This window comes from Streptomyces macrosporus (genome assembly GCF_039533145.1).
In the GTDB taxonomy this organism is placed as follows: Bacteria; Actinomycetota; Actinomycetes; order Streptomycetales; family Streptomycetaceae; genus Streptomyces; species Streptomyces macrosporus.
In genome coordinates this window covers 115,428-340,576 of record NZ_BAAASZ010000051.1, presented here as the reverse complement: position 1 = coordinate 340,576, position 225,149 = coordinate 115,428, and the positions used below count along the sequence as shown (strand labels likewise).

218 protein-coding genes, 3 tRNA genes and 2 pseudogenes (1 of these 223 only partly in view) are annotated in these 225,149 nt (G+C 72.8%); 135 read left to right on the top strand and 88 right to left on the bottom strand.

Annotated elements, in window-relative coordinates:
* The 4 genes from ABD335_RS29210 to ABD335_RS29195 form a co-directional block, all read left to right on the top strand.
* A protein-coding gene (locus tag ABD335_RS29210) for an ABC transporter substrate-binding protein (RefSeq protein ID WP_344328881.1) crosses the window boundary here: on the top strand, positions 1-284 show its end. 1,516 nt of this gene lie to the left of the window's left edge; 284 of the gene's 1,800 nt are visible here — the last part of the coding sequence; the start codon falls outside the window, past its left edge; the stop codon is at positions 282-284.
* A gap of 119 nt (positions 285-403) precedes the next feature.
* Positions 404-1,381, top strand: coding sequence for an ABC transporter permease (locus ABD335_RS29205; protein ID WP_344328880.1), 978 nt, complete (start codon positions 404-406; stop codon positions 1,379-1,381).
* 10 nt (positions 1,382-1,391) lie between these two features.
* Positions 1,392-2,456 (top strand): ABC transporter ATP-binding protein, encoded by a 1,065-nt coding sequence (locus tag ABD335_RS29200; protein ID WP_344328878.1) that lies wholly within the window; start codon positions 1,392-1,394, stop codon positions 2,454-2,456.
* Between the two features lie 12 nt (positions 2,457-2,468).
* On the top strand, positions 2,469-3,680 hold the full coding sequence (locus tag ABD335_RS29195) for an ABC transporter ATP-binding protein (RefSeq protein ID WP_344328877.1): 1,212 nt from the start codon (positions 2,469-2,471) through the stop codon (positions 3,678-3,680).
* Between the two features lie 97 nt (positions 3,681-3,777).
* On the opposite strand, the gene ABD335_RS29190 is transcribed toward ABD335_RS29195, so the two are convergent.
* Positions 3,778-5,964 (bottom strand): S9 family peptidase, encoded by a 2,187-nt coding sequence (locus ABD335_RS29190; protein WP_344328876.1) that lies wholly within the window; start codon positions 5,962-5,964, stop codon positions 3,778-3,780.
* Positions 5,965-6,240: 276 nt separating this feature from the next.
* Here ABD335_RS29190 and ABD335_RS29185 point away from each other — a divergent pair, with 276 nt between their 5' ends.
* The 4 genes from ABD335_RS29185 to ABD335_RS29170 all read left to right on the top strand — a co-directional run bounded on the left by ABD335_RS29185 (position 6,241) and on the right by ABD335_RS29170 (position 9,979).
* Positions 6,241-6,435, top strand: coding sequence for a hypothetical protein (locus ABD335_RS29185; RefSeq protein WP_031506105.1), 195 nt, complete (start codon positions 6,241-6,243; stop codon positions 6,433-6,435).
* A gap of 28 nt (positions 6,436-6,463) precedes the next feature.
* Positions 6,464-7,381, top strand: coding sequence for an N-acetyl-1-D-myo-inositol-2-amino-2-deoxy-alpha-D-glucopyranoside deacetylase (mshB, locus tag ABD335_RS29180; RefSeq protein WP_344328874.1), 918 nt, complete (start codon positions 6,464-6,466; stop codon positions 7,379-7,381).
* On the top strand, positions 7,378-7,749 hold the full coding sequence (locus tag ABD335_RS29175) for a DUF6113 family protein (protein ID WP_344328873.1): 372 nt from the start codon (positions 7,378-7,380) through the stop codon (positions 7,747-7,749). The genes mshB and ABD335_RS29175 overlap by 4 nt, the downstream gene beginning before the upstream one ends.
* Positions 7,750-7,987: 238 nt before the next feature.
* Positions 7,988-9,979 carry a peptidoglycan binding domain-containing protein gene (locus ABD335_RS29170; RefSeq protein ID WP_344328871.1) on the top strand — a complete coding sequence of 664 codons (1,992 nt, stop codon included), beginning with the start codon at positions 7,988-7,990 and terminating at the stop codon, positions 9,977-9,979.
* A gap of 65 nt (positions 9,980-10,044) precedes the next feature.
* On the opposite strand, the gene ABD335_RS29165 is transcribed toward ABD335_RS29170, so the two are convergent.
* Together ABD335_RS29165 and ABD335_RS29160 are read right to left on the bottom strand one after the other, a co-directional pair.
* On the bottom strand, positions 10,045-10,911 hold the full coding sequence (locus ABD335_RS29165) for a transglutaminase-like and tetratricopeptide repeat-containing protein (protein ID WP_344328870.1): 867 nt from the start codon (positions 10,909-10,911) through the stop codon (positions 10,045-10,047).
* Positions 10,912-10,931: 20 nt separating this feature from the next.
* Entirely contained in the window at positions 10,932-11,951 is a 1,020-nt protein-coding gene (locus ABD335_RS29160) for a GNAT family N-acetyltransferase (protein ID WP_344328869.1), read from the bottom strand.
* A gap of 143 nt (positions 11,952-12,094) precedes the next feature.
* On the opposite strand from ABD335_RS29160, the gene fdxA reads away from it, so the two are divergent.
* Both fdxA and dapC read left to right on the top strand, forming a co-directional pair.
* On the top strand, positions 12,095-12,418 hold the full coding sequence (gene fdxA / locus ABD335_RS29155) for a ferredoxin (protein WP_344328866.1): 324 nt from the start codon (positions 12,095-12,097) through the stop codon (positions 12,416-12,418).
* A gap of 89 nt (positions 12,419-12,507) precedes the next feature.
* Positions 12,508-13,605, top strand: coding sequence for a succinyldiaminopimelate transaminase (dapC, locus tag ABD335_RS29150; protein ID WP_344328865.1), 1,098 nt, complete (start codon positions 12,508-12,510; stop codon positions 13,603-13,605).
* Positions 13,606-13,722: 117 nt separating this feature from the next.
* Here dapC and ABD335_RS29145 read toward each other — a convergent pair whose 3' ends face one another.
* Together ABD335_RS29145 and ABD335_RS29140 are read right to left on the bottom strand one after the other, a co-directional pair.
* Positions 13,723-14,232, bottom strand: a complete 510-nt coding sequence (locus ABD335_RS29145) for an ATP-binding protein (protein ID WP_344328863.1) — start codon at positions 14,230-14,232, stop codon at positions 13,723-13,725.
* A gap of 359 nt (positions 14,233-14,591) precedes the next feature.
* A complete protein-coding gene (locus tag ABD335_RS29140; protein ID WP_344328862.1) occupies positions 14,592-15,518 on the bottom strand; it encodes a VldE C-terminal domain-containing protein in 927 nt (308 codons plus the stop codon).
* 93 nt (positions 15,519-15,611) lie between these two features.
* Here ABD335_RS29140 and dapE point away from each other — a divergent pair, with 93 nt between their 5' ends.
* Positions 15,612-16,712 carry a succinyl-diaminopimelate desuccinylase gene (gene dapE, locus ABD335_RS29135; RefSeq protein WP_344328860.1) on the top strand — a complete coding sequence of 367 codons (1,101 nt, stop codon included), beginning with the start codon at positions 15,612-15,614 and terminating at the stop codon, positions 16,710-16,712.
* Between the two features lie 144 nt (positions 16,713-16,856).
* The gene (locus ABD335_RS29130; RefSeq protein WP_344328857.1) at positions 16,857-17,654 is read left to right on the top strand and encodes an LOG family protein; all 798 of its coding nucleotides are present in this window, start codon (positions 16,857-16,859) and stop codon (positions 17,652-17,654) included.
* Positions 17,655-17,671: 17 nt separating this feature from the next.
* Here the strand turns inward: ABD335_RS29130 and folP are convergent, their stop codons facing one another.
* Entirely contained in the window at positions 17,672-18,532 is an 861-nt protein-coding gene (folP, locus tag ABD335_RS29125) for a dihydropteroate synthase (RefSeq protein WP_344328856.1), read from the bottom strand.
* A gap of 147 nt (positions 18,533-18,679) precedes the next feature.
* Between folP and ABD335_RS29120 the strand changes: the two genes are divergently transcribed.
* Both ABD335_RS29120 and ABD335_RS29115 read left to right on the top strand, forming a co-directional pair.
* On the top strand, positions 18,680-19,057 hold the full coding sequence (locus ABD335_RS29120; RefSeq protein ID WP_344328854.1) for a DivIVA domain-containing protein: 378 nt from the start codon (positions 18,680-18,682) through the stop codon (positions 19,055-19,057).
* Positions 19,054-19,653 (top strand): DNA-3-methyladenine glycosylase I, encoded by a 600-nt coding sequence (locus ABD335_RS29115; protein WP_344328853.1) that lies wholly within the window; start codon positions 19,054-19,056, stop codon positions 19,651-19,653. The genes ABD335_RS29120 and ABD335_RS29115 overlap by 4 nt, the downstream gene beginning before the upstream one ends.
* Positions 19,654-19,683: 30 nt before the next feature.
* On the opposite strand, the gene chcB is transcribed toward ABD335_RS29115, so the two are convergent.
* Positions 19,684-20,472 (bottom strand): 2-cyclohexenylcarbonyl CoA isomerase, encoded by a 789-nt coding sequence (gene chcB / locus ABD335_RS29110; RefSeq protein ID WP_344328852.1) that lies wholly within the window; start codon positions 20,470-20,472, stop codon positions 19,684-19,686.
* Between the two features lie 278 nt (positions 20,473-20,750).
* Between chcB and ABD335_RS29105 the strand changes: the two genes are divergently transcribed.
* The gene (locus tag ABD335_RS29105) at positions 20,751-20,918 is read left to right on the top strand and encodes a DUF3117 domain-containing protein (RefSeq protein ID WP_014137929.1); all 168 of its coding nucleotides are present in this window, start codon (positions 20,751-20,753) and stop codon (positions 20,916-20,918) included.
* Positions 20,919-21,070: 152 nt separating this feature from the next.
* Here the strand turns inward: ABD335_RS29105 and ABD335_RS29100 are convergent, their stop codons facing one another.
* The gene (locus ABD335_RS29100) at positions 21,071-21,760 is read right to left on the bottom strand and encodes an O-methyltransferase (protein ID WP_344328849.1); all 690 of its coding nucleotides are present in this window, start codon (positions 21,758-21,760) and stop codon (positions 21,071-21,073) included.
* A gap of 152 nt (positions 21,761-21,912) precedes the next feature.
* On the opposite strand from ABD335_RS29100, the gene sigE reads away from it, so the two are divergent.
* The 5 genes from sigE (at position 21,913) to ABD335_RS29075 (ending at position 26,700) form a co-directional block, all read left to right on the top strand.
* Positions 21,913-22,683: an RNA polymerase sigma factor SigE gene (gene sigE / locus ABD335_RS29095; RefSeq protein ID WP_344328847.1), complete on the top strand. Its 771-nt coding sequence runs from the start codon at positions 21,913-21,915 to the stop codon at positions 22,681-22,683.
* Positions 22,680-23,612 (top strand): anti-sigma factor family protein, encoded by a 933-nt coding sequence (locus ABD335_RS29090; protein WP_344328846.1) that lies wholly within the window; start codon positions 22,680-22,682, stop codon positions 23,610-23,612. The genes sigE and ABD335_RS29090 overlap by 4 nt, the downstream gene beginning before the upstream one ends.
* A 167-nt stretch (positions 23,613-23,779) precedes the next feature.
* Positions 23,780-25,291 (top strand): trypsin-like peptidase domain-containing protein, encoded by a 1,512-nt coding sequence (locus ABD335_RS29085; protein WP_344328841.1) that lies wholly within the window; start codon positions 23,780-23,782, stop codon positions 25,289-25,291.
* A gap of 127 nt (positions 25,292-25,418) precedes the next feature.
* Positions 25,419-25,892: a sec-independent translocase gene (locus ABD335_RS29080; RefSeq protein WP_344328839.1), complete on the top strand. Its 474-nt coding sequence runs from the start codon at positions 25,419-25,421 to the stop codon at positions 25,890-25,892.
* Positions 25,893-26,058: 166 nt separating this feature from the next.
* Positions 26,059-26,700 carry a hypothetical protein gene (locus ABD335_RS29075; RefSeq protein ID WP_344328836.1) on the top strand — a complete coding sequence of 214 codons (642 nt, stop codon included), beginning with the start codon at positions 26,059-26,061 and terminating at the stop codon, positions 26,698-26,700.
* 166 nt (positions 26,701-26,866) lie between these two features.
* Here ABD335_RS29075 and ABD335_RS29070 read toward each other — a convergent pair whose 3' ends face one another.
* The 3 genes from ABD335_RS29070 to ABD335_RS29060 all read right to left on the bottom strand — a co-directional run bounded on the left by ABD335_RS29070 (position 26,867) and on the right by ABD335_RS29060 (position 30,020).
* Complete coding sequence (locus ABD335_RS29070) at positions 26,867-28,033, bottom strand: Mrp/NBP35 family ATP-binding protein (protein WP_344328834.1); 1,167 nt, start codon at positions 28,031-28,033, stop codon at positions 26,867-26,869.
* A 90-nt stretch (positions 28,034-28,123) separates the two neighbouring features.
* Positions 28,124-28,717, bottom strand: coding sequence for a DUF1003 domain-containing protein (locus tag ABD335_RS29065; protein ID WP_425583777.1), 594 nt, complete (start codon positions 28,715-28,717; stop codon positions 28,124-28,126).
* Positions 28,707-30,020 carry a magnesium transporter MgtE N-terminal domain-containing protein gene (locus ABD335_RS29060; protein WP_344328831.1) on the bottom strand — a complete coding sequence of 438 codons (1,314 nt, stop codon included), beginning with the start codon at positions 30,018-30,020 and terminating at the stop codon, positions 28,707-28,709. Before ABD335_RS29060 ends, ABD335_RS29065 begins: the two co-directional genes overlap by 11 nt.
* 222 nt (positions 30,021-30,242) lie before the next feature.
* On the opposite strand from ABD335_RS29060, the gene ABD335_RS29055 reads away from it, so the two are divergent.
* Complete coding sequence (locus ABD335_RS29055) at positions 30,243-31,007, top strand: hypothetical protein (protein WP_425583776.1); 765 nt, start codon at positions 30,243-30,245, stop codon at positions 31,005-31,007.
* Positions 31,008-31,013: 6 nt separating this feature from the next.
* Here the strand turns inward: ABD335_RS29055 and ABD335_RS29050 are convergent, their stop codons facing one another.
* Positions 31,014-31,580 carry a hypothetical protein gene (locus ABD335_RS29050; protein WP_344328829.1) on the bottom strand — a complete coding sequence of 189 codons (567 nt, stop codon included), beginning with the start codon at positions 31,578-31,580 and terminating at the stop codon, positions 31,014-31,016.
* 100 nt (positions 31,581-31,680) lie between these two features.
* Between ABD335_RS29050 and ABD335_RS29045 the strand changes: the two genes are divergently transcribed.
* Positions 31,681-32,694: a DMT family transporter gene (locus tag ABD335_RS29045; RefSeq protein WP_425583775.1), complete on the top strand. Its 1,014-nt coding sequence runs from the start codon at positions 31,681-31,683 to the stop codon at positions 32,692-32,694.
* Positions 32,695-32,716: 22 nt separating this feature from the next.
* On the opposite strand, the gene ABD335_RS29040 is transcribed toward ABD335_RS29045, so the two are convergent.
* Positions 32,717-33,847 carry a magnesium and cobalt transport protein CorA gene (locus tag ABD335_RS29040; RefSeq protein WP_344328827.1) on the bottom strand — a complete coding sequence of 377 codons (1,131 nt, stop codon included), beginning with the start codon at positions 33,845-33,847 and terminating at the stop codon, positions 32,717-32,719.
* 466 nt (positions 33,848-34,313) lie between these two features.
* Between ABD335_RS29040 and ABD335_RS29035 the strand changes: the two genes are divergently transcribed.
* The 4 genes from ABD335_RS29035 (at position 34,314) to ABD335_RS29020 (ending at position 37,392) form a co-directional block, all read left to right on the top strand.
* A complete protein-coding gene (locus ABD335_RS29035; RefSeq protein WP_344328824.1) occupies positions 34,314-34,916 on the top strand; it encodes a suppressor of fused domain protein in 603 nt (200 codons plus the stop codon).
* 178 nt (positions 34,917-35,094) lie between these two features.
* Positions 35,095-35,748, top strand: coding sequence for a DUF6758 family protein (locus ABD335_RS29030; RefSeq protein ID WP_344328823.1), 654 nt, complete (start codon positions 35,095-35,097; stop codon positions 35,746-35,748).
* Between the two features lie 136 nt (positions 35,749-35,884).
* A complete protein-coding gene (locus tag ABD335_RS29025) occupies positions 35,885-36,730 on the top strand; it encodes a PHP domain-containing protein (RefSeq protein WP_344328822.1) in 846 nt (281 codons plus the stop codon).
* 53 nt (positions 36,731-36,783) lie between these two features.
* Positions 36,784-37,392 (top strand): MarC family protein, encoded by a 609-nt coding sequence (locus ABD335_RS29020; protein WP_344328819.1) that lies wholly within the window; start codon positions 36,784-36,786, stop codon positions 37,390-37,392.
* On the opposite strand, the gene ABD335_RS29015 is transcribed toward ABD335_RS29020, so the two are convergent.
* Entirely contained in the window at positions 37,373-38,266 is an 894-nt protein-coding gene (locus ABD335_RS29015; protein WP_344328818.1) for an alpha/beta fold hydrolase, read from the bottom strand. The genes ABD335_RS29020 and ABD335_RS29015 overlap by 20 nt on opposite strands.
* Positions 38,267-38,325: 59 nt before the next feature.
* Positions 38,326-39,909, bottom strand: coding sequence for a DEAD/DEAH box helicase (locus ABD335_RS29010; RefSeq protein WP_344328817.1), 1,584 nt, complete (start codon positions 39,907-39,909; stop codon positions 38,326-38,328).
* A 579-nt stretch (positions 39,910-40,488) separates the two neighbouring features.
* Here ABD335_RS29010 and ABD335_RS29005 point away from each other — a divergent pair.
* Entirely contained in the window at positions 40,489-41,226 is a 738-nt protein-coding gene (locus ABD335_RS29005; protein WP_344328815.1) for a ferritin-like fold-containing protein, read from the top strand.
* Positions 41,227-41,260: 34 nt separating this feature from the next.
* On the opposite strand, the gene ABD335_RS29000 is transcribed toward ABD335_RS29005, so the two are convergent.
* From ABD335_RS29000 to ABD335_RS28985, 4 genes are all read right to left on the bottom strand, one after another.
* Positions 41,261-41,542, bottom strand: coding sequence for a hypothetical protein (locus ABD335_RS29000; protein ID WP_344328814.1), 282 nt, complete (start codon positions 41,540-41,542; stop codon positions 41,261-41,263).
* A gap of 160 nt (positions 41,543-41,702) precedes the next feature.
* Positions 41,703-41,930 carry a DUF3107 domain-containing protein gene (locus ABD335_RS28995; RefSeq protein ID WP_344328811.1) on the bottom strand — a complete coding sequence of 76 codons (228 nt, stop codon included), beginning with the start codon at positions 41,928-41,930 and terminating at the stop codon, positions 41,703-41,705.
* A gap of 219 nt (positions 41,931-42,149) precedes the next feature.
* The gene (locus ABD335_RS28990) at positions 42,150-42,776 is read right to left on the bottom strand and encodes a TetR/AcrR family transcriptional regulator (protein ID WP_344328810.1); all 627 of its coding nucleotides are present in this window, start codon (positions 42,774-42,776) and stop codon (positions 42,150-42,152) included.
* A gap of 172 nt (positions 42,777-42,948) precedes the next feature.
* Positions 42,949-43,179 (bottom strand): hypothetical protein, encoded by a 231-nt coding sequence (locus ABD335_RS28985; protein WP_344328809.1) that lies wholly within the window; start codon positions 43,177-43,179, stop codon positions 42,949-42,951.
* A gap of 123 nt (positions 43,180-43,302) precedes the next feature.
* Here ABD335_RS28985 and ABD335_RS28980 point away from each other — a divergent pair, with 123 nt between their 5' ends.
* The 7 genes from ABD335_RS28980 to moeZ all read left to right on the top strand — a co-directional run bounded on the left by ABD335_RS28980 (position 43,303) and on the right by moeZ (position 51,977).
* On the top strand, positions 43,303-44,277 hold the full coding sequence (locus ABD335_RS28980) for an alpha/beta fold hydrolase (RefSeq protein WP_344328807.1): 975 nt from the start codon (positions 43,303-43,305) through the stop codon (positions 44,275-44,277).
* A 6-nt stretch (positions 44,278-44,283) separates the two neighbouring features.
* Positions 44,284-45,642, top strand: coding sequence for a DUF3152 domain-containing protein (locus tag ABD335_RS28975; protein WP_344328806.1), 1,359 nt, complete (start codon positions 44,284-44,286; stop codon positions 45,640-45,642).
* Between the two features lie 275 nt (positions 45,643-45,917).
* Positions 45,918-47,720, top strand: coding sequence for a DUF3492 domain-containing protein (locus ABD335_RS28970; protein WP_344328805.1), 1,803 nt, complete (start codon positions 45,918-45,920; stop codon positions 47,718-47,720).
* Positions 47,717-48,922, top strand: coding sequence for a hypothetical protein (locus tag ABD335_RS28965; protein ID WP_344328802.1), 1,206 nt, complete (start codon positions 47,717-47,719; stop codon positions 48,920-48,922). The genes ABD335_RS28970 and ABD335_RS28965 overlap by 4 nt, the downstream gene beginning before the upstream one ends.
* A gap of 137 nt (positions 48,923-49,059) precedes the next feature.
* Positions 49,060-49,983 (top strand): NAD-dependent epimerase/dehydratase family protein, encoded by a 924-nt coding sequence (locus tag ABD335_RS28960; RefSeq protein WP_344328801.1) that lies wholly within the window; start codon positions 49,060-49,062, stop codon positions 49,981-49,983.
* Positions 49,971-50,735 carry a spherulation-specific family 4 protein gene (locus ABD335_RS28955; protein ID WP_344328800.1) on the top strand — a complete coding sequence of 255 codons (765 nt, stop codon included), beginning with the start codon at positions 49,971-49,973 and terminating at the stop codon, positions 50,733-50,735. The genes ABD335_RS28960 and ABD335_RS28955 overlap by 13 nt, the downstream gene beginning before the upstream one ends.
* A 63-nt stretch (positions 50,736-50,798) precedes the next feature.
* Positions 50,799-51,977: an adenylyltransferase/sulfurtransferase MoeZ gene (moeZ, locus tag ABD335_RS28950; protein ID WP_344328798.1), complete on the top strand. Its 1,179-nt coding sequence runs from the start codon at positions 50,799-50,801 to the stop codon at positions 51,975-51,977.
* 163 nt (positions 51,978-52,140) lie between these two features.
* On the opposite strand, the gene ABD335_RS28945 is transcribed toward moeZ, so the two are convergent.
* From ABD335_RS28945 to ABD335_RS28930, 4 genes are all read right to left on the bottom strand, one after another.
* On the bottom strand, positions 52,141-52,950 hold the full coding sequence (locus ABD335_RS28945) for an ABC transporter permease (RefSeq protein WP_425583774.1): 810 nt from the start codon (positions 52,948-52,950) through the stop codon (positions 52,141-52,143).
* Positions 52,947-53,750: a molybdate ABC transporter substrate-binding protein gene (gene modA / locus ABD335_RS28940; protein WP_344328797.1), complete on the bottom strand. Its 804-nt coding sequence runs from the start codon at positions 53,748-53,750 to the stop codon at positions 52,947-52,949. The genes ABD335_RS28945 and modA overlap by 4 nt, the downstream gene beginning before the upstream one ends.
* Before the next feature lie 11 nt (positions 53,751-53,761).
* Entirely contained in the window at positions 53,762-54,163 is a 402-nt protein-coding gene (locus tag ABD335_RS28935) for a TOBE domain-containing protein (RefSeq protein ID WP_344328794.1), read from the bottom strand.
* Positions 54,164-54,329: 166 nt separating this feature from the next.
* The gene (locus ABD335_RS28930; RefSeq protein WP_344328792.1) at positions 54,330-56,954 is read right to left on the bottom strand and encodes a flippase-like domain-containing protein; all 2,625 of its coding nucleotides are present in this window, start codon (positions 56,952-56,954) and stop codon (positions 54,330-54,332) included.
* A gap of 254 nt (positions 56,955-57,208) precedes the next feature.
* On the opposite strand from ABD335_RS28930, the gene ABD335_RS28925 reads away from it, so the two are divergent.
* The 5 genes from ABD335_RS28925 (at position 57,209) to ABD335_RS28905 (ending at position 66,836) form a co-directional block, all read left to right on the top strand.
* On the top strand, positions 57,209-57,637 hold the full coding sequence (locus ABD335_RS28925; protein WP_425583773.1) for an MGMT family protein: 429 nt from the start codon (positions 57,209-57,211) through the stop codon (positions 57,635-57,637).
* A gap of 164 nt (positions 57,638-57,801) precedes the next feature.
* Entirely contained in the window at positions 57,802-61,074 is a 3,273-nt protein-coding gene (locus tag ABD335_RS28920) for an ATP-dependent helicase (RefSeq protein ID WP_425583772.1), read from the top strand.
* Positions 61,075-61,287: 213 nt separating this feature from the next.
* Positions 61,288-64,803, top strand: a complete 3,516-nt coding sequence (locus tag ABD335_RS28915) for an ATP-dependent helicase (RefSeq protein WP_344328787.1) — start codon at positions 61,288-61,290, stop codon at positions 64,801-64,803.
* 180 nt (positions 64,804-64,983) lie between these two features.
* Positions 64,984-65,916, top strand: coding sequence for an NAD(+) diphosphatase (gene nudC / locus ABD335_RS28910; protein ID WP_344328784.1), 933 nt, complete (start codon positions 64,984-64,986; stop codon positions 65,914-65,916).
* Between the two features lie 107 nt (positions 65,917-66,023).
* Entirely contained in the window at positions 66,024-66,836 is an 813-nt protein-coding gene (locus tag ABD335_RS28905) for a nucleotidyltransferase domain-containing protein (protein ID WP_344328783.1), read from the top strand.
* A 97-nt stretch (positions 66,837-66,933) separates the two neighbouring features.
* Here ABD335_RS28905 and ABD335_RS28900 read toward each other — a convergent pair whose 3' ends face one another.
* Positions 66,934-67,176: a mycoredoxin gene (locus ABD335_RS28900; RefSeq protein ID WP_344328782.1), complete on the bottom strand. Its 243-nt coding sequence runs from the start codon at positions 67,174-67,176 to the stop codon at positions 66,934-66,936.
* A gap of 167 nt (positions 67,177-67,343) precedes the next feature.
* On the opposite strand from ABD335_RS28900, the gene ABD335_RS28895 reads away from it, so the two are divergent.
* From ABD335_RS28895 to ABD335_RS28880, 4 genes are all read left to right on the top strand, one after another.
* Complete coding sequence (locus ABD335_RS28895) at positions 67,344-69,656, top strand: ATP-dependent DNA helicase UvrD2 (RefSeq protein WP_344328780.1); 2,313 nt, start codon at positions 67,344-67,346, stop codon at positions 69,654-69,656.
* Positions 69,657-69,807: 151 nt separating this feature from the next.
* Entirely contained in the window at positions 69,808-70,116 is a 309-nt protein-coding gene (locus tag ABD335_RS28890) for a hypothetical protein (RefSeq protein WP_344328777.1), read from the top strand.
* Between the two features lie 130 nt (positions 70,117-70,246).
* Entirely contained in the window at positions 70,247-70,609 is a 363-nt protein-coding gene (locus ABD335_RS28885) for a WhiB family transcriptional regulator (RefSeq protein ID WP_344328775.1), read from the top strand.
* Complete coding sequence (locus ABD335_RS28880; protein WP_344328773.1) at positions 70,606-70,929, top strand: hypothetical protein; 324 nt, start codon at positions 70,606-70,608, stop codon at positions 70,927-70,929. The genes ABD335_RS28885 and ABD335_RS28880 overlap by 4 nt, the downstream gene beginning before the upstream one ends.
* A gap of 222 nt (positions 70,930-71,151) precedes the next feature.
* On the opposite strand, the gene ABD335_RS28875 is transcribed toward ABD335_RS28880, so the two are convergent.
* On the bottom strand, positions 71,152-72,555 hold the full coding sequence (locus tag ABD335_RS28875) for an ABC1 kinase family protein (RefSeq protein WP_344328771.1): 1,404 nt from the start codon (positions 72,553-72,555) through the stop codon (positions 71,152-71,154).
* A gap of 54 nt (positions 72,556-72,609) precedes the next feature.
* On the bottom strand, positions 72,610-73,725 hold the full coding sequence (locus tag ABD335_RS28870; RefSeq protein WP_344328770.1) for a ThiF family adenylyltransferase: 1,116 nt from the start codon (positions 73,723-73,725) through the stop codon (positions 72,610-72,612).
* Positions 73,726-74,067: 342 nt separating this feature from the next.
* Between ABD335_RS28870 and ABD335_RS28865 the strand changes: the two genes are divergently transcribed.
* The 4 genes from ABD335_RS28865 (at position 74,068) to ABD335_RS28850 (ending at position 77,786) form a co-directional block, all read left to right on the top strand.
* A complete protein-coding gene (locus ABD335_RS28865) occupies positions 74,068-74,628 on the top strand; it encodes a M48 metallopeptidase family protein (RefSeq protein WP_344328948.1) in 561 nt (186 codons plus the stop codon).
* 69 nt (positions 74,629-74,697) lie between these two features.
* Positions 74,698-76,320, top strand: a complete 1,623-nt coding sequence (locus tag ABD335_RS28860) for a TerD family protein (protein WP_344328768.1) — start codon at positions 74,698-74,700, stop codon at positions 76,318-76,320.
* Between the two features lie 11 nt (positions 76,321-76,331).
* Positions 76,332-77,015: an AIM24 family protein gene (locus tag ABD335_RS28855; protein ID WP_344328767.1), complete on the top strand. Its 684-nt coding sequence runs from the start codon at positions 76,332-76,334 to the stop codon at positions 77,013-77,015.
* A gap of 15 nt (positions 77,016-77,030) precedes the next feature.
* The gene (locus tag ABD335_RS28850) at positions 77,031-77,786 is read left to right on the top strand and encodes an AIM24 family protein (RefSeq protein WP_344328765.1); all 756 of its coding nucleotides are present in this window, start codon (positions 77,031-77,033) and stop codon (positions 77,784-77,786) included.
* A 34-nt stretch (positions 77,787-77,820) separates the two neighbouring features.
* Here the strand turns inward: ABD335_RS28850 and ABD335_RS28845 are convergent, their stop codons facing one another.
* Positions 77,821-78,348, bottom strand: a complete 528-nt coding sequence (locus tag ABD335_RS28845; protein ID WP_344328764.1) for an NUDIX hydrolase — start codon at positions 78,346-78,348, stop codon at positions 77,821-77,823.
* Positions 78,345-79,799 (bottom strand): zinc-dependent metalloprotease, encoded by a 1,455-nt coding sequence (locus tag ABD335_RS28840; RefSeq protein ID WP_344328762.1) that lies wholly within the window; start codon positions 79,797-79,799, stop codon positions 78,345-78,347. The genes ABD335_RS28845 and ABD335_RS28840 overlap by 4 nt, the downstream gene beginning before the upstream one ends.
* Before the next feature lie 134 nt (positions 79,800-79,933).
* Between ABD335_RS28840 and ABD335_RS28835 the strand changes: the two genes are divergently transcribed.
* From ABD335_RS28835 to ABD335_RS28820, 4 genes are all read left to right on the top strand, one after another.
* On the top strand, positions 79,934-81,043 hold the full coding sequence (locus ABD335_RS28835; protein WP_344328761.1) for an SDR family oxidoreductase: 1,110 nt from the start codon (positions 79,934-79,936) through the stop codon (positions 81,041-81,043).
* Between the two features lie 75 nt (positions 81,044-81,118).
* The gene (locus ABD335_RS28830; protein WP_344328760.1) at positions 81,119-81,577 is read left to right on the top strand and encodes a molybdenum cofactor biosynthesis protein MoaE; all 459 of its coding nucleotides are present in this window, start codon (positions 81,119-81,121) and stop codon (positions 81,575-81,577) included.
* Positions 81,578-81,922: 345 nt separating this feature from the next.
* Positions 81,923-82,138 carry a hypothetical protein gene (locus ABD335_RS28825; RefSeq protein WP_344328759.1) on the top strand — a complete coding sequence of 72 codons (216 nt, stop codon included), beginning with the start codon at positions 81,923-81,925 and terminating at the stop codon, positions 82,136-82,138.
* Between the two features lie 66 nt (positions 82,139-82,204).
* The gene (locus tag ABD335_RS28820) at positions 82,205-83,293 is read left to right on the top strand and encodes a YlbL family protein (protein ID WP_344328758.1); all 1,089 of its coding nucleotides are present in this window, start codon (positions 82,205-82,207) and stop codon (positions 83,291-83,293) included.
* A gap of 62 nt (positions 83,294-83,355) precedes the next feature.
* Here ABD335_RS28820 and ABD335_RS28815 read toward each other — a convergent pair whose 3' ends face one another.
* Positions 83,356-83,937, bottom strand: coding sequence for a PPA1309 family protein (locus ABD335_RS28815; RefSeq protein ID WP_344328756.1), 582 nt, complete (start codon positions 83,935-83,937; stop codon positions 83,356-83,358).
* Between the two features lie 136 nt (positions 83,938-84,073).
* Here ABD335_RS28815 and ABD335_RS28810 point away from each other — a divergent pair, with 136 nt between their 5' ends.
* The 4 genes from ABD335_RS28810 (at position 84,074) to ABD335_RS28795 (ending at position 89,179) form a co-directional block, all read left to right on the top strand.
* Positions 84,074-86,974, top strand: coding sequence for a UPF0182 family membrane protein (locus ABD335_RS28810; RefSeq protein WP_344328947.1), 2,901 nt, complete (start codon positions 84,074-84,076; stop codon positions 86,972-86,974).
* A 53-nt stretch (positions 86,975-87,027) separates the two neighbouring features.
* Positions 87,028-87,101, top strand: a tRNA-Met gene (locus ABD335_RS28805).
* A 192-nt stretch (positions 87,102-87,293) separates the two neighbouring features.
* Positions 87,294-88,982 (top strand): tetratricopeptide repeat protein, encoded by a 1,689-nt coding sequence (locus ABD335_RS28800; RefSeq protein WP_344328754.1) that lies wholly within the window; start codon positions 87,294-87,296, stop codon positions 88,980-88,982.
* Positions 88,983-89,105: 123 nt separating this feature from the next.
* Positions 89,106-89,179 (top strand) — tRNA-Met (locus ABD335_RS28795).
* A gap of 214 nt (positions 89,180-89,393) precedes the next feature.
* Here ABD335_RS28795 and ABD335_RS28790 read toward each other — a convergent pair.
* From ABD335_RS28790 to ABD335_RS28765, 6 genes are all read right to left on the bottom strand, one after another.
* Positions 89,394-89,813, bottom strand: coding sequence for a Fur family transcriptional regulator (locus ABD335_RS28790; RefSeq protein WP_344328753.1), 420 nt, complete (start codon positions 89,811-89,813; stop codon positions 89,394-89,396).
* A gap of 452 nt (positions 89,814-90,265) precedes the next feature.
* The gene (locus tag ABD335_RS28785; protein WP_344328752.1) at positions 90,266-90,673 is read right to left on the bottom strand and encodes a CBS domain-containing protein; all 408 of its coding nucleotides are present in this window, start codon (positions 90,671-90,673) and stop codon (positions 90,266-90,268) included.
* A 169-nt stretch (positions 90,674-90,842) separates the two neighbouring features.
* The gene (hisN, locus tag ABD335_RS28780; RefSeq protein WP_344328750.1) at positions 90,843-91,637 is read right to left on the bottom strand and encodes a histidinol-phosphatase; all 795 of its coding nucleotides are present in this window, start codon (positions 91,635-91,637) and stop codon (positions 90,843-90,845) included.
* An 84-nt stretch (positions 91,638-91,721) separates the two neighbouring features.
* Positions 91,722-92,750, bottom strand: a complete 1,029-nt coding sequence (rsgA, locus tag ABD335_RS28775; protein WP_344328749.1) for a ribosome small subunit-dependent GTPase A — start codon at positions 92,748-92,750, stop codon at positions 91,722-91,724.
* Positions 92,751-92,764: 14 nt separating this feature from the next.
* Complete coding sequence (aroA, locus tag ABD335_RS28770; RefSeq protein WP_344328746.1) at positions 92,765-94,114, bottom strand: 3-phosphoshikimate 1-carboxyvinyltransferase; 1,350 nt, start codon at positions 94,112-94,114, stop codon at positions 92,765-92,767.
* A 118-nt stretch (positions 94,115-94,232) separates the two neighbouring features.
* Positions 94,233-94,946, bottom strand: a complete 714-nt coding sequence (locus tag ABD335_RS28765) for a M50 family metallopeptidase (protein ID WP_344328744.1) — start codon at positions 94,944-94,946, stop codon at positions 94,233-94,235.
* A gap of 214 nt (positions 94,947-95,160) precedes the next feature.
* On the opposite strand from ABD335_RS28765, the gene ABD335_RS28760 reads away from it, so the two are divergent.
* From ABD335_RS28760 to ABD335_RS28720, 9 genes are all read left to right on the top strand, one after another.
* Positions 95,161-95,988 carry an SOS response-associated peptidase gene (locus tag ABD335_RS28760; RefSeq protein WP_344328742.1) on the top strand — a complete coding sequence of 276 codons (828 nt, stop codon included), beginning with the start codon at positions 95,161-95,163 and terminating at the stop codon, positions 95,986-95,988.
* Between the two features lie 4 nt (positions 95,989-95,992).
* The gene (locus ABD335_RS28755; protein WP_344328741.1) at positions 95,993-96,655 is read left to right on the top strand and encodes an alpha/beta hydrolase family protein; all 663 of its coding nucleotides are present in this window, start codon (positions 95,993-95,995) and stop codon (positions 96,653-96,655) included.
* Positions 96,656-96,925: 270 nt separating this feature from the next.
* A complete protein-coding gene (locus ABD335_RS28750; protein WP_425583771.1) occupies positions 96,926-97,597 on the top strand; it encodes a sigma-70 family RNA polymerase sigma factor in 672 nt (223 codons plus the stop codon).
* Complete coding sequence (gene rsrA, locus ABD335_RS28745) at positions 97,594-97,944, top strand: mycothiol system anti-sigma-R factor (protein WP_344328736.1); 351 nt, start codon at positions 97,594-97,596, stop codon at positions 97,942-97,944. Before ABD335_RS28750 ends, rsrA begins: the two co-directional genes overlap by 4 nt.
* 469 nt (positions 97,945-98,413) lie before the next feature.
* Positions 98,414-98,872, top strand: a complete 459-nt coding sequence (locus ABD335_RS28740) for an HD domain-containing protein (RefSeq protein ID WP_344328734.1) — start codon at positions 98,414-98,416, stop codon at positions 98,870-98,872.
* A 147-nt stretch (positions 98,873-99,019) separates the two neighbouring features.
* Positions 99,020-100,030, top strand: a complete 1,011-nt coding sequence (locus ABD335_RS28735) for a tetratricopeptide repeat protein (RefSeq protein ID WP_344328733.1) — start codon at positions 99,020-99,022, stop codon at positions 100,028-100,030.
* An 80-nt stretch (positions 100,031-100,110) separates the two neighbouring features.
* On the top strand, positions 100,111-100,743 hold the full coding sequence (def, locus tag ABD335_RS28730) for a peptide deformylase (protein ID WP_344328731.1): 633 nt from the start codon (positions 100,111-100,113) through the stop codon (positions 100,741-100,743).
* A 161-nt stretch (positions 100,744-100,904) separates the two neighbouring features.
* Positions 100,905-101,642: a D-Ala-D-Ala carboxypeptidase family metallohydrolase gene (locus ABD335_RS28725; RefSeq protein ID WP_344328730.1), complete on the top strand. Its 738-nt coding sequence runs from the start codon at positions 100,905-100,907 to the stop codon at positions 101,640-101,642.
* A 128-nt stretch (positions 101,643-101,770) separates the two neighbouring features.
* Positions 101,771-102,250, top strand: coding sequence for a hypothetical protein (locus tag ABD335_RS28720; protein ID WP_425583780.1), 480 nt, complete (start codon positions 101,771-101,773; stop codon positions 102,248-102,250).
* Positions 102,251-102,350: 100 nt separating this feature from the next.
* On the opposite strand, the gene ABD335_RS28715 is transcribed toward ABD335_RS28720, so the two are convergent.
* From ABD335_RS28715 to ABD335_RS28695, 5 genes are all read right to left on the bottom strand, one after another.
* Complete coding sequence (locus tag ABD335_RS28715) at positions 102,351-102,809, bottom strand: SPW repeat domain-containing protein (RefSeq protein ID WP_344328728.1); 459 nt, start codon at positions 102,807-102,809, stop codon at positions 102,351-102,353.
* Positions 102,810-102,973: 164 nt separating this feature from the next.
* A complete protein-coding gene (locus ABD335_RS28710; protein ID WP_344328726.1) occupies positions 102,974-103,111 on the bottom strand; it encodes a hypothetical protein in 138 nt (45 codons plus the stop codon).
* 63 nt (positions 103,112-103,174) lie between these two features.
* Positions 103,175-104,785, bottom strand: a complete 1,611-nt coding sequence (mctP, locus tag ABD335_RS28705; RefSeq protein WP_344328724.1) for a monocarboxylate uptake permease MctP — start codon at positions 104,783-104,785, stop codon at positions 103,175-103,177.
* Positions 104,782-105,063 (bottom strand): DUF3311 domain-containing protein, encoded by a 282-nt coding sequence (locus ABD335_RS28700; RefSeq protein WP_344328722.1) that lies wholly within the window; start codon positions 105,061-105,063, stop codon positions 104,782-104,784. Before ABD335_RS28700 ends, mctP begins: the two co-directional genes overlap by 4 nt.
* 208 nt (positions 105,064-105,271) lie before the next feature.
* Entirely contained in the window at positions 105,272-106,063 is a 792-nt protein-coding gene (locus ABD335_RS28695) for a GntR family transcriptional regulator (protein WP_344328721.1), read from the bottom strand.
* Between the two features lie 356 nt (positions 106,064-106,419).
* Between ABD335_RS28695 and ABD335_RS28690 the strand changes: the two genes are divergently transcribed.
* From ABD335_RS28690 to ABD335_RS28670, 5 genes are all read left to right on the top strand, one after another.
* Positions 106,420-107,694 (top strand): extracellular solute-binding protein, encoded by a 1,275-nt coding sequence (locus ABD335_RS28690; RefSeq protein WP_344328720.1) that lies wholly within the window; start codon positions 106,420-106,422, stop codon positions 107,692-107,694.
* Between the two features lie 106 nt (positions 107,695-107,800).
* Positions 107,801-108,835, top strand: coding sequence for a carbohydrate ABC transporter permease (locus tag ABD335_RS28685; RefSeq protein WP_344328717.1), 1,035 nt, complete (start codon positions 107,801-107,803; stop codon positions 108,833-108,835).
* A gap of 101 nt (positions 108,836-108,936) precedes the next feature.
* A complete protein-coding gene (locus tag ABD335_RS28680) occupies positions 108,937-109,749 on the top strand; it encodes a carbohydrate ABC transporter permease (RefSeq protein ID WP_344328944.1) in 813 nt (270 codons plus the stop codon).
* Between the two features lie 10 nt (positions 109,750-109,759).
* A complete protein-coding gene (locus tag ABD335_RS28675) occupies positions 109,760-111,301 on the top strand; it encodes a glycoside hydrolase family 3 protein (protein ID WP_344328716.1) in 1,542 nt (513 codons plus the stop codon).
* A 45-nt stretch (positions 111,302-111,346) separates the two neighbouring features.
* Positions 111,347-112,417 (top strand): SIS domain-containing protein, encoded by a 1,071-nt coding sequence (locus tag ABD335_RS28670; protein WP_344328715.1) that lies wholly within the window; start codon positions 111,347-111,349, stop codon positions 112,415-112,417.
* Between the two features lie 56 nt (positions 112,418-112,473).
* On the opposite strand, the gene ABD335_RS28665 is transcribed toward ABD335_RS28670, so the two are convergent.
* A complete protein-coding gene (locus ABD335_RS28665; protein ID WP_344328714.1) occupies positions 112,474-113,265 on the bottom strand; it encodes a glucose 1-dehydrogenase in 792 nt (263 codons plus the stop codon).
* A gap of 82 nt (positions 113,266-113,347) precedes the next feature.
* On the opposite strand from ABD335_RS28665, the gene ABD335_RS28660 reads away from it, so the two are divergent.
* The gene (locus tag ABD335_RS28660) at positions 113,348-113,950 is read left to right on the top strand and encodes a TetR/AcrR family transcriptional regulator (RefSeq protein WP_344328712.1); all 603 of its coding nucleotides are present in this window, start codon (positions 113,348-113,350) and stop codon (positions 113,948-113,950) included.
* A gap of 309 nt (positions 113,951-114,259) precedes the next feature.
* Positions 114,260-115,744: a histidine kinase N-terminal domain-containing protein gene (locus ABD335_RS28655; protein WP_344328711.1), complete on the top strand. Its 1,485-nt coding sequence runs from the start codon at positions 114,260-114,262 to the stop codon at positions 115,742-115,744.
* 224 nt (positions 115,745-115,968) lie between these two features.
* On the opposite strand, the gene ABD335_RS28650 is transcribed toward ABD335_RS28655, so the two are convergent.
* Both ABD335_RS28650 and ABD335_RS28645 read right to left on the bottom strand, forming a co-directional pair.
* Positions 115,969-116,226, bottom strand: a complete 258-nt coding sequence (locus ABD335_RS28650) for a WhiB family transcriptional regulator (protein WP_324921795.1) — start codon at positions 116,224-116,226, stop codon at positions 115,969-115,971.
* A 317-nt stretch (positions 116,227-116,543) separates the two neighbouring features.
* Positions 116,544-117,512 carry a diacylglycerol/lipid kinase family protein gene (locus ABD335_RS28645; protein WP_344328708.1) on the bottom strand — a complete coding sequence of 323 codons (969 nt, stop codon included), beginning with the start codon at positions 117,510-117,512 and terminating at the stop codon, positions 116,544-116,546.
* A 90-nt stretch (positions 117,513-117,602) separates the two neighbouring features.
* On the opposite strand from ABD335_RS28645, the gene ABD335_RS28640 reads away from it, so the two are divergent.
* Complete coding sequence (locus tag ABD335_RS28640) at positions 117,603-118,052, top strand: hypothetical protein (RefSeq protein WP_344328707.1); 450 nt, start codon at positions 117,603-117,605, stop codon at positions 118,050-118,052.
* A 45-nt stretch (positions 118,053-118,097) separates the two neighbouring features.
* On the opposite strand, the gene ABD335_RS28635 is transcribed toward ABD335_RS28640, so the two are convergent.
* The 4 genes from ABD335_RS28635 to ABD335_RS28620 all read right to left on the bottom strand — a co-directional run bounded on the left by ABD335_RS28635 (position 118,098) and on the right by ABD335_RS28620 (position 121,259).
* A complete protein-coding gene (locus tag ABD335_RS28635) occupies positions 118,098-119,048 on the bottom strand; it encodes an RNA polymerase sigma factor SigF (protein WP_425583770.1) in 951 nt (316 codons plus the stop codon).
* A gap of 38 nt (positions 119,049-119,086) precedes the next feature.
* On the bottom strand, positions 119,087-119,500 hold the full coding sequence (locus ABD335_RS28630; RefSeq protein ID WP_344328705.1) for an ATP-binding protein: 414 nt from the start codon (positions 119,498-119,500) through the stop codon (positions 119,087-119,089).
* Positions 119,501-119,777: 277 nt separating this feature from the next.
* A complete protein-coding gene (locus tag ABD335_RS28625; protein ID WP_344328703.1) occupies positions 119,778-120,311 on the bottom strand; it encodes a GNAT family N-acetyltransferase in 534 nt (177 codons plus the stop codon).
* A gap of 9 nt (positions 120,312-120,320) precedes the next feature.
* The gene (locus ABD335_RS28620) at positions 120,321-121,259 is read right to left on the bottom strand and encodes a 1-aminocyclopropane-1-carboxylate deaminase/D-cysteine desulfhydrase (RefSeq protein ID WP_344328701.1); all 939 of its coding nucleotides are present in this window, start codon (positions 121,257-121,259) and stop codon (positions 120,321-120,323) included.
* A 487-nt stretch (positions 121,260-121,746) separates the two neighbouring features.
* On the opposite strand from ABD335_RS28620, the gene ABD335_RS28615 reads away from it, so the two are divergent.
* The 3 genes from ABD335_RS28615 (at position 121,747) to ABD335_RS28605 (ending at position 123,247) form a co-directional block, all read left to right on the top strand.
* Positions 121,747-122,151, top strand: a complete 405-nt coding sequence (locus ABD335_RS28615) for a DUF2267 domain-containing protein (RefSeq protein WP_344328700.1) — start codon at positions 121,747-121,749, stop codon at positions 122,149-122,151.
* Positions 122,152-122,322: 171 nt separating this feature from the next.
* Positions 122,323-122,937, top strand: coding sequence for an ADP-ribosylglycohydrolase family protein (locus ABD335_RS28610; RefSeq protein ID WP_344328699.1), 615 nt, complete (start codon positions 122,323-122,325; stop codon positions 122,935-122,937).
* 49 nt (positions 122,938-122,986) lie between these two features.
* Positions 122,987-123,247 (top strand): ADP-ribosylglycohydrolase family protein, encoded by a 261-nt coding sequence (locus ABD335_RS28605; RefSeq protein WP_344328942.1) that lies wholly within the window; start codon positions 122,987-122,989, stop codon positions 123,245-123,247.
* Between the two features lie 158 nt (positions 123,248-123,405).
* On the opposite strand, the gene sodN is transcribed toward ABD335_RS28605, so the two are convergent.
* Positions 123,406-123,801 carry a superoxide dismutase, Ni gene (gene sodN / locus ABD335_RS28600; protein WP_344328697.1) on the bottom strand — a complete coding sequence of 132 codons (396 nt, stop codon included), beginning with the start codon at positions 123,799-123,801 and terminating at the stop codon, positions 123,406-123,408.
* A 162-nt stretch (positions 123,802-123,963) separates the two neighbouring features.
* Here sodN and sodX point away from each other — a divergent pair, with 162 nt between their 5' ends.
* Positions 123,964-124,380 carry a nickel-type superoxide dismutase maturation protease gene (gene sodX / locus ABD335_RS28595; RefSeq protein WP_344328696.1) on the top strand — a complete coding sequence of 139 codons (417 nt, stop codon included), beginning with the start codon at positions 123,964-123,966 and terminating at the stop codon, positions 124,378-124,380.
* Here the strand turns inward: sodX and ABD335_RS28590 are convergent.
* Positions 124,299-124,913 (bottom strand): CGNR zinc finger domain-containing protein, encoded by a 615-nt coding sequence (locus tag ABD335_RS28590; RefSeq protein ID WP_344328695.1) that lies wholly within the window; start codon positions 124,911-124,913, stop codon positions 124,299-124,301. The genes sodX and ABD335_RS28590 overlap by 82 nt on opposite strands.
* Positions 124,914-125,012: 99 nt before the next feature.
* Between ABD335_RS28590 and ABD335_RS28585 the strand changes: the two genes are divergently transcribed.
* Entirely contained in the window at positions 125,013-125,795 is a 783-nt protein-coding gene (locus tag ABD335_RS28585; RefSeq protein WP_344328693.1) for a class I SAM-dependent methyltransferase, read from the top strand.
* A gap of 127 nt (positions 125,796-125,922) precedes the next feature.
* On the opposite strand, the gene ABD335_RS28580 is transcribed toward ABD335_RS28585, so the two are convergent.
* Positions 125,923-127,128 carry an NAD(P)-dependent malic enzyme gene (locus ABD335_RS28580; protein WP_344328692.1) on the bottom strand — a complete coding sequence of 402 codons (1,206 nt, stop codon included), beginning with the start codon at positions 127,126-127,128 and terminating at the stop codon, positions 125,923-125,925.
* A gap of 545 nt (positions 127,129-127,673) precedes the next feature.
* Here ABD335_RS28580 and ABD335_RS28575 point away from each other — a divergent pair.
* The 4 genes from ABD335_RS28575 (at position 127,674) to ABD335_RS28560 (ending at position 131,588) form a co-directional block, all read left to right on the top strand.
* Positions 127,674-128,645, top strand: a complete 972-nt coding sequence (locus ABD335_RS28575; protein ID WP_344328690.1) for an ABC transporter substrate-binding protein — start codon at positions 127,674-127,676, stop codon at positions 128,643-128,645.
* A gap of 43 nt (positions 128,646-128,688) precedes the next feature.
* On the top strand, positions 128,689-129,669 hold the full coding sequence (locus ABD335_RS28570) for an amino acid ABC transporter permease (RefSeq protein WP_425583769.1): 981 nt from the start codon (positions 128,689-128,691) through the stop codon (positions 129,667-129,669).
* Complete coding sequence (locus tag ABD335_RS28565) at positions 129,666-130,430, top strand: amino acid ABC transporter ATP-binding protein (protein ID WP_344328688.1); 765 nt, start codon at positions 129,666-129,668, stop codon at positions 130,428-130,430. Before ABD335_RS28570 ends, ABD335_RS28565 begins: the two co-directional genes overlap by 4 nt.
* Before the next feature lie 195 nt (positions 130,431-130,625).
* Positions 130,626-131,588 (top strand): zinc-binding dehydrogenase, encoded by a 963-nt coding sequence (locus tag ABD335_RS28560; protein WP_344328687.1) that lies wholly within the window; start codon positions 130,626-130,628, stop codon positions 131,586-131,588.
* Positions 131,589-131,624: 36 nt separating this feature from the next.
* On the opposite strand, the gene ABD335_RS28555 is transcribed toward ABD335_RS28560, so the two are convergent.
* The 8 genes from ABD335_RS28555 to ABD335_RS28520 form a co-directional block, all read right to left on the bottom strand.
* Positions 131,625-132,230 (bottom strand): hypothetical protein, encoded by a 606-nt coding sequence (locus ABD335_RS28555; protein ID WP_344328685.1) that lies wholly within the window; start codon positions 132,228-132,230, stop codon positions 131,625-131,627.
* 32 nt (positions 132,231-132,262) lie between these two features.
* Positions 132,263-133,312 carry a PadR family transcriptional regulator gene (locus ABD335_RS28550; RefSeq protein WP_344328683.1) on the bottom strand — a complete coding sequence of 350 codons (1,050 nt, stop codon included), beginning with the start codon at positions 133,310-133,312 and terminating at the stop codon, positions 132,263-132,265.
* Between the two features lies 1 nt (position 133,313).
* Positions 133,314-134,216 carry a DUF4097 family beta strand repeat-containing protein gene (locus ABD335_RS28545; protein WP_344328681.1) on the bottom strand — a complete coding sequence of 301 codons (903 nt, stop codon included), beginning with the start codon at positions 134,214-134,216 and terminating at the stop codon, positions 133,314-133,316.
* A gap of 146 nt (positions 134,217-134,362) precedes the next feature.
* Positions 134,363-134,539, bottom strand: coding sequence for a DUF6104 family protein (locus tag ABD335_RS28540; protein ID WP_344328938.1), 177 nt, complete (start codon positions 134,537-134,539; stop codon positions 134,363-134,365).
* Positions 134,540-134,694: 155 nt separating this feature from the next.
* Positions 134,695-138,507: a multifunctional oxoglutarate decarboxylase/oxoglutarate dehydrogenase thiamine pyrophosphate-binding subunit/dihydrolipoyllysine-residue succinyltransferase subunit gene (locus tag ABD335_RS28535; protein WP_344328679.1), complete on the bottom strand. Its 3,813-nt coding sequence runs from the start codon at positions 138,505-138,507 to the stop codon at positions 134,695-134,697.
* Between the two features lie 233 nt (positions 138,508-138,740).
* Positions 138,741-139,832: a HAMP domain-containing sensor histidine kinase gene (locus ABD335_RS28530; protein WP_425583779.1), complete on the bottom strand. Its 1,092-nt coding sequence runs from the start codon at positions 139,830-139,832 to the stop codon at positions 138,741-138,743.
* A complete protein-coding gene (locus tag ABD335_RS28525; protein WP_344328678.1) occupies positions 139,829-140,596 on the bottom strand; it encodes a response regulator transcription factor in 768 nt (255 codons plus the stop codon). The genes ABD335_RS28530 and ABD335_RS28525 overlap by 4 nt, the downstream gene beginning before the upstream one ends.
* Positions 140,597-140,659: 63 nt before the next feature.
* Positions 140,660-141,355, bottom strand: a complete 696-nt coding sequence (locus ABD335_RS28520; RefSeq protein ID WP_344328676.1) for a spermidine synthase family protein — start codon at positions 141,353-141,355, stop codon at positions 140,660-140,662.
* A gap of 171 nt (positions 141,356-141,526) precedes the next feature.
* Here ABD335_RS28520 and lon point away from each other — a divergent pair, with 171 nt between their 5' ends.
* On the top strand, positions 141,527-144,034 hold the full coding sequence (lon, locus tag ABD335_RS28515; protein ID WP_344328674.1) for an endopeptidase La: 2,508 nt from the start codon (positions 141,527-141,529) through the stop codon (positions 144,032-144,034).
* Between the two features lie 87 nt (positions 144,035-144,121).
* Here the strand turns inward: lon and ABD335_RS28510 are convergent, their stop codons facing one another.
* A complete protein-coding gene (locus tag ABD335_RS28510) occupies positions 144,122-144,919 on the bottom strand; it encodes a protein phosphatase 2C domain-containing protein (RefSeq protein WP_344328672.1) in 798 nt (265 codons plus the stop codon).
* A 439-nt stretch (positions 144,920-145,358) separates the two neighbouring features.
* Between ABD335_RS28510 and ABD335_RS28505 the strand changes: the two genes are divergently transcribed.
* The 5 genes from ABD335_RS28505 (at position 145,359) to ABD335_RS28485 (ending at position 150,875) form a co-directional block, all read left to right on the top strand.
* Positions 145,359-148,019: a sensor histidine kinase gene (locus ABD335_RS28505; protein WP_344328670.1), complete on the top strand. Its 2,661-nt coding sequence runs from the start codon at positions 145,359-145,361 to the stop codon at positions 148,017-148,019.
* Entirely contained in the window at positions 148,016-148,528 is a 513-nt protein-coding gene (locus ABD335_RS28500) for a roadblock/LC7 domain-containing protein (protein ID WP_344328669.1), read from the top strand. The genes ABD335_RS28505 and ABD335_RS28500 overlap by 4 nt, the downstream gene beginning before the upstream one ends.
* Positions 148,525-148,914, top strand: a complete 390-nt coding sequence (locus tag ABD335_RS28495) for a DUF742 domain-containing protein (RefSeq protein ID WP_344328667.1) — start codon at positions 148,525-148,527, stop codon at positions 148,912-148,914. The genes ABD335_RS28500 and ABD335_RS28495 overlap by 4 nt, the downstream gene beginning before the upstream one ends.
* A 19-nt stretch (positions 148,915-148,933) precedes the next feature.
* The gene (locus ABD335_RS28490) at positions 148,934-149,539 is read left to right on the top strand and encodes a GTP-binding protein (protein WP_344328665.1); all 606 of its coding nucleotides are present in this window, start codon (positions 148,934-148,936) and stop codon (positions 149,537-149,539) included.
* A 97-nt stretch (positions 149,540-149,636) separates the two neighbouring features.
* Positions 149,637-150,875, top strand: coding sequence for a styrene monooxygenase/indole monooxygenase family protein (locus tag ABD335_RS28485; RefSeq protein WP_344328664.1), 1,239 nt, complete (start codon positions 149,637-149,639; stop codon positions 150,873-150,875).
* An 81-nt stretch (positions 150,876-150,956) separates the two neighbouring features.
* On the opposite strand, the gene ABD335_RS28480 is transcribed toward ABD335_RS28485, so the two are convergent.
* The 7 genes from ABD335_RS28480 to ABD335_RS28450 all read right to left on the bottom strand — a co-directional run bounded on the left by ABD335_RS28480 (position 150,957) and on the right by ABD335_RS28450 (position 156,932).
* Positions 150,957-151,640, bottom strand: a complete 684-nt coding sequence (locus ABD335_RS28480) for a coiled-coil domain-containing protein (protein ID WP_344328662.1) — start codon at positions 151,638-151,640, stop codon at positions 150,957-150,959.
* A 144-nt stretch (positions 151,641-151,784) separates the two neighbouring features.
* A complete protein-coding gene (locus ABD335_RS28475) occupies positions 151,785-153,065 on the bottom strand; it encodes a glycoside hydrolase family 64 protein (protein WP_344328661.1) in 1,281 nt (426 codons plus the stop codon).
* A 231-nt stretch (positions 153,066-153,296) separates the two neighbouring features.
* Positions 153,297-154,157: a protein kinase domain-containing protein gene (locus ABD335_RS28470; protein ID WP_344328659.1), complete on the bottom strand. Its 861-nt coding sequence runs from the start codon at positions 154,155-154,157 to the stop codon at positions 153,297-153,299.
* Between the two features lie 116 nt (positions 154,158-154,273).
* Positions 154,274-154,543: a hypothetical protein gene (locus ABD335_RS28465; RefSeq protein ID WP_344328657.1), complete on the bottom strand. Its 270-nt coding sequence runs from the start codon at positions 154,541-154,543 to the stop codon at positions 154,274-154,276.
* Between the two features lie 10 nt (positions 154,544-154,553).
* The gene (locus ABD335_RS28460) at positions 154,554-155,267 is read right to left on the bottom strand and encodes a TetR/AcrR family transcriptional regulator (RefSeq protein WP_344328655.1); all 714 of its coding nucleotides are present in this window, start codon (positions 155,265-155,267) and stop codon (positions 154,554-154,556) included.
* 39 nt (positions 155,268-155,306) lie between these two features.
* Positions 155,307-156,239, bottom strand: a complete 933-nt coding sequence (locus ABD335_RS28455; protein WP_344328653.1) for an AurF N-oxygenase family protein — start codon at positions 156,237-156,239, stop codon at positions 155,307-155,309.
* Positions 156,240-156,476: 237 nt separating this feature from the next.
* The gene (locus ABD335_RS28450) at positions 156,477-156,932 is read right to left on the bottom strand and encodes an SH3 domain-containing protein (protein ID WP_344328650.1); all 456 of its coding nucleotides are present in this window, start codon (positions 156,930-156,932) and stop codon (positions 156,477-156,479) included.
* Positions 156,933-157,342: 410 nt separating this feature from the next.
* Here ABD335_RS28450 and ABD335_RS28445 point away from each other — a divergent pair, with 410 nt between their 5' ends.
* Together ABD335_RS28445 and ABD335_RS28440 are read left to right on the top strand one after the other, a co-directional pair.
* The gene (locus ABD335_RS28445; RefSeq protein ID WP_344328648.1) at positions 157,343-158,254 is read left to right on the top strand and encodes a helix-turn-helix domain-containing protein; all 912 of its coding nucleotides are present in this window, start codon (positions 157,343-157,345) and stop codon (positions 158,252-158,254) included.
* Positions 158,251-158,457, top strand: coding sequence for a DUF397 domain-containing protein (locus ABD335_RS28440; RefSeq protein WP_344328647.1), 207 nt, complete (start codon positions 158,251-158,253; stop codon positions 158,455-158,457). The genes ABD335_RS28445 and ABD335_RS28440 overlap by 4 nt, the downstream gene beginning before the upstream one ends.
* 464 nt (positions 158,458-158,921) lie before the next feature.
* Here ABD335_RS28440 and ABD335_RS28435 read toward each other — a convergent pair.
* Both ABD335_RS28435 and ABD335_RS28430 read right to left on the bottom strand, forming a co-directional pair.
* Positions 158,922-159,641: pseudogene (locus ABD335_RS28435) on the bottom strand (lytic polysaccharide monooxygenase auxiliary activity family 9 protein); the annotation flags it as partial.
* Positions 159,642-159,949: 308 nt separating this feature from the next.
* A complete protein-coding gene (locus ABD335_RS28430; RefSeq protein ID WP_344328644.1) occupies positions 159,950-160,480 on the bottom strand; it encodes an NUDIX domain-containing protein in 531 nt (176 codons plus the stop codon).
* 263 nt (positions 160,481-160,743) lie between these two features.
* Here ABD335_RS28430 and ABD335_RS28425 point away from each other — a divergent pair, with 263 nt between their 5' ends.
* Together ABD335_RS28425 and ABD335_RS28420 are read left to right on the top strand one after the other, a co-directional pair.
* A complete protein-coding gene (locus ABD335_RS28425; protein WP_344328643.1) occupies positions 160,744-161,223 on the top strand; it encodes a hypothetical protein in 480 nt (159 codons plus the stop codon).
* Complete coding sequence (locus tag ABD335_RS28420) at positions 161,214-161,498, top strand: hypothetical protein (RefSeq protein ID WP_344328642.1); 285 nt, start codon at positions 161,214-161,216, stop codon at positions 161,496-161,498. The genes ABD335_RS28425 and ABD335_RS28420 overlap by 10 nt, the downstream gene beginning before the upstream one ends.
* 559 nt (positions 161,499-162,057) lie before the next feature.
* On the opposite strand, the gene ABD335_RS28415 is transcribed toward ABD335_RS28420, so the two are convergent.
* Positions 162,058-162,237: a hypothetical protein gene (locus ABD335_RS28415; RefSeq protein ID WP_344328641.1), complete on the bottom strand. Its 180-nt coding sequence runs from the start codon at positions 162,235-162,237 to the stop codon at positions 162,058-162,060.
* 50 nt (positions 162,238-162,287) lie between these two features.
* Here ABD335_RS28415 and ABD335_RS28410 point away from each other — a divergent pair.
* A pseudogene (locus ABD335_RS28410) lies at positions 162,288-162,779 on the top strand (tyrosine-type recombinase/integrase); the annotation flags it as partial.
* An 83-nt stretch (positions 162,780-162,862) separates the two neighbouring features.
* Here ABD335_RS28410 and ABD335_RS28405 read toward each other — a convergent pair.
* Together ABD335_RS28405 and ABD335_RS28400 are read right to left on the bottom strand one after the other, a co-directional pair.
* Entirely contained in the window at positions 162,863-163,330 is a 468-nt protein-coding gene (locus ABD335_RS28405; RefSeq protein ID WP_344328640.1) for a hypothetical protein, read from the bottom strand.
* Between the two features lie 242 nt (positions 163,331-163,572).
* Positions 163,573-163,644, bottom strand: a tRNA-Arg gene (locus ABD335_RS28400).
* Between the two features lie 147 nt (positions 163,645-163,791).
* Here ABD335_RS28400 and ABD335_RS28395 point away from each other — a divergent pair.
* The 24 genes from ABD335_RS28395 to ABD335_RS28280 all read left to right on the top strand — a co-directional run bounded on the left by ABD335_RS28395 (position 163,792) and on the right by ABD335_RS28280 (position 187,812).
* Positions 163,792-164,244, top strand: a complete 453-nt coding sequence (locus ABD335_RS28395) for a response regulator (RefSeq protein ID WP_425583768.1) — start codon at positions 163,792-163,794, stop codon at positions 164,242-164,244.
* A 63-nt stretch (positions 164,245-164,307) separates the two neighbouring features.
* Positions 164,308-165,120 carry an arginine--tRNA ligase gene (locus ABD335_RS28390; protein ID WP_344328639.1) on the top strand — a complete coding sequence of 271 codons (813 nt, stop codon included), beginning with the start codon at positions 164,308-164,310 and terminating at the stop codon, positions 165,118-165,120.
* 19 nt (positions 165,121-165,139) lie between these two features.
* A complete protein-coding gene (gene lysA, locus ABD335_RS28385) occupies positions 165,140-166,531 on the top strand; it encodes a diaminopimelate decarboxylase (protein ID WP_344328637.1) in 1,392 nt (463 codons plus the stop codon).
* 139 nt (positions 166,532-166,670) lie between these two features.
* The gene (locus tag ABD335_RS28380) at positions 166,671-167,963 is read left to right on the top strand and encodes a homoserine dehydrogenase (RefSeq protein ID WP_344328636.1); all 1,293 of its coding nucleotides are present in this window, start codon (positions 166,671-166,673) and stop codon (positions 167,961-167,963) included.
* A 47-nt stretch (positions 167,964-168,010) separates the two neighbouring features.
* A complete protein-coding gene (gene thrC / locus ABD335_RS28375; protein ID WP_344328932.1) occupies positions 168,011-169,090 on the top strand; it encodes a threonine synthase in 1,080 nt (359 codons plus the stop codon).
* A gap of 300 nt (positions 169,091-169,390) precedes the next feature.
* Positions 169,391-170,317: a homoserine kinase gene (gene thrB, locus ABD335_RS28370; protein WP_344328635.1), complete on the top strand. Its 927-nt coding sequence runs from the start codon at positions 169,391-169,393 to the stop codon at positions 170,315-170,317.
* A 384-nt stretch (positions 170,318-170,701) separates the two neighbouring features.
* The gene (gene rho, locus ABD335_RS28365) at positions 170,702-172,711 is read left to right on the top strand and encodes a transcription termination factor Rho (protein ID WP_344328634.1); all 2,010 of its coding nucleotides are present in this window, start codon (positions 170,702-170,704) and stop codon (positions 172,709-172,711) included.
* 161 nt (positions 172,712-172,872) lie between these two features.
* Positions 172,873-174,045, top strand: coding sequence for an LCP family protein (locus ABD335_RS28360; RefSeq protein ID WP_344328633.1), 1,173 nt, complete (start codon positions 172,873-172,875; stop codon positions 174,043-174,045).
* A gap of 162 nt (positions 174,046-174,207) precedes the next feature.
* The gene (gene rpmE, locus ABD335_RS28355; protein WP_344328631.1) at positions 174,208-174,432 is read left to right on the top strand and encodes a 50S ribosomal protein L31; all 225 of its coding nucleotides are present in this window, start codon (positions 174,208-174,210) and stop codon (positions 174,430-174,432) included.
* Between the two features lie 98 nt (positions 174,433-174,530).
* Entirely contained in the window at positions 174,531-175,604 is a 1,074-nt protein-coding gene (gene prfA / locus ABD335_RS28350; protein ID WP_344328629.1) for a peptide chain release factor 1, read from the top strand.
* Between the two features lie 70 nt (positions 175,605-175,674).
* Positions 175,675-176,520 carry a peptide chain release factor N(5)-glutamine methyltransferase gene (prmC, locus tag ABD335_RS28345; RefSeq protein WP_344328627.1) on the top strand — a complete coding sequence of 282 codons (846 nt, stop codon included), beginning with the start codon at positions 175,675-175,677 and terminating at the stop codon, positions 176,518-176,520.
* A complete protein-coding gene (locus ABD335_RS28340; RefSeq protein WP_344328626.1) occupies positions 176,521-177,168 on the top strand; it encodes an L-threonylcarbamoyladenylate synthase in 648 nt (215 codons plus the stop codon). It begins immediately after the preceding gene.
* The gene (locus tag ABD335_RS28335; protein ID WP_344328624.1) at positions 177,165-177,797 is read left to right on the top strand and encodes an arsenate reductase/protein-tyrosine-phosphatase family protein; all 633 of its coding nucleotides are present in this window, start codon (positions 177,165-177,167) and stop codon (positions 177,795-177,797) included. The genes ABD335_RS28340 and ABD335_RS28335 overlap by 4 nt, the downstream gene beginning before the upstream one ends.
* Before the next feature lie 126 nt (positions 177,798-177,923).
* Positions 177,924-179,234, top strand: a complete 1,311-nt coding sequence (locus ABD335_RS28330) for an MraY family glycosyltransferase (protein ID WP_344328622.1) — start codon at positions 177,924-177,926, stop codon at positions 179,232-179,234.
* Positions 179,235-179,474: 240 nt separating this feature from the next.
* A complete protein-coding gene (locus tag ABD335_RS28325; RefSeq protein WP_344328619.1) occupies positions 179,475-179,912 on the top strand; it encodes a Cg1360 family ATP-synthase-associated protein in 438 nt (145 codons plus the stop codon).
* Between the two features lie 228 nt (positions 179,913-180,140).
* On the top strand, positions 180,141-180,968 hold the full coding sequence (gene atpB, locus ABD335_RS28320) for a F0F1 ATP synthase subunit A (RefSeq protein ID WP_344328618.1): 828 nt from the start codon (positions 180,141-180,143) through the stop codon (positions 180,966-180,968).
* A 77-nt stretch (positions 180,969-181,045) separates the two neighbouring features.
* Positions 181,046-181,282, top strand: coding sequence for an ATP synthase F0 subunit C (gene atpE, locus ABD335_RS28315; protein ID WP_344328617.1), 237 nt, complete (start codon positions 181,046-181,048; stop codon positions 181,280-181,282).
* A gap of 40 nt (positions 181,283-181,322) precedes the next feature.
* Complete coding sequence (locus ABD335_RS28310) at positions 181,323-181,886, top strand: F0F1 ATP synthase subunit B (protein WP_344328615.1); 564 nt, start codon at positions 181,323-181,325, stop codon at positions 181,884-181,886.
* The gene (locus ABD335_RS28305; protein WP_344328613.1) at positions 181,883-182,707 is read left to right on the top strand and encodes a F0F1 ATP synthase subunit delta; all 825 of its coding nucleotides are present in this window, start codon (positions 181,883-181,885) and stop codon (positions 182,705-182,707) included. Before ABD335_RS28310 ends, ABD335_RS28305 begins: the two co-directional genes overlap by 4 nt.
* Before the next feature lie 119 nt (positions 182,708-182,826).
* Complete coding sequence (gene atpA, locus ABD335_RS28300) at positions 182,827-184,398, top strand: F0F1 ATP synthase subunit alpha (RefSeq protein WP_344328611.1); 1,572 nt, start codon at positions 182,827-182,829, stop codon at positions 184,396-184,398.
* 2 nt (positions 184,399-184,400) lie between these two features.
* Positions 184,401-185,324, top strand: a complete 924-nt coding sequence (locus ABD335_RS28295; RefSeq protein ID WP_344328609.1) for a F0F1 ATP synthase subunit gamma — start codon at positions 184,401-184,403, stop codon at positions 185,322-185,324.
* A gap of 5 nt (positions 185,325-185,329) precedes the next feature.
* Positions 185,330-186,772, top strand: a complete 1,443-nt coding sequence (gene atpD, locus ABD335_RS28290) for a F0F1 ATP synthase subunit beta (protein ID WP_344328607.1) — start codon at positions 185,330-185,332, stop codon at positions 186,770-186,772.
* An 89-nt stretch (positions 186,773-186,861) separates the two neighbouring features.
* On the top strand, positions 186,862-187,245 hold the full coding sequence (locus ABD335_RS28285; protein WP_344328605.1) for a F0F1 ATP synthase subunit epsilon: 384 nt from the start codon (positions 186,862-186,864) through the stop codon (positions 187,243-187,245).
* A 120-nt stretch (positions 187,246-187,365) separates the two neighbouring features.
* A complete protein-coding gene (locus ABD335_RS28280) occupies positions 187,366-187,812 on the top strand; it encodes a DUF2550 domain-containing protein (RefSeq protein ID WP_344328603.1) in 447 nt (148 codons plus the stop codon).
* Positions 187,813-188,002: 190 nt separating this feature from the next.
* Here the strand turns inward: ABD335_RS28280 and ABD335_RS28275 are convergent, their stop codons facing one another.
* The 3 genes from ABD335_RS28275 to ABD335_RS28265 all read right to left on the bottom strand — a co-directional run bounded on the left by ABD335_RS28275 (position 188,003) and on the right by ABD335_RS28265 (position 191,676).
* The gene (locus tag ABD335_RS28275; RefSeq protein ID WP_344328931.1) at positions 188,003-189,556 is read right to left on the bottom strand and encodes a glycosyl hydrolase family 18 protein; all 1,554 of its coding nucleotides are present in this window, start codon (positions 189,554-189,556) and stop codon (positions 188,003-188,005) included.
* A gap of 222 nt (positions 189,557-189,778) precedes the next feature.
* Complete coding sequence (locus tag ABD335_RS28270; protein WP_344328601.1) at positions 189,779-190,441, bottom strand: response regulator; 663 nt, start codon at positions 190,439-190,441, stop codon at positions 189,779-189,781.
* Positions 190,438-191,676, bottom strand: coding sequence for a sensor histidine kinase (locus ABD335_RS28265; protein WP_344328599.1), 1,239 nt, complete (start codon positions 191,674-191,676; stop codon positions 190,438-190,440). The genes ABD335_RS28270 and ABD335_RS28265 overlap by 4 nt, the downstream gene beginning before the upstream one ends.
* A gap of 184 nt (positions 191,677-191,860) precedes the next feature.
* Here ABD335_RS28265 and ABD335_RS28260 point away from each other — a divergent pair, with 184 nt between their 5' ends.
* Positions 191,861-192,424, top strand: coding sequence for a hypothetical protein (locus ABD335_RS28260; protein ID WP_344328597.1), 564 nt, complete (start codon positions 191,861-191,863; stop codon positions 192,422-192,424).
* Between the two features lie 24 nt (positions 192,425-192,448).
* Here the strand turns inward: ABD335_RS28260 and ABD335_RS28255 are convergent, their stop codons facing one another.
* Positions 192,449-193,021, bottom strand: a complete 573-nt coding sequence (locus ABD335_RS28255; RefSeq protein ID WP_344328595.1) for a cob(I)yrinic acid a,c-diamide adenosyltransferase — start codon at positions 193,019-193,021, stop codon at positions 192,449-192,451.
* A 537-nt stretch (positions 193,022-193,558) separates the two neighbouring features.
* Here ABD335_RS28255 and ABD335_RS28250 point away from each other — a divergent pair.
* The 3 genes from ABD335_RS28250 (at position 193,559) to ABD335_RS28240 (ending at position 197,709) form a co-directional block, all read left to right on the top strand.
* Complete coding sequence (locus tag ABD335_RS28250; protein WP_344328593.1) at positions 193,559-194,407, top strand: 3-hydroxyacyl-CoA dehydrogenase family protein; 849 nt, start codon at positions 193,559-193,561, stop codon at positions 194,405-194,407.
* Between the two features lie 154 nt (positions 194,408-194,561).
* Positions 194,562-194,891, top strand: a complete 330-nt coding sequence (locus tag ABD335_RS28245; RefSeq protein ID WP_344328591.1) for an STAS domain-containing protein — start codon at positions 194,562-194,564, stop codon at positions 194,889-194,891.
* A 187-nt stretch (positions 194,892-195,078) separates the two neighbouring features.
* Entirely contained in the window at positions 195,079-197,709 is a 2,631-nt protein-coding gene (locus ABD335_RS28240) for an ATP-binding protein (RefSeq protein ID WP_344328589.1), read from the top strand.
* Positions 197,710-197,793: 84 nt separating this feature from the next.
* Here the strand turns inward: ABD335_RS28240 and nucS are convergent, their stop codons facing one another.
* On the bottom strand, positions 197,794-198,465 hold the full coding sequence (nucS, locus tag ABD335_RS28235) for an endonuclease NucS (RefSeq protein WP_344328587.1): 672 nt from the start codon (positions 198,463-198,465) through the stop codon (positions 197,794-197,796).
* Between the two features lie 242 nt (positions 198,466-198,707).
* On the opposite strand from nucS, the gene ABD335_RS28230 reads away from it, so the two are divergent.
* Positions 198,708-199,100: an SCO5389 family protein gene (locus ABD335_RS28230; RefSeq protein WP_344328585.1), complete on the top strand. Its 393-nt coding sequence runs from the start codon at positions 198,708-198,710 to the stop codon at positions 199,098-199,100.
* Between the two features lie 27 nt (positions 199,101-199,127).
* Here the strand turns inward: ABD335_RS28230 and ABD335_RS28225 are convergent, their stop codons facing one another.
* Positions 199,128-200,219: an LLM class flavin-dependent oxidoreductase gene (locus ABD335_RS28225; protein WP_344328581.1), complete on the bottom strand. Its 1,092-nt coding sequence runs from the start codon at positions 200,217-200,219 to the stop codon at positions 199,128-199,130.
* A gap of 258 nt (positions 200,220-200,477) precedes the next feature.
* On the opposite strand from ABD335_RS28225, the gene ABD335_RS28220 reads away from it, so the two are divergent.
* Positions 200,478-200,801 carry an ATP/GTP-binding protein gene (locus ABD335_RS28220; protein WP_344328579.1) on the top strand — a complete coding sequence of 108 codons (324 nt, stop codon included), beginning with the start codon at positions 200,478-200,480 and terminating at the stop codon, positions 200,799-200,801.
* Between the two features lie 91 nt (positions 200,802-200,892).
* Here the strand turns inward: ABD335_RS28220 and ABD335_RS28215 are convergent, their stop codons facing one another.
* The 5 genes from ABD335_RS28215 to mce all read right to left on the bottom strand — a co-directional run bounded on the left by ABD335_RS28215 (position 200,893) and on the right by mce (position 208,322).
* Positions 200,893-201,720, bottom strand: coding sequence for an ABC transporter permease (locus ABD335_RS28215; RefSeq protein ID WP_344328577.1), 828 nt, complete (start codon positions 201,718-201,720; stop codon positions 200,893-200,895).
* Positions 201,721-201,851: 131 nt separating this feature from the next.
* The gene (locus tag ABD335_RS28210) at positions 201,852-203,105 is read right to left on the bottom strand and encodes an ABC transporter ATP-binding protein (RefSeq protein ID WP_344328575.1); all 1,254 of its coding nucleotides are present in this window, start codon (positions 203,103-203,105) and stop codon (positions 201,852-201,854) included.
* 175 nt (positions 203,106-203,280) lie between these two features.
* Positions 203,281-204,231, bottom strand: a complete 951-nt coding sequence (locus tag ABD335_RS28205) for a coiled-coil domain-containing protein (RefSeq protein ID WP_344328574.1) — start codon at positions 204,229-204,231, stop codon at positions 203,281-203,283.
* A gap of 123 nt (positions 204,232-204,354) precedes the next feature.
* Positions 204,355-207,741 carry a polarized growth protein Scy gene (gene scy, locus ABD335_RS28200; protein ID WP_344328572.1) on the bottom strand — a complete coding sequence of 1,129 codons (3,387 nt, stop codon included), beginning with the start codon at positions 207,739-207,741 and terminating at the stop codon, positions 204,355-204,357.
* A gap of 149 nt (positions 207,742-207,890) precedes the next feature.
* A complete protein-coding gene (gene mce, locus ABD335_RS28195; RefSeq protein WP_344328569.1) occupies positions 207,891-208,322 on the bottom strand; it encodes a methylmalonyl-CoA epimerase in 432 nt (143 codons plus the stop codon).
* Positions 208,323-208,459: 137 nt separating this feature from the next.
* Here mce and ABD335_RS28190 point away from each other — a divergent pair, with 137 nt between their 5' ends.
* Both ABD335_RS28190 and meaB read left to right on the top strand, forming a co-directional pair.
* Positions 208,460-209,674, top strand: coding sequence for an acetyl-CoA C-acetyltransferase (locus tag ABD335_RS28190; protein ID WP_344328567.1), 1,215 nt, complete (start codon positions 208,460-208,462; stop codon positions 209,672-209,674).
* Between the two features lie 134 nt (positions 209,675-209,808).
* Complete coding sequence (gene meaB / locus ABD335_RS28185) at positions 209,809-210,768, top strand: methylmalonyl Co-A mutase-associated GTPase MeaB (RefSeq protein ID WP_344328565.1); 960 nt, start codon at positions 209,809-209,811, stop codon at positions 210,766-210,768.
* A 19-nt stretch (positions 210,769-210,787) separates the two neighbouring features.
* Here meaB and ABD335_RS28180 read toward each other — a convergent pair whose 3' ends face one another.
* Positions 210,788-211,318 (bottom strand): PepSY domain-containing protein, encoded by a 531-nt coding sequence (locus tag ABD335_RS28180; protein ID WP_344328563.1) that lies wholly within the window; start codon positions 211,316-211,318, stop codon positions 210,788-210,790.
* Positions 211,319-211,441: 123 nt separating this feature from the next.
* Here ABD335_RS28180 and ABD335_RS28175 point away from each other — a divergent pair, with 123 nt between their 5' ends.
* Together ABD335_RS28175 and ABD335_RS28170 are read left to right on the top strand one after the other, a co-directional pair.
* The gene (locus tag ABD335_RS28175; RefSeq protein ID WP_344328561.1) at positions 211,442-212,107 is read left to right on the top strand and encodes a response regulator transcription factor; all 666 of its coding nucleotides are present in this window, start codon (positions 211,442-211,444) and stop codon (positions 212,105-212,107) included.
* Positions 212,100-213,824: a sensor histidine kinase gene (locus tag ABD335_RS28170; protein ID WP_344328558.1), complete on the top strand. Its 1,725-nt coding sequence runs from the start codon at positions 212,100-212,102 to the stop codon at positions 213,822-213,824. The genes ABD335_RS28175 and ABD335_RS28170 overlap by 8 nt, the downstream gene beginning before the upstream one ends.
* Here the strand turns inward: ABD335_RS28170 and ABD335_RS28165 are convergent.
* The 4 genes from ABD335_RS28165 to ABD335_RS28150 all read right to left on the bottom strand — a co-directional run bounded on the left by ABD335_RS28165 (position 213,821) and on the right by ABD335_RS28150 (position 216,475).
* Positions 213,821-214,297 carry a MarR family winged helix-turn-helix transcriptional regulator gene (locus tag ABD335_RS28165; protein WP_344328556.1) on the bottom strand — a complete coding sequence of 159 codons (477 nt, stop codon included), beginning with the start codon at positions 214,295-214,297 and terminating at the stop codon, positions 213,821-213,823. The genes ABD335_RS28170 and ABD335_RS28165 overlap by 4 nt on opposite strands.
* Positions 214,298-214,367: 70 nt before the next feature.
* Complete coding sequence (locus ABD335_RS28160; protein ID WP_344328553.1) at positions 214,368-215,156, bottom strand: AIM24 family protein; 789 nt, start codon at positions 215,154-215,156, stop codon at positions 214,368-214,370.
* Positions 215,153-215,836 carry an AIM24 family protein gene (locus ABD335_RS28155; RefSeq protein ID WP_344328550.1) on the bottom strand — a complete coding sequence of 228 codons (684 nt, stop codon included), beginning with the start codon at positions 215,834-215,836 and terminating at the stop codon, positions 215,153-215,155. The genes ABD335_RS28160 and ABD335_RS28155 overlap by 4 nt, the downstream gene beginning before the upstream one ends.
* Positions 215,837-216,475 (bottom strand): AIM24 family protein, encoded by a 639-nt coding sequence (locus tag ABD335_RS28150; protein WP_344328547.1) that lies wholly within the window; start codon positions 216,473-216,475, stop codon positions 215,837-215,839. It lies immediately after the preceding gene.
* An 84-nt stretch (positions 216,476-216,559) separates the two neighbouring features.
* On the opposite strand from ABD335_RS28150, the gene ABD335_RS28145 reads away from it, so the two are divergent.
* The 5 genes from ABD335_RS28145 (at position 216,560) to icmA (ending at position 220,073) form a co-directional block, all read left to right on the top strand.
* The gene (locus ABD335_RS28145; RefSeq protein ID WP_344328545.1) at positions 216,560-216,937 is read left to right on the top strand and encodes a DUF3817 domain-containing protein; all 378 of its coding nucleotides are present in this window, start codon (positions 216,560-216,562) and stop codon (positions 216,935-216,937) included.
* Positions 216,934-217,236, top strand: coding sequence for an MTH1187 family thiamine-binding protein (locus ABD335_RS28140; RefSeq protein ID WP_344328542.1), 303 nt, complete (start codon positions 216,934-216,936; stop codon positions 217,234-217,236). Before ABD335_RS28145 ends, ABD335_RS28140 begins: the two co-directional genes overlap by 4 nt.
* A gap of 107 nt (positions 217,237-217,343) precedes the next feature.
* Positions 217,344-217,853 carry a MarR family winged helix-turn-helix transcriptional regulator gene (locus ABD335_RS28135; protein ID WP_344328540.1) on the top strand — a complete coding sequence of 170 codons (510 nt, stop codon included), beginning with the start codon at positions 217,344-217,346 and terminating at the stop codon, positions 217,851-217,853.
* Positions 217,854-217,891: 38 nt separating this feature from the next.
* The gene (locus tag ABD335_RS28130) at positions 217,892-218,230 is read left to right on the top strand and encodes a DUF3817 domain-containing protein (RefSeq protein ID WP_344328538.1); all 339 of its coding nucleotides are present in this window, start codon (positions 217,892-217,894) and stop codon (positions 218,228-218,230) included.
* A 142-nt stretch (positions 218,231-218,372) separates the two neighbouring features.
* Complete coding sequence (icmA, locus tag ABD335_RS28125) at positions 218,373-220,073, top strand: coenzyme B12-dependent isobutyryl-CoA mutase large subunit (RefSeq protein ID WP_344328535.1); 1,701 nt, start codon at positions 218,373-218,375, stop codon at positions 220,071-220,073.
* A 66-nt stretch (positions 220,074-220,139) separates the two neighbouring features.
* Here the strand turns inward: icmA and ABD335_RS28120 are convergent, their stop codons facing one another.
* Complete coding sequence (locus ABD335_RS28120) at positions 220,140-220,790, bottom strand: TetR/AcrR family transcriptional regulator (protein WP_344328533.1); 651 nt, start codon at positions 220,788-220,790, stop codon at positions 220,140-220,142.
* Positions 220,791-220,952: 162 nt separating this feature from the next.
* Between ABD335_RS28120 and ABD335_RS28115 the strand changes: the two genes are divergently transcribed.
* The 4 genes from ABD335_RS28115 (at position 220,953) to ABD335_RS28100 (ending at position 225,107) form a co-directional block, all read left to right on the top strand.
* A complete protein-coding gene (locus ABD335_RS28115) occupies positions 220,953-221,909 on the top strand; it encodes a tetratricopeptide repeat protein (RefSeq protein ID WP_344328530.1) in 957 nt (318 codons plus the stop codon).
* Positions 221,910-222,491: 582 nt separating this feature from the next.
* The gene (locus ABD335_RS28110; RefSeq protein ID WP_344328527.1) at positions 222,492-223,109 is read left to right on the top strand and encodes a DUF6230 family protein; all 618 of its coding nucleotides are present in this window, start codon (positions 222,492-222,494) and stop codon (positions 223,107-223,109) included.
* Positions 223,110-223,213: 104 nt separating this feature from the next.
* Positions 223,214-223,735 carry a DUF6114 domain-containing protein gene (locus ABD335_RS28105; RefSeq protein ID WP_344328525.1) on the top strand — a complete coding sequence of 174 codons (522 nt, stop codon included), beginning with the start codon at positions 223,214-223,216 and terminating at the stop codon, positions 223,733-223,735.
* The gene (locus tag ABD335_RS28100) at positions 223,725-225,107 is read left to right on the top strand and encodes a hydrogenase expression protein HypF (RefSeq protein ID WP_344328523.1); all 1,383 of its coding nucleotides are present in this window, start codon (positions 223,725-223,727) and stop codon (positions 225,105-225,107) included. Before ABD335_RS28105 ends, ABD335_RS28100 begins: the two co-directional genes overlap by 11 nt.
* Positions 225,108-225,149: the final 42 nt, after the last annotated feature.

Genomic DNA, 225,149 nt, shown 5'->3' with positions numbered 1-225,149 from the left:
CGTCCTACGACGGTGACCAGATCGCCGACGGCGCGGCGAACTACTCGCACATCAACGACAAGCACGTCAACTCCGAGATCGACCGGATCTCCAAGATCCAGGACCCGGAGGAAGCCACCAAGGAGTGGGTCAAGCTGCACAAGTACATCGTGGAGAAGGTCAACCCGGCCGCTCCGCTGTACTACACCAAGCAGCTGCAGATCTACGGCTCCAACGTCGGTGGTGCCCGGTACAACACGGTCAAGAGCTACATCGACCTGTCCCAGCTGTACCTGAAGAAGTAATCGGCTCACGCGGTGGGTTCCCGGGGGGCTCGCGCCTCCCGGGAACCCACCCGCGGGCTTTCGCTTCGCACGTCCCCCTCCCGTCGTTGTCGCCGTGCTGAGAGCTGCGAACCACCACCATGTTTAAATTCCTTCTTCGCCGGTCGGTCGGCGCCATCGTCATCCTGATCCTCATCAGCGCCTTCACGTTCTTCCTGTTCTTCGCCATCCCGCAGGACCCGGCCCTGCTGGCGTGCGGCAAGAACTGCACCCCGGACGCCCTGGCGATCATCCACAAGAACCTGGGTCTGGACCAGCCGGTGCTGGTGCAGTACTGGGAGTTCATGAAGGGCATCGTGGCGGGACGTGACTTCTCCGTCGGCCACTGCGAGGCCCCCTGCTTCGGCGTGTCGTTCGACGACAACCGGATGGTCTGGGACACGATCATGGACCGGCTGCCCCTGACGATCTCCCTGACCGTCGGCGGCCTGGTCGTCTTCCTCACCCTGGGCCTGGGGGCCGGCATGATCGCCGCCCGGAAAAAGGGCACGATGGTCGACAAGGTCTTCAGCTCTGCCTCGCTGGTCTTCAGCTCGATGCAGATCTACTTCCTGGGCCCGATCGTGCTCGGCATCCTGGTCTACAACACCGGCTGGCTGGACGCGCCGAAGTACGTGCCGTTCACCGAGAACCCCGGCGCCTGGTTCCTCGGCCTGGTGATCCCGTGGTTCGTGATGTCGCTGATCTTCACCGCGAACTACACCCGTATGTCGCGCTCCACCCTGATCGAGCAGATGCAGGAGGACCACGTCCGCACGGCGAGGGCCAAGGGCATGTCCCAGCGGTACGTCTTCTTCCGCTACGCCTGGCGCGGTTCGCTGACCCCGATCGTCACGATCCTCGGCATCGACCTGGGCTCGCTGCTCGGCGGCGCGATCGTGACGGAGCTGACCTTCAGCCTCGCCGGCGTCGGCCGCCTGGCGGTCGAGTCGGTCACCAACAAGGACCTGCCGCTGACCATGGGCGTCATGCTGGTCAGTGCCGCCTTCATTCTGCTCTGCAACCTCGTCGTGGACGCCGTGTACGGTTTCATCGACCCGCGCGTGCGTCTGTCCTAGGAGAACGACCGTGACCACACTCACCAAGACCGAGGACGCGCCGTCTCCGACCGGGTCGGGCTCCTTCCTCTCGGTTCGCGACCTTCACGTCCGGTTCTCCACCGAGGACGGCATCGTCAAGGCCGTGAGCGGCCTCTCCTTCGACGTGGAGCGGGGCACCACGCTCGGCATCGTCGGCGAGTCCGGTTCGGGCAAGTCGGTCACCAACCTCGCCATCCTGGGGCTGCACAACCCGGCCTCCACCGAGATCACCGGCGAGATCGTGCTGGACGGCCAGAAGCTGACCGGGGCGCCCGAGAAGACGCTGGAGTCGCTGCGCGGCAACAAGATGGCGATGATCTTCCAGGATCCGCTGACCGCGCTGTCGCCCTACTACACCATCGGCCGTCAGATCGGCGAGCCCTACCGCAAGCACATGGGCGCCTCCAAGCGCGAGGCGCGCGAGCGGGCGATCGAGATGCTGGCCAAGGTCGGCATCCCCAACCCCCAGCGGAGGGTCGACGACTACCCGCACCAGTTCTCCGGCGGCATGCGGCAGCGCGCCATGATCGCCATGGCGCTGGTGTGCAACCCCGACCTGCTGATCGCCGACGAGCCCACCACCGCCCTGGACGTCACCGTCCAGGCCCAGATCCTCGACCTGCTCAAGGACCTCCAGCAGGAGTTCGGCTCGGCGATCATCTTCATCACCCACGACCTGGGCGTCATCGCCAACATGGCGGACGACATCATGGTGATGTACGGCGGCCGGGCGGTCGAGCGCGGCACGGCCAAGGAGGTGCTGCGCGCTCCCCAGCACCCGTACACCTGGGGCCTGCTCGGCTCCATGCCCCGCCTGACCGGGGACGTCAACCAGGAACTCAGGCCGATCGAGGGCACCCCGCCCAGCCTGCTCAACCCGCCGTCGGGCTGCCCGTTCCACCCCCGCTGCGAGTTCAAGGACAAGGTCCCGAGCGGTGTGTCCTGCAGCCAGGACAGGCCGCTGCTGCCCGAGGGGCGCGGAGCCGCCTGCCACCTGACGGCGGAGCAGAAGCAGACCTACTTCATCGAGCAGATCAAGCCCCGGCTGGGCTAGGGAGACCGAGAGATGAGCGACGAACTCACCCTGACCAGGCCGGAGAGCGCCACGCCGCGTACCGGCGAGCCCCTGATGGAGGTCAAGGGGCTGACCAAACACTTCCCGATCAAGGGCGGTTTCCCGATCCGGCGCACCGTCGGCGCGGTCCAGGCCGTCGACGGGGTCGACCTCACCGTGTACGAGGGCGAGAGCTTCGGCCTCGTCGGCGAGTCCGGCTGCGGCAAGTCCACCACCGGACGTCTGCTGACCCGTCTGCTGGAGCCGACGGGCGGCACGATCACCTACCGGGGCCAGGACATCACCCACGCCAAGCGCAAGCAGATGGCGCCCATCCGGTCCGAGATCCAGATGATCTTCCAGGACCCGTACTCCTCGCTGAACCCGAGGCAGACGGTCGGCACGATCATCAGCGGGCCGATGGAGATCAACGGCATCAACCCGCCCGGGGGCCGCGAGAAGCGGGTGCGGGAGCTGCTGGAGATCGTCGGCCTCAACCCCGAGCACTACAACCGCTTCCCGCACGAGTTCTCCGGCGGCCAGCGGCAGCGCATCGGAGTCGCCCGCGCCCTGGCCCTCCAGCCGAAGCTGATCGTGGCCGACGAGCCGGTCTCCGCCCTCGACGTCTCCATCCAGGCGCAGGTGGTCAACCTGCTCCAGGACGTGCAGCGCGAGATGGGCATCGCCTTCGTCTTCATCGCCCACGACCTGGCGGTGGTCCGGCACTTCTCCCAGCGCGTCGCGGTGATGTACCTCGGCAAGATCGTGGAGGTCGGCGACCGCGAGTCGATCTACACCCGGCCGCGGCACCCGTACACCCACGCGCTGCTGTCCGCCGTGCCCGAGGCGGCGCTGGGCGACGACGAGGAGGTGCAGCGCGAGCGCATCCGACTCGCCGGCGACGTGCCCTCGCCGATCGCGCCGCCCTCCGGCTGCCGCTTCCGCACGCGCTGCTGGAAGGCGCAGGAGAAGTGCGCCCTGGAGGAGCCGCCGCTGGTGCAGATCGACGGCAACTCCCCGGGGCACCTGACGGCGTGCCACTTCCCCGAGGAGGGCAGCATCATCGGGGACAAGGAGATCGTGCTCGACCCGGGACTCGCCGCCATGGAGAGCGACGGGGCCGACGGTCCGACCACCGCGGAGGAGACGACCGGACCGGTCGTCGGCGGGCCGACCGCCAAGGACGCCTCCAAGGACACATCCAAGGACGCCTCCAAGAGCTGACGAGAGCCTCCGAGCACCGCTCGGACGCCCACGGGTGCCGCCGCGGCCACCGGCCGCGGCGGCACCCGTGCGTTCGGGGCCGGGGCGCCCGGGGCGGCTACGCCACCCCCAACGCCCGCTTGAGGAAGGCGACCTGGAGCAGCAGCAGGTTCTCCGCCACCTGCTCCTGCGGGGTCATGTGGGTCACCCCGGACAGCGGCAGCACCTCGTGCGGACGGCCCGCGGCCAGCAGCGCCGAGGACAGCCGCAGGGTGTGGGCGGCCACCACGTTGTCGTCGGCCAGACCGTGGACGATCATCAGCGGCCGGTGCCGTTCGGCCGGCGCGGACAGCCCCTCGTCGGTGACCAGGGAGTTGGCCGCGTACACCTCGGGCCGCTCCTGCGGCAGACCCAGGTAGCGCTCGGTGTAGTGGGTGTCGTACAGCCGCCAGTCCGTCACGGGCGCGCCCGCCACGGCCGCGTGGAAGACGTCCGGTCGGCGCAGGACGGCCAGCGCCGCCAGGTAGCCGCCGTAGGACCAGCCGCGGATGCCGACCCGGTCCAGGTCGAGGGGGTGGGTTTCGGCCAGCGCGTGCAGGGCCTCGACCTGGTCGTCGAGGGTGACCCCCGCCAGGTCGCCCGCGACCGCCTTCTCCCAGGCGGGGGAGGTGCCCGGGGTGCCGCGGCCGTCCGCGACCACCACGGCGAAGCCCTGGTCCGCGAACCACTGCGAGGTCAGGTGCGGGTTGTGCGCGGCCACCACGCGCCGGCCGTGCGGACCGCCGTAGGGGTCCATCAGGACCGGCAGCACCCCGTCGCCGTCGCGGTGGCCGGTGGGCAGCAGCACGGCCGCGGGGATGCGGCGCCCGCCGGCCCGCAGCAGCCGGGGGCGGGCGGTCAGCACGGGCGTCTCGGCGTGGGATTCGATCACCGCCAGCGGCTCCGGGGCGCCCTTGCCGCTCTCGGGCAGGCGCAGCGCCTCCACGCGCGCGCCGGGGCGGTCCAGGGTGGCGGTGGAGAGCACCACCGTGTCCCCGCCGCGGACGGCGGAGGCGACGTGCGGGGTGTCCTCGGGGGAGACCCGCTCCCAGCCCCCCTGGTCGCCGCTGCCGCGGAACCAGGCGCGGTGGACGGCGATCTCCCCCACCGGGGCGTCCTCGGGCGCCTCCGGTCCGGCGGAGGCGGAGAACAGCACGTCCTCCTCGCCGATGTCCAGCACCGCCTCCACGTGCAGCGCGGCGGAGGTGAGCGGACGGTCCCCGACCACCAGGACCCGGGCCCCGCCCTCGTCCGCGATCCGCACCAGACGTCCGTCGGGCGTCCACGCCGGCACGCCGGGGAACAGTTCCAGCCACGCCGGGTCCTCGTCCGCGTGGACGGGTGTGGTGCGGCCGGTGGCGGTGTCCACGGTCAGGTGGAGCTGGCCGCGCTGGTCGCGCGACTGGACGAGCAGCAGGGGCGGCCCGGCGGCCGACCAGTGGACGCGCGCCAGGTACGGGTAGCGGGCCCGGTCCCAGACCACCTCGGTGCGGCCCGCGCCCTCCCCGCCGTCGAGGTCGATCAGATGGAGCGTCACCTCGGCGTTGGGCGTGCCGGCGGCCGGATAGGCGACCTCGGCCGGCTCGCTGTCGGGGTTGGCCGGGTCGGCGATCCACCAGCGGCGCACGGGCGTGTCGTCCACCCGCGCGGCCAGCAGCCGGGTTCCGTCGGGGGACCACCAGAAGCCGCGGGAGCGGTCCATCTCCTCGGCCGCGACGAACTCCGCCAGCCCCCAGGTGACGCGTCCGCCGCCGGGGGTGTCCTCCGGCTCGGCGAGCACCCGGTCGGCCCCGCCGTCGACGTCGACCACCCGCAGGGCACCGCCGACGACGTAGGCCACGCGCCGACCGTCCGGGGACGGACGGGGGTCCACCACCGGGGTGGGGGTGGGGACCTCGCGCGAGACGGCGGCGCGCAGGTCGGCGACGAACAGCCGCCCCGACAGGGCGAAGGCCGCCGTTTCCACGGCGGAGTCGGTCGCGTAGCCGACCACCCCGGCCGAGCCCTCGCGGCTCCGCTCGCGCCGGGCGCGCTCCTCCGGGGACAGCTCCTCGTCCGCCCCGCCGAGCAGCGCCCGGGGATCGGCCGCGGCGCGCTCCCCGGGGCCGTCCGGGGACAGGTCCCTCACCCACAGCAGGTTCGTCCGGTCGGTGCCGCCGCGGGAGCGGAGGAAGACGACCCGGGAACCGTCCGGGGCCACGGTGAACGCGCGTGGCGCTCCCAGGGTGAAGCGCTGCGTCCTGGCGTGCTGGCGTGGAAACGACATGACCATGGGCCGAGCGTACGGTGTCCCGCCGCACCGCCTCCCCGCTTCGCCTCCCGTGGCCCTGCGACCGTGCCCCGACGGCCCGCCACGGGGGGACGTGTCCAAGGTCACACGGGTGTGCGCCCCTCTTCTGCACCCGTGCACCGATCCGTGCCGTCTCACGGAAAGTTATGATCCGTTGCGCATCGTTCGCGATGGGGTATGTAGCTCCTGACAGACCCTGTCGTACAAACGTCCTGTTCCGTGTCGACCGCACGCTCTTGGAGGTGAACCGCCGTGGCACTCTCGATTTCGGCGGTGGTGCTGCTGGCGATCATCGTCTTCCTGCTGATCAAGAAATCAGGGCTGAAGGCCGGGCACGCCGTGGTCTGCATGCTCCTGGGGTTCTACCTGGCCAGTTCGTCCATCGCCCCCACGATCAGCGAGTTGACCTCCAGCGTCGCGGGCATGATCGGCGGCATCAAGTTCTGACGACGGCGCGCGGCGTAGGCTCGGATCCATGACCGAGCTTCCCGCGCGCCGCCTGATGCTGGTCCACGCGCATCCCGACGACGAGTCGATCACCAACGGCGTCACCATGGCGCGATACGCCGCCGAGGGTGCGCTGGTCACCCTGGTCACCTGCACGCTGGGCGAGGAGGGCGAGGTCATCCCGCCCGCGCTGGCGCACCTGGCGGCCGATCGGGAGGACACCCTGGGCGCCCACCGGATCGGTGAACTGCGGCACGCCATGCGGGAGTTGGGCGTGTCCGACCACCGCTTCCTCGGCGGGCCGGGGCACTACCGCGACTCGGGGATGTTCGGCACCCCCGCCAACGAGCGCCCCGGCTGCTTCTGGCGCGCGGACGTCGACGAGGCCGCCTCCCACCTGGTGGAGGAGATCCGCCAGGTGCGTCCCCAGGTGCTCGTCACCTACGACCCCGACGGCGGGTACGGCCACCCCGACCACATCCAGGCCCACCGGGTGGCGATGCGCGCGGTGGAGCTGGCGGCCGACCCCGCCCACCGCCCCGACCTGGGCGAGCCGCACCGGGTCGGGTGCGTCTACTGGAACTGCGCGGCGCGTTCGGTGGTCGAGGAGGGCTTCGCCCGGCTGCGCGCCCGCGGCGACGGCCCCTTCCCCGAGACCGCCTCGGTCGACGACGTGCCGGGCGTGGTGGACGACGCCGAGGTCGCCGCCGTCGTCGAGGGCGGCGACGCCGAGGTGGCCGCCAAGGCGGCGGCGATGCGCGCCCACGCCACCCAGATCGTGGTGGCGGACCCCCCGTCGGGGCCTCCCGAGTCCTTCGCCCTGTCCAACGGGCTGAGCCAGCCGCTGCTGCGGGTGGAGCACTTCCGCCGGGCCGACGGCGTCGTCCCGGCCGAACCGGTGCGCGACCTCTTCGAGTTCGCCGGAGCGGCGGGAGGCGACCGGTGAGCGGGCGGACGGGACGGATCGCGGCGTACGCCGTGCTGGCCGTGCTCGGCGCGGTGGTGGCCCTGGCGGGCGCGCTCGTCCAGGCCGGCTGGTTCCCGCTGGGGCTGCTGCTGGCCCTCGGCGGGGCCGTGGCGCTGTTCTACGGCGGTGCGCGGCTCACCCGCACGAAGGTGGGCGCGGCGGCCCCCGCGGGCGGATGGATGCTCGTGGTGCTGCTGTCGACCTCCTCGCGCCCCGAGGGCGACTTCCTCTTCGGCACCGGACTCGGCACGTACGTCTTCCTGCTGGGCGGCATGTTCGCCGCTGTGATGTGCGCCACGCTCGCACCCTCCGGACACCTCCTTCCGGACGGCGCGACGGAGCGGTGAAGAGGTTGTGAAGTGGTCGACAACGGTCGGCCGGCGGTCGACAACAGGCCAGGAAATGGCCCACAATCCGCCAGACGGTACGCCGGTATGACCCCGCCACGGGCCGTACCGGGATGGTGATTCGGCACTCCCGGGGTCCGCGGCGGCGACCCCCAGTAAGGTGGTGCGCGCCGGCGAGCCGCCCGTGCGAGCCGATCGGAACCATGGCGGGCGGCGAATCCAACCGGGAGATCCTGCTTTGAGTCGTGAAACTGACAGTCCGTCCTCCGTCCCCCAGACGCGGGGCGGTACCGCGTACCCGTCGGGGACCGAGCCGTACGGCACACCGGTCGACGGTGCGCCGGGCGAGCCCGCCGGGCGGGGCGCCGCGCGGCCGGGCGAGCCGAAGACAGAGACCACGCTGACCACCCGCATCCGGATCAACATCCCGGGTTCCCGGCCCATCCCTCCGGTCGTCGTGCGCAAGCCCGTCGGCGAGGACACCGTCTCCTCGGACGAGACGACGACGGGGGCCGACGCCGCGACGGACGCCGGCGCGAACGGCACGGTGCCCTCCGCCGCGGACATCCCGTCCCAGGGCGCGAACGGCACGGCCGCGGACGCGGGTTCGTCCACGACGGGCGGCTCCTCCTCCACCTCCGGCGGCCGGCCGACCAGTTCCTGGTTCGCCCCGCGCAAGCCCCCGAGGGGCGGCGCCTCCGGCGGCGCTCCGGCCGGGCCGCCGCGGCAGCGCACCGACACCCCGCCGCACGGCTCGCCCATCGGCGCCCTGGCGGACACCGGCCCGCTCGCTGCGGCCGACCGCGCGAACGGCACCCCGTCGGGGCCGGGCCACACCCCGCCGCACGGTGTCCCCGCCGCCACGCCGCCCCACGGCGTCCCCACCGCGACCCCGCCGCACGGCGTGCCCGTCGCGGGCGGTCCCAGCGGGCCCACCACCGGGCCGGCCACCGGCGACATGCCGCTGCTGCCGCCCGGTTTCCGGCACCCCGGAGCCGCGCCGGGCGCGTCCTCCCCGCTGTCCCCCCAGGCGTCCTCCCCGACGGAGACCGGACCGCAGCCGACCGTGCCCGGACCGGCCACCGCGCCCGAGCCCCCGCGGACCGGCGGCCCGGCGCCCGACCTCGGCGGTCCCGCCCCCACCGGCGGCCGGGTCTCCGGCGACACCCTGGTCAGCGGCATCCCGCGCGTACCGCCGGCCGACGACGACGGCCGGGCCGCCCCGGCCCCGGGGAACTCCGGCGCCCCGGTGCCTCCGCCCGCGCAGGTCTCCGCCAAGCGGGGCCGTTCCAAGCTCGTCCTGGTCGGTGTCGCGGCCTTCGGCGTGCTCGGCGTGGCGTACGGCGCCGGCCTGCTGCTCGACCACGCCGACGTGCCCAACGGCACCACCGTCCTCGGCGTGGAGATCGGCGGCACCGACCGGCAGACGGCGATGAACAAGCTCGAAGCCGTCCTCGGCGAGCGCGCGGACACGCCGCTGGTCCTGAAGGTCGAGGGCGAGGAGAAGACGCTCAAGCCGACCGTCGCGGGCCTGGCGCTCGACACCGAGACCACCGTGCGCAACGCCTCCGGACGGGACTACAACCCGGTCTCCGTCATCGGTTCGCTCCTGGGCGGCGCCCGCCACGCCGAACCGGTCTTCAAGGTCGACGAGGAGAAGCTCACCGCCGCCCTGAAGGACCTGACCGCGGGGGTCTCGAACGGCCAGGCGCAGGACGGCATGGTCAAGTTCGTCAACGGCAAGGCCGTCGGCGTCCCGGGCAAGCCCCACAAGGCCGTGGACGTCGCCCAAGGCGCGGACCTGGTCGAGGGCGCCTACCGCGAGCAGGTCGCCACGGGCGACAGGGCCCCCGTCACCCTGCCGGTCTCCCTCCAGCAGCCCGAGGTGGACCAGAAGGAGATCGACCGGGCGATCCGGGAGTTCGGCGAGCCGGCGATGTCCGGCCTGGTCACGGTCAAGGCCGGCGACAGGGAGATCCCGTTCAGCCCCACCGGGTCGCTGCCGAGGTTCCTGTCGATGAAGCCGGTCGACGGCAAGCTCGTGGACACCTACGACCTGAAGGTGCTCGAGGAGCTGTACGGGAGCACCTTCGACGGCGTCCTGATCACCCGCGGCAACGGGACCAAGACCCCGGTCACCCCCCAGGACGTCGCGGGCGCGCTGCGCGAGGCGCTCCGGGAGACCGACCCCGCCAAGCGGGTCGGCGTCATCGAACTCGACCCGCAGTAGCGGCCCCGCGGACCGGTTGTCGGTCCGGCACCGGACCGGTACCGCCACCGGCGGCCCGCGCCCGGCTAGTTGAGCCGGGCACGGGCCGCTCGTGCCTGACGGCGGATGGCGTCGGCGGCGCTCGGCTCCATCGCGGCGACCGTGTCGGCGTACCGCTCCATCTCCCGGGCGCCGCCGACGAAATCGCCCCGCTCGACCAGCAGCCGCGCCCGCTCGTAGCGCAGCCGGGCCGGATGGTGCGGCAACAGGAGCGACAGCTCCACCGCCCAGAGCTGGACGTCCGTGTGCTCGGGGCGGGCCGCCGCCCACGCGCGGATGTTGTTCAGCACGCGCAGCACGATCTCCAACGGACCGGCGGGCTGGAGCATCGCCTCCGACAGCGCCACGCCCGTGGAGCCGGCCACCAGCAGTTCCACGTCCTGCTCGTCCAGCAGCCGGCCGCCCGCGAAGGGGTCGACGACGACGTGCTCGCCCGCCGGGTCCCCGAGGCCGACGACGAAGTGCCCCGGCAGCGCGATCCCGTACACCGGCGCGCCCGCCCGGCGCGCGACCTCCATCCACACCACCGACAGCAGGATCGGCAGGCCGCGCCGCCGCTTCAGCACCTCGCCCAGCAGCGAGGACTCCAACCTGCGGTAGTCGTCGGCGGTACCGTGGAAACCGTGCTTCTCGCCGAGCAGGACGGCCAGGGCGCGCGCCCACCCGCGCGGGTCGCGCGAGGGCTCGTACGGCAGCAGGCCCGTGAGCCGGTCCAGCTCGATCTGCGCCGCGTCGACGGCCTCCTCGCCCGCCTCGGCGTCGGCCTCGGCGTTGATCAGCAGGCACAGCAGCGCCAGGTCGGGGCGCTCGGCCCGCGCGGCCTCCGCGAAGCGCTCCCGCACCGTGGCGTCCCTCCCGTTCTCCGCGGCGTCCCGGTTGTCATGGCTGTCCATGTGGCACTCCGTACCCGCGCTCAGCCCCGGGGAGCACGGCGATAGTGGTAGCTGTGGTGGTCGACGAAGCCCAGCCGGTCGTACAGCGCCAAGGCGGCGGTGTTCTCCGGCTCGACCTGGAGGTACGCCGCCGAGGCGCCCTCCTCCAGCGCCGCGCGGGCCAGCTCCGCCATGACCGCCGTCGCCAGCCCCTCGCGCCGCCGCCCGGGGGCGACCTCGACGGCGGCGAACCCCGCCCACCGGCCGTCCACCACGCACCGTCCGATGGCGGCCGGGGCGGCGCTCCCGCCCTCCGCGCCGTCCCCCGGCACGGTGGCGAACCACACCGACGGGCCGCCGGCCAGCACCTTCAGCGCGTCCTCGGCCGATTCCGCCGAGGAGCCGCGGTGGTACGCGCCCAGCCAGACCTCGTCCGGCCGGCGCGACAGCCGCACCCGCGGGTCCGGTTCGCGGTCGGCCAGCGGCGCGAGCGCGGCCGTGCGCAGGACGGCGAACCGCTCGGCCGTCCAGCCGCGCCGCTCCAGCTCGGCGCCGAGCAGCTCGTCGGTGTCGGTGCCGCCCGTGGCGATCTGGACCAGGGCGGGCAGGCCGCGCTCCCCGTACCAGCGGACGGTCTCCGCCAGGGCCGCGTCCAGCTCCACACCGGGGTCGCCGAGGGGCAGGACGGAGTTGGCGCGGCCGGTGAAGCCGCCGGACGCGCGGAGCGTCCACCCGCCCAGCCGGGCGGTCTCGACCGCGGGCCAGCCGCGCGCCGCCACCTCCCGCAGCTCCCGCGCGTCCGCCGCGGGCCCCCTCCTGCGGGCGGGCGCGGCGGGCACCACCTTCCCCGCGACCAGGGCCGACTCCTCCAGCCGCACGATCCCACCGCCGCGCCGCGTGATCGAGAGCACACCGTCCGCCCACGATGTGAGAACGCCGACCGTGTCGGTGAAGGCCGGCCCCGCGCCCCCGGAACCGGTCAGACTGCGCACCGAGACACGTTTGCCCACGTCATCGGCGCTGATACGAAGTTCGAGTCGTCCGCCCACGGTGAACTCCACGGCCCTGACCACCCCTCCTGTTCGTCTCCTGCCCAAGAACGGAGATACTAGGTGCGGGCATCGACGACGCCGCGCTCCCGCGCGCCATCGCGGACCAGCCAAACCGGACCGGCTGCCGCGCCCTACCGAGGAGGAACGACAGCGTGACCTACGTCATCGCGCAGCCTTGTGTCGACGTGAAGGACAAGGCCTGCATCGAGGAGTGCCCCGTCGACTGCATCTACGAGGGCCGGCGGTCCTTGTACATCCACCCGGACGAATGCGTCGACTGCGGTGCCTGTGAACCGGTCTGCCCGGTCGAGGCCATCTTCTACGAGGACGACGTCCCCGAGGAGTGGAAGGACTACTACAAGGCCAACGTCGAGTTCTTCGACGAGCTGGGCTCGCCCGGCGGGGCCAGCAAGCTCGGCCTGATCGAGCGCGACCACCCGTTCGTCGCCGCGCTGCCGCCGCAGGAAAACGAGTGATCCGACGGCGGCCCCAGAGCTGACCCCGGTCCCGCACGGCTCCGCGCCGTGCGGGACCGGGTTTTTTCCCGGAAAGAGAGCGAAGACAAGTGCCACCCCTGTCCTCCCGTCTGCCGGTCTTCCCGTGGGACCGGCTGGAGCCGTACAAGAAGACCGCGGCCGCGCACCCGGACGGCATCGTGGACCTCTCCGTGGGGACCCCGGTCGACCCGGTGCCCGACGTGATCAAGGAGGCGCTCGTCGCCGCCGGCGACAGCCCCGGCTATCCGACGGTGTGGGGCACCACCGAACTGCGGGACGCGATCGTCGGCTGGAGCGAGCGGCGGCTGGGCGCGCGGGGGCTGGCGCACACCCACGTCCTGCCGGTCGTCGGCTCCAAGGAGCTGGTGGCCTGGCTGCCGATCCAGCTCGGCATCGGCGCCGGGGACAAGGTGGCCTTTCCGCGGCTGGCGTACCCGACGTACGAGGTGGGGGCGCGGCTGGCGGGCGCCGAGCCGGTCGTCTACGACGAGCCGCGCGAGGTCGACCCCGAGGGACTGCGGCTGCTGTGGCTGAACTCCCCCTCCAACCCCACCGGTCGGGTGCTGCCGAAGGAGGAGCTGAAGGCGACCGTCGCCTGGGCGCGCGAGCACGGAGTGCTGGTCTTCAGCGACGAGTGCTACCTGGAGCTGGGCTGGGAGGCCGAGCCGGTCTCCGTCCTCCACCCGGACGTCTGCGGCGGCGGCCACGAGGGCATCGTCGCCGTCCACTCGCTCTCCAAGCGCTCCAACCTGGCCGGCTACCGCGCCGCGTTCCTGGTCGGGGACGAGGGGATCCTCGCCGAACTGCTGCGGGTGCGCAAGCACGGCGGGATGATGGTGCCCGCCCCGGTGCAGGCCGCCACGGTGGCGGCGCTCGGCGACGACGCGCACGTGGCCGAGCAGCGCGAGCGCTACGCGGCGCGGCGCTCGGCGCTGCGCACCGCGCTGGAGGCGAACGGCTTCCGGATCGAGCACAGCGAGGCGTCGCTGTACCTGTGGGCGACGCGGGACGAACCCTGCTGGGAGACGGTGGAGGAGCTGTCCCGGCGCGGCGTGCTGGTGGCGCCGGGCGACTTCTACGGCCCGGCGGGGGAGCGGTTCGTGCGGGTCGCCTTCACCGCGACGGACGAACGGGTAGGGGAGGCCGTGCGGCGCCTCACCGCGTGAGCCGTCGAGCGAGCCGTACCGCGCGCGGGCCGACGACGTGCGGCAGGGGCCCGGGGACCGAACGGTTCCCGGGCCCTGTGCGCGTGAGGCGGCACACGGTCGGCGCGCGTACGGGCGTCAGCCCAGCGGCAGGTCCTTGACCGGCAGCTTGTCGACGCCGGGCAGGATGTCCGTGGGCAGGCTGTCGGTCGCCTTGCTCAGCTTCTTGGTGGAGGGCAGCTTGCCCTTCGCCTTCGCCTTGGCCTTGCCCTTGCCGCCCTTGTCCTTGGCGGTGGACTTGGCGGTGTCGCCGAGGAGGGAGCCGGTGGCGCCGGTCGCCTTGCCCGCGGCCTTCTGCGCGGTGGGAAGGGCGGTCTTGCCCATGGAGCCGACGGTCTCGCCGGCGGCCGGGACGACCTTCCTGACGGTCTTGCCGCCGGTCTTGCCCGCCTGGTCGGTGACGTCGCGCGAGGTGTCGTCGATGGCGTCGCCCAGGTCCGCGCCGTCCAGGTTGCTCAGCCCGCCCAGGTCCTTGGCGGGCAGGAGCTCGGCGGCGTTCGCGGAACCGGTCGCACCGACTGCGGAGGCGGCGCCCGCTGCGAGCAGCAGCGCGGTCCGTGCGATCCGGCGCGAGAGGGGGAGGGACATGTTGCTCCTTCGACGGAGAATGAGGCTTGCGGAAATTCCTCCGGACGCTGGGTCCGAAAGGCGTCGTGCGCATCCGGCCGGGCGGTGCCCTCCGGACGCCGTGCCTATCGCGCCGGATGCCTCGGAAGTTGCGGTCGCGCGGGTAAAGGATTGGCAATGCGGGGCATTGTCCGGAGGGGGCGAGAACGGACAATCCGGCCAGAACGAATGCCGTCGCAAAATCGTCGCAGCCCCGTGTTCCCAAGGGAAAGGACGGGTTCGGGGAAGAGTGCCGCGCGGCGGTTCCCGGACCCTTTCGCGGAACCGCCCGAGACCCCCGTTCGGGTGACGGCGGGACCGCCGCGCGGTGACGCCGGACGCTACCGGGCGGTGACGATGACGACCTCGGAGCGGTACGCGTCCTCGGTCGTGCGCCAGCCCTCCTCCGCCCTGTCGGCTTCCCAGACTCGCTTTCCGTAGGAGACGCGTTCGATCCCCAACTCGAAGGAGTGGGCCACGGCCCAGTGCGCCACCTCCCAGCCGCGCCGGTCGACGTCGGTCTCGGTGCCGCGGGCGGGGGTGTGGACCGGGACGGAGAGGACCGGGTCGGGCGCGCTGCGGCCGCTCCCGCCGCCCCCGACCCGGGCGGAGTCCGGCAGCACGTCCTCGCCGAACTCGCGGACCAGCTTCTCCCGCACCCGCACCGGGTCGCCCGCGACCGTGCTCCCGCCCGCGTCGGGGACGCAGGTGAGGGAGGCGGCCCGGCGGCCGGTGAGCGCGGCGGTGAGCAGCGCGGCCCGGGACTCGTGCTTGGCGTAGGCGTCGGGGAAGCCGCTGCGCTGCACCCGCTGCGCGGCGACGGTCAGCGGCAGGCGGGAGTAGCCGGGGATCTCCACCAGGTGGTCGTAGAACTTCCCGGCCGCGTACACCGGGTCCATGATCTGCTCCGGCGTCCCCCATCCCTGGGAGGGACGCTGCTGGAACAGGCCGACGGAGTCCCGGTCGCCGTAGTCGATGTTGCGCAGCGCCGACTCCTGCATGGCGGTGGCCAGGGCGATGGTGACCGCCCGCTCGGGCAGGCCCCGGGCGGAGGCGACGGCCTCGATGGTCGCGGCGTTGGCGGCCTGCTGGGGCTCTATCACGTACGGCTCGCCGTCGCCGGCGGCGGTCACGGTACATCTGGCCGGTCCGGACCCGCCGGGATCGTGGCGCACCAGCAGATACCCGGCGAGTCCGAGCAGCACGACACACGCGGCGGCGAGGCGCACCAGCCGGCCGCGAGGCGGAGTGGAAGCTCGCTCGGACACGCGACAAAGGTACCGGTGTCCACCGCGGATGTGGCCCGGCCGTCGGAGGACCGGGCGCACGGGCCGCCGCGGGGGGCGGATAGGGTCGACGTCATGGAGCGTGCCCCCCTGGACCCCGACGCCGACGCCGTCCTCGACCTGACGCAGGACGCGGCGCGGCTGACCGCGCGACTCGTCGACATCCCCTCGGTCAGCGGTGACGAGAAACCGCTGGCGGACGCGGTCGAGGTCGCGCTGCGCGCCCTGCCGCACCTGCGCGTGGACCGGTACGGCAACAACGTCGTCGCCCGGACCGACCTGGGCCGGGCCGAACGGGTCGTCCTGGCCGGGCACATCGACACCGTGCCGATCGCCGACAACGTGCCCTCCCGGCTGGAGGACGGCGTGCTGTGGGGCTGCGGGACCTCCGACATGAAGTCCGGGGTCGCCGTCCAACTGCGGATCGCCGCCACGGTCCCCGCCCCGAACCGGGACCTGACCTTCGTCTTCTACGACAACGAGGAGGTCGACGCGCACCTCAACGGCCTCGGCCGGCTGGCCCGGGCCCACCCCGACTGGCTGGCCGGGGACTTCGCGGTGCTGCTGGAACCCTCCGACGGCCGGGTCGAGGGCGGCTGTCAGGGCACGCTGCGGGTCAAGCTGCGCACCACCGGACAGCGCGCGCACTCCGCGCGGAGCTGGATGGGGGAGAACGCCGTCCACGCCGCCGCCCCGATCCTCGCCCGCCTGGCCGCCTACGAGCCCAGGCGACCGGTGATCGACGGGCTGGAGTTCCGCGAGGGCCTGAACGCCGTGGGGATCGAGGGCGGTGTCGCGGGCAACGTCATCCCGGACGAGTGCACCGTCACCGTCAACTACCGCTACGCGCCCGACCTCACCGAGGAGCAGGCGCTGGAGCACGTCCGCGAGGTGTTCGCGGACTGCGGGGTGGACGAGATCGTGGTGGCCGACAGCTCCGGGCCGGCGCTGCCCGGCCTGTCGCACCCGGCCGCCGCGGCCTTCGTGGCGGCGGTCGGCGGCGAGGTGCGGCCGAAGTTCGGCTGGACCGACGTCTCCCGGTTCAGCGCGCTGGGCGTCCCCGCCGTCAACTACGGTCCCGGGAACCCCAACGTGGCACACCGGCGGGACGAGCACGTCGAGACCGCGGCGATCCTGCGCTGCGAGGAGCGGCTGCGCGCCTGGCTGACCGCCTGATCGCTGGGTATCCGGTGGCACGGACCCTCGACGGTCCGGTCGCCGGGGCGCCCGGACGAGTTCCCCCTCGTGTCACCCGGGCCTGCGTACCCTGGCGGCCTGCACGTCATCGACGGACGACACAGCGACACAGGGAGGACACGTATGGGCAGGGCCGAGGAGTTCGAACGGGGCGAGCCGCGGGAGCGCCGTCTGGGGCCGGTGGTGCGCCGCCGCGACCAGATCCAGCCCAGCACCACCGATCAGCGGCTGCTGGACACCGCCGGCCCCTCGGACTGGGTGCACCAGGACCCCTGGCGGGTCATGCGCATCCAGTCCGAGTTCGTGGAGGGCTTCGGCACCCTCGCCGAACTCGGCCCCGCCATCAGCGTCTTCGGCTCGGCGCGCACCCCGGAGGGCTCGCCCGAGTACGAGGCGGGGGTGCGGATCGGCCGGGCCCTGGCGGAGGCCGGGTTCACGGTGATCACGGGCGGCGGCCCCGGGGCCATGGAGGCGGCCAACCGGGGCGCGAACGAGGCGGGCGGCGTCTCGGTCGGCCTGGGCATCGAGCTCCCCTTCGAGCAGGGGCTGAACCGGTACGTCGACATCGGCGTCAACTTCCGCTACTTCTTCGTGCGCAAGACGATGTTCGTCAAGTACGCGAGCGGCTTCGTCGTCCTGCCGGGCGGCATGGGCACCATGGACGAGCTGTTCGAGGCGATCACCCTGGTCCAGACGCGGAAGGTCACCCGCTTCCCCATCGTGCTGTTCGGCACGGAGTACTGGCAGGGCCTGGTGGACTGGCTGCGCGACACCGTCGTCGCGGGCGGCAAGGCCGGCCCGCACGACCTGGAGCTGTTCCACCTCACCGACGACGTCGACGAGACGGTCAAGCTGGTCTCCCAGGAGCTCGCCGCGCCGGACCGGTCGGTGGAGCGCGAACTGCCGGAGGAGCCCGCCTGAGCGCGGCCCGGCCGCGCTCAGGCCAGGCCGCGGCGGGCGACGGCCGGCGGACGCAGGCCCGCGATGGAGGCGACCATGTCCAGCACCTGACGGGTCTCGGCCACCTCGTGGACGCGGAAGACCCGCGCGCCCAGCCACGCGGACACCGCCGTCGTGGCCAGGGTGCCGGTCAGCCGCTCCTTGACCGGCTTGTCCAGCGTCTCCCCGACGAAGTCCTTGTTGGAGAGCGACACCAGCACCGGCCACCCCGTGGCCGTCATCTCCTCCAGCCGCCGGGTGACCTCCAGGGAGTGCCGGGTGTTCTTGCCGAAGTCGTGCCCGGGGTCGATCAGGATCGCGTCCCGCCGCACCCCCAGCCCGACCGCGCGCTCCGCCAGGCCGACGGTGGTCCGCAGCACGTCGGCCATGACGTCCTCGTACGCCACCCGGTGCGGCCTGGTCCGCGGCCTGGCGCCGCCGGTGTGCGTGCAGACCAGCCCGGCGCCGTACCGCGCCGCCACCTCGGCGAGCTTCGGGTCCACGCCGCCCCAGGCGTCGTTGAGCAGGTCGGCGCCCGCCTCGCAGACCGCCTCGCCCACCTCGTGCCGCCAGGTGTCCACGCTGATCACCACGTCCGGGTGGCGCCGCCGCACCTCGGCGACGAAGCCGACCGTGCGCCGCACCTCCTCCTCGACCGTCACCTCCTCGCCGGGGCCGGCCTTCACCCCGCCGATGTCGACGATGGCGGCGCCCTCCGCCACCGCCTGCTCGACCCGGTCCAGCGCCGGTCCGTCGCGGAAGGTGGCGCCCCGGTCGTAGAAGGAGTCCGGCGTCCGGTTCACGATGGCCATGACCACCGTCTCGTGCTCGTCGAACTCGCGCCGTCCCAGACGCAGCATCGCTGTCCTCTCCTCGCGGCCCCGTGTGGCCACTGCACGGATGTCCCTCCGCCGACCCTAGCCGCCGGTGTCTCGTGGCACGATCACAGGAGGCGGTCACGGAAGCAGCCGTGCCCGTCGTCGGTGTGACGGACTCGGGGAGATGGCGTGTTCTGGTTTCTGCTGATCGCGTTGGTCGTGGTGGTCACCGCGGTCGCGTTGGCCGTGGTGGGCGGCGGCGACGGCCCCGGCCACACCGCGACGGGAGGGCTCGCCGACGCCCCTCCGGACCTGGCCGAGGCGTGGCTGCCGCCCGACCGCCCGGTGAACCGCGCGGACCTGGAGGCGCTGCGCCTTCCGATGGCCGTGCGCGGCTACCGCATGGCGGACGTCGACGACGTCCTCGACCGGCTCGGCGCCGAACTGGCCGAGCGCGACGCGCGGATCGCCGAGCTGGAGGCGTCCCTGGCGGGCGAGCAGGCGGCGGCGATGGGCGGTCCCGACCTGTTCGAGAAGCCCGGCGACGCCCCCGAGGAGCCCCGGTGACCGCCCCGGGCGCGGCCCTGCCCGGACCGGACGGACGGCTCCGCTGCCCCTGGGGCCTGGCCACCGAGGACTACACGGCGTACCACGACACCGAGTGGGGCCGCCCGGTGCACGGCGACGACGCGCTGTTCGAGCGGCTGTGCCTGGAGGCGTTCCAGTCCGGCCTGTCCTGGCTGACGATCCTCCGCCGCCGCGAGGGCTTCCGGGCGGCGTTCGCGGGCTTCCGCATCGCCGAGGTGGCACGGTTCACCGAGGCCGACCGGGAGCGGCTGCTCGCCGATCCCGGCATCGTCCGCAACCGCGCCAAGATCGACGCGGTCCTGGCCAACGCCCGGATCGTCGCGGAGTGGGAGCCGGGGGAGCTCGACGCCCTGGTGTGGTCCCACGCGCCCGACCCGGCCGGCCGTCCCGCCCCGCGCACGCTCGCCGAGGTCCCCGCGATCACCCCGCAGTCCACGGCGCTGTCGAAGGCCCTCAAGAAGCGCGGCCTGCGATTCGTCGGCCCCACCACCGCCTACGCCCTGATGCAGGCGTGCGGCCTGGTCGACGACCACCTGGCGGACTGCTGCGCCCGCGCCCCCCGTCCCGTGCCCTGACCCGGACCGGGACGGGGGCGCGGAGCGGGGTCAGCGACCGCGGAAGACGGGCTTCTCCTTGTTCACGAACGCCTCCACCGCCGCCCTGTGGTCCTCGGAGGAGCCGGCGCGGATCTGGAGCTCGGCCTCCTTCTCCAGCGTCTCGGCCAGGGAGTGCGACGAGCCGTGGGCGAGGGACTCCTTGATGGCGGCGTAGGCGGCCGTCGGCCCCTGGGCGAGGTGTCGGGCCACGGCCTCGGCCTCCTCGGCCAGCCGGTCGGCCGGTACGACCCGGTTGGCGATGCCCAGCTCCAGCGCCTCCTGCGCCTTCACGCTCCGCGGGAAGAGCAGCAGGTCGGCGGCGCGGCTCGGGCCGACCAGCCGCGGCAGCGTCCAGGAGACGCCGGAGTCGGCGGTGAGCGCCACGCCGGCGAAGGAGGTGTTGAAGGCGGCGGTGTCGGCGACCACGCGGTAGTCGGCGGCGAAGGCGAACCCGGCGCCGGCGCCGGCCGCGACGCCGTTGACGCCCGCCACCACCGGCTTGGGCATGGAGGCGATCGCGAGGGTGATCGGGTTGTAGTGCTCCCGCACGGTGTCCAGGGCGTCGCCGCCGCTCCGCCGCAACGTCTCGACGTGCTCCTTGAGGTCCTGCCCGACACAGAACGCGCGCCCCCTGCCGGTCAGCAGCACCGCGCGCACGGCGGGATCGCCGGCCGCCTCCCGCAGCGTGTCCCGCAACTCCTCCTTGAGCGCGGTGTCGAGGGCGTTCATGGCGTCGGGGCGATTGAGGACGATGGTCGCGAGACCCTCGGACACTTCGTAGAGCACGTTGTCTGCCATGGGCCCAGCATGGCAAGGACCGGCGGCGGCCGATATATGGCCGCGCGTGTGAGGTGTGTCAAACCCGTCCGCGCCGAGGCGGGAAAGAAGAGCGCGCAGTATCGCAACTTGATCCCCGAATTGGGTGGTTTTGCGTGAGCGCGTTGCGCAAGGGATACGGAACGATGTTGGTCATGCGGTCATGTGATGCGGGATAATGGCCGGGAAGCAATGTGTTCGACGCCGGTGACACCTGGGTCGTCGGCTGAGATCAGCTGGTTTCAGGAAGGGGAACGAGCATGGCGGCCATGAAGCCGCGGACGGGCGATGGCCCGCTCGAGGTGACCAAGGAGGGGCGGGGCATCATCATGCGCGTTCCGCTCGAGGGCGGTGGGCGACTCGTCGTCGAGCTGACCCCTGACGAAGCGGATGCACTCGGCGAAGCTCTGAAGAAGGCCTGCGGCTGAGGAGTCCTCGGCACCGCTCTCGCCGCCACCACCTTTGACCGAAGCCTCCGGAGCGCCCGGCGTCCGGGGGCTTCGGTGTGCTCGGGGCCGCCGGAGGAACCCCGCGGAGAGCACTCGGAGAACCGGGGAAAGGGCTTCGGGCGGGACGGGGCTCAGCGGTTCCGCTTGACCGCGCACAGCAACCCGTCGCCCACCGGCAGCAGCGACGGCAGCAGCGCGGTGCTGTCGCGGACGGTGCGCAGCAGCTCGCGCAGCTTGAGGACCTCGGCGGGCTGGGCCGAGGAGTCGACGGTGCGGCCGTCGGCGAAGACGCCCTCGAAGCAGACCAGCCCGCCCGGGCGCAGCAGGCGCAACGATTCGCCCAGGTACTCCAGGCACTCCATCCGGTCGCCGTCGCAGAACACCAGGTCGTACCCGCCGTCCGCGAGCCGCGGCAGCACGTCCAGGGCCCGGCCCGGGATGAAGCGGGCGCGGTTGGCCGCGAAGCCCGCGGCGCGGAACGCCTGGCGGGCTATCTGCTGGCACTCCGGCTCGGTGTCCACGGTGGTCAGCACGCCGTCCGGCCGCATGCCGTCCAGCAGGTGGATGCCCGACACTCCGGTCCCGGTGCCGATCTCGGCCACCGCCTTGGCGTCCACGGCGGCGGCCAGCAGCCGCAGCGCCGCGCCCGTGCCGTCCGACACCGGACGCAGCCCTGCCTCCAGGGCGCGCTCACGTGCCCAGCGCAGTGCCGCAGAGTGCTCGACGTGCTCGACGTGTTCGGCGCCGTACGCGTCGGCGAACGCCCAGCTCGTCTGCCGGTTGCCGGTAATCGCCCTCTCCTGTCCCCGTGTTCCACGCAACCGTGACTGTATCCGCTGCCGTCGGGAACCCGCAGATGGGACCGCGCGTTGGTGAAGGAGGAGGCCATGCGACGGACGGCGGGGGAACGTACATGGCGCAAGACCAAAAGACGGTCAAAGAAGCTTATCCGGAGCTAACGGGCGAGGTGGCTATGGTAGGGGCTCCACTGGACACCACCAGAGCCGACAGGGGAGGTGCGGCTGCTGCCGGTGACCGGGGAGTGCTGAGGCGCTTTCGCAGGTCCTCCGGCGAGCCGAAATCCGTGAACGACACCGCTGACCGCCGCCACGCCGACGACTCCGCGACCACCGCGACCTTCGCCACCGACGCGGGCGCTCCGGCGTGGACGCCTCCCACCTGGGAGGAGATCGTCAGCACCCACAGCGCGCGGGTCTACCGGCTCGCCTACCGCCTGACCGGAAACCAGCACGACGCCGAGGACCTCACCCAGGAGGTCTTCGTCCGGGTCTTCCGCTCCCTGTCCACGTACACCCCCGGCACCTTCGAGGGGTGGCTGCACCGCATCACCACGAACCTGTTCCTGGACATGGTCCGGCGCAAGCAGCGCATCCGCTTCGACGCCCTCGGCGACGACGCGGCCGAGCGGCTGGCGAGCCGCGAGCCCTCGCCGCAGCAGCACTTCAACGACACCCACTTCGACGCCGACATCCAGCACGCCCTGGACACCCTCGCCCCGGAGTTCCGGGCGGCGGTGGTGCTCTGCGACATCGAGGGCCTCTCCTACGAGGAGATCGCCGCGACGCTGGGCGTGAAGCTCGGCACGGTCCGCAGCCGCATCCACCGCGGCCGCTCCCACCTGCGCAAGGCGCTCAGGCACCGGTCGCCCGAGGCGCGCGCCGAGCAGCGCGCCCTGGCCGGGGCGCTCCCCGGCACCCCGAGGGGGGAGGTCGGCGTCGAGTGAGCGGCACATACGGCTCCCCCTACGACTCCCCCTACGACACGGAGCCGACCCCGGCCGAACAGCACCTGGGGGACCGCCTGGCGGCCCTGGTGGACGGCGAGCTGGGGCACGAGACGCGCGAGCGCGTCCTCGCCCACCTCGCCACCTGTCGCTCCTGCAAGGCCGAGGCGGACGCCCAGCGCAGGCTGAAGAGCGTCTTCGCCGACGCCGTCTCCCCGCCCCCCTCGGAGAGGCTGCTCGCGCGGCTCCAGGGGCTGCCCGCGGGGCTGGACGACGAGGCGGGGCCGGACGGGCCGAGGGGCCCGTCCGTGTCTCCCTGGGACTTCGAGTACCTGCCCTCCCGCAGCGTGCTCTCCCCCGAGCGGGGTTTCCGCGTCCACGAGCCGGACCGGGGGGCCTCGCGCGGTCGCCGCTTCGCGTTCGCCGCGGCCGGCGCCGTCTCGCTGGCGGCCTTCGCCATCGGCGGCGCGCTCACCTCCGGCACGACCGGCGGCCCCACGGTGGCCGCGGGCGGAGACGGCGGCACGACCGCCGGCGCGCCGCGCACGGCCGGCACGGTCGGCTCGGTGCGGAACGGCGGGCGGACCGACGAGGGCGGCCGGGAGGAGGCCCACACGTTCGGCGCCCCCACGGCGGAGCCGACGCCGGCGGCCTCGCCCACGCAGTCCGTGTCGCGGCTGGAGGCCGAGTACACCGCCCGGCAGTACGGGCTGATGACGGTGCCGGTGCTCGACGTGACCCCCACGCTCCACCCGCCCCTGATACGCCCGACGCCCTACGCGGCCCAGCCGCTGGAGCTCGGGCCGACGGAGCCGTACGGGGCGATGGAACAGCCGCTCGTCGGCACGTCCCCCTCGGGCACGTTCACCGCCACGCTCCCCGCCTCGGAGCCGGGCCCCTCCGCGACTCCCGCCGCCCCCGGCCGCTGACACCGGCCGCCGACCGGCTGCCGACCGGTCTCCCCGCGCCCGCACCCGGCCGGGGCGGAGTCCGCTCCGGCGGGTCTGTCCCCGCCCGGAGGTACGGACCTGCTTGAATCGTGGAGATGTGGTGTGGGTCCGTGCACGAGGTGGGCGCGGGCGAAGGTGGGGAGAGCATGGACGAGGGGAAGGCCGCCGAGCCACAGCCGACGTGGTGGAGCCGTCCACGCGGGGCCTCCGCCCCGCACCCGGCCGGAGGCGCGCAGGCCACCGAGGCCGGGCCGAAACCGCTGCACGGGGAGGACCCGTACAGCACGCCGCCCTACGGCGGTCCGGGCCCCTGGGCTCCCGCCCCGCCCGTCCAGCGCCCCGTGGCGACGCCCGCGCGCGGCACCCGCCTGCCGGCCCAGGCCCAGGCCCCCGCGCCGGAGACCGAGCCGGCCCCGGCCGGACCGTTCGCGCGGTACGACCCCTGGGCCCCGCCGGCGCCGTCCCGGGCGGTGCCGCCGCCCCCGCTCGCCCCCGACGCGCACGACCCGCGGACCCTCCGGGTCCCGTGGTTCCCGCTCCCCGCCGCTCCGCCGCGGCGGCTCCGTCCGCGGACCGCCGTCGCGACCGTCGTGCTGGCGCTGGTCGCCGGCTGCGCGGGCGGCTGGATCGGGGCGTACGCGGAGCGCACCGGCGGATTCGGCGCCGTCGAGCTGTCCCAGGCGCCCGCCGAGGCCACGGACCGCGCCCCGGACAGCGTGGCGGGCATCGCCGAGCGGGCCCTGCCCGGCGTGGTGACCATCCACGTCCAGGGCTCCGGCGAGCAGGGCACCGGCACCGGCTTCGTCCTCGACAAGCGCGGCCACCTCCTGACCAACCACCACGTGGTGGAGCCCGCCGAGGGCGGCGGGGACATCAGGGTGACCTTCCACGGCGGCGAGACGGCCGTCGCCGAGGTCGTCGGCACCGACAGGGGCTACGACCTCGCCGTGCTGCGGGTGGAGGGCGTCCGCGACCTCCACCCGCTCCCGCTGGGCAACTCCGACTCGGTGCGGGTGGGCGACCCGGTCGTGGCGATCGGCGCTCCGTACGACCTGGCGGGCACGGTCACCGCGGGGATCATCAGCGCCACGGAGCGCCCCATCACGGCGGGCGGCGAGGGCGACGGCAGCGACGTCAGCTACGTGGACGCGCTGCAGACCGACGCCCCGATCAACCCCGGCAACTCCGGCGGTCCGCTGATGGACGCCAGGGGGCGGGTGATCGGCATCAACAGCGCGATCCGCGCCGCCGGCAACGGCCTGCCGGAGTCCGGCCGCGGCGGCAGCATCGGACTGGGCTTCGCCATCCCCGTCAACCAGGCCAAGCGGGTGGCCGAGGAGCTGATCAACACCGGTCGGGCCACCCATCCGGTGATCGGCGTCACGCTCGACATGGAGTACCCCGGCGAGGGGGCCCGCGTCGGCCTCGGGCCCGGCGGGGAGGGCACGCCCGTCGTCCCCGGCGGACCGGCCGACAGGGCGGGCATCGAGGCGGGGGACGTCATCACCGAGGTGGACGGCACACGGGTCCGCGGCGGCGAGGAGCTGATCGTCAAGATCCGCAGCCACCGGCCCGGCGACCGGCTGGAACTGACCGTCGAGCGCGGCGGCCGGGAGCGGACCGTGACGGTCGTGCTCGGGTCGGCGACCGGATCGTGAGGGACGTGGGGGACGTGGGGGAGGGGCCGACGGCCGTTGTTCGCATCGCCGACTCCCACCCCGGGGCCTCGGCGGGTACCGTGACAGTGGCCGCACGGGTCGTGGACGTATCTGAGGGAGCTGCACGGTGTTCTTCGACATAGGACCCCTTGAGCTGGTCGCGCTCATCATCCTCGCGGTCCTTGTCTTCGGGCCGGAGAAGCTGCCGAAGGTCATCCAGGACGTGGCGCGGTTCGTCCGCAAGGTCCGGGAGTTCTCCGACAGCGCCCGGGACGACATCCGCCGGGAGCTGGGTCCGGAGTTCAAGGACTTCGAGTTCGAGGACCTCAACCCCAAGAACTTCGCCCGCAAGCACCTGCTGGACAACGACGACCTGGGCCTGAAGGAGATCCGCAGCAGCTTCGACCTGCGCCAGGAGCTCGCCGAGGTCACGGACGCGGTCAACGGCCGGGAGATCACCTCCGGCAGCCCGTCCGGCGGCGCCTCGGGCACCTCCGCCCCGTCCGCGGCGGCCCCGGGGGGCACCTCCTCCGACCGGCTCCGCAAGGACGCCCCGGCACCCCGGCAGGACCCCCCGCCGTTCGACGCCGACGCCACCTGACGCACTCCTCGACGGTGAACCGGGAGGGCCACCTCCCGTAGAACACACCCGGTCCTGTCCGATTCGGCGCACAAGGCCGGCTATTCTCCCTGTGTCCGAGGTCGGGCCGCCCGAGGGGGGCGGGCCTGCTACCACGACACAGGGCACACGAGGAGGCGTCGCGCAGATGGAGACGACGGGCCGGGCAGAGCCGCAGGACGCGTCCGCGTCCGGGCCGGACCGGGGGATCGACGGCTATCTCATGGCCGATTTCCCCTGGTACGGCCTCGATGAGGCCTTCACCGGCCCGCGCTGGCTGATGCGGGTGGGAACAGCGGCCGACGGCACGGTCGAGCACGGTTCGACCGGGCACGGGGAGGAGCCCTCCTACCGCTCCGAGGCCGGCCCGGACCACCAGCGCTTCACCGTCGTGGTGACGGTCGCCGACCGCCCGGTGCGCAGCAGCCCGGACGGCACGGGCGTCCTGGACGCCACCTCGGTCTCGTCGGCCGCCTGGCTGGCCGGGTCGGGATTGCTGTCATGCACCTGGCCCACCCGGATGGAGCGCGGGCTCAGACAGCAGTGGCTCGACCAACAGACGGCGATCGCCTGGGAGTTGGCGGACGACCTGGACGGCCCCGCCTGGTCCACCCTGACCCTGCCGGTCGACGGCGTCCCGACCGAGTTCCGCTACCGGGAGTCCGAGTACGGATGGGTCCTGGCGGGCCGGGGGAACGAGAGCGTGCACATCGGCGCGTACGGGCGGGGGATGAGCGCCTACGGACTCGGCTTCTCGGTGATCAAGGACATCACCACCTACCGCCACTGACGGCGGGCACCGCGCACGGCGGACGCGGACGGACACGGCGGACGCGGCGAAGGCGGCACACCCACCGGCGCACCGCCTGCCACGAGGACTCCGACCGGAACCCCCGACGAGCCCCGATCCGGGCCCCCGGTCCGGGTCCGTGCCGGGCCGGGGCCCGGCACCCGTCTCAGAACTTGTTGCGGGGGGTGATCCCCAGCGACATCCCGGCCAATCCGCGCTGCCGTCCGCCCAGCTTTCCCGCGACCGCGCGGAGGGCCGCGCCCGCGGGGGAGTCCGGGTCGGTCAGCACCACCGGCTTGCCCTCGTCGCCGCCCTCGCGCAGCCGCACGTCGATCGGGATGGAGCCGAGGACGGGAACGGTGGTGCCGGTGGTCCGGCTCAGCCCGTCGGCCACGCGCTGGCCGCCGCCGGTGCCGAAGACGTCCACCATCTCGCCGCAGTGCGGGCAGGGCAGCCCGGACATGTTCTCCACGACCCCCACGATCTTCTGGTGGGTCTGCACGGCGATGGAGCCGGCGCGCTCGGCGACCTCGGCCGCCGCCTGCTGCGGGGTGGTCACCACCAGGATCTCGGCGTTCGGGACGAGCTGCGCCACCGAGATGGCGATGTCGCCGGTGCCCGGCGGCAGGTCCATCAGCAGCACGTCCAGGTCGCCCCAGTAGACGTCGGCGAGGAACTGCTGGAGCGCGCGGTGCAGCATCGGCCCGCGCCACACCACCGGGGCGTTGCCCGGGGTGAACATGCCGATCGAGATGACCTTCACGCCGTTCGCGGACGGCGGCATGATCATGTTCTCGACCTGGGTCGGCCGGCCCTCCGCGCCCAGCATGCGCGGCACCGAGTGGCCGTAGATGTCGGCGTCCACGACACCGACCTTCAGCCCGTCGGCCGCCATCGCCGCCGCCAGGTTGACCGTCACCGAGGACTTGCCGACGCCGCCCTTGCCGGAGGCGATCGCGTACACCCGGGTCAGCGAGCCCGGCTTGGCGAACGGGATCTCGCGCTCGGCCCGGCCGCCGCGGAGCGAGGCCGCCAGCTCGCGGCGCTGCTCGTCGCTCATCACGTCCAGGGAGACCGCCACGTCCGTGACGCCGGCCACACGGCGGACCGCCTCGGTCACGGAGGAGGTGATGGTCTCGCGCATCGGACAGCCGGAGACGGTCAGGTAGACCGTGACCGCGACCGCTCCGTCCGCGCCGATCTCCACCGACTTCACCATGCCGAGATCGGTGATCGGACGGTGGATCTCCGGGTCGTTCACGGTCGCGAGCGCGGCGCGGACCGCTTCCTCGGTGGGGGCTCCGCTGCGTGCCGCGGACGTGTCAGTAGCCATGCCCCGATGGTACGGCGCACCGGCGACGGCACCGAAGGCACCGGCTGAGACGCCCGTCACCGCACTCGTGTGGGTGCCCGCCGGCGCCCGTCAGTGCTCCCGGTCGTGGGACGGCTCCACGGTGCCGCGCTGCTCCAACTCCTTCACCAGCTCCTGGAGTTCCGAGCGGATCCAGTCCCGGGTGGCGACCTCGCCCAGCCCCATCCGCAGCGCGGCGACCTCCCGGGTGAGGTACTCCGTGTCGGCGATGGAGCGCTCGTTGCGCTTGCGGTCCTGCTCCAGGTTGACCCGGTCGCGGTCGTCCTGCCGGTTCTGGGCCAGCAGGATCAGCGGGGCGGCGTACGACGCCTGGAGCGACAGCATGAGCGTCAGGAAGATGAACGGGTACTCGTCGAAGCGCAGCGCCGGCGGGGCCGTGGTGTTCCAGACGACCCACACGATGATGGTCACCGTCATCCAGACGATGAACCGCCCCGTGCCCAGGAAGCGCGCGATCCGCTCCGACAGCCGCCCGAAGGCCTCCGGGTCGTACTCCGGCAGCAGGCCGCGGCGCGGCACCATCGGCTGGTCCAGCCGCAACCGGCGCTCCCGTCCGGTGAGCGGGGGCAGGCTCCGCTCGCGCTCCCGGAGCTCCCTGCGCTGCTCCCGGCGCTCGTCGCGCTCCTTGTCGACCCTATCGACCACCGGGGACCTCCCGGGCGTCCCGCCGGGCTTCCAGCAGGCCGCCCGCCCCGATCGCCTCCAGGGCGGCGGCCTCGCGCCAGTCGTCCGGCAGCAGGTGGTCCAGGACGTCGTCCACCGTGACGGCGCCCAGCAGCGAGCCGCTCTCGTCCACCACCGGCACCGCCACGATGTTGTACGCGGCCAGGTAGCTGGTCAGGGTGGCCAGGGGGGTGTCCGGCGACAGCGGGCGCAGGTCGGTGTCCACGACCGCGCCGACCAGCGTGCCGGGCGGCTCGCGCAGCAGCCGCTGGAAGTGCGCCATCCCCAGGTACTTCCCCGTCGGGGTCTCCTCCGGCGGCCGGCACACGTACACCTGCGCGGCCAGCGGGGGCGACAGGTCCTCCACCCGCATCCTGGCCAGGGCGTCGGCCACCGTGGCGTCGGGCCGCAGCACGATCGGCTCGGTGGTCATGATGCCGCCCGCGGTGTGCTCCTCGTACGTCAGCAACCGCCGTACGGGAGCGGCGTCCTGCGGCTCCATCAGCCGCAACAGCCGCTCCATGTCCTTCTCCGGCAGCTCGGAGAGGAGGTCGGCGGCGTCGTCGGGGTCCATCGCCTCCAGCACGTCCGCGGCGCGCTCGTCCTGGAGCTTGCGGAGGATCTCCACCTGGTCGTCGTCCGGCAGCTCCTCCAGCACGTCCGCCAGCCGGTCGTCGTCCAGCGCGGCGGCCACCTCGCCCCGGCGCTTGGCCGACAGGTGGTGCAGGACGTTGGCGAGGTCGGCGGGGCGCAGCTGGTCGAAGACGGCCAGCAGGTTGGCCGCGCCCTGTTCCTCCTCGTCCAGCGAGAAACCGGTCACCGCCGACCACTCCACGGTCAGCGTCTCCCCGCGCCGCCGCAGCGGGCCGCCCTTGCCGCGCCGCACGAAGACCTTGTCGATCAGCCAGTCGCGGCGGGCCGGCAGCCGGGTGAGGCCCACGTCGAGCACGGTGACCCTCTCGCCCGTCTCGACCAGCGTCACCTGCCGGTCCAGCAGCTCGCCCAGGACCAGGGTCTCGGCGGGCCGCTGCTCGAAGCGCCGCATGTTGACCACGCCGGTGGTGATCACCTGTCCCGACTCCACGCCGGTCACCCGGGTCATGGGGAGGAAGACGCGCCGCCGGCTGACCACCTCCACGACCAGCCCGAGCACGCGCGGCGGGAGGTTGCCGACGCGCAGCATCGCCACCACGTCCCGTACGCGTCCGACCTGGTCCCCGACGGGGTCGAAGACGGCGACGCCGGAGAGGTGCGAGACGAAGACCCGCGAGGCGCCCAGCGCCATGCCTGCCCTCCGCTCCTCGTTCGTGCTGTTCCGTGTGCCGTGTGTGCGTGTACCCATGTGAGGCCGGGTGCAGCATGAGCGACATGACCTGAATGCGGCTTTCAGGCTAACGCGCCACGTCCGGTCCCGTACGGGACGTCGGCCGGACGGCCGCCTTCCGTCCGGAGCCGGTACCCCCGGTAAGGTGCGGTCCTGCCCCCGACTTCAGGAGGAAGAGCGGACGTGACTGCGTGGGTCCACGGTGTTCGTGCCCGGAGTGCGGCGGCGGTGGGGGCGGTCCTCGCGGCACTGGTGTTCGTGCTCACGGGATGCGGCTCGGAGGACCCGGACGCGGGAACCAACGGGATCGGCAGACTTCCCGCCGCCGACATCGAGAAGAAGGCGCGCAAGGCCGCCGAGTCCGCCGAGTCCGTACGGCTGTCGGGCAGCGTGATCAGCAAGGGCCGCACGTACCGGCTGGACATGCGGCTCAAGGGCAACGGCGGCCTCGGCGAGGTCTCCGCCAAGGGCGGTCCCCGCTTCGAGCTGCTGCGGGTCGACGAGGACCTCTACCTCAAGGCCAACGCGGACTTCTGGGTCCACCAGGAGCAGGGCGACAAGGAGCCCAGCGAGACCGACCTGGCGGCGGCCCGCAAGCTGGAGGGCAAGTACGTCAAGGTGCCGCCCGACGACCCCGCCTACAAGCAGCTCAGCGGCTTCACGGACAAGGACGTGCTGCTGGACGGGCTGCTCGTCCTCCAGGGCAAGCGGGAGACCGGCGACCGCGGCGAGGTCGAGGGCGTGCGGACGATAGAGGTGCGGGCCGCGCAGGGCAACGGCGGGGTGCTCAGCGTCGCCCTGGACGGCCGGCCCTATCCGCTGCGGCTGGAGCGCGGCGGCGACGCGGGCGTGGTCGAACTGCTGGAGTGGGACAAGGAGTTCACCCTGCGGGCCCCGCAGCAGGAGGAGGTCGTCGACTACGGCAGGAAGCTCGCGGTGACGGAGTAGGCGGGGTCACCCGCTCCGGCGGCCCCGCCGCCCGGCGCGGCGCAGCAGCAGCTTCGGCAGCCCGGCCGGGACCGGCCCCCGCGTGGTCGCCGTCGTCGGCAGCGGAGCGGCGGCCCGCGAGCCGTCCGGCATCGCGCCGGGCCCCTCGACGAGCGCTCCGGCGGGCTCCAGGCGCACCACGCGGCACTCGCGCGCCCAGCGCTCGGCGATCGTGCCGGCGTCCGGAGCGTTGAGCCGCTTGCCCGCCAGTTCGGCGACCGCGGCCCGCCACTCCTCGCCGCCCGGGGGGAGCTCCACCACCCGGGCCGGCCAGACGACCAGCCGCCCGCCCTTGTCCTTGCTGCGCGCGGTCACCGTGGCGGTGCCGCCGTGGACGAGCCCGAGGCCGTCCAGCGGCTGCTCCCCGGGGCCGTCGCCCACCAGGCAGACGGCCCCGTCGTGCCAGGCGTGCCACAGGGGACGGTCCGGTCCCTGGGGGCCGCGCACCCACACCAGGGCGGACTTCTTCGCCGACTCCTCGATCAACGCGCGGTCGAGCGCGGGGACGGACGCGGGGGTGGACGGTGTGGCCATACGGCGACCCTACCGCCGACCCGCCCGCCGTCCGCCCCGCCGGTCGGGTCCGGCACCCGGACGGTCAGTACCGCGGCACGACCACGCGCCTTACGCTGGGATGCGTCGTGCCCGTACACGGCGAATCCCGACCATCCCCGGCACCCCGGCCCGACCCCAGGAGAGAAGCCCCGTGCGCACCGCCGAGACACCCACCTCCCTCCCGAGCCAGGTGTCCGGCGCCGTCCTCGCGAGTCCTCCGGGCACCGGCCTGGACCTCTTCCTGCTGGCGGTGGCCGTCTCGGGCATCTCGCTCTCCGCGCCCCTGATCGCGGCCACCGCCGCGCCGGCCCTGGCCATCGCCTTCTGGCGCAACGCGATGGCGGTCGGCGCGCTCACCGTGCCGGCCCTCGTCCGACACCGGGCCGAGCTGCGCTCCATGGGCCGCCGGAACGTCCTGCTGGCCGTGGCCGCCGGGGCGCTGCTCGCCGTGCACTTCGGGCTGTGGCTGCCCAGCCTCCACATGACCTCGGTCGCCTCCTCGACCGCGCTGGTCACCACCACCCCGATCTGGACCACCCTGCTGCTGCGGCTGCGCGGGCACCGTCCGCCCGCGCTGGTGTGGGCGGGCACGGCCGTGGCCTTCGCCGGCGTGGTGCTCCTCACCGGCGTCGACCTGTCGCTCTCGCCCCGGGCCCTGGCCGGCGACGCCCTCGCGCTCGGGGGCGGCATGGCGGCGGCCGGGTACGTCCTGCTCGGCGCCGAGGTGCGCCGCACGGTCTCCACGACCGCGTACACCTACGTCTGCTACACCACGACGGCCGTGCTGCTGCTGGGCGCCTGCCTGGTCACCGGAGCGGACCTCGGCGGCGGCTACAGCGCGGAGACCTGGCTCAAGCTGGTGCTGCTCACCGTCACCGCGCAACTGCTGGGCCACTCGCTGATCAACCGGGTGGTGCGCGGCCTGGGACCGTCGGTCACCTCCACGGCGATCCTGCTGGAGACCCCGGGCGCGGCCCTGATCGCGGCGCTGTGGCTGGGCCAGACCCCGCCGCCCGCCGTCTACGGGGCGCTGGCGGTGATCCTGGTCGGCCTGGCCCTGGTGGTCCGGGCGAACACCAGGGCCGGGCGCTGACCGTCGCCGGCGTCCGCCGCCGCTAGAGCCAGCCGTTCCGCTTGAAGCCGCGGTGGATGGCGTAGCAGATGCCCAGGATCACGGCCATGACGGTCGGGTAGCCGTACTTCCACTCCAGCTCCGGCATGTACTCGAAGTTCATGCCGTAGATCCCGGCGATCATCGTCGGGACGGCGAAGATCGCCGCCCACGAGGTGATCTTCCGCATGTCCTCGTTCTGCGCGACCGTCGCCTGGGCGAGGTTCGCCTGGAGGATGGAGTTGAGCAGGTCGTCGAAGGACAGCACCTGCTCGTTCACCCGGGTCAGGTGGTCGGCGACGTCACGGAAGTACTTCTGGATGTCGGGGTCGATCAGCCGCATCGGCCGCTCGCTCAGCAGCTGCATCGGCCGCAGCAGCGGCGAGACCGCCCGCTTGAACTCCAGCACCTCGCGCTTGAGTTGGTAGATCCGCCCCGCGTCGCGACCGCGCCGGCCCTTGCCCGCGCTCTCCGAGAAGACCTGGATCTCCACCTCGTCGATGTCGTCCTGCACCGCGCCCGCGACCGCCAGGTAGCCGTCCACCACCTGGTCGGCGATGGCGTGCAGCACGGCCGAGGGACCCTTGGCCAGCAGCTCGGGGTCGTCCTCCAGACGGTGGCGCAGCGTGCGCAGCGACCCCTGGCCGCCGTGCCGAACGGTGATGATGTAGTCCCGGCCGGTGAAGCACATCACCTCGCCGGTCTCCACCACCTCGCTGGTGTCGGTGAGTTCGTCGTGCTCGACGTAGTGGATCGTCTTGAAGACGGTGAACAGGCTGTCGTCGTACCGCTCCAGCTTCGGCCGCTGGTGCGCGTGCACGGCGTCCTCCACCGCGAGAGGGTGGAGGCCGAACTCGCGTGCGATGCCGGAGAACTCCTGCTCGCTCGGCTCGTGCAGACCGATCCACACGAACGCCCCGCTCCCCTCGCCGTCCCGCGACCGCAGCGCGCGCAGGGCCTCGGCGGGGGACACGCGGTGGGAGTCGCGACGGCCGTCCCGGTAGACGGCGCAGTCCACGACGGCGCTGGTGGCGGTGGTTTCGCCGGCGCCGCCCTGGGCGTAGGGGTAGGGGGAACGGCCGCCCCGGCGGAGGGTGGGACGGACCGCGGCGCGCAGGTCACGGATCATCGACATGCTGGGCTCCTTCGCGTGCCGAGCCGCCGACGGACGGGCGCAGCGCTGCCCGGAATGTGGACCTACGGGCGGAAGGAGAGCCGGAGGTCTGCAAAGCGGGCACCACGCGGACCGCGCGTACGGGCGGCAATCGCTGAGAACGACGGTCGAACAGGACTCACACGCTCTTCCGCGAAGCCGATCCGCACGAAAGAAGCAGGTCTTCCGGAGGTTTCGCCGCTGGGAAGCGGGGGAGGAAGGCCCTCAGGCGCGGAGACGGGGCTGCCGTACGGAAGAGCAGCCGGTACTGCACGGTCGACTCGGATCCATCGCAGCCCCACCTCCTCCGGCCGGTCCCCGCTGGGGGAAATCTCTGTACACGCCTTGACCAACAGCCAACGGTAGCACCCGCGGAAGCCTCTCCGTTCTGCACCAGAGCCTTCGCGTACCCTCTTTGCCTGATCCATACACGATCTATGCTCGCCGTATGGCACACGTTCTCCAGCTGGTCGAGGCCAGACTGCGCACCACCCTGGGAGAGCCCGACGCCCGGGCCGCGGTGACGTTCCTGGGCGCCGACCGGATCGAGGTGCTGCGCTTCCCGGCCTCCGACGGCGACGGGAACGGCCTGGTGCGGTACGTCACCCTGGGGATGTCCGCCGCGCCCATGACCGACCCCACCGCCACCGTCGTCGACCCCGGGCGAGGGCCCCGCGCCGAGCTGGTGCTGACGGTGCGTGCGGGACTGGCCGACACCGACAAGGTGCTCCGCCCCCTCGCCGTGCTCGCCGCGTCCCCCCAGGTCGAGGGCGTGGTCGTGGCGCCGGGCGCCTCGCTGGACGTGGGCGAGCCGCTGTGGCCGCGGGCGCCCTTCACCTCCGTGCTGGTCGGCGAACCCGGCGGACTGGTGGAGGACCTGGAACTGGACCCGCCGATGGACCCCGTCCGCTTCCTGCCCCTGCTGCCGATGACGCCCAACGAGGCCGCCTGGAAGCGCGTGCACGGCGCGGCGGCGTTGCAGGAGCGGTGGCTGGCGAACGGAACGGACCTGCGCGACCCCCGGCGCGCGTCCGTGCCGCTGACGGACTGAACCGGCGGACCGGGACGGCGGGCCGAGCGGATCCCGCCGTGCGGGAGCGGTCGGGAAGCGAAGGAATCCGAAGCGGCCCGACGGGAACTGACGGGAACTCGGAGGCGCGTGTGTCCACACGATCCGTCCGAGTGATCGTCCTTGACGGAAGGGCGCCCGGGGAGGACCGTGGTGCTCCATGAGGGGCGAACCCAGTTGCCCGAAGTGCGGCGGCCGTGTCCGGGCACCCGGTCTCTTCGCCGACTCCTGGCAGTGCGGCGTGCACGGCACGGTGTACCCGCTGCAACCGATCCTCCCGCCGAGCGTCGAGGCGCTCGGCGTCGTTCTCCACCGGGCCCGGGTCCCGGTGTGGATGCCCTGGCCCCTCCCGATCGGCTGGCTGTTCACCGGGATCGCCTACGCGGGCGACGACCGCAGCGGCGGCCGGGCCACCGCCGTGGCCTGCTCCGGGCCGGGCCCGCTCGGCGGCCCCGGCGAACTCCTGCTCGTCGCAGAGGAACTGGGCGTCGGACTCGGGGCGCGCTACGCCGGGGTGCCCGGCCCCGACCCCGGGCCGCTGATGGACGTGGACAAGCCCCCGCACACGAAGGTCCTCGCCGCCGGCCGCCCCACCCCGCTGTGGCACGTGGGCGGCGTCCCCGCCGACCGCGCGGTGTTCGCCGGCGAGGCGTGCGGACTGTGGCTGTGGGCGATCGTCTGGCCCGAGCGGTCCGGGCTGCTGATGTACGACGAGCTGGTGCTCACCGACCTGAGGGACGCGGGCGCCGAGGTGGACCTGGTGCCGTGCGGGGCGCTGTCTCCCCGGCTGCTGGAGGAGCCCACCCACCCCTGAGCACGGGCCCGGTCCCGGGCGGTCCCCGGTGGTCGCCGGCCCCCGAGGGCGCCGTACGACGGTGCTCTATTCTGAAGTGTCCGTATTCGGAAATTCTGAAGCGTCCGTTTCAGCCGTCCACCGTGGGAGCCCTGCCGTGCGCATCGACCTGCACACCCACTCCACCGCCTCGGACGGCACGGACACCCCCGCCGAGCTGGTGCGGGCCGCCGCGGCCGCCGGGCTGGACGTGGTGGCGCTGACCGACCACGACACGGTCGCGGGCCACGCCGAGGCCGCCGCGGCCCTTCCCGAGGGCCTCACCCTCGTCCCCGGCGCCGAACTCTCCTGCCGGCTGGACGGCGTGAGCCTCCACATGCTGGCCTACCTGTTCGACCCGACCGAGCCGGAACTGGCCCGGGAACGCGAGCTGGTCCGCGACGACCGGGTCCCCCGCGCCAAGGCCATGGTCGCCAGGCTCCGCGACCTGGGCGTGCCCGTCACCTGGGAGCGCGTCGCCGAGATCGCCGGCGAGGGCGCGGTCGGCCGCCCGCACATCGCGACCGCGATGGTGGAACTGGGCGTGGTCGACACCGTCTCGGACGCCTTCACCCCCGAGTGGATCGCCAACGACGGCCGGGCGTACGTCGAGAAGCACGAACTGGACCCCTTCACGGCCATCCGCCTGATCAAGGGCGCGGGCGGGGTCGCGGTCTTCGCGCACCCCCTGGCCGTCAAGCGCGGACAGTGCGTGCCGGAGAGCGCCGTGGCCGAACTGGCCGCCGCCGGACTCGACGGCATCGAGGTGGACCACATGGACCACGACGCCGCGACCCGCGACCGTCTGCGCGGTCTCGCCCGCGACCTCGGCCTGCTGGCCACCGGCTCCAGCGACTACCACGGCACCCGCAAGACCTGCCGGCTCGGGGAGCACACCACCGATCCCGACGTCTACGCCGAGATCGCCGCCCGGGGGTCGGGTGCGGCACCCGTCTCCGCCTGACCCCCGTCCGACGTCCCACAAGCGACCCACAAGGCACCGCGCAAGGCATCACCGTGTTCGATTTCGCTGTCTTCGGTTCCGTATTTGTCACGCTTTTTGTGATCATGGATCCGCCCGGCATCATCCCGATCTTCCTCGCCCTCTCCTCCGGACGCCCGGTCAAGGTCCAGCGGAGAATGGCCTTCCAGGCCACGCTGGTCGCCTTCGGCGTGATCGCCCTCTTCGGCGTCCTCGGCCGGCAGATCCTCGACTACCTCCACGTGTCGATCCCCGCGCTGATGGTCGCGGGCGGACTCCTCCTGCTGCTGGTCGCGTTGGACCTGCTCACCGGCAGGGGCGACGAGCCCAAGCAGACCAAGGACGTCAACGCCGCGCTCGTCCCCCTCGGCATGCCCCTGCTGGCCGGGCCCGGCGCGATCGTCTCCGTCATCCTGGCCGTGCAGCACGCGGACGGGGTGGCCGGTCAGCTCTCGGTGTGGTCGGCGATCGCCGTGCTCCACCTCGTGCTGTGGCTGGTGATGCGGTACTCGCTGCTGATCATCCGCGTCATCAAGGACGGTGGTGTGGTCCTGGTCACGCGCCTGTCGGGGATGCTGCTGTCGGCGATCGCCGTCCAGCAGATCGCCAACGGCGTCACGCAGTTCATCCAGGGAAACGGGTGATCGACCGGGACGGTTCCGGACCGACCGCCCGGCAGGCGTGCCAGAAGGCGGCCAGGGCGTCCGCCGTCTCCCGCGGACGCTCGGCGCCCGGGGAGTGCTCGGCCCCCTCGATCACCGTGCGCCGGGCTCTCAACCGCCGCGCCATCTCGTCCATCAGCGGCACCGGCCAGGCGTAGTCCACCGCGCCGGACAGCACGTGCTTGGGCAGGGGGACGGCGGCCAGTTCGGCGACCCGGTCCGGCTCGGTGAGCAACTGGCGGCCGGTGGCCACGAGTTGCTCGGGGACGTTCGCCAGCCAACGGCGGCGCAGGAATTCCCCGATGGCGGGCGGGGTGGCGGCGTCGGCGGCCTCCGGCGGGTCCAGATCGCGCATCGCCTGCCAGACCTCCTCCATGTCCATCGCCGCCAGCGCGTCCAGCAGCATCCTGGTACGGGCCTGCTGGGCGGGGGAGATGGCGGCGGGGCCGGAGCTCATGATGGTCAGCGACGCGAAGGGCGCCGGGTCCCGCAGCACGGCGGCACGGGCGATCAGTCCGCCCAGGGAGTGCCCCACCAGATGGACGTCCCCGTCGAGCGCCTCGGCCTGGGCGAGCACGTCCAGCGCCAACTCGTCCTGGGCGTAGGCGGACTCCCGGCGCGGGCCGCCGGTCTCGTGCTGCCCGCGGCCGTCCACGGCCACCACCCGGAAGCCCTGCCGCGCCAGAGGGGCGAGCAGGGCGATGAAATCCTCCTTGCTGCCGGTGAATCCCGGCACCAGCAAGGCCGTTCCGGAGCGCGGTTCGCCGGCGTCGTGCACGGCGAAGTCGCCGCGCGCGGTCGCCAGTCGGTACGCCCGCGCTTCGCGGGGCAGGGTGAGGGTCGGCGGCTTGCTCATGCGGTGAGGCTAGCGACCCCGTGCCGACCCCGCGTCGGCGGTGTCCGCGGACGGTGCCGTCAGTTCTCCTGCGCGCCCTCCGGAGCCGCCGCCGAGCGGGCCGCGCCACCGCGGGTACGGCGACGACGACGCGGCCTGCGGGGCTCGGCGGAGGAGTCCGCCGGTCCGTCCGCGGGCGCGCTCTCGCCGCCCGGCGCGCTCTGGGCACCGGTCCGGGCCTCCACCGGCACGGGCGCCCCGCCACGGGTGCGGCGGCGCCGGCGGGGCCTGCGGGGCTCGCCCGTCGCGGCCTCGGCGCCGTCCGGCTCCGGAGCGGCCTGCTCCGCCGGCTCGGCCGGGGCGGAACCGGCCTGGTCCACGGGGGCGCCGCCACGGGTGCGGCGGCGTTGGCGCGGGGTGCGCGCCGGCCGCTCCTCGGCGGCCTTGCGGCCCCGGCCGCGACCACGGCCTCCGGTCTCGCCCAGGTCCTCGACCTCCTCGGCCGCTAGTCCGGCACGGGTGCGCTCCGCCCGCGGCAGCACCCCCTTGGTGCCCTCGGGGATGCTCAGCGCCTCGTACAGGTGCGGGGAGGTGGAGTACGTCTCCGGCGGGTCGTTGAAGTCCAGCTCCAGCGCCTTGTTGATCAGCTGCCAGCGCGGGATGTCGTCCCAGTCGACGAGCGTGACGGCCGTACCCGTGTTGCCCGCGCGGCCGGTGCGGCCGATGCGGTGCAGGTAGGTCTTCTCGTCCTCGGGCGTCTGGTAGTTGATCACGTGCGTGACGCCCTCGACGTCGATGCCGCGGGCGGCGACGTCGGTGCAGACGAGCACGTCGATCTTGCCGTTGCGGAAGGCGCGCAGCGCCTGCTCGCGCGCCCCCTGGCCCAGGTCGCCGTGGACCGCGCCGGCGGCGAAGCCGCGGCGGGTGAGCTGCTCGGCGACGTCGGCGGCCGTGCGCTTGGTCCGGCAGAAGATCATCGCCAGTCCGCGGCCCTCGGCCTGCAGGATGCGGGCGATCATCTCCACCTTGTCCAGGGAGTGCGCCCGGAAGACGTGCTGCGTGGTGTTGGCGACCGTCGCGCCCTCGTCGTCCGGCGCGGTGGCGCGGATGTGCGTGGGGTGCGACATGTAGCGGCGGGCGAGGGCGATGACCTGGCCCGGCATGGTCGCCGAGAACAGCATCGTCTGCCGCTTGGCGGGCAGGAGCTGGATGATCTTCTCGACGTCCGGCAGGAAGCCCAGGTCGAGCATCTCGTCGGCCTCGTCCAGCACGAGCGTGCGGACGTGCGCCAGGTCGAGCTTCCGCTGGCCCGCCAGGTCCAGCAGCCGGCCCGGGGTGCCGACGACCACGTCGACGCCCTTCTTCAGGGCCTCGACCTGCGGCTCGTACGCGCGGCCGCCGTAGATCGCCACCACCCGGACGTTGCGGACCTTGCCCGCGGTGAGGAGGTCGTTGGTGACCTGCTGGCACAGCTCGCGGGTGGGGACGACCACGAGGGCCTGCGGGGCGTCGGTGAGCTGCTCGGGCGCGGCCCGGCCGGCCTCGACGTCGGCGGGGACGACGACGGACTCCAGGAGCGGCAGGCCGAAGCCGAGCGTCTTGCCGGTGCCGGTCTTGGCCTGGCCGATGACGTCGGCGCCGGAGAGGGCGACCGGCAGGGTCATCTCCTGGATGGGGAACGGGGACGTGATGCCGACGGCTTCCAGGGCCTCGGCGGTCTCGGGAAGGATCCCGAGCTCTCGGAATGTGGTGGTCAGGATGCTTGCCTCTTCCGTGAGACGCGGGACGGGAGGGAGCGAGGGCGCACCCCAGCGGAGCAGGGCGGGTCGTACCGCGCCGGACGTTCGACAGCCCGTGGGGCTGTCGGTCGGCCTCGCGGCGCAGGACCACGGGCTCTCGCTCAAGCGCTCGTACCGCGCGAGCGGGCCCCTCACCGCGGTCCGGACGGAGACCCGTGGCTTGTGGTGCCACGCTCCCGCGCACGGTCCGCGTGGAGGGCGGTCGTGTCGGAGCCGATCGGGCCACCGACCGGGCATCCGCTGCATGGGCCCGGGGAAACGTCCCCAAGAGCCCGGGGAACACAGTATGCGTTGAACCCGCTCTCGGTAAGCGGGCCCAATATCACTGTACCCCCAAACCGCGTCCGTGTACCTGGGCCTTCACCGGCCGACGGCGTGCCGAGGGCCCGGCGCGGACCGCCCTGGAGGGCTCCCGGGCAGGTCGGGCGGGCTATTGTGCGCAGCATGGAGACGTCTGACACATCCCCCGCCGAACCCGAGGGCCCCAGGGACATCGCCGCCCAGGACTGGGCCCGTGCCTCCGCCGACCCGCAGTACCGGGCGGCCGTCGTGGACCTGCTGGGCGTGCTGGCCTACGGCGAGCTGGCCGCGTTCGAACGGCTCGCGGAGGACGCCAAACTGGCGCCGACCCTCGAGGACAAGGCGGAGCTGGCCTCCATGGCGTCGGCGGAGTTCCAGCACTTCGAACGGCTGCGGAACCGGCTGTCGGAGATCGACGAGGACCCGACGGCGGCGATGGAGCCGTTCGCCGCGGCACTGGACGAGTTCCACCGGCTGACCGCGCCGTCGGACTGGCTGGAGGGCCTGATCAAGGCGTACGTCGGCGACTCGATCGCCTCGGACTTCTACCGCGAGGTCGCCGTCCGCCTGGACTCCGACACCCGGGCCCTGGTGCTGGCGGTGCTGGACGACACCGGGCGCTCGGGCTTCGCGGTGGAGAAGGTGCGCGCGGCCATCGAGGCCGACCCCCGCGTCGCCGGCAGGCTCGCCCTGTGGGCCCGCCGGCTGATGGGCGAGGCGCTCTCGCAGGCCCAGCGGGTGGTCGCGGAGCGCGACGCGCTGTCGACGATGCTGGTCGGCGGGGTCGCGGCGGGCTTCGACCTCGCGGAGGTGGGCCGGATGTTCTCCCGGATCACCGAGGCCCACACCAAGCGCATGGCCGCGCTGGGGCTGGCGGCCTGACCGGACCCGACCGGAGCGGTCGCGACCGCCCGGCTCAGACCGCGCCCACGCTCGGGCGGCCGGAGGCCGAGGCGCCGCCGCGCGGGCGGACCAGCAGGGAGAGCAGGGCGGTCGCGACCAGGACGGCGACCGCCAGCGCGGGCAGCAGGTGCCCCGGACCCAGGACCACGTGCGTGATCACGCCGCCGGCGACGGCCGCGGCCGGTCCCGTGGCCAGCACCAGGGAGCGGTCGCGGAACCTGTCCGCGAAGTGGTGGGCGGCGACGAGGGCGACTGCGAGGCCGAGGAGCGCGGAACCGAGCACTTCCCAGATCAAAAGGTCCTCCCGCGAGCCGGTGGGGCGTGCACATCGGGCTACTCGGTCCTACCCCGCGGGGGCGGAGGACGAAACGGCGACCGGACGGAATTCCCGCCCGGTCGCCGTTTTTCCGATTCTCCACGGGATCCTCACCGGTCCCGCGCGCCGCCTTCCCGGCTCAGATCGCTCCGAAGCCCACCTTGCGGCCGCTCGGCTCGCCGATGTCGACGTAGGCCAGCCGGTCGGCCGGGACGACCACCCGGCGGCCGTGCTCGTCCACCAGGCTGAGCAGCCGCGACTTGCCGGTCAGCGCATCGGCGACGGTGCGCTCGATCTCCTCGGCCGTCTGCCCGCTCTCCAGAACGATCTCGCGGGGCGCGTGCTGCACGCCGATCTTGACCTCCACGGCTATGTCCCTCCGAACGGTGTGTTGTTCCCCCTGGCGAAGCCGGGGCGGAGTGCGCGGCCAGCCGCGCCGTACCCAGCCACATTAGCCCGCACCGGGACACGGAGCCGCCCGGGACCGCACGCCGACAGCGAACACCGGGGGACGGGACCGTCTTCCCCGCCGTGCCCCGCCCGTTCCGCCGTCCGCGTCGTTCCGTTCCGGCCCCCGGGCCGGGCCCTACGCCTGCTTCGGGAAGCCCGCGATGCCCCGCCAGGACAGCGACGAGATGAGCTTCGTCGCGGCGTCCCGCGGGATCTTCTGCCCGTCGCTCAGCCAGTACCGCGCGGTGATCTGCGCCATCCCGCACAGCCCCATGGCGAGCAGCATCGCCTCGTCCGGGGGCAGGCTGGTGTCCTCGGAGATCACCTCGCTGACCGCCCGAGCGCAGTCCACGCTGACCTTCTCCACACGGTCGCGGACGGCGGGCTCGTTCGTCAGGTCGGACTCGAAGACGAGGCGGAAGGCCCCGCCCTCGTCCTCCACGTACCTGAAGTACGCGTCCATGGTCGCCGCGACCCGCTGCTTGTTGTCGCTGGTCGAGGCGAGCGCCGCGCGCACCGACTGGACCAGCGCCTCGCAGTGCTGGTCGAGCAGGGCCAGGTAGAGGTCGAGCTTGCCGGGGAAGTGCTGGTACAACACCGGCTTGCTGACACCCGCGCGCTCGGCGATGTCGTCCATGGCCGCGGCGTGGTAGCCCTGGGCGACGAACACCTCCTGCGCCGCACCGAGCAACTGGTTGCGTCGGGCCCGGCGCGGCAGGCGTGTGCCACGCGGGCGTGCCTCGGTCTGCTCGATGGCTGTCACGCTCGCCTCCTGGGTTTCCCTGGGGACACCCTCCCGACGGGGCCCGGGCGGGGCCGGGGACGGTGTCGCTCCGTGCGCGGTGTGCGCTGCGTCCGCCATCGTACTTTTGGGTAAACCTCCCGCGCGCGGGACGGGCACAGAAATCCGCGCCTCGAACGTGCGATGTAGCGGTTTAGCGGTAATCGTCCTCGTCGAGTTCGACCACGAGGGCCTGCTCGGCGGCGTCCGCGGGGTTGGCCTCCGGCAGGTCGCGTCCGAGCAGCGGCACGTCCCGGTGGCGGAACGCGTCCGTGTGCTGCTCGGCGGCGTCGGCCACCGGCGCTTCGACGCCGAACCGCTCCGCCGCGGGCTGCTCGGTCTCCTCGTCCTCGAAGGTGTCCGGATCGGTGGGGTCAACAGGCATGACGGTCCTCTTTCCACGGTGGGGGCGTTCCACACGAGCCTAGGAGAGGTGATGTCCGGAAGCGAAACCGGTGTGACCCCGAACACGTGAGGGCGGCAGTGATCGTCTCGTAACATTGCCTCCATGTCATCGACCGAGCAGTCGGATTCGCACGCCGCGGCCCCGTTCGAGGTACCGCCCACCGGGCGGTCGCGGCGAGCCGGGGAGGGCGAGACCCTGCGGTCCGTGTCGCTGCCCGGTCTGACGCTGGCGGTGCGGGGGCGTCCGGCGACGCGCGCGGGGCTGCCCCCGGCGCTGTACGTCCACGGACTGGGCGGTTCCTCGCAGAACTGGTCCCTGCTGATGCGGGAACTGGCCGACACGGTCGACGGCGAGGCCGTCGACCTGCCCGGCTTCGGCCACTCGCCGCCCCCCGACGACGGCAACTACTCGGTCTCCGGGCACGCGCGGGCCGTCATCCGCTACCTCGACGCGACCGCGCGCGGACCGGTGCACCTGTTCGGCAACTCCATGGGCGGGGCGATCGCCACCCGGGTCGCGGCCGTCCGCCCCGACCTGGTGCGCACCCTCACCCTCGTCTCGCCCGCTCTGCCGGAGCTGCGCCCGCAGCGCAGCGCGATCCCCACCGCCCTGCTGGCGGTGCCCGGGGCCGTGGCGCTCTACGGGCGGCTCACCAGACGCTGGACCGCCGAGCGCCGCACCCGCGAGGTCCTCGCCCTGTGCTACGGGGACCCGACGTCGGTGTCGCCGGAGGACTTCGAGGCGGCCGTGGCGGAGTACGAACGCCGGCTGGCGCTGCCGTACTTCTGGGACTCGCTCGCCCGGTCGGCGCGGGGCATCGTGAACGCCTACACCCTCGGCGGCCAGCACGCGCTGTGGCGCCAGGCCGAGCGGGTGCTGGCGCCGACGCTGCTGGTGTACGGCGGACGGGACAAGCTGGTCTCCTTCCGCATGGCGCGCAGGGCGAGCGTGGCCTTCCGCGACTCCCGCCTGCTGGCGCTGCCGGAGGCGGGACACGTCGCGATGATGGAACACCCCGAGGCGGTGGCGGGCGCCTTCCGGGAGCTGCTGCGAGACACCGACACGGGCAGGGGTTGACGAGGCGTGGGACGTCACAGCCGCCGAGGCAGGCCGAAGGCCGGCAAGCCGACGACGACCACGGCCGCGGAGAGCGGGCCCGCCGTCCGGGTCGTCCGGGAGGAGGTCCCGCGTCCCCATCCGGCGCCGACCCCGCCGCGCGGCGTGCCGCGCCACGGAGCGCCGGTGCACACCCCGGCCGGGGGCCGTGCCGCGCCGGCGTACGAGGGGGCCGGGGCGCCGTACGCGCCGTCCGAGTGGCCCCCGGTCCGCGGCGGCCACCCCGAACAGCGCGAGCCGGGCGGCGGCTGGGGGGTGCCCCAGCAGCGCGAGGGCGCCCCGGACACCGCGCGGAGACCCGTGGCCGAGCCGCCGCGGGGAGCCGCGCACGGGGTCGGGCGGATGCCGCGGCAGGAGTACGTCCAGGCCTTCGACGACGACGTCTTCGGCAGTGCCGGCCCGCGGACCGACACCGCCCCGGTGCCTCCGGCGCCGGCCCCGGACGACGGGAGCGACCGGGACGGCGGCGACGGGGCCGGGGACGGCCGGAAGGCCGGCAAGGACGGGAGCGGTCGGGGCCGCGCCTTCACCGGGATCGCCGCGGCGGCCGTGACCACCGTGCTCGCCGTCGTGGTGGCCGGACAGGTCGCCGACTCCCGGGGCGGCGTGCAGGAACGGCCCGGGGCGAGCGGGGAGGGCGAGCGCATGAGCGTCCAGGACTCCTCCCGCTCCGACGCCCGGCCCACCCCCTCGCGACCTCCGTCGGGACAGGAGTCCCCCGCCACGTACGACGACCGCATGGACCGGCTCTACGACCTGGCCCCGGACGCCGACGGCTCGGGCGAGCTCGTCCCCGTCCCCGGGCGGGACCGGGCGCCCGGTCCCGGGCCGGTCCTCCGCTACCGGGTGGACGTCGAGAAGGGGCTGCCGCTCGACGGCGAACTGTTCGCCGAGGCGGTCCACCGCACGCTCAACGACGACCGCAGCTGGAGCCGCGGCGGCGCCCGCGCCTTCGAGCGGGTCTCCGGGGACGACGACGCCGACTTCGTGATCACGCTCGCCAGCCCGGCCACCACCGCCGAGTGGTGCGCCAAGTCCGGCCTGGACACCACGGTCGACAACGTCTCGTGCGACTCGGCGGCGACCGAGCGGGTCATGATCAACGCCTACCGGTGGGCGCGCGGTTCGGAGACCTTCGGTCCGGAGAGGATCCGGCAGTACCGGGAGATGCTCATCAACCACGAGGTGGGCCACCGGCTGGGCAAGGACCACGTCGGCTGCCCCGAGGACGGGGCCCTGGCCCCGGTGATGATGCAGCAGACCAAGTACCTGACCACGGACGGGGCGACGTGCCGCCCCAACGCCTGGCCCTTCCCGAACGCGTAGGCCCCCGACGCACGGGCCCCGCGGACTCGCGCGCGGGCCCGTGCGGACGTGTGCCCGCGGGGTGCGTACGGAACCGGGGTGCACGGAACCGCCGGGCGCACAAGGCCGCGCACTAACCGGTCGAACGTTCAACCGTGCCAAAAGTCACGGTAGTTCACCCCTTCCGGTGGTGTGACGGACAACCGTCCATCGTGCCGCCCCTCCCCGCGCATAACGTCTTCCCGCGATGCCACGGGGACGACCGGTGGCCTGGAGGATGGAGCGGGGGTGAACACGTGCGCATCGCACTGCTCACGGAGGGTGGTTATCCGTACCCGGGTGGTGACTCGGTCGTGTGGTGCGACCGGCTGGTGCGCGGGCTGGGGGGCCACGAGTTCGAGGTCTACGCGCTCGGCCGCGGCGAGCGGCAGCGGGAGGGCGCCTGGCCCCCGCTGCCGGACAACGTCCGTCGGGTGCGCACCGCGCCGCTGTGGGGCCCGGCCCCCGGGGCCGCCGGACGCCGCGACGGACGCCGTGAAGGACGCCGCGGCGGGTACGGGCGGCGCGCGCGGCGGCGGTTCGGCGAGCACTTCGCGGAACTGGTCGCCGCCGTCTGCGCGGAACCGGGGGACGAGGGGGCCGCCCCTCAGGCGGACCGTTTCGCCGGCGGGCTCCACGGACTCGCCGACCTCGCCCGCGATCACGGCGGACTTCCCGCCGCGCTCCGCTCCGAACAGGCGGTCCGTCTGCTGGAGAGCGCCTGCCGCGCCCCCGGCGCGCTCCGTGCCGTGCGCGCCGCCGCGCCGGTCGACCTGCTCACCGTCACGGAACAGTTCGAACGTCTGCTGCGCCCCCTCTCGGCGGACTGGTACGACGAGAGGGGGCTGGCGGCGGTGGACGTCTGCCACGCGGTGGGCGGAGGCCCCGCCGCGCTGCCGGGGCTGCTGGCCCGACGCCTCTTCGGAACGCCGCTGCTGGTCACCGAGTACGGAGTGCGGCTGCGCGAGCACTACCTCACCAGCGCCGCCCACGCCGTCGCCCCGGACGCCGTGGGCGCGCCCGTACGCGCCCTGCTGGCCTCGTTCCACGCGCGTCTGGCGCACGAGGCGTACCGCCGGGCGGAACTGATCACGCCCGGCAACACCCACGTCCGGCGCTGGCAGGTCCGGTGCGGGGCGGACCGGGACCGGCTGCGCACCGTCTACCCGGGGATGGACGCCTCGCCGTTCGCCGGGATCGAGGAGGACGGCGGCCAGGAGAGGCCGGAGCCGCTGCTGGTGTGGGTCGGGCGGATCGAGCCCGCCAAGGACCTGGTCTGCCTGCTGCACGCCTTCGCCGAGGTCCGCCGGACCGTGCCCGGCGCCCGGCTGCTGATCGCCGAACGCGCCGACGGTCCGGGCCCGGCGCCCGGACGGGACCCGGAGGCGCAGGCGTACCTGGCGCACTGCCGCGCGCTGGCCGCGCAGCTCTTCCCCGACGAGGCCGCCGACCTCCACGGCGTCGGCGACAACCCCGTCTGCTTCGCGCGGATCGGCGACCCCGAGGTGCCCCGGCTCTCCGACGCCTACGCCGCGGCCGACGTCGCCGTGCTCTCCAGCGTCGTGGAGGGCTTCCCGGTCCCGCTCGTCGAGGCGATGCTCTCCGGGCGGGCCACGGTCTCCACGGACGTCGGCGCGGTGTGCGAGGCCATCGGCGGCACGGGGCTCGTGGTGCCGCCGCGCAACCCCCGGGCCCTGGCCGCCGCCTGCACGGCCCTGCTGGGCGACCCCGCCCGGCGCGCCCGGCTGGGCGCCGCCGCCCGGGCCCGGGCGCTGGAGCTGTTCACCACCGAGCAGAACCTCACGGCGTTCCGCGGCATCTACCTGGAGCTGCTCTCGCACCGTCCGGAGACCGACGAGCCGCTCGCCGGGACGAGGCCCTTCTCCCACCCGCCCGAGGCACACCTCCCCGGTCGCTGGGCGTCGACCACGGGCCGGGGCGCGGCCGACGCCGGGCCCGGCGGGCGTTCCGTCCGCGGCCCGAGCTGGGCCCACACGACCTCCGGCGGCACGGCGGTCCCGGTGGGCGCGCCCGCCGGTCCACCGCGGGAGCGCCGATGAGCCGCCCGCCGGGACCGCACCGGCCCGCCGACCCCGTGCGCACCCTGCTGCACCGGCACCGGGAACTGTGCGAACGGGCCGTGGACCCGCTGGAGATCGCCGCGGCCCTGGAGGCGCACGGGATCACCGACCGCACCGCGGCGCGCTACCGGCACCGGGACGTGTTCTCCCTCGCCGAGGAGCTGTACGCCAGGACGCCCCGCGCGGACGAGGCCTCGATCGCTCCGGCCCCGACCGCTCCGGCCACGGCGGCCCCGTCCCCGACCACCTCGGCCCCGGAGCCCCGCCGGCGGGGGGCGGGACGGGTCCGGGTGGCGCTCCGGCCCCTGCTGCCCGGCGGGTTGTGCGCGGCGACGCTGAGCGCCCCGGCCCTGCTCGGGGGCGCCCCGCCGGCCGTCCGGACCGCCCTCCTGGCGGCGGGCTTCCTGGCGGTGACGGTGTCCGCGTGGCTGTGCCTGCGTCTGTTCCCGGGCCCGTGGGGCGCCCGTTCGCCCCGGGCCGCCGTGCTGGGCGGCTGCTGGCTGGTCGGCCACGCCCTCGTCGGGGACCGGTTGCCGGCCGAGGCGCTGGGCGACGGGGCCGTGGCCGTCGCGCCGCTCGCCGAGCGGTGGGTGCCGCTCGGCCTGGCCGTGGCCGTCGCGCCCGCCGTGTGGTGCGCCCACTGGTTCGCCGCGGGGGCGCGACGGCGGCTCCGCGCCGGCCGCAGCCTGGAGGAGTTCGCCGCCCGGACGCGTCCGCTGTTCGCCGTGGTCGTCGCGGTGTTCGCCGCGACCCTGCTCGCCGTCCTCACCGCCGCCCACGTCGCCGTGGACGGCGGTCGGGGCGGCGGTTGGAGCGGTGGTTGGAGCGGCGGTTGGGACGGCGGTGCCGTGGGCGACGCGATCGGCGCCCCCGTCGTCGCCGCGACCGCGTTCGGCACGCTGCTGTTCGTCGCGGTGCTGCTGACCTCCCACGGCTTCCCGACCGCCGCCACGGGCGGCATCGCGGCGGCCTGCCTCCTGGAGGCCGCGGCCCTCGCCGCCGCGGCGGTGGCCCGCCGGCCCGGCCTGGAGCCCCTGGGCCGTCCCGTCGAGGCGGCGGTGGCCGCCTGGGGACCGGCCGTCGTGCCCGCCGTGGCCTGCGCCGCCGCGGCCCTCGCCCTGTCGGCCGTCGCCGCCGGGGCCCTCACGGGCGCCTCCGCCCACCACCGGGACGGGCCGTGACCCGCTTCCGCAGACCGTTCCCCCACGATCCGCGCCGGCGCACGAACCGGCGTGCGCCGCGCACCACCTGAAGGAGCACACCCCATGACCGTTCCGCGCGCCACAGGCGTCACCGCACCAGCGCGGGAGGACGCCCGATGAGAGTGCTGCTGATCGGAGCCAACGGATACCTCGGCCGCCACGTCGCCGACCGTCTGCTCGCCGACCCCGCCGTCCAGCTCACCGCGCTCGGCCGGGGCGACGACGCCGACGTCCGCTTCGACCTGTCCACCGGCAGCCCGGGGGCGCTCACCCGCTTCCTGGACGCGGTGCACCCCGGCGTCGTCATCAACTGCGCGGGGGCCACCCGCGGCGGCGCCCGGGAACTGATCCGGCACAACACCGTGGCCACCGCCACCATCTGCGAGTCCCTGCGCCGCAGCGGCTGCGGGGCGCGACTGGTCCACCTCGGCTGCGCCGCCGAGTACGGGCCCTCCCCGGCCGGCTCCTCGACCGGCGAGGACGCCGTACCGCGCCCCGGCAGCCCGTACGGCGTCAGCAAGCTCGCCGCCAGCGAGCTCGTCCTCGGCTCGGGCCTGGACGCCATCGTGCTGCGCGTCTTCTCGCCGACCGGCCCCGGCACCCCCACCGGCTCGCCGCTGGGACGCCTCGCGGAGGCGATGCGCCGGGTGATGCAGCAGGGGGAGGGCGAACTGAGGCTCGCCGGACTCGGGGTCCAGCGCGACTTCGTGGACGTGCGGGACGTGGCGCGCGCCGTGCACGCCGCCGCGCTCTCGGCCGCCCAGGGGGTGGTCAACATCGGCACCGGACGCGCGGTGCGGCTGCGGGAGGTGATCTCCGTGCTGGCCCGGGTGGCCGGTTACACCGGGGCGGTGTACGAGCCGGACGAGGCGCACGCGCCGGGCGGCGGCCCGCAGCTCCCCCCGCCCTACCCCGACGGCTGCGGCCCCTGGCAGCAGGCCGACGTCCGCAGCGCGCGCGACCGGCTCGGGTGGCGGCCCCGGATCGGCCTGGAGGAGTCGCTGGCGGACATCTGGATGGAGGCGGCGTGTCGTATCTGACCAGCTCCGGCAGACGCCGCCCGGCCGCCGGAGCCCCCGGGCGGCTCGGCGTCGGGGTCCCCGGCTACGCGCACCCCCTGGTGGCGCCCGGCGAGTGGGCCGCGCTGACCCGCCCGGGGGTGCCGGTGCACTGGGCGGTGCTCGACGTGGCGGACGGCCCGGGCACGCGCCCGGACCCGTACTGCGTCGCGACGGCGTCCTCCCTGCGCGGGACCGGGGTCCGGCTGCTCGGCCGGCTGGACCTGCGGTACGGCGTCCGCGACTTCGGGCCGCTGGTCTGTGACGCCCACCGCTTCCTCGACTGGTACGGGGTGGACGGCTTCTACCTGGACCGCTGCCCCGGCGACCGGGCCGCCCTGCCGGAGGTGTGCCGGGTGGCGACCACGCTGCGTGCCCTGGGCGACGGCGCCCACCTCGTCCTCGGCCACGGCACGCATCCCTTCCCCGGCTATGCGGAGGTGGGCGACCAGCTCGTGACGTTCTCCGGGTCCTGGACGGATTACCGCTGGTCACAGGTGGCGGAGTGGACGGCGGACCATCCGCCGGATCGCTTCTGCCACCTGGTCCACGGCGTGCCCCGCACGCATCTGGAGGAGGCGGTCCGCATCGCCCGCTGGCAGGGGGCGGGCACGGTGTGGTTCACGGACCGTACACGCCGGGGGCGCGACGGGGAGGCCGTGGACCCCTGGGAGGCGATGCCCGGTTACTGGGATGAGATCGTCTCGCGGCTCGGACCGGGTGTCTCGGAATGAGATCGGGCGTGGCAGTGTTACGAGTGGAACAACCGTCCACCGACCAACCCTGTTGAGGTCCCCGTGTCGCTGCCACCCCTGGTCGAGCCGGCCTCCGAACTCACCGTCGACGAAGTCCGCAGATACTCCCGCCACCTGATCATCCCGGATGTCGGGATGGACGGGCAGAAGCGGTTGAAGAACGCCAAGGTGCTGAGTGTGGGCGCGGGCGGGCTCGGCTCGCCCACCCTGATGTACCTGGCCGCGGCGGGTGTGGGCACCCTCGGCATCATCGACTTCGACGAGGTCGACGAGTCCAACCTCCAGCGTCAGGTCATCCACAGCCAGGCGGACATCGGGCGTTCCAAGGCCGAGTCCGCGCGGGACACGGTGCTCGGCATCAACCCGTACGTGAAGGTCAACCTCCACAAGGAGCGGCTGGACTCCTCCAACGTGATGGAGATCTTCGCCCAGTACGACCTGATCGTGGACGGCACCGACAACTTCGCCACCCGCTACCTGGTCAACGACGCCTGCGTGCTGCTGAAGAAGCCGTACGTGTGGGGATCGATCTACCGCTTCGACGGCCAGGCGTCGGTCTTCTGGAGCGAGCACGGTCCGTGCTACCGCTGCCTGTACCCCGAGCCCCCGCCGCCCGGCATGGTCCCGAGCTGCGCCGAGGGCGGCGTACTGGGCGTGCTGTGCGCGTCCATCGGGTCGATCCAGACCACCGAGGCGATCAAGCTCCTGGCGGGGGTCGGCGACCCGCTGGTCGGCCGCCTGATGATCTACGACGCCCTGGAGATGACCTACCGCCAGGTCAAGGTCCGCAAGGACCCGGAGTGCGCGATCTGCGGCAAGAACCCGACGGTCACCGAGCTGATCGACTACGAGGCGTTCTGCGGCGTGGTCTCCGACGAGGCCCAGCAGGCGGCGATGGGTTCGACCATCACCCCGCAGCAGCTCAAGCAGTGGATCGACGAGGGCGAGAACATCGACATCATCGACGTTCGCGAGCCCAACGAGTACGAGATCGTCTCCATCCCGGGCGCCCGTCTGATCCCGAAGAACGAGTTCCTGATGGGCAACGCCCTCGAGAAGCTGTCGCAGGACAAGCGGATCGTCTTGCACTGCAAGACGGGTGTCCGCAGTGCGGAAGTGCTCGCGGTCCTGAAGAACGCGGGCTTCGCCGACGCGGTCCACGTGGGCGGCGGCGTCATCGGCTGGGTCAACCAGATCGAGCCGGAGAAGCCGGTCTACTGATCGGCGGCCCGCGGAGCGGGCGCGCGAACACGCGGAAGCGGCCCCGGAGAACCCTCTCTCCGGGGCCGCTTCCTGTTCTGTGGCGGGTTCTGCGGCGGACACACCCGCCGGTCCCCGGTGCCGGAGGGCGGCCGAGGAGGTGCCGAGGGGGCTCAGCGGGGGCTCAGCGGGAGTGGCCCAGCCAGCGGCCGCGCAGGGCGATCAGGACGGCCGCCGCCACGGCGAGCAGCAGCAGGGAGACCGAGGTCGCGGCGGCCGGGTCCCGTTGGAGGAGCAGGTACACCTGGAGCGGCAGGGTCTGGGTGACCCCCGGGAGATTGCCCGCGAAGGTGATCGTCGCGCCGAACTCGCCCAACGCCCGCGCCCAGCACAGGGCGGCGCCCGAGGCGAGCGACGGCATCACCATGGGCAGGGTGACGTACCGCAGCGTCTGGGGGAGGGTGGCGCCCATGGTGGCGGCGGCCTCCTCGTAGCGCGGAGGGAGCCCGTTCAGGGCGCCCTCCAGGCTGATCACCAGGAACGGCATCGCCACGAAGGCGGCGGCGACCACCGCGCCCGCGGTGGAGAACGGCAGCGTCGCCCCGAGCACCTCCAGCACCCCGCCCAGCAGCCCGTTCCGTCCGAAACCGCGCAGCAGGGCGACGCCCGCGACGGTCGGCGGCAGCACCATCGGCAGCAGCACCAGGGAGCGCACCAGCGCCTTGCCGGGGAAGTGGACCCGGGCCAGCAGCCAGGCCAGCGGCACGCCCAGGACGAACGAGAGCAGCAGGGCCCAGCCGGAGACCAGGAGGGACAGGCCCAGCGCCCGGGCCACGGCGGGGGAGGAGAGGTGTCCGACGAGGTCCGGCCAGGGCGTGTGGGCCAGCACCCCGGCCAGGGGGACGGCCAGGAAGACCAGGGCGAGCGCGGCGGGCAGGACGAACGCCACGGGCGGACGCGCACGGGGGCCGCGGCGGTCGGCGGGTCGGCTCACGGCAGCAGGAAGCCGGCGTCGCGCAGGACGCGGCGGGCCGGTTCGGTGCCCAGCCACGCGATGACGTCGGCGGCCTCCTCCGGGTGCGGGGCGTCCTCCAGCGGTGCGGCGGGGTAGCGCACGGCGACGTTCCGGTCGTCGGGGAGGGGGACGGCGTGGACCTCGTCCCCGGCCGAGGCGGCGTCCGTGACGTACACCAGCCCCGCGTCGGCCTCGCCCAGCGCCACCTTGCTCAGCACGGCGCGGACGCTCGGCTCCAGGGAGACCGGCCGCACGGTGACCCCCCACCGTTCCAGGAGCTCCCGCCCGTACCGGCCGGCGGGGACCTCGGGGTCGGCGAGCACGACCGAGACGTCCTCGCGGGCGAGGTCGTCGAGCGAGTCGACGCCCCGGGGGTTGCCGGGCGCGGTGGCGATGGCGAGCCGGTTGCGGGCGATCACGGTGGAGGGGCCGGTCTCGTTCCGCAGGGCGTCCATCGTGGCGGTGTCGGCGGTGACGATCAGGTCGGCGGGCAGGCCCTGGCGGACCTGCGCGGCCAGTTCCTGGGACCCGGCGAAGGAGAAGCGGAGCCGGACGTCGGGGTGCTCCTCCTCGTAGGCGGCGCCCGCCTCGGTGAGGACGTCGGTGAGGGAGGAGGCCGCCAGCACCGTCACGGTCGTCCGCCCGTCGTCGTCCGGGCCGGCGAGCGCGCCGCCCCCGCAGGCGGCCGTCAGCGGGGCGAGGACGGTCAGGAGGACGGCGGCGAGCCGGACGCGGAGACGGTGGCGCCGGGGGCGCGGGGCGAGGGGCGCGGAGGTCACGGCGGGCCGCCTCAGACCCGGTCGACGTGCACGTTGGTGGCCTTCACCCGGGCCACGGCCTCCATGCCGACCGTCAGCCCCAGTTCCTCCACGGCCTCCCGGGTGAGGAGGGAGACCAGCCGGTGGGGTCCGGCCTGGATCTCGACCTGGGCGGCGACGTCGCCGAGGGTGACGGCGGTGATGATCCCGGGGAAGGCGTTGCGGACGCTGGTGCGGGGCTCGTCCTCCTCGCCGCCGCTCGCGCCGTCCGCGGCGAGCGCGACGGCGAAGGCGGCGAGGTCCGCACCCTCCACGAGCCGCTTGCCGTGGTCGTCCCGGCGCGTCGGCAGCCGTCCGGAGTCGGCCCAGCGGCGCACCGTGTCGGCGCTGACCCCGAGCAGCCGCGCCGCCCGACCCATGGAGTAGGAAGGCATGTGCAAGACGGTAGGGCGTATCGGTTGGCAGGAGCAAGGCGATACCGGCGGTTTCCCTGGCATCCGCGTCAGTGGGCGCCGATGCGTGTCGATGGGCGCCGGCATGTGCGGGCCGACGGGTCCGGTGCTCCCGGCGCCGGTCGCACCGCGGCGCGGCTCCTCGGAGTCAGAGCGCTTCCCTGCGGGTCAGGTGGGTGAAGGAGAGCCAGCCGGGGAGGACGGGCAGCCAGAAGGTCATCAGCCGGAAGAGCAGGACCGCCGGGGTGGCGATCTCCTTCTCCAGCCCGAAGGCGATCAGGCCCGCGATCAGGGCGGCCTCCACCGCCCCCAGTCCGCCCGGGGTGGGCGCGGCGGAGCCCAGCGCGTTGCCGGCGAGGAAGACGACGGCGATGCTCGCGTAGCTCAGCTCGCCGCCGAAGGCCCGGATCGAGACGTCCAGGCACATCACGAACGAGACCGTCAGGAGCAGCATCCCGCCGATGCCGCTGAGCAGCTTCTGGGGGCGCTGGACGACGTCCAGCATCCGCGGGACGACGCCCGCGAACAGCGCCCGCACCCGCTCGACGACGAACTTCCGCAGCACCGGCACCGCCGCCACGATCAGGGCCAGCACGGCCGCCGTCAGCAGCCCCGCGATGACCGTGCGGGACGGGGAGAGGGTCGGGGTGTGCTCGGTGCCCGTCAGGTAGCCGAAGACGAGCAGCAGGATGATGTGGCAGCCCAGGCCGAAGAGCTGGGACGCGCCGACGCTGGCGACCGCGTGGCCGGGCCGGACCCCGGCGCGCTGGAGGAAGCGCGTGTTGAGCGCGACGCCGCCGACCGCCGCGGGCGCGACCAGCTTGACGAAGGAGCCCGCCACCTGGGCGATCACCGTGCGCACGAACGGGACCTTCTCGGGCACGAAGCCGAGCAGGCTCATCGCCGCGGCGATGTACGTCAGCGCGGCGAAGAACAGCGCGGCGGCCACCCAGCCCCAGTTCGCCCCGCCCACCACCTGCCGGAAGTCCACGTGGGTGAGCTGGGAGAGCAGGAAGTACGCGGCGAGGGCGCCCGCGACGAAGCTGACCACGGTGCGCGGCCTGACCCGCTCCAGGCGGGCGGGCTGGACCGGCGCCTGCGGGCGCACCAGCAGCACCTGCCGGCGGATCTGCGAGAGCAGGTCCTCCTCGCGGGCCTCCTCCAGCGCCTCCGAGACGGCCCGCTTCTCGGCCCGCTCGGCGTGCTTCTCCGCCCGCGGCGACCTGCCGCCGGCGGCCTCCAGCTCCCCGGCCTCCCCCTCGCCGGCCGCCTCCCGGCCGGCGCGGGACGCCTCGATGGCCGCCTCCCGCTCGCGCTGGGCGCGCTCCTTGGCCAGCCGGCGCAGGGTGGCGCGGGTGTTGCGGTTGAGGGCGATCGGCTGGAGCAGCGGGAGGCTGTCGGCCACCGCGTCCGGACCCAGCACCGCCACCGCCGCCGCGACCGAGCGCTCGGCGCCGACGCGCAGGCCGAAGGTGGTCAGCATCTGCGCGACGTCCATCCGCAGCACGAGGTCGCCGGCCGCGATCTCGCCGCCGCTGAAGTCGGTGAGGAACACCGTGCCGGAACGATCCACCAGCACCGCGTCGTCCTCCAGCCGCCGGTGGGCGATCCGCCGCGACTGGAGGGCCCGGACCTGCCGCCAGACCGCGCGCATCAGCTCGTCGGTGATCTCCTGGTCCGGCAGGGTGTCCAGGCTGCGCCCGTCGATGTGCTGGTAGACGAGCATCACCGCGTCGGGGCCGAGTTCGGAGGTGGCGATGAGCCGGGGGGCGTTGGCGCCGGCGGCGATGGCCGCGTACGCCAGCAGGGCCTCCTGCTCCAGGGCCTGGCGCAGCGACTGGAGGCTGCGGCGCTGGGTGATGCCGCGCAGCGCGAAGCGGCGCCAAGCGCGGTAGTAGAAGCCGTGCGCCTGCTGCTCGCGGTCCACGAGGGTGACGTCGAGCGGAGGGCCGTCCTCCAGGGTGACCAGGTAGCGGCGGCCCCGGTCGTTCTGCTCGGAGCGGTCGGCCTCGGGCGAGTCCTCGCGCAGCGCCCGGACCGGTTTGAAGCCGACGCGCCGCAGCCCGCCCAGCAGCTGCTGGGCGGTGGGGCGGACGTTGGGGGAGCCGACCGTGTAGAGCGTGCCGTAGGCGACGGTCCAGCCGATCAGCACGGTGACCAGGATGGAGAACGGCGTGGTGTAGCCGCCGACCAGCACCGCGAAGGCGTCCAGCAGCAGCACCACCCACAGCAGGACGCGCCAGCGGGGGCGGCGGGCCATGCCGACGGCCGTCATGTAGGCGATGACGGGGGCGAGGTAGCCGTGCACCGGATCGGTGAGCCCCCCGCCCGGGGCCGGTTCGGTCAGCGCGTTCTGGATGGACGCGGGGGCGTGCTCGGCGACCCACAGGTCGGTGGCGAGCGAGACGCCGTGCGCCAGGACGGCGGCGAGCACGCCGTCGGCGATCCGCAGCCCGTCCCGTTTGATCAGCCGCTCGACGGCGAAGGCGACCGGCACGATGAGCACGGCGACGCTGGAGGCGAACCCGGCGAAGCTGATCAGCAGCGGCGGAGCCTGGCCCGCGCCCTTGTCGATGTCCTGTTCCAGGCCCGCCGTGGTGCCGTGGGCGAAGGCGGCGACGACCAGCACGACCGCGATGCCGAGGATGCCCAGCAGCAGTCGCAGCAGGTCCGAGGGGCGGTGCACCCGGGCGGGGAGGATCGGCTCGTCGCCGTCCAGGTGGTCCGGGCCCGACTCGTCCGCGCCGGCCGCCCGGTGACCCGCGTGGCGCACGGCGGTATCGGAGCGGGGCTCTTCCCGTGGAGGAGGCCCGCCCTGCTCTTCTGTCTCTTTTTGCTCTCGTATCACCTGTCACCGCCGGGAGGAATGGTGGCACGAGGGGGGCCCGGAGAGGTGCACGAGGTCTCTTTTCTCCACGGAAGGCGGATTTTGCGCGTGTCGTGGAGGTCCTCGCGTCCCGTCCGTCGTGCCGGTACCCCCGCGCCCGGACGTCGAACCGGAGCGGGCTGTCGGCGGCATGGGGCACCATGGCGGCCATGGACGGGCCCGTCGGCGAGCTGCCGGAGTACGCGGAGAGGGTGCTGGCCGTGGCGGAGGGCATCCCGCCCGGCCGGGTGATGACGTACGGCGACATCGCCGAGTGGCTGGGGGAGGGAGGGCCGCGGCAGGTGGGCCGGGTGATGGCCCTCTACGGCGGCGCGGTGCCCTGGTGGCGCGTCGTCCGGGCCGACGGGGTGCTGCTGCCCGGCCACGAGGCGCGGGCCCTGGAGCACTACCGTCGGGAGGGCACCCCGCTGCGCGGGACCGCCGGCGCGTCGGGCCGCGTCCCGGGGGACGTGCGCCTCGACATGCGCCGGGCCCGCTGGGACGGGAACGTGGCCGGGGACGTGAACAGGGGCGTGGACGAGGACGTGGACGACCGCGCCGCCGGGGCCGGCGGCGGGGCCGGCGGCTGACGCCCCTCGCGCAGGACTCCTCACGCGTACCAGCTTCCGTCATGGCTTCGCCGTATGGCCGGCGAGCCGTCCGAACCGGGTACGAACGAGACAAGCTGCGCCTCGTGTGCCGACTGGCGTACCGTCTGCACCGTCCAGCACAGCGACCAGAACCGGCGATCCACGTGAGTTCCTCCCATAAGTCCGATACGTACCGTTTGGTGCGTACCCCGCCCGGTCCGGTGCGTCTCCCTGCCTTGGACGCACGGCAGCGCGCGGTGGTTGACCACCGGGACGGGCCGCTGCTCGTCCTGGCCGGACCCGGCACCGGGAAGACCACGACCCTGGTGGAGTCCGTCGTCGAGCGGATGCGGCGCGGAGGCGACCCGGAGCGCATCCTCGTGCTGACCTTCGGCCGCAAGGCGGCGGTCGAGCTGAGGGACCGGATGGCGGCCCGGACGCGGGGGATCACACCCCAGGCGACGACGTTCCACTCGTACTGCTACGCGCTGGTCCGCGCCCATCAGGACGCCGACCTGTTCGCCGAACCGCTGCGGTTGCTGTCCGGCCCCGAGCAGGACCTGCGCATCCGCGAGCTGCTGGCCGGACAGGCCGACCTGGAGGGGGCCGGACGGGGCCGGGCCGGGTGGCCCGACGAGCTGCGCGCCTGCCTGACCACCCGCGGCTTCGCCGACGAGCTGCGGGCGGTCCTGGCCCGCAGCCGGGAGCTCGGCCTGGGACCGGACGCCCTGGACGCCTTCGCCCGCCGCGCCGGCCGCCCCGACTGGCGGGCCGCCGCCGCCTTCATGGCCGAGTACCTCGACGTGCTGGACCTGCAGGGCGTGCTCGACTACGCCGAGCTGGTGCACCGCGCGGTGCTGCTCGCCGAGCGGGACGAGGTCGGGGCGCGGCTGGCCGCCCGGTACGACGCGATCTACGTCGACGAGTACCAGGACACCGACCCGGCGCAGGTGCGGCTGTTGCGCGCGCTGGCCGGGAACGGTCGCACCCTGATCGCCTTCGGCGACCCCGACCAGTCGATCTACGCCTTCCGCGGGTCCGACGTGAACGGCATCCTCGACTTCCCGCGGATCTTCCCCCGGCGCGACGGAACGCCGGCCCCGGTCGAGGTGCTGCGCGTCAACCGCCGCTCCGGCTCGGCGCTGCTGGAGGCCACCCGGCGGATCGCCCGCCGCATGCCGCTCACCCGGCTGCCCGCCGAGGCCGTCCGCGCGCACCGCGAGCAGATCGCCGTGCGGGAGGGCGGCCGGGTGGAGGTCCTCACCTACCCCACCCCGGGCGCCGAGCTGGACAACATCGCCGACCTGCTGCGCCGCGCCCACCTGGAGGAGGGCGTCCCGTGGCGGGAGATGGCCGTGCTGGTCCGCGCCGGACACCGCACGCTCCCCTCCGTGCGGCGCGCGCTGACCTCGGCCGGCGTCCCGGTGGAGCTGGACGGGGACGACGTCCCGCTGCGCCAGGAGCCCGCCGTCGCCCCGCTGCTGACCGCGCTGCGGGTGGCGGCGCAGGCCGCCGCGGCCGACACCGCCGGCGCCGACGTGCCCGAGCGCTGGATCGACGTGGAGACCGCGCTCACCCTGCTGACCTCCCCGCTCGGCGGCATGGACGGCGCCGACCTGCGCCGCCTGGGCCGCGCGCTGCGCGAGGAGGAGAGGGCCGCGGGCCGCGCCGTGCCCCGCCCCTCGGACGAACTGCTGGCCGAGGCGCTGGCCGAGCCCGAGCGGCTGGTGGCGCACGACCCGTCCTACGCGCGCGGCGCCCGGCGGCTCGGACTGCTGCTGCGCGCGGCGCGCGAGGCGCTGGCCGGCGGCGCCACGGCCGAACAGGCGCTGTGGGACCTGTGGAGCGGCACCCCGTGGCCGGACCGACTGGAGCGGGCCGCGCTGCGCGGCGGCGCCGCCGGCCGCAACGCCGACCGCGACCTGGACGCCGTCTGCGCGCTGTTCGCCGCCGCCGCCCGCGCCGAGGAGCGCGTCGGCGGACGCGGCGCCCTCAACTTCCTGGAGGAGCTGGACGCCCAGGACATCGCCGGCGACACCATCGCCCCCCGCGCGCTCCGCCCCGACGCCGTGCGGCTGATGACCGCGCACCGCTCCAAGGGCCTGCAGTGGCGGCTGGTGGTCGTCGCCGGGGTGCAGGAGGGGCTCTGGCCCGACCTGCGGCGCCGCGGCTCCCTGCTGGAACCCGACCGCATAGGCCGCGACGGGCTGGCCGAGCCGCTCACGCCCGGCGCGATGCTCGCCGAGGAGCGCCGGCTGTTCTACGTGGCGGCCACCCGCGCCGCCGACCGCCTGGTCGTCACCGCCGTCAAGGCCGCCGCGGAGGACGGCGACCAGCCCTCCCGCTTCCTGACCGAACTCGGCGTCGAGCCCAGGGACGTCACCGGCCGTCCCAAACGGCCGCTGTCCGTCTCCGCGCTGGTGGCCGAACTCCGCGCCACCACCGTCGACCCCGACGCCTCCCCCGCGCTGCGCGAGGCGGCCGCCGAGCGGCTGGCGAAGCTGGCCGCCCTGCGCGACGACGACGGCAACGCCCTCGTCCCCGCCGCGCACCCGCACCGCTGGTGGGGCCTGTACGAGCCGACCCGCTCGACGGTGCCGCTGCGCGACCGGGACCGGCCGGTCACGCTGTCGGGCAGTGCCCTGCACCAGCTCGCGACCACCTGCTCCCTCCAGTGGTTCCTGGGCCGCGAGGTGAAGGCCGAGCCGCCCGCCACCGCCGCCCAGGGGTTCGGCAACGTGGTGCACGTCCTGGCCGACGAGGTCGCCTCCGGCGGCACCCCCGCCGACCTGTCCGTCCTGCTGGAGCGGCTGGACTCGGTGTGGGACTCGCTCGCCTTCGAGGCGCCCTGGAAGTCGCGGCAGGAGAGGGAGAACGCCCGTGCCGCCCTGGAACGCTTCCTGCGCTGGCACGTCATGGAGCGCGACCTCGGCCGCGAGACGGTCGCCACCGAGCACGGCTTCGACGTGACGCTCCGGGCGGGCGAGCACGAGGTCCGCATCCGCGGCACCATGGACCGCGTCGAGCGCGGCCCGGACGGCCGGGCGTACGTCGTCGACTTCAAGACGGGGAAGAGCAAGCCGACCGCCGCCGAGGTCGAGCACCACCCCCAACTGGCCGTCTACCAGCTCGCGGTGCGCGAGGGCGCCCTCGACGGCACCGGCGAGCGGCTGGAGCCGGGCGGCGCGGAACTGGTCCAGCTGCGGATCGGCGCGCCGAAGAAGGAGGGCGGCGACGCGTTTCCGGCCGTGCAGCGGCAGCGGGCCCTGCCCTCGTACGGCGACGGCGACGGCGACTGGGTCGGGGACCTGCTGGCCGACGCCGCGGGCCGTGTCCTGGACGAGCGGTTCACCCCCTCGCCCGGACGCCACTGCGACACCTGCTCCTTCAAGGGGGCGTGCAGCGCCCGGCCGGAGGGGCGCCACGTGGTGGAGTGACGGGCGCCGCCGGCCGGTGTGACCGACCTCACCGGCCGTGACGGACCGGACCGGGGCGGCGGGCCGGACGCGGGCGCGACCGTCGACGCGGACGAACTCGCCCGCCGGGGAGGGAAGTTGGCCGCCGCGTCCGCCACGTCCGGCGGAACCGGTCCGTCCCCTTCGACCGGTGCGCCGCCACGGCTGTCGGCGGAGAGCGCTAGCGTCTTGCGGGTGCCCGCACAGCTCACCGACCCCGACGACCTCAGGCGGCTGCTCGGCATCCCCTTCACCGCCGAGCAGTTGGAGTGCATCACCGCTCCGCCCGCCCCGCAGGTCATCGTGGCCGGAGCCGGCTCGGGCAAGACGACGGTGATGGCCGCCCGCGTGGTCTGGCTGGTGGGCACCGGACAGGTCGCGCCCGAGCGGGTGCTCGGCCTGACCTTCACCAACAAGGCGGCCGGCGAGCTGACCGACCGCGTCCGCACGGCCCTGACCAAGGCCGGGGTGCTCGACCCCGATCCGGCCGACCCCGACCAGGCGCCCGGCGAGCCGCGGATCTCCACCTACCACGCCTTCGCCGGACAGCTGTTGACCGAGCACGGCCTCCGGCTGGGCATCGAGCCGTCGGCCCGCCTGCTGGCCGACGCCACGCGCTACCAGCTCGCCGCCTCGGTGCTGCGCACCGCGCCCGGTCCCTTCACGGCGCTGACCAAGTCCGTCGGCGAACTCGTCCGCGACCTGCTCGCGCTCGACGCCGAACTCTCCGAGCACTTGGTGGAACCCGAGAGGCTGCGGGAGTACGACACCGAGTTGCTGGCCCTGCTGGAGAGCGGCGAGGTGAAGCTCACCAACGCCACCCTGCGCAAGGTGCCCGAGACCGCGCGGGGCCGCCTGGAACTGCTGGGGCTCGTCGAGGAGTACCGCAGGCGCAAACGCGAACGCGAACTGCTCGACTTCGGCGACCAGATGGCCCTGTCGGCCCGCCTGGCGCGCGACGTCCCCGAGGTCGGGCGGATCCTGCGCGAGGAGTACGGCGTGGTGCTGCTGGACGAGTACCAGGACACCTCCGTCGCCCAACGCGTCCTGCTCTCCGGGCTGTTCGGCCGGGGGGCGGCCCCGTCGGGGGAGGGGAGGGGCACCGGCCACGCGGTCACCGCGGTCGGCGACCCCTGCCAGGCGATCTACGGCTGGCGCGGCGCGTCCGTGGCCAACCTCGACGACTTCCCCGAGCACTTCCCCCACGCCGACGGCACCCCCGCCCGCCGGTACGCCCTGAGCGAGAACCGCCGCAGCGGCGGACGACTGCTCCACCTGGCCAACACCCTGGCCGCGCCGCTGCGCGCCCGCCACGCCGGTGTGGAGGCGCTGCGCCCGGCCCCCGGCGCCGAGCGCGACGGCCTGGTGCGCTGCGCGCTGCTGCGCACCCACGCCGAGGAGATCGCGTGGCTGGCCGACTCCATCGCCCACCTGGTGAACACCGGCACCCCGCCCGGCGGGATCGCCGTGCTGTGCCGCACCGCCGTCGACTTCGCCGAGATCCAGGGCGCCCTGGTGGCCCGCGACGTCCCGGTCGAGGTCGTCGGCCTGTCGGGACTGCTGCACCTGCCGGAGATCGCCGACCTGGTCGCCATGTGCGAGGTCCTCCAGGACCCCACCGCCAACGCCTCCCTGGTGCGGCTGCTCACCGGCCCGCGCTGGCGCATCGGCCCGCGCGACCTGGCCCTGCTGGGGCGGCGCGCCCGGCTGCTGGTGCCCGGCGGGCCGCGCACCGAGAGCGGGGAGGTGGACGTCGAGAAGCGGCTCGCCGCCGCCGTGGAGGGCACGGACCCGGCCGAGGTGATCTCGCTGGCCGACGCGCTCGACACCTTCCTGGACCCCGCCGGCCACGAGGACTCGCTGCCCTTCTCGCCCGAGGCCCGGGTGCGCTTCGCCCGACTGGCCGCCGAGATACGGGAGTTGCGGCGCTCGCTCGCCGACCCCCTGATGGACGTCCTCCACCGGGTGCTCTCCGTCACCGGCCTGGAGGTCGAACTCTCCGCCTCGCCGCACGCGTTGGCCGCCCGCCGCCGCGAGACACTGGGCACCTTCCTGGACATCGCGGCCGGATTCGCGTCGTTGGACGGGCAGTCCACCCTGCTCGCCTTCCTCGGCTTCCTGCGCGCCGCCGCCGAGTACGAGAAGGGTCTGGACGGTTCGCTGCCCGGCGGCGAGAACACCGTGAAGGTGCTCACCGCGCACAAGTCCAAGGGGCTGGAGTGGGACGTGGTGGCCGTCCCCGGCCTGGTGAGGAAGAACTTCCCCAGCGAGCAGGCCCGCGATTCGTGGCTCACCCGGCCCAAGGTGCTGCCGCCCGCCCTGCGCGGCGACGCGGCCACCCTGCCGGAGCTGGAGGGCTGGACGGCCAGGGACCTGAAGAGCTACGACGCGGCGGTCAAGGAGCACCAGTACACCGAGGAGCTGCGCCTGGGCTACGTCGCCTTCACCCGGCCCCGCTCCCTGCTGCTCGGCTCGGGCCACTGGTGGGGACCGAGCCAGAAGACGCCGCGCGGCCCCTCGTCGTTCCTGGAGGCCCTGCGCGAGCACTGCGAGGCCGACCCGCGGCACGGCGAGGTGGAGCACTGGGCCGAGGAGCCCGAGGAGGGCGAGGAGAACCCGGCCCTGGCGGAGGCGGCCGAGGAGCGGGTGTGGCCCCTGCCGCTGGACGAGGACGCCCTGGCACGCCGCCGCGCCGCCGCCGACCTGGTCGTGTCCCACCTGGACGGGCGGGACCGTCCGGACGGAGAGGGCGGGACGGGCGGGCGGCCGACGGACCCGACGCTGCCCCGCCCCCGGACGGCCCCGGCGGACGAGACCGACGCCCCGCGGGAACTGACCCCGGAGGAGGCGCGGACCGTCGCCTCCTGGGACCGGGACCTGGAGGCGCTCACCGCGGAGCTGCGCCGGGCACGGTCGGGAGTGCGCGAGGTGCCGCTGCCCGCGACGCTCTCCGCGACCCAGCTCGTACGCCTCGCCAACGACCCCCAGGGCTTCGCGAAGGACCTGGTCCGCCCCATGCCGCAACCGCCGCGGCCCGCCGCGGCCCGCCGCGGAACCCGCTTCCACGCCTGGGTGCAGTCCCGCTTCGAGGAGCTGGAACTGCCCCTGCTCGGCCCCGAGGAACTGCCGGGCGGCGCGGAGGACGAGGAGGCGTACGGCGGCGGACCCCCCACCGAGATCGCCGACGAGCAGGACCTGGCCGCGCTCAAGGAGGCGTTCGCCCGCACCCCCTACGCCCACCGCACCCCGTACCGGGTCGAGGCGCCCTTCCGGATCGTGCTCGCCGGGCGGGTGATCCGCGGCCGGATCGACGCGGTCTACCGGGACGAGGACGGCCGGGGCTTCGAGATCGTCGACTGGAAGACCGGCCACTCCAAGGCCGCCGACCCCCTCCAGCTCGCCGTCTACCGCCTCGCCTGGGCCGAACGGCACGGGCTGCCGCTCCGGGCCGTGCGCGCCGCCTTCCTGTACGTGCGCAGCGGCGAACTGGTCCGCCCCGCCCACCTGCCCGGCCGGGCCGAGCTGGAACACCTGCTGCTGCACGGACCGGACGAGGGGAGCCTCGCCGACGAGAAGCGCGAAAAGAGCGAAAAGAGCGAGAAGTTCGAAGAGGAAGAAAGGGGCAACGAGGGCGTATCGGTCGAAGGCGGGGAGCCGAGTGCCCAGGAGGGGGCGGCGGCCGATTCCGGGACGGGCGGGACGGCCGGATAGGCTCGGGGACATGAGCGCCGCCCCGGCCGCTCGCGGACACCGCGGTCCGCGCGCACACCACAGGCCGGTACCCCGTCCGCGGGGTCCGCGGGCACCCTGCTTTCCCCACAGCCGGGCACCGGCCCGCTGCAGCACGCACCCGAACCACCGCTCACGCCGCAGGGGAAGTTGGAAGCAGCCGTGATCACCTGGCCCGACCACACCGACGCCCACCGTCCGATCACGCTCACCGCCACCGGTGGCATCGACCGCGCCGCCCACCACCGCGTGGACGAGGCGTGGCTCGCGGCGGCCTGGAGCCACCCCACGACCCGCTGCTTCGTGGTCTCCGGCGGACAGGTGCTCGTCGAGGACACCGACGACGGCCGCGCCGAGCTGGTGACCATGCCCTCCTTCGACGCCCCGCTGACCGAGGCGCACCGCTACTTCCTGGGGATCGACGAGGAGGGCGTGCGCTACTTCGCGCTCCAGAAGGACTCGCTGCCGGGCCGGATGGACGACGCGGCCCGCCCGGCGGGGCTGCGGGAGGCGGGCGCACTGCTCTCCGAGCGCGACGCGCAGCTGATGGTGCACGCGGTGGCCCTGGAGAACTGGCAGCGGATGCACCGCTTCTGCTCGCGCTGCGGCGAGCGCACGGTCATCGCCGCGGCCGGCCACATCCGCCGCTGTCCGGCCTGCGGGGCCGAGCACTACCCGCGCACCGACCCCGCCGTGATCATGCTGGTGACGGACGCCGACGACCGCGCGCTGCTGGGCCGCCAGGTGCACTGGCCCAGAGGCCGCTTCTCCACGCTCGCGGGCTTCGTGGAGCCGGGGGAGTCCATCGAGCAGGCGGTCGTGCGGGAGGCCGGCGAGGAGGTCGGCGTCACGATCGGCGAGGTGGAGTACGTCGCCAGCCAGCCGTGGCCCTTCCCGTCCAGCCTGATGCTGGGCTTCGTGGCGCGCGCCACCTCCACCGAGATCCGGGTGGACGGCGAGGAGATCGAGGAGGCCCGCTGGTTCTCGCGCGAGGAGCTGCGCGCCGCGTTCGCCTCCGGCGAGGTCCTGCCGCCGTCCGGCATCTCCATCGCGGCCCGGCTGATCGAGCTGTGGTACGGAGAGCCGCTGCCGTGACGGCGGCGGTGCGGGGCGGGCGGCGCGGTCCGGTCACCCGACCCGGCCTTACGTGATCCGCCGCACACCGGCACGGCACGGGCGGACCCCATCGGAAGGGATGCCTCATGGACGACCGTACGTTCCTCGACCACGTGGCCGACCGGCTCGCCGCGCTCCCCGGCGTCCGCGCCGTGGCGCTCGGCGGCTCCCGCGCCCAGGGGACGCACCGGCCCGACAGCGACTGGGACCTGGCGGTCTACTACCGGGGCGGGTTCGACCCGGAGGACCTGCGGGCGATCGGCTGGCCGGGAGAGGTCTCCGAACTCGGCGCCTGGGGCGGAGGGGTGTTCAACGGCGGCGCCTGGCTGACGATCGACGGCCGCCGGACCGACGTGCACTACCGCGACCTCGACGTCGTGGAACACCAGATCGCCGAGGCCGAACAGGGCCGTTTCCACCACGAGTCCCTGATGTTCCACCTGGCCGGCATTCCGAGCTATCTGGTGGTCGCCGAACTGGCCGTCAACCGGGTGCTGCGCGGCGAGCTGCCCCGCCCGTCCTACCCGCCGGCGCTGCGGAGGACGGCCGCCGAGCACTGGCGGGGCGCCGCACGCCTCACCCTGGCCTACGCCAGGGCCAACCACGCGCCGCGCGGCCGGCTCACCGAGGTCGCCGGCGCCCTCGCCACCGCGGCCGCGCAGGCGGGACACGCCGTCCTCGCCGCCCGCGGCGAGTGGGTGACCAACGAGAAGACGCTGCTGGCGCGGGCCGGACTGCGCGGCGTCGACGGCGTCGTCGCCGGACTGGAGGCGTCCCCCGAGGCCCTCACGGCGGCCGTCGACGCCGCCGAGGTGCTCATGGAGAGGGCGCTGGAGGAGGCGGCGGAGAAGACGGCGGGGAAGGCGTTCGACGAGGCGGCGGCCCGCGGGACGGGCTGACGCCCGCCGCGCGTCGCCCGGCCGCGGACGCGCCGCGGGGCGGCCCCACGGCCTCGTCCGGCCGTGAGAGCCGCCCCGGAATCGGGCACGCGCCCGATCAGGCGCCGATCTTCTGCTTGACCTGTGCGATCGACGGGTTGGGGAGGGCCGACCCGTCGGGGAAGAGCACGGTCGGGACGAGCTGGTTGCCGTTGTTGACCTTCTCGACGAAGGCCGCGGCCTCCGGGTCCTGCTCTATGTTGACCTCGGTGTACGCGATCCCCTCGCGGTCCATCTGGCTCTTGAGCCGCCGGCAGTAGCCACACCAGGTGGTGCTGTACATCGTCACCGTTCCCGCCATGGGTCCCTCGCGCTCCTTCGTCTCGGGGTGTTGGCATCGTTGGAACGTTCAACCGCGCGGGACCATTCCCGGCTCCGGGCCTCCTCCGCCGTGAGCCACGTCTCCCGGCCGCCGTCCGCCGTCCGTCCGCGCGCCCTCGAACTCCGCGCGGGGCACGGGTACGAGGAATGTCCACGGCCTGTGGACAACGGTCACGGGTCCCTTCGGGGACCTGGCAGCATGGCGGGGTGACAGCAGCAACGCCCTCCCCTCTGTTCCCAGCCGTCCCCGATTCGCCGGACGCGGTGCTCGAAGGGCTCGACCCCGAGCAGCGCGAGGTGGCCACGGCACTGCACGGCCCGGTGTGCGTGCTGGCGGGGGCCGGTACGGGCAAGACCCGGGCCATCACACACCGGATCGCGTACGGGGTGCGGGCCGGGATGTACCCGCCCGCCAGTGTGCTGGCCGTCACCTTCACCAACCGCGCGGCGGGGGAGATGCGCGGGCGACTGCGTCAACTCGGCGCCAACGGCGTGCAGGCCCGCACCTTCCACTCCGCCGCCCTGCGGCAGTTGCAGTTCTTCTGGCCGAAGGCGGTCGGCGGCGATCTGCCGCGTCTGCTGGAGCGCAAGGTCCAGCTCGTCGCGGAGGCCGCGGCGCGCTGCCGCATCCGGCTCGACCGCAACGAACTGCGCGACGTGACGGCCGAGATCGAGTGGGCCAAGGTCACGCAGACCGTGCCGGAGGACTACCCGGCGGCGGTCGCCAAGTCCGCGCGCGAGGCCCCGCGGGACGCGGCCGAGATCAGCCGGATCTACGGGCTCTACGAACAGCTCAAGCGCGAGCGCGCGGTGATCGACTTCGAGGACGTGCTGTTGCTCACGGTCGGCATCCTGGAGGAGCGGCCCGACATCGCCGACACCGTGCGCCGGCAGTACCAGCACTTCGTCGTGGACGAGTACCAGGACGTCAGCCCCCTCCAGCAGCGGCTGCTGGAGCTGTGGCTGGGGGACCGGGACTCCATCTGCGTGGTCGGCGACGCCAGTCAGACGATCTACTCCTTCACCGGAGCCACCCCCGACCACCTGCTGAACTTCCGTGTCCGCCACCCCCACGCCACGGTGGTGAAACTGGTGCGCGACTACCGCTCCACGCCACAGGTGGTGCACCTGGCCAACGGGCTGCTGGCGCAGGCGCGGGGCCGGGCCGCCGAGCACCGGCTCGAACTGGTCTCCCAGCGCGAGGCCGGGCCGGAGCCCGTCTACACCGAGTACGCCGACGAGCCCGCCGAGGCCGAGGGCGTCGCCCGCCGCATCCGGGAGCTGATCGACGCCGGGGTCCCCGCGAGCGAGGTCGCGGTGCTCTACCGGGTCAACGCCCAGTCCGAGGTCTACGAGCAGGCCCTCGCCGACGCGGGGGTGCCCTACCAACTGCGCGGCGCCGAGCGGTTCTTCGAGCGCCCCGAGGTGCGCGAGGCGGGCCTGGCCCTGCGCGGTGCCGCGCGCGCCGGGGGCAACGACACGCTGCTGGCCGACGCCGTCGACCTGCCCTCCCAGGTGCGGGCGGTGCTGGGCGGCACCGGCTGGACGCCCGAGCCCCCCGCCGGATCGGGCGCCGTGCGCGACCGCTGGGAGTCGCTGGCCGCCCTGGTGCGGCTCGCCGAGGAGTTCGCCCGGGCCCGGCCGCAGGCGACCCTGGCCGACTTCGTGGCCGAGCTGGACGAGCGGGCGAACGCCCAGCACGCCCCCACGGTCGAGGGCGTCACCCTCGCCTCGCTGCACGCCGCCAAGGGCCTGGAGTGGGACGCGGTCTTCCTGGTCGGGCTGACGGACGGGACGGTGCCGATCACCTACGCCAGGACCGACGAGCAGATCGAGGAGGAGCGCCGGCTGCTCTACGTCGGTGTCACCCGTGCCCGGCGGCACCTCTCCCTGTCCTGGGCGCTGTCCCGTTCGCCGGGCGGGCGGGGCGGGCGCCGCCCGAGCCGGTTCCTGCAAGGGCTGCGCCCCGGTTCCCCGACGGGCGGCGGCCGTCCGGGTGCCGGCGGGGGCGTCGAGCGCGGCGCCGGCCGGTCGCGCAGACGGCGCGGTCCGGTGCGGTGCCGGGTCTGCGGGCGCACCCTCACCGATCCGGGCGAGATGAAGCTGATGCGCTGCGAGGACTGCCCCTCCGACCTCGACGAGGAGCTGTACGAGCGGCTGCGGGAGTGGCGCGCGGTCCGGGCCCGGGAGCTGGGTCAGCCCGCGTACTGCGTCTTCACCGACAAGACCCTCATGGCGATCGCCGAGACCCTGCCCGACAACGAGGCCGAACTGGCGCGGATCCCGGGCGTGGGCGGACGCAAGCTCCAGCGGTTCGGCGCCGACGTGCTGGCCCTGTGCGCCGGCGAGGAGGTCGACGCGAACGCCCGTACGGACGCCGGAGAGCAGTCGCACGAACAAGTGGACGAAGAGGCTCCGGAAACTGTCACAGAGGCTGTTACGAACCTGCCGGAAAAATAGTTTGCGCGGGCCGTGTAAACCCTCATAGCCTTCCGGACATGGATGGCGGCGAGGGCTACTCGTCCCACCCCATCCATGCTGTACTAGCTCTTGAACACCCGGATCGACGCACCCGTCGATCCCTCACGACGCCGAGAGGAGGCGAGCTTCGATGACCACCCTGATCACCAAAGAGCTGATCGGTCTCGAGGCCGTTGCCTCCTGCCTGCTCGGCTCCAGCCTGTCCGGCACCGGTGTCTCCGGTGTCACGGTCGCGCGTCCGGCGTCCCGTGTGGTTCTGCCGATTCGTGAGCGCGGCGGCGAGCGACCGACCCAGGCACCCGAGGCAGTGACGGTGGCACAGGCGGATGCCTATGTCTTTACCGACGCGGCCAACGGTGCCGAAAACGGACAGAAGCAGTCGCAGCACCACACGATGTGGGCCTTCCGTGGGCTCGAACCCTGGAGAGATCCAGCCTGATCGGCACGATCAGGTCGGCACCTTCCAGGGCCGCGGAACCCACACCGGGATCCGCGGCCCTTCTGTTTTCCCCAAGTGGCCCGGCCACCAGCCGGGTCGAAGAGACGACACAGACGAGGAACTCACAGCCGTGCACATCCGGACGCACGCCCCGTCAGTACAGCCCGACCCGATCCGACCGTCCGACCCCACGGAGGACTCCTTGACAGCCCTCACCACGCTCACCGAGCTCGACGACGCCATCGAGCGTCTCGGTGTGGCCGTGCCCTGCCGCAGCTACGACCCGGAGGTCTTCTTCGCCGAGTCGCCGGCCGACGTGGAGTACGCCAAGTCCCTCTGCCGGACCTGCCCGCTGCGCGAAGCCTGCCTCGCCGGGGCCAAGGACCGCCGTGAGCCCTGGGGCGTCTGGGGCGGCGAGCTGTTCGTCCAGGGCGTTGTCGTGCCCCGCAAGCGGCCGCGTGGTCGCCCCCGCAAGAACCCGGTCACGGCATGAGCACCGCCGGCACGATCGACCGACCCGCGACGCACGGTCCCGCGCTGCGTCCCTTCCCTGAACGGGAGCCCGTGATGACCCTCAACAGCGAGAACCACGCAAGCAAGCATTCCGACACGATCGCCTCGCTCCAGAACAGGACCCGCGACATGCAACTCATCCCAGAAGCCTTGGCCCGTGCCCATATGCACGAACGCGTGCGGGAGGCCGAGTCGGAACAACGGGCCCATCGGCTGGTCGTCGCCCGGCGCATGCAGCGCCGCGCCGAGCGGGCCTCCCTGCGGGCCCGCCGCGCGCTGGCCCTGGCCGTGATGCAGTGACCGGCGAAGGCCGCCGCTGACGGCCGGCCGCCGGTGACCGGCGGCCGGCGACGAGAACCGACCACGGGGGACCGGGGAACCGGGGCGACACCGCCCCGGTTCCTCCGTTGCCGGGCACCTCGGGGAACACCCGGACCGGACGTCCGCCTTCCGGGGCGTCCCGGACCGGTGGACGGGGCCGCCCCCGAGACGTGGGCCCGCCCCGAGAGGTGGGCCGGGCGCTCAGGCGGAGGTCTCCGTCACCTCCGCCTCGTCCTCCGCGCCGTCGAAGTCCGCCTCACCGTCCTCCTCCGGCAGGAAACCCGGCACCCACTCCTCCATCTCCTCGCGCATCCCGACCCGTGCGCCGAGCTGGCACAGCACTCCGATCGTGCTGAGCGTCACCCGGTGGATCAGCAGGTACGAGGGCGGCAGGTTGAGCTGCTTGCCCAACTGGTAGGCGGGAGAACGCGGATCCGCGAGCCGTGCCGCCTGCTCGCGCATCCAGTTCCGGGAGAAGGTGAACTCGTCCACCTGCGCGGGCTCGATGATCGGCAGGAGGTAGTCCAGCACGGCCTCCGGATCCAGCTCGATCGTCGGCTTGACGAAGCCCTCGTCGCACAGCAGCTCGTACACCGTCTCGGCATCGCCGTCGAGCGCCATCCGCAGCGCGACGCCGATCGTGGGCGGCAGCCCCTCCGGCAACCGGTCGACCGTGCCGAAGTCCATCACTCCCAGCCGCCACTTCTCCGGCGGGCCGTCGGGGGCGTCCTCGGTCAGCAGCCGGAAGTTCCCGGGGTGGGGATCGGCGTGCAGCAGCCCCGTGCGGGCCGTGCCCGAGAAGAGGAAGCGCGCCAGCAGCTGCCCGGCCCGGTCCCGTTCCTCCCGGCTTCCGTCCCTGATCACCTCGGACAGGGGAACACCGTCCATCCACTCGGTCACCAGCACCTGGTCGCACTGGTACACCACGTCCGGCACCCGCACGTCCGGATCGCCGGCGAACTCCGCCGCGTACGTCCGCTGCGCCTGCGCCTCCAGGCCGTAGTCCAGCTCCTCGCTGACCCGGTCGCGCAGCTCCGAGACCAGCGGCTTGACGTCCACGCCGGGAATGAGCGGCCCCAGCAGCCGGACGAAGCGCCCCAACTGGTTCAGGTCCGACAGCAGCGCCTCGCCCGCACCCGGGTACTGCACCTTCACCGCCACCGGGCGCCCGTCGTGCCAGACGCCGCGGTGCACCTGACCTATCGAGGCCGCGGCCGAGGGCTTGTCCTCGAACTCCTCGAACAGGTCCCGCCAGTCCTCGCCCATCCGCTCGGCCAGCGCCGCGTGCACGGTGGACACGGGCATCGGCGGCGCCGCCTCCTGGAGCCTGGTCAGCGCCGCGCGGTACGGCTTGGCCACCTCCTCCGGGAGCGCCGACTCGAAGACCGACAGCGCCTGGCCGAACTTCATGGCACCCCCCTTCAGCTCTCCGAGGACCTTGAACAGTTGCTCGGCGGTGCGCTGCTGCAACTCGCTTCCGACCAGCTCCGCGGAGTATCCGCCGATCCGCTTGCCCAGCCCCCAGGTCGCGCGTCCCGCTATCCCCAGTGGCAGCGCGGCCAGCTTGGCGGTACGGGTGACGGCCTTACGCGGAAGATCCGACATGTGCCCCTCCAACTTCCCGACAGCACGACCAGGTGGCAGCGCCGAGGACAGCGGTCATGTGGCCATTGTGGACCGCCGACCCCCATCGGCCGAGAGCGGGAGGCCATCGGGCACGGAAGCCGCACCGCACGGACACTCCGTGTGGGCCGGTACCGGCTCGGACTCGGAGCGCAGCTCCGGCAGCACCCACTGCCGCCGGGAGTTCGTCGCCCAGCTTCCGTCCCCGTCCAGGAAACCCAGCGCGCAGGAGGCGGCGGCCCCCGCGACCACCGTCGCCAGCGCCACGTCACAGGCGGGCATCCCCGACCGGCGCGCCGACCGCCACTGCGCCACCAGCAGCGGCCACGTCGGCTCCCGGTCCGTACGCCCGCGCAGCAGGCACTCCGCGCACGCCGTGGCCCCCGGCAGCACCAGCGGCCCCACGAAGCCGGTGCCCTCGACCACCCCGGCGTACAGATGGGGTCGGCCGTCGGCGACCAGTTCCTCGACCGCGGTGGGATCGGGCGCGTAGGCGGCCAGCCCGTCGCGCGGCGCCAGGACCACCAGACCGAGGCCCGGCTCGTGCTCCCCGGGTCCGGGGCGGGACGGACGCCTTCCCGGGGCCGCCCGTCGTACCGCCTTGCCCGCCGCCGAGATCCGTCGCTCCCCGGTCCGCTCGGCCGCGATGCCGCCCGGTGCGGTGTCCCACGGCGCCACGCAGCCCCCGTCCACCACGTCGACCTGGCCCACTCCGGCCGCCGACAGCAGCGCCGCCACCGTCGCCCCGACGCGTCCCGCGCCGCGCACCTGCACCCGGCTCGCCGCCCGGGCGGCGAGCCGTCGCACCCCTCCGCCCGGCTCCGGCCGGAGCACCGAGAGCGAGCCCAGGTCCGGACGGAGCCGATCGTCCACGTGGACCGCGGCCCGTCGGTGCGCGGTGGCGTCGTCCAGCAGCCCGGCGGCCTCCAGCCGCGCCACCAGCCGGTCGGCCGCTTCCGCCCCGAGGCCCATCGTCTCCGCCGCCTCCCGGAGTTGCGGCAGGCTGCGGGTGCCGTCGATCAGGTCCAGGAAACTGCCGGTCGCGGTGTCCACCGGCCCCAGCAGCACCGCGTGCGCGGGCGTCACCCCGTACTGCACGGTGTGCCGGTCCCGCCAGGCGCGCCGCAGCGCCGGCTTGATCATCGGATGCATGCCAGACCCCCTGAAACCCATGGGAACCACGGTCGGCGCTCTCCCGCGACCGCTCGCCGACCAACGACGGGCCCAGGATGCGCCCCCCGCCCCGACCGCCGCGGAGAGTTGTCCACAGGGCGCGGCGTTTGTCATACCGGTGGCCCAGTGGTGCCGTGCCGGCCGCCGTGCGAGCCGTCCCGCGCCCCGGGGCGCGGGACGGCTCGCACGGCGGGGTGTTTCCCCCGGAAGCGCCCCGGAGGGGGGACTTCCGCCGATGTCAGCGGGTAACGTCGTGGCGTGCCCGCCGACCCGCTGAACAGCACCGAACCACCGCACCACGGATCCGAGCCGACCAGTGCGGTGGTGGACGGCGTGGTGGCGGACGGCACGGGCCTCGGGCCGGGCCCGGTGGAGGTCCGCCGCAGCTCACGCCGCCGGCGCACGGTCTCCGCCTACCGCGAGGGCGGCCGCACCATCGTCCTCATCCCGGCCCGGATGTCGAAGGACGAGGAGCGGCGCTGGGTGCGGGTCATGCTCGACAAACTGGCCGCCCAGGAGAGCAGGCGGATGCTCGACGACGGCGAACTGGCCGCGCGCGCGGCGCGGCTCTCCGAGCAGTACCTCCAGGGGCGGGCCCGCCCGGCCACCGTGCGCTGGGTCACGAACCAGAACACCCGCTGGGGCTCGTGCACCCCCGCGGAGGGCAGCATCCGCCTCTCCCACCGGCTCCAGGGCATGCCGGACTACGTTCTGGACTACGTCCTCCTGCACGAGTTGGCGCATTTGCTGGTCCCCGGTCACGGCCCGCGATTCTGGCGGCTGTTGGAGGCGTATCCGCGCACCGAAAGGGCGCGTGGATTCCTGGAGGGCGTGGTGGCCGCCGACCGGTTGCCGAATGTTCCCTGCGCCCGAGGCGAGTGAGGCGGGGGAGGGAACCGTTAGCCTGGCGCAACGCACATCATCGCATCGGATGGGGGACGGTCGTTACGCATGGCCAGGGAATTCCAACGCGGCCACAAGGCCAAGATCGGCGATCTCACCGCCGGAACGGATCTGTACGTAGGGGTGCGGATCTCGGCTCCGGGACTGACCTTCGACATCAGCTGCTTCGGCCTCGACGCCGATGAGCGACTCTCCGACGACCGTTACTTCGTCTTCTTCAACCAGCCCAAGTCGCCGGAGGAAGCGATTCAGCTCCTGGGCGCGCAGGCGGGCGACACCGAATCCTTCAGGGTGACGCTGGACCGCATTCCCGCACACGTCAAGAAGCTCTCTTTCACCGCGACGATCGACGGCGCCGGACAGATGTCCCAGATCGATCCCGGTTATCTGCGAATCGTCGCGGGCGGTGAGGAAGTCGCGCGGTACGCGTTCGACGGCTCGGAGTTCACCACCGAGCGGGCCGTGATGCTCGGCGACATCTACCTGAAGGACGTCTGGCGTTTCGCGGCGGTCGGGCAGGGCTTCGACGGCGGGCTGGAGGCGCTGCTGAAGAACTTCGGCGGCGAGGTCGCGGAGGAGTCCGCGCCCGAGGCCCCGGCCGCCCCCGCCGCCGCGCCGGGATTCGCCCCGCCCGCGGGACCGGCGCCGGGCTTCGCGCCCCCGGCGAACCCCGTTCCCGCTCCCGCACCGGCTCCCCAGGCCCCCGCACCGGCCCCCGTCCCCGCACCGGCTCCCGCTCCCCAGCCCCCCGTCCCCGCACCGGCCGCCCCGCCCTTCGGGCAGCCGGCGCAGTCCGGCCCGCCCGTCCCGCCCCCCTACGGCGGCCCGTCCGGCATGCCCACCCAGCCGGGCTTCCCCGGACAGGCGGCCCCGCCCGGACCGCCCGCCCCCGCACCGATGCCCGCGGCCCCCACCGCCCCCGGGCAACCCCTGTCCAACCCCTTCCAGCCGCAGGCCCCGCAGCAGCCCTTCGGGCAGCCCGGCGTCCAGCCGGTGCCGCAGGGGCCCGCGGCCGGGATCGGCGTCGCGCTGGAGAAGTACCGCGAGGCGCCCACCGGGCAGCGCTGGACCCTGCAGAACCCGGCGCTCGTCCGGGCCGACCTGAGCCACGACGGCCAGGCCGTCCTCGCCCGTCAGGGCAGCATGGTGCTGTACCAGGGCAAGGTGGACTTCTCCTACAAGGGCGCCGGGTTCGCCGGCCGGATCGTCGGCAACGCCACCGGCCAGGAGATGCAGCTGATGCGCTGCACCGGTCGCGGCCAGGTGTTCTTCGCCGAGAACGCCGCGCACGTCCACCCCATCGAGCTCCAGGGCGACGCCGTCTGCGTCTCCGCCGAGAACGTGCTCGCCTTCGACGAGAGCCTCCAGTACGAGGTCCGCCGGATCGAGGGCCACGGCATTCCCGGCGGCGCGCTGTTCACCATGCAGTTCCAGGGCACCGGAACCGTCGTGGTCAAGACCCAGGGCGTCCCGGTCGTCCTGCCCGTCACACCGACCACCTTCGCCGACTGCCAGGCCGTCGTCGCCTGGTCCGCCGGCGCGCAGGTGATCATCTCCAGCCAGGTGCGGCTGCGCCGCAACGCCTATCCGGGGCACAGCGGGGAGACCGTGAACCTCCAGTTCCGCGGTGCGCCCGGCAACTTCATCGTCGTCCAGCCCTACGAGGTCTGAGGGAGCCCGTCGTGAACCAGCCAGTGATCTCGGGCTACGCCCCGACCCCGGTCACCGCCCGCATGGAGAACCACGGCCCGCACATGGTGAAGATCGCCATGGCGAGCGGTCAGGACGTCTTCGCCCGCACGGGATCGATGATCGCCTACGAGGGGTTCGTCCAGTACGAGCCCAACCCGCCGGCCGTCCGCCAGATGGCCTCCCAGTGGCTCACCGGCGAGGGCGCCCCGCTGATGAGGTGCAGCGGCGACGGGCTGCTCTACCTCGCCGACTACGGAGCCGAGGTCGTCTGCCTCAACCTCGCCAACGAGGCGATCTCGGTCAACGGCACCAACCTCCTCGCCTTCGACGCCCACCTCCAGTGGGGCGTCGAGCGCGTCAAGGGGCTGGCGAAGTTCGCCGGGCAGGGCCTGTTCAACGTCGGGATCTCCGGTACCGGCTGGGTCGCCCTCACCTCCCGCGGCACGCCCGTCGTCGTGGACTGCGGACGCGGTGAGGACGAGACCTACGTCGACCCCGACGCCCTCGTCGCCTGGTCGACCGGCCTGAAGATGAAGGGCAAGCGCACCATGAAGGCGAGCGCGCTGATCGGCCGCGGCAGCGGAGAGGCGTACCAGATCGCCTTCTCCGGTCAGGGGTTCGTCGTCGTACAGCCCAGCGAGGACAGCACCGACCGTCTGCGCGTCCGGGGCTGAGGGGGAAGGAAGAACATGCAGAGTCCGCTCTTCGGCTACACCGAGGTCCAGTCCCAGGACCGCTACACCCTGCAGAACCCGCAGCTCCTGCGGGTTCTGCTCGGCGGTCACGACGACGTGCTCGCCCGCAAGGGCGCGATGGTCGCCTACCAGGGGATGCTGGAGTTCGACGGCGAGTACCAGTCGCGCGAGCGGCGCCGCAGGCAGGCGAGGACCGGCGAGAACCTGGAGCTGATGCGCTGCTCCGGGCAGGGCACGGTCTACCTGGCCAACCTCGCCCAGTACATCCACGTCATGGACGTGGAACCGGAAGGACTGACGGTCGACAGCGCCTACGTCCTGGCCCTCGACTCCTCCCTGCACTGGGAGGTGATCGCGGTGGACAGCCAGTTCGGCATCTCCGGCTCCGGCGCGTACAACCTCAACATCACCGGACAGGGCAAGGTCGCCCTGATGACCTCCGGTCGGCCGCTGGCCCTCCAGGTCACCCCGGACCGGTACGTCAACGCCGACTCCGACGCGGTGGTCGCCTGGTCCAGCTCGCTGCGGGTGCAGATGCAGGCCCAGACCAGCTCCCAGAGCGTGTTCCGGCGGCGCGGCAACACGGGGGAGGGCTGGGAGCTGAGCTTCATGGGCCAGGGGTACGCCCTCGTCCAGCCCAGCGAGCTGCTTCCCCCGCAGAACGCGGCGATCGGTCAGGGCGTGCGCGCGCAGTACGGCATGGGCGCGCACGGCGCGCACGGCCAGAACCAGGGCAACCGCTGGAACTGAGCAGGGCGCACGGACCGTGCCCGCGCGCCCTGCCTCACAGCAACGCGCGGGTACGGTCCACCAGCCGCACGACGGAGTCGTCGGCCACGGACGCCACCTCGTCGTAGGCGAACCAGCCCAGCTCCAGCGACTCCTCGCCGACCACCTCCAGCGCACCCTCCGGAGCCAGGACGGCGTACTGCACGTCCAGGTGCCAGGCGCAGGGCGTCAGGTGCCGGTCGAGCCGTACGGGGCCGCCCGGCAGCAGGGTGAGCCCGGTGATGCCCGACTCCTCGGTCGCCTCCCGCAGGGCGGCGCCGGCGAGCGTGGTGTCGCCGGGCTCGCAGTGCCCGCCCGTCTGGAGCCACATCCGCAGCTTGCGGTGGTGGGTGAGGAGCACCCGGCCGCGGCGGGGGTCCACCACGAGCGCGCTCGCCGTGACGTGCCCGTCCGCACAGGACTTCCACATGCCGTCCGGGTGGGCGACCAGATGGTCGCCGTACGCCTGGCGCAGCGCGTCCTGCGTCTCGTCCGGTGCGGGCCACTCTTCGAGGACCCGCACCGCGTCCGCGTGGAGGCTCACCGGGCGTCGCCGTCGGCGCCGTTTCCGCCGTTCTCGTCGTCCTCGCGCTCGTCGCGGCGCTTCCCGCCGCTCTCGTCGCCCTCGTGCCCGGCGTCGCCGTCGCCCTTGCGCAGCAGCCCCTCCAGCTCCGAGAAGTCGAGCTGCTCGCGGTGGACGAAGCCGTCCGGGTCGTCGAGGTCCTCGGCGGTCGGCAGCATGTCCGGATGCGCCCACAGCCCGTCGCGGCCGTCCAGCCCGCGGGCGTCGGTGAGCGAGGCCCACAGCCGCGAGGCGTCCCGCAGCCGCCGGGGTCGCAGCTCCAGACCGATCAGCGTGGCGAAGGTCTGCTCGGCCGGCCCGCCGCTGGCGCGGCGGCGGCGCAGCGTCTCGCGCAGCGCCGAGGCGGACGGCAGGTGCGGTTCGGCGGCGGCGTGCACCACCGCGTCCACCCAGCCCTCGACCAGGGCGAGCGCCGTCTCCAGCCGAGCCAGGGCCGCCTTCTGCTCGGGGGTGTCCTCCGGCTGGAACATGCCGTGCTGGAGCGCCTCCTGGAGCTCCTCCGGGCGCGTCGGGTCGAGCTGGCCGACGAGGTCCTCCAGCCTGGCGGTGTCCACCTTGATGCCGCGGGCGTACCCCTCGACGGCACCGAACAGGTGCGAGCGCAGCCACGGCACGTGGGCGAAGAGACGCTGGTGAGCGGCCTCCCGCAGGGCGAGGTACAGCCGCACCTCGTCCAGGGGGACGCCCAGGTCCCGGCCGAAGGCCGCGATGTTGATCGGCAGCAGCGCCGCCTTGCCCTTCGGGCCCAGGGGCAGTCCGACGTCGGTGGAGCCGACGACCTCGCCGGCCAGCACGCCCAGCGCCTGCCCGATCTGGGTGCCGAACATCGCGCCGCCCATGGAGCGCATCATTCCGAGCAGCGGGCCGGCCATGGCCTGCATCTCCTCGGGCAGCACGTCGCCCATGGCCGCCCCGACCCGTTCGGCGAGCGGGTCCACCAGGTCCTTCCAGACCGGAAGGGTGGCCTCCACCCACTCCGCGCGGCTCCAGGCGACCGCCGAGCCGGCTCCGGAGGGCAGCGAGGTCACTCCGTCCAGCCACAGGTCGGCCAGCCGTACGGCCTCCTCCACCTCGCGGCGCTCCCGCGGGCCGACGCTGGCGTCCTTGACGCCGTCCTTGGTGCCCGCGGCGACGGTCTGCCGGGCGATCTCCTTGGCCATGTCCCAGTTGACCGGCCCGCCCTCGTAGCTGAGCATCTGGCCGATCCGCTGGAACGCGGCGCCCAGGTCGTTGGGGTCCAGGCCGCCGGGACCGCCGAACGAACCGAACATCGCCGCGAACGGGTTCTCGGCGCCGCCCTGTCCGCTGCCGAACCCGAAGGGGTTCGGTCCCTGACCGCCCTTCTTCCGGCCGTCGTCGCCCTCCTCCGGCTCCTCGGGGGGAAGGCCGAATCCGAATGGGATGTCGCTCACGGGGTTCCTCGGCTCTGATGGATGGGACGGTGGGATGGTGTGCGATGTGGTGGGCTTTACGTCCAGCCTAGACACCTCTCGTGCAGGATGGACCCTGCGCACGTCGTACCAGAGACAACCGCGGGAGAAACCCGGTGAGTTCCCAGGAGCCAAACGTTCGCGGTCCGCGTAATGGGGCCGCGCGGCCCACCATCGCGGTCACCGGCGCCGCGTCCGGGGTGGGCGCGCTGCTCACCGAGCGGCTGGTGGCCTCGCCGGAGGTGGAGCGGGTGATCGCCCTCGACGAGCGCCGCGGGGACGTGGAGGGGGCCCAGTGGCACGTCCTGGACGTGCGGGATCCGGCCATCGCCGACCGGCTGCGCGGCGACGGCGCCCCCGTGGACGTGGTGGTGCACCTCGCCCTCGACCTGGACCTGGAGACCGATCCCACCGCCCGTACCGCCTACAACGTGCGCGGCGCCCAGACCGTGCTGACCGCTGCCGCCGCGGCGGGCGTGCGCCGGGTGGTGCTGTGCACCTCGGCGATGGTCTACGGGGCGCTGCCCGACAACGACGTGCCGTTGGCCGAGGACGCCGAGCTGCGGGCGACCGCCGAGGCCACGGGCGTCGGCGACCTGCTGGAGATCGAACGGCTCGCCAAGCGCGCGCCCCGCGCGCACCCCGGTCTGAACGTCACCGTGGTGCGCCCCACCGTCCTCGTCGGCGGCACGGACACGGCCCTGACCCGCTACTTCGAGTCCCCGCGCCTGCTGGTCGTGGCCGGCTCCCGGCCGTGCTGGCAGTTCTGCCACGTCGAGGACCTGGCCGGCGCCCTGGAGTACGCGGCGCTGGAGAAGGTGGACGGCGAGCTGGCGGTCGGCTGCGACGGCTGGCTGGAGCAGGAGGAGGTGGAGGAGCTGTCCGGCATCCGCCGCATGGAACTGCCCTCGGCCGTCGCGCTGGGCGCGGCCTCCCGGCTCCACCGCCTGGGCCTCACGCCCTCCCCGGCCGGCGACCTGGCGTACACCATGCACCCCTGGGTGGTCAGCGGCTCCCGGCTGCACGAGGCGGGCTGGCGGCCGAAGTGGACCAACGAGGAGGTGCTGGCCGAGCTGCTGAAGGAGGTCGCCGGCCGGCACACGGTCGCCGGCCGGCGGCTGGGCCGCAAGGACGCCACGACGCTCGGCGCCGCGGGCGCGACCGTCGCGCTGGTGGGCACCGCGGCCCTGGTCCGCCGCGCGCGCAAGGCACGCCGCCGCGTGTGACGTCCGTCACACCGCTGTCGGATCGGCGGCGGGGTCGTCCCTCCGTGGGCGGGACCCGTGCGGCACCATGGCGCCATGGCACAGACGTACGACCACCCCGGCGAGCGGGCGGCGCCCGATCCGATCCGCCTCCTCGCGATCCGTGACGCCCCGCTCTCCGTGGACGAGGTCTTCACGGCCGTCGGCGACGCCGCCGCGGGCGGCACCGCGCTGTTCGTCGGCACCGTACGCGACCACGACGGCGGCGCCGGCGTGGCCCGGCTCGGCTACTCCGCGCACCCCACGGCCGAGGCCGAGCTGCGCCGCGTCGCCGAGAAGGTGGCCGCCGACTTCCCCGTACGGGCGCTCGCCGCGGTCCACCGGGTGGGGGACCTGTCGGTCGGCGACCTGGCCGTGGTCGTCGCCGTCTCCTGCGCGCACCGCGCCGAGGCGTTCGACGCGTGCCGTCGTCTGATCGACGACCTGAAGCACCAGGTGCCGATCTGGAAGCACCAGACCTTCACGGACGGCACGGAGGAGTGGGTCGGCGCGTAGCGCCGCCTCTCCGGGACCGGCGCCCGAGGGTCGGGGTCTCCCCGGGGCGGAGCCCGAGGGTTGGGGTCTCTCCAGGACCGGCGCCCGAGGGGTGGGGTCTCCCCGGGACGGCGCCCGAGGGGTGGGGTCTCCCCAGGGCGGAGCCCGAGGGGACGGTCGGGCGGGTGTGCCATGCCCCGACGGGGAATGCCCGGGCGGTTGGAGGGAACAGTCCACGCATGGCCGGTGCCGACGAGTGGTCGGCTTCCGGTTGCGGAACCGCACCCCTGCCGGAACCGTTGAGTCTTCTGGGATTTAGTCTGCTCATAGGCCGGTTTGGCGCATTCGAGGGATCGGGAGGTCACTGTGGCGGCACTCGCCTGGTTGCTGATTCCGTTCGCCGCCGCGGTGGGGGCGGCCGTGTGGGCCGTATGGGCCTCACGGAAGCCCAGCGGCTTCGGGGACGCGGCCGGCGTCGCCGGGTACGAGGCCTTCCGGGCCGCCATGGAGCGCCCCCACGACCCCGGCCGCCGGCGGGAGGGGGCCGACGCCGACTCCCATCCCACGGCCACCGCCCCGTGAGTCGCGCGACCCCGGACGGACGGGCCCCCGAGGCCGACTGACGTCCGGTTCCCGTACTGTCGTGGCATGCCACGCCGGACCGCGACGATGCTCACCGCCACCCTGCTGCTCATAGCCGTGCTCTGCGCCGGTGTCCTGATCAGGGTTCCGTACGCAGAGATGTCCCCGGGGCCCACCGTCGACACGCTCGGCGAGCACAACGGCGAACCGGTGCTGAACATCGAGGGCAGGAGGACGTACGAGGCCTCCGGCCACCTCAACATGACCACCGTCCGGGTCACCGGCGCCGACTACCGGATGAACCTGGTGGAGGCCCTCTACGGCTGGCTGGCGGACGACAGCGCCGTCGTCCCGCACAGCACCCTGTACCCGGACGACAAGTCCGCCGAGGAGGTCCGGGAGGAGAACGCCGAGGAGTTCAGTCAGTCGCTGGAGAGCGCCAAGGTCGCGGCGCTGAGGGAACTGGAGATCCCGGTCGGCGAGCGGGTGGTCGTCGCCTCCGTGGTCAAGGGCGGTCCGGCCCAGGGGCGGCTCCACGCCGGAGACGTGATCAGGGCCGTGGACGGCGAGCCGGTGGAGCAGCCGGACGACGTCGCCCGGCTGGTGACCGAGCACGAGCCCGGTGAGGACGTGGTCTTCACCGTCGTGCCGGCCAAGCGGGCCGAGGCGGCCGAGAAGAAGGGCGAGGAGCCCACCGGGGGCCGGGACGTCACCGTCACCACCACCGCGGCCGACGACGACAAGCGGGCCATCGTCGGCATCCGGGCGGGACTCGACCACACCTTCCCGTTCGAGATCGACATCAAGCTCGCCGACGTCGGCGGCCCCAGCGCCGGCCTGATGTTCGCCCTGGGGATCGTGGACAAGCTGACCAAGGGCGACCTCACCGGCGGCGAGTTCGTGGCCGGCACGGGCACCATCGACGGGGAGGGCGCGGTCGGCCCGATCGGCGGCATCCAGATGAAGACCATCGCCGCCCGGGACAAGGGCGCCGAGTACTTCCTCACCCCCGAGGACAACTGCGCCGGCGCGCTCCGCGACGTCCCCGACGGCCTGACCCTGGTGAAGGTCGGCACGATCGACGACGCGCTGGAGGCGCTGGAGGACATCCGGGAGGGGAACGAGGCCGGCCTGCCGCGCTGCACGGCGGGCTGACCCGTTCCGATCCCTTCCGCGGGCCGTCCGCCCGTCCGGTCGTCCGGCCCGCGGGCGGAGGGTCAGTCGGCGAAGGTGGCGGCCAGGGCGTCGGTGAGCCCCGGCACCAGGTCCGGACCGGTCAGCACCTCGGTCGGCGAGTCCTTCTCGCGCAGCCGCAGCGCCGACTCGCGGGCGCCGTCCCGCAGCACCGCCACGGTCATCCGCACCTCCTGCCGGTCGGGGTGCTCGGCGACCCACTGCGCCAGCTTCTCCTCGGCGCCCTCCTCCTGGAGGCTCTCGGGGACGGACGCCTCGGCCGACGGCGGCAGCATCAGCCGTTCCACCGTCATCGCGCACCCGGCGACCGCGTCGGGCCAGGCGATGGTGCCGAGGAACTCGTCGAGGGGAACCCCGGGGGGCAGTTCGTCCTGCTCGACCGGGGTGAGGGAGGCCGGAACGGGGGCGTCGTCGCCCTCGCCGTCGAGTCCGAGCCGTTCGGCGAGGGCGGGCTCCTCGGCGCGCAGTCGGTCGGTGTCGACCAGGGCGAAGAGGCGGGCGGGCTGGTCCCAGCCCAGGCCGGCGACGTACTCGTCGATCTCGAGCACGGCGCGGGTGAGCGGGCTGGCGGCGAGCGGTGCGCCGTCGATGGGGAGGTTGTTCATCCTCATATCGTGCCGCCGAACACCCCGGGAACGGGAACTGGGTAAAGCTTGAGTAAGTTGCATGGGTGGGGCCCTAGCATTTCGGGGCCAGTTTCATCCGCTGCGAATCTTCGAGGTGCGCACCTTGGCTTTCCAGATGCCGGACCGGGGCCCAGGCGGGCCCACCGGACCACGGATCAGTGTCGGCAGGCCCTCCAGGCGCGCCAAGACCCTGCTCATGACAGCGGGCGTGCTCGCCGTTCTGGCCATGCTCTTCGTCATGTTCGCGGGGTTCTGGACCGACTGGCTGTGGTATCGATCGGTCCGCTACACCACCGTCTTCACCACCACCCTGTGGACCAGGATCGGCATGTTCGCCGTCTTCGGTCTGCTGATGGCCGCGGCCGTCGGCTTCAACATCTGGCTGGCCCACCGGCTCAGGCCCCCGCTCAGCGCGATGTCGCTGGAGCAGCAGAGTCTGGACCGCTACCGGATGGGCATCGCCCCGTACAAGAAGTGGATTCTGCTCGCGGTCACCGCCCTGGTCGGGCTGATCGCCGGTGCCTCCGCCGCGGGCCAGTGGCGCACCTGGCTGATGTGGGTGAACGGCGTTCCCTTCGGCACCGCGGACCCCCAGTTCGGCAAGGACGTCTCGTTCTACGCCTTCGACCTCCCCTGGTACCGCTTCCTGCTGAGCTTCGGCTTCGCGGCCACCGTGCTCTCGCTGCTGGCCGCCGTGCTGGTGCACTACCTCTACGGCGGGTTGCGGATCTCCACCCCGGGCGCCCGGGCGACGTCCCAGGCCACCGGTCACCTCTCGGTGCTGTTCGGCGTCTTCGTCGCGCTCAAGGCGGTGGCCTACTGGCTGGACCGCTACGGCCTGGCGGTGAAGTCCGGTGACTTCAAGGCGACCGACAACTGGACGGGTCTGCGGTTCGTCGACGCCAACGCCTACCTGCCGGCGAAGACGATCCTGTTCTTCATCGCCGCCATCTGCGCGGTGCTCTTCTTCGCCACCCTGTGGCGGCGCACCTGGCAGCTGCCGGTGATCGGCTTCGGCCTGATGGTCCTCTCGGCGATCCTGATCGGCGGGCTCTACCCGGCGATCGTGCAGAACTTCCAGGTCAAGCCGAACGAGCAGGCCAAGGAAGCGCCGTACATCAAGAAGAACATCGAGGCCACCCGCGACGCCTACGACATCGACGACGCCAAGGTCTCGAACTACCAGGGCGAGAGCGAAGCGAGCGCCGAGGAGCTGAGGGAGGCGGCGGACACCACCGCCAGCATCCGACTGCTCGACCCGAACGTCGTCTCGCCCAGCTACCAGCAGCTCCAGCAGGTCCGCAGCTACTACCAGTTCCCGGCCACCCTGGACGTGGACCGGTACACCACCGAGGACGGCGAGGAGCGGGACACCGTCGTCGGTCTGCGCGAGATCAACATCAACGGCATCACCGAGCGCAACTGGATCAACGACCACTTCAAGTACACCCACGGCTTCGGCATGGTGGCCGGCAAGGGCACGGAGGTGGCCTCGAACGGCGTGCCCGCCTTCGTGGAGAAGGACCTCCCGCCGGAGGGCGAACTCGGCGACTACGAGCCGCGGATCTACTACGGCGAGAAGACCACGCAGTACTCCATCGTCGGCGGCCCGCAGAAGGAGCTGGACTACATCTCCGGCAGCGAGGAGAAGACGTACAGCTACAAGGGCGACGGCGGGGTCGACCTGTCCAACCCGCTCAACCGCGCGGCGTACGCCGTGACCTTCAACGAGCCGCAGATCCTCTACTCGGGCGCGATCGGCGAGGGTTCGCAGATCCTGTACAACCGCACGCCCAAGGAGCGCGTCGAGGCGGTGGCCCCCTGGCTGACGATCGACGGCGACCCGTACCCGGCGGTGGTGGACGGTCGCATCCAGTGGATCGTCGACGCCTACACCACGACGAACCAGTACCCGTACTCGTCCCGCACGACCCTGGGCGAGACCACGGCCGACGCGCTGACCGACGGCCAGCGCTCGGTCATCGCCCAGCAGAACCGGGTCAACTACATCCGCAACTCGGTCAAGGCGACGGTGGACGCCTACTCGGGCGAGGTCAAGCTGTACCAGTGGGACACCGAGGACCCGGTGCTGAAGACCTGGATGAAGGCGTTCCCGGGGACGGTGGAGCCGAGGAGCGAGATCGGCGACTCGCTGATGGACCACCTCCGCTACCCGCAGGACCTGTTCAAGGTCCAGCGCGAGCTGCTGACGCGCTACCACGTCACCAGCGCGGGCCAGTTCTACAGCGGCAGTGAGCGCTGGCAGGTGCCGGACGACCCGACGAAGAAGGGCAACGCCAGCGCGGTCCCGCCGTACTACCTCAGCATGAAGATGCCGGACCAGGAGGAGCAGACCTTCTCCCTGACGACGACCTTCAACCCCAGTGGGCGCGAGACGCTGGGCGCCTTCATGGCGGTCAACGCGGACGCCCGCAGCGAGGACTACGGCACGATCAGGATCCTCAAACTGCCGTCCAACACCACGGTGTCCGGCCCGCAGCAGGTGCAGAGCCGGTTCAACTCCGACACCGAGATCGCGAACGAGATCAACATCCTCCAGCGCGGCGACTCGGAGATCGAGTACGGCAACCTGCTCACCGTGCCCCTGGAGGGCGGGCTGCTCTACGTCGAGCCGGTCTACGTCCGCGGCGCGGGCACCAACTACCCGCTGCTGCGGAAGGTGTTGGTGACCTACGGCGAGAAGACGGCGTTCGAGAACACCCTGGGCGAGGCCCTGGACGTGGTCTTCGGCGTGGACGGTTCCCGGGAGGAGGACCGCGGCGAGGAGCCGCCGGCCGAGGAGGACACCACGACGCCGCCTCCGTCCGAGAACGCGACGGTGCAGGAGGCCCTGCAGGACGCCCAGGAGGCGTTCGACGCGGGCCAGAGGGCGCTGGGCGAGCAGGACTGGGAGGCCTACGGCCAGGCCCAGGACGATCTGGAGGACGCCCTCCGGCGGGCCGCCGAAGCCGAGCGCGCCGCGGCCGGCGACAACAAGGGACGCAAGGAAGAGTGAACCGGTGGTGAGCAGGCTCCTCCCGCGCCGTGCTAAGATTGAGAACACAACGGCGCGGGGTGGAGCAGCTCGGTAGCTCGCTGGGCTCATAACCCAGAGGTCGCAGGTTCAAATCCTGTCCCCGCTACTAGGAGAAACGGGCCCGGAGTCACTGACTCCGGGCCCGTTTTTCGCGTGTGAGGAGGGAGAAAAGGGCGCATGACAGCGCTCCGTGTTTGGGTGGTAGCCGTATCGGGAAGTCGACAAAACGCTGAAGTGACTTCCCTGGCGGCTGTATACCAGGTGTACGCGGGGTGCGGGTGGTGCGACGATGGGCCTCATGGGGGACAAGGCAAGGTTTGAGGGAGTGGGTGGTGGTGTGAGCGGTACCGCCCCCCACGACGTCGACGCCATCAGCGCGCTCGGTGCCCGGCTGCTGCGCCGGGGCGATCTGGAAGGGGCCGAACCGCATCTGCGGGCCGCCACCGCGGCCGGGGATCGAGCCGCCGCCAACAACCTGGGGGTCCTGCTCCACCAGCGCGGCCAGGCCGACGAGGCCGCGGGCTGGTGGCGTGTCGCCGCCGTCGCCGGCTCGGCCGCGGCGGCCCACTCCCTGGGGCGCTACCACCGCGAGCGCGGCGACGAGACGGCCGCCGAGTACTGGCTGCGGCAGTCCGCGGAGTCCGGCCACCCCCTGGGGGCGTACGCCCTTGCCGATCTGCTGGAGCACCGCGGCGAGGACGGGGCCGAGGAGTGGTTCCGGGCCGCCGCCGAGCGCGGACACCGGGAGGCGGCGTACCGGATCGCGCAGATCCTGATGCGCCGTCGGCCGCCGGCCACCGCCGAGGCCGAGCAGTGGTACCGCCAGGCCGCGGCGCGCGGCCACCGGCGTGCCGCGCTGCGGCTGGGCACGCTCCTGGAGGAGCGCGGCGAGTTGCAGGAGGCGGCCCGCTGGTATCTGACCGCCGCCAAGGACGGCGAGGCACGCGCCGCCTGCGCGCTGGGCTTCCTGCTGCGCGACGCGGGCGACACCGAGAGCGCCGCCGAGTGGTGGCGCCGCGCCGCCCAGGACGGCGACGGCAACGCGGCCAACGCGCTGGGCGCGCTGCACGCCGAACGCGGCGAGCGGCAGACCGCGGAGCGCTGGTACCGCGTCGCGCTGGAGGCGGGCGACGTCAACGGCGCCTTCAACCTCGGGCTGCTGTGCGACGCCCAGGGCCGTACCGCCCAGGCCGAGCAGTGGTACCGGCGCGCCGCCTACGCCGGGCACCGCGAGGCCGCCAACGCGCTCGCCGTCCTGCTGCTCCAGCGCGGCGACGCGGAGGGCGCCGAGCCGTGGTTCTCCAAGGCCGCCGAGGCGGGCAGCGTGGACGCCGCGTTCAACCTCGGCATCCTGTACGCGAGTCGCGGCGAGGAGGGGCCGGCCAGGCAGTGGTACGAGCAGGCCGCGGCGGCCGGCCACACCGAGGCCGCGCTCCAGGTGGGCATCGCGCTGCTGCGCGAGGGCGACACCCACACCGCCGAGCGGCACCTGCGCCGCGCGGCGGGCGGCGGCAGCGTGGAAGGGGCCTTCCGCCTCGCGGCCCTGCTGGAGCGTCAGGCCCCGAGGAGCGGCGTCGACACGCACGGTGTGCCCGAGTACGAGGAGTGGTACGAGCGGGCCGCCGAGCAGGGACACCGGCGCGCGCAGGTCCGGTTGGGCATGTGCGCGGCGGCGCGCGGCGACGTGGTCCGGGCCGCGCACTGGTACCGGACCGCCGCGGAGGCGGGCAGCCGGAACGGGGCCTTCAACCTCGGGCTGCTGCTGGCCCGTGAGGGCAGCGAGCCGGAGGCCGCCCTGTGGTGGACCCGTGCCGCCGAGGCGGGCCACGGCCGTGCCGCCCTGCGCCTGGCGCTGCTGAGCGCCCGGCGCGGCGACCTGACGGCGGGTCGGCACTGGTGCGCCCGCGCGGTGGAGTTGGGGCCGCCGGAGGTCGCCGAGCGCGCGGCCCGGCTGAGCGAGGCCCTCCACGAGGAGCTGTCCGCCTGAGGCGCGGCGGCTCCTCGTGGCCCCCTGCGCGGTGTGGCCCCTGGGGCGGGTGGTGTCCCTTCGCCCGCGCGGGACTCGATTTGCACTGCTCCCGGGAGTGGGGTTACTGTTGAGCCACAACGACGCGGGGTGGAGCAGCTCGGTAGCTCGCTGGGCTCATAACCCAGAGGTCGCAGGTTCAAATCCTGTCCCCGCTACTGATGCGGCGGTGGCCCGGATCCCCAAGGGATTCGGGCCACCGCCGTTTCCGCGCTGTGAGCGATGGGCGGCGTGTGATGTGCGCCGCGTGTGATGTCCGTCGGGCAACCGTGCGCCGGGCCGTGTGGACGATGGACGCGCGAGCGTGGGTGCGCCGTCGCGCGGGACCTGCCGACGTCTCGGGACTCGGAATGCCGGCCGACTCGGCCGGGCTCAGTCGGTGGAGGCGCAGGAGGGGCAGACGCCCCGGTAGGTGACCGTCGCCTCGGAGAGGGTGAACCCGAAGCGCTCCTCCTCGGGGAGGAGGGCGAGCGGGTCCCCGGAGGGGCGGACGTCACGGATCACACCGCACCGGGAGCAGACCAGGTGCTGGTGGGAGTGGTGGGCGTTCGGGTCGTACCGCTTGGCCCGGCCGTCCGTGCTGACCTCGATCACCTCGCCGATCGAGACCAGTTCGCCGAGGGTGTTGTAGACGGTGGCGCGGGAGATCTCCGGCAGTCGCTCGGCCGCGCGCGCGTGCACCTCGTCGGCGGTGTAGTGAACATGCTCACCATCGAGGACCTCGGCGACGACTCGCCGCTGGGCGGTCAAACGCCAGCCGCGATCCCGGAGACGTTGAAGCAGGTCACTCATATTCCCACCTTAGCAGCGCGCTTCCATGGCCGGATTCCCTACGGTCTTTGGCGCCTTCTTGATGTGGACAACATCCAATGTAGGATCACGTTCGGCCTGATCCAGGGGAAACGGGCGGTTTCCCGTACGACGGCCGCCGCGCCGGTGCGGAGGACCACGAGCCCGACGGCTGCGGCGGTCCGGCCGATCGACGACCTGGCCGGTCCGATCCCGCAGGTCTCGCGCGCGGACGTCGTCGAGCGGGCCGTCGAGGACGTCCGCCGGGCCGACGAGGACCACGGCAGGCGGCCGGAGGCCGCGGACAAGGCCCTGCGCGGCCGACGCCGCCCTGCCGTCGGCGGCGGGTGCTCCCCACCGGCCGCCACAGACCCGGAGGGGCCGGACGCCACTGGGCTCCGGTCCCTCCGGCGCGTCCGGGCACGCCCGGCGCGGGGGCGGGCGCCGAGGGTCCGTCAGGCCGCCGCGACGCTTCCGTGCTCGCGCGCGGACGCCCAGCAGCGGACGATGTCGCGGACCGACACCACTCCCACCGGCTCTCGGTCGTCGAGCACGATCAGATGGCGGAAGCCGCCGTGCGTCATGGCCCGCGCGGCGTCCTCCAGGGTCCAGCCGGGGGCGGCGAAGACCACGTCGGTGGTGGTGTGGAGGTGCGCCGGCTCCCGGTCGGGGTCCTGGCCGGCGCCCACGGCGTTGAGGACGTCGCGTTCGGTGAGGATGCCGATGCCGCAGGTGTCGGGGTCGAGGACGACGGCCGCGCCGACCCGGCGGGCGGCCATCAGCCGGGCGGCCTGGCGGAGGGTGTGGGTGGGGCCGATGGTGAGGACCAGCGTGCTCATGGCGTCGCGGACGAGGGTGGGCATGACTGTGGTGCCACCTCCTTGGAGGAATTCCTTCCAAGAGAAGGAATTCACAAGGTCACAAGCGGGGGGATTCTCATGTTCACATGCCGCTCGGACCCCAACAAGAGGCGTACAAGGCCAAGTTGGTCGCGCGCGGGCCGTCCGCGGGCCCCGGCGCGTCCCCCGTCGGCTACCCGCCCAGATAGGCGAGCAGGTCCTCGTGGAGCAGGCCGTTGGAGGCCGCCGCGTCCCCGCTGTGGGGACCTTCGCGCCCGTCCAGGCCGGTGAAGGTGCCGCCGGCCTCCTGCACGATGATCGCGTTCGCCGCCATGTCCCACAGCGACAGCTCCGGCTCCGCGCACATGTCCACCGACCCCTCGGCGACCATCATGTACGGCCAGAAGTCGCCGTAGCCGCGCGTGCGCCAGCAGTCCCGGGTCAGGTCGAGGAAACCGCCGAGCCTGCCGCGCTCCTCCCAACCGGTGAGGGAGGAGTAGGCGAACGACGCGTCCTGGATCCGGCTCACCCGTGAGACCGACAGCCGGGTCGCCGAGGACAGGCTGCGGCCGGTGTACGCGCCCAGGCCCAGCGCCGCCCACCAGCGCCGGTTCAGAGCGGGGGCCGACACCACGCCGACCACCGGGCGGTCGCCCTCCTCGCTCCGCTCCATCAGGGCGATCAGCGTGGCCCACACCGGGACACCGCGCACGTAGTTCTTGGTGCCGTCGATCGGATCGACCACCCAGCGGCGCGGCCCGTGCCCCTCGCTGCCGAACTCCTCGCCCAGCACCGCGTCACGCGGCCGTGCCCGCTGCAGGGAGGTGCGGATCAGCTCCTCGGCGGCCTTGTCCGCCTCGCTCACCGGCGTCATGTCGGGTTTGGTCTCGACCTTGAGGTCGAGGGCCTTGAACCGCTCCATCGTCGTGGCGTCCGCGGTGTCGGCCAGCACATGGGCGAGGCGCAGGTCATCGTGGTAGTCGGGCATGACGGAACAGTATCCAGCGGCTCCGAGGGCCGGCCACAGGGGAGTGGCCAACCGAGTGGTACGTGCCGGGCGCGTCCCCTCGCGTCAGTCCCCCTCGTGGCGCTCCCGGGTGGCCAGCAGCCGGCGCAGGGAGTGCAGACGGGCGGGATCGGCGTGCCCCTCGGCGACCCAGGCGTCCAGGGCGCAGTCCGGCTCGTCGTGGCTGCAGGCGCGCGGGCAGTCGGCCGTCCCCGGCTCCAGGTCGGGGAAGGCGTGGATCACCCGGGACGGATCGACGTGGTGGAGCCCGAACGACCGCACGCCCGGGGTGTCGATCACCCAGCCGCCGTCCTCCGAGGGCGGGAACGACATCTCCCCGCGCAGCGGCAGGGCCAGGGCCGAGGTGGTGGTGTGCCGGCCGCGTCCGGTCACCGCGTTCACCTGTCCCGTGGCCCGCTGGCGGCCCGGAACGAGCGCGTTGACCAGGGTGGTCTTGCCGACGCCGGAGTGGCCCACGAAGGCGGTGATCCGGCCCAGCAGCAGCTCGCGCACCCGGTCGGCGCCGCCGTCGGCCAGCGCGTCGCGGCTGGTCACCACGTGGCGCACCCCCAGAGGGGCGTACGTCTCCAGCAGCGGGTCGGCCGGGGCCAGGTCGGCCTTGGTGAGCACCAGCAGCGGCTCCAGGCCCGCGTCGTAGGCGGCGACCAGACAGCGGTCGATGAGCCGGGGCCGGGGTTCGGGGTCGGCGAGGGCGGTGACGATGGCGAGCTGGTCCGCGTTGGCGACGACGACCCGCTCGTAGGGGTCGTTGTCGTCGGCCGTGCGCCGCAGCACCGAGGAGCGCTCCTCGACCCGCACGATCCGCGCCAGGGTGTCCTTCGCCCCCGACAGGTCGCCGACGACCGCCACCCGGTCGCCGACCACCACGCTCTTGCGGCCCAGCTCACGGGCCTTCATCGCGACGACCGTGCGGTCCTCGACCAGACAGGTGATCCGCCCCCGGTCGACGGTGAGGACGAAGCCCTCGGCGGCGTCCTCGTGCTTGGGCCGGGTGTGGGTGCGCGGCCGGCTGCCCCGGCGGTTGGGGCGGACCTTGATGTCGTCCTCGTCGGTGTGCTTGCCGTAACGTCGCATGACGGCCGGGCCTCTTACGCTCTCTCCCCGGGTCCCCCGAGCATGGCACTCCACAGGGCGGGGAAGTCGGGGAGCGTCTTGGCGGTGGTCGCGACGTTCTCGACCTCCACCCCCTCCACCACGAGGCCGAGCACCGCGCCGGCGGTGGCCAGCCGGTGGTCCTCGTAGGTGTGGAAGACCCCGCCGTGCAGCGGCCGCGGGCGGATGACCAGACCGTCCTCGGTCTCGGTGACGTCGCCGCCGAGTCCGTTGATCTCCTTGGTCAGCGCGGCCAGCCGGTCGGTCTCGTGCAGCCGCAGGTGCGCCACGCCCCGCAGCCTCGACTCGGAGTCGGCCAGCGCCGCGACCGCCGCGATGCCGGGCGTCAGCTCGCCCACGTCGCTCAGGTCCACGTCGATGCCGTGGATCCGGCCGCTGCCGGTGAAGGTCAGGCCGCGCTCGTCCAGCTCGCAGCGGCCACCCATCTCGGTGAAGATCTCCCGCAGCGCGTCACCGGGTTGGGTGGTGTGCTCGGGCCAGTCGGGAATGGTCACCCGGCCGCCGGTGACCAGGGCGGCGGCGAGGAAGGGCTGGGCGTTGGACAGGTCGGGCTCGACGACCAGGTCCCGACCGAGCAGCGCCCCGGCCGTGACGCGCCAGACGTTGGGCTCGCCCCCGGACTCGGGGGTGTCCACCTGGGCTCCCGCGGCGCGGAGCATGTCGACCGTCATCCGGATGTGCGGCATGGACGGCAGGGGGCCGCCGACGTGGCGGACCTCGACGCCCTGGTTGAAGCGGGCGCCGGAGAGCAGGAGCGCGCTGACGAACTGGGAGGAGGACGAGGCGTCGATCTCCACCCGGCCGCCGGTCAGGGAGCCGTTGCCGTGCACGGTCATCGGCAGCGAACCGCGTCCCTCGTCGTCGATGCGGGCACCGAGCGCGCGCAGCGCGTCGACCACCCCGTGCAGGGGACGCTCGTGGGAACGCTTGTCGCCGTCGAAGTGCACCGGGCCGTCGGCGAGGGTGGCGACGGGCGGCAGGAAGCGCATCACGGTGCCCGCGTTCCCGACGTCCACGGTGGCGGGGCCGTGCAGTCCGGCGGGGATGACGCGCCACGCCTCGCCGGTGCCGCCGGGGGCTCCGGGGACGGAGGCGGAGCTGGAGGAGACCGTCTCCTCGATGCCCACCCCCATGGCGCGCAGTCCCTCGGCCATCAGCAGGGTGTCGCGCGAGCGCAGCGGACGGCGCAGCCAGCCCGGCTCGGAGGCCAGGGCGGCGAGCACCAGACCGCGGTTGGTGACCGACTTCGATCCGGGCACGGTGACGGTCGCGTCGACGGCGCCGGAGGCGAGTGGCGCAGGCCAGAGGGCGGTGTTGTCGGTCATGGCCCCAACTTTAGTGGCTCGGACGGGACGGGAATCGTGCGCGAACGCCGATGGACGCGGCGGGGCGGGACACCGGCCGCACGGGCGGTCGCACGGGCGCCGCGGCGCCCCGCCGGCCTCAGAGCCCGAGCAGCCACCGTCCGCCGCCGGTCAACGAGCACAGCGTGACGGCGTGGAAGAGCAGCAGCCACAGCGCCGCGGGCGCGTTCGTCAGCCGCGCGAGCTGGTCGGCGTCGGAGTCCGGCGCCTCGCCCCGGCGCCGCTTGCCCTGGAGTTCGAAGACGGGCCGCACCCCGCCCAGCAGCAGGAACCAGACCACCCCGTACGCGAACGCCGCCTGCACCTCCGCCCCGGCGAACCACGACACCAGGAAGAACACGCCGCCGGTGACGACGACGGAGAGGAACCCGTAGGCGTTGCGCACCATCACCAGCACCGCCAGGAGCAGCGCCGTGGCCCCCCACAGCAGCGCGGTGACCCGCCCGTCGGCCAGCAGCCACGCCCCGGCCAGCCCGAGCAGCGACGGCGCGGTGTACCCGGCGGCGGACGTCAGGACCATCCCGATCCCGGTCGGCCTCCCCCGGGAGACCGTCAGGCCGGAGGTGTCCGAGTGCAGGCGTATGCCCTCCAGCCGCCGCCCGGTCAGCAGGGCGACGAGCCCGTGCCCTCCCTCGTGGGCGATGGTCACCGCGTTCCGCGCCACCCGCCACGGCCCGCGCGCCGCGACCACGGCCAGGGCCACCAGACCGGTGCCCACGACGACCGCCGTGGGCGGATCGGGCTGCGTCCCGACGACGCGGTCCCACACCTCGGCGATGCTGTCCGCTCCCATGTGCCGAACGGCCCCCTCTCCTGTCGCCCGTCCCCTGTCGTCCGTCCCCGCGCCTCCCCGGTCCCGCCGCGGCGGTGTCCCGCAGTCTGTCACGGCCGGCTCGCCGTCCCGGAGGCCCGGTGCGGTCCCGCGTCCGGCCCCGTCCGGTCCGGGACGGGACCGGACGGGGCGCCCACCGTGCCGTCCGTCGGCGGGACGTGGCAGGGTGGCAGACATGTGCGGACGGTTTGCGGCGAGCCGCGGAGCAGAGGAACTGGTCGGGCTGTTCGGCGTGGAGCGGTGGGATCCGGCCGAGACCCTGGCCCCCGACTGGAACGTGGCCCCGACCAAACGGGTGTACGCGGTCCTCGACCGGCCCCTGAAGGACGGCGACGACCCGCGGCCGGTGCGGCAGCTCAGGGTGCTGCGCTGGGGACTGGTGCCCTCCTGGGCGAAGTCCCCGGACACGGCCGCCAAGATGTTCAACGCGCGGGCCGAGACGGTGCACGAGAAGCCCTCCTACCGCCGCGCGTTCACCGCGCGGCGGTGCCTGCTGCCCGCCGACGGCTACTACGAGTGGGTCACCGGCCGGGACGAGCGGCAGGAGGAGGAGAAGGGCAAGCGGAAGCGGCCGCGCAAGCAGCCGTACTTCGTGACGCCGGCCGACGGCTCGGTGATGGCGCTGGCCGGGCTCTACGAGTTCTGGCGGGACAGGACGCTGCCCGACGACCACCCCGACGCGTGGTGGGTGACCTGCTCGGTGATCACCACCGAGGCGGAGACCGAGCCGTTCGCGGGCGCCGACGCGAAGGCCGGCGACGAGGGCCCGCGGTCGCTCGCCGAGATCCACCCGCGGATGCCGCTCGTGCTCACCCCCGACCGCTGGGACGCGTGGCTGGACCCCGCCCGCACCGACGCCGACGAGGTGCGCGAACTGCTGGTTCCGCCGCCCGCCGGCGCCCTGCGGGCCTACCCGGTCGGCAGCGGGGTCAGCAACGTGCGCAACAACGGCCCCGAGCTGCTGACCGAGCTCGACGGCCCCGAGACCGGGACGCTGTTCTGAGACCGTGATCGACGACGACGGCACGGCCCCGACGGCGTCGGCGGCCGAGACGGTGGACACCCCGGCCGGGCCGGCGCGCGTCCTGTGGCACCGCGCGGAGCGCCCGCGCCTGGTCCTGGCGCTCGGCCACGGTGCCGGAGGCGGCGTCGAGGCACGCGATCTGCGGGCCCTGGCCGGGGCGCTGCCCGGGCACGGGATCTCCGTCGCCCTGGTGGAGCAGCCCTGGCGGGTGGCGGGGAAGAAGGTGGCGCCCGCTCCCGGCACCCTCGACGCGGGATGGCGGGCGGTGTGGCCCGTCCTCGCCCGGGAGGGGCCGCCGGTCGTCTCCGGCGGGCGCAGCGCCGGGGCGCGCGTGGCCTGCCGGACCGCGGGCGAACTCGGGGCGCACGCCGTGCTCGCCCTGGCCTTCCCCCTCCACCCCCCGGGCAGGCCGGAGCGGTCCCGGGCCGACGAGCTGCTCGGGGCCGGGGTGCGGACCCTGGTCGTCCAGGGCGGACGGGACCCCTTCGGACGGCCCGACGAGTTCCCCGAGGGCACGGAGGTCGTCGAGGTGCCCGGGGGCGACCACGGCTTCGCCGTGCCGAAGAGGGGAGCGGGACCGGGCGCCCAGGAGGCCGCGCTCGCCGTGATCACCGGTTCCGTGCGGAAGTGGCTGGAGCGGGAATGACTTCCGGAGCGGGTGCGTTGGTGTCTGAGCAGGACACGTACAGGCCACGCACGCGCGAGGAGAGGGAGTCCACCCACCATGGGTTCGATCGCATGCCCGTCCCGTCCCGTGGGTACACCGACGACCGCGGCGGAGACGGACTGGGCGACGGTGAAGCTCGCGGGACTCGTCGGGGAGGACCCCTTCGGAGCGGCGCGGGAGATGGAACGTCGTCTATTCTCCGATTCGAGTGGGTCCGCCGTTGGGTCCGCAGCAGCCGCATCGGAGGAGGTGGGTCCGGTCACCGGGACCGACGACGCCGCGCACCAGGAGCCCGTGGAGACCGAGGCGGAACGGAACGCGCGCTTCGAACGGGACGCCCTGGCCTTCCTGGACCAGATGTACTCCGCGGCGCTGCGCATGACGCGCAACCCCGCCGACGCGGAGGATCTGGTGCAGGAGACCTACGCCAAGGCATACGCGTCCTTCCACCAGTTCCGCGAGGGCACCAACCTCAAGGCGTGGCTGTACCGCATTCTGACCAACACCTTCATCAACTCGTACCGCAAGAAGCAGCGTGAGCCCCAGCGCAGCGCCGCCGAGGAGATCGAGGACTGGCAGCTCGCCCGTGCCGAGTCCCACATGTCGACCGGACTGCGCTCGGCCGAGGCCCAGGCGCTGGACCACCTGCCGGACTCGGACGTGAAGGAGGCCCTCCAGGCCATCCCGGAGGAGTTCCGGATAGCGGTCTACCTCGCGGACGTCGAGGGGTTTGCGTACAAGGAGATCGCGGACATCATGGGGACACCCATCGGCACGGTGATGTCCCGTCTGCACCGCGGTCGCCGTCAGCTGCGCGACTTGCTGGAGGGCTACGCCCGCGAGCGCGGACTGGTCCCGGCGGGCGCGAACGGCGCCGCCGCGCCCGACGAGTCGCACGACCGGAAAGGCTCGGGCTCATGAGTTGCGGAGAGCCGCACGAGACGGACTGCTCTGAGGTCCTGGACCATCTCTACGAATACCTGGACCGCGAGATGCCCGACGGGGACCGCTCGAAGTTCGAGCAGCACTTCGAGGAGTGCTCCCCGTGCCTGGAGAAGTACGGTCTGGAGCAGGCCGTGAAGAAGCTGGTGAAACGGTGCTGCGGCCACGACGACGTACCGACCGACCTCCGCTCCAAGGTGATGGGCCGCATCGAGCTGATCCGCGCCGGCCAGGCCGTGCCGGAGCAGCCCGTGGTGGACCCCGCCGCGAGCCCGGCGGCCTCTCCCGTCCAGGCACAGGGCGACACCGGCAAAAGCCTCTCCTGACGCCCCTTTCCCGGCGCCCCGACGTCCCGACCCCCTGACGCCGCCGCGCCCGACCCGGCGTCCCCGCCCGTCCCGCATCACCCGAACGTATTAATCCGCTCGGCTCCCACCGGCCACGACGCGGGGAGCGCCCGTCACGCCCGGACAGCGGCGCGTTCCACTGTGTGACGCTCGTCGCCGCCACCGTCCGCCGCCCTGTCGCCCGTGCCCGGCGCGCTCGTCGGGCGCGGACGGCGACCCCCGTGGCCGTGCGCCGCCTACGGGGCCGTGCCGGCGGCCCTGGAGTGCGGCGTCCTGATCGCCGCCGAACGCCGCCGGCCACGGACCGTCCGGCGCGGCCGGACGGTCCGCACCTGTCTCCCCACCTGGTGCACGACGCCGCGCCGACCGCCGTGCTCGCCCGCGCCACCGAGTTCGCCGGGTACACCCCGCCCGGGCACGCCCACCGGGTGACGGCGCTCAGCCGGGCGTGCGGACGCGAGACGGGCTGCCGGAGCCCGACCTCACCCTGCTGGAGTACGCCGCCCTCCTCCACGACATCGGCCGGCTCTCCCCGCGGGAGCCGATCGAGGGCGGTGCCACCGAACCGCTGGAACCCGCCGAGCGGCGCGGGATCGCCCGGCTGGGCGCGGCGGTCGTGCGCCGGACGGAGGTGCCCGAGGAGGTCGCCGCGGCCGTGGAGCGGCAGGCCGGCCCCTACCGTGAGCAGCCGGTCACCGCCCGGATCGTCCGCACCGCCAACGCCTGCGAGGAGCCGACGGCCCCGGGCACGCCCAGACGGCGGAACCGGCCCCGGCGGCGCCGGAGCGGCTGCGGGGCGCCGGCGCGCGACCACGACCCGCGGGTGGTCGAGGCGCTCTCCCGCGTCCTCGCGCGGAGGGCCGCTTCCCGCTCCGAATCGGCCCAAAGCCCCATGACCGATGGGTAATGAGCGCGCACCGGGGTGGGCATGGTTGGATGCGAACCGGGAACCGCGGCAGGGAGAAGATCGCGGTGGACACACCGCGGCGGGGACCGCGACGGAACGGCCGCAGGAGCGGTCGGGAGCAGCAGGCGGGAGTCAGGCGGGAACATCGTGAGGATCTTCGGAAAGGCACGGCACCGGCCCTCCGCCGACTGGCGGCTGGCCACCGACCGCGCGTTCACGCTCATCGACGACGGGCGCTACGAGGACGCCGGCGAGCTGCTGACCCGTGCCGCCGATCTGGAGCCGTGGCTGTCGGAGTCCTGGTTCAACCTCGCCCTGCTGCACAAGTTCCGGCACGACTGGGAACAGGCGCGCACGGCGGGGCTCCGCGCGGTCGCCCTCCTGGACCGGGCCACCGGGGCGCCGGACTGGTGGAACGTGGGCATCGCCGCCACGGCCCTGCAGGACTGGCCGCTGGCCCGGCGCGCCTGGCAGGCGTACGGGCTGCGGGTGCCGGACACGGCCGCGCCCGGCACCGCCCCCGACGACGACGGCCGTACGGGCCCGCCGACCGGCATGGAGCTGGGCAGCGCCGCCGTGCGCCTGTCGCCCGAGGGCGAGGCCGAGGTGGTGTGGGGGCGGCGACTGGACCCGGCCCGCATCGAGGTGCAGAACATCCCCCTGCCCTCCTCCGGGCGCCGCTGGGGCGAGGTGGTGCTGCACGACGGCGTGCCGCACGGCGAGCGGACCACGGCCTCGGGGCACACCTATCCGGTCTTCGACGAGATAGAACTGTGGGCGCCCTCCCCGGTGCCGACCTGGGTGGTGCTGCTGGAGGCGGCGACCGAGGCCGACCGGGACGCGCTGGAGCGACTGGCGGCGGAGGCGGGCTACGCGGCCGAGGACTGGTCGTCCTCGGTGCGGCTGCTGTGCCGTTCCTGTTCGGAGAGCCGGATGCCCAGCGACGAGGTCGAGGGAGCGCCCCGGCACGATCCGCACGACCACAGCGTGCCCGGGCATCCGGGGCCGCTGGGGCACATGACCTCCGGGGAGCTGTGGGTGCCCGAGCGCGAGTGCGGTCTGGCGGCTCCGGCGGGGCTGGTGCGCGGACTGCTGGACGGCTGGGTCGCCGACAGCCCGGACACCCGCGAGTGGCGCGATCTGGAAGAGGTCTGCTGAGACCGACGGGGCGCGGGGTGCCCGGGTGCCCGTACTCTGTACGGGTTGTGGTGAAGCACCCAGGAAGGCATACGGCGAAGATGGCGGAGCACGAGACCGGTCAGCGGGTGGACGACGAGGGATTCATCGTCGACACGGAGGACTGCGAGGAGCGCGAGCGGGCCCACCGCGAGCGTGGCACGGCCCGTCCGATCACCGTCGTCGGCAACCCGGTGCTGCACCGGGAGTGCAAGGACGTCACCGAGTTCGACGACGAGCTGGCGAAGCTGATCGACGACATGTTCGCCAGCCAGCGCGCGGCGGAGGGCGTCGGTCTGGCGGCCAACCAGATCGGTGTCGATCTGAAGGTCTTCGTCTACGACTGCCAGGACGACGAGGGGGTGCGGCACGTCGGCGTCGTCTGCAACCCGGTGCTGGAGGAACTGCCCGCCGAGCGGCGGGTGTTGGACGACTCCAACGAGGGCTGCCTGTCGGTTCCGGGGGCGTACGCCCCGCTCGCGCGCCCCGACTACGCCGTCGTGCGCGGGCAGGACGCCCAGGGCAAGCCGATCAAGGTGCGGGGCACCGGCTACTTCGCCCGCTGCCTCCAGCACGAGACGGACCACCTCTACGGCCGGCTGTACATCGACCGGCTTTCCAAGCGCGAGCGCAAGGACGTCCTGAGGCAGATGGCCGAGGGCACGCCGCGCTACGAGACGGTGCCCAACGACTGAGCCGGGCGCCCGGCCGTCCGGACTCCGGAGCGGCCGGTGGAAACGCCGACGGGCGGGCCTTTCAGTGGCCCGCCCATTGGCATTTCCGGAAGGTGTTGACGCGAGTAGACCGCCTCCGCCACTCTCTCACGCGACCCCCCGCTTTCCCTTACGGAGGCACCATGCTCAGAGGCACCATCCGTCTTGTCCTCAGTATTGTCATGGTCGCGGCAGCAGCATTGGTCGGCACGGTCACCACCGCCGGCACCGCCCACGCCGACGAGTGCTACACCTGGAACCGCACCCTCTCCCAGGGCATGTCCGGCTCGGACGTCACCGAACTCCAGATCCGCGTCTCCGGCTACCCCGGCTACGGCAGCGTGCTCGCCCTCGACGGCAGCTACGGGCCCGCCACCGCCGCCGCCGTCAAGCGTTTCCAGGCCGCCTACGGCCTGACCGCCGACGGCGTCGCCGGCCCGCAGACCTTCAGCAAGATCTACGCCCTCCAGGACGCGGACTGCACCCCGGCCCACTTCTCCTACAGCGAGCTCAACCAGTGCAACACCACCTGGAGCGGCGGGGCGGTGAGCGCGGCGACGGCCAAGCGCAACGCCCTGATCTCCATGTGGAAGCTGGAGGCCATGCGGCACGCCCTGGGCGACGCGCCGATCCGCGTGACCAGCGGTTTCCGCTCCTATGCCTGCAACGAGGCGGTGGGCGGGGCCTCCAACAGCCGCCACCTCTACGGTGACGGCGTCGACCTGGGCGCCGGCTCGCACACCCTGTGCAAGCTGGCACAGCAGGCCCGCAACCACGGCTTCAACGGCATCCTCGGCCCGGGCTACCCCGGCCACAACGACCACACCCACGTCGACCACCGCTCCAGCCGCTACTGGTCGGCCCCGACCTGCGGCATCTGAGCCCCGTGGCCCCTCACCACCCCCACACCCCTTCCGCCATGGAAAGGCCCTCCATGAAGCCCCCCATGAAGACGTCCCTGTGGCGCGCGGCGATCGGCGTGCCGGCGCTCTCCCTGGCGCTGCTCGCGATGCCGGGAACGGCCCAGGCCACGACGGCGGCTCCGGCGGCCACCCGGGCCGGGACCTCCGTCCAGGCCCCCGCCGCGGCCCTGGTGACCAAGCTGACGCACTCCCAGGCGACCAGCCGCTTCCGGGCGGCGGGCATCACCTGGTCCTCCAGCGGAGGCTGCTCCGACCGCAACAACCCCACCTGCACCTCGTTCGAGCAGATCAACCTGGCGACGGTGCAGGGGGCGGAGACCCTCAAGAGCGCCAGCGGCTGCGCGCTCAACATCACGGGCGGCACGGAGACCGGCCACGCCAGCGGCACCTACAGCCACTGGAACGGCTACAAGCTCGACTACAGCCTCTCCACCTGCCTCAACAACTACATCACCAGCCGCTTCACCTACATCGGCGGCAGCAAGTACCAGTCGGGCTCGGGGAACATCTACTTCCGCGAGAGCAACCACTGGGACGTGACCTACTACAACTGCGGCGGCTGCTGACCCGGCCGTCTCCTCGGCGGGCGCGTCCCCGGGCTCCATGTGGGGCTCGGGGGCGCGCCCGCCCGTTTCGCGCCTCGGCCGCGTACGTCAACCGCGCACGTCAACCGCGCATGGCGCGGGTCGTGCGGGCGGCCCGCCGGTACAGCATCAGGCTCCGCAGCCCCAAGAGGGCGAGCACGATCCCGGCGGCCAGGTCGGAGAGCCGGAGGACGTCCGCGTGGGCCTCCCCGCGGTCCAGGACGAAGGTGGCGGCCGCCAACCAGACGCCCGCCGGCACGATCACGACGGACGCCCAGGGGCGCCCCAGCGGCCGGAACCAGCGCAGCAGGGCGGCGAGGAGGACCACGGCGCCCACCAGCCACGCGTTCCACCGCGCGGCGGCGGCGTCGGCGAAGGAGGGCCCGGAGGAGGACTCTCCCAGCACCCGGGCGGAGACCGGAACCCACACGGCCACCAGGGCGGTCAGCGCGGTGACGAACCGGTCGCGGCGGAACAGCCTCCGGACGCGGGCGCCGGTACGGGTGAGGGGCTCGCCGTGGGACTGCGGGGTGCCGGCCATCCGTCCTCCCTCCGGTTCCGCGTCCCGGGGGACGCGCTCGGACCTGGACGGGGCACGGGTTCCCCGACGGCGCGGACCGACGCGCGGCGGTGCGGAAAACCCGCGGGAACGTGCGGGAACCCGCGGGAACGCGCGGGGAACGCGCCCCGCGGACGGCCACAGGATCAGACCAGTGCCGGGACGGAGGGCGACAGGGCGGAGAGCCCGGGACCGGATGCCGGTCCCGCCCGGGCCCGCGCGCCGCGCGGCACGGCGAGGTACGGATCGCCCTCCTCGACGGCGATGTCCACGGTCGCCGTCACGCGGCGCCCCGCCGCCGCGAGCCCATCGGNNNNGCGCCGGGATGGAAGAGGGGGAGGACGGGCTCAGTGCCGGGCGTCCACCGTGGGCGGGGGCAGCTCCTGCTGGACGCCGGGGTCCCCCACGTCCGCCGTGTAGTCCCCCTGGACGGTCTGGTCGATGCCCTCGGGGGCCTTCACCGCCCGCAGGACGACGGTCATCACCACCGTCACCAGCACGTTCAGCACGAAGGCGGTCAGACCGATGTAACCGATCTCGCCGATGAGCGGGATGGTGTCCGAGCTGCTGGCGAAGTGCTTCTGGGTGGGGCTGGAGGTGTTGTACGCCGTCACCGTGCCGTAGACCATGCCGACGGCCCAACCGGCGAGCAGCGCCCAGCGGTGGAACCAGCGGGTGAACAGGCCGCCCACGATCGCCGGGAAGGTCTGCAGGATCCAGATGCCGCCCAGGAGCTGGAAGTTGATCGCCACGGTCTTGTCCATGCCCAGGACGAAGACCAGCGCGCCGACCTTCACCAGCAGCGAGGTGATCTTGGAGACCCGGGTCTCCTCCGCCGGGGTGGCGTCCGGCTTGAGGAAGTCCTTGTAGATGTTCCTGGTGAACAGGTTGGCCGCCGCGATCGACATGATGGCCGCCGGGACCAGGGCGCCGATGCCGATGGCCGCGAAGGCCACCCCGGCGAACCAGTCGGGGAACATGTTCTCGAAGAGCTGGGGGATGGCGAGCTGGCCGTTCTCCACCTTCACCCCGGCCGCGATCGCCATGAAGCCGAGCAGCCCCAGCAGACCGAGCATCAGGGAGTACAGCGGCAGGATGGTGGTGTTGCGGCGGATGACCTCGCGGCTGCTGCTGGAGAGCGTCGCCGTGATCGAGTGCGGGTACATGAACAGCGCCAGCGCCGAGCCCAGCGCCAGGGTGGCGTAACCCCATTGAGCGCCCTCGCCCGGGACGATCGCGCCGTTCCCGGCCTCGGTGAACTTCGTCTCGGCACTGGCGAAGATCTCGTCGAAGCCGCCGAGCTTGATCGGGATGTAGATGATCGCGACCGCGATGACCAGGTAGATCAGGGTGTCCTTGACGAACGCGATCAGCGCGGGGGCGCGCAGGCCGGACGAGTAGGTGTACGCGGCCAGCACACCGAAGGCGATCAGGATCGGCAGGTCCTTGATGAACCAGTGCGTCGCCTCGCCTCCGCCGACGCCCATCACGTCCAGCACCGCCTGGATGCCGACGAGTTGGAGCGCGATGTAGGGCATCGTGGCGAGGATGCCGGTCACGGCGACGGCCAGCGACAGGCCCTTCGAGCCGAACCGCCCGCGCACGAAGTCCGAGGGCGTCACATAGCCGTGGCGGTGCGAGACCGACCACAGGCGGGGCAGGAAGGTGAAGATCAGCGGGTAGATGAGGATGGTGTACGGCACCGCGAAGAAGCCCGCCGCCCCCGCCGCGTAGATCGCCGCGGGGACCGCGACGAAGGTGTAGGCGGTGTAGAGGTCGCCGCCGAGCAGGAACCAGGTGACCCAGGTGCCGAAGCTCCGTCCGCCCAGACCCCACTCGTCGAGGTTCTCGGCGTCGGCCGCCCGGCGCCAGCGGGCCGCCATGAAGCCCATCACCGTCACCAGGGCGAAGAAGAAGACGAAGACGATCAGCGCGACGATGTTGACGCCGTCCTTCACCGTTCCTCACCCCCCGCCGGCTGTCCCGCCGCGGCGCGGCGTGCGGCCTGTTCGCGGCGCACCAGCACGTAGGCGATGGCCGTCAGCCCGGCGGAGACGGGCACCCAGAGCATCTGGTACCAGTAGAAGAAGGGCAGTCCGGCGAGCGTCGGTTCGACCTCGGCGTACGAGCCGACCCACAGCATCGCGACGAAGGGCGCGAACAGGCAGAGGGCGACCACCACGCGGGTGGGTGTGACGACCGGATGGGTCGTCGGGGTTTCCGGGGGTGCGGACATGGCTGCGGCTCCGTCCTGAAGCGATCACCGTTGTGCGACGACGAAATCTAGGTCAGCCGTCCGGCCCACGTCACTAGTCGTTCACACATGGATCCGGTGTTTCTTCGCGCCGGGGCCTTCTCTCCGGAGACTCCCCGAACCCTCCCCGGTTTCCGCGCACTTCCTCCGCGCGCTCTTCCGCCCGGCGGCTCCGCCGGACGGGAGCCGGTCACCGCCCGCGACCGGGGCGCTGGAGACGGGCGACGAACTTGTAGCGGTCGCCGCGGTAGACCGAGCGCACCCACTCCACCGGCTCGCCGCTCGTGTCGCGCGAGTGCCGGGAGAGCATCAGCATCGGCAGGCCGACGTCCGTGCCGAGCAGGCCCGCCTCGCGCGGGGTGGCCAGGGAGGTCTCGATGGTCTCCTCGGCCTCGGCGAGGTGGACGTCGTACACCTCGGCCAGGGCCGTGTAGAGGGAGGTGTACTTCACCAGGCTGCGACGCAGCGCGGGGAAGCGCTTCTGCGACAGGTGCGTGGTCTCGATGGCCATCGGCTCGCCGCTGGCCAGCCGCAGCCGCTCGATGCGCAGGACGCGGCCTCCGGTGGGGATGTCCAGCAGCTCGGCGAGCCGGTCGTCGGCGGTGACGTAGCCGATGTCCAGCAGCTGGGAGGTGGGCTCCAGGCCCTGGGCGCGCATGTCCTCGGTGTACGAGGTGAGCTGGAGGGCCTGGGAGACCTTGGGCTTGGCCACGAAGGTGCCCTTGCCCTGGATGCGTTCCAGCCGGCCCTCGACGACCAGTTCCTGGAGTGCCTGGCGCACGGTCGTGCGCGAGGTGTCGAACTCGCTGGCGAGCGTGCGCTCCGGGGGGACCGGTGTGCCGGGGGGCATCGTCTCGGTCATCTCCAGCAGGTGGCGCTTGAGGCGGTAGTACTTGGGCACGCGCGCGGTGCGCCCGGCCGTGCCGTTGCCGGCCGCGGCGTCCCCCGCGGACCGTGCTCCCGCGCCCCCGTCGGTCTCCATCGCATGCCTTCCCGACTCGTGTCGTGCAGTCACCGGCTTCCTCCGTACATAGCGGCTCACATCGTGGCACGGCCCTTGCCTCCGGTGGCGTCCCGGCTCAGATGTCGGTCCGGTAACGGATGCGGCCGCGAGCTTTATACACCGTTGACAGCGAAAAAGGTCTAGGCCAAGCTGCGGGCACTGGTCTACACCATTACGACCCGACCACACGGGCAGTACTCGTCGAATGCCGCCTCGATCACCGGTGCCCGCACGGCACGGCGCAGCCGGCGCGGAACATCCGGCGGGAGCGGAGATCTCGGGCGGAGGTCTCGGGCGGTGGGCGGGGGGATTCCTGGCATCCCGGAGGAGGGGACGTGAAGCGCAAGGGCATGGCGGCGATCGGCGTCGCGGCGATGATGGCCGGTCTCGTGGCCTGTGGGTCCGGAGACGGCGGGACGGCCGACGGCGACAAGAAGTTGACCGTCTGGGTCATGGACGGGTCGGCTCCCAAGGAGTGGGTCGAGGAACTCAACAAGGAGTTCGAGGCCGCGCACGAGGGCGTCACGGTCGAGATCGAGGAACAGCAGTGGAACGGGATCCAGGAGAGGATCACCACCGCGCTCTCCGAGGACGCCCCGCCGGACGTCATCGAGCTGGGCAACACCCAGACCGCCGGCTACGCGGTCACCGGCGGCCTCGCCGACCTGACCGACATCAAGGCCGACCTCAACTACGACAACTGGAACAAGGGCATGCTCCCGTCCGCCGAGCTCGACGGGAAGCTCTACGCCGCCCCCTGGTACGCGGCCAACCGCGTGGTGATCTACGACAAGAAGATCTACGAGAAGGTCGGGGTCGAGCCGCCGACCAACCGCCAGGAGTGGATCGAGGGCCTGGAGAAGATCCGCAAGTCCGACAAGGACGTCCAGCCGATCTACCTGCCCGGCCAGAGCTGGTACGTCTTCGCCGGGTTCCTGTGGGACGAGGGCGGCGACTTCGCGGTCGAGGACGGCGACCAGTGGAAGGGCGCGCTCGCCACGCCGGAGGCCGAGAAGGCGATCTCCTTCTACAAGAAGCTCCAGTCCTTCTCCAAGGCCCCCAAGGACACGGACGAGGCGACGCCGCAGCAGTCCACCGACGTGGTGCCCAAGGGCGACGTCGCCTCCTGGATCGGTCTGGGCTGGGAGGCCGCCGGCGCCGTCGAGGCCATCGAGAAGGCCGGCGGCGAGGCCGACTTCGGCTACTTCCCGATCCCGGGCAAGACCTCCGAGAAGCCGGGCAGCGTCTTCTTCGGCGGCTCGAACCTCGCCGTCGCCGAGCGCTCCACCGACAAGGAGCTGGCCCAGGAGTGGCTGAAGGCGGCCACCTCGGAGAAGTGGATGAAGAAGTACGCCGAGGCCACCGCGGGCGGCCTGCTGCCCAACACCGAGGCCGCGCAGGTGCGGCCCGAGTCCGGCTCCTTCGCCGAGGCCATGGTCAAGGCGTCGGGAGTCGGCAACATCACCCCCGTCACCCCCGGCTGGGCCAACGTCGAGACCGAGCCCAACCCGATCAAGGAGTACATGACCAAGGTGCTCAAGGGGACGGACCCGACCAAGGCCGGCGAGGAAGCCGACAAGGTGATCAGCGAGCGGATCAACAAGAGCTGACGCCGCCCGGGGGCACCACGCGGTCCGACCGACGGGGTGCCCCCGCCCCTCAGGCAGGAAGTCGATCCGGTGGGGCCGCATGCCCGTGACCGCGAGGAAGTTGGACATGACCGTGCACGTCAGGGGAGTGGCCCCCGCGGCCGGAAAGCCGGCGGAGGACGCCACCCGGGACACAGGAGAAGCCGACGGCGTCCTGCCGCCCGGCGACCCGGCGCCGAAGAGCGCCGGACGGGAGGAGCGCGGCGGACGGCCGCGGTCGTCGGGATGGCTGCCGTACGCGCTGATCGCCCCGGCGGCCGTCTCCCTGCTGGTGCTCCTGGGCTACCCGCTGGTCCGGAACCTGGTGCTCTCCTTCCAGCGGCTCGGCCGCATCGAGATGATCTCCCGGGCCACCGTGTGGACGGGGTTCGACAACTACGCGGAGCTGCTGGGGGACGACGCGTTCTGGACCGTCGTCCTCCGGACCTTCGTCTTCATGGCGGTCAACGTGGTGTTGATCATGGGGTTCGGCACGCTGGTCGGGCTGCTGCTCAACGCCCTCGGCAAGAAGATGCGGCTCGTGCTCTCCCTGGCCCTGGTCATGGCCTGGGCCATGCCCGTCGTCGCGTCCGCCACCGTCTTCCGCTGGCTGTTCGACACCCAGTTCGGCGTCGTGAACTGGGCGATGCGCACCCTCGGCTTCTCCGGCTACGAGCAGCACAACTGGTTCGAGACCGGGTTCTCGACGCTGGCCATCGTCACCCTGATGATCGTCTGGGCGTCGGTGCCGTTCGTCGCCCTCAACCTGTACGCGGGCCTGACCACCATCAGCGGCGAGCTGTACGAGGCCGCCCGGGTGGACGGGGCCTCCCATGGGAGGATCTTCCGCTCGGTTGTCTTCCCGATGCTGAAGCCCTTCTTCCTGATCACCACCTTCCTGGAGATCATCTGGGTGTTCAAGGCGTTCGCCCAGATCGTCGCCCTCAACAACGGCGGACCCGACCGGGGCTCCGAGACCCTGCCGGTCTTCGCCTACATCGAGGGCATGGCCCAGATGAACTTCGGCATCGCCGCGGCCGCCTCCGTGCTGACCATCCTGATCCTGCTGGTCGCCATGTCCTTCTACTTCCGCCTGATCCTCAAGCAGGAGGAGGAGCAGTGAGCAACACCACCCTGGCCGGCCCGGTCGGTGCGCCTCCGGCGGACTCCCGGCAGCGGCCCCCGTCCGACGGAGGGGCCAAGCGCGCCCGGCGGAGGAAGGGCCTGCGCGGCGGCTCGCTGAACGCCGTGGCGCTCGTGCTGGCGGCCTTCTTCGTCTTCCCCGTCTACTGGATGCTGTCGACGTCCTTCAAACCGGCGTCCGAGGTCCTCACCGAGACCCCCAGCTTCCTGTTCACCCCCACCGTCGAGCACTACGGCACCGCCACCGGCGTGGACATGTTCTGGACGTACGTCCGCAACAGCCTCATCGTCACCCTCGGCGCGGTGCTGCTCGCCCTGCTCGTCGCGCTCGCCGCCGGCTTCGCGATCGTGCGCATGAGGTTCAGGGGCCGCAAGGGCCTGGTGCTCGCGGTGATGATGGCCCAACTGGCCCCCTGGGAGGTCATGGTCATCGTGATGTACCTGATCGCGCGGGACGCCCAGGCGCTCAACAGCATCGGCTTCCTGACGCTCGTCTACTTCGTGATGGTCCTTCCCTTCACCATCTGGACGCTGCGGGGATTCATCGCCGCGGTTCCCCAGGAGCTGGAGGAGGCCGCGATGATCGACGGGTGCAGCCGCGCCCAGAGCTTCTTCCGGGTCGTCTTCCCGCTGCTCGCCCCCGGGCTGATGTCCACGTCGCTCTTCGGGTTCATCACCGCCTGGAACGAGTTCGCCATGGTGCTGGTCCTCAACAAGGAGTCCGAGGCGTACACCCTCCCCCTGTGGCTGACCCAGTTCCAGTCCGCCTTCGGCAACGACTGGGGCGCCACGATGGCCGCCTCGTCCCTGTTCGCCGTCCCCGTGCTGTTTCTGTTCCTCGTTCTCCAACGACGCGCCGTCGGCGGCCTGACCTCCGGCGCAGTGAAGGGATAGCGCACAGCCCATGACGACTCTCACCGGCGCCACCGACACGCTGACCCGCAACGCCCTCGCCGTCCTGCAACCGGGCTTCATCGGCACCACCGCGCCCGACTGGCTGCTGCGCCGGCTGGGCGAAGGACTCGTCTCCGTGGGCCTGTTCGGCCGCAACATCACGTCTCCCGCGCAGCTGGCTGCGCTCACCGCCCAGCTGCGCGGGGCCCACCCCGAGGTACTGGTGGCCGTCGACGAGGAGGGCGGCGACGTCACCCGGCTGGAGGCCCGGGCGGGGTCGTCCTTCCCCGGGAACCTCGCCCTCGGCGCGGTCGACGACACCGACCTGACCCGCGCCGTCGCCCGCGAGCTGGGGCGCCGACTGGCCGAGTGCGGGGTCAACCTCGACTGGGCGCCCTCGGCCGACGTCAACTCCAACCCCGACAACCCCGTCATCGGCGTCCGCTCCTTCGGCGACGCGCCGGACCTGGTGGCCCGGCACACCGCCGCCTGGGTCGAGGGGCTGCAGTCCGCCGGGGTCGCCGCGTGCACCAAGCACTTCCCCGGCCACGGGGACACGGCGGTCGACTCCCACCACGCCCTTCCCCGCATCGACGTCGACCTCGCCACGCTCGCCGAGCGCGAACTCGTCCCGTTCCGGGCGGCGATCGCCGCGGGCAGCAAGTGCGTGATGAGCGCTCACATCCTGCTGCCCGCTCTCGACCCGGCGTTCCCGGGCACGCTCAGCCCGGCCGTCCTGACCGGCCTGCTGCGCGCGCCCGAGAGCGAGGGTGGACTCGGCTTCCAGGGGCTGATCGTCACCGACGGCATGGAGATGCGGGCCGTCGCGGCGACCTACGGCATCGAACGCGGCAGCGTGTTGGCCATCGCCGCGGGCGCCGACGCCATCTGCGTCGGCGGGGGACTGGCCGACGAGGACACCGTGCTGCGCCTGCGTGACGCGCTGGTGAAGGCCGTGGTGGACGGAGAACTGCCCGAGGAGCGGCTCGCCGACGCCGCGGACCGGGTCCGCGCTCTCGCCCGCTGGACCGCGGAGGCGTCCGCCCGCGGCGCGGGGGCCGTCCCGCCCGCCCCCGAGATCGGGCTGGCCGCCGCCCGTCGCGCCCTGAGGATCACCGGAGCGGAGGGCTACACGCCCCCGGACGAGTCGCCGTACGTCGCCGCCTTCGCCCCCGTCGCCAACATCGCCGTCGGTGACGAGACCCCCTGGGGGCTCGCCGCCGAACTGGAGGGGTTCTACCCCGACACCGCGACCGGCTCCTGGAGCCGTGAACAGGCCGAGGCGGCGGGAACGGCCGCGCTGGTCGAGCGGGTGCTCGGCGAGGCCGCGGACCGTAGGATCGTCGCGGTGGTGCGCGACGTCCACCGGCATCCCTGGATGGCCGACGCTCTGCACGCCCTGCTCGTCGCCCGGCCGGACACGGTCGTGGTCGAGATGGGCCTGCCCCAGGCACCGCCGTCCGGAGCACTCCACATCGCGACCCACGGCGCCGCCCGCGTCTGCGGACGGGCCGCCGCGGAGGTCATCGCCGGCCGGGCGACCGACGGCTGAACCTTCGTGGACCGTAGGCACCACAGACAACGGGAGGCCCCCAGCATGTCCGCCACCACTGCACCGCACGGCGAGCGGCCGGGCCGGATCATGGCCGGCGAGATGGCCGAACAGCCCGCCGTACTGCGGCGGATCCTCGGCGAGGGCGCGCCGAGGATCCGCGAGGTCGCCGAACGCATCGCGGCGCGCGCCCCGCGCTTCGTGCTGCTCACGGCCCGCGGCACCTCCGACAACGCCGCCCTCTACGCGAAGTACCTGTTGGAGATCCTGCTGGGCAAGCCCTGCGGCCTCACCTCCATGTCCACCACCACCGCCTACGAGGCCCGGCAGGACCTCACCGACTGCCTCGTCATCGCCGTCAGCCAGTCCGGCGGCTCGCCGGACCTGGTCGCCTCCACCCGGGCCGCCCGCGAGGCCGGAGCCGTCACCCTGGCGGTGACCAACAACCCCGGCTCGCCGCTGGCCGAGGTCGCCGAGTTCCACATCGACATCCTGGCCGGCCCCGAGAAGGCCCTCCCGGCGACCAAGACCTACACGGCCGAACTGCTGTCGCTGTACCTCCTGGTCGACGGACTGCGCGGCGGCGACGGGGCCGACGCGGCCAAGGCGCTGCCCGACCTGGCCGAGGCGATCCTGGCGCGCCAGGACGAGGTTCGGCGGCTCGCGGCCCGCTACCGCTTCGCCGAACGCATGGTCATCACCTCCCGCGGCTACGGCTATCCGACCGCCAAGGAGGCGGCGCTGAAGCTGATGGAGACCAGCTACATCCCGGCGCTGTCCTACTCCGGCGCCGACCTGCTGCACGGCCCGCTGGCGATGGTCGACAACGTCTCCCCGGTGATCGCCATCGTCACCGACGGCAGGGGAGGCAGGGCGCTGCAACCCGTCCTCGACCGGCTGAAGGACCGCGGCGCCGACCTCGTCGTCATCGGCCCCGAGCGGCAGGTGGCCGACGCCTCCGCCGGCTTCGTCCTGCCGACCGGGGACGTGCCCGAGGAGCTCCAGCCCATCCTGGAGATCCTGCCGTTGCAGATGCTGGCCTACGAGGTGACCATCGCTCGCGGCCAGGACCCGGACGCACCCCGCGCCCTGGCCAAGGTCACCGAGACCCGCTGAACCGCGCGAGGACCCCGGGCCCCGCCCCCGAAACGGGGCCCGGGCGCATCGGGCGGCTACAGCAGCGCGCCGCCCGTCGCGTCCAGCCACTGCCCCGTCACCCAGCGGCTGTCGTCGGAGGCGAGGAAGGCCACCACGTCGGCTATGTCCCGCGGTTCGCCGACCCGGCCCAGGGGGCTCTGCGCCGCGGTCCGCCGCAGCACCTCCTCGTCTCCGCGCAGCCAGTCCGCGTTCATGTCGGTGTCCACCACGCCCGGCGCCACGGCGTTGACCGTGATGCCGCGCGGCCCGAGCTCCTTGGCCAGGGTCAGGGTGAAGACGTCGAGAGCGCCCTTGGTCATCGAGTAGGCGATCAGGCTCGGTTCCGCCGCGCCGTGCGTCAGCCCCGTGGAGATGTTGACGATCCGCCCGCCGTCCCGCAGCCGTTCCAGGGCGAGTCGGGTGACGAAGAACGGCGCCTTGGCGTTGACGGCGAAGACCCGGTCGAAGTCCTCCGGCGTCACCCCGGACAGCGGCTCGCGCCGTCCGGTGATCCCGGCGTTGTTGACCAGGATGTCCAGCCCGTCGGCCTCCCGGTCGAAGGCCTCCCACAGGGCTTCCGCGTCACCCGGCACCCCCAGCTCCGCCCGGATGGCGAAGGCCGAGCCGCCGGCGGCCTCGATGGCGGCCACCGTCTCCTTCGCCGCCGTCTCGTCGCGGCCGTAGTGCACCCCGACGCGGGCGCCGTCCCTGCCCAGCCGCTCGGCCACGGCCCGCCCGATGCCCCTGCTGCCGCCGGTGACCAGGGCCGTCCTGCCCGTGAGCCCGGAGCCCTCCGCGCTCTTCACGCCCTCCACGAGTGCAGGCATGGGGATCCCCCTTCTTTGTTTAGCGGTCGATACAGAAATACCGTAGCACGCTTTCTTGAGCGAGCGCTATAGAATCGGTGGCATGGCGACCAGGCAGCGCGGACGACCCCGCTCCTTCGACCGCGACACGGCTCTGGAGAAGGCCCTGCGCACCTTCTGGGAGCACGGCTACGAGACGACCTCGATCGCCGACCTCACCCGGGCCATGGGCATCGCCGCACCCAGCCTGTACGCGGCCTTCGGCGACAAGAAGACGCTGTTCGAGGAGGTCGTGGAGGTCTACGTCCACCGGTACGGCGGCTTCATCGGGCGCGCCCTCGCCGAGGAGCCCACGGCCCGGGGCGCCGTCGGGCGCGTCCTGCGCGAGGCCGCCGTGGAGTACACCGAGCCGGGGCGCCCGCCCGGCTGTCTGGTGATCAACGCCGCCGTCAACGCCGCGCCCGCCTCCGCCGAGGTGGCCGAGGCCCTGCGGGCGATGCGCGAGGAGAACGTCCGCGCCTTCGCCTCCCGCATACGGGCCGGCGTCGCGGCCGGAGAACTGCCGGAGGACACCGACGTCTCCGCGCTCGCCCGGTTCACCGCGGCCGTGCTCCAGGGCATGTCCCAGCAGGCGCGCGACGGCGCGGGACGCGGGGAGCTGGAGGCGGTGGCCGACGCGGCGATGCGGGCCTGGCCGGGGGCGTAGGGGAAACCCCCGAGAACACCCACGGGCCGCGGCGCCGGGACGGGACCCTCAACCCGTCCGGCACCGCAGCCCGGAGCGATCGGAGACCCGGCGCAGTCAGGGCAGAAAGCGCCCGGCCTCGTTCCACCCTCCTGTGCGGGGAGGGCAGAAGTCCACGGCCATTCTGGACCGGACCAATGGCTCGTGTCCACGCCTTGAACACAACACCGGCCGGGTCGGAACGGCTGTCGTCAATTCTTGCGCACACCCGCGCGTATGGACAGACGTCCGACTCGATCGGTTGCCGGTTAGGCTCACACCGTGCCCTCCATGAACGACCTCGTACGCCAGCACACCGCCCTCGGCGACTCCGACCTGGAGTGGCTGCACCTGCTGGTCTCCGAGTGGCAGCTGCTGTCCGACCTCTCCTTCGCCGATCTGGTGCTGTGGGTTCCCACCCGGGACGGGACGCGTTACGTCTCCGTCGCGCAGATGCGCCCCAACACCGGCCCCACCTCCTACCAGAACGACATGGTCGGCCACTTCGTGCCGCGCGGGCGCCGCCCGTTGCTGGACGTCGCCCTGGACGAGGGACGGATCGTGCGCGAGGGCGACCCGGAGTGGCGCGAGGAGGTGCCGGTGCGGGTCGAGTCCATCCCCGTGCGCCGCGAGGGGCGCGTCCTCGGGGTCGTCGCCCGCAACACGAACCTGCTGACCGTGCGGACGCCGAGCCGCCTGGAACTGACCTACCTGCAGAGCGCCTCCGACCTCGCGCAGATGATCGCCGCAGGATCGTTTCCCTTTCCCGACCAGCAGGTCGACATGGACGCCTCCCCGCGGGTCGGCGACGGACTGATCCGCCTCGACGCCGAGGGCGTCGTCCAGTACGCCAGCCCCAACGCGCTCTCCGCCTACCACCGGCTGGGCCTGGCCGCCGATCTGGTCGGGCTGCACCTGGGGCAGGCCACCGCCGAACTGGCGCCCTCCCGCGGCCCGACGGACGAGTCCCTGGTCAAGCTCGCCAGCGGCTGGGCGCCGCGCGAGACCGAGATCGAGGGCAACGGCTGCGTGGTCCAGCTCCGGGCCATCCCGCTCAAACCGAAGGGCGTGCGGATCGGTTCGCTCATCCTGCTGCGCGACGTCACCGAACTCCGCCGCAGGGAGAGGGAGTTGATCACCAAGGACGCCACCATCCGGGAGATCCACCACCGGGTGAAGAACAACCTCCAGACCGTCGCCGCCCTCCTGCGGCTCCAGGCCCGGCGCATCGGCGCGGACAGCGGCGGCACCGCGCGGGAGGCACTGGAGGAGGCCGTTCGCAGGGTCGGTTCGATCGCCATCGTCCACGAGACCCTCTCGCAGACCCTGGACGAGCGCGTGGAGTTCGACGAGATCGCCGACCGGGTGCTGGCGATGGTCGCCGAGATCTCCCCGGGCCTGGTCACCGGGCGCCGTACGGGCCGCTTCGGCGTGCTGGCCGCGGAGGTGGCCACTCCGCTGTCCATGGTGCTCACCGAGGTGCTGCAGAACGCCCTGGAGCACGGGTTCAGGCCGGGGGAGAAGGGCCTGGTCGAGGTCGCCGCCGTCCGGAGCGCGGGAGCGCGCCGCGAGGAGGGGCGGCTGTTGGTCACCGTGCAGGACGACGGGCGCGGTCTGCCCGAGGGCTTCGACGCCCGCACGGCGGGGAACCTGGGGCTTCAGATCGTACGGACGCTGGTGGAGGGGGAGTTGGGCGGCACCTTCGACATGGTGCCGGCTCCCGGCGGCGGTACCAGGGTGATCCTCGACATCCCCGTGGAGCCGGAGAGGCGTTAGGCGCGCGGCGGACGTTCTCCGCCGCGCGTCGCCCCGCGCGCCGGAGGCGTCCGCCCCGAAGAGCCGGGACGGGCGGAACGGGGGCCGGTGGAGCGGACCCCGTACGACACCGAGCCCCGGACCGTGGCGGGGCCGTACGGTCCGGGGCTCGACGTCGTCGTTGCGGTGCGCACTGCGGGCACTGCGCGCTGCGGTTCGGGGGGCAGCAGGTGGCGGGGTGGGCGTCAGGCAGTGGCCTTGCGCGCCCGGTTGCGGGCGGCGCGGCGCTTCATGGCGCGGCGCTCGTCCTCGCTGAGGCCACCCCAGACACCGGAGTCCTGACCGGTCTCCAGCGCCCACTGCAGGCACTGCTCCATCACGGGGCAGCGGCGGCAGACGGCCTTGGCTTCCTCGATCTGCAGCAGCGCGGGACCGGTGTTGCCGATCGGGAAGAAGAGCTCGGGGTCTTCCTCGCGGCAAACGGCGCTGTGACGCCAGTCCATGGCTGCTCCATCTCCTACGCGTTGCGGTAATTGCTTGTGAATGTGAACGCTTTCACGAATCCCTCCACAAGGGAAGGGGCATCGCCCAGTTTCCCGGGTGTGTCCCTAGGGGGATGAGGAGGAGGATTCGGGGCTCTCAAGGGGGTCGGCGTCGACCGTCCCGATCGCCATGAAGAGCCTCGCAAACCTCGGCGACGGATACAACCCCTTCCCGGAAGTTTTTTTTGATTCCTTGGTGTCGGGTAGGTCACAGCCGTACTTCCAGGGGGTGGATCCTGGCCTAAACGTTCGAGTGAAAGGACTTTCACCACATCCACTTACACAATCACACGCAGTGCACGGCGTACGCCTGTGAACGTCACACTCGTACGCAGTCCCAGGTGGTCACCGTCCACCTGAAACGGCAAGGGAACCTGCGAATGCAAGGTGAAGTCGGTGAGGTCGTGGAGGGAGACCACGTGCCTGCCGCGCGGACCGCGCTCGGGCGAGGAAGCCAGCAGTTGGGTCCCGTAGCGGGTCACCGCGGAGGGCGTGAGCCGGGTCAGACCGAGCACGTCGAGCGCGGTGTCGAAGGAGGCCCGGGGGGCCGCGTACACCGGGCGGTTGCCCAGGTAGGTCCAGGGCGCGGTGTTGCAGACTATCGACAGGGCCAGGCCGTGGACGGGGTCCTCGCCGGGCCGCCGGAGCGTGATCGTCCCCTCGCGGCGGTGCGCGTCCCCCAGGAACTGCCGTATCACCTGGCGCAGATAGAGAGCGTGCGTCGAACGCCTGCCGAGCTCCCGCTTCTGCTCGACCCGGCCGACCACGCCGGCGTCGAAACCGAGCCCCGCGCAGAAGGTGAACCAACGGGCGGGCACCTCCGCGTCCTCCGTGCCCGGCGTACCGGCCGCCAAGCCCAGGCCCACGGTCCGCTCGCTGCCCGAGTGCAGCGCGTCCAGCAGGGCGCCCGTGGCCTCCACCGCGTCGTTGGGCAGGCCGAGCGCACGGGCGAAGACGTTGGTCGAGCCGCCGGGTACGACCGCGAGGCGGGGGAGGACGTCGGGAGCGGGGCCCTCGTACAGCAGTCCGTTGACGACCTCGTTGACCGTGCCGTCCCCGCCGAGCACGATCACCAGCTCGATCTCCCCGCGCTGGACGGCCTGCCGCCCGAGGTCGCGCGCGTGGCCCCGGTACTCGGTGGTGACGACCTCCAGCTTGAGGTCGCTGGCCAGGGCGTGGATGAGCACGTCCCGGGTCCGCGCGCTGGTGGTGGTGGCTGTCGGGTTGACCACGAGGAGTGCGCGCATGGAGTGCAGGGTACCCATCCGCCGTCGAGGCGACCCAACCCCGGGGTGGGCGGCGACCGCCCGGCGAGGGCCCACCGTTACCCTGACGGTGTGAGCACGGACGCATCCTCCGCCGACGCCCCCCGCACCCCCTCTTCCCCCCGCCCGGCCCGGCTCACCGCCGCGGCCGTGCTGGTGGCGGTACAGGGAGTGGTGGTGGCGGGCCTGGGGATCGGCATGTTGGTCATGCTCCTGACCGGGAGCCATGCCGACGACACCGTCCAGGCGCTCACCGGAGCCGTGACCGTGCTGGCGCTGGCCGTCCTGCCGCTGGCCGCCGCGCGCGGGCTGTGGCTGCTGCGCCGGTGGAGCCGCGGACCGGCCGTGATCGTGCAGCTCATGGCCGTCCCGGTGGGCTGGCAGATGGCCCAGAACGGCGGTGTGTGGCTCGCGGGCGGGGTGACCATCGCGCTCACCGCGCTCGCGGTGCTGGTCTGCGTGCTGAGCCCGGCCGCCACCGAGGCCCTGGGCGTCGGCCCGCGCGAGCCACGGGACGCCTGACCGCCGTACCCGGCCGTCGCTCCCCGACGGCTCCCGACCGTTCCCCTACTCCTCGACCAGCAGCCGATCGCGCAGCTGCGCGAGGGTGCGGGCCAGCAGACGCGAGACGTGCATCTGCGAGATCCCGACCTCCTGGGCGATCTGGGACTGGGTCATGTTGCCGAAGAACCGCAGCAGCAGGATCTTCTTCTCGCGCGGCGGCAGCTCCTCCAGCAGCGGCTTGAGGGACTCGCGGTACTCCACGCCCTCCAGGGCGTCGTCCTCGGCACCGAGGGTGTCCGCGACGGCCGGGGACTCGTCGTCCGTGTCCGGGACGTCGAGGGAGAGCGTGCTGTAGGCGTTCGCCGACTCCAGCCCCTCCAGCACCTCCTCCTCGGAGATCGACAGCCGCTCGGCCAGCTCGTGGACGGTCGGGGCGCGCCCGTGCTGCTGGGAGAGCTCCGCGGTCGCCGTCGTCAGGGACAGCCGCAGCTCCTGGAGCCGGCGCGGCACCCGCACCGCCCAGCCCTTGTCGCGGAAGTGCCGCTTGATCTCGCCGACGACCGTCGGGGTGGCGTAGGTGGAGAACTCCACGCCGCGCTCCGGGTCGAAGCGGTCCACCGACTTGATCAGGCCGATCGTGGCGACCTGCGTCAGGTCGTCCAGCGGCTCGCCCCGGTTGCGGAAGCGCCGCGCCAGGTGCTCGACCAGGGGCAGGTGCATCCGTACCAGGGTGTTGCGGAGTTCGGCCCTCTCCGGAGAGCCGTCCGGAAGACCGCGCAGTCTGACGAAGAGGTCCCGTGCGCCGCCGCGGTCCTGTGCACCGGGTCGGTGGTGGTGCTCGTCCGTGCCGTCCACGTGCCCGTGCTGCTGGTCCTCCATGGCACCCGCTCGCTCTGCCCGCTCCGCTCGCCGATGGGAATCGGCCGGATGAGGCCGGGCGTGCTGCTCGGGGATGATCGGACCGGCCGCCTTCTCGTGGCGGCCCGTCCGCGTTTCGCTCTCCAGGTCGTTCACAGCGACCCCCTTGTCCCGTACCGGCCCGTGTGCGTCGGTCACGACGCCCCTGGGCCGGCGCCGCGCTTCTTGTGCAGGCTGATGCTGACCGTGCGATCCTCGGCCACGGTGGAGTCGACCTCGCCCGCCAGCGCGGACAGCACCGTCCAGGCGAAGGTGTCGCGCTCGGGCGCGCGGCCGTCGGTGGTGGGCGCCGAGACGGTCACCCACAGGGAGTCCCCGACGAGCTTGAAGACGCAGCTCAACACGCTGCCGGGAACGGCTTGCTGAAGCAGGATGGCGCACGCCTCGTCGACGGCGATGCGCAGATCCTCGATCTCGTCGAGGGTGAAGTCCAAACGGGCCGCGAGACCGGCGGTGGCGGTGCGCAGCACCGACAGATAGGCGCCCGCGGCGGGCAGCCGGACCTCGACGAAGTCCTGCGTCCCGGGCTCGCCTGCGATCTGGGACACCCTCACCTCCAAGGTGACACAAGCTGATGGCTGCGAACGCCGGTCCGGCGCCCTCGTGTCGGAGGGTGAACGGATCGGCGCGGCAGATCGTTCGCCTGCGACGCTATCGCGATCCGGGGCATGCTGTCGCCCGAGTCCCGATCGGCACCTTTCCCGCGAACGTCACCCATAGTAAACACACGAACACTGTGCGTGGCTAGGGGTCTGCGGTGCCAAATCCATTCCGCCCACGCCGTGTTCACGGCGTTCCACAGCGCTCCACGGCGTTCCACAGCGCTCATCGGTCCCCGGATGTTCCCGGGGCCGCGGATCCGTCCGTTCCGCCCGGTGTTCCGGTGCGGGCGGCGAGGGTGCGCAACGGTTCGCCGGAGAGCCGGAAGACCGTCCACTCGTCCATCGGCTCGGCGCCGAGCGACTTGTAGAAGCCGATGGAGGGCTCGTTCCAGTTCAGTACCCACCATTCGAAGCGTTCGTAACCCCGCTCGACGCAGAGGCGGGCGAGTTCGGCCAGCAGCGCCCTGCCGTGGCCCGCGCCGCGCGCGTGGGGGCGGACGTACAGGTCCTCCAGGTACACGCCGTGGGTCCCGGTCCAGGTCGAGAAGTTCAGGAACCACAGGGCGAAGCCGACCGGCTCGCCGTCGGTGTCGTCCTCGGCCACCAGCGCGAAGACGGCGGGGTTCTCGCGGAAGAGGGCGTCGCGCAACTGCTCCTCGGTCGCCTTGGCGTGCTCCAGCGCGCGCTCGTACTCCGCCAGCTCGCGGATCATGGCGTGGATCGCGGGGACGTCCGCGGGGGTGGCCGTTCGAATCACGTGGGAAGGCTAACCGGTCACCACGGCGGCCACCGACGTTCCCGGGGCGAAGGCGCCCTCCCCGGCCAGGACGCTCAGCCCGTACAGCGTCTTGGCGACGTAGACGCGGTCCAGGTCCGGCAGCCCGTGCCGCGCCGAGAAGTCCCGGGCGAAGGCCTCCAGGTCGGCGGTGGTGCGGGCGAAGCCGCCGCAGTGGAAGCGGTCCTCCACCGTCCAGGAGCCGCGGCGACCGCCGAAGGCGGCGCGCTGGAGCCGCTCCACCTCGCCGGCGAGGAAGCCGCCCCGCAGGACGGCGAAGCCGACGGCCCGCTGTCCGCGCGCCAGTCCGGCGGCGAGCCCGGCGAGCGTGCCGCCCGTGCCGCACGCGACGGCCACCACGTCGGCGGCGCCGCGCAGTTCCCGGCCCAGTTCGGCGGCGCCCCGCACGGCCGCCGCGTTGCTGCCGCCCTCCGGCACGAGGAGGAACGGGCCGAAGAGGTCGTGGAGGCGGTCGGTCCACTCCGGGTCGTCCCTGCGCCGGTACTCGGCCCGCGTCACGAAGCGCAGCCGCATGCCGTCGGCGACGCAGCGGGCGAGGGAGTCGTTGAGCGGCCGGTCGGCCAGTTCCTCGCCCCGCACCACCCCGATCGTGGACAGCCCCAGCAGGCGCCCGGCGGCGGCCGTGGCCCGCAGGTGGTTGGAGTAGGCGCCGCCGAAGGTCAGCAGGGTGCGCGGGCCGTCCCGCAGGGCGGTGCGCAGGGTGGGGACGAGCTTGCGCCATTTGTTGCCGACGAGGTCGGGGTGGATCAGGTCGTCGCGTTTGAGCAGCAGGCGGACGCCGTGGCGCGCGAAGCGCTCGTCGACCACCTCCGTCAGCGGGGAGGGCAGGCGCGGGGCGAGGGCGTCCAGGGCCGCCTCGGGGTCGGGCGGGAGGGGGCCGGGGGACCGGCCGGGGGTCGCGCTGCTCATCGTGCCATTGTCCCGCCGGCGTGGCACTCCGTGTCACCCCGGTCCGCACCCGGCGGGCGGGGAGGAGGCGAGGGGGCCGCCCGACCCGGCCGCCGTTCCGCCCGCGAAGGCCGGGCGTCGGGGTGGGGGAGGGCCGGCGACCGCGGTGAACTCGGGCGCTGTGGTCGGTGAGGGAGGAAGGAACGCGGGTGGTCCGTGCGCCATCGCGAATGTCGATTTCTCGCCCGTGTGAAAGCGCTTTTCCGGGGCACATGGCTGTACGCCCCGATCCGTGGAAGCCCGCCGGCGCGCCCCCGTGATCAGGGCTGACACGAGGTGGCTGTGCTGCTGTGAGTCGGCTGTTGTCAAGTTTTCTTGACCTGAGCTATACAGATGTATAGAGGGCATTGCACTCAGTGCCGCGTCGGCTGCCCTGCGCACGCCGGAACAGCGAGCGACGGCCCGTGCCGACCACCTCACCGGTACCAGCAGCAGTACGGAAGGGGAGATGGACATGCGGTGGAGCGAGTTCGTGGCGAAGGTACGCGAACGGGGACAGTACCCGACGACCAAGGAGGCCGAACGCGTCTCGCGGATCGTGCTCTCGGCCCTGGGAGGCCACCTCACCGGGCCGGAGCGCACGGAGCTGGCCGTCCGTCTCCCCGAGGAGGGGATGCGCGTGCTGACCGACCAGCTCCAGGTCGCCAAGCCCCTGAGCGGTGCGCAGTTCGTCGACAGCGTCGCGGCGCGCATCGAGGGCGCCACCCCGGCGACCGCGCGCTGGGACGTCAGCTCGGTGCTGAGCGTCGTCGCCGAGATCGCCGGCGGCGACCTGCTGGACCGCATCATCGACCGGCTTCCGCCCGGCTACGCCTTGCTGTTCGGGCGTGCCCAGCTCGCCCAGCTCGTCTGAGCGCGGACGAACGGTCGGGCCAGCGGCCCGCAGCGACCGCATCGCTGCGGGCCGCTGGCCTGTCCGCGCCCGCCCGCGGCCGGACGACACACCGGGAGCGGGACGCGCCGCGAGCGGAACGCACCGGGAGCGGGGATGGCGTCGGACGGCCCCACCGGCCGGCATGACGGCATGGCGAGCACGGGGACGGAACGGGACGGTGCGCGCGGTGCCGCGCTGGACAGCCTGCGCGGCCTGGCGCTGGGCGACGGATTCGGCCGGCGGTGGTTCTCCTACGCCCCCGAGGACGCGGTCGCGATGATCCGCGCCCGTGAGGCCCCCACCGAGGAGCCCTGGCGCCGGACCGACGACACCGCCATGGCGCTGTGCGTGGTGCGGGTGCTGCTGCGGGCCCGGGCCGTCGATCCGGAGGCACCGGCCCGCGAGTTCGCCGCGGCGTACGAGGCCGATCCGGGCCGCGGCCACGGGTACGGCACGCACGAGCTGCTGCCGCGGCCGGCGTCCGAGCCGGGCGCCTGGGAGACCCGTGCCCGGCCGCTCTTCGACGGCCGGGGCAGTCTCGGCAACGGGGCCGCCATGCGCGTCGCCCCGCTGGGCGCGTGGTTCGCCGGAGATCCGGACCGGGCCGCGGCCGAGGCCGCCGCCTCGGCGGCCGTCACCCACACCCACCCCGAGGGGGTGGCCGGGGCCGTCGCGGTCACGGAGGGGCGGCGCGCTCCCCCGGCGACCTGCTCGGCGAGACGGCCGCGGCCACGCCCGCCGGACCGATCCGCGACGGGTTGCTGACCGCCGCCGGCCTCCCGCCGACACCCCGGTCCACCGCGCGGCCGAGCGGCTGGGCAACGGCTCCCGCGTCCGGGCCTCGGACACGGTGCCGTTCGCGCTGTGGAGCGCCGCCCACCACCAGGACGATCCGGTCCCGGCGCTGTGGACCACGGCCGAGGGCCTGGGGGACGTGGACACCACCTGCGCCATCACCGGCGGCGTCGTCGCCGCCCGCACGGGCCTGGACACCGTTCCGAGGACCTGGCGCGAGCCGTGCGAGCCCCTCCCGGACCGGGTGGCCGCCGCGGAGGCGGGCGCGGACGCGGTGTGACGCCGGCGCCGCGCCCGAGCCGCGGCCCGGGAACGAGCGGGAAGACGACCGCACCCGGTCCGTCGCGGACTCGGTGACCAGAGTCCGGCGGACCGGGTGCGGAGGGGTGGGACTTCCCGTTCGGGAGATCGCCGCGAGTCGAGCGGCACGGCCCGGGATCAGGCCTTCTTGGTCTCCCAGAAGATCTTGTCGATCTCGGCGATGAGGTCCAGCAGCTTCTGGCCCGTCGCCGGGTCGGTGGAGGCCTTGGCGGCCGAGGCGGCCTTCAGGGCGTCGTTCACCAGCTGGTGGAGCTGGGGGTACTTCTCGAAGTGCGGGGCCTTGAAGTAGTCGCTCCACAGCACGGAGATGTGGTGCTTGGCGATCTCGGCCCGCTGCTCCTTGATGTACGTCGCACGGGCCCGGTAGTGCGGGTCGTCGTTGGCCTGGTACTTCTCCTGGATGGCCTTGACCGACTCCGCCTCGATGCGGGCCTGGGCAGGGTCGTAGACACCGCAGGGAAGGTCGCAGTGGGCGCTGACCTTGACCTTCGGGGCGAACAGGCGGGAGAGCATGAAAGCCGTCCTTCCTCGTGATCGTCTTCTCACGTGTGAGATTACTCCGTGAGGAACGCCTTTTCGCGTGTGCCCCCACCGGCTTAGGACAAAAGTCCGGGCGGAGCGGGGAGGACCGGGGAAGGGGCGCTGGTACAGGGACGAGGACCGGAGGTGCCGCGAATGCCGGAGCAGGTGGGCGAGGAGGAGGGCCGCGGGCTGCTGCGGATCGGGCTGGCCGAGGTCTACAACCCCTCGATGGAGCCGACGCTGCGCCCCGGGGACCTGCTGGTGGTGCGCTACGGGGGCGCGGTGCGGCCCGGGCACGTGGTGGTGGTGCGGCATCCCTTCCAGCACGACCTGCTGATCGTCAAGCGCGCGGTGGAACGGCGTCCGGGCGGCTGGTGGGTCCAGGGCGACAACCCGTCCGTGCGCAACGACAGCCGCGAGTTCGGGGTGGTGCCCGACGACCTCGTGGTGGCGCGCGCGTGGGTGCGGCTGCGGCCCCTGCGGCAGGTTCAGCGGACCCCCGGCGCGCTGCTCGGCTGGCTCTTCTCGGCGGTGCGGCCGCTGTTCTCCAGGCGTTTGCGGGCTCGGTAGGCGGCGACGTTGGCGCGGGTCGCGCAGCGGTCCGAGCAGTAGCGCCGCGAGCGGTTGGTGGAGGTGTCCAGGTAGGCGTTGCGGCAGGGGTCGGCCTGGCAGATGCCCAGCCGCTCCACGCCCAGTTCGGTGAGGTGGAAGGCCAGGCCCATGCAGGCGGTGGCGGCGTACCCGGCCGTGGCGTTGGCGGGGTGGTCGGCCAGGTGCATGTGCCAGCGCGGGCGGCCCTTGTCGTCCAGGTGGTCGTGGCCGGAGATCTGAGGGCTGGCCGGGAACTCCATCAACAGGGCGTTGAGGAGGTCCACGGCCCTGACCTCGTCCCCTTCCGAGGCGGCCGTGAAGACCGCGCGCAACCGCGTCCGCACCCCGCGCAGCCTGGTCACGTCGGCCTCCGTGGCGCGCCGCGCCGCGCTCTGGTTGGGGCCGAAGAGGTCGCGTACGGCCTCGACCGAGGTGAGCGTGTCCTCGCCGCGCTGGGGTTGTTCGGTGTTCACCAGCCGCACGGCGTAGTCCGAGTAATAGTTCAGTTCCACTTGTGGTCCTTACGGATGCGCTCTATGGTCATGGGCGGACGAAGTAAGGGTCTTTCTCTCGTCCAGGCTATTACTTCTTCGGAGTGCAGGGGGTTTGTCATGACCGAGGCGGGCACGACCGTACGCGTGGACTGGCGTCACTGGCAGTCCACGTGGGACCGCCAGCAGGAGTGGTACCTGCCCGATCGCGAGGAGCGGTTCGGGGTGATGCTCGACGCGGTCGAGGCGCTGGTCGGCCCCGAGCCGAAGGTACTGGACCTGGCGTGCGGCACGGGCAGCATCTCCGACCGCCTGCTGCGCCGGTTCCCGAAGGCCACCGGCACCGGGATCGACCTCGATCCGGCCCTGCTGACCATCGCGCGCGGACACTTCGCCGCCGACTCCCGCGTGGAGTTCGTCCGAGCCGACCTGCGCGACCCGGAGTGGTGCGACGCCCTGCCGCACCAGGAGTACGACGCCGTGCTCACCGCCACCGCGCTGCACTGGCTGCGCGAGGACGAGCTGCGGACGCTGTACGGCCGGATCGCGGGCGTCCTGCGGGACGGCGGGATCTTCCTCAACGCCGACCACATGCCCGACGACACCACGCCCCGGATCAACGAGGCCGTGAACGCCTTCCACCGGGCGCGGCGCGAGCGGGAGAAGGCCGCGGGCGCGCAGGACTGGGCCGAGTGGTGGGCGATGGCCGCCGCCGACCCGGTGCTGGCGGAGCCGACCGCCGAGCGCTTCCGCATCTTCGGCGACCCGACGGAGGGGGACCACGCCGACGGCCGGCCGCAGTCCGCGGCCTGGCACGTCGACGCGCTGCGGGCGGCCGGCTTCGCCGAGGCGCGGTTGGTGTGGGCGTCGCCGACCGACGGGATGGTGCTCGCCCTGAAGTGACGCCGGGCGCCGGTGCCGGGTGCGGGCGCCCGGCACCGGGCAGGGGTCCGGACGGCGAACGGCCGCGGGGGCGGCGCGGACCGGATACGTCCGGTCCGCGCCGCCCCCGCGGCCGTGTTCGGGGCGCTCAGCGCCGGGCCACGCCCTCCGCGCGCGCGGCGGCGGCGACGGCGGCGGTGACCGCCGGGGCGACCCGCTCGTCGAACGGCGAGGGGATCACCTTCTCCGCGCTCAGCTCGTCGGCGACCACCGAGGCCAGGGCGTCGGCCGCGGCCAGCTTCATGCCCTCGGTGATCCGCGAGGCCCGCACCTGGAGGGCGCCCGCGAAGATGCCCGGGAAGGCGAGGACGTTGTTGATCTGGTTCGGGTAGTCGCTGCGGCCGGTGGCGACGACCGAGGCGTACTTGCGGGCCACGTCCGGGTGGATCTCCGGCGTGGGGTTGGCCATGGCGAAGACGAACGCGTCCGCCGCCATCCTCGCGACGGCCTCCTCGGGAACCGTGCCGCCGCTGACGCCGATGAAGACGTCGGCGCCCTCCATCGCCGTCTCCAGCGACCCGGTCAGCCCCGCCCGGTTGGTGAAGCCCGCCAGCTCCCGCTTGACGTCGGTGAGGTCCGCGCGGTCGAGGGAGACGATGCCCTTGCGGTCACAGACGGTCACGTCGCCGATGCCCGCCTCGACCAGGATCCTGGCGATGGCCACGCCGGCCGCGCCCGCGCCGGAGATGACGGCGCGCAGCGCGCCGAGCTCGACGCCGCGCAGCCGGGCGGCGTTGCGCAGCGCGGCGAGCGTGACGACGGCCGTGCCGTGCTGGTCGTCGTGGAAGACCGGGATGTCCAGACGCTCCTGGAGGCGGCGCTCGATCTCGAAGCAGCGCGGTGCGGAGATGTCCTCCAGGTTGACGCCGCCGAAGGAGGGCGCCATGCGGACGACGGTCTCCACGATCTCGTCCACGTCCGTGCAGTCCAGGGCGATCGGGACCGCGTCCACGCCGCCGAACTGCTTGAAGAGGATGGCCTTGCCCTCCATCACCGGGAGGGACGCCTCCGGGCCGATGTCGCCCAGGCCCAGCACCGCGGTGCCGTCCGTGACGACCGCCACGACCTGGGACTTCCAGGTGTAGTCGTGGACCAGGTCCGGCTGCTCCGCGATGGCGCTGCACACCTTGGCCACACCGGGTGTGTAGGCCAGGGACAGGTCGTCCGTGTCCCGCACCGGCACGGTCGCCCGGACCGCCATCTTGCCGCCGCGGTGCAGGGCGAAGGCCGGGTCGATGGCCGGATCGACATCGCTCTCCAGCTCGCTCCCGGAATTGACGATCTCCGCTGCCACTGTTGTAACCCCTTTGTCGAAAATTTCTGCGAGGGTGGCCGCTGCCTGGTCGAGGAGCGGGCGGGCACCACGTCCGCGGCCTGTCCGGCGGATGGGCCACCGTCGAGGGGGGTGCGGACGCCGGGCGCGCCGCACACGCGCCCTGGTCCCCGGGTGAGGGGTGTAACTGCTCTTTCTACCGGATGCCCGACGCGACGGACGAGTGGGATTCGCCTCTCCGGACGCCGCCGAATGCCTCCGCGGCCAGGGCGACGGGGAACGAAAGCCCTGGACAGAGAGGGGAAGGCCGGGTGGACGCGGCCGGAGGGGAGTGATGAAACTCTCCCTCTGTTCACCCTGGCGCTCATATGAGCAGACGCTTACCGGCCGTAACCGTCGTTCGATGATCGATCCTGGTATCCCGTTATCCGATTTTGACCTGGTTACCATCCTGGCCTTCGGTGGCCGGATGGCAAGATTCCCTTCATCGCAGAGTGCCGCGCCGCGTCCGGTGGAGGCGTGCCCGGCTGATCGGCTACTCCACTCACCCCGCAGGAGGACCACCCATGACCGCACGCACCACCCGCCCCCTGCCCTCGGTGGGAGGCACCTCCCGTCCGTCCGCGCGCCGGCGTCTCGTCGCGGTCGGAGCCCTCGCGGTCGCGGGCTCCCTGCTGCTGACGGCGTGCGGCGACCAGACCGACAGCGGTGGTGAGGGCGGCGGCGAACCCAAGGCCAAGACCTCCGAGGCCCCGCTCTTCGACAAGCTCCCCAAGGACATCCAGTCCGCGGGCGTCATCAAGGTCGGCTCGGACATCGCCTACGCGCCGATCGAGTTCATGAACGAGGACGGCGAGCCCGACGGGATCGACCCCGACCTGGCCGAGGCGATGGGCAAGGTGCTGGGCGTCGAGCTCAAGTTCGAGAACGGCACCTTCGACCAGCTCGTCCTCGGCATGAACTCCGGCCGCTACGACGTCGTGATGTCGGCCATGACGGACACCAAGGAGCGCCAGCAGGGCGAGAGCAAGGACGCCGAGGGAGGCGCGGACTTCGTCAACTACTTCAAGGCCGGCTCCGCGATCCTGGTCAAGAAGGGCAACCCGAAGAACATAGAGACGCTCGACGACCTCTGCGGCAAGAAGGTCGCCGCGCAGCGCGGCACCGCCAACGAGACGCTGGTCAAGGAGCAGGACAAGAAGTGCGACGGGGGCCTCGACGCGTTCATCGCGGACAAGGACACCGACTCCATCACGCAGCTCCAGAACGGGCGGGCCGACGCCGTCGTCACGGACTTCCCGGTGGCGCTCTACAACGAGCTGAACGCCGGTGGCGGCAAGCTCTTCGAGGTCGTCGGCGACCAGATCGACGCCGCTCCCTACGGCATCGCCGTCAACAAGAAGGACACCCAGCTGCGCGACGCCCTCAAGGCGGCGGTCCAGGAGATCATCGACAACGGCGAGTACGCCAAGGTCCTGAAGAAGTGGAAGGCCGAGGCCGGAGCGATCGAGGAAGCCACCGTCAACGCGGGCAAGTGACCCCCGCCGAGACCCCACCGCACAGAGTTAAGGCAACGCTTCCGTGACCGAATCCCACGACAAGACCGAGAAGGTCCCGGCCCAGGTGAACCCTGGAGCCGGGCCCTCCGGCGGCTCCGCCGCCCTACCGCCCGAGGCCGTCAAGGCCATTCCGGTCCGGCACTACGGCCGCTGGATCGGAGCGGCGGTCGTCATCGCCCTGCTCGCCCTGCTGGTCGCGGCCTTCGCCCGGGCCGACATCGACTGGGGCCTGGTCGGCAAGTACCTCACCGACGGAACCTTCGTCACCGGGGCCTGGGAAACCCTGAAGATCACCGTGTACTCCATGCTCATCGGCGTCGTCCTCGGCATGGTGCTGGCGGTGATGCGGATGTCGCGGAACCCGGTGCTCAGCGGCGTCGCCTGGGCCTACATCTGGTTCTTCCGCGGAACCCCGGTGCTGGTCCAGATCTTCCTCTGGTTCAACCTGTCGATCGTCTTCGAGTACGTGGACCTCGGTCCGCTGTACAGGAACGAGATGAACGACGTCATGACGCCGTTCGTCGCGGCCCTGCTGGGCCTCGGCCTCAACGAGGCGGCGTACATGGCGGAGATCAGCCGGGCCGGCATCCAGTCGGTGGACAGCGGCCAGACCGAGGCGGCCCACGCGCTGGGCATGAAGAGCTCGCAGACCATGCGCCGCATCGTGTTGCCCCAGGCCATGCGGGTGATCATCCCGCCCACCGGCAACGAGTTCATCAACATGCTCAAGACGTCCTCGTTGGCCTATGCCATCGGTTACCAGGAGCTCTTCCTGGCCAGCCGGGACTTCGGCTCCCGGACCCTGGCGGTCATGGAGGCGCTGATGGTGGTCACCGTCTGGTACCTGGCGCTGACGACGCTCTTCAGCGTCGGCCAGTACTACCTGGAGCGCCACTTCGCCCGGGGCAGCAACCGGGAACTGCCCCCGACGCCGCTCCAGCGGATCAGGGGACAGCTCACCTCGTTCCGCACGCCCAGCCAGGTGGGAGGGAAGACGATATGACCACCCCGATGGTGAAGGCGGAAGGCGTCCACAAGTCCTTCGGCCACGCCCACATCCTCAAGGGCATCGACCTGGAGGTGGCACCGGGCGAGGTGTTCTGCCTGGTCGGCCCGTCCGGCTCCGGCAAGTCCACCTTCCTGCGCTGCATCAACCACCTGGAGAAGATCAGCGCCGGACGGCTGTGGGTCGACGGCCGGCTCGTCGGCTACCGGCAGAAGGGCGACAAGCTCTACGAGCTCAAGGAGCGCGAGGTCGCCGCCCAGCGCCGTGACATCGGCATGGTCTTCCAGCGCTTCAACCTCTTCCCGCACATGACGGCGGTGGAGAACGTCATGGAGGCGCCGGTCCAGGTCAAGGGCGAGACCAAGGCCGTGGCGCGGGAGCGGGCGTTGAAGCTGCTGGACCGCGTCGGCCTCGGCGAGCGGACCGACCACTACCCCGCCCAGCTCTCCGGCGGCCAGCAGCAGCGGGTGGCCATCGCCCGCGCGCTGGCGATGGAACCCAAGCTGATGCTCTTCGACGAGCCCACCTCGGCCCTCGACCCGGAGCTGGTCGGCGAGGTGCTGGACGTCATGCGCGACCTCGCGGAGGACGGCATGACGATGATCGTCGTCACCCACGAGATGGGCTTCGCCCGGGAGGTCGGCGACTCGCTGGTCTTCATGGACGACGGCGTGGTCGTCGAGTCCGGCCTGCCGCGCGAGGTGCTGACCAATCCGCAGCACGAGCGGACGAAGGCGTTCCTGTCCAAGGTCCTCTGAGCCGGGATCCTCCGAGCCGGCGACGCGAGGGCGGTGCGACCCCGATCCGGGGCGCACCGCCCTCGCGTTTTCCCGCCCCCGTCCGCGTCCCCGCTCGCGCCGTGCCGTGCCGTGGCGCACCGCCTCGCGGGTCGCGGCGTGCGTCACACCGGCGCCCGGTTCCCCCCGGCTCCCGCGCGCCCTAGGGTTCTGATCATGTTTGCTGCCTATGCCGCGCGCATCGACCGCGACCAACCGCTGAACGGACTCGAACTGGGCGACCGTCCGGAGCCGGACGTTCCGCCGAGCTGGACGACCATCGACGTCAAGGCCGCGTCCCTCAACCACCACGACCTGTGGTCCCTGCGCGGGGTGGGCCTGGGCGAGGAGTCGCTGCCGATGATCCTCGGCTGCGACGCGGCCGGGGTGGACTCCGACGGCAACGAGGTCGTGCTGTACTCGGTGATCGGCGCGACCGGCCACGGGGTCGGGCCGCGCGAGAGGCCCTCGATCCTGACCGAGAAGTACCAGGGCACGTTCGCCGAGCGGGTGGCCGTGCCGCAGTGGAACGTCCTGCCCAAGCCCAAGGAGCTCTCCTTCGAGGAGGCCGCCTGCCTGCCCACGGCGTGGCTGACCGCCTACCGGATGCTGTTCACCAACGCCGGCGTGCGGCCCGGGGACTCCGTCCTGGTCCAGGGCGCGGGCGGCGGTGTCGCCACGGCGGCCATCGTGCTGGGCGCCGCGGCGGGCCTGCGGGTCTTCGCCACCAGCCGCGACGAGGCCAAGCGCAAGCGCGCCGAGGAGCTGGGCGCCGAGGCCGCCTTCGAGAGCGGCGCCCGGCTGCCGCACCGGGTGGACGCGGTGATCGAGACGGTGGGCGCCGCCACCTGGTCCCACTCGGTGAAGTCCCTCAAGCCCGGCGGCACGCTGGTCATCTCGGGCGCGACCAGCGGTCCGAACCCGCCCGCCACGGAGCTGAACCGGATCTTCTTCCTGGAGCTGAAGGTCGTCGGCTCCACGATGGGCAGCAAGGAGGAGCTGGCCTCGCTGCTGAGCTTCTGCGCGACCAAGGGCGTCCGCCCGGTGATCGACACCGTCCTGCCGCTGGACCGGGCCCGCGAGGGCTTCGAGAAGATGGCGACGGGCGACCTCTTCGGCAAGATCGTCCTGACGGTCTGACGGTCCGGCCCGGAGTCCCTTCGCGGCGGCCGCCGGTCAGTGGCCGCCGCGAGGCTCCTGGCAGCCGCCCTCCAGGTAGGGGCCGTGGACCTCGATCCACTCGCCCTCGTCGTCCACGCCTCCCGAGACGCACGCGCCGTCCCTCAGGGAGACGGTGAACTCCGTTCTCCCGTCCGAGGAGTGGGACGCGGGCGGGACGGTGACGCTCTCCTCCCGGTGGTCCAGGGCGAGGAGGGCGGCGCGGACGGACTCCGGGTCCGTCTCACCGCGTTCGCGGAGCCTCTTCAGGGCCGGACGGATGCGATCGGCCGCGGCCTCGCCCGCACGCCGCTCCTCGGGTGACAGGTCGAGCTTCTTGCGGAAGGCGTTGTTCCCACCGTGGTGGGGCGCTCCGTCCGCGGGGACGCCGGGCTCGACGTACGGGCTCGCACCGGGGTGTGACGGCGAGGCGGACGCCGACGGGAACGGCGCGGCGGACGGCGCTGCGATGTCCGTGGCGCGCTCGGTGCCGCAGCCGGTGAGGAGGAGGGCGGCGGCCAGGAGCGCCGCGGCGGCCGGTCGGTGCGTACGGCCGCCGCGCGACGGTGCGGTCGGCGCGCCGGGTAACGGGGCCGGCGAGGCCGGTGAGGTCGACGAGGTCATGGGCAGACCCTGCCACAGCCGTCCTCGGGGCACTACTCCGGGCGCGGGGAGCGCAGCAGGGCGACGATGTGGGCCGCCGCCGTGGACAGGTGGCGGCGGGCCTCGCCCACCTGCTCCTCGCTGACCCCGTGGTCGCGGGCCGCGTCCCGCACGTCGTCGCGGAACCGGTCCAGCAGCCGTTCCAGATCGCGCTGCGGGTCGCCGGAGGAGGCGGACTCCGCAGCCCACTCCGGCGCCGGCGCGTCGGGGGTGTCGGTCGGGGCGTCGGTTCGGCTTTCGGAGGGGGCGCCGGACGTGAAGTACGGCGGCCAGGGCGTGGTGTGACCGGTGATCCGGCCCAGATTGCCCATCTGCCGGGCCAGTTCGGACACGCCCAGCCGCACCGCGCCCTGCCAGTCGCCCTGTTGGGCCCGGGCCTGCACCGACTGCACCTGCTCCTGGATCTGACGGGTGATCCGCTCGACCTCCTCCCGGGCGGCGTCCCGTGCCTGGCGGGCCTTGCGCGCCTGGACCCTGGCCTGCTGGGCCTCCTGCCGGGCGCGGCGGGCCTGCTCCTTCAACTGCTCCCCGGCCCGGCGCATCTCCTCCTTCGCCCTCCGCAGCGCCTCCTTGTCCCCCCAGGGACCCTGGAAGGCGGCCTCCCAGGCGGCCTCCCAGCCGTCCCAGCCGGGGAAGAACTCCTCGTCCCCGACGCTGCGGTTGCGCCGCGCCTCCTCGCGCACCTCACGGCGCAGATCGCCGGCCGCGCCGCTGACGTCCTCGCGGATGTCGGCGGCCAGGGCCGCCAGCGACTCGCGGATCTCCCGCTCCAGATCGGTCAACTCGGGCTGCCGGTCGGAGAGTTCGGCACGCCCGGCGTCGGTGAGGGAGTAGATCTTGCGACCGCCCTCGGTGGTGTGGCTGACCAGGCCCTCGGCCTCCAGCTTGGCCAGGCGCGGATAGACCGTGCCGGCGGAGGGCGCGTAGAGACCCTGGAACCGCTCCTCCAGCAGCCGGATCACCTCGTAGCCGTGGCGCGGCGCCTCGTCGAGCAGCTTCAGCAGGTACAGGCGCAGTCGGCCGTGGGCGAAGACGGGGGGCATGTCACACGTCCTTACGGAGGGAGGGCTCGGCCACGGGGACCGTGTCGTCGGGGGAGACGGGGGCGCCGCAGGCGCCGTCGTCGACCGGTGGGCGACGCAGCAGGGCGATCGAGCCGGAGACGGTGGTGGCCCGCAGCCGCCCGGTGCCCGCCCCGAGGGTGCCCGTGATCCGCTTGGCCCCCCACTGCCCGGAGATCCGGAGGTCCTCGAAGGCGCAGGAGACGGCACCGCCGGCGGTGTTCGCGTCGACCACGGTGTCGGCCGGGTGCGGCAGCCGGATGGCGATCTCGCCCGAGACGGAGGTGAGCCGGACGTCCGTGCTCCGGTCCTTCCGCACCGGGTCGAGGTCCAGCACGATGTCGCCGCCGACCGAGTCGGCCCGTACCGACGAGCCGCCGCCGTCGACGACCGTCAGGTCGCCGGAGACGGAGGCGAACCGCAGGTCGCCGGTCACCCCCTGCGCCTCGACGCAGCCGGAGACCGTCTCGGCCCGTACCGGGCCGGTCAGGCCCACCAGCGTGACGCCGCCGGTGACGCCGCGGACGTCCGTGCGGCCCTCGACGCCGGTGACGACCGCGTCGGCCCCGACCACCCCGACCTCCACCCGGACCCCGGCGGGCACGGCGAGCGACACGTCGGCGCGGCGCTGCGGGCCCTTGCGGTCGAGCAGGGTGAGGAAGCCCTTCCAGGGCAGGTCGTCGTACGCGACCGTGAGGGCGCCGTCCTCCAGCGTGACGGTCAGCGGAGGCCCGTCGAGGGCGCCGATCTCCAGCCGGGTGGCCGGGTCGTCGGTGCCGACGACGTTGACCGTGCCCCCCACGACACGGACCCGCAGCGTGTGAAGGGTCTCGTCGAGGTCGAGCCTGCGCGGCTCGCCCACGGACCACTCGGACCGGCCTGACACGACGGCCTCCCCTGCCTCGGCGTACGACGACATATCGCGTCTTCCAGAGAGACGATATATCGCGCTCGCGGGAAGTCAAGGAGACGTTCCGCCCCGCCCGCGGCGGAACGGCCGGGACGGGGCGGGGACGCTGCCGGACGGCGGGCTCAGTCGTCCTCGTCGTCCAGCCGGGCCAGCCAGGTGGCGAGCCGCTCCACGGGCACCTCGAAGTCCGGGTTGAGGTCGACGAAGGTCCGCAACTGCTCGGAGAGCCACCCGAAGGTGATCTCCTCGTCGCCACGCCGCTCTTCCAGCTCCTCGATGCCGCGGTCGGTGAAGTACATCGGTGCTCCCATGTGCCGGGGGTGTCTCTCCTCAGCTCAGCGTATGCGGGCGCGGAGGCGGTCTTCGCGGGTGGTGGGCGGTCGTCGGACACGCGGCGGGGCCCACCGCACGAACCGTGCGGTGGGCCCCGCCTGATCGGGCCGTCTTCCGGCCGTCAGAGGTCGAAGACCTCGTTCACGATCTGCTGCTGCTCGGCCTGGTGGCGCTTGGCCGAGCCGACCGCCGGGGACGAGGACGACGGACGCGAGACGCGGCGCAGCCGGTCCGCGCTCGGCGCCTTGCCGGACCCGATGAACACGTCCAGGTGGTCCACCAGGTTGAGCGCGATGAACGGCCAGGCACCCTGGTTCGCCGGCTCCTCCTGGGCCCAGACGATCTTCGTGGCCCCGCTGTAGCGCGCCATCTCCTCCTGGATCTCCTTGCCGGGCAGCGGGTAGAGCCGCTCCAGCCGGATGATCGCGGTGTCGGTCACGCCCCGCTTCCTGCGCTCCGCGTCCAGGTCGTAGTAGATCTTGCCGGAGCAGAAGACCACCTTGGTGACCTGGGCCGGGTCGACCGAGGCGTCACCGATGACCGGACGGAAGCCGCCGGAGGTGAACTCCGCCGCCTTGGAGGTCGCCGCCTTGAGCCGGAGCATCGACTTCGGAGTGAAGACGATCAGCGGCTTGTGGTGCGGGTTGTGGACCTGCCAGCGCAGCAGGTGGAAGTAGTTCGACGGCAGGGTCGGCATCGCGACCGTCATGCTGTTCTGCGCGCACAGCTGGAGGAAGCGCTCGATCCGGGCCGAGGAGTGGTCCGGACCCTGGCCCTCGTAGCCGTGCGGCAGCAGCAGGGTCACACCGGAGGTCTGGCCCCACTTCTGCTCGGCCGAGGAGATGAACTCGTCGACCACCGTCTGGGCGCCGTTGGCGAAGTCGCCGAACTGCGCCTCCCACATCACCAGCGCCTCGGGGCGGGCCAGGGAGTAGCCGTACTCGAAGCCCATCGCCGCGTACTCGCTCAGCAGCGAGTCGTAGACGTTGAAGCGGGCCTGGTCCTCCGACAGGTACAGCAGCGGGGTGTAGTCCTCGCCGGTGTTCTGGTCGATGAGGACGGCGTGGCGCTGGCCGAAGGTGCCGCGGCGGGAGTCCTGTCCGGCCAGCCGGACGGGGACGCCCTCCATCAGCAGCGAGCCGATGGCCAGGGTCTCGCCCATGCCCCAGTCGATCTTGTCCTCCTCGACCATCGCCATGCGGCGCTGGAGCTGCGGCAGCAGCCTGGGGTGGACGGTGATCCGCTCGGGGATGTTGACCTGGGACTCGGCGATCCGCTTGAGGACCTCCTGGCTGACACCCGTCTCCACCGCCACCGGGAACTCCGGCTGCGGCGCCTCGGGCTCCACCTGGACCGGGGTGGCGGTCGCCTCCCGGACCTCGGTGAAGACCTTCTCCAGCCGGCCCTGGAAGTCCTGGAGCGCCTGCTCCGCCTCCTCCAGGGTGATGTCGCCCCGGCCGATCAGCGACTCGGTGTAGAGCTTGCGCACCGAGCGCTTCTTGTCGATCAGGTCGTACATCAGCGGCTGGGTGAAGGACGGGTTGTCCGTCTCGTTGTGCCCGCGGCGGCGGTAGCAGATGAGGTCGATCACCACGTCCTTGTTGAACGCCTGACGGAACTCGAAGGCCAGCCGCGCCACGCGGACGCAGGCCTCCGGGTCGTCGCCGTTGACGTGGAAGATCGGCGCCTCGATCATCCGCGCCACGTCGGTGGCGTACATCGAGGAGCGCGCCGACTCGGGGGGAGCGGTGAAGCCGACCTGGTTGTTGATGACCACGTGCACGGTGCCGCCGGTGCGGTAGCCGCGCAGCTGCGACATGTTGAGGGTCTCGGCCACCACGCCCTGGCCGGCGAAGGCCGCGTCGCCGTGGAGCAGGACCGGCAGGACGGTGAAGTCGGTGCCGCCCTTGCCGATGACGTCCTGCTTGGCGCGGGCCACGCCCTCCAGCACCGGGTCCACGGCCTCCAGGTGGGAGGGGTTGGCGGTGAGCGAGACCTTGATCTCCTCGCCGTCCAGGCCGGTGAAGGTGCCCTCGGCGCCCAGGTGGTACTTCACGTCGCCGGAGCCGTGCATCGACTTCGGGTCGAGGTTGCCCTCGAACTCGCGGAAGATCTGGGCGTAGGACTTGCCCACGATGTTGGCCAGCACGTTCAGCCGGCCGCGGTGGGCCATGCCGATGACGACCTCGTCCAGCCGCGCCTCGGCGGCGGCGTCCAGCACGGCGTCCAGCAGCGGGATGACGGACTCGCCGCCCTCCAGCGAGAACCGCTTCTGGCCGACGTACTTGGTCTGCAGGAAGACCTCGAAGGCCTCGGCGGCGTTCAGGCGGCGCAGGATGCGCAGCTGCTCGTCACGGTCGAGCGAGGAGTGCGGGCGCTCGACGCGGTCCTGGATCCACTTGCGTTGCTTGGGGTCCTGGATGTGCATGTACTCGATGCCGGTGGTGCGGCAGTACGAGTCGCGCAGCACGCCCAGGATGTCGCGCAGCTTCATCACCGACTTGCCGGCGAAGCCGCCGACCGCGAACTCCCGCTCCAGGTCCCACAGGGTGAGACCGTGCTCGGTGATGTCGAGGTCGGGGTGCTTGCGCTGCTTGTACTCCAGCGGGTCGGTGTCGGCCATGACGTGGCCGCGGACCCGGTAGGAGTGGATCAGGTCGAAGACGCGGGCGGCCTTGGTGACGTCGTCGTCGTGGCTGGTGTCGATGTCCTTGAGCCAGCGGACCGGCTCGTAGGGGATGCGCAGCGCCTCGAAGATCTCGTCGTAGAAGTTGTCCTCGCCGAGCAGCAGCTGGTGGATGATGCGCAGGAACTCGCCGGAGGCGGCGCCCTGGATCACCCGGTGGTCGTAGGTGCTGGTCAGCGTCATGACCTTGGAGATGCCCAGCCTGTTCAGGGTGTCCTGCGAGGTGCCCTGGAACTCGGCCGGGTACTCCATCGCGCCCACGCCCAGGATCACGCCTTGGCCGGGCATCAGTCGCGGCACCGAGTGGACGGTGCCGATGCCGCCGGGGTTGGTCAGCGACGCGGTGACGCCGGTGAAGTCCTCCATCGTCAGCTTGCCCGCGCGGGCGCGGCGGACGATGTCCTCGTAGGCCTGCCAGAACTCGAAGAAGGTGAGCGTCTCGGCCTTCTTGATGGCGGCCACGACGAGCTGGCGGTCGCCGTTGGGCTTCACCAGGTCGATGGCCAGACCGAGGTTGACGTGGTCCGGCTTGACGAGGGTCGGCTTGCCGTCCTTCTCGGCGTACGAGTGGTTCATCGACGGCATCGCCTTGAGCGCCTTCACCATGGCGTAGCCGATCAGGTGCGTGAAGGACACCTTGCCGCCGCGGGCGCGCTTGAGGTGGTTGTTGATGACGATGCGGTTGTCGATGAGCAGCTTCACCGGGACCGCGCGCACCGACGTGGCGGTGGGCAGCTCCAGGGAGGCGTTCATGTTGCGGGCGACCGCGGCGGCCGGGCCGCGCAGCGGCACGTACTCCGCGCCGGCCTCCTGCTCCGCCTTGCCGGCGGCCTTGGCCCGGCCGGCCGGCTCGCTCTTCGCCGGGGCGGCCTGCGCCGGCGGCGCGGCGGCGGGCTCGGCGGGCCTCTTCTCGGGCGCCGGGGCCGGGGCCGGGGCCGCCTGCGCGGCGGGCGCGGCCTGCGCCGGGGCCTGGGGAGCCTGAGGGGCCTGGGGTGCCCGAGGGGCCTGTGGCTGGGCCGTCGGCTTCGAGGCCGTGGGGGCCGCGGCTCCTCCGGCGGCCTGTCCCGGCTTGTAGTCGGCGAAGAAGTCCCACCAGGCTCGGTCTACCGAGTTCGGGTCCTGGAGGTACTGCTGGTAGATCTCGTCGACGAGCCACTCGTTGGCGCCGAAGCCGGCGGAGGGACTCTGTCCCTGCCCGTCCTGCTTGGTCGTGGGGGAGCTCGAAGTCTTGGGGGCCTGTGGCGACACGGCGGCAACCGCCCTCTTCCGCTTACCTGTGTTGGTGGACAGCAGAAATACAGGCTACGCCCCCCCGCGCCGTTCGGTGCAGTCGGCATGGGTCGGCGTCGCCTAAGTCACATCCAGTGATGCGTTTCGACGGGTTCTATGGCGGGAAACACACCCGGTTCCACGGAATTTGGCACGGCCGGACCGCGGAACGGGTCCCCGGCCCGCTCCTTCGGAGCCTGCCTCTTCGAACCCTACGTCAACTCCGCTCCGGACGAGTCGCCGGGAAGTGTGACAAGAATCCGGCAGCCACGCGGGGATTCGGCCACGCGGATCCGTCCGCCGTGCAGATCCACCGCCCAGCGCGCGATGGCCAGCCCCAATCCCGTGCCGCCGTCGCCGCTCTTGGCCGAGGCCGAGCGGTCGAAGCGCTCGAAGACCCGCTCGCGGTCCGCCTCGGGGATGCCCGGACCCTCGTCCAGCACCTCCAGCTCCAGGCTCAGCCGGGCCCGTCCGGGCCGGGCCCGCACGGTCACCCGGCCGTGGGGCGGGCTGTGTTTGACGGCGTTGTCGATCAGGTTGGCGACCACCTGGTGCAGCCGCTCGGTGTCCGCGTACGCGACCAGGCCCGAGGGGGAGACGTCCAGGTGCAGGTGGACGTCCGTGCGGGAGTGCCCCTGGCCCTTGGTCATGTTGGCTTCCTTGAGCACGCCCGACAGGTACGGCCAGACCTCGAAGCGCCGGGCGTGCAGCGGCACCACGCCGTTGTCGAGCCGGGACAGGTCCAGCAGGTGCTCCACGAGGCGGCCCAGCCGCTCGGTCTGCTTCAGGGCGGTGTCCATGGTCGCCGGATCGGCCTCCGAGACCCCGTCCACCACGTTCTCCAGCACCGCGCGCAGCGCCGCGATGGGGGTGCGCAACTCGTGGGAGACGTTGGCCACCAGCTCCTTGCGGTGCCGGTCGGCGGCCTCCAGGTCGGCGGCCATGCGGTTGAAGGTGTCGGCCAGCTCGCCCAGTTCGTCCCGGCGCTCGACGCGGACCCGCCGGCTGTAGTCGCCGCGGGCCATCGACCGGGCCGCGTCCGTCATCTCGTCCAACGGCTCGGCCAGGCCGTGCGCCACGAACTGGGTGACCACCAGCGAGGCGATCACCGCGAGCAGGGCGATCACCCGCAGCTCGATCGCCGAGTAGAACGCGACGATGGTCAGCACCGTGGTGATCGCCACGGTGACGATCACCAGCGCGCCCAGCGCGGCCTTGACCGAGCGTCTCGGGTCCACGGGCCGCAGACCCTCCCAGAGCCTCCCCCACAGGGACCGCCGGCGGCTCACGCCCGGCTCGCTCAGGCCCAGTCGGAGGCCGGTGCGGGGGCCTCCAGCGCGTAACCGACGCCGTGGACGGTGCGTATCCGCTCCGCGCCTATCTTCCGGCGCAGCGCCTTGATGTGGCTGTCGACCGTGCGCGTCCCCGAGGCGTCCGCCCAGTCCCACACCTCGGCCAGGAGCTGCTCGCGCGAGAGCACCGCGCGCGGCGAGTTGGCCAGGCAGACCAGCAGGTCGAACTCGGTCGGGGTGAGGTGGACGTCCTTGCCGGAGACCCGCACCCGGCGCTGCGCGTGGTCGATCTCCAGCTCGCCCAGCCGCAGCGTGCCCGAGCGGGGCGAGGTCGCGGCGATCGTGGCCCGCTCCACGCGGCGCAGCAGCACGTGGACGCGCGCGACCAGCTCCCGCATGGAGAAGGGCTTGGTCATGTAGTCGTCCGCGCCGACCCCGAGGCCGACCAGCATGTCGGTCTCGTCGTCCCGGGCGGTGAGCATCAGCACCGGCACCGGCCGCTGGGCCTGCACCCGGCGGCACACCTCCAGGCCGTCGAAGCCCGGCAGCATCACGTCCAGCACCAGCAGGTCGGGCTGCCAGACCTCGGCCGCCTCCACCGCGGCCGGGCCGTCCCCGGCCGTCCTGACCTGGAAGCCCTCGGCGCGCAGCCGTACGGCGACCGCCTCGGTGATCGTCGGGTCGTCCTCCACGACCAGGACCCGGCGCTGGGCGCCCGGGGTGGCCGCCGCGGGGGTACCGCTGCCGTGCGTCTGCGTCGTGCTCCTGTGGTCCATATACGCGCCTCAGCCCTGCTGTTCGGTTTCTGGGAGCAGCGTAAAGGGCGGCCGTGAGGTGCGCTACGCCGGTCGGGTGGCGAGGTGGACCGCGTCCGGGACGCCTCGGGCGACGGGTATCTCTTCGGTGCGCACCCGCACGAAACCGGCATCGCGCAGGGTGTCCTCGAACGCCGGGGACGGCCGCGCGGACCACACGGCGAGCACTCCGCCCGGGGTGAGCCGCCGGGCGCAGGCGGCGAGGCCGGCGGGGGAGTAGAGCGAGCCGTTGTCCTCGGTGACGGTCCAGTCGGGGCCGTTGTCGACGTCCAGGCACAGCGCGTCGTACGGCTCGCCGTCGCCGGCCAGGTGCGCGGCCAGGTCGGCGTGGACGACCTCCACGCGCGGATCGGCCGGCGCCCCGGCGGTGATCGCGTCCAGCGGCCCGTCGCGGTGCCAGTCGACGACCGCCTCCTCCCGCTCCACCACCGTGATCCGCCCCCAGCGCGGCTCGGCCGCCGCCTCGGCCAGGGAGAAGCCGACGCCGAGCCCGCCGATCAGCACGCCGGGCGCGGGACGGGGGCCGTGGGCGTCCAGCTCCCGGAGCGCGGCGCGGACCAGCAGCCGCTCGGAGCGGCCGTCGGAGGTGTCCATCAGGAAGCAGCCGTTGGCGATGATCTGGAACAGTCCCCCGTGCCGCCGCAGCACCACCTCGCCGTGGGGGCCCACACGGCGGTCCAGGACACGGGGTCGCTCCACTGTCTCCCGCGGTGACGACATGCGCCCATCCTGCCGGCGGGCGCCGGGAGGGCGCGACGGAAAAACGGGGAGCGGGCCCGGTCACCGGGCGATCGCTCAGAGCGAACATGTGCCGGGGAACACAGGCGCCCGGCCGGGCATTGAACAGACATTGAGTCTTCCTAGCTCAATTTGCCTGCCGAGGGAGAGATCATGGCTCTGTCGCCCACAACGCTCACCCTGCCCGTGCTGCCCCTCGACAACGAGGTGGTGCTGCCCGGGATGGTGGTGCCGCTGGACCTGTCGGACTCCGAGGTGCGGGCCGCGGTGGAGGCCGCCCAGTCCGCCGCGGGGAGAGACGGCGAGAGGACGGCGGGGGGCGGGGAACGTCCGCAGAAGACCCCGGAGAAGGGGGAGAAACCCCGGGTGCTGCTGGTGCCGCGGGTGGACGGCACCTACGCGGGCATCGGCGTGCTCGGCCGCGTGGAGCAGGTCGGACGGCTCGCCGACGGCGACCCGGGCGCGTTGATCCGCGGCCTGAGCCGGGTGCGGATCGGCGCCGGCACCACCGGGCCGGGTGCCGCGCTGTGGGTGGAGGGCACCGAGATCGAGGAGGTCCCCTCCGGCCCCGACGGCAAGGCCCCCAGTCCCGGCGCGGTCGCCGAGCTGGTCAAGGAGTACAAGGCCCTGGCCACCACCTGGCTGCGCAAGCGCGGCGCCTGGCAGGTCGTGGACCGCATCCAGCAGATAGACGACGCCGGGCAGCTCGCCGACAACTCCGGCTACAGCCCGTTCCTGGGCGTCGAGCAGCGGGTGCGGCTGCTGGAGACCGTCGACCCGGTCGAGCGGCTGAGGCTCGCCACGGGCTGGCTCCGGGACCACCTCGCCGAGCAGGACGTCGCCGAGGCCATCGCCAAGGACGTCCAGGAAGGCGTGGACAAGCAGCAGCGCGAGTTCCTGCTCCGCCGCCAGCTGGAGGCCGTCCGCAAGGAACTGGCCGAGCTGAACGGCGAGAGCGGTGACGAGAGCGACGACTACCGGGCCCGGGTGGAGGCCGCGAACCTCCCCGAGAAGGTCCGCGAGGCCGCGCTCAAGGAGGTCGACCGGCTGGAGCGCACCTCCGACCAGAGCCCGGAGAGCGGCTGGATCCGCACCTGGCTGGACACCGTCCTGGAGATGCCCTGGAACGAGCGGACCGAGGACGCGTACGACATCGCCGGCGCGCGCGCCGTCCTGGACGCCGACCACGCCGGGCTGGACGAGGTCAAGGAGCGCATCGTCGAGTACCTGGCGGTCCGCAAGCGCCGTGCCGCGCGTCGGTCGGACCCGTCCGGCGCGTCCGGCCGGGACGGCGACGCGGGGGAGCGGACCGGCGGACGGCGGGCCGGCGGCGCCGTGCTCGCCCTGGTCGGCCCGCCCGGCGTCGGCAAGACCTCGCTCGGGGAGTCCGTGGCCCGCGCCATGGGGCGGAAGTTCGCCCGGGTGGCGCTCGGCGGCGTCCGCGACGAGGCCGAGATCCGCGGCCACCGGCGCACCTACGTCGGCGCGCTGCCGGGTCGGATCGTACGGGCGGTCAAGGAGGCCGGCTCGATGAACCCGGTCGTCCTCCTCGACGAGATCGACAAGGTGGGCAGCGACTTCCGGGGCGACCCGGCGGCCGCCCTGCTGGAGGTCCTCGACCCCGCGCAGAACCACACCTTCCGGGACCACTACCTGGAGGTGGAACTCGACCTGTCCGACGTCGTCTTCCTCGCCACGGCCAACGTCCTGGAGGCCATCCCGCAGCCGCTGCTGGACCGCATGGAGCTGGTGCGGCTCGACGGCTACACCGAGGACGAGAAGGTCGTCATCGCCCGCGACCACCTGGTGCCCCGGCAGCGGGAGCTCGCCGGGCTGGCGGCGGACGAGGCGACGATCGAGGAGGCCGCGCTGCGCAAGTTGGCCGGGGAGTACACCCGCGAGGCCGGCGTGCGCGACCTGGAGCGGTCCGTCGCGAGGGTGCTGCGCAAGATCGCCACCCAGCACGAGCTGGGGGAGCGCGAACTGCCGTACACCGTCGGCGTGGACGACCTGCGTCCGCTGATCGGCCGCCCGCACCACACCCCCGAGTCCGCCCAGGACCCGGCCGAGCGGCGCACGGCGGTGCCGGGCGTGGCCACCGGCCTGGCGGTCACCGGCGCGGGCGGCGACGTGCTGTACGTCGAGGCGTCGCTGGCCGACCCGGAGACGGGCGGCTCGGGGTTGACGCTGACCGGGCAGCTCGGCGACGTGATGAAGGAGTCGGCCCACATCGCGCTCTCCTACCTGCGCTCGCGCGGCGCCGAACTGGAGCTGCCGGTCGGCGACCTGAAGGAGCGCGGCGTCCACCTGCACGTCCCGGCGGGGGCCGTGCCCAAGGACGGCCCGAGCGCGGGCATCACCATGACCACCGCGCTGGCCTCGCTGCTGTCGGGCCGTCAGGTCCGCCCGGACGTGGCGATGACCGGCGAGGTCTCGCTGACCGGCCGGGTGCTGCCGATCGGCGGGGTGAAGCAGAAGCTGCTGGCCGCGCACCGGGCGGGGATCACCACGGTGATCATCCCCAAGCGGAACGAGCCGGACCTGGACGACGTGCCCGAGGAGGTGCTGCGGAAGCTGGACGTGCGCCCGGTCTCCGACGTCCGCCAGGTCCTGGAGCTGGCCCTGACCCCGGCCGAGGCGGACCTGCCCGTCGCGGCCTGAGCGCCGCCCGGACAGCGCTCCCGCGGCCTTCCGCCGCCCGGCGGGCCCCGCGGCCCCNNNGGCCCGCCGGGCGGCGGGGCGCGGGCGTCAGAACTCCACCAGCACCGCCGTCGCGTCGTCGTGGACCTTGCCGCGCGGGAAGGCCGTGCCGGCGCGGTCGGCGGACTCGGCGGCGCGCACCCGCGCGATGAGCGAGCGCGGTCCCTCCTTGCGGAGCACCGCCATCAGCGCGTCCCAGTCGCCCAGGCGGAAGGTCTCCGCCCAGCGGGTGACGCCGTCGCTCAGCGCGGCCAGCGCGCGCACCCGCTCCCGCGGCACGGCGCCGGTCACGGCCCGGGAGGCCACCGCGGGGTCGGCCGCCGCGGTGAAGAAGCCGCCCTCCGCGTTGCGCAGGCCCTCCAGGTACGCGGCGCGCTCCGCCGGCGGCAACGCCCGTGCCGCGGGCCGCAGTTCGTCCAGCCGGGGGTCGAGGACGGGGATCACGGAGCCGTCCGCGTCCTCCACCAGCAGCGCCGAGTCGGAGAGCACCAGGTGCTCGACGGTCGACTCGTCCCAGCGCGCCATCACCACGGTTGCCTGCGGCGTTCGCACGTGAGAAAGGTCACATCGCGGACCGTGCGCGCGGGCCGTCCGTTCGATGGCCTCCGCGAGGCACTCGGCCGGCGTCATATCCCGCCGCGAACCGGACAGTTCGAGCAGCGCCCCGCCGAGGCGGGCCACGTACCAGGGCACATCGTGCTCGCAGCCCACGTCCTCCGGCGGCGGAGTCACCCCGTCCAGCACCACCAGCGCTCCGCCGCGTCCAGCCGCAGGTAGGGCTACTGACGCGTAGTCCTCGTTGGGGATCCGCGGGCTGCCGGGCTCGCTCGCCATCTCGATCCGCATGGGGCCAGTCTGCCGGAGGGGCCGCCGGGGCGGCGGGCCGGAGTCGGGCCGGAGTCGAACACCGTCGGACGTCGTCGCGGCTCCGGCGGGCGTCGGCGCGTCACCGCCGTGGCCTGCGTCCTTCGCCGGAGTTCTGCCGGAATGAGAGATTCCGAGGGGATGGGGGCGAGCATCTTGCCAAAACCCCAGGCGAATTTCCATCCCCTGCCCGGCGTGTGGTCAAACCACCGACCGGACCGGAGTTGTTCGGCAACTCCCTGGTGATGTTCACTCCTTCGAGTGGCCCGGCACAGGGAACCGCTCCACCTCTCGCGGCAGCGCTGGAAAGGTCGGTCGCCGCAGATGAGCGCGGACGGACGCGGTACGGTCCCTTGCCGCACACGTTGGACTGTCGCGTTCCGGGCAGGACCGGGACGGCGGAACGAGATTGCGAGCGCGGGTGGGGAAGAAGCGACTCCGGGGCAGCCGGCAGAACCAGCAGGACACCACGGTCTCCACGGCGACCTCCACGGTCTCCACGTCCGCGCGCAGGGCACGGGTGCGCAACCGGCTGCTGGTGTCGGTCACCCTGTGCGCCGTCGCCGTCCTCGCCGCGGGCGCGCCCGGAGTGGCCACCGCCTCCCGTGATCTGACGGAAGCCCAGCGGCTGGTCGACCGCGCCGACCTGGGCCGGCGCGCCGTCTCCCTCTCCCACGCCCTCGCCGACGAGCGAGACGCCGTCGTCCGCCGCACCGCCGCGGGCGCCGCCGCCGGCGGCGAGGGGCTCTCCGAGGCGGAACGCGCCCGCGTGGACAGCCGGATCCGGGAACTGCGCGCCGACGCGCCCGCCGGCGTACGGCGGCTGCTGGACGAGTTCCCCGACGTCCGCGAGCGGGCCCTGACCGGGCGGAGCGACGCCGAGGAGACCTACGACGCCTACACCCGGGTCATCCAGGCCCTCGGCGGCATCACCGCCGCCACCACCCGCGCCCTCCCCGGCCGGGCCGAGAACGCGACGGCCGACGCGCTCCCCGACCTCGGCCGCGCCGTCGAGCAGGCGTCCGCCGCCCGCGGGCTGCTGCTGGCCGCGCTCGCCGCCGGAGGCGCACAGCCGGAGCTGACCGCGGCGGGCCAGCAGGCGCACCTGCGCGAGCAGGCGGCCCTCGCCGACTTCGAGCAGACCGCGCGGGCCGCCGACCGCGACGCCTACGACAGGACCGTCACCGGCACCGACGTCACCCTGGCCGAGCGCTACCTCGCCCGCCTCACCGACCAGCCGCGGCTGGACTCCCGGGACCTGGCGCTGAACCGCGCCCGCGTCGAGACCTCGCTCAACGCCCGCGTGGACCGCATGCGCAGCATGGAGTCCTCGCTGGCCGTCGCCGAGGTGAAGCGGCTGAGGACGCTGCGCGACGACGACCTCACCGCGCTGGAGCTGCGCATCGCCCTGCTCGGGGTCTGCCTGCTGCTGACCGTCGGCATCAGCGTGCAGACCGCCCGCTCGATGACCCGGCCGCTGGCCGTCCTCCGGCTCGGCAGCCGGCGGGTGGCCGCCGACCCGGTGGCCGAGGAGCCGGTGGCGTACAAGGGACGCAACGACGAGTTCGCCGACGTCGTGCGCGCGGTCAACCGGTTGCGGGAGGCCGCCGTCGCGCTCCACGAGCGCGCCGGCGACGCCGAGGCCAAGGCCGTCGAACTGGCCGCCGAGCGCAAGCGGCTCCAGCGCGAGTACGCGGCCCTGGCCGAGCGGCTGGAGGGCGGGCAGGGCGTCTCCCACAACACGTTCGTCCACCTCGCGCTGCGCACCCTGGGCCTGGTGGAACGGCAGCTCGCCGTCATCGAGAGCATGGAGCACGAGGAGAAGGAGCCGGAGCGGCTCGCCACCCTCTTCAAGCTCGACCACCTCGCCACCCGGATGCGCCGCCACAGCGAGAACCTGCTGCTCCTCGTCGGGGCCGAGCACGCCACCGGCCAGGTCGAGCCGGTGCCGCTGCTGGACGTGCTGCGCGCCGCGATCAGCGAGGTCGACTTCTACGAGCGGGTGGAGCTGACCGGACTGCCTCCGCACGCCCAGGTCGCCGGCCCCGCCGCCGACGACGTCAGCCACCTGATCGCCGAACTCATCGACAATGCCATGGCGTTCTCCCCGCCGGAGGACGAGGTGCGCCTCTCCGGCTGGATGCTGGAGAACGGCGGGATCATGCTCTCCGTCCAGGACGAGGGCATCGGCGCGACCCCCGAGCGACTGGCCGAGCTCAACGCCCAGCTCGCCGGGGAGTGCGTCGGGGACTCGGAGGAGGACGGCACGCTGGGCATGGGCCTGTACGTGGTGGCCCGGCTCGCCGCGCGGCACGGGATCAAGGTGGAGCTGCGCGCGCAGAAGCAGGGCGGCATCGCCGCGGTCGCCATCCTGCCGCGCGCCCTGCTGCCGGACCGCCCGATGCCGGGCGCGAGCGCGAAGACCGCCGCGGGCACGGTCCCGACCCTGCCGGGGACGGTCGCCGAGGCCAACGGCAACGCGCTGCCGACCCGCAAGCCCCGGGCGGGAAGCGCGGGGAGCGCGGCGGCCACGCCGGCCGACGGTGGCGCCGAGACCGCTCCGGACGCCGGGGCCTCCGAGTCCGTCGAGGAGTCCGAGGAGCCCCGGGAGTCCGGGAGGTCCGAGGAGGCTCGGAAGCCCGAGGAGGCCGAGCACACCAGGGAGCCGGAGGACACCGGGGCGGCGGCCCGGGAGGCCGAGCCCGCCGAGCCCGCCGAGCCCGCCGGGAACGAGGGGGACGCCGGACCCGCCGGGTCCGCCGAACCCGCCGAGCACGGCCGGACCGAGGACGAGGCGCCCACGCCGGGTCCCGTCGCGGAGGAGGAAGCCGCTCCCGCCGGACGGACCGTCACCGCCAAGGGGCTCCCCAAGCGGACGCCCCGGATCGTGCCGACCGGTACCGGAGTCCCCCGCCCCCGCACGGGCGGGCTGAAGGCCGAGGAACTGCGGCGTCGGCTCGGCGGCTTCCAGCAGGGCGCCCGGGCGGGCCTGCGGGACGCGGAGGCCCAGATCGCCGAGGAGGAGAGCGGCCGAGCGAAGCCGACCGGTACGGGTGGCACTGTTGAGGAGGCACGGAAGTGAACGCGCCCACCACCGCACACACGCCCAGCAAGGAGGCCCGCAACCTGCGCTGGCTGCTGGCCAAGCTGGTCGACGAGGTCCCCGGCGTACGGTCCGTCGCCGTGGTGTCCTCCGACGGACTGCTCCTGCTGTCCTACGACCCGGACGGAACCGCGGAGTCCGGAAGTGACCGGGCCCGCGGGGAGGAGGGGAAGCGGGCGGGGAGCGGCCCCAGGGGCTCCAGCGCCGACCTGGCGACCATCGTCTCCGGCCTCGGCTCCCTGACCCAGGGCGCCGCGAAGCTGATGGACGGCGGCCCCGTCAAGCAGACCGTGGTCTCGATGGACGAGGGCAGCCTGTTCGTGATGTCGATCAGCGACGGCTCGCTGCTCGGCGTCCACGCGGCGCCCGACTGCGACATGAGCGTCGTCGCGTACCACATGGCCCTCTTCGTCGGCCGGGCCGGGCACGTCCTCACCCCCGAACTCCGCACCGAACTGCGCGCGTCGATCGAGGAGACGGACCAGTGACTTCCAGCAGCCCCCTGCCCGTGCGCAAACCCGCGCGGGTACGCCCGTACTCCCTGACCGGCGGACGTACCCGCTTCGGCCACGTCCTGCTGGTGGAGACCCTCGTCGGCGCCATCGAGGCCCCCGAGGAGCACCGCGAGCTGACCTCGGGCGGCCTGCGCGACCGCGTGATGCCCGAGATGAGGGCCATCGTCGAGCTGTGCCGCCGGATCCGGTCGGTCGCCGAGATCGCCGCCCGTCTGCGGATGCCGCTGGGCGTGGTGCGCGTGCTCCTGAGCGACCTCGCCGACCAGGGACGCATCCGGGTCTACGGCACCGGATACGACAACGACCGTCCCGACCGTGCACTGCTGGAAAGGGTGTTGGGTGGACTTCGCAGGCTCTGACACCGCAAGAGACACCACCGTGAAGGGTTCCGGAGAGACCGCCGAGGAACTCCTGCCCCTGTCGGAGGAGCGCGACCGCGCCCCCATCTCCGTCAAGATCGTGGTGGCCGGGGGCTTCGGCGTGGGCAAGACGACCTTCGTCGGCTCGGTCTCCGAGATCGAGCCGCTGACCACCGAAGCGGTGATGACCCAGGCGAGCGAGGACACCGACGACCTCACCGCCACCCCGGAGAAGACCACGACCACGGTCGCCATGGACTTCGGCCGCATCAGCCTGGAAGCCGACCTGGTGCTCTACCTGTTCGGCACCCCCGGCCAGCGGCGGTTCTGGTTCATGTGGGACGACCTGGTGCGCGGCGCGATCGGCGCGGTGGTCATGGCCGACACGCGGCGGCTGGAGGACTGCTTCCCGGCGCTCGACTACTTCGAGAGCTGCGGCCTGCCGTACATCGTCGCCGTCAACCACTTCGAGGGGACGACGTACTACGAGCCCGAGGACGTGCGCGAGGCGCTGTCCATCCCGGCCCAGGTGCCCGTCCTGGTCATGGACGCGCGCAAGAGGGACACGGTCGTGGACTCGCTGACGGCGCTCGTCGGCCACGCGCTGGACCTCACGCCCGCCTGATCCGGCGGCCCGCTCCGGCCGGTCGGTGCCCCGGCCGGGACACCGGCCGGGACCCGATCCGTTCCACCACACCCAGGCACCTCAGGGGAGATCCGCCATGCGGAAGATACTCATCGTCGGAGCCGGCCAGTCCGGCCTCCAGCTCGCGCTCGGCCTCCAGGCGCACGGCTACGAGGTCACCGTGATGTCCAACCGCACGGCGGACGAGATCCGCGGCGGCCGGGTCATGTCCACCCAGTGCATGTTCGACCAGGCCCTCCAGCACGAGCGGGACCTGGGGATCAACTTCTGGGAGAACCAGAGCCCGAGGACCGAGGGCCTGGGCGTCTCGGTCGCGGGTCCCGACGGTTCGCGCGTCGTCGACTGGCTGGGCCGGCTGGACGGCTACGCGCAGTCCGTGGACCAGCGCCTGAAGATGGCGGGCTGGATGGAGACCTTCGCCCAGCGCGGCGGCCAGTTGGTCATCCACGGGGCGACGGTCTCCGACCTGGACTTCTTCTCCCGCACCTACGACCTGGTGCTCGTCGCGGCGGGCAAGGGCGAGCTGGTGTCGATGTTCGAGCGCGACGCCGCGCGCTCCCCGTACGACAAACCGCAGCGCGCGCTGGCCGTCGCGTACGTGCACGGCCTGGAGCGGCGCCCGGAGCACCCCGACACCCTGGCGGTGCGCTTCAACCTGGTGCCGGGCGTCGGCGAGCTGTTCATGATCCCCGGCTACACCCTCTCCGGCGCCTGCGACATCCTGTTCTGGGAGGGCATTCCCGGCGGCCCGCTGGACGTCTTCCAGGGCGTCAAGGACCCCGCCGAGCACCTGTCCCTCACGCTGGAGCTGATGGAGCGCTTCACGCCGTGGGAGTACGCGCGGGCCACCAAGGTGGAGCTGACCGACGCGGGCGCCACGCTCGCGGGCCGCTACGCGCCGACCGTCCGCAAGCCGGTCGGCCGGCTGCCCTCGGGCGGCGCGGTGCTGGGCGTGGCCGACGTGGTGGTGGCCAACGACCCGATCACGGGCCAGGGCTCCAACACCGCCTCGAAGTGCGCCGCCTCCTACCTGGCGTCGATCCTGGAGCGGGGCGACAAGCCGTTCGACGAGGAGTGGATGCAGGCCACGTTCGACCACTTCTGGGAGACGACGGCCGGCTACGTCACCAAGTGGTCGAACGGGCTGCTGGCGCCGCCGCCGGAGCACGTGCTGAAGCTGATCGGCGCGGGCATGGAGCACCAGGCGCTGGCCGACCGGTTCGCGAACGCCTTCAGCGACCCCTCCGACCTGGAGAACTGGTTCTTCGACCCGGAGAAGGCGGAGGCCTACCTGGCGAGCCTCGCCTCCGACTGATCCCGATCGGGCCGGCCCGACCGGGTCCGGCCCGTCGAGTGAGCCCGGTGAGCCCGGTGGTCCCGTACCCGGCCGCCGGGCTCATCCGCCCCCGGGCGGCGCCTGCGCCGACTCCAACCGGCGCAGGCGGTCCAGCTCCGCGTCGGTGAGCGAGGCGAGCAGCCGCTGGACCTCCGCCAGGCGCCGCTCGGCCTCGTTCCGCTGCCGCTCCCGCCGCGCGGCGAGCGTCTGCCGGCGGTCCAGGGCGCCGCGCGCCCGGGACGCCAGGTCGGCCAGCCGCCGTTCCTCGGCGGACAGCCGCTCGGCCAGGGCGGTGCGGCGCGCCGCCATCCGGTCCAGCGCCCGCCCGTACTCGAACACCGCCCACACCTCCCGCGCGTCGCGGCCGAGCAGCAGCCGCAGGTGGGGCGGGAAGGTCCCGACGCCCCGGTACTGCCGGCGGGCGATCCGTCCGGCCTCGTCGCGCGCCGCGTCCAGCCGGACGCGGGTGTCGGCCAGCCGGTCCTGGAAGCGGGTGACGCGCGCCCGCTGCGCCGTCAGCTCCCGCTCGGTCGCGCGGTACGCCTCGGTCGCGGCCTCGCCGCGCCGGTGCAGGTCCCGCAGCCGGGTGAGGAGTTCGCCGACGGGCTCGCCCCGGGAGACGGCGCCGGCGGGCTCCGGCGGCACGGCGGTGCCGGCCGCGGCGAGCACCAGGGCGAGCACCAGGACGGCCAGCACCACCGCCGCCCGTGGGAACCACGTGGAACAGCCCCGCGCCCCTGACACCGCCTCACCTCCGTGCCGTCCTCGGGGGTACTCGGCGATCGTGGCACGCGGGGCCGCCGGCGGCCTCCCGGCCGGTGCGCCGGTTGCGGCGATCGCGGCAACCGGCACGCCGACCGGGTGACCCGGCTCCTCCGTGCGGCCCCGTCAGGAGGGCCGCTTGAGCGTGACGGTCAGCGCCCAGTCGGAGGGCCGCTCGGTGTACATCACCGCGCCCGCCAGGTCGCTCTCCTGGGTGGGGGTGACGTCGTCGTAGGGGAAGGCGTACCCGCGGCCGTCGGCCACCAGCTCGTGGACCAGGCGCGCGTACTCGTGCCGGGGGCCGTGGACGTAGAAGTCCCGGGAGGTGGCGTCGGGCTGGGAGGGGTTGCTCACCAGCGTGGTCCGGCAGAACGCGGCGCCCAGCACCGCGGCGATGCGGCCCTGCTGGGTGGCGTTGATCCCGTGGAGGGTGCCGTCGCAGCCGAAGATGTCGGCCTCGGCGCTGGAGCCGGCCGTGCCGGGCTTGCGGAAGGAGTCGGGGGAGCCGTCGGTGATGCCCTGGAAGACCAGCCGGTCGCCCTGGGTCCGGCCGACCACCGTCTTCCCCGGCCAGACGTCGCCGAGGGAGATCCGCAGGTCCGTCCCGCCGTCGGCGCGGTACTTGTGCCACACCTCGTCGACGTAGGCGCGGTAGTGCCCGGCGAACACGTCCGTGCCCAGGCCCGGCAGCTTGGCGGGGCTGGAGACCCGCACCAGCCGGCCGCCGTCGTACAGCGCGCACTTGCCCCAGTCGCCGCCCGCCTGCTTCAGCCGCTCGGCCAGCAGGGCGGTGCCGCCCGCGGGCATGCCGCCGACGCGCTGCACCGCTCCGCTGCCCGGGGTGAGGGTGAGGGCGATCGGGAGGGCGACGCCGTCCACGCAGGTGATGTTCCCCCAGATCCCGCTCGGGTTGTAGGTGAACTCGCAGTAGTCCCAGATCGTGCGGTACGACGGGTCGGAGGGGTTGGCGGCCGACGGCTGGACGAGGGCGCCCGCGGCGCCTCCCGCGTTGGGGTTGGCGAAGAAGGCCACGCTCTCGCCGAGCGAGAAGTACACCCGGGCGCCGGTGAGGTGGGTGTTGAGCCGGATGTCCTGGCCGAGCGGCAGCCGGTGCGAGGCGAGGAAGCCGCTCAGGTCGTGCATCCGCTCGGACGGGTTGGGGATCGGGTCCAGGCGGCCCGTGGAGGGGTTGAGGAAGCCCTGCCCGCCGCCGGGGTGGTCGGCGTGGAGGTAGGCGAACACGGTGGACTGGCCGGTGTCGTTGACCAGGCGCAGGGTCGGGACCGTGTCGGCCGTGGGGGAGGCGGGGACGTCGGAGGCGAAGCCGGTGGAGGTGGCGGCGTAGCCGATGACGGGGGCGGTGAGGGCTGCGGCGGACAGGCCGATGAACCTTCTGCGGGACACCACGGTGGGGATCTCCTGTGGGGGGCGTGGTTATTGGCGTGCGCACGACAAATCGAGTCGTGCATCCGATCACCGGCCGAAGGGGGGAGGCGGGGGACCGGATGTCGTCACTGTGCTCAGAGGGCGCGCAAAGGTCAAGACTTTTCGCAGAGAGCGCTCTCATTTAAGGTTCGCTTACAACTCCTGAAAGACTCCGGTGAGTTGGGGCCCTCCGGCGGTCGCCGGCCGGAGAGGTCACCGACCGAAGAGACGCCACCCCAACAGCTCGCGGGCCTCGGCCGCCCGGACCCCGACCGTGTGCAGCCAGACCTCCGGCAGCCACTCCCCGGCCGGCCGCGACGCCGTCCCCTCCGGGTCCAGACAGGCCGCGAGCGCGCCCGGCGCCGGACGGTGGCACGGGTCCTTGTGGAGGCAGGCGAGCAGCGGCGGGTGCAGCGCGGTCGGCACCCCCGTCAGATCCGGCCCCTCCCGCCCGGAGGGCAGCACGCCGCCCGCGAAGGGGTGGTGGCCGCTCGCGGCGAGGGCCAGCAGGACGCCGAGGTCGAAGACGTCGTCGGCCCCCTGCCCGCGGTCCTCGGCCAAGGGGTCCAGGGTGAGCGCGCAGTCCACGAGCCGGGGTCGGTCGTCGGTCACCAGCACGGAGGACGGCCGCAGGCAGCCGTGGACGACCCCGGCGGCGTGGAGGGCGGCCAGGGCGCGGGCCAGCGCCGCGCCGAGCGCCCGGACGACGTCCTCGGGCGGTGGCCCGTACCGGTCCAGCAGGTGGGCCAGGGAGGGGCCGGGCACGAACTCCGAGGCGATCCACGGTTGTTCGCTGTCCAGCTCCCAGTCCAACGGCCGTGCCGGGTGCGGGTCGTCCACCCGGGTGCGGATCGTCTCCAGGTCGTGCCGCAGCCGGGCCCGCACCTGCCGGTCGCGCAGCAGCTCGGGACGGAGGGCCCGTACGGCGGCGGCCCGTTTGCGACCACCGCGCCGCGCGGCGCCCCGGCCGAGGTGGACCGGACCCGACGTGCCACGGCCGATCACCCCGTACAGCCGGTAGGGGCCGAGCCGCCGGGGTGCGTCGGTGCCGAGTGGGGCCATCCCTGGGGTCACGGGCGGCAGACTAGGGCCGTGTGGGGGAACGGGGGCCTCACCTGCGCCATTCCTGCCGAATCTCTTCGCAAACGCGCCCCACGCCCACGGCGCGGTGGCCCGTGGCACCCCGTGGCTCAGGCGCCCCTTCCCCGCCACGGCCACATCGGACCGCTCCGCGGCCTGCCCTCCGGAAGGTGGACGTACCGCCAGCCGCGCGGCAGGGCCAGCCGGCCGCTCCCGGCCACCGCCTCCAGTCGGTAGACGTGCACCACCGGCTCGCCCCCGTCCGGATCGGGCACGGGGATCTCGTAGTACTTCGGCGGCCGTCCCGTGGGCCCCACCAGCACGGGCAGCACCCGCCCGTCCATCGGGCCGCCGACGAACACCGTCTCCTCGCTTCTCACCGCACCAGTCTCACAGCAGGTGCAGGGCGTCGCCGACCACCGGGGCGGCGCGTCGCGCCAGCCGCCCCACCGGGCCGTCCGGGCGCTCCAGCGCCAGCGCGTTCCGGGTGACCTCCGCCGTCTGCGGGTCGCCGGCGGCGGTGGCGGCGAGCAGGGCGAGGAAGTGGTCCACCAGCCAGTCGCGCAGCTCCTCCAGCGGCGTCCGCTTGCTCTCGTCCAGCCAGATCAGCGAGGCGGCCTCGACCGCCGCGATCCAGGTGCGCACCATCATCCGCAGGCGCGGGCCGGGCTCCCGCGCCCCCAGGTGCAGCAGGATCTGCTCGGCCGCGGCCCGCCGCACCCCGTCCACGATCGCGTTCGTCCGGGACGTCTCGGCGACGCTGCCGCCCTGGAGCAACGCGGCGAACCCCGCGTCGTGCCCGTCGACGAAGGCCAGGTAGCGGTCCAGCGCCCGCGACAGCCTGCGGCTGAGCGGCCCCGTCTGCGGCTCGGCGAAGCACTGCCGCAGCTCGTCGGCCGCGCTGCCCAGCGCCGCCTCGTACAACTGCTGTTTGCCGCCGGGGAAGTAGCGGTAGACCAGCGGACGCGAGACGCCCGCGGCGGTGGCGACGTCGTCGAGGGAGACGTCCTCGGGCGCGTTGTGCGCGAAGAGGACGAGGGCCGTGGTGATGAGCTGGCCGCGCCGCTCCTCCACGCTGAGCCTGCGGTACGCCGGGGCGGTCATACCGGCAGCGTACCGCCGCCGCCCCGGCGCACTCCCCGGTCATCGGGCCAGCAGGCCCGAACTCACCCAGAGCCTGCGGCCCACCCCGCGCAGCACCCCGATCTCGTCCAGGAAGTCCGTCAGCCGCTTGGCCGCCGTCTGCATCACCTCGCGGCGGTGCGGACTGGCCTTCACCTGGGCGAGCGCCTCGCGGCGGTCGAGCCCGACGTCGGTGTAGACCTGCGGATTGACGAAGGAGACGGACATCACCCGGGCGGACTCGCCGGAGCTGACGCGGGTCAGCTCCGCCTCCCAGCGCGGGCAGCTCACCATCTGACGGCGCAGCTCCTCGCGCGCGTAGCGCACGTGGCGGGCCTCCTCCACGACGTGGATGCGGGTGATGCCGCGCACCAGCGGCTGGACCCGCTCGTCGGGGAAGGTCAGCCGCTGCATCCAGTCCAGGATCTCCTCGCCCAGCAGCGTCGCGGTGAACGAACCGGGCGTGGTGGAGACCGTCTTGAGGACCCGCGCGAGGTTGTGGTGCAGCCGCGTGACCGGGTACGGCCGCACCCCCGTCTTCGCGATGAAGCGGGTGAACATCTTGGAGTGGCGGCACTCGTCCTCGATCTCGGTGAGGGCGTAGCGCACGTGGAGGCTGTCCATGGGCTTGTCGTAGATGTGCCGCACCAGCAGTTGGATCAGGATGACCTCGAACCAGACGCCGATCGAGGCGAGGGAGGCGGCCTCGCGGCGGGCCAGGTCCATCCGCTGCTCCTCCGACATCCGCCGCCACAGCGGTGTGCCGTACAGGGAGACCAACTCCGGAGGCCAGAACCACTTGCCCTCCTCGAAGGGCGCGTCCCAGTCCAGTTCCTTGTCGGGGTCGAAGGAGTGCCTGGCCGACGAGTCGAGCAGGCGCCTGGCCACCTGTTCGCGGTCCTTGAGCAGTCCGAGGGCGTCCCGGAGCCCTCCGGCATCGGTCGCGGTCGTCATCGCACGGCCACCTCACTGTCGGGGGTTACTGGCAGTCACATCACGCTCGCCCTTTATGAGACTGCGCGTCAGCAAGGCCGTCAATCCCTCGCGCGGGCCTTTCGATCGGGTGGCGAGGACATGCGAAACCGCCCGGTGTCCGCCCCGCGGGGAGGCGGACACCGGGCGCCCGGAACGGCGGACGCCCCGCCCCCGGTGCCGGGTGCGGCACCGGGGGCGGGGCGTTCAGGACAGGCGTCAGCGGTGGTGGCAGAAGTGCGGAGCCGGTCCGATGTTGGTGACGTAGCGGGCGGAGACCCAGCCGTCGTGACGGTGGTGGTCCCGGTCGAGCTTGTACCACAGGTTGTTGCCGCGGACGTTCTCACCGCGGACCTTGCACTCGATGTGGACGATCCGGCCGTACGGCAGCGTGGCGATGATCCGGGAACGGGTGTTCGGGTGGGCGCGGACGTTCAGACCGTTCCGGGCGATGACGCGGCCCAGGTAGTGGCGACGGTCGTCCGCCGTCCGCGAGGCCTCGTCGGTGGGCTGCGGCGCGCGCTCCGCGGGGCTCGCGGGAGCCTCGACGCTCGGCCGGCCGAGGTCGGCTACGGGGGCGGGCGGCTCGGCGAGGGCGGGCCCCGCGGCGGTGGTGAGCGCGATGGCGCCACCGGCCGCAGCCAGGGCGAGCTTGCTGAGCTTCGACTTGAACATGCGGAGAAACCTCCTGGGAGGGGAGGGCCCGGCACGGGGCCGGGCCCGGGGAAGGGACACATGGACTACGTCACGGCCCGTGGCGGGCCGATCACTACCACGCGCAATTCACGTTAAATCGGTACATATGCGCACGCAATTCATCACGGAGTGTCACCGAATCGGTCAAACTCCAGCTCAGCGCCTGTGCGCCGTCCCGAACCCCCTCGCCGTCCCGCTGCTCCACACAGGTGGACGTGCCGACCATCCGCCCAGGTCAGAGCCCTGACACGCCTCCCCGGTCCACAGAACGCGCGGATCGGCCCCCGCCCTGACACGTCCCTCGCACGCCCGTACAACCACCCCTCTGTACGAGGAACGGCGGTAACCGGACGGGCGGGCCTCCCGGTTGGAGGGGTGGGGGTGATCACATGACCGATCCCACATCACCGCAGGACACCGAAGGCACCGACCCGCGTCCCGAACCACGTCCCGACCCGCGTTCCGAACCGGCGGACCGCGCGGACGAGACGGTGGACCTCTTCCGCGCCATCGGCAAACAGATCAAGATCCTCCGGGAACGCGCCGGACTCACCCAGAAGGAACTGGGCGACCGCGTGGGCTACGGCCTGGACCAGATCTCGTCGGTGGAACGGGCCCGCAGGACACCGCAGCCGGAACTGCTGGACGCGGCCGACGACCTCCTGAACGCGGGCGGCCTGCTCAAGGCCGTGAAGGAGGACGTGATCCGCGCCAAGGCACGGGCGCGGGTCCGGCATCCGGAGTGGTTCCGGGACTACGCCCGCCTGGAAGCCGACGCGGTCCAGGTCGACTTCTTCAGCACCCTGACCGTGCCGGGTCTGTTGCAGACGGAGGACTACGCGCGCGTCGTCTTCTCCGCCTATCAGCCACTCCTGTCGGAAGAGACGATCGAACAGCGGGTGACCGCACGGCTGGCGCGTCAGGAGATCCTCACGTGTTGGCCGGCTCCGGTGGTTACCGCCGTCATCGAGGAGTCGGTGTTGCGAAGGCGCCTTGGCGGTACCGAAGTTCTGCGGGGACAGCTCGGGCATCTTCTGTCCCTCGGCAGGCTGCGCAGCACCACCATCCAGGTACTGCCCATGGAGAGCGAGGAACACGGCGGTCTCGAAGGCCCGTTCATCCTCCTGACGCCGAAGGGCAGGCAGCAGGTCGGTTACGTGGAGGTGCAGGGGGTCAGTCGGCTGATTACAGAGCCGGATCAGGTCCGTATCCTGGCGGCACGCTACGGAAGCATCAGGGGACAGGCCCTCACCCCGCGTGAGTCCCTGGCCCTGATCGAGAAGCTGCTGGGGGAGCTATGAACGCCGAACAGCCGATACCGGACAGCGCGGAACTCGTCTGGCACAAGAGCAGCCACAGCGGGGGCGACGGCGGGGAGTGCGTCGAGGTCGCCGTCACCGTCCCGACCGTCCACGTCCGTGACTCCAAGAACGTGCGAGGGCCGCGCCTGTCCTTCGGCGTCTCGCAGTGGGCGGCGTTCGTGGACTTCACGGCCGGCCGCTGACCACCAGCGAGGGGCGTGCCGCCGACGGCCTTCGGCGGCACACCCCTTGACGCTCGGTCGAGAACCTTCGCGATGGCGAGGGCGATGCGCTCGATCCGGTCGATCGCGTTGTTCACGTCCGCGTCGGTGATGGACCGTCGGCGCTCCGGATCGCTCACAGCCCGGCCTCTGCCTCCGCCGCCTCCCGAGTGCGCCGGATCTCCGCGGTCGCCTCCGTGGGGTCCTGTTCGCCGGCGTCCACGATCCTCTCCAGCTCGCGCAGGCGGGCCGAGCGCTCGGGATGCTCCGGTGCGGACGATCGGGTCCTTCGTGCGGTACCGGCCGGATCGTGTGGCGGGGACGACCGTGGTGCGGGCGGCGCGGAAAGCGGGGCCCGGCCGACGTGACGGGACCCCGCCGGGTCGTACCCGGCGGGGTCCCTCGCGCGTCACGTCATCCTCGGGGCACGGCGCCCCTCGTCACCACGTGACCTGGCCGTTGCCGCCGTCGAAGACGACGTCGGAGCAGGAGTAGAAGTTCTCCTGGCTGTCGGAGCGGATCCAGTGGATGTAGATGATGTGCTGGCCGGAACGCTGCGGAAGCTGGACGTTCCAGTAGTAGTGACCGGTCTCGGAGCCGACCGCGCCCGACTGCGGCGGGTTGGTCACGCTGTTGATCTTCTCCAGGTCACCCCAGGCCAGCGCCTTGGTCGGGGACCAGCCCTGCTTGGTGATGTACACGTCGAAGCGGCCCGGGTGGTGCGCCCAGTTGCTGTGCTTGATCTGGATGTTCGAGCCGGAGGTGAGGTGCGTCTTCGGCCAGTCGGTGCGGGCCGCGTTGTACGCGGAGAACTGGAACGGGCCGCGGTCGCCGCCGCTGCACAGCTTGCCGTCGGGGATGTAGCCCGTGGTGCGGCCGCCGCCGTTGGAGTCGAGCACGGCGAACCAGTTGTACAGCCCGGTGGTGCCGTTCTGCCGGACCGCGGCGGCGCAGGCCGGGTTGGACGGCATCTGGTGCCCGCTCTTGACCAGGTCCTGGTAGCAGAACCAGGTGCGCGAGCCCGGGAACAGGGTGGCGCCGTGGGCCGACGCGGGGGTGGTGGTCGCGACCGCCGTGACGAGGGCGAACAGTGCCGCGCCCAGGGCGCCCAGGGTGCGCGGTAAGCGGATCGGGGACTTCCTCCGCTCCGTGTTCCGTATGGCCATGTGGGGGGTCTCCTTCGGAGTGCGTGTGACCGGCGGCAACGACCCGCTGACGTCTGGCGGGTCGGTCGCAACCCGCCGCCGGGATGTGCAGCCATGCCTGGTGGGGGACGCTCCCGACGGTTGCGCGCAGTCCTGATGGGAGCGCTCCCATGTATCCAACGTAGCGTCAACCGGAGGATTCGTAAACGCTTCTGACAACTTTTCCCTACAGGTGGCCCGCCGCTGCGCGGAACCGTCCGCGAAACGGCGCGGCAACACGGCGCGGCCCCCTCGCCCCGAGCGATGAGCCTCGAGCGATGAGCCCCGCGCTACGAACCGAGCGGGGCGCCCTCCCGGGAGAAGTACTCCCGCATGGCCTCGGTGTGCGTCGGGAAGACCAGCTCGACCGCCTCCTCCAGCACGAGCCACTCCGTCGCCTCGGCCGTGGGCGCCGACGGCGGCAGGCCCTCCGCGTTCCGGGCGGGCAGCAGGCCGAAGACGAGGACGGTGCGGGGGGTGGTCCGGACGTCGAAGAGACGGACGTCGTCCGCGGCGGCCTCCAGCCCCGTCTCCTCCCACAGCTCCCGCACGGCGGCCTGCTCCCAGGTCTCGCCCGTCTCCACGTACCCGCCGGGCAGGGCCAGCTCGCCGCGACCGGGCTCTATGTCCCGCCGCACCACCACCAGCCCCCGCCCGCCGGCGTCCGTGACGACCGGCTGCAACGCGACCGCGACGGGGAGAGGGTTCGCCCAGAGCGTCTCGTCACACCCGGGGCAGTCCCTGGGCCACACGGCGTCGCCGGGGTAGGCGGTCCCGCAGAACGGGCAGTGGGTGATGCGGCGGCCTGGGGTGTATCCCATGTGCGGACGTCCCTTCTCGTGTGCCCGGCGGACCCGGGGTCGGCGTCTCCGGCTCCAGAACGATCCTGCCACTCGGCGTCGGGGCGAGGCGCCCGTGGTCCACGGGGCCGATCGCCCCGGATCGCCGTTCCGCCCGGACCGACCGGAGGGCTTCGTCCCGCGGCCCCGGGAGCGAGCCGGGACCGCGACGCCACCGCCGCACGCGACACGTCGCGCGGGGACGACCGCTTGTCCGGCCGGAGGGCCGGGGCGACGATGGGCCGGTGACGATCTTCCGCTGCGTGAAGTGCCGGACAGAGGTGACGCGCCCGGTCCGTGAGGTGCCGCTTCCGGACCCCGCCGACGCCCGCGCCCCGTACGAGATGGAGGACGGGCAGGAGTGCCCGCCGCGCATGGCACCCGGCACGTTCGCGGTGGACCCCCGGCCCGCCGGGCCGCCGTGGACGGAGGCGTCGGACCGGAACGGGGACAGGGTCCTGGTGCCGGGCGGCCCGCGGAACAGCGTCGTGCTGTGCCCCGCCGACGTCAGGGACCTGCGGCCGATCCACGGCAAGGGGCGGCGCAACGGCTGCTGCGGCCCGGACGGCCAGGACGGCCCCAACCTCGCCTGCGCCGGCTGCGACGCGGAGATCGCCACCGAGTACGGCGACTGCTGGACCTGGCAGCAGGTGGTCCTCGTCCCCACCGCCGTCGAGCGGTGCGAGACCCCGCCCGTCCGCTCGGAGGAGGAGCCGTGGACCTGATCGCGGTCCTCGGCGAGGCCGTGGCCGTCCTCAAGGCACCCCTGGGCCGGGAGGACGTCGCGCAGGGGTGGACCGACGAACTGCGCCGGGAGATCCAGGAGGAGATCTCGGTCGCCCGCTCGGCGCTGCGACGGCACGGACCGGAGACGGTCCGGTACCTGCGTCCCCGCCTGGACGAGTGGATGGCGCGCGAGGGCGTACGGCCGGGACGCCTCCACGACGTGGTGACACGGACGCAGCGGCTGCTCACGGAGGCTCGCGCCACGGCCCGCTGACCCGCCGGCGGGCCCCGACGGGTGCCCGACATCCGGCCGTCCCCGGCGTGGAGCAGCCCGCGGTGATCGGCGGCCGGACCGCCGCGTACCGGATGAACGCGCAGGACCGCACCGAGGACGCGCGCCGGGACGAGCCGGCCGCCAAGAGCACGACCGGCCGGACTCCGTCCCCCCCTTCGGCTTCGACCTCATGAACCGACCGGCCGGGCTGTCCCGTCCTCGCCGACCTGCGCGAGTCGTGAAAGCCGTCCCGAAAGGCAGTGCTGCCCACGGCAGTTGACTGCGCACGACGACGGCGGCATGGCAGAGCCGGCAGCTGGAGGGATTGAGCATGGGAGACGTTGACGTACGTGTCGTGATTCACCGGTACGCGTACCACACCGACCCGGACTGTCCGGCGCTGAACGGCAAGCCGGAGCCATACGGGGGACGGGAAACGATGGCAGAGGAAAAAGCAGAAGAGCAGGGCCTCAAAGCCTGCAAGCAGTGCGAGAGGTAACAGCGATTGCCGTTCCGCAGGGGCCGCGGCATCTCAAGCTGCGACCCCTGCACACAGGCTCTACGAGACCGCGAGCCCGCCGGCTGCCTCCCACAGCCGGTGGTCCGCTGCCTGCTCGCAGAAGTCGCGGACGACGGCCGCAGAGCCGAGTCCTGCCGGATGTCGCCGGAACTCGGCGAGGTAGCCGGCGCAGCGAGCGGACTTGAGCTGTTCGCCGAGGTCGAGGGCGTCCAAGGCCACCCGGCACGCCTCCTCCGGATCGTCGGCCCGTAGGTGGGCGTCGGCGAGCACGGGGGCGGGGCCGGACCGAGCCGGTGGAGACGCGGCCGACGGCCGGTAAGGCGCACGACCGGCGGGGGCGGAAGCAGCGCGCGGAGGGAGAAGTCCGGCTGGTGCCGATCCCGCCACCGCTGGTACGGATGCTCCGGGAGCACCTGGAGGAGTCCGGCACGGCCGAGGACGGCCGGCTGTTCGCCAACGAGCGGGGCAACGCTGTGGCGGCCTCGTCGTACTCCCGAGTGTGGAAGCGGGCGCGGGAGCCGGCGCTCCTGCCGGAACAGGTCTCCTCGGTTCTGGCGGCCCGGCCGTACGACCTGCGGCACGCGGGCGTCTCGCGGTGGCTCGACTCGGGCGTGCCCGCTCCGGAGGTCGCCGCGCGTGCGGGCCACTCGGTGGACGTACTGCTCAAGATCTACGCCAAGTGCGTCGACGGCCAGGAACAGGAAACGAACGACCGGATCGTGAGGGGTCTGGGCGAGGAGGACGACGAGTGGGGAGGGTGAGACGGTCCGCTGAACGATCGATGAGGAGCCCCGGAGAGATCCGGGGCTCTCGGCGTTCCATGGCTGACAGCCCTGGGCCGGCGTCATCGGACATCGGAAGATGCCATCGATATGAAGCTTTCCAACGCTTGCCGTGCCTGCTCCCCAAGGGTGCTCAGCTCGGTTTTGGTGGAGGCTCGATGGACGTCGGAGGTCAGTTTGTATGCGTGCTGTGCTGCGTCGACCAGCGCTTGGCTGCTTGCTATGAGCTGGACTCGGAACAGGGCGTGCAACGCGACACCGCGGAGGCGGTAGGCCTCTACCCGAGCATCAAAGCAGGCGGTGCTGTCGGGGTCCTCGTTCTTGCGATGCCACCGGTCGTGCTGCCCCCGCCGGAACTCGGTCACTGCCCCGGCGAAGTCGCTGTACACGGCCATGCGCTCCGAGCGGAGTTGTTGCTGGGCGGTGAAGTCTTGGGAGCGCTTGGTTGCCGTGCGCTGGAACAAGTGGGTCACCACAGCGCCCAGCAGCGTTCCCAGTACCGCTATGAGGGTCGAGAGAACACCGGTCATCAGGGCAGGACACCACAAGATCAACCATGCTCTGGGCTTGGTGACACCGTGGCTCGGCAGGGCATGGGCAGTTGGGGACCTACGGGGGCGCTGACCTGCAGGAAGACAGTCAAGATCATTACGCCGTCATTACGTGGTCACTGTCACGGAGCTGCCTCCGGCGGCGTCCGCCTGCACACGTACGAAGACCCCGCTTCCAGCGTCTGGGCTGGTGGCGGGGTCTGTCGGCACCTTCTGCGAGGTGCCCCCGGCAGGATTCGAACCTGCGCACACGGCTCCGGAGGCCGTTGCTCTATCCCCTGAGCTACGGGGGCGTGTCGGTGGCGATCCGCTGATCGCGTCGACGGGTAGAACACTACCAGCTTCCGAGGGGTGGGTCGGAACAGGGTTTCCCTTCGGCGGGCGGGCGGAAAGGGGGAAAAGCCGGACGCAGGGGGAGGGGCGGGCCTACTCTCTGAGGTGTGCCTGGCGTGTCCGGCCGGGTCCTTGTGGTGGACGACAACAAGGTCATCCGGCAGCTGATCAGGGTCAACCTCGAACTCGAAGGCTTCGAGGTCATGACCGCGGCCGACGGTGCCGAGTGCCTGGAGATCGTGGAGCGGGTGCGGCCCGACGCGATCACGCTCGACGTCGTCATGCCCCGGCTCGACGGGCTGCGGACCGCCGAGCGGCTGCGCGCCGACGAGCGGACGCGGAACATCCCCTTGGCGATCATCAGCGCGTGCACACGGGCGGAGCTGGAGGGCGAGCGGGCGCGCGCGGCGGAGGTCGACGCGTTTCTGGCCAAACCGTTCGAGCCGGTGGAGCTGGTGCGGATGGTGCGGGAGTTGGTCTTCGGGAGGGACGGGACGGGTGGGCCGTGTGGGGCGGAGTCCGCCGTACGGCCGTCGGTCCGGGCGCACCGGCCGGTGTGAGGTGCGTGTCATCCTTCGGAATGCGTTCGCGTGTCCCCGCCCCTCCTCCCATACCCTTGTCCCGTGACTCCCGCCCAGCTCTCGCGCACCGTGCTGCGCACCGTGCGCCGTGTCGCCGGGGACGGCGCGCTGGGCGAGCTGTCCCCGGACGCGCTGGACGCGCTGGCGGAGCGGATCACCGTGGGCAGACCGCCCCGGCCGGGCTGCGGGGACTACGCCACCAACGCCGCCCTCCGGCTCGCCGCCGCCACCGGCCGGCCCGCCCGGCAGGTGGCCGAGGTCCTGCGGGAGAGGCTGGCGCGTGAGGAGGGCATAGCCGAGGTGGCGATCGCCGGGCCCGGCTTCCTCAACGTCACCGTGCCCGGAACGGCACGGGCCGAGCTGGTGCGGGTCCTGGCGGAGGGGGACGGACGGTTCCCCGTGACGGCGTCCACCGACCCCGCGCGCGACACCGGGCGCTGGGCCGCCGCCACCGGCACGCGACCCTCGCTGGAGCAGCGGGAGAGCAACCCTCTCTTCCTGGTCCAGTACGCCCACGCCCGCGTCCGGGCGCTGCTGCGCGGCGCGCGCGACCTCGGCTTCGGTCCCGAGGCCGGGGCGGGCGGGCACGCGTACGACGACCCGCGGGAGCTGGCGCTCCTCGGGCTGCTCGCCGAGCACGAGCGGATCGCCGCCTCCGGCGCCCCCGACCGGCTCGCCCGTCACCTGGAGGCGGTCGCCGACGCCTTCCTCGACGTCCACGGGTCCGTCCTGCCCGTCGGGGAGCGGAAACCCCAGGCCGCCCACCGCGCCCGGCTCGCCCTCGCCCAGGCCGCCGGGACGGTGCTGGCCGGCGGCCTGACCCGGCTGGGCGTCACCGCACCCGCACATCTCTGATGGAGATCACGAAGCGACCATGAGCCGTTCCGCACACCCCGCCGGGCCCCGTCACGCCGACGTGCTCCCCGAGGGGCACTACAGCCCGCCGCCCGCCGACCTCAACGCCCTCGACCCGCGCGTGTGGTCCCGTACCGTCGCCAGGGACGCCCAGGGCGTCGTCACCGTCGGCGGGATCGACGTCAAGACGCTCGCCGAGGAGTTCGGCACCCCCGCCTACGTCCTGGACGAGGACGACTTCCGGGCCCGCTGCCGGGCCTGGCGCGAGGCCTTCGGCGACGCCGCCGACGTGTTCTACGCCGGCAAGGCGTTCCTGTGCCGCGCCGTGGTGCGCTGGCTGACGGAGGAGGGCCTCAACCTCGACGTCTGCTCCGGCGGCGAGCTGGCCACCGCCCTGGCGGGCGGGATGCCGGCCGAGCGCATCGCGCTGCACGGCAACAACAAGTCCACCGCCGAGATCGAGCGGGCCGTCGAGGCCGGGGTCGGCCGGATCGTGCTCGACTCCTTCCAGGAGATCGTCCGCGTGGCGCACATTGCCGAGCGGCTCGGCAGGCGGCAGCGCGTGCAGATCCGGGTGACGGTGGGCGTCGAGGCGCACACCCACGAGTTCATCGCCACCGCCCACGAGGACCAGAAGTTCGGGATCGCGCTCGCCGACGGCCAGGCGGCCGAGGCCGTGCGGCGGGTGCTGAAGCTGGACAGCCTGGAACTGGTCGGCATCCACTCCCACATCGGCTCGCAGATCTTCGACATGGCCGGCTTCGAGGTCGCCGCGCGCCGCGTGGTGCAGCTGCTGACCGACGTCCGCGACGAGCACGGCGTCGAGCTGCCCGAGATCGACCTCGGCGGCGGCCTCGGCATCGCCTACACCTCCGACGACGACCCGCGCGAGCCCCACGAGATCGCCAAGGCGCTGCACGACATCGTCGCCCACGAGTGCGCGGCCGCCGGGCTGGCGGTGCCGCGGCTGTCGGTGGAGCCGGGCCGGGCCATCGCCGGTCCGACCACCTTCACCCTCTACGAGGTCGGCACCGTCAAGGAGCTGTCGGGCCTGCGGACGTACGTCAGCGTGGACGGCGGCATGTCCGACAACATCCGCACCGCGCTGTACGACGCCGAGTACTCCGTCGCGCTGGTCTCCCGCGCCTCCGACGCCCCGCCGATGCTCTCGCGCGTGGTCGGCAAGCACTGCGAGAGCGGCGACATCGTGGTGCGGGACGCCTTCCTCCCCGCCGACCTGGCCCCCGGCGACCTGCTCGCCGTCCCGGCCACCGGCGCGTACTGCCGCTCCATGGCGAGCAACTACAACCACGCCCTGCGGCCGCCGGTGGTGGCGGTCTCGGGCGGCAAGGCCCGGGTGATCGTCCGGCGTGAGACGGAGGACGACCTGTTCCTCCTGGACGTCGGGTGATTCCCGCGGTCCCGGACACCGCGAGGAACGGGACCATCTCAAAAACAGAAGTCGACGTCTCGCATGCTGGATGAGGCGGGGAAACCGCCGAGCCGTACGTGAGACTTGATGTACCGGACCGTGAAGATAGCGAGGACTGATGATGCGTACGCGTCCGCTGAAGGTGGCGCTGCTGGGCTGTGGGGTCGTCGGCTCAGAGGTGGCACGCATCATGACGACGCAGTCGAAGGACCTCGCCGCCCGGATCGGCGCCCCGGTCGAACTGGCCGGGGTCGCCGTCCGGCGCGCCGGACGCGTCCGGGAGGGCATAGCCCCCGAACTGATCACCACCGACGCCGCCGCCCTGGTCGCCCGTGAGGACATCGACGTGGTCGTCGAGGTCATCGGCGGCATCGAACCGGCCCGCACCCTGATCACCACCGCCTTCGAGCACGGCGCCAGCGTCGTCACGGCCAACAAGGCGCTGCTCGCCGAGGACGGCTCGACCCTCCACGAGGCCGCCGAGAAACACGGCGTCGACCTCTACTACGAGGCCGCGGTCGCCGCCGCGATCCCGCTGGTGCGCCCGCTGCGCGAGTCCCTGGCGGGCGACACGGTCAACCGGGTCCTGGGCATCGTCAACGGCACCACCAACTTCATCCTCGACCGGATGGACTCCACCGGCGCCGGTTACGCCGAGGCGCTGGACGAGGCCACCGCCCTCGGGTACGCCGAGGCCGACCCGACCGCCGACGTCGAGGGCTTCGACGCCGCCGCCAAGGCCGCGATCCTCGCCGGCATCGCCTTCCACACCCGCGTCCGCCTGGACGACGTGCACCGCGAGGGCATCACCGAGGTCACCGCCGCCGACATCGCCTCCGCACGGCGCATGGGCTGCACGGTCAAGCTGCTGGCCATCTGCGAGCGCGCCGCCGACGGGCGGTCCGTCACCGCCCGCGTCCACCCGGCGATGATCCCGCTCACGCACCCGCTCGCCTCCGTCCGCGAGGCGTACAACGCGGTCTTCGTCGAGGCCGAGGCCGCCGGCCGGCTGATGTTCTACGGTCCCGGCGCGGGAGGCTCGCCCACCGCCTCCGCGGTCCTGGGCGATCTGGTCGCCGCCTGCCGCAACAAGCTCAGCGGCTCCCGAGGGCCGGGAGAGTCCGCCTACGCCCAGCTCCCCGTGAGCCCGATGGGCGAGGTGGTCACCCGCTACCACATCAGTCTGGACGTCGCGGACAAACCGGGTGTCCTCGCCCAGTGCGCCACCGTCTTCGCCGAGCACGGGGTCTCCATCGACACCGTGCGCCAGCAGGGCAAGGACGGCGAGGCGTCCCTGGTCGTCGTCACCCACCGGGCGCCGGACGCCGCCTTGTCGGCGACCGTGGAGGCGCTGCGCAACCTGGACACCGTGCGCGGCGTCGCGAGCATCATGCGGGTCGAAGGGGAATGAGAGAGATGACCGCCACCACCGCCAGCCCTGGCAACACCGCTTCTCGAATGTCCGGCACCCACCAGTGGCGGGGCATCATCGAGGAGTACCGCGACCGGCTCCCGGTCACCGACGACACTCCCGTGGTGACCCTGCGCGAGGGCGGCACGCCGCTGGTGCCCGCGCAGGTGCTCTCCGAGCGCACCGGCTGCGAGGTCCACCTCAAGGTCGAGGGCGCCAACCCCACCGGCTCCTTCAAGGACCGCGGGATGACGATGGCCATCAGCCGGGCGAAGCAGGAGGGCGCGCAGGCGGTCATCTGCGCCTCCACCGGCAACACCTCCGCCTCGGCCGCCGCCTACGCGGTGCGGGCCGGGATGGTGTGCGCCGTCCTGGTGCCGCAGGGCAAGATCGCGCTGGGCAAGATGGGCCAGGCGCTGGTGCACGGGGCCCGCATCCTCCAGGTCGACGGCAACTTCGACGACTGCCTCGCCCTGGCGCGCGGTCTGGCCGACAACTACCCGGTGGCGCTGGTCAATTCGGTCAACCCGGTGCGGATCGAGGGCCAGAAGACCGCGGCCTTCGAGATCGTCGACATGCTCGGCGACGCGCCCGACATCCACGTCCTGCCGGTCGGCAACGCCGGGAACATCACCGCCTACTGGAAGGGTTACAAGGAGTACGCCGACGCGTCCGTCGGCGACGGCGCCCACGCGTCCCGCACGCCGCGGATGTGGGGCTTCCAGGCGTCCGGCTCCGCGCCCATCGTCCGGGGCGAGCCGGTCAAGGACCCGCGCACCATCGCCACCGCCATCCGCATCGGCAACCCGGCCTCCTGGCAGCTCGCGGAGGCGGCGCGCGACGAGTCCGGCGGCTTCATCGACGAGGTGACGGACCGCCAGATCCTGGCCGCCTACCGGCTGTTGGCCGCGCAGGAGGGCGTCTTCGTCGAGCCCGCCTCCGCCGCCTCCGTCGCCGGCCTGCTCAAGGCCGCCGAGCAGGGGAAGGTCGACCCGGGCCAGAAGATCGTCTGCACCGTCACGGGCAACGGCCTCAAGGATCCGGACTGGGCCGTGCAGGGCGCCCCGCAGCCGGTCGTCGTCCCGGTCGACGCGGTCGCGGCGGCCGAGCGCCTGGGACTGGCGTGAAAGGCGCGAAGCACGTGATGCAAGGGGCGGACGCGGCACCCGTGAGGTGACCGCTCCCGCCCCGGGGGGCGCACACCCGCGCGCGACACGCATCGTGCGCCTCCCGTACGCCCTGTGTCGCCGACGAACGGTCCTTGGCTAGGCTGGGAGTACGTCCCGATCTGGCGTACGGCATGTGCCAGAGGTCAGTGGACCGGTCCGGCTCTCGGCCGCGGTTCCCACAAGACGTCACGTCGTGTGCCTCCGACCCGCATCAGACACGTCCGATCAGCACAGTCACACAAGGAGAGTCATCGAGCGATGGCCGGTCCCGCGTTCCGCGCCGCCGCCGTCCGGGTGCGCACCCCCGCCACCAGCGCCAACCTCGGCCCGGGCTTCGACGCCCTCGGCCTGGCCCTGGGTCTGTACGACGACGTCGTGGTCCGCGTCGCCGACTCCGGACTGCACATCGACATCGCCGGGGAGGGCGCCGACACCCTGCCCCGCGACGAGAGCCACCTGCTCGTGCGCTCCATGCGCACGACCTTCGACCTGCTGGGCGGCCAGCCCCGGGGCCTGGAGGTCGTCTGCGCCAACCGCATCCCGCACGGCCGCGGTCTGGGCTCCTCCTCGGCCGCCATCTGCGCGGGCATCATCGCCGCCCGCGCGGTGACCACCGGCGGAGCCGAGAAGCTCGACGACGCCGCCATGCTGGAGCTGGCCACGGAGATCGAGGGCCACCCCGACAACGTGGCGGCCTGCCTGCTCGGCGGTTTCACCCTCGCCTGGACGGACGGCGGCGCGGCCCGGGCGATCCGGATGGAGCCCAACCCCGCCGTCGTTCCGGTGGTCTTCGTCCCCGACCGCCCGGTGCTCACCGAGACGGCCCGCGGGCTGCTGCCCCGCACCGTCCCGCACGTGGACGCCGCCGCGAACGCCGGGCGGGCGGCCCTGCTCGTCGAGGCGCTCACCCGCCGCCCCGAGCTGCTGCTCCCCGCCACCGAGGACCGGCTCCACCAGGAGTACCGCGCCCCGGCGATGGAGGAGAGCGTGGAACTGGTCCACCGACTGCGGACCGACGGAGTGCCCGCGGTCATCTCCGGCGCGGGCCCCACGGTCCTCGCGCTGGTCGAGGACGGCGCGGCCGACAAGGTCGCGCAGCTGGCGGGCGACGGATGGGCGGCCAACCGGCTGTCCCTCGACACCGCCGGCGCCGGCGTGCTGCCGCTCGCCGGCACGGGCCAGTGACACGAATGCCGGCCTTGGAGAGGGGGAATGTTTGTTGGGTCCGGTAGTGTTAACCTCAAGTCTGCACTCGCAGCCTCCAGGGACTGCCCGAAGGTGGCGCGGTGCTCTCCGTGATCCCATGGGTACAGTCCCATACGGGAACACCCCCTTCTTCCGGGAGCCTCCTGAACTGCCTGAGCAGCCTGCCGAGCAGTACCGAGCTCGCTCCGGAACGGCGTGATCGACGCACGTCATCCCCTCACGCCACCTCATGTATCGATTCCTCCGCCGTACATCCAGGCGGAAACCACCGCCCCGGCCCGGTCGGAACAAGGACCGCAGCCGGACAGCACAACCGGTCGCCGAGCCAGACAGGCCGACGCCCGCTCCAGGGAAGGACCCTTCGTGAGCGATACCACCGATCTGATGGGCGTGGACACCGCCGAAACCACCGCGCCCGCCACGGACGCTCCTGCCGCGCCCGCCTCCGGTACCGCCCCCAGGCGTCGCCGCTCCGGCACGGGCCTCGAGGGCATGGTTCTCGCCGAGCTGCAGCAGATCGCCTCCGGTCTCGGCATCAGGGGCACGGCGCGGATGCGCAAGAGCCAGCTCATCGAGACCATCCGGGCCAAGCAGGCCGAGAACGCCGGCAACGCCGGAGGTTCCGGGAGCGCGAGCGTCGAGGCCCAGGCCGCCTCCGCCACCGAGAGCAAGCCGAGGCGCCGTGCGACCTCCAAGGCGCGTACGGGCGAGAGCCCGGAGAGCGCCGGCGAGGCCGCGCAGCAGCAGATCGACATCCCCGGCCAGCCGGGTGGCGACGAGCAGCCCGCCGGCGAGCGCCGCCGTCGCGCCAAGAGCGACGGCCGCCCCGCCGAGGCCCCGGCCGCCGCGGACGGCGGCGAGGACAGGCCCGCCGAGCAGCGCGGCGACGGCGGCAAGAGCACCGACGTCAAGCAGGACGCCAAGCAGGACGTCAAGCAGGACAAGGACAACAAGCAGCAGGACAAGCAGGACAAGGGCGATCGCCAGGGCCAGGCCAAGGGCCGCCAGCGCGACCGCCGCAACAAGAGCAACGACGGCGCGGGCGAGGGCCGGCAGGGCCAGCAGCAGGACGGCGGCAACCGCCAGAACCGCGACGGACGCGACGGACGCGATGGCCGCGATGGCCGCGACGACGACTTCGAGGGCGGACGCCGCGGACGCCGGGGCCGCTACCGGGACCGCCGCGGTCGCCGAGGCCGCGACGAGTACGCCGAGCCGCAGGTCTCCGAGGACGACGTCCTGATCCCGGTCGCCGGCATCCTCGACATCCTCGACAACTACGCGTTCGTCCGCACCTCCGGCTACCTGCCGGGACCGAACGACGTGTACGTCTCCCTCGCCCAGGTCCGCAAGAACGGCCTGCGCAAGGGCGACCACATCACCGGTGCGGTGCGTCAGCCGCGCGAGGGCGAGCGGCGCGAGAAGTTCAACGCGCTGGTCCGTCTGGACTCGGTCAACGGCATGTCGCCCGAGAGTGGCAGGAACCGTCCCGAGTTCGGCAAGCTCACCCCGCTGTACCCGCAGGAGCGGCTGCGGCTGGAGACCGAGCCGGGCCACCTCACCTCGCGGATCATCGACCTGGTCTCGCCCATCGGCAAGGGCCAGCGCGGTCTGATCGTGGCCCCGCCGAAGACCGGCAAGACCATGGTCCTGCAGTCGATCGCCAACTCCATCACCCGCAACAACCCCGAGTGCCACCTGATGGTCGTGCTCGTGGACGAGCGGCCGGAGGAGGTCACCGACATGCAGCGGTCGGTCAAGGGCGAGGTCATCTCCTCGACCTTCGACCGTCCCGCCGACGACCACACCACCGTCGCCGAGCTGGCCATCGAGCGGGCCAAGCGACTGGTGGAGCTCGGTCACGACGTGGTGGTGCTGCTGGACTCGATCACCCGTCTGGGGCGCGCGTACAACCTCGCCGCCCCGGCCTCCGGACGCATCCTGTCCGGTGGTGTCGACTCCACCGCGCTCTACCCGCCGAAGAAGTTCTTCGGCGCCGCGCGGAACATCGAGGACGGCGGCTCCCTGACGATCCTGGCCACCGCGCTGGTCGAGACCGGCTCGCGGATGGACGAGGTGATCTTCGAGGAGTTCAAGGGCACCGGCAACATGGAGCTCAAGCTCGACCGGAAGCTCGCCGACAAGCGCATCTTCCCGGCCGTGGACGTGGACGCCTCCGGCACCCGCAAGGAGGAGATCCTGATGGGCGCCGAGGAGCTGGGCATCGTCTGGAAGCTCCGGCGCGTCCTGCACGCGCTGGACCAGCAGCAGGCCATCGAGCTGCTCCTGGACAAGATGAAGCAGACGAAGTCCAACGCCGAGTTCCTGCTCCAGATCCAGAAGACGACGCCGGCGCCGGGCAACGGCGACTGAGCGGAGTCCGACGGTCCCGGACCGGGACCGCACACGGCGAGGGCCGCCCCACCGCACGGTGGGGCGCCCCTCGCCGTGTGCGACGGAGGGTGTACCACGCGGAGACCCCGAGTGATCTCCGCCGGCGCGGGTACGCCGTCGCACGTGGAGAGGGAGCGTGGATGGCGGACGAGGACACCACTGGGCACACCACCGGGGACACCCCAGGGAAGGCGCCGGGGGCGGCGGACGGGTCCCCCCGCCCGCGGCGGCGCACGGTGCTGCACACCGCCGTCCGGGGGACGGTCGGCGCCCTCGTGCTGGCCGGGATCGGGCTCGGAGCCGTCTATCTGAAGGTCGACGGCAACATCGCGGGCATCGACATCGACTCCATCCTGGGCCCCGACCGTCCCGCCGACGTCCCCAACGGCTCGCTGGACATCCTCCTGCTCGGCTCCGACAGCCGCTCCGGCGACAACGGCCGCTACGGCCGCGACGACGGCACCGCCCGCTCCGACACCGCGATGATCGTGCACGTCGACAAGGCGCACGAGCGGATGAGCGTCGTCTCCATCCCCCGGGACACCCTGATCGAGCGGCCCGAGTGCGACAAGCCCGGCGGCGGCACGGCGCCCCGCGCGCGGCGGGCGATGTTCAACAGCGCGTACGAGGTCGGCGGCCCCGCCTGCGCGGTGAAGACGGTCGAGTCGATGACCGGCATCCGCATGGACCACTACGTCGAGATCGACTTCACCGGCTTCAAGAAGGTGGTCGACGCGCTCGGCGGCGTGCGGGTCACCACCACCGAGCGGATCGAGGACGAGGACAGCGGGCTGCGCCTCGGCCCCGGGAGGCACACCCTGAACGGCGAGCAGGCCCTCGCCCTGGTCCGCACCCGCAAGGGCGTCGGCAACGGCAGCGACCTGGGCCGCATCCGGCTCCAGCACGCGTTCCTGCGGGCCTTCGTCGACCGGGTCGGGAGCGTCGGGGTGCTCTCCGACCCCAAGAGGCTCTACGACCTCGTCGACACCGCCACCTCCGCCCTGACCACCGACTCCGCCCTCTCCTCGGCCTCCGACCTGGCGGCCCTGGCCAGGGCCGTGGGGGACATCGACTCGCGGAACATCCACCTGGTCACCCTGCCGGTGCGGTACTCCTCCGCCGACCCCAATCGGGTGGTGCCGATCGGACGGCAGACCGAGCGGATCTGGGCGGCGCTCAAGGCGGACAGGCCGATCCCCGCGTCCGTGACGGAGGGGTCGGCGGCCGAGGAGACGGACGAGGAGACGGACGGGAAAACGGAGAGGGGCCGCGAGGGCGGGAGGGTCCGCCCGGGCGGGGCCGCCGCGGAATAACGGGCACCGCCCCCTGGTTTGGGGAGGCGCGGCCAGTAGTGGCAGACTGGTGCGTCGGTCCCGGTTCACGTACAGGCAGTGACCTTCAGCGATCCTCACCGCCCGCCATCGGGCGGGGGGAGCCGGTGCGACCCGGAACCCTCCCGCAACCTAGGAGAAACCTTGAAGCGCGACATCCACCCGGAGTACGTGGAGACCCAGGTCAGCTGCACCTGCGGCAACTCCTTCACCACCCGCAGCACCGTCGCCAACGGCACCATCCGTGCCGACGTGTGCTCCGAGTGCCACCCGTTCTACACGGGCAAGCAGAAGATCCTCGACACCGGTGGCCGCGTGGCCCGCTTCGAGGCCCGCTTCGGCAAGAACGCCGGGTCGAGGAAGAAGTAGCGACCCCCAACGCCGGTCCTCGGCCGCCTCTCCGGGCGGCCGGACCGGCGTTTTGCCGTCCAGGCAGGACCTTTCCCCACACATAGAGGACTTCAACGATGTTCGAGGCGGTCGAGGAACTGATCGGCGAGCACGCCGACCTCGAGAAGCAGCTCGCCGATCCCGCCGTCCACGCCGACCAGGCCCGCGCCCGCAGGCTCAACAAGCGCTACGCCGAGCTGACCCCCATCGTGGGCACCTACCAGGCCTGGAAGAGCACCGGCGACGACATCGCCACGGCCCGCGAGCTGGCCGCCGACGACCCGGACTTCGCGGCCGAGGTCAAGGAGCTGGAGGCCCGGCGCGAGGAGCTGACCGAGAAGCTGCGGCTGCTGCTCGTCCCGCGCGACCCCAGCGACGACAAGGACGTCATCCTGGAGATCAAGGCCGGCGAGGGCGGCGAGGAGTCCGCGCTGTTCGCCGGCGACCTGCTGCGGATGTACCTGCGCTACGCCGAGCGGCAGAACTGGAAGACCGAGATCATCGAGGCCAACGAGTCCGACCTCGGCGGCTACAAGGACGTCCAGGTCGCGGTGAAGAGCAAGGGCGGCGCCGTGGAGCCCGGCCAGGGCGTGTGGGCGCGGCTGAAGTACGAGGGCGGCGTCCACCGCGTCCAGCGGGTGCCCGCCACCGAGTCCCAGGGCCGCATCCACACCTCCGCCGCCGGCGTCCTCGTCCTGCCCGAGGCCGAGGAGGTGGACGTCGAGATCAACCCGAACGACCTGCGGATCGACGTCTACCGCTCCTCCGGGCCCGGCGGGCAGTCCGTGAACACCACCGACTCCGCGGTCCGCATCACCCACGTGCCCACCGGCATCGTGGTCTCCTGCCAGAACGAGAAGAGCCAGCTCCAGAACAAGGAGCAGGCGATGCGCATCCTGCGCGCCCGACTGCTCGCGGCGGCCCAGGAGGAGGCCGAGCGGGAGGCGTCGGACGCGCGCCGCAGCCAGGTGCGTACCGTGGACAGGTCGGAGCGCATCCGCACCTACAACTACCCGGAGAACCGCATCTCGGACCACCGGGTGGGCTTCAAGGCGTACAACTTGGACCAGGTGCTGGACGGCGATCTGGACGCGGTCATCCAGGCGTGCGTGGACGCCGACGCCGCGGCCAAGCTCGCCGCCGCGCAGTGACCGAACCGCTCGGCGGCCGTACGGCAGGCCGGCGACACAGCTCGTACGGGACGGGTGGAGGACGAGGAACGTGAACGTACTGCTCGCCGAGGTGGCCCAGGCCACCCAGCGGCTCGCCGACGCCGGAGTGCCCTCCCCGCGCTTCGACGCGGAGGAGCTGGCGGCGTACGTGCACGGCGTCAAGCGGGGGGAGCTGCACCGGGTCCCCGACGCCGACTTCGACGCCCGCTACTGGGAGGTCGTCGCCCGCCGCGAGGCCCGCGAGCCGCTCCAGCACATCACCGGCCGCGCCTTCTTCCGCTACCTGGAACTCCAGGTGGGCCCCGGCGTGTTCGTGCCCCGCCCCGAGACCGAGTCCGTCGTCGGCTGGGCGATAGACGCCGTGCGCGCCATGGACGTCGCCGAACCGCTGATCGTCGACCTGTGCACCGGCTCCGGTGCCATCGCCCTGGCGATGGCCCAGGAGGTGCCGCGCTCGCGCGTGCACGCCGTCGAGCTGGACGAGGGGGCCCTGGTGTGGGCCCGCAAGAACGTCGAGGGCAGCCGGGTCGTCCTCCACCACGGCGACGCGCTGACCGCCCTGCCCGAGCTGAACGGCCAGGTCGACCTCGTCATCTCCAACCCCCCCTACATCCCGCTCACCGAGTGGGAGTACGTCGCCCCCGAGGCCCGCGACCACGATCCGCAGATGGCCCTGTTCTCCGGCGAGGACGGGCTGGACGTCATCCGCGGCATCGAGCGCACCGCGCACCGGCTGCTGCGCCCCGGCGGCCTCGTGGTCGTCGAGCACGCCGACACCCAGGGCGGCCAGGTGCCCTGGATCTTCACCGAGGACCGCGGCTGGGCGGACGCCGCGGACCACCCCGACCTCAACAACCGGCCCCGTTTTGCCACAGCTCGCAGGGAGGTGCCGTAAATGGCACGGCGTTACGACTGCTCCGACGCGACCGACCGCACCACCGGTCTGCGCGAGGCCGCCTCGGCGGTCCGCCGAGGCGAACTCGTCGTGCTGCCCACGGACACGGTCTACGGCATCGGCGCCGACGCCTTCAGCCCGGAGGCCGTCGGCGACCTGCTGGAGGCCAAGGGACGCGGGCGAGGCATGCCCTCGCCCGTCCTGATCGGTTCCCCGAACACCCTGCACGGCCTGGTCACCGACTTCTCCGAGCAGGCGTGGGAGCTGGTGGACGCCTTCTGGCCCGGCGCGCTCACCCTGGTCGCCCGGCACCAGCCCTCGCTGACCTGGGACCTGGGCGAGACGCACGGGACGGTCGCGGTCCGGATGCCGCTGCACCCGGTGGCGATCGAGCTGCTGACCGACGTCGGCCCGATGGCGGTCTCCTCGGCCAACCTCACCGGCCACCCGGCCCCGCAGGACTGCGACGCCGCCCAGGAGATGCTGGGCGACTCCGTCGCCGTCTACCTCGACGGCGGCCCCACCCCGGCCTCGGTGCCCTCCTCGATCGTCGACGTCACCGGCTCGGTCCCCCGGCTGCTGCGCGCGGGCGCCATCGACGCGGAGGAGCTGCGCAAGGTCGTACCAAACCTCGAGGTAGCCAGTTGACGCCGCCCGAAGGGCGTGGCATACCGGTCTTCCGCATCCTCCACGTCTCCACCGGCAACGTCTGCCGCTCCCCGATCACCGAGCGGCTGACCCGGCACGCTCTGGTGGACCGGCTCGGCGACGAGCGGGCCGGCGGGCTGGTCGTGGAGAGCGCGGGGACGTGGGGGCACGAGGGCGCGCCCATGGAGGAGCACGCGGCGGCGGTGCTGCACGAGTACGGGGCCGATCCGTCCGGCTTCACCGGCCGCGAGCTGCTGGACGAGCACGTCATACGCGCCGATCTGGTCCTGACCGCGACCCGCGACCACCGGGCGCAGGTGATCTCCATGGGGCACTCCGCGGGGCTGCGCACCTTCACGCTCAAGGAGTTCACCCGGCTGGTGCGGGCCATCGACCCGGCCACCCTGCCCGAGCCCGACGGGGACGGCGGCGTGGTGGAGCGGGCCCGCGCGCTGGTGCGGGCCGCCGCGGCGCTGCGCGGCTGGCTGCTGGCGCCCAGCGCGGAGGCGGACGAGGTGTACGACCCCTACGGCGCCCCCCTGTCCTACTTCCGCAGTGTCGGGGAGGAGATCCACACGGCCCTGGACCCGGTGGTCACGGCCCTGACGGGCGTTCCCGCGCGCGCGTAGTGCCGATGCCGAGGGCGGGAAGACGGGTCGGTGGGAGGCGGTGCGCAACCGTCGACGGCAGGCCGTTGTCTAAGGTGTGGTGTCTCAGGGTGAGCCTGGGAAGCCTGCGAGAGTACTGGGGAATCCGTGCGTGAATACCTGCTGACGCTGTGCGTCACGGCCGCGGTCACCTACCTCCTCACCGGGCCGGTGCGGAAGTTCGCCATCGCGGCGGGCGCGATGCCCGAGATCCGGGCGCGCGACGTGCACCGGGAACCGACCCCCCGGCTCGGCGGCATCGCCATGTTCGGCGGTCTGTGCGCGGGCCTGCTGGTGGCCTCCCAGCTCACCAACGTGGGCGACGTCTTCACGCTCTCCGACGAGCCCCGCGCGCTGCTGGCCGGCGCCGGGCTCATCTGGCTGCTGGGCGTCCTGGACGACAAGTGGGGCGTGGACGCGCTGGTCAAGCTCGGCGGCCAGATGATCGCCGCGGGCGTGATGGTCTGGCAGGGCCTGACGGTGCTGTGGCTGCCGGTGCCGGGCGTGGGCAGCGTCGCGCTGACCCCCGTGCAGGGCACGCTGCTGACGGTCGCGCTGGTCGTCGTCACCATCAACGCGGTCAACTTCGTGGACGGCCTGGACGGCCTCGCCTCCGGCATGGTCTGCATCGCCGCCGTGGCGTTCTTCATGTACGCCTACCGGATCTGGTACGGCTACGGCATCGAGGCCGCCGCGCCCGCGACGCTCTTCGCGGCCATCCTGATGGGCATGTGCCTGGGCTTCCTGCCGCACAACATGCACCCCGCGCGGATCTTCATGGGCGACTCCGGCTCGATGCTCATCGGGCTGGTGCTGGCCGCGGGGGCGGTCTCCATCACCGGTCAGGTCGACCCGGACGTCCTCACCGGTGCCACCGGCTCGCTGAAGAACACCGTCCACATGATGGTGCCGGTCTACATGCCGGTGCTGCTGCTGCCGCTGTCGGTGCTGGCGGTGCCGATCGCCGACCTGGTGCTGGCCGTCGTGCGGCGCACCTGGCGAGGGCAGTCGCCGTTCGCCGCCGACCGCGGGCACCTCCACCACCGGCTGCTGGACATCGGCCACTCCCACAGCCGGGCCGTTCTGATCATGTACTTCTGGTCGGCGCTGATCGCCTTCGGCGCGGTCGCCTTCTCGGTGCAGTCCTCCAGCCTGGTGATCGTGCTCGCCATCGTGCTGCTGAGCGCGGTGGGGCTGGTGATCCTGCTGCTGCCGCGGTTCACCCCGCGGGTGCCGCGCTGGGCGCAGGCCGTGGTGCCGCCGCGCTACCGCTCCCGCCGGGAGGCCGCGGAACCGGACGCGGGGTCCGGCGCGACGGACGAGCGGCGGACGGAACCGGCCGTCCGGAGGCTCAACGGTGCGACGGCCCTCCGGGAGCACGAGCGCCTCGCGCGCCACAAGGTCGACAGCCGCTCTTAGCAGCTTTCCTCGCGTACGTCAGCAAGGGAAACAGAGGGTTAATCCTTACGTGTGACGGTCCGCACACGAACTAGGTAAAGACCTCATCAAATAGTTTGTGATACCGTTCACGAGAACCCGGTACCCAATCGGAGGACCGTAGTGCGACGGTCCTCGTGGGGCGAGGTCATCACCCTCACGCGCCGGGGACTACGCTCGTCAGTGGACGACAAGCCGCCCCCGAAACTCGGAGCATTCCCCATGCAGTCGAATGACGCCCGCATGCTGCTGCGCTGTGCCGTGCCGACCGCCGCCACCGGTGCCGTGGCCGCGGGGGTCGGCGGCGCGCTCGCAGGCGGCAAGGGTGTGCTCGGAGCGGTGTTCGGAGCGCTCGTCGTGATCCTCTTCATGGGGAGCGGCCTCGCCGTGCTCCAGTGGGTGGCCAAGTCCTTCCCGTACCTGTTCCAGGCCATGGGCCTGATGCTCTACCTGGCGCAGATCCTGCTGCTCGCCATCGTGCTCGCGGTCTTCCAGGACACCACGTTGTTCGACACCAAGGCATTCGGACTCACGCTGCTCGTGGCCACTCTGGTGTGGATCGCCGCCCAGGCCCGGGCCCACATGAAGGCCAAGATCCTGTACGTCGAGCCCGAGTCCTCGACCGAGAAGAAGCCCGTCGCCCGGGGATCCGAGTCGTGACGTGTAGGGCCGGGATAAGGACGCGTTCGAACTCCTGCTATCGTCCGGTGCCAACTGCGGTATCGCAGGCAAGGGTGGTTGAGTTCGCCGGCTCGTCCATAGGTTTCCCGGGACGGAAGCGGCAGCCGGCGCCGTCCGTCACCCGCCCCCACATTCGCAAGTCCAGTCCAGTGCCGTTCCGTGGCCATGCGCCGCGCCGACACATCGAGGTTGCCGTACCCATGCGCCATGTTGAAGGAGCTCGCGGTGAGTGCTGACCAGATGCTCGCCTTCGAGACCGATTGCCACATCTTCGACGGGTGCGGCTTTCCCGCTCCGGGCCTGCACTCGTTCATCTTCAAGCCGATGTTCACCATCGGCGGGTTCGAGTTCAACAAGCCGATCCTGCTGGCCCTCGTCGGCACCGTGCTGATCGTCGGGTTCTTCTGGGCGGCCTTCAACAAGCCCAAGCTGGTGCCGGGCAAGCTGCAGATGGTCGGCGAGGCGGGCTACGACTTCGTGCGCCGAGGCGTCGTCTACGAGACGCTCGGCAAGCGGGACGGCGAGAAGTACGTCCCCTTCGTCGTCGCCCTGTTCTTCTTCGTCTGGGTGATGAACCTCTGGTCGGTGATCCCGCTGGCCCAGTTCCCGGTGACGTCGATCTTCGCCTTCCCCCTCGGCCTGGCGCTGGTCGTCTACGTCATCTGGGTCGGTCTCACCTTCAAGAAGCACGGCTTCGTCGGAGCCTTCAAGAACTTCACCGGCTACGACAAGTCACTCGGTGCGGTGCTGCCGCTGGTGATGGTGATCGAGCTCTTCTCGAACCTCCTGGTGCGCCCCTTCACCCACGCGGTCCGGCTCTTCGCCAACATGTTCGCCGGTCACATGCTGCTGGTCATGTTCAGCATCGCCAGCTGGTACCTGCTGAACGGCATCGGCATCGCCTACGCCGTGGTCTCGTTCGGCATGACCGTGCTGATGGTCGCGTTCGAGCTTTTCATCCAGGCGGTTCAGGCGTACGTGTTCGTCCTCCTGACCTGCACCTACCTCCAGGGCGCGCTCGCCGAGCACCACTGAGCAAGCCCGCCTCCACCACCTGAGTCGTCAGGCGGCCAACCCCCGCCTGTCCTGTGTAAAGAGAAGGAAGAAGCATCATGTCCGACCTTGTGAACCTCGCCGCCGTCACCGGCAACCTCGGTTCCATCGGCTACGGTCTCGCCGCGATCGGCCCCGGCATCGGCGTCGGCATCGTCTTCGGCAACGGCACCCAGGCTCTGGCCCGCCAGCCCGAGGCCGCCGGTCTGATCCGCGCCAACCAGATCCTCGGCTTCGCCTTCTGTGAGGCCCTGGCCCTCATCGGCATCGTCATGGGCTTCGTCTTCCGCGCCTGAGCCCGGATGCACCAACCACTTTCCGACGGAAGGCACTGATGTGATCGCCCTGGTACAGGTAGCGGCCGAGGAGGCTCAGAACCCCCTCGTCCCGCCCATCCCGGAGCTCGTCGTCGGCCTGCTCGCGTTCGCCATCGTCTTCTTCTTCCTCTGGAAGAAGCTCCTCCCGAACATCAACAAGGTCCTGGAGGAACGGCGCGAGGCGATCGAGGGCGGCATCGAGAAGGCCGAGGCGGCCCAGCTCGAGGCGCAGCAGACCCTTGAGCAGTACAAGGCCCAGCTCGCCGAGGCCCGCCACGAGGCCGCACGCCTGCGCCAGGAGGCGCAGGAACAGGGCGCCGCGCTCATCGCCGAGATGCGCGCGGAGGGCCAGCGGCAGCGTGAGGAGATCATCGCCGCCGGTCACGCCCAGATCGAGGCCGACCGTCGGCAGGCGGCGCAGGCGCTGCGCCAGGACGTGGGCAAGCTCGCCACCGACCTGGCCGGCAAGCTGGTCGGCGAGTCCCTCGAGGACGTCGCCCGCCAGAGCCGCACGATCGACCGCTTCCTCGACGAGCTCGAGGCGAAGGCGGCTGCCGCCGAGTCCTCCGAGGTCGCCCGATGAACGGAGCGAGCCGCGAGGCACTGGCCGCAGCCCGTGAGCGACTGGACGCCCTGACGGACTCCACGTCCGTCGACGCGGTCGAGCTCGCCGACGAGCTGGCCGCGGTCACCACGCTGCTCGACCGCGAGGTGTCGCTGCGTCGGGTCCTCACCGACCCGGCGCAGCCCGGCGAGGCCAAGGCCGAGCTGGTCGGACGCCTGCTGAGCGGCCAGGTGGGCGGAGAGACAGTCGACCTGGTCTCCGGCATGGTCCGCTCCCGCTGGTCGCGCTCGCGCGACCTGGTGGACGCGATCGAGCAGCTGGCCGACGTGGCCGACCTCGTCGCGGCCGAGCGTGACGGCAGCCTCGACGACGTCGAGGACGAGCTGTTCCGGTTCTCCCGGACCCTCGCCTCGTCGGTCGAGCTGCGGGCCGCCCTCTCCGGGAAGGGCACCGACGAGGCCCTCAAGGAGGCCAAGACCGAGCTGCTGCGCCGGCTGCTCGGCGGCAGGGTCCGGCCCGCCACCGAGCGACTGATCGTCCGCCTGGTGCGCCAGCCGCGTGGTCGTAGTCTTGAAGGAGGGCTCGAAGCCCTCTCCGGGCTGGCCGCGGAGCGCCGGAACCGCTCGGTCGCGGTGGTCACCACCGCGGTACCGCTCAGCGACCGCCAGAAGCAGCGCCTGGGCGCCGCGCTGGCCAAGCTGTACGGCCGTGAGATCCACCTCAACCTGGACGTGGACCCGGCGGTCCTCGGCGGGGTCCGGGTGCGGATCGGCGACGAGGTCATCGACGGCACCATCGCCGACCGCCTCGAAGAGGCGAACCGGCGGATGGCGGGCTGACGCAGCGGCCGACGGACACCGTGCCGTAGGCACACCACCAACTCAAGAAGCAGTACTGGCGGCCCGAGTTGGGCCGTAGCAGACACATACGGGCCCAACAAGGAGAGCAGGGAACCCAGATGGCGGAGCTCACGATCCGGCCGGATGAGATCCGGGACGCGCTGGAGAACTTCGTCCAGTCGTACAAGCCGGACGCGGCCTCGCGCGAAGAGGTCGGGACGGTCAGCGTTGCCGGTGACGGCATCGCGAAGGTCGAGGGCCTTCCCTCGACCATGGCGAACGAGCTGCTGAAGTTCGAGGACGGCACCCTCGGCCTCGCCCTCAACCTCGAGGAGCGCGAGATCGGTGCGATCATCCTCGGCGAGTTCAGCGGCATCGAGGAGGGCCAGACGGTGCGCCGCACCGGCGAGGTCCTCTCCGTCGCGGTCGGCGACGGGTACCTCGGCCGTGTCGTCGACCCGCTGGGCAACCCGGTCGACGGCCTCGGCGAGATCGAGACCGAGGGCCGCCGCGCCCTCGAGCTGCAGGCCCCCACGGTCATGCAGCGCAAGTCGGTGCACGAGCCGATGGAGACGGGCTACAAGGCCGTCGACGCGATGACCCCGATCGGCCGCGGCCAGCGCCAGCTGATCATCGGTGACCGCCAGACCGGCAAGACCGCGCTCTGCGTCGACACGATCATCAACCAGCGTGCCAACTGGCAGTCCGGCGACCCGAGCAAGCAGGTCCGCTGCATCTACGTCGCCATCGGCCAGAAGGGCTCCACCATCGCCTCCGTGCGCGCCGCGCTGGAGGAGGCCGGTGCGCTGGAGTACACCACCATCGTCGCCGCCCCGGCGTCCGACCCGGCGGGCTTCAAGTACCTGGCCCCCTACACCGGCTCGGCCATCGGTCAGCACTGGATGTACCAGGGCAAGCACGTCCTGATCGTCTTCGACGACCTGTCCAAGCAGGCCGACGCCTACCGCGCCGTCTCCCTGCTGCTGCGCCGTCCGCCGGGGCGCGAGGCCTACCCGGGCGACGTCTTCTACCTGCACTCCCGGCTGCTGGAGCGCTGCGCCAAGCTGTCGGACGACATGGGTGCCGGTTCGATGACGGGTCTGCCGGTCATCGAGACCAAGGCGAACGACGTCTCGGCGTTCATCCCGACCAACGTGATCTCCATCACCGACGGTCAGTGCTTCCTGGAGTCCGACCTGTTCAACGCGGGCCAGCGCCCGGCGCTGAACGTCGGTATCTCGGTCTCCCGCGTCGGTGGCGCCGCCCAGCACCCGGCGATCAAGCAGGTCTCCGGCCGGCTGAAGCTGGACCTGGCCCAGTACCGCGAGCTGGAGGCGTTCGCCGCCTTCGGTTCCGACCTGGACGAGGCGTCCAAGGCCGCGCTGGAGCGGGGCAAGCGGATGATGGAGCTGATGAAGCAGCCCCAGTACAACCCGTTCCCGACCGAGGAGCAGGTCGTCTCCGTCTGGGCCGGCACCAACGGCAAGATGGACGACGTGCCGGTGGAGGACGTCCGCCGCTTCGAGAGCGAGCTGCTGGACTACCTGCGCCGTGAGCACAAGGACCTGATGACCGGCATCCGCGAGGGCGGCAAGATGTCGAACGACACCATCCAGGCCATCTCGGAAGCCGTCGACGCCTTCAAGAAGCAGTTCGAGACCTCGGACGGCAAGCTGCTGGGCGAGGGCTGAGCATGGGCGCGCAGGTCAGGGTCTACAAGCGGCGGATCCGTTCCGTCAGCTCGACCAAGAAGATCACCAAGGCGATGGAGATGATCGCCGCCTCGCGCATCGTCAAGGCACAGCGCCAGGTGGCCGCGTCGACTCCGTACGCCTCCGAGCTGACCCGTGCGGTGGCCGCGGTCGCCACCGGCTCCAACACCCAGCACCCGCTGACCACCGAGGCCGAGAACCCGACCCGGGCCGCGGTCCTGCTCATCACCAGCGACCGCGGTCTGGCGGGCGGTTACTCCTCCAACGCCATCAAGGCCGCGGAGCGGCTCACCGAGCGGCTGAGGGCGCAGGGCAAGGAGGTCGACACCTACGTCGTCGGCCGCAAGGGTCTGGCGTACTACAACTTCCGCAACCGGAAGGTCGCCCAGTCCTGGACGGGCTTCACCGACCGGCCGGAGTACTCCGACGCCAAGGCCGTCTCCGGACCGCTGATCGAGGCGGTCCTGAAGGACACGGCCGAGGGCGGGGTCGACGAGCTGCACATCGTCTTCACCGAGTTCGTGTCGATGATCACGCAGACGCCGGTCGACAAGCGGCTGCTGCCCCTCAGCCTCGACGAGGTGGAGGACGAGGGCGGCCTGGAGAAGAAGGAGCAGCAGATCCTGCCGCTCTACGACTTCGAGCCGTCGGCCGAGGACGTCCTCGACGCCCTGCTGCCGCGGTACGTCGAGAGCCGCATCTACAACGCGCTGCTCCAGTCGTCCGCTTCCGAGCACGCCGCCCGCCGGCGCGCGATGAAGTCGGCGACCGACAACGCCGAGGAGCTCATCAAGTCGCTCACGCGACTTGCCAACCAGGCCCGCCAGGCCGACATCACCCAGGAAATCAGCGAGATCGTCGGTGGTGCCAGCGCGCTGGCCGACGCATCTGCGGGGAGTGACTGACAACTATGACCACCACTGTTGAGACGGCCACGGCGACGGGCCGCGTCGCGCGGGTCATCGGCCCGGTCGTCGACGTGGAGTTCCCCGTCGACGCGATGCCGGAGATCTACAACGCGCTCACCGTCGAGGTCATCGACCCGGCCGAGGAGGGCAAGAAGAAGACCCTCACCCTCGAGGTCGCCCAGCACCTGGGCGAGGGCCTGGTCCGCGCCATCTCGATGCAGCCCACCGACGGTCTGGTCCGCCAGGCCCCGGTGACCGACACCGGCGAGGGCATCACCGTGCCCGTCGGCGACGTCACCAAGGGCCGGGTGTTCAACACCCTGGGCCACATCCTGAACGAGCCGGAGGCCGAGGCCGAGGTCACCGAGCGCTGGCCGATCCACCGCAAGGCCCCGGCGTTCGACCAGCTCGAGTCCAAGACCGAGATGTTCGAGACCGGTCTGAAGGTCATCGACCTGCTGACCCCGTACGTCAAGGGCGGCAAGATCGGTCTGTTCGGCGGCGCGGGCGTCGGCAAGACCGTCCTCATCCAGGAAATGATCATGCGTGTGGCGAAGCTGCACGAGGGCGTTTCCGTGTTCGCCGGTGTCGGCGAGCGCACCCGTGAGGGCAACGACCTGATCCAGGAGATGGCCGACTCCGGCGTGCTCCCGCAGACCGCGCTGGTCTTCGGGCAGATGGACGAGCCCCCGGGCACCCGTCTGCGCGTCGCCCTGGCCGGTCTGACCATGGCGGAGTACTTCCGCGACGTCCAGAAGCAGGACGTGCTGTTCTTCATCGACAACATCTTCCGCTTCACCCAGGCCGGTTCCGAGGTCTCCACCCTGCTGGGCCGCATGCCCTCCGCGGTGGGTTACCAGCCGAACCTGGCGGACGAGATGGGTCTCCTCCAGGAGCGCATCACCTCCACCCGTGGTCACTCGATCACCTCGATGCAGGCGATCTACGTGCCCGCGGACGACCTGACGGACCCGGCGCCGGCGACGACCTTCGCCCACCTGGACGCGACCACCGTTCTGTCGCGTCCGATCTCGGAGAAGGGCATCTACCCGGCGGTGGACCCGCTGGACTCCACCTCCCGCATCCTGGACCCGCGGTACATCTCCAAGGAGCACTACGAGTGCGCCACGCGGGTCAAGGGGATCCTGCAGAAGTACAAGGACCTCCAGGACATCATCGCCATCCTCGGTATCGACGAGCTCGGCGAGGAGGACAAGCTGGTCGTCCACCGCGCCCGCCGTATCGAGCGCTTCCTGTCGCAGAACACCCACGCGGCGAAGCAGTTCACCGGTCTGGACGGCTCGGACGTTCCGCTGGACGAGTCGATCGCCGCGTTCAACGCGATCGCGGACGGCGAGTTCGACCACTTCCCGGAGCAGGCGTTCTTCATGTGCGGTGGTCTGGACGACCTCAAGGCCAAGGCCAAGGAGCTGGGCGTCTCCTGACGCTCCGCTTCACGACAGGGGGCGGGTCCGCCCGCCCCCTGTCACCGCACCCGGTTATTCTGTGAAAACCCCAGTTTCGAGGAGCCACTGTGGCTGAGCTGCACGTCGAGTTGGTCGCCGCGGACCGCAAGGTCTGGTCGGGCAAGGCCGGCCTGGTCGTCGCGCGCACCTCGTCGGGTGATATCGGCGTCATGCCCGGCCACCAGCCGCTGCTCGGTGTGCTGGAGTCGGGTCCGGTGACGATCCGTACCACCGGCGAGAGCGGGGACGGCACCGTCGTCGCCGCGGTGCACGGCGGCTTCATCTCCTTCGCGGACAACAAGCTGTCGCTGCTCGCGGAGATCGCGGAGTTGTCCGACGAGATCGATGTCCAGCGTGCCGAGCGCGCGCTGGAGCGGGCGAAGGCGGACGCGGACGCCGCCGCCGAGCGGCGGGCCGAGGTTCGACTTCGGGCTGTGGCGGGCGCACGCTGAGGCCCGCGCGCGTGTACGTATCCCAGCCGCGGATCGCGTCGGAGCATCGCTCCGAGGGCGGTCCGCGGCTGAGGTGATGTTGGCTGCGGACGGACGGACGAGGCGAGGAGGTCGGTGAAGATGGTCCTCGCTCTGGTGCTGTTCGGAGCGGTGCTGGCGCTGGTGCTGCTGGGGCTGTTCGTCTTCGGGCTGAGGCGGCGGTGGATCCAGCGGTCGGGCGGCACCTTCGACTGCAGTCTGCGCTGGAACGCCCCCGAGGGCGCCGAGGCCGGCGGCAAGGGCTGGGCGTACGGCGTCTCCCGTTACAGCGGCGACCACATCGAGTGGTTCCGCGTCTTCTCCTACGCTCCCCGGCCGCGCCGGGTACTGGAGCGCGAGTCGATCGAGGTCCTGGAGCGCCGCACTCCGCAGGGGGAGGAGGAGTTGGCGCTCCTGTCGGATTCGGTGATCCTCGCCTGCGCCCACCGGGGCGTCCGGGTGGAGCTGGCGATGAGCGAGGACGCGCTGACGGGTTTCCTCGCCTGGCTGGAGGCGGCGCCTCCCGGGCAACGGGTCAACGTGGCGTGAGAAGGGCCCCTCGGCGGAGGGGCGCCTCCCGGTGGAGTCCGGGGTGGGGGTACCTCCCGGACGGAGTCCGGGGGAGGGTCAACGTGTGTGAGGGGCCGAGAGCCCCGACGGACGTGGAACCGGGGAGACGGGCACGAGCCCGTCTCCCCGGTCCTTTTCACGTGCGGTGCGGTCGAGCGGTTGTCGAGCGTCAGCCGTTCAGGCCGTTGTGCATCGCGGTGACCAGTTCGCCGTTGGCGGTGTCACCGCTGATCTCCCAGGAGAAGGCGCCGCCCAGGCCCTGCTGCTTGGCGTAGGCCATCTTCCCGGCGATGGTGGCGGGGGTGTCGTAGCTCCACCACTGGTTGCCGCAGTGCGCGTACGCCGTGCCGGCGATGGTCCCGTTGGCCGGGCAGCGGGTCTTGAGGACCTTGTAGTCCTCGATGCCCGCCTCGTAGGTGCCGGGCGCGGCGCCGGTGGCGGTGCCGCCGGGCTCCTTCTGGGTCACGCCGGTCCAGCCGCGGCCGTAGAAGCCGATGCCCAGCAGCAGCTTGCTCGCCGGGACGCCTTTGGCCTTGAGCTTCTGGATCGCCGCGTCGGAGTTGAAGCCCTGGTTCGGGATGCCGGGGTAGGACGTCAGCGGCGAGTGCGGGGCGGTCGGCCCCTGCGCGTCCCAGGCGCCGAAGTAGTCGTACGTCATCACGTTGTACCAGTCGAAGTACCGGGACGCCCCGGCGTAGTCGGCCAGGTCGATCTTGCCGCCGCTGGAGGCGTCGGCGGTGATGGCCGCGGTGACGAGCTGGTCGCCGAACTCGGCGCGGAACGCCTGGGCCATGGTCCTGATCACGGCCGGGCCACTGGTGTCACAGCTCAGACCGCAGGCGTTGGGGTACTCCCAGTCCAGGTCGATGCCGTCGAACAGACCCTTCCAGCGCGGGTCGTTGACGAGCTGGTGGCAGGAGTCGGCGAACGCGGCCGGGTTCTTCATGGCGTCGGCGAACCCGCCGGACCAGGTCCAGCCGCCGAAGGACCACAGGATCTTGATGTGCGGGTACATCTTCTTCAGCTTCAGCAGCTGGTTGAAGTTGCCGCGCAGCGGCTGGTCCCAGGTGTCGGCCTTGCCGTCCACGCTCTGGTCGGCGGTGTACGCCTTCTCGATGGCGGCGAAGGAGTCGCCCATGACGCACTTGCCGCCCTGGACGTTGCCGAACGAGTAGTTGATGTGGGTCAGCTTCGCGGCCGCGCCGGAGGTGACCATGTTCTTCACGTGGTAGTTGCGGCCGTAGACGCCCCACTCGGTGAAGTAGGTCAGGTTGACGCGGTCACCGGGAGGCGTGGGGTCGCCGGGGTCTCCGGGATCGCCGGGATCACCCGGGTCGCCCGGGTCGCCGGGGTCGCCCGGATCGGTGGAGCCGTCGCAGGGGCGGCCGTTGATCGTGCAGCCGCTCGGGCTGCCGCTGCCGGAGCCGTTGAAGCCGAAGCTGACGCTGGCGCCGGGGGTCAGGGTGCCGTTCCAGCTCTTGTTCTTCGCGGTGTAGGCGCCGCCGGAGCCGGTGACGTCGGCGTCCCAGGAGGAGCCGACCGTGGTGCCGGAGGGGAAGTTCCACGTCAACGTCCAGGCGTTGATGGTGGTGTCGCCGGTGTTCTTGATCGTCCACTTGCCCTCGAAGCCGCTGCCCCAGTCCGAGACCTTGGTGTAGGTCGCGGTGGCCTGCTCGGCCGCCTGGGCCGGGGAGGCCAGGGCCACCAAGGCCCCGAGGGGCATCAGCAGCGCGGCGGTGAGGGAGAGTGCCTTGCGTCTGATGCGGTGTGCGGTGGTCTTCGTTCTCAAGAGCGCTCCTCGCACAGGGGTCCGGTGAGGGCCCGGACCGTCGGGGGGTTTCTGCGCCGCTCGCGGGAAATGCCATGAGCGTGACATGTGCGTGCAGTTGACCAGGGAGAGTAGAGAGGTCTGGACCACCGGTCAATAGGTCTGTACCAAAGCGGATTATGTTCCCGTGACCCCCAACTCCTGCGCGAGGACCGCCGCTTGGACCCGGCTGCGCAGCTCCAGCTTGGCCAGCAACCGGCTGACGTGGGTCTTCACCGTGGCCTCCGCCATCGACAGCCGGTCGGCGATCTCGGCGTTGGACAACCCCTCGCCCAGGCACGCCAACACCTCGCGCTCGCGCCGTGTGAGGGCGTCGAGCACCGACGGGTCGGCGTGCCGTCCGCTCCGCGGGACGGGGGAGGAGTCGGCGAACTCCCGGATCAGCCGGCGCGTCACCGCCGGGGCGATCACCCCCTCGCCGCGCGCCACCGTCCGCACCGCCTCCACCAGCGTCGCCGCCTCGCTGTCCTTGAGCAGGAAGCCCGCCGCGCCCGCGCGCAGCGCCCCGAAGACGTAGGAGTCGAGGTCGAACGTGGTCAGCACCAGCACGTCCGCCAGCCGCTCGGCGACCACCCGCTCCGTCGCCGACACCCCGTCCAGACGCGGCATCCGCACGTCCATCAGCACCACGTCGGGCCGTAGCTCCCGGGCCAGCCGCACCGCCTCCTCCCCGTCGCCCGCCTCCCCGACGACCTCGATGTCCGCGGCGCCGCGGAGGATGAGGACGAGTCCGGCGCGCACGGCCGACTGGTCCTCGGCGACGAGCACCCGAATGGTCACGTGCCGCTCCTTCCCCTCGTTCCCTCCCCGCCCCCACCGGCGGGGTCCTCCTCGACGGGCAGCACCGCCCGCACCTGCCACACCGACCGGCCGTCGGGCTCCACGACCGGGCCCGCCGCGAAGGCGCCGCCCAGCAACTCCACGCGCTCGCGCATCCCGATCAGCCCGGCGCCCGAGCCCGGGGCGCGCGGACCGGGCCGCTCCGCGTGGGGGCTGGTGACCCGGACGGTCAGCGGACCGCCCTCGGGCGCGGTCAGCGCGACGGTCACCTCGCCGGGGGCGGCGTGCTTGAGGGCGTTGGTCAGCGCCTCCTGGACGATGCGGTAGGCCGCCAGCTCCACGGGCGCGGGCAGTGGACCGCCGGACCGCTCGTCGCGCAGGACGAAGGCGAGGTCCCCGGCCGCGCCGTGCGCGCGGGCGTGCTCCAGCAGCACGTCCAATCCGTCCAGGTTCGGCGCGGCGGACGGCTCCTCGTCACCGTCCGCGCCGCGCAGCAGGCCGATCAGGCGGCGCATCTCCGCCAGCCCTTGGACGCTGTTCTCGCGGATCACCGCCAGCGCCTTCCGGGACGCCTCGGGGTCGTCCAGCGACTGCGCGGCGGTGGCGTGGATGGCGATGGCGGAGAGGTGGTTGGCGACGACGTCGTGCAGTTCGCGGGCCATCCGCGAGCGTTCGGCCGTGACGGCCTGGACGCGGTCCATCTCCGCCAGCAGCGCGGTCTGCTCCGCCCGCAGCCGCTCGGCCGCGGCGGCGTTGCGGTGGTCGCGGATGATGACGGCGGTCCAGGCCGGCATGACGGTGATCAGTCCGCAGACCACTCCCACCAGCAGCGCCTCGGGCCTGCGGTGGGCGGCGAGCGCCCCGACGGTCGTGGCGACGGTCAGCGCCACGCTCGCCGGCAGCACCGCCCGCGACAGCCGCGGGCGGCCGTAGAGCACGGCCGCGTAGACCACGTCGGTGAACATCATGACGGTCGCCAGCAGCGACCCGGTGAGCGTGTCGCCGACCAGGGCCGCCACCGAGAGCGGCAGCGCGACGGACGGGGCGGTGCGGCGCAGCAGCTCCGCCAGGCACATCACCACCAGCGGCAACAGCACCCAGTCGCCGTGCGCCCGGGCGGCCTGCTGGTTGTTGAACAGCCCCAGCCGCCACAGCACCAGCCCACCGACCAGACCCGCGGCGGCGATCAGCACGTCGTCGCGGTGCGGGCGCGGAAACGGGAGACGAGCGGTCACACCACCATCCAACACGGCCGGCCGGAGCCCGTGCCTCCGCACCACGGTCGGTGCGGGGAGCGCCGGAGTACATCGAAGGATGCAGTCCGGAATCGTCACGGCAGACGACGCCCGGACCGGTCGGACGGGCCAGGCTGGAGGCAACGGATCCAGCGGGAACCGAGAGCCGGAGAGGAAGCACCCCGTGGTCGTCACCCTGATCATCGTCTGCGAAGTGGCCTTCTGGGTGTTGCTGGCCGTCGGACTGGCCCTGCGGTACCTGGCCCGGATGCCGCGCCTGGGCGCGGCGGTGCTGCTGTGCGAGCCGCTGCTGGAGGTGGTCCTGCTGGCGGCCACCGCGGTCGACCTGCGCAACGGCGCCGAGGGCGACTGGACGCACGGCCTGGCGGCCGTCTACATCGGCTTCACCGTGGCGTACGGCCACTACATGATCAAGTGGGCCGACGGCCACTTCGCCCACCGCTTCGCGGGCGGTCCGCCGCCGGTGAAGCCCCCGAAGTACGGGATGCCGCGGGCCGTCCACGAGTGGAAGATGTTCGGGCGCACGCTGCTCGCCGGAGCGATCGCCGCCGCGCTGCTCCAGGGTGCGATCTGGTACGTCGACGACGCCGAACGGAGCATGGCGCTGGTCGGCTGGCAGCTTCGGATGCTCCTCGTCGTCGGCATCGCCCTGGCCATCGCGCTCAGCTACACGATCTGGCCGAAGAAGGCGCCCGCGGGGCGGGAGCCCGCGGACGCCCGCTCGTAGCCGGAGGGTCGGCGACCGGGGTCCCTAGCGGTTCTCGCCGGGGACCCACAGGACGTCGCCGACCTCCTTGTTCGCCGTCCTCGCCAGGATGAACAGCAGGTCCGACAGCCGGTTGAGGTAGGTCGCCGTCAGCTTGTTCATGGTCTCGCCGTGCTCCTCCAGCGCGGCCCACGTCGAGCGCTCGGCACGGCGGACCACCGTGCACGCCTGGTGGAGCAGGGCCGCCCCCGGGGTGCCGCCGGGGAGGATGAAGCTGCGCAGCTTCTCCAGGCCCTCCAGGAAGCGGTCGCAGTCCGCCTCCAACCTGTCGACGTAGCTCTGCTCCACCCGCAGCGGCGGGTACTCGGGGTTCTCGACCACCGGTGTGGCCAGGTCCGCACCCACGTCGAACAGGTCGTTCTGCACCCGGGTGAGGACGGCCGTGATCTCCTCGGGGAGGTTGCCCAGCGCGATGGCCACCCCGATCGCGGCGTTGGCCTCGTTGGCGTCGGCGTAGGCCGCGATGCGGGAGTCGGTCTTGACGGTGCGGCTCATGTCCCCGAGAGCGGTGGTGCCGTCGTCACCGGTGCGCGTGTAGATGCGTGTCAGGTTGACCATGGGCCGAGCCTAACGCCGGGAATCGGGCCCCGGCCCGGCGGAAGAGAGGTGTGCCCACCGTCACGGAGACGAGACGGAGACGACACGGAGACGACACGGAGACGACCGCCGGGGCGACGGCACCGCGGCGCCCGACGGCACCGTTCCGCCATGGTCGCCGTCATGGTCGCCGCCGCGGTCGCCGCCGTGGGCCGCTCGCACCGCGTCCGCCGCGCAACGGAAGGGCACCGGGCGCGAGATGACGTCCGGCCAGGCGGGCGCGGCGGGCGCCGGGGCGGTCGGGGGCAGGACGCCGAAGCCGGCGAAGGCGGCGCCGCACGGGCCGAGTCGGACCGGGAGGCCGGGGACGAGGACCCGCCGGGAGTCGCCCCCCCGGCCACGCCCGACGGCCGGCCGCGTGACGCCTCGGTGTGATGTCCGCCATGTGAGACGTGACGCGCGTCTCTTCCCTGCCCACCGGACCCCCGCGGGCGCTAGGGTCCGGCTGAGAGCCGTACGGCACGGCAGTGGGAACGACAAGCGGAAGGGACAGTCGACGTGGCCAAGAAGCTCGCCGTCATCGGCGCCGGACTCATGGGGTCGGGCATCGCGCAGGTCTCCGCCCAGGCGGGCTGGGACGTGGTGCTGCGCGACATCACCGACGAGGCGCTGACCCGCGGCACGGACGGCATCAGGGCTTCGTACGACAAGTTCGTCTCCAAGGGGAAGTTGACGGCCGAGGAGGCCGAGGCGGCGCTCGGTCGCATCACCACGACCACCGACCTCGACGCCGCCGCCGACGCGGACATCGTGGTCGAGGCCGTCTTCGAGCGGATCGACGTCAAGCAGGAGATCTTCCGCACGCTCGACGGCCTGGTGAAGGACGAGGCGATCCTGGCCTCCAACACCTCCGCCATCCCGATCACCAAGATCGCGGCGGCGACGGCGCGTCCCGAGCGGGTCGTGGGCACGCACTTCTTCTCGCCCGTGCCGATGATGCAGCTGTGCGAGCTGGTGCGCGGCCACAAGACCAGCGACGAAACCCTCGCCGCCGCGCGGGAGTTCGCCGAGAGCGTGGGCAAGACCTGTATCGTCGTCAACCGCGACGTCGCCGGATTCGTCACCACACGGCTGATCTCGGCACTGGTCGTCGAGGCGACCAAGCTGTACGAGTCGGGCGTCGCGACCGCCGAGGACATCGACACCGCCTGCAAGCTGGGCTTCGGCCACGCCATGGGCCCGCTGGCCACCGCCGACCTCACCGGCGTGGACATCCTGCTGCACGCCACCGAGAACATCTACACCGAGTCGCAGGACGAGAAGTTCGCCCCGCCGGAGCTGATGCGGCGGATGGTGGACGCCGGTGACATCGGTCGCAAGAGCGGACAGGGCTTCTACCGGTACTGAGGCCGTACGGCGCACACGGGGTCGCCCTTGCGGGTGAATTAGGTATCGGTTCGGGTACGGACGGCAACTCGGCTGCCGAAGAGGCAGTCAGTTGTGGTGAGACATAAGCAGACAACAGTCACACACGAACCACTTCTTTTCCGGGGGAGCGGATATGCACATCAGGGGCGACCATGCGGAACTGGTCGTCGGAGGTCGCCTCGACGTCCGCAGCGCGGCGGACGCCCGTACGGTCCTGCACACCGCCGTCGATTCCGGGGAGGGCGACCTCGTACTGGACCTCGCCGAGTTGGACTCGTGGGACGCGACCGGGCTCGGCGTGATCATGGGCGTGCACCGGCGGGCGGGCCGCTGCGGGCGCCGTCTCGTCCTGAGGGACGTCCCGCCCCAGATGCAGCGACTGCTGGTGGCCACCCGTCTCCACCGCATCCTGGCCATCGAGGGCGGAAATCTCACGGAGGGCGGCACCCTGACCAAACCGTGACCAGGCCAAGCCGTGACGTTTCCGGCAGGGTGCCGTCAGGGGTTGCCGACAGCGCCCGACCAGGGGCTATGGTTCGGAATCCCGCCGCCTACACTGCGCTGCGGACGGCCACCGGACCACGAGCGAGCGTACGGTCGGCCCGGGAGAGCTGAGCTATGAGTACGCACCGCATCTGGGGGCACCGACCATGGACCCGAACCACCCGGGACCCGAGGACCAGGACAGCGGGAGCATCACCCGCGCGATCCCGCTGATAGCGGGCGAGTACCTGCTGACGATCAATCCCGTCGACGGCAGCGAGATCGAGCCCTGCCCGCCCGGCGAGCACCCCGGCACGCCCAGGCGACGCACCGCCGAGTCCCGCGCCGAGCGGGAGCGTGCCGCCATGCCGCCGGTCCCGACGGGGATGTCGCTCCCGGACCTGCCGCTGCTGGAGCGGGAGGAGGAGCGCGACCGTCTGGTCCGGCTGCTCCGGCGCGGTCGCTCCGTCCGGCTCACCGGGCCCCGGGGGTCCGGACGCACCGCCCTGCTGGCCGCCGTCGCCGCCGAGTGCGCGGACCTCGCCCCGGACGGCGTCGTCCGCCTCAGCGGCTGCCGACGCACGCCCGACGACCTGCTGTACGAACTGTTCGCCGCCGTCCACGACGCCCCCCGCCACCGCCCCGACCGCGCCGAACTGCTGGAGGCGCTGCGCGGTGTCGGCGCGGTGGTCCTGCTGGACGACATCGAGTTCGGCGGCCAGGGGCTGGACTCGCTCCTCGACGCCACACCCGAGTGCGCCTTCCTGATCTCGGCCACGCCCGACGCCCCCGCGCCCTCCGCCGACGCGCCCCTGGAGGAGGTCTCCCTCTCCGGCATCAGCCGCATCGCCTGCCTGGAGCTGATGGAGCACATCGTCCGCCGCCCCCTCACCGACGAGGAGGCGAACTGGGTGGCGGACCTGTGGTTCGAGTCCGAGGGGCTGCCGCTGCGGTTCGTCCAGGCCGGGGCGCTGCTGCGACGGCGCGACGCGTCCGGCGACGGCGAGGGCACCGGCGGCGAGGGCACCGGCGCGGACGCCGGGGAGCGGGCCGGCGCCGACGGCGAGGAGAGCGGCACGGGGGCCGGCGAACCGCTGCCGACGCTCGTCGAGGGCGCGACCCCCGCACCGCTGCTGGCCGCCCGACTCTCCGAGGTCGCCCGCGAGATCCTGCGCTTCGCCGTGGCGCTCGGCGGCGTGCTGCCGCACCCGGCCCACCTGCCCGCGCTGGTGGACGACACCGGCGCCGACACGGCCCTGGGCGAGCTGCTCGCCTCCGGTCTGATCACCGCGGCCGGCGCGCACTACCGGCTCGCCTCCGGCGTGACCGGCCAACTGACCGACGCGGGGTACGACGAGGGCGCCGACGACCGCGCCCACACCGTCGCCCGGCACTACGCCTGGTGGACCGGCCATCCCTCGGTGACCCCGGAGCGCGTGGCGCAGGAGGCCGAGGCGGTCCTCGCGGCTGTCCAGGGCGCCCAGCGCGGCGGCCACCCGAGCGCGGCGGTGCTGCTGGCCCGTACGGCCGCGCCCATCCTCGCCGCGTCGCTGTACTGGAGCGCCTGGGAACGGGTGCTGCGCGGCGGCCAGGAGGCGGCGCGCACGGCGGGCGAGGTCGCCGAGGAGGCGTACTTCCACCACGACCTGGGCGTGCTGGCCCTGTGCACCGGCAACCTGGACCGGGCCCGCGCCGAGCTGGAGGCGTCCATCGGGCTGCGCGGAGCGCTCGCCGACCGCCGGGGCACGGTGGCCGGCCGGCGCGCGCTGGCCCTGGTCGAGGACCGCTCCACGCTGCGGAAGGACTCCGGTGCCGACGTCGGCATCGGCGGCATCGGCGGTGTCGGTGGTGTCGGCGGGGCGCCGGGGCCGGAGAACCGGGCCCCCTCGGACGGCCTTCCCCGGCGCAAGACCCACGCCGTGCCGTCGGTGTCGCCCGCGCCGTCCCCGGTGTCCCCGTCCGGGCCGCGGCGGACCGCGGAGGGCGCACCGGCCTCCGACAAGCTGCCGCCCGCCCTGGCCGTCCCGCCGGTGACGGTGGGCAGCGCGTTCGACGAGCCGAGCGACACCGGGGCGCTGACCCGGCCGACGCCGATCGTCCGGAACGCCCACGGCGCGGTGGGCGCGAACGGCGCCGTGGGCGCGGGCGGCCCCGTCAAGGGCCGTGGCGGTCCCCGTCGGCTCGCGCTCCTGGGAGCCCGCCGCAACGTCCTCGCGGCGGGCGCGGGCGCGCTGCTGGCCGCGGCGGTCGGCACGGTCGTCACGCTCGGCATGACCTCCGGCGGCGAGGAGCCGACCGGCAGCGTGAACCCGGCGGTCACCTCCCGGGAGGACGAGGGCATCACCGTGGACGACCCCGCGCCGAGCTCCAGCGGCGAGGAGGAGAGGACCGGACAGAGCGGCGTGCCGTCCACCTCGGGCACGCCGTCCGGCAGCGGCAGTCCCTCCTCCAGCGCCGACTCGTCCGCCTCGCCGGAGGAGTCGGCGGAGGCGGAGGAGACCGACGAGACCTCCCAGGACCCGTCGGAGCCCACGAGGACGTCCAAGCCGACCTCGACGAGGAAGCCGACGCATCCCACGACGGAACCCGAGGATCCGCCGACGGACACCCCGACGGAATCCGAGGACCCGCCGACGGAGACGACGGAGCCGGAGAACCCGCCGACGGACGGCACCGGAGGGGAGTCGGGCGGCGGCGGCAGCGTCACCAGCTCGGCCAGTGTGAGCAACAGCGCCGCCCCGACCGGGAGCGGCTCCGCCCCGGCGCCGCGGGACTCCGGCGGAAACCCGGTCGTGTGACGCCCCGTCCCGGCCGGGGCCGCCCGCGACGCGGCCCCGGCCGGGACCGGAGGGGGAACGGCCGGGGACCGGGGTGACGGCGGCTCAGAACAGCCGCAGCTTGTCGTCCTCGATGCCGCGCAACGCGTCGTAGTCCAGGACGACGCAGTCGATGCCGCGGTCCGTGGCCAGCACGCGCGCCTGCGGCTTGATCTCCTGGGCCGCGAACACGCCCCTGACGGGGGCCAGATGGGGGTCGCGGTTGAGCAACTCCAGGTAACGGGTGAGCTGTTCGACACCGTCGATCTCGCCGCGCCGCTTGATCTCGATCGCGACGGTGTTCCCCTGCGCGTCCCGGCCCAGGATGTCCACCGGGCCGATGGCGGTGGGGTACTCGCGCCGGATCAGGGACCATCCCTCGCCGAGGGTCTCCATTCGGTCAGCGAGCAGTTCCTGAAGGTGTGCCTCCACGCCGTCCTTGATCAGACCGGGATCGACGCCGAGTTCGTGCGAGGAGTCGTGCAGGATCTCCTCCATGGTGATGATGAGTTTCTCACCGGCCTTGTTGACCACCGTCCAGACGGCGACGCCGTTCTCCTCGCTCTCTTTCAGGGTGCATGGCGGAGACATCCAGTTGAGGGGCTTGTAGGCCCTGTCGTCCGCGTGGACCGAGACCGATCCGTCGGCTTTCACCAGGATCAGACGGGGGGCCGACGGGAGGTGGGCGGTGAGCCTTCCGGCGTAGTCCACGGAGCAGCGGGCGATGACGAGACGCATGGTCGGTCACGCTACTGGACGTGGGGCGGTCCACGCGATTCGCCCCTGCTTCTCCCCCTTTTCTCCCCGTTCGACGGGAGTTCGGCCGTGGCTGGTTGTGTGCCCACAAGCCTGGTGCCACCGCATTCACCGGCATAACGTTGCGACGGGGGCGTCGCCGTACGAGATCGTTCGGTTACGCGGCGGGGCCTCTGTCCCGTCCGTGAGGTTCCGGCCCGTCCGGAATCGCGAGAGGAGTACTCATGTCGCTCGACGTCTCACCGGCCCTCCTGGAGCAGGCCGAGCGAGGCGAGGTCGACGAAGCGGCCTTCGTCGACTGCGTCCGTACGTCCCTGCCCTACGCGTGGGACATGATCAGCTCTCTGGTGGCCAAGCTCAGAGTGGACGGCGGGGACTTCGCCGACAACCAGACGCCGCCGCCGGACGAGCAGGCCCGCGGCCAGCTGCTGCGCGCACTGGCCAGCGACGCGATACGCGGCGCGCTGGAGCGGCACTTCGGTGTGCGGCTGGCCTTCCAGAACTGCCACCGGGTCGCGGTCTTCCCGCTGGACCCCTCGGCGGACGAACGGCTCGCCAAGTTCACCTCCATCCGCGGCCAGCTCCTCAACCAGTCGCCCGAACTGCGCGACTGCTGAGCGAGGACGGCGGGGCGGTCGGCCGGGTCACAGCGTCGTGCCCGGTCCCGTGCTCGCCCGCGCGCCCGGCGACGCGCCCGCTGCCGCTGCTCGGGGGAGGAGCGGCAGCACCTCCGCGCCCAGCCGCTGGACGTTCAGCTCGGTGGCGGCCAGATCGCCCGAGCCCTCGACCAGCAGGGCGAACCTGCCGATCCCCGTCCGCTCCGCCGTGGCCGCGAGCCGGTCGGCGCACAGCCGGGGCGGGCCGACCGGGTGCAGCGAGCACAGCAGTTCGGTGTAGGCGAGCGGGTCGCGCATCCTGCGCGGCCTGCCGTCCACGGTCGTGTGCGCTTCCAGGCCCTGCCGCAGCCAGCCCGGCATCGCCTTGGCGAGGGTCTCCACGGCCTCCTCGCGGGTGTCGGCCACCTGCGCCACCCCGGCCGACACGTGCCCGGCCGACGCCACCGCCTCCGGATCGAGGCCCGCCGACAGGGCCTCGCGCCGCCACAGGGCGACCATCTCCGCCTTCTCCTCGTCGCCGCAGTGCATCCCCAGCAGCATCGGCAGCCCGCGCGCCGCGGCCAGCCGCACGGACGCGGGGGAGGTGCAGGCGACCAGCACGGGCACCTCGCCGGGCCCGGAGATGCTCTGGTCGGGGCGGGGCACGACGGGGACCTCGCGGAAGCGGTAGCGCTCGCCGTCCGCGCCCACGCGCGGTTCGCGCAGCCAGCGCAGCAGCAGGTCCAACGACTCGGGGAAGCCCCGCTCGTACGCCTCGACGCCGCCCCCGAAGACCTCCAGGTCCACCCAGGGGCCACCGCGTCCGACGCCCAGGGTGAACCGGCCGTCGGAGAGGAGGTGCAGCAGCGCGGCCTGCTCGCCGAGGGCGACCGGATGCGCGGTCGGCAGCACGCTCACGGCCGTGCCCACCCCGATGTGCCGGGTGCGCCCCAGCAGCAGCGCGGCCAGGGTGACCGCCGACGGGCAGACGCCGTAGGGCACGAAGTGGTGCTCGGCCACCCACACGGTGTCCAGTCCGGCCCGCTCGGCCTCCTCCGCGGACCGTACGGCGCGGTGGAGCGTCTCCCCCTGCCCCTGCCCCGGGAACTGGGCCGCCAGCACGAAAGCTCCAACACGCATGCCACTGCCTCCTCGTCGGTGCGGGACCGCCCCTCGACACCCGCCCCTCGGGGGAGCCCCCCTGAACGGCCCTTTGTGGCAACAACGCCTGACACGTGCCAAGGGCACGGCCTGCCGAGAAGTTTTTCCGATGGTGTCAAGGAAGGCGCGCGGCGGACGGGGGCGGCGCCGACACACGGCCGGTACGGACCTGCGTAGGCTGGACGGAGTAACCACGTCAGCCGGCCTCCGGGCCCCGTCGACCACGTGAGGTGCCCCTTGTCCCCGCGTCGAAACCGCCCGCGCGGCGGTGACAGGACCGCTCGCCGCGCCGGCGAGGCGGAGGACCGCCACGGCCTGGAGCGCACCGAGGAGTGGCGGGGCGAGGAGTGGGTGGTGCGGCAGATCGCCGGACAGTCGGCGGCCAAGCACTACCGCTGCCCCGGCTGCGACCAGGAGATCCCGCCCGGGGTGCCGCACGTCGTGGCCTGGCAGCGCGACGGCCGGGTGGAGGACCGGCGGCACTGGCACCGGGCCTGCTGGAACGCCAGGGACCGCCGGAGCGCGCGGCTCCAGCGGTCCCGTGGCGCGCCGAGGTACTGACACCCCGGTCCGGCCCCTTCTCCGGGGTTTCCCGGGGCTTCCCGGGGTTCTCCGGGGTTTCCCGCGGCCTTCGACCGTCCGGCGGTCCGCGTCAGACGTCGCGGGTGGAGATGCGGGCGTACGCGCCGATCAGCGCGGCGGCGGTGACGGCCGCCAGCAGGCCGAGCAGCGGCCAGCCGGTGCCGGTCGCGTCGCCCTCCATCGGGATGCGGAACAGCGACGACAGGCCGTTGAGCACCGAGTACTCGCGCAGCTTCTCGCCGAGCTCCCGCGTGCTCTCGGTGAAGAGGAACAGCGAGACGAGGAAGGGCAGCAGCACCAGCCCGAGCATCGAGGTGATCGCCGCCGGGGTGCTGCGCAGCAGCGCGCCGACCGCCAGCGACAGCAGGCCGAGCAGCGCCACGTACAGCGCGGCGCCGACCGTGGCGCCCAGCCACTCGGCGCCGGAGGCGACGGCCTCGCCGGTGGCGAGGGACTCGTCGTTGAGCATCTCCGGACCGATGTACTCGGGAATCGGCTTGCCCTCGATCATCGCCGCCTGGAGCAGCGCGGTCAGCGTGCAGGCGACGAGCGTCATCACGAAGGACAGCAGGAAGAAGACCACGGCCTTGGCGGTGAGCACCCGGCCGCGCCGCGGGCAGGCGGTGAGGGTGGTGCGGATCATTCCGGTGCTGTACTCGGAGGTGATCACCAGCACGCCGAGCGTGATGACGCACAGCTGACCGAGCATCAGCCCGAAGAAACCGCCGGAGAGCACGGGGAGTTCGAGCGTGTCCTGGCTGCCGAGGGCCAGGGCGACGAGGAGGCCGATGCCGACGACGAGGACGAACATGACGGCGAGCGTCCACACCGTCGACCGCACCGAGCGGATCTTGGTCCACTCCGAGGCGATGGCGTGCCCGAGGTGGGTGCTCCGCACGGGGATCGGCGAGGAGTAGCCGGGACCGCCCGACCGCCAATCGCCCCCGGGCGGCACCTGCGGCGCCCCCGGGGGCGCTCCCTGCGGCGCGGGGGGTACGGGGGGTACGGCCGGGCTCTGCCGAGGAGTGGTCATCGGGCGTCCTCGCTGTCGTGCTTGGTCGGGGCGGCGGGGGCGCCGGCGCCGTCCGGCGCGGGCCGGGACTGCTGCGGCGCCGGGGGCTGCTGCGTGGCGGGAGGCTGCTGCGGCGCCTGCGGCGGCTGCCACCCCGGAGCGCCCTGCGGGGGAGCCTGGGGGACCTGCGGCGGCGCCGCGTACGGGTTCGCCTGGCCCGGGATCATGCCCGGCCCCGGCGGGGGGTACCCCGCCGGGGCGGCGCCCTGCGGCGGCGGCCAGGCACCGGGAACCGCTCCGGGCGGCGCCGCGTACCCGACGGGGGGCTGCGCGTGCAGCCCGGCCCGCTGGTCCTCGGTGGAGCGGTAGTCCACCGCGCCCTGCGTCATGCGCATGTACGCCTCCTCCAGGGAGGCCGAGTGCGGGGAGAGCTCCCACAGCCGTACGTCCGCCTCGTGCGCCAGGTCGCTGATCCGCGGCAGCGGCAGTCCGGTGACCCGCAGCGCGCCGTCCGGCTCCGGCCGGACGTGGCCGCCCGCCTCGGTGAGGGCGGCGGACAGCTTGTCGCGCTGCTCCGGCTCGGTGTCGGGGGTGCGGACCCGGGCGAAGTCCGCGGAGTTGTGCGCGATGAAGTCCTTCACGGACATGTCCGCGAGCAACTGGCCGCGGCCGATCACGATCAGGTGGTCGGCGGTCAGGGCCATCTCGCTCATCAGATGGCTGGAGACGAAGACCGTGCGGCCCTCGGAGGCCAGCTTCTTCATCAGGTTGCGGATCCAGAGGATGCCCTCCGGGTCCAGGCCGTTGACCGGCTCGTCGAAGAGCAGCACCTGCGGATCGCCGAGCAGCGCCGCCGCGATGCCCAGACGCTGCCCCATGCCGAGCGAGAAGCCCTTGGACCGCTTCCTCGCCACGTCCTGCAGGCCGACGACCCCGAGCACCTCGTCCACGCGCCGCTTGGGGATGCCGGACAACTGGGCCAGGCACAGCAGGTGGTTGTACGCGCTGCGCCCGCCGTGGATGGCCTTGGCGTCCAGCAGGGCCCCCACCTGCCGCGGGGCGTTGGGCAGTTGACGGTACGGGCGGCCGTTGACGGTGACGTGCCCGGCCGTGGGGGCGTCCAGGCCCAGGATCATCCGCATGGTGGTGGACTTCCCGGAGCCGTTCGGCCCCAGGAAACCGGTGACGAGCCCGGGTTTCACCTGGAAGGAAAGGTTGTACACGGCCGTCTTGGCGCCGTAGCGCTTCGTCAGGCCGACTGCTTCGATCATGCTCTCCGCCCCTGCTGCCTTGTGCGGTTCGGGGCGTGCCGCCCCCACGGGAACTAGGAGCCTATCGGGGCGTGTTCGGTTCCCGCCGCACAGGACGACGGCGCCCCGCACCACGCGGAGGTGGTGCGGGGCGCCGGTGCCGTTCCGAACTGCCGTCCCGCGGGCGGGAGGCGCGTCAGCGCGACTGCTGCGCGGGAACGCCGCGGCCCAGCGGCTCGTCGTCGCTCTCGGTGCTCGGCTGCCCGGTCGCGGCGACGGCCGCACCGGTGAGCGTGGCGAGCATCTCGCGGACGTTGGTGAGCTGGGCGTTGATGCTGTCGCGGCGGTTGGTGAGCGCCGCCAGCTCGCGCTCGGACTCGCTGCGGATGCGGTCGGCCTTGGCGTTGGCGTCGGCCACGATGTCCTCGGCCTGGCGCTGGGCGGTCTCCACCGTCTGGCGGGCGCGGCGCTCGGCGTCGGTGCGCAGCTTCTCGGCCTCCAGGCGGAGCTGCTCGGCGCGGTGCTCGATCTCCGCCAGCCGCTTCTCGGCCTTGGCCTGGCGGGAGGCGAGGTCGCGCTCGGACTGCTCGCGCCGCTTGGCCAGGTTGGTCTCGAAGTCGGCGGCGGCCTGCGCGGCCTTGGCCCGGGTGTCCTCGAAGAGGGCGTCGGCCTCCTCGCGCTTGGCCTGGGCGTCCTTCTGCGCCTCGGCCCGCAGGGTGGCGGCGTCGGCCTTCGCCTTCTCGACGATCCGGGCACCCTCCTCCTCGGCCTTCGCCTTGCGGTCGGCGGCGTACGACTCGGCGTCGTTGCGGACCTGCTGGGCGGCGGCCTCGGCCAGTTCACGGTGCTGCTCGGCGGCCCTGCGGGCCTCCTCGCGCAGGTCCTTGGCCTCCTCCTCGGCGAGACGGAGGATCTTCTCGACCCGGGCACCCAGTCCGGCGTACGACGGCTCGGACTCGTTGATCTGGGCCTGCGCGTTCTGCGTTTCGAGGTGCAGCTCCTCGATGCGCTTCTCCAGCGATGCGATACGGGCCAGTGCGTTGTCACGGTCGGCGACGAGCTTCGCGATGCGGTCGTCCACCTGTCCGCGGTCGTAGCCACGCCGCACGAGCTCGAAGCCGAAGGGAGAGGATGAAGAGTCGCTCATGGGGTTCCTGTCGATCAGACGGGGTCGGACGGGAGAGTGATAGAGGGAATCCTAGGGGGGAAAGCGGCGTGTCTTCGAGAAGATGCCGGTTTGATATGCAGAATGTACGTCCGTTCGAGTGGCTCAGCCCTTGCCCTGCTTGCCGTTCGCATGTGCCGCTCCTGCTCCAACTCCGGCCTTCACAGCGCTTTTTGATCCCCCGTCGGAGCCTTTTCCGCTCTTGCCGTCCTTGCCGCCCCTGCCGTTCGCGGCGGGAGCCTCGAAGGACTCCAGCGCTTCCAACACGTCCTGGACGCGGGAGATCTCGGCGTTGATGTCCTCGCGCCGGCGGGCCAGCACGTCGAGTTCGCGCCGGCCCTGCTCCAGGGTCCGCTTCGCCTCGGCCTCCGCCTCGGCGCGCACCCGCTCGGCGTCCTTGATGATCGCGGCCTTCTTCTGCTCGGCCTCCTTGAGCAGTCCCTCGGCCTTCTTCACCGCGGCGATACGGACCTTGCTCGCCTCGGAGTCCGCGTCCGCCATCGTCCGGCGGGCCTTCTCCTGGGCCTCGGCCAACTGATCGCTCGCCGCCTTCACCAACTTGTCCACGCGCTCGCCCGCGGACTTCATCGCCTCGGCCGCCTCCCGGCGCGCACGCTCGTGCAGCTCCTCGATCTCGGCCTCGGTACGGGTCCGCAGCTCCTCGGCCCGTTCCCGGATGGCGTTGGCGTCGCGGCGGGCCTCCTCCAGCATGGTGTCGGAGTCGCTGCGGGACTTCTCCACCAGCGCGGTGCTCTCCGACCGCGCCTCGGCCACCAGGCGTTCGGCCTCCTTGCGGGCGGCGCCGACCATGGTGTCCGCCTGCTCCTCGGCGGCGGCGGCGATGCGGACGGCCTCCTCCCGGGCCTTGGCGATGAGCTGGTCGGCCTGCTCGGCCGCCTCGCCCAGGCGCCGCGCCGCGGCCTCGCGGGCCTCGTCCCGGACGCGGTCGGCCTCGGCGCGCGTCCGCTCGGCCTCCTGGTCGGCCGTGGTCCGCACCCGCTCCGCCTCGGCGATCGCCTCCGACACCGTGCGCTCGGCAAGGGCCTTGGCGGCGTCCGTCTCCTCCTGCGCCTCCCGGCGCAGGGTGGCCGCGGCGTGCTCGGCCGCGGACCGCAGACCGGCGATCTCCTCCTCGGCCTGCTCGTGGAGCCCCGCGACCGAGTCGCGCACCTGCTGGGCCTTCTGCTCGGCGGCCGCGACGAGTTCGGCCGCCCGCCGCTCGGCCTCGCCGACCAGCCGTTCGGCCTCGGCGTGCGCCTCCTCGACCCGCTTGCGCGCCGAGGCGAGCAACTCCTCGCTCTGCTCGCGGGCCTGGGCGCGCTCGCGACCGGCCTCCTCGCGCGCGTCGGCGAGCAGTTCCTCGGCCTCGCGGCGGCGCCGCGCGGCCTCCTCCTGGGCGGCGGCCAGGGCCTCGGCCGCCTCCGCGCCCGTCCGCTCGGCCGCCGCGTTGGCCTCCGCCCGCACCCGGTCGGCCGCCTCCTGGGCCTCCGCGCGCAGCCGTTCGGCCTCGGTCGCCGCCTCGGTGCGCAGCCGCACCGCCACGGCCTCGCCCTCGGCACGGGCCTGGGCGGCGTCCGAGATCGCCTCGGTGCGCAGCCGTTCGACCTCCTCCTCGGCCTGCTGCCGCAGGGCCCGCAGCCGCTCCGCCGACTCCGTGCGCAGCCGCTCGGTCTCGGTGCGGGCCTCCTCGCGCAGCCGCTCGGCCTCGGCGCGGGCCTCGCGGAGCCGTTCCTCGGCCGCGGCCAGCCGCTGCTCGGCCTCGCCGCGGAGCCGCTCCAGCTCCGCGTCGGCCTCGGCGCGGCGGGCGCGGACGGCCTCCTCGGTCTCCGCGCGCAGCCGCTGTCCGGCCCGTTCGGCCTCCTCCCGGGTCCGCTCGGCCTGCCGCTCGGCGTCGGCGCGCAGCTCCTCGGCCTCGGCACGGGCCCGCTCCAGCGCCTCCTCGGCCTGGCGGCGCAGGGTGGCGGCCCGCTCGATCGCCTCGGTGCGGACGCGCTCGCTCTCGGCGGTGGCGGCGTTGCGGGTCTCCTCCGCGTCCGCCTTGGCCTGGCCGAGCAGTTCCTCGGCGCGGCTGGCCGCCTCCTCGATCTGCTGGACGGCCTCGCGACGGGCCTCGCCGCGGATCCGCTCGCCCTCCGCGACGGCCTCGGCGCGGAGCTGCTCGGCCTCGCCGCGCAGCCGCCGCGCCTCCTCCTGGAGTTCGACGGTCTTGGCGCGGTACTCCTTGGTGTCGTTCTTGGCCGCGCCCTTGAGCTGTTCGGCGACGTCGTGCGCCTCGGCGCGCAGCCGGTCGGCCTCCGCCTCGGCCTCCGCCCGCAGCCGCTCGGCCTCCTCGGCGGCGGCCCGGGTGGTGGCCTTGGCCTCCTCGGACGCCTTGGTGAGCACCTCCTCGGCCGTCCGGGCGGCCTCGGCGAGCTGGGCGGCCGACTCCTCGGCCGACTTGGCCCGGGCGGTCTCCCGGGCCTCGGCGATCACCCGCTCGGCCTCGGCGCGGGCGTCGGCCCGCACCTGCTCGGCCTCGGCCTTGGCCGCCTCGGCGTCCTTGGTGGCCTCGGCGACCATGCGGGCGATCTCGGCCTTGGCGACCCGGGTGCGCTGCTCGTTCTCCGCCTCGGTGTCGGCCAGCCGCTTGGCGGCGGCCTCCCGGGCCTCGGCGAGGACCTTGTCGGCCTCCCCGCGGGCCTCGCGCAGCGCCGTCTCGGCCTCCTGCATCCGCTGCTCGGCCTGGCGGGCCAGGGCGGTGGCCTCGCGGCGGGCGGCCTCGGACTCGGCGGCGGTGGAGGTGCGCAGCCGCTCGGCGTGCTCGGTGGCCTCCTGCGCCTGGGCGGAGGCGGCGCTCAGCAGCCGCTCGGCCTCGGCGCGGGCACGGCGCAGCAGGGCGTCGGCCTCGGCGCGGGCGGCCTCGGCCTCCGAGGTGAGCCGCTGCCGGGACTGCTCGGCCAGCCGCTGCGCCTCGGCGCGGGCGGCGGCCAGGGTCTGCTCGGCCTCGGCGCGCGCCTCGTCCATCAGCCGGCGGGCCTGCGCCTCGCTGCGGGCGCGCAGTTGCTCCGCCCAGGCGACGTTCTCGTTGACGTGGGACTCGACGGTCGCGCGGCGCTCGTTGAGCTCCTGGTCGAGCTGCTGGCGGCGGGCGACGGCCTCGGCGTGCAGCTCGGCCTCCATCCGGGCCTGCCGCTCGGCGTGCTCCTGGAGGAGTCTCTGGGTCTGGGCGCGGGCCTCGCGCAACTCGCGCTCGGCGTCGGCGCGCAGTTGCTCGGCCTGGATCTGCGCGTTGCGCAGCAACTGCTCGGCCTGGTGCGACAGGTTGTCGTAGCCGGCCGGGCGTGCGGCGAGAGCGCGGCGCGCCTCGTGCAGCTTGGCGCGCAGCACTTCGACCTGGTAGCCGAGGTCGTCGGCGTGGTCGACCGCCTTGTCCCGCTCGTCCTTCAGCCGCTTCATCTCGGCTTCGAGCCGGGATAGGTGGTCGTCAGCCTCGTAGCGGTCGTAGCCCCGCACTGCGCGGTCCCATCCGTCCCCTGGTCGTGGTGAAGGTGAACTGACCCTTCGGAGGAAATGGTGTCAGATCATCGGCGGAACGCGGGACGGGCCCCAGCCAGCCCACGGCCCCGGCCGAACGGCCACTCTACCGGCCGGGGGAGCGCACGTCAGTGTCGCGAGGGCGCGGAGGTGACCAGTTCGGTGAGGACACCGTGACAGTCCTTGGGATGAAGGAAGGTGATCCGCGATCCCATCGAACCCCTGCGCGGCTCGTCGTACAGCACGCGCACGCCCTTGTCGCGGATCGCCTCGGAGTCGCCGTCCACGTCCGCGGTGCCGAAGGCGATGTGGTGCACGCCCTCGCCGTTCTTCGCCAGCCACTTGGCGACGGTGGAGTCCTCCCGGGTCGGTTCGAGAAGCTGGAGGTAGGAGGCGCCGCCGTCGTCCGTGCCGTTGATGCGCAGCATGGCCTCGCGCACCCCCTGTTCCTCGTTCACCTCGATGTGGAACACCTCGAAGCCGTAGGTGGCACGGTAGAACTCGACGGTCCTGTCCAGGTCGAAACAGGCGATTCCGATGTGATCGATGCGCGTCAGCATGGCACCAGTGCACCGCCTTGTCGCATGGTTACGCAACGTGCGCACGGTCACACCGACCGACCGATGACCCGGGCCGGTACCGCTCAGTACATTGGCGAAAACCCTCGTCAATCTCCCTGCTCCGAAGGGGCCGCACCGTGACCGAAACGACGAACGCAGCGTCCGCCACCACCTCCGTGATCGTCGCCGGCGCCCGTACGCCCATGGGCCGCCTGATGGGTTCGCTGAAGTCCTTCTCCGGCGCCGACCTCGGCGGCATCGCGATCAAGGCGGCCCTGGACCGGGCGGGCATCGGCGGGGACCAGGTCCAGTACGTGATCATGGGGCAGGTGCTCCAGGCCGGCGCGGGGCAGATCCCGGCCCGGCAGGCCGCCGTGAAGGCCGGCATCCCCATGAACGTCCCCGCCCTCACGATCAACAAGGTCTGCCTCTCCGGGCTGGACGCCATCGCGCTGGCCGACCAGCTCATCCGCGCCGGCGAGTTCGACGTCGTCGTGGCCGGCGGCCAGGAGTCCATGACGAACGCCCCGCACCTGCTGCCCAAGTCCCGCGAGGGCTTCAAGTACGGCGCGGTGCAGATGCTGGACGCCATGGCCCACGACGGCCTCACCGACTCCTTCGAGGGCGTCGCCATGGGCGAGTCCACCGAGAAGCACAACACCCGGCTGGGCATCGGCCGCGCCGAGCAGGACGAGATCGCGGCGCTCTCCCACCAGCGCGCCGCCGCCGCGCAGAAGAACGGCGTCTTCGACGCGGAGATCACCCCGGTGGAGATCCCGCAGCGCAAGGGCGACCCGATCCTGTTCACCAAGGACGAGGGCATCCGGCCCGAGACCACGGTCGAGTCCCTGGCCAAGCTGCGTCCCGCCTTCGCCAAGGACGGCACCATCACCGCGGGCTCGTCCTCGCAGATCTCCGACGGCGCCGCCGCGGTGGTCGTGATGAGCCGGGCCAAGGCCGAGGAGCTGGGCCTGGAGTGGATCGCCGAGATCGGCGCCCACGGCAACGTGGCGGGACCGGACAACTCCCTGCAGTCGCAGCCCTCCAACGCCATCCGGCACGCGCTGGGCAAGGAGGGCCTGGACGTCGACGACCTCGACCTGATCGAGATCAACGAGGCGTTCGCGGCCGTCGCGGTGCAGTCGATGAAGGACCTCGGCGTTGACCACGAAAAGGTGAACGTCAACGGTGGCGCCATCGCGCTGGGTCACCCGATCGGGATGTCCGGCGCGCGGATCGTGCTCCACCTCGCCCTGGAGCTCAAGCGCCGGGGCGGCGGCGTGGGCGCGGCGGCGCTGTGCGGCGGCGGCGGTCAGGGCGACGCCCTGATCGTGCGGGTGCCGAGGAAGTGACGGACCGGGCGCGGGCCCGTACGCGAGGTGTACGGGCCCGCGCCCGGCGGTACGGCCGGTACGGCGACGGGGCACGACCGGCACGACGAGACCGGCCGAGGGACGGCCGGAGGATGGCGAGGAGCGCAGCACGCATGGCGGTGGACGTCCCCGGACTGGTGGAGCAGGCACGGGAGGGCAAGCCCCGGGCCGTGGCCCGGCTGATCTCGCTGGTGGAGGGAGCCTCCCCGCAGCTCCGCGAGGTGATGGCGGCACTGGCGCCGCTGACCGGCAACGCGTACGTCGTCGGTCTGACCGGCTCGCCGGGGGTGGGCAAGTCCACCTCCACCTCGGCGCTGGTGACCGCGTACCGCAAGGCCGGCAAGCGGGTCGGCGTGCTGGCCGTGGACCCGTCCTCGCCGTTCTCCGGCGGGGCGCTGCTGGGCGACCGGGTGCGGATGTCCGAGCACGCCTCCGACCCCGGCGTCTACATCCGCTCCATGGCCACCCGCGGCCACCTGGGCGGCCTGGCCTGGGCCGCCCCGCAGGCCATCCGCGTCCTGGACGCGGCGGGCTGCGACGTGATCCTGGTGGAGACGGTCGGCGTCGGCCAGTCCGAGGTCGAGATCGCCTCGCAGGCCGACACCTCCGTGGTCCTCCTCGCCCCCGGCATGGGCGACGGCATCCAGGCCGCGAAGGCCGGAATCCTGGAGATCGGCGACGTCTACGTGGTCAACAAGGCCGACCGGGACGGCGCCGACGCCACCGCCCGCGAGCTGAACCACATGCTCGGCCTCGGGGAGGCCCGGGGGCCGGGCGACTGGCGCCCGCCGATCGTCAAGACCGTCGCCGCGCGGGGCGAGGGCGTCGACGAGGTCGTCGAGGCGCTGGAGAAGCACTACGCCTGGATGCAGGAGCGCGGCGTGCTCGCCGAGCGCCGTCGGGCGCGCGCGGCCCGCGAGGTGGAGACCATCGCGGTCACCGCGCTGCGCGAGCGCATCGGGGACCTGCGCGGTGACCGGCGGCTGGACGCCCTGGCCGAGCGGATCGTGGACGGGGCGCTCGACCCGTACACGGCGGCCGACGAGCTGGTCGCGGGGCTGACCGGGGAGTGACCCCGGCGGGGGACGCCCGTCAGTCGTCGTCGCGGTCGTCCTTGTCGTCGTTCCGGTCGTCGCGGTCGTCGTTCCGGTCGTCGCGGTCGTCGTCCCGGTCGTCCGCGTCGTCGCCCGAGCCGGCGTTCCGCTCCAGGACGTCGGCGCTGCCCGCGTCCACCGCGACCTCGTGCCACGTGCCGTCCTTGCCCAGGACGTCGACGTCCCAGACCGGCTTGTCGCCGTCGTCGTCCAGCTCGACGGACTCGGCCGTGCCGGGCACGGCCTTCAGCGCGGCCGCGACGGCCTCCTGGAGCGTGACCTCGGCGTCGCGCAGCACCTTCCGGTCGTCGCGGTCGCCCTGGTCGTCGTTCCGGTCGTTCCGGTCGTCGCGGTCGTCGCGGTCGTCGCGGTCGTCGGTGTCGTCGGCCGCGCGCAGGCTCGCGGCCGGGGCCGCGGACGAGGCGGTGTCGTCGTCGGCGGCGGCGAAGGCGAGGGTGCTCCCGCCGACGGCGAGCGTGGCGGCGACGGCGGCGACGACCAGCTTGCGGTTCATGGTCCTGCGGTTCATGGTCCGTTCCTCCCGAGCGATGGGGTTTCCGTGGCGTGCGGACACCACCGTCGCAGGACACGGCTGAAGGTTTCCTGAAACGACCTGAAGATCTCTTCAGGTGCGTTTTGGCAGGCTGGCCCCATGCGCGTGCTGATTGTGGAGGACGAGAAGCGGCTCGCCCTGTCGCTGGCCAAGGGGCTGACGGCCGAGGGCTTCGCCGTCGACGTGGCCCACGACGGGATCGACGGGCTGCACCGGGCGACCGAGGGGTCGTACGACCTGATCGTCCTCGACATCATGCTGCCGGGCATGAACGGCTACCGGATCTGCTCCCAGCTGCGCGCCGCCGGCGACGAGACCCCGATCCTGATGCTGACCGCCAAGGACGGCGAGTACGACGAGGCCGAGGGGCTCGACACCGGCGCCGACGACTACCTGACCAAGCCGTTCTCCTACGTGGTGCTGCTCGCCCGGGTACGGGCGCTGCTGCGGCGCCGCACCCGCGGCGGGGCGACGGTGTTGCGCCTGGGCGAGCTGACCGTGGACCCGGGCGCGCGGCGGGTGACGCTGAACGGGGGCGACGTGGCGCTGACCGCCAAGGAGTTCGCCGTGCTGGAGTACCTGGCCGTCCGCGCCGGGGAGGTGGTCTCCAAGGCGGAGATCCTGGAGCACGTGTGGGACTTCGCCTACGAGGGCGACGTCAACATCGTCGAGGTGTACGTCAGCGCGCTGCGCCGCAAGCTGGGCTCCGGCGTCATCGTCACGGTGCGCGGTGCCGGATACCGGTTGGTGAGGCCCGATGTCTAAGTCCCCCCTCTCCCGGCTCACCGTCCGGGCGCGCGCCGCGCTGGGCGCCACGCTGGTGGTGGCGGTGGCCCTGGTGGCGGCCGGGTTCGCCGTGGTCGAGGTGCTCCGCGACGGCCTCACCGAGAACGCCCGGCTGCACGCCGAGACCACCGCCCGCGAGGTCGCCGCCGGGGTCGCCGACGTGCCGGCGGACGCGGTGGGCGGCGTGGACGCGCTGACGGACGACGAACCGGTGCAGGTGGTGGACGCCTCCGGCACGGTGCTCGGGGCCAGCGGTCCGCTGCGCGGTCGCGGCCCCGTGGCCGACTTCAACCGGCCCGAGGAGCCCCGGCGGGCGACCCCCACGCCCTCCCCGGAGGACCGGGACGAGGACGGGTCCGACGACGGGGACGACGGTCGCGACGACGGCGGTGACGACCGCGACGACGACGGCGGCGACCGCGACGAGGACGGCGGCGACGGCCGGGACGACGACGGCACCGCCGAGCCGACCGAGGAGCCCGTCGAGGTGGACCGCAACAGCGTCACCGAGACCGTCTCCCTGCCCGTCGACGAGGACGGCGAGGTGACCTACGACCGCGTCCGGGCGGTCGCGACGCAGGACTTCCGGCTGGTCGCCGTGCAGAGCGTCACCCGCGACCGCGTCCCCGTCACCGTCTACGCCGGCGCCTCCCTCGCCGAGCAGGAGGACGCGGTCTCCACCGTCACCGGCACCATGCTCGTCGGGCTGCCCGTGCTGCTCGCCGTGGTCGGGGGCGTCACCTGGCTGGTCACCCGCGGCGCGCTGCGGCCGGTCGAGGGCATCCGGCGGGAGATGGCGGCCATCACGGCGAGCACCGACCTGTCCCGGCGCGTGCCCGAGCCCCCCACCGGGGACGAGGTCGCCCGGCTGGCGCGGACCACCAACGAGACCCTGGAGGCCCTGGAGGCGTCCGTCGAGCGGCAGCGCCGCTTCGTCGCCGACGCCTCGCACGAGCTGCGCAGCCCGATCGCCTCCCTGCGCACCCAGTTGGAGGTCGCCGCGGCCCACCCCGAACTGCTCGACCTCGACGGCGCGATCCACGACACCGTACGGCTCCAGGACCTCGCCGCCGACCTGCTGCTGCTGGCCCGCCTGGACGCGGGGGAGCGGCCGGGGGAGAAGCGGGTGGCGCTGGACGCGCTGGTGCGGGAGGAACTGGCCCAGCGCGTGGGGGACCGGATCGCCGTCGCCCTGGACGAGGAGACGGGAGGGGCCCCGGTGGAGGTGATCGGCTCGCGCGGCCAACTCGCCCGGGTGCTGGGCAACCTCCTGGACAACGCCCAGCGCCACGCGGAGACCCGCATCCGGGTCACCGTGGGCCGCAGGGGGAGGCGGGCGGTGCTGGAGGTGGCCGACGACGGCGCCGGGGTGCCGGAGGAGGAGCGGGAGCGGATCTTCGAGCGGTTCGTGCGGCTCGACGACGCGCGCAGCCGCGACGACGGCGGTGCCGGGCTGGGGCTGGCCATCGCCCGCGACGTGGCGACCCGTCACGGCGGGACCCTCGCCGTCGGCCGGGCCCCCGAGGGCGGCGCCCTGTTCACGCTGCTCCTGCCCGCGGCCTCCGAGGACGTCGCCGCCGGCTCCGGGCCGTCCACGGGCGGCGGTTCGGGTGCCGGCTCGGGCGGTGGTGCGGACGGTGGTGCGGACGGCGGCTCGGGCGCGGCCGGGGACGGCGCCGAGGGGCCGCGTCCCTAGCCGCGTCCGCGCAGCGACCGCAGGTGGTCGGCGACCGGGGTCAGCGCGTCGTGGAGCCCCTTCAGCGCCTCCGGCGGGAGCAGGTCGATGAAGTGCCGCCGCACCGAGGCCACGTGGTGCGGCGCCACCTCGCGCATCGTGTCCCAGCCGCGCTCGGTCAGCACCGCGAACAGCCCGCGCTTGTCGGACTCGCAGTTCTCCCGGCGCACCAGCCCGGCCTTCTCCATGCGGGTGATCTGGTGGGAGAGGCGGCTCTTGGACTGGAGCGTGGCGGCGGCCAGATCGCTCATCCGCATCCGGTGGTCGTCGGACTCGGAGAGGTTGACCAGGATCTCGTAGTCGTTCATGGTCAGCCCGAACGGCTGGAGGTCCCGCTCCAACTGGTGGGTGAGGAGCTTGTTGACATCGAGGTGCACACGCCAGGCGCGCTGCTCCCCCTCGGCCAGCCAGCGGGGGTCCTTGTCCGTCTCCATGGTCCTGGACTTTACCCGGCGGTACGGGAACGCTCTCCGGAAGAGCCTATTACCTGCGGTAACCCGAACGTCACAGACCGAGACGGCGCTGGATTCCTCCCAGACCGCCGGGGAGGTGCGGAAGCTGCCCGCCCCCGGCGCCGTGCCCGCCCCCGTGTCCGCCGGCGCCACCGGGGACGCCCGGCTGCGGCGGCGGGGGAGCGCCGGTGTCCCGCTCCTCCATCAGCACCTCGGTGGACTGGATCAGCACCGTGCCCGCCCCGACGAACTCGAACTGGTGCTCCTCGCCGGAGGTGCCGCCGATCCCCGTCAGCGACCGCAGCCCGCCGAGGAACCCCTTCAGGTACCGGTGGTCGTAGTGGTGGCAGGGGGAGGGGCAGTCCGCCCAGCCGACCAGCGCCTGCGGGTCCACCCGGACCGGCGGCTCCACGAAGTGCACCGGCCCGTTGGAGGCCGCCACGAACCTCCCCGTCCCGAGCAGGGTGACGAAGCCCGGGATGATCGACTGCTTCAGCGACAGGCTCGGCTCGAAGGCCAGCAGGTTGCCCGAGCGGATGGTGAGGTTGCCGTCGTCCAGATCGTAGGAGTTGACGTCGAACGACCGGTCGGCGAGGAGCATCTTGCCCTTGCCCTGGGCGACGACCCAGTCCGAGGCGTGCAGCGGGGAGTGGAAGCTGGAGGCGACCAGCCGGTCCAGGGGGCCGTGGCCGATGCCGTCGAAGGAGATCTGTCCGTAGTAGGCGATCATCTTCCCCTTCTGCAGGAACCACTGGCCCGACAGGTCCACGCAGAAGGTGTAGGGGGTGACGTTGTCGTTCGACGGCAGGGTGTGGGGATCGTGGACGACCGGACCGCTCACAGCTTCTCCTCGCTCGCCTGGACGAACACCTCGCCCTGACCGGACAGCTCCAGTTGGAACGCCTCGCCCGAGCCGCGCCCGACCATGTCCCGCCAGCCGAGCGCCGTGGAGAGCTTGTTCGTCACCTGCCCGCGGTGGGCGACGTACGCCTGCGGATCGACGTGGACGGGACGGCCGGGGGTGATCGGCAGCCGGATCACCCCGCCGTGCGCCATCACGGCCACCGAACCGTGCCCGGAGAGCGTCGTGGTGAACAGGCCCTGCCCGGTCATCTGGCCGCGGACCACGCCCATGACCCCGCCCTGGGAGCCCAGGAACACCGTCCCCTGCTCCAGCGTCCCGTCGAAGGCCAGGAGCCGGTCGGCCTCCACGTGGAGGGTGTCGCCGGTCAGGTCGATCACCTCGACGTGGTGGCCGCCGTGCCCGAACAGCACCGTGCCGTACGGGGCCTCCCCGGGGCCGCCGGACCCGGGGGGAACCTCGACCGTCATCAGCGGCGTCGCCTCCCCGGCCAGCCGCCGCCCGATCATCGAGCCGACGCCGCCCTGCCCGCCCTGGACGTTGGGGGTGAAGGCGACCTCGCCCTTGTACGCGATCATCGCGCCGCGCAGGCTGAACAGCCGCCGGCCGGGCGCCACCTGCGCCTCGACCACCTTGGAGTTGATCTGGCGGAACGGCATCTACAGGTCACCACCGATCGTGTTCCGCTCGCTGGGCTGCACGTAGACCAGCCCGTCGCCCTCGAAGCTCATCTGGAAGGCCTCGCCGGAGCCCTCGCCCACGAGGGTCCGGAAGTTCACGCCGGTCTGGAACTCCTGCCGCAGGTTCCCGGTGTGCGCCACGTACGCCCCCGGGTCCACCCGGAGCGGGAACCGCGGCGTGACGCGGAGCACCACCGCCGGGCCGTCCGACGTCAGCGCCGCCGTGCCGGTGCCCTCCACGGTGGTGGTGAACAGCCCGTTGCCCTGGGCGGCGCCGCGCAGGCCGGTGAAGGTGGTGCCGGTGTGCAGGGAGCCGTCCACGCACAGCAGGTTGCCCGACTCCACGTGGAGCCTCTCGCCGTTCAGCGTCACCAGGTTGATGTCGCCGGCGCGGTCGGCGAAGTAGCAGGTGCCCTCCCCTTTCACCTCCATCAGCTCCATCTGCTCGCCGGTGAGGCGGCGCGTGACCATGCCGCGCAGCCCCTCGCCGCCGCCGGTGAGCTTCTTGAAGGACATCCGGCCCTCGTAGGCGACCATCGAGCCGTTCTTCGCCCTGACCGTGTCGCCGACCAGGTCGACGGCGAGCACCTTGCTGCCTTGGAGTCGGAACCGAGCCACGGGGCGAATCTACCCGGACGCGGGCATCCGGGGGGAGGCTGTCACAATGGCAGCGCTTGTGCATCCCTTCACAAAGGATCTCCCGTGGACCTCAAGACCGCTTCGGCGCTGCGCCGCCTCCGGCTGATCTCCGTACCGGAGGCCGTCTCGTTCCTCCTGCTGCTGGTGTGCTCCGTGCTCAAGCGGACCACCGAGTTCAATGCCGTGCCGGTGATGGGGGCCGTCCACGGCCTCCTCTTCGTCCTCTACGTCCTCTTCTGGCTGGACGCCTGGAACCGCGCCAAGTGGCCGTTCGGCCGTGCCGCGCTCTACTTCGTGTGCGCGGTGCTCCCGGCCGGCGGCTTCTACGCGGACAAGCGGCTGCGCCGCGAGGCCGAGGCGAGCGTGATCGCCGCTCGGGCCCGCGCCGAGCAGGCCAGGTCGGAGGCCGAGCGGCCGCGCACCGGGGCGGTGGACGCGTGATCGTCGCCTTCTCCGTCACCCCGCTCGGCGTGGGCGAGGACGTGGGGGAGTACGTGGCCGAGGCCGTGCGCGTGGTCCGCGAGTCCGGCCTGCCCAACCGCACGGACGCGATGTTCACCTCGATCGAGGGCGAGTGGGACGAGTGCATGGAGGTCGTGCGGCGGGCGGTGGCCGCCGTCGAGGCCCGTGCGCCGCGCGTGTCGCTCGTCCTCAAGGCCGACGTCCGCCCCGGCGTCACGGACGGTCTGACCTCGAAGGTCGAGAGCGTCGAGCGGCACCTGGGCCGGCAGGCGCCGTGACACGCCTCCGGGCGGGTGCCCCGCGGGGCGCCCGCCCGGAGGGCGTCGGAGGCCCGGGATCCGAGACGGCTCCCCTCACGATGTGAGAGGCCTATAAGGTCGGAGACGTGCCGAAGCCGCTCAGTCTGTCGTTCGATCCGATCGCCCGCGCCGACGAACTGTGGAAGCAGCGCTGGGGGTCCGTGCCCTCGATGGCCGCGATCACCTCGATCATGCGGGCGCACCAGATCCTGCTCGCCGAGGTCGACGCGGTCGTCAGGCCCTACGGTCTGACCTTCGCCCGCTACGAGGCGCTGGTGCTGCTCACCTTCTCCCGGAAGGGCGAGCTGCCGATGTCGAAGATCGGCGAGCGGCTGATGGTCCATCCCACCTCCGTGACCAACACCATCGACCGCCTGATGCGGGCCGGGCTGGTCGCCAAGCGCCCCAACCCCAACGACGGCCGCGGCACGCTGGCCTCCATCACCGACAAGGGGCGCGAGGTGTGCGAGGCCGCCACCCGCGACCTGATGGCCATGGACTTCGGGTTCGGCGCCTACGACGACGAGGAGTGCCGCGAGATCTTCGCGCTGCTGCGCCCGCTGCGCGTGGCGGCCGGAGACTTCAAGGAGGGCTGAGGAAGGACGCTCGGGGGCGGCCGGTTAGGCTCGTTCGCATGAAGAAGAGCGTGCTGACCCGCTACCGGGTGATGGCCTACGTCACCGGCGTCCTGCTGATCCTGCTGTGCCTGGGCATGGTCGGCAAGTACCTGCTGGAGCTGGACGGCGCCGAGACCTTCACCAGCCTCATCGGCATCGCCCACGGCTGGCTGTACGTGCTGTACCTGGTGTTCGCCTTCGACCTCTCCCTCAAGGCGAAGCTGCCGGTCCCCAGGCTGCTCTGGGTGCTGCTCGCCGGTACGGTCCCGACCGCCGCCTTCTTCGTCGAGCGCAGGCTGTCGCGCCAGGTGGAGCCGCTGGTCGTCGACGACGAGACCGCTCCCGTCGGGGCCTGACCCCGCCCCTTCCGGGCGTCCGCACGCCGCCGGCCCACACGGGCGGCCGGGCCCGCACCGGGTTCGGCCGCTCGTGTGGGCCGCGTCGCACGGGCGCCTTCCGCCGTCGACAATTAGTTGGACGTCCTAGTAAATTCGACACATGGACGCTGACGCCATCGAAGAGGGCCGCCGACGCTGGCAGGCCCGTTACGACGCCGCGCGCAAGCGGGACGCGGACTTCACCACGCTCTCCGGCGACCCCGTGGAGCCCGTCTACGGCCCCGCCCCGGGCGACACCGTCAAGGGGTTCGAGCGGATCGGTTGGCCGGGCGAGTTCCCCTTCACCCGCGGCCTGTACCCCACCGGCTACCGCGGCCGGACCTGGACCATCCGCCAGTTCGCGGGCTTCGGCAACGCCGAGCAGACCAACGAGCGGTACAAGATGATCCTCCAGGCCGGCGGCGGCGGGCTGTCGGTCGCCTTCGACATGCCGACGCTGATGGGCCGCGACTCCGACGACCCGCGCTCGCTGGGCGAGGTCGGCCACTGCGGGGTCGCGATCGACTCGGCGGCCGACATGGAGGTCCTCTTCCGGGACATCCCGCTCGGCGACGTCACCACCTCGATGACGATCAGCGGACCGGCCGTGCCGGTGTTCTGCATGTACCTGGTGGCCGCCGAGCGTCAGGGCGTGGACACCTCCGTCCTCAACGGCACGCTCCAGACGGACATCTTCAAGGAGTACATCGCGCAGAAGGAGTGGCTCTTCGAGCCGGAGCCGCACCTGCGGCTGATCGGCGACCTGATGGAGTACTGCGCGCACAACATCCCCGCCTACAAGCCGCTGTCGGTCTCCGGCTACCACATCCGCGAGGCGGGCGCCACGGCCGCGCAGGAGCTGGCGTACACCCTCGCCGACGGCTTCGGGTACGTGGAGCTGGGCCTCTCGCGCGGTCTGGACGTGGACACCTTCGCCCCGGGGCTGTCGTTCTTCTTCGACGCGCACATCGACTTCTTCGAGGAGATCGCCAAGTTCCGCGCCGCCCGCCGCATCTGGGCGCGCTGGATGCGGGACGTGTACGGCGCGAAGAGCGAGAAGGCGCAGTGGCTGCGCTTCCACACCCAGACGGCCGGGGTGTCGCTCACCGCCCAGCAGCCGTACAACAACGTGGTGCGCACCGCCGTGGAGGCGCTGGCCGCCGTGCTCGGCGGCACCAACTCCCTGCACACCAACGCCCTGGACGAGACCCTGGCCCTGCCCAGCGAGCAGGCGGCCGAGATCGCGCTGCGCACCCAGCAGGTGCTGATGGAGGAGACGGGCGTGACGTCCGTCGCCGATCCGCTGGGCGGCTCCTGGTACGTCGAGGCGCTGACCGACCGGATCGAGGCGGACGCCGAGAAGATCTTCGAGCAGATCAAGGAGCGGGGACGCCGCGCGGTGCCCGACGGCAACCACCCCATCGGTCCGATGACCTCGGGCATCCTGCGCGGCATCGAGGACGGCTGGTTCACCGGCGAGATCGCCGAGGCCGCCTTCCGCTACCAGCGGGCGCTGGAGAAGGGCGAGAAGAAGGTCGTCGGCGTCAACTGCCACACCGGCTCGGTCACCGGCGACCTGGAGATCCTGCGGGTCAGCCACGAGGTCGAGCGCGAGCAGGTGCGGGTGCTGGCCGAGCGCAAGGCGAAGCGCGACGACGCGCGCGTCCGCGCCGCCCTGGACGGGCTGCTCGCCGCCGCCCGCGACGGCTCCAACATGATCGAGCCCATGCTGGACGCGGTGCGGGCCGAGGCCACGCTGGGCGAGATCTGCGACGCGCTCCGCGAGGAGTGGGGCGTCTACACCGAGCCCGCCGGCTTCTGACCCCGCCCTCCGGCCCCGCCTCCTCCCGCCGCACCGTGCGGCGGGAGGAGGCGGGGCCGCGCGCCGTCACGACGGCCGCGACGGCACCGGTTGGGGCGCGCCGGCCGTCAGGCCGTGCAGGAGCAGGGTGGTGAGGGACTCGGCCCACACCGGGGTGACGCGTTCGGCGCTGACCAGGCAGCGGTGGAGGACGGCGCCGGCTATCACGTCGAAGACCAGGTCCACCGCGCGGGCGGCCTCGGCGGCGCCCCGGGGGCCGGGCGGGTCGGGGGGAAGCTCGCCGCGGGCCTGGGCACGGCGGCGGCCCTCGACGACCAGGCGCTTCTGGCGCTCCACGATGGCCGCGCGGATGCGGGCGCGCAGGGCCTCGTCGTGCGTGGCCTCGGCGACGACGGCCATCAGGGCCGTCTTGGTCTCCGGACGCTCCAGCAACTCGGCGAAGGAGAGCACCACGCCCTCCACGTCGGCCCGCAGGCTGCCGCGGTCGGGCAGCTCCAACTCGTCGAAGAGGACGGCCACCGCGTCCACGACCATCTCGTTCTTGTTCGACCAGCGGCGGTAGAGCGTGGTTTTGGCCACCCCCGCCCGCAGGGCCACGTCCCCCATCGTCAGCCTGCCCCACCCCAGTTCGACCAGCGCGGAGCGCGTCGCGTCGAGGATCGCGCGGTCGGCCGCGGCGCTGCGCGGCCTGCCCGTGCGGCGTCGGGAACCGGCCATGGAGCTGACTCTAGCGTCGACCATGAGTTACGCTACGGGCCGTATCGAAAGACCGCGGTCACGGCGTGGGCCGGAGCGACAACCACGGGTGTCGGGTGGGGATCCGACGCCGACTCGCACCATGCTGCACGGAACGGTTCCGGGACGGGGGAGACTGGTCTCATGCAGCCACGCAACATGTCCATGAGCGGAGTGGTCGACCTCGCCGCGGTGAAGGCGGCCGGGGAGGCCAAGCAGAAGGCGGAGGAGGCCCGCGCCAGGGCCGCCCGGCAGCAGGGCGAGGGCCAGGCGGCCCCGGTCTCCTTGGTGATCGACGTAGACGAGGCCGACTTCGAGCGGGAGGTGCTCCAGCGCTCCACGCAGGTCCCGGTCGTCATCGACTTCTGGGCCGAGTGGTGCGGGCCGTGCAAGCAGCTCAGCCCGGTGCTGGAGCGGCTGGCGCAGGAGTACGCCGGGCGTTTCGTGCTCGCCAAGATCGACGTCGACCGCAACCAGATGCTCTTCCAGCAGTTCGGCGTCCAGGGCATCCCCGCCGTCTTCGCGGTGGTGGCCGGCCAGGCCCTGCCGCTGTTCCAGGGCGCGGCGCCCGAGCAGCAGGTCCGCGAGGTGCTGGACCAGCTGATCCAGGTCGCCGAGCAGCGCTTCGGGATCACCGGCGTGTCCGTCGAGGGCGGCGAGGGCGAGCAGGCCGCGCCGCGGGCCCCGGAGGACCCGGTGCTGGCCGCCGCGCACTCGGCGCTGGACGCGGGGGACCTGGCCGGTGCGATCCAGGCGTACCGGAACGTGCTCTCCGACAACCCGGGGAACACCGAGGCCAAGCTGGGGCTGGCCCAGGCGGAGCTCCTCCAGCGCGTGCAGGGGTTGGACGCCGCCCGGGTGCGCAAGGAGGCCGCCGACAACCCCGCCGACGTCCAGGCCCAGATCCGCGCGGCCGATCTGGACCTGGTGGGCGGACACGTCGAGGACGCCTTCGGGCGTCTGGTGGACACGGTCAAGCGCACCGCCGGCGAGGACCGGGACGCCGCGCGCGTGCACCTTCTGGAGCTGTTCGAGGTGGTCGGCGCCGATGACCCGAGGGTCGTCGCGGCGCGGGGCGCCCTCGCTCGTGTCCTGTTCTGAGGTGTCGTTTCCCGGCCTCGGGGCTTGTTGACGCGGAGCCCAACAGCGGCCGCGACTTTACCAAAACGTGATGATCGCGGCCGCTGTTACTCCCAGTAAGACCCTTGAGGCCATTGCTCCCCCGACGCCCTTTTCGCCCGCTCCTCCGCGTCGGGCGTCGGCGACCCTCCGTGTCGGTGCCGTCGCCCTGCGCACGGTTGTGTTCATGTGTCCGTTACTGACAAGTAACGAACCCCTTGTGCCCTGAGCGCTCATGCACCACGATCGGCCACGCTCGGTCCATTGTCCGCAGCCCGGAACACCACACCCGGGCACCGACGGACGGTGGATCCCCACCGGGCCGGCCGGCGGCACCGACGTCGGTCGCGGACAGGGGGGTCTCTGCCCGTGGCGGCAGGGCCTGTCCGGCAGGTTGCGCGAGAGCGTGGCCACGTGGTTGTCGCTCGGGGGTGATCGCCGGCGCTTCGGAGTCTTCGCGGGTCTGAGGAACGGCGCTCTCCTTCCCGAGGACGTAGCACTTCTCCCATCCCGTCCGGGCCCTCGGCCCGGGCCGGAGATGTACGTCCGAGAAGGAGGAAAGTCATGGAGTCTGTGGCTCGTGGCGGGACCAGATGGAAGCGGTTCGCCGTTGTCATGGTCCCGAGCGTTGCCGCTACGGCGGCGGTCGGCATAGCCCTGGCGCAGGGCGCGCTCGCCGCGTCGTTCAGCATCTCCGGCCAGCAGGCGAAGGTCTCTGTTGACCGGCTGGACGGCGAAGGGTTCGTGCAGTACGGCTCGATCGACACCAAGCACAACGGCGAGAAGGTCGCCGTCGCGGTGTCGGCGTTCAAGAACGCCGACCTGCGGGGTCTGTGCCAGTCCGTCGTCGTTCCCGTGCCGATCTTCGGCGACGTCTCGCTGAAGCTCACCGCGGGCACCGGCGGCAAGGTGGTCGAGGCGAAGAACCTCTACATCGACCTCGACCAGCTCGACGCCGACGCGACGTTCACCAACATCAACATCGGCGTTTCGGCGAACCACACCTCCAAGGGGCCGGGCCTGAAGGACGGCGACGCCGTGCTTCCGGGCTCCTTCGCCCAGGAGGCGGACAAGGCCGTGCTCACCGACGTCAAGCAGACGTCCTGGGCCACCAGCGCCGGCACCTTCAAGCTCTCCGGCCTTTCGATGAAGGTCGCCAAGGGCAAGAACGAGTGCTTCTGACGCACTGTGAGGGACGGGAGGCGGGGGGCCGTTGCGCCGGTCTCCCGCTCTCCCCGCAGTGCCATTGATCTTTGTGACAGTTCGGCCCTAGGGAGCTGTTTTCGATGAGTGCCGAGTCGCCGGGAGCGCGTGAACGCATCAGCCACTGGCGGCAGTCGTTCCGCTTGTGGCGCTGGCAGCGCCCCTTCTGGGCGGGACTGCTGACGCTGCTGGGCGGCGTGCCGATCATCTACATTCCGTATGCCGATCCCAGCCTGGAGCAGTTGTCCTTCCGACTGGCCACCACCACGGGCTCCGGATCGTTGATCATCGGCGTACTGCTGTTCGTGCTGGGCCTGACCTTCTGGTTCCAGCCGCACTCCCGGGTGTTCGCGGGAGTCGCCGCCATCCTGCTGGCCCTGGTCTCCCTGGTGGTCTCCAACATCGGAGGCTTCCTGATCGGCTTCCTGCTGGCCCTGATCGGTGGGGCGATGGGTGTCTCGTGGGTGCCGGGCAAGCAGCGGCAGCCGTCCGCTTCCGACGGTCCGGAGCCCGCGGACACCCCGGACGGGGCGGCCCCGGCCGATCCCGCCCCGACCCCGGCCGGGGCGGACAACGGACAGAACGGGGACCACCATGACACCTGACGAGGTGCATCAGGAAGGCGGAGCCGAGGCGAAACCGCCCCGGCGCACGAAGGCCGGACCCCGGCACGCGGCTCCGCGGAAGCCGCTGCTGACCCGGCTGCACGTTCCGGCGGGCAAGGCGATCGCCCTGGCGGCGATGCCGTCCGCCGTGCTCATGGGCATGGGGCTCACGCCCAAGCTCGCCATCGCCGAGCCGCTGCCGAAGAACCCCTTCAAGGACGGGCCCTGCGTCACCGCGCCCGACAAGGAGGCGGAGGAGGACGAGGGGAAGGCGAGCGAGTCCCCGAAGCCGGAGGCGTCCACCACGCCCACGCCCTCGCCCTCGTCCACGTCCACGCCGGAGACCGGCGCTCCGGCGCCGGAGACGTCCGGTACGGACACCGGAACCGGGAGGACCGGCGCCGAGAAGAGCGGCTCGGGCACGGCCGACTCCGGGGCCACGTCCGGGTCCGGAGCCTCCGGGGACCGGGACGCGGACGCCGGTGCCGACGAGTCGGAGCCCGAGCCGAGCCCGTCCCGGACCGAGGAGGAGAAGCGGAATCCGCTGGATCCGCTGGGTCTGGGCGACGCCCTGGAGGACCTGCTCACCCCGGGCGACACGGAGGAGCCGACCGCTCCGCGGCAGCCCGGGACGTCCCCGTCCGCCTCGCCGAGCCCCTCGCCGTCGGACGCGGCGGACGACCCGGTGGAGGACGCCGCCCGGGTCGAGGACGGGCTCCGGGACGCCGCCGACACGGTCCGCGAGGGCGCGGAGAAGGCCGGCGGAGACCCGGAGAACGCCGCGGAGGACGCCCGGGAGGGCGCCGAGGACGCCGCGGACGCCGCCGCGGAGGGCGAGGACGCCGAGGACGCCGCCACCCCCGAACCGGACGCCTCCGGCAAGGAGCCCTACCCCTGCCCGACCTACGACGCCGAGGCGTTGGCGAACGCCGAGGACGAGCAGACCGAGGCGGTGCTGCCCAACACCCCGTGGCGGCTGGAGACCAGCCTGCTCGCGCTGCACGGCCTCGACTACCACGGCATCGTCAAGGTCCGCACCCAGAACGGCACCGTCAAGAACGTCCTGAAGTTCACCGCCACGGCGGTCGACATCCGCGATCTGCACCAGCTGGTGGACGGCCCCGGCGGCACGACCGCCCACGTCGAGGCGGCCAAGGGCAGCACCTCCACCATCCGCAACGGCACGGTGACCATGTACACCGAGGAGCTGAAGGGCAAGCTCTTCGGGATCATCCCGATCACCTTCAGCCCCGAGTCCCCGCCGCCGCTGAACGTCCCCGAGGTGTTCTTCACCGAGGTGTCGGTCAAGCAGGCCGGCCAGTTCGGCGGCGAGCTCCACATCCCCGGCATGCACCTGTACAACGAGGGCTGACCGGACCCGTCGACGGCGGACGGCCCGCGCACCCCCCGAGGG

Excerpts from the sequence above, each read along its gene's own strand:
- ABD335_RS29205 (WP_344328880.1), top strand. The coding sequence starts at position 404 with ATGTTTAAATTCCTTCTTCGCCGGTCGGTCGGCGCCATCGTCATCCTG.
- ABD335_RS29195 (WP_344328877.1), top strand. The coding sequence starts at position 2,469 with ATGAGCGACGAACTCACCCTGACCAGGCCGGAGAGCGCCACGCCGCGT.
- ABD335_RS29190 (WP_344328876.1), bottom strand. The coding sequence starts at position 5,964 with ATGTCGTTTCCACGCCAGCACGCCAGGACGCAGCGCTTCACCCTGGGA.
- mshB (WP_344328874.1), top strand. The coding sequence starts at position 6,464 with ATGACCGAGCTTCCCGCGCGCCGCCTGATGCTGGTCCACGCGCATCCC.
- ABD335_RS29165 (WP_344328870.1), bottom strand. The coding sequence starts at position 10,911 with ATGGACAGCCATGACAACCGGGACGCCGCGGAGAACGGGAGGGACGCC.
- ABD335_RS29145 (WP_344328863.1), bottom strand. The coding sequence starts at position 14,232 with ATGTCCCTCCCCCTCTCGCGCCGGATCGCACGGACCGCGCTGCTGCTC.
- dapE (WP_344328860.1), top strand. The coding sequence starts at position 15,612 with ATGGAGCGTGCCCCCCTGGACCCCGACGCCGACGCCGTCCTCGACCTG.
- ABD335_RS29130 (WP_344328857.1), top strand. The coding sequence starts at position 16,857 with ATGGGCAGGGCCGAGGAGTTCGAACGGGGCGAGCCGCGGGAGCGCCGT.
- folP (WP_344328856.1), bottom strand. The coding sequence starts at position 18,532 with ATGCTGCGTCTGGGACGGCGCGAGTTCGACGAGCACGAGACGGTGGTC.
- chcB (WP_344328852.1), bottom strand. The coding sequence starts at position 20,472 with ATGGCAGACAACGTGCTCTACGAAGTGTCCGAGGGTCTCGCGACCATC.
- ABD335_RS29105 (WP_014137929.1), top strand. The coding sequence starts at position 20,751 with ATGGCGGCCATGAAGCCGCGGACGGGCGATGGCCCGCTCGAGGTGACC.
- sigE (WP_344328847.1), top strand. The coding sequence starts at position 21,913 with ATGGTAGGGGCTCCACTGGACACCACCAGAGCCGACAGGGGAGGTGCG.
- ABD335_RS29085 (WP_344328841.1), top strand. The coding sequence starts at position 23,780 with ATGGACGAGGGGAAGGCCGCCGAGCCACAGCCGACGTGGTGGAGCCGT.
- ABD335_RS29075 (WP_344328836.1), top strand. The coding sequence starts at position 26,059 with ATGGAGACGACGGGCCGGGCAGAGCCGCAGGACGCGTCCGCGTCCGGG.
- ABD335_RS29070 (WP_344328834.1), bottom strand. The coding sequence starts at position 28,033 with ATGGCTACTGACACGTCCGCGGCACGCAGCGGAGCCCCCACCGAGGAA.
- ABD335_RS29060 (WP_344328831.1), bottom strand. The coding sequence starts at position 30,020 with ATGGCGCTGGGCGCCTCGCGGGTCTTCGTCTCGCACCTCTCCGGCGTC.
- ABD335_RS29050 (WP_344328829.1), bottom strand. The coding sequence starts at position 31,580 with ATGGCCACACCGTCCACCCCCGCGTCCGTCCCCGCGCTCGACCGCGCG.
- ABD335_RS29045 (WP_425583775.1), top strand. The coding sequence starts at position 31,681 with ATGCGTCGTGCCCGTACACGGCGAATCCCGACCATCCCCGGCACCCCG.
- ABD335_RS29040 (WP_344328827.1), bottom strand. The coding sequence starts at position 33,847 with ATGTCGATGATCCGTGACCTGCGCGCCGCGGTCCGTCCCACCCTCCGC.
- ABD335_RS29035 (WP_344328824.1), top strand. The coding sequence starts at position 34,314 with ATGGCACACGTTCTCCAGCTGGTCGAGGCCAGACTGCGCACCACCCTG.
- ABD335_RS29030 (WP_344328823.1), top strand. The coding sequence starts at position 35,095 with ATGAGGGGCGAACCCAGTTGCCCGAAGTGCGGCGGCCGTGTCCGGGCA.
- ABD335_RS29015 (WP_344328818.1), bottom strand. The coding sequence starts at position 38,266 with ATGAGCAAGCCGCCGACCCTCACCCTGCCCCGCGAAGCGCGGGCGTAC.
- ABD335_RS29010 (WP_344328817.1), bottom strand. The coding sequence starts at position 39,909 with ATGACCCTGCCGGTCGCCCTCTCCGGCGCCGACGTCATCGGCCAGGCC.
- ABD335_RS29005 (WP_344328815.1), top strand. The coding sequence starts at position 40,489 with ATGGAGACGTCTGACACATCCCCCGCCGAACCCGAGGGCCCCAGGGAC.
- ABD335_RS28985 (WP_344328809.1), bottom strand. The coding sequence starts at position 43,179 with ATGCCTGTTGACCCCACCGATCCGGACACCTTCGAGGACGAGGAGACC.
- ABD335_RS28980 (WP_344328807.1), top strand. The coding sequence starts at position 43,303 with ATGTCATCGACCGAGCAGTCGGATTCGCACGCCGCGGCCCCGTTCGAG.
- ABD335_RS28965 (WP_344328802.1), top strand. The coding sequence starts at position 47,717 with ATGAGCCGCCCGCCGGGACCGCACCGGCCCGCCGACCCCGTGCGCACC.
- ABD335_RS28960 (WP_344328801.1), top strand. The coding sequence starts at position 49,060 with ATGAGAGTGCTGCTGATCGGAGCCAACGGATACCTCGGCCGCCACGTC.
- ABD335_RS28935 (WP_344328794.1), bottom strand. The coding sequence starts at position 54,163 with ATGCCTTCCTACTCCATGGGTCGGGCGGCGCGGCTGCTCGGGGTCAGC.
- ABD335_RS28925 (WP_425583773.1), top strand. The coding sequence starts at position 57,209 with ATGGCGGCCATGGACGGGCCCGTCGGCGAGCTGCCGGAGTACGCGGAG.
- ABD335_RS28905 (WP_344328783.1), top strand. The coding sequence starts at position 66,024 with ATGGACGACCGTACGTTCCTCGACCACGTGGCCGACCGGCTCGCCGCG.
- ABD335_RS28900 (WP_344328782.1), bottom strand. The coding sequence starts at position 67,176 with ATGGCGGGAACGGTGACGATGTACAGCACCACCTGGTGTGGCTACTGC.
- ABD335_RS28895 (WP_344328780.1), top strand. The coding sequence starts at position 67,344 with ATGTCCACGGCCTGTGGACAACGGTCACGGGTCCCTTCGGGGACCTGG.
- ABD335_RS28890 (WP_344328777.1), top strand. The coding sequence starts at position 69,808 with ATGACCACCCTGATCACCAAAGAGCTGATCGGTCTCGAGGCCGTTGCC.
- ABD335_RS28880 (WP_344328773.1), top strand. The coding sequence starts at position 70,606 with ATGAGCACCGCCGGCACGATCGACCGACCCGCGACGCACGGTCCCGCG.
- ABD335_RS28875 (WP_344328771.1), bottom strand. The coding sequence starts at position 72,555 with ATGTCGGATCTTCCGCGTAAGGCCGTCACCCGTACCGCCAAGCTGGCC.
- ABD335_RS28870 (WP_344328770.1), bottom strand. The coding sequence starts at position 73,725 with ATGCATCCGATGATCAAGCCGGCGCTGCGGCGCGCCTGGCGGGACCGG.
- ABD335_RS28860 (WP_344328768.1), top strand. The coding sequence starts at position 74,698 with ATGGCCAGGGAATTCCAACGCGGCCACAAGGCCAAGATCGGCGATCTC.
- ABD335_RS28850 (WP_344328765.1), top strand. The coding sequence starts at position 77,031 with ATGCAGAGTCCGCTCTTCGGCTACACCGAGGTCCAGTCCCAGGACCGC.
- ABD335_RS28830 (WP_344328760.1), top strand. The coding sequence starts at position 81,119 with ATGGCACAGACGTACGACCACCCCGGCGAGCGGGCGGCGCCCGATCCG.
- ABD335_RS28820 (WP_344328758.1), top strand. The coding sequence starts at position 82,205 with ATGCCACGCCGGACCGCGACGATGCTCACCGCCACCCTGCTGCTCATA.
- ABD335_RS28815 (WP_344328756.1), bottom strand. The coding sequence starts at position 83,937 with ATGAACAACCTCCCCATCGACGGCGCACCGCTCGCCGCCAGCCCGCTC.
- ABD335_RS28810 (WP_344328947.1), top strand. The coding sequence starts at position 84,074 with ATGCCGGACCGGGGCCCAGGCGGGCCCACCGGACCACGGATCAGTGTC.
- ABD335_RS28800 (WP_344328754.1), top strand. The coding sequence starts at position 87,294 with ATGGGGGACAAGGCAAGGTTTGAGGGAGTGGGTGGTGGTGTGAGCGGT.
- ABD335_RS28790 (WP_344328753.1), bottom strand. The coding sequence starts at position 89,813 with ATGAGTGACCTGCTTCAACGTCTCCGGGATCGCGGCTGGCGTTTGACC.
- ABD335_RS28785 (WP_344328752.1), bottom strand. The coding sequence starts at position 90,673 with ATGCCCACCCTCGTCCGCGACGCCATGAGCACGCTGGTCCTCACCATC.
- hisN (WP_344328750.1), bottom strand. The coding sequence starts at position 91,637 with ATGCCCGACTACCACGATGACCTGCGCCTCGCCCATGTGCTGGCCGAC.
- rsgA (WP_344328749.1), bottom strand. The coding sequence starts at position 92,750 with ATGCGACGTTACGGCAAGCACACCGACGAGGACGACATCAAGGTCCGC.
- aroA (WP_344328746.1), bottom strand. The coding sequence starts at position 94,114 with ATGACCGACAACACCGCCCTCTGGCCTGCGCCACTCGCCTCCGGCGCC.
- ABD335_RS28765 (WP_344328744.1), bottom strand. The coding sequence starts at position 94,946 with ATGGGAGCGGACAGCATCGCCGAGGTGTGGGACCGCGTCGTCGGGACG.
- ABD335_RS28760 (WP_344328742.1), top strand. The coding sequence starts at position 95,161 with ATGTGCGGACGGTTTGCGGCGAGCCGCGGAGCAGAGGAACTGGTCGGG.
- rsrA (WP_344328736.1), top strand. The coding sequence starts at position 97,594 with ATGAGTTGCGGAGAGCCGCACGAGACGGACTGCTCTGAGGTCCTGGAC.
- def (WP_344328731.1), top strand. The coding sequence starts at position 100,111 with ATGGCGGAGCACGAGACCGGTCAGCGGGTGGACGACGAGGGATTCATC.
- ABD335_RS28725 (WP_344328730.1), top strand. The coding sequence starts at position 100,905 with ATGCTCAGAGGCACCATCCGTCTTGTCCTCAGTATTGTCATGGTCGCG.
- ABD335_RS28720 (WP_425583780.1), top strand. The coding sequence starts at position 101,771 with ATGCCGGGAACGGCCCAGGCCACGACGGCGGCTCCGGCGGCCACCCGG.
- ABD335_RS28715 (WP_344328728.1), bottom strand. The coding sequence starts at position 102,809 with ATGGCCGGCACCCCGCAGTCCCACGGCGAGCCCCTCACCCGTACCGGC.
- ABD335_RS28700 (WP_344328722.1), bottom strand. The coding sequence starts at position 105,063 with ATGTCCGCACCCCCGGAAACCCCGACGACCCATCCGGTCGTCACACCC.
- ABD335_RS28695 (WP_344328721.1), bottom strand. The coding sequence starts at position 106,063 with ATGGAGACCGACGGGGGCGCGGGAGCACGGTCCGCGGGGGACGCCGCG.
- ABD335_RS28685 (WP_344328717.1), top strand. The coding sequence starts at position 107,801 with ATGACCGTGCACGTCAGGGGAGTGGCCCCCGCGGCCGGAAAGCCGGCG.
- ABD335_RS28675 (WP_344328716.1), top strand. The coding sequence starts at position 109,760 with ATGACGACTCTCACCGGCGCCACCGACACGCTGACCCGCAACGCCCTC.
- ABD335_RS28670 (WP_344328715.1), top strand. The coding sequence starts at position 111,347 with ATGTCCGCCACCACTGCACCGCACGGCGAGCGGCCGGGCCGGATCATG.
- ABD335_RS28665 (WP_344328714.1), bottom strand. The coding sequence starts at position 113,265 with ATGCCTGCACTCGTGGAGGGCGTGAAGAGCGCGGAGGGCTCCGGGCTC.
- ABD335_RS28660 (WP_344328712.1), top strand. The coding sequence starts at position 113,348 with ATGGCGACCAGGCAGCGCGGACGACCCCGCTCCTTCGACCGCGACACG.
- ABD335_RS28655 (WP_344328711.1), top strand. The coding sequence starts at position 114,260 with ATGAACGACCTCGTACGCCAGCACACCGCCCTCGGCGACTCCGACCTG.
- ABD335_RS28650 (WP_324921795.1), bottom strand. The coding sequence starts at position 116,226 with ATGGACTGGCGTCACAGCGCCGTTTGCCGCGAGGAAGACCCCGAGCTC.
- ABD335_RS28645 (WP_344328708.1), bottom strand. The coding sequence starts at position 117,512 with ATGCGCGCACTCCTCGTGGTCAACCCGACAGCCACCACCACCAGCGCG.
- ABD335_RS28620 (WP_344328701.1), bottom strand. The coding sequence starts at position 121,259 with ATGAGCAGCGCGACCCCCGGCCGGTCCCCCGGCCCCCTCCCGCCCGAC.
- ABD335_RS28615 (WP_344328700.1), top strand. The coding sequence starts at position 121,747 with ATGGACATGCGGTGGAGCGAGTTCGTGGCGAAGGTACGCGAACGGGGA.
- ABD335_RS28610 (WP_344328699.1), top strand. The coding sequence starts at position 122,323 with ATGGCGAGCACGGGGACGGAACGGGACGGTGCGCGCGGTGCCGCGCTG.
- sodN (WP_344328697.1), bottom strand. The coding sequence starts at position 123,801 with ATGCTCTCCCGCCTGTTCGCCCCGAAGGTCAAGGTCAGCGCCCACTGC.
- sodX (WP_344328696.1), top strand. The coding sequence starts at position 123,964 with ATGCCGGAGCAGGTGGGCGAGGAGGAGGGCCGCGGGCTGCTGCGGATC.
- ABD335_RS28585 (WP_344328693.1), top strand. The coding sequence starts at position 125,013 with ATGACCGAGGCGGGCACGACCGTACGCGTGGACTGGCGTCACTGGCAG.
- ABD335_RS28575 (WP_344328690.1), top strand. The coding sequence starts at position 127,674 with ATGACCGCACGCACCACCCGCCCCCTGCCCTCGGTGGGAGGCACCTCC.
- ABD335_RS28565 (WP_344328688.1), top strand. The coding sequence starts at position 129,666 with ATGACCACCCCGATGGTGAAGGCGGAAGGCGTCCACAAGTCCTTCGGC.
- ABD335_RS28560 (WP_344328687.1), top strand. The coding sequence starts at position 130,626 with ATGTTTGCTGCCTATGCCGCGCGCATCGACCGCGACCAACCGCTGAAC.
- ABD335_RS28555 (WP_344328685.1), bottom strand. The coding sequence starts at position 132,230 with ATGACCTCGTCGACCTCACCGGCCTCGCCGGCCCCGTTACCCGGCGCG.
- ABD335_RS28550 (WP_344328683.1), bottom strand. The coding sequence starts at position 133,312 with ATGCCCCCCGTCTTCGCCCACGGCCGACTGCGCCTGTACCTGCTGAAG.
- ABD335_RS28540 (WP_344328938.1), bottom strand. The coding sequence starts at position 134,539 with ATGTACTTCACCGACCGCGGCATCGAGGAGCTGGAAGAGCGGCGTGGC.
- ABD335_RS28525 (WP_344328678.1), bottom strand. The coding sequence starts at position 140,596 with ATGGACCACAGGAGCACGACGCAGACGCACGGCAGCGGTACCCCCGCG.
- ABD335_RS28520 (WP_344328676.1), bottom strand. The coding sequence starts at position 141,355 with ATGTCGTCACCGCGGGAGACAGTGGAGCGACCCCGTGTCCTGGACCGC.
- lon (WP_344328674.1), top strand. The coding sequence starts at position 141,527 with ATGGCTCTGTCGCCCACAACGCTCACCCTGCCCGTGCTGCCCCTCGAC.
- ABD335_RS28510 (WP_344328672.1), bottom strand. The coding sequence starts at position 144,919 with ATGCGGATCGAGATGGCGAGCGAGCCCGGCAGCCCGCGGATCCCCAAC.
- ABD335_RS28485 (WP_344328664.1), top strand. The coding sequence starts at position 149,637 with ATGCGGAAGATACTCATCGTCGGAGCCGGCCAGTCCGGCCTCCAGCTC.
- ABD335_RS28460 (WP_344328655.1), bottom strand. The coding sequence starts at position 155,267 with ATGACCGCCCCGGCGTACCGCAGGCTCAGCGTGGAGGAGCGGCGCGGC.
- ABD335_RS28455 (WP_344328653.1), bottom strand. The coding sequence starts at position 156,239 with ATGACGACCGCGACCGATGCCGGAGGGCTCCGGGACGCCCTCGGACTG.
- ABD335_RS28450 (WP_344328650.1), bottom strand. The coding sequence starts at position 156,932 with ATGTTCAAGTCGAAGCTCAGCAAGCTCGCCCTGGCTGCGGCCGGTGGC.
- ABD335_RS28445 (WP_344328648.1), top strand. The coding sequence starts at position 157,343 with ATGACCGATCCCACATCACCGCAGGACACCGAAGGCACCGACCCGCGT.
- ABD335_RS28440 (WP_344328647.1), top strand. The coding sequence starts at position 158,251 with ATGAACGCCGAACAGCCGATACCGGACAGCGCGGAACTCGTCTGGCAC.
- ABD335_RS28430 (WP_344328644.1), bottom strand. The coding sequence starts at position 160,480 with ATGGGATACACCCCAGGCCGCCGCATCACCCACTGCCCGTTCTGCGGG.
- ABD335_RS28405 (WP_344328640.1), bottom strand. The coding sequence starts at position 163,330 with ATGACCGGTGTTCTCTCGACCCTCATAGCGGTACTGGGAACGCTGCTG.
- lysA (WP_344328637.1), top strand. The coding sequence starts at position 165,140 with ATGAGCCGTTCCGCACACCCCGCCGGGCCCCGTCACGCCGACGTGCTC.
- ABD335_RS28380 (WP_344328636.1), top strand. The coding sequence starts at position 166,671 with ATGATGCGTACGCGTCCGCTGAAGGTGGCGCTGCTGGGCTGTGGGGTC.
- thrC (WP_344328932.1), top strand. The coding sequence starts at position 168,011 with ATGTCCGGCACCCACCAGTGGCGGGGCATCATCGAGGAGTACCGCGAC.
- thrB (WP_344328635.1), top strand. The coding sequence starts at position 169,391 with ATGGCCGGTCCCGCGTTCCGCGCCGCCGCCGTCCGGGTGCGCACCCCC.
- ABD335_RS28360 (WP_344328633.1), top strand. The coding sequence starts at position 172,873 with ATGGCGGACGAGGACACCACTGGGCACACCACCGGGGACACCCCAGGG.
- prfA (WP_344328629.1), top strand. The coding sequence starts at position 174,531 with ATGTTCGAGGCGGTCGAGGAACTGATCGGCGAGCACGCCGACCTCGAG.
- ABD335_RS28340 (WP_344328626.1), top strand. The coding sequence starts at position 176,521 with ATGGCACGGCGTTACGACTGCTCCGACGCGACCGACCGCACCACCGGT.
- ABD335_RS28325 (WP_344328619.1), top strand. The coding sequence starts at position 179,475 with ATGCAGTCGAATGACGCCCGCATGCTGCTGCGCTGTGCCGTGCCGACC.
- atpB (WP_344328618.1), top strand. The coding sequence starts at position 180,141 with ATGTTGAAGGAGCTCGCGGTGAGTGCTGACCAGATGCTCGCCTTCGAG.
- atpE (WP_344328617.1), top strand. The coding sequence starts at position 181,046 with ATGTCCGACCTTGTGAACCTCGCCGCCGTCACCGGCAACCTCGGTTCC.
- ABD335_RS28305 (WP_344328613.1), top strand. The coding sequence starts at position 181,883 with ATGAACGGAGCGAGCCGCGAGGCACTGGCCGCAGCCCGTGAGCGACTG.
- atpA (WP_344328611.1), top strand. The coding sequence starts at position 182,827 with ATGGCGGAGCTCACGATCCGGCCGGATGAGATCCGGGACGCGCTGGAG.
- ABD335_RS28295 (WP_344328609.1), top strand. The coding sequence starts at position 184,401 with ATGGGCGCGCAGGTCAGGGTCTACAAGCGGCGGATCCGTTCCGTCAGC.
- atpD (WP_344328607.1), top strand. The coding sequence starts at position 185,330 with ATGACCACCACTGTTGAGACGGCCACGGCGACGGGCCGCGTCGCGCGG.
- ABD335_RS28280 (WP_344328603.1), top strand. The coding sequence starts at position 187,366 with ATGGTCCTCGCTCTGGTGCTGTTCGGAGCGGTGCTGGCGCTGGTGCTG.
- ABD335_RS28275 (WP_344328931.1), bottom strand. The coding sequence starts at position 189,556 with ATGCCCCTCGGGGCCTTGGTGGCCCTGGCCTCCCCGGCCCAGGCGGCC.
- ABD335_RS28255 (WP_344328595.1), bottom strand. The coding sequence starts at position 193,021 with ATGGTCAACCTGACACGCATCTACACGCGCACCGGTGACGACGGCACC.
- ABD335_RS28245 (WP_344328591.1), top strand. The coding sequence starts at position 194,562 with ATGCACATCAGGGGCGACCATGCGGAACTGGTCGTCGGAGGTCGCCTC.
- ABD335_RS28240 (WP_344328589.1), top strand. The coding sequence starts at position 195,079 with ATGGACCCGAACCACCCGGGACCCGAGGACCAGGACAGCGGGAGCATC.
- nucS (WP_344328587.1), bottom strand. The coding sequence starts at position 198,465 with ATGCGTCTCGTCATCGCCCGCTGCTCCGTGGACTACGCCGGAAGGCTC.
- ABD335_RS28230 (WP_344328585.1), top strand. The coding sequence starts at position 198,708 with ATGTCGCTCGACGTCTCACCGGCCCTCCTGGAGCAGGCCGAGCGAGGC.
- ABD335_RS28225 (WP_344328581.1), bottom strand. The coding sequence starts at position 200,219 with ATGCGTGTTGGAGCTTTCGTGCTGGCGGCCCAGTTCCCGGGGCAGGGG.
- ABD335_RS28210 (WP_344328575.1), bottom strand. The coding sequence starts at position 203,105 with ATGATCGAAGCAGTCGGCCTGACGAAGCGCTACGGCGCCAAGACGGCC.
- ABD335_RS28205 (WP_344328574.1), bottom strand. The coding sequence starts at position 204,231 with ATGAGCGACTCTTCATCCTCTCCCTTCGGCTTCGAGCTCGTGCGGCGT.
- mce (WP_344328569.1), bottom strand. The coding sequence starts at position 208,322 with ATGCTGACGCGCATCGATCACATCGGAATCGCCTGTTTCGACCTGGAC.
- meaB (WP_344328565.1), top strand. The coding sequence starts at position 209,809 with ATGGCGGTGGACGTCCCCGGACTGGTGGAGCAGGCACGGGAGGGCAAG.
- ABD335_RS28180 (WP_344328563.1), bottom strand. The coding sequence starts at position 211,318 with ATGAACCGCAGGACCATGAACCGCAAGCTGGTCGTCGCCGCCGTCGCC.
- ABD335_RS28175 (WP_344328561.1), top strand. The coding sequence starts at position 211,442 with ATGCGCGTGCTGATTGTGGAGGACGAGAAGCGGCTCGCCCTGTCGCTG.
- ABD335_RS28170 (WP_344328558.1), top strand. The coding sequence starts at position 212,100 with ATGTCTAAGTCCCCCCTCTCCCGGCTCACCGTCCGGGCGCGCGCCGCG.
- ABD335_RS28165 (WP_344328556.1), bottom strand. The coding sequence starts at position 214,297 with ATGGAGACGGACAAGGACCCCCGCTGGCTGGCCGAGGGGGAGCAGCGC.
- ABD335_RS28155 (WP_344328550.1), bottom strand. The coding sequence starts at position 215,836 with ATGCCGTTCCGCCAGATCAACTCCAAGGTGGTCGAGGCGCAGGTGGCG.
- ABD335_RS28130 (WP_344328538.1), top strand. The coding sequence starts at position 217,892 with ATGAAGAAGAGCGTGCTGACCCGCTACCGGGTGATGGCCTACGTCACC.
- icmA (WP_344328535.1), top strand. The coding sequence starts at position 218,373 with ATGGACGCTGACGCCATCGAAGAGGGCCGCCGACGCTGGCAGGCCCGT.
- ABD335_RS28120 (WP_344328533.1), bottom strand. The coding sequence starts at position 220,790 with ATGGCCGGTTCCCGACGCCGCACGGGCAGGCCGCGCAGCGCCGCGGCC.
- ABD335_RS28115 (WP_344328530.1), top strand. The coding sequence starts at position 220,953 with ATGCAGCCACGCAACATGTCCATGAGCGGAGTGGTCGACCTCGCCGCG.
- ABD335_RS28110 (WP_344328527.1), top strand. The coding sequence starts at position 222,492 with ATGGAGTCTGTGGCTCGTGGCGGGACCAGATGGAAGCGGTTCGCCGTT.
- ABD335_RS28105 (WP_344328525.1), top strand. The coding sequence starts at position 223,214 with ATGAGTGCCGAGTCGCCGGGAGCGCGTGAACGCATCAGCCACTGGCGG.
- ABD335_RS28100 (WP_344328523.1), top strand. The coding sequence starts at position 223,725 with ATGACACCTGACGAGGTGCATCAGGAAGGCGGAGCCGAGGCGAAACCG.